The organism is Streptomyces millisiae (genome assembly GCF_031845425.1).
GTDB lineage: Bacteria > Actinomycetota > Actinomycetes > Streptomycetales > Streptomycetaceae > Streptomyces > Streptomyces millisiae.
In genome coordinates this window covers 113594-336784 of sequence record NZ_JAVREM010000002.1, presented here as the reverse complement: position 1 = coordinate 336784, position 223191 = coordinate 113594, and the positions used below count along the sequence as shown (strand labels likewise).

General features: G+C 73.2%; 212 protein-coding genes, 1 tRNA gene, 1 pseudogene and 1 riboswitch (1 of these 215 running past the window's edge). Of the genes and pseudogenes, 103 read left to right on the top strand and 111 right to left on the bottom strand.

Annotated features, from left to right (window positions below):
- The first annotated feature begins 45 nt into the window (after positions 1 to 45).
- Together RNC47_RS03690 and idi are read left to right on the top strand one after the other, a co-directional pair.
- The gene (locus RNC47_RS03690) at positions 46 to 987 is read left to right on the top strand and encodes a cation diffusion facilitator family transporter (RefSeq protein WP_311595430.1); all 942 of its coding nucleotides are present in this window, start codon (positions 46 to 48) and stop codon (positions 985 to 987) included.
- 63 nt (positions 988 to 1050) lie between these two features.
- The gene (gene idi / locus RNC47_RS03685; RefSeq protein WP_311595429.1) at positions 1051 to 1620 is read left to right on the top strand and encodes an isopentenyl-diphosphate Delta-isomerase; all 570 of its coding nucleotides are present in this window, start codon (positions 1051 to 1053) and stop codon (positions 1618 to 1620) included.
- Positions 1621 to 1636: 16 nt separating this feature from the next.
- On the opposite strand, the gene RNC47_RS03680 is transcribed toward idi, so the two are convergent.
- Complete coding sequence (locus tag RNC47_RS03680) at positions 1637 to 2110, bottom strand: ATP-binding protein (RefSeq protein ID WP_311595428.1); 474 nt, start codon at positions 2108 to 2110, stop codon at positions 1637 to 1639.
- A 483-nt stretch (positions 2111 to 2593) separates the two neighbouring features.
- On the opposite strand from RNC47_RS03680, the gene RNC47_RS03675 reads away from it, so the two are divergent.
- Complete coding sequence (locus RNC47_RS03675; protein WP_311595427.1) at positions 2594 to 4360, top strand: ABC transporter ATP-binding protein; 1767 nt, start codon at positions 2594 to 2596, stop codon at positions 4358 to 4360.
- A gap of 61 nt (positions 4361 to 4421) precedes the next feature.
- On the opposite strand, the gene RNC47_RS03670 is transcribed toward RNC47_RS03675, so the two are convergent.
- From RNC47_RS03670 to RNC47_RS03655, 4 genes are all read right to left on the bottom strand, one after another.
- The gene (locus RNC47_RS03670) at positions 4422 to 6029 is read right to left on the bottom strand and encodes an ABC-F family ATP-binding cassette domain-containing protein (protein ID WP_311595426.1); all 1608 of its coding nucleotides are present in this window, start codon (positions 6027 to 6029) and stop codon (positions 4422 to 4424) included.
- Between the two features lie 316 nt (positions 6030 to 6345).
- Positions 6346 to 7317 carry an acyl-ACP desaturase gene (locus RNC47_RS03665; protein WP_311595425.1) on the bottom strand — a complete coding sequence of 324 codons (972 nt, stop codon included), beginning with the start codon at positions 7315 to 7317 and terminating at the stop codon, positions 6346 to 6348.
- A 180-nt stretch (positions 7318 to 7497) separates the two neighbouring features.
- Positions 7498 to 9933 carry a Tex family protein gene (locus RNC47_RS03660; RefSeq protein WP_311595424.1) on the bottom strand — a complete coding sequence of 812 codons (2436 nt, stop codon included), beginning with the start codon at positions 9931 to 9933 and terminating at the stop codon, positions 7498 to 7500.
- A gap of 119 nt (positions 9934 to 10052) precedes the next feature.
- Complete coding sequence (locus RNC47_RS03655; protein WP_311595423.1) at positions 10053 to 10451, bottom strand: winged helix-turn-helix transcriptional regulator; 399 nt, start codon at positions 10449 to 10451, stop codon at positions 10053 to 10055.
- A 92-nt stretch (positions 10452 to 10543) separates the two neighbouring features.
- Here RNC47_RS03655 and RNC47_RS03650 point away from each other — a divergent pair, with 92 nt between their 5' ends.
- On the top strand, positions 10544 to 11404 hold the full coding sequence (locus RNC47_RS03650) for an SDR family oxidoreductase (RefSeq protein ID WP_311595422.1): 861 nt from the start codon (positions 10544 to 10546) through the stop codon (positions 11402 to 11404).
- Between the two features lie 237 nt (positions 11405 to 11641).
- Entirely contained in the window at positions 11642 to 12064 is a 423-nt protein-coding gene (locus tag RNC47_RS03645) for an ATP-binding protein (RefSeq protein WP_311595421.1), read from the top strand.
- Between the two features lie 66 nt (positions 12065 to 12130).
- Here RNC47_RS03645 and RNC47_RS03640 read toward each other — a convergent pair whose 3' ends face one another.
- The 4 genes from RNC47_RS03640 to RNC47_RS03625 all read right to left on the bottom strand — a co-directional run bounded on the left by RNC47_RS03640 (position 12131) and on the right by RNC47_RS03625 (position 17392).
- Positions 12131 to 14296, bottom strand: a complete 2166-nt coding sequence (locus RNC47_RS03640) for a bifunctional serine/threonine-protein kinase/ABC transporter substrate-binding protein (protein ID WP_311595419.1) — start codon at positions 14294 to 14296, stop codon at positions 12131 to 12133.
- A complete protein-coding gene (locus RNC47_RS03635; protein ID WP_311595418.1) occupies positions 14293 to 15078 on the bottom strand; it encodes a hypothetical protein in 786 nt (261 codons plus the stop codon). Before RNC47_RS03635 ends, RNC47_RS03640 begins: the two co-directional genes overlap by 4 nt.
- A 131-nt stretch (positions 15079 to 15209) precedes the next feature.
- Positions 15210 to 15938, bottom strand: coding sequence for an endonuclease V (locus RNC47_RS03630; protein ID WP_311595417.1), 729 nt, complete (start codon positions 15936 to 15938; stop codon positions 15210 to 15212).
- A 2-nt stretch (positions 15939 to 15940) separates the two neighbouring features.
- Positions 15941 to 17392: a glycine hydroxymethyltransferase gene (locus RNC47_RS03625; protein ID WP_311595415.1), complete on the bottom strand. Its 1452-nt coding sequence runs from the start codon at positions 17390 to 17392 to the stop codon at positions 15941 to 15943.
- 21 nt (positions 17393 to 17413) lie between these two features.
- Positions 17414 to 17506: riboswitch (ZMP/ZTP riboswitch) on the bottom strand.
- Between the two features lie 115 nt (positions 17507 to 17621).
- Here RNC47_RS03625 and RNC47_RS03620 point away from each other — a divergent pair.
- Positions 17622 to 17837, top strand: a complete 216-nt coding sequence (locus RNC47_RS03620; RefSeq protein ID WP_311595414.1) for a dodecin — start codon at positions 17622 to 17624, stop codon at positions 17835 to 17837.
- A gap of 135 nt (positions 17838 to 17972) precedes the next feature.
- Here the strand turns inward: RNC47_RS03620 and RNC47_RS03615 are convergent, their stop codons facing one another.
- From RNC47_RS03615 to RNC47_RS03590, 6 genes are all read right to left on the bottom strand, one after another.
- Entirely contained in the window at positions 17973 to 19352 is a 1380-nt protein-coding gene (locus tag RNC47_RS03615; protein WP_311595413.1) for a cytochrome P450, read from the bottom strand.
- A 2-nt stretch (positions 19353 to 19354) separates the two neighbouring features.
- The gene (locus tag RNC47_RS03610; protein ID WP_311595412.1) at positions 19355 to 19951 is read right to left on the bottom strand and encodes a GTP-binding protein; all 597 of its coding nucleotides are present in this window, start codon (positions 19949 to 19951) and stop codon (positions 19355 to 19357) included.
- On the bottom strand, positions 19926 to 20321 hold the full coding sequence (locus tag RNC47_RS03605) for a DUF742 domain-containing protein (RefSeq protein WP_311595411.1): 396 nt from the start codon (positions 20319 to 20321) through the stop codon (positions 19926 to 19928). Before RNC47_RS03605 ends, RNC47_RS03610 begins: the two co-directional genes overlap by 26 nt.
- Positions 20318 to 20719, bottom strand: a complete 402-nt coding sequence (locus tag RNC47_RS03600; protein ID WP_311595410.1) for a roadblock/LC7 domain-containing protein — start codon at positions 20717 to 20719, stop codon at positions 20318 to 20320. Before RNC47_RS03600 ends, RNC47_RS03605 begins: the two co-directional genes overlap by 4 nt.
- On the bottom strand, positions 20716 to 21831 hold the full coding sequence (locus RNC47_RS03595) for an ATP-binding protein (RefSeq protein WP_311595408.1): 1116 nt from the start codon (positions 21829 to 21831) through the stop codon (positions 20716 to 20718). The genes RNC47_RS03600 and RNC47_RS03595 overlap by 4 nt, the downstream gene beginning before the upstream one ends.
- Positions 21832 to 22203: 372 nt before the next feature.
- Positions 22204 to 23100, bottom strand: coding sequence for a carbohydrate kinase family protein (locus RNC47_RS03590; RefSeq protein ID WP_311595406.1), 897 nt, complete (start codon positions 23098 to 23100; stop codon positions 22204 to 22206).
- Between the two features lie 236 nt (positions 23101 to 23336).
- Between RNC47_RS03590 and RNC47_RS03585 the strand changes: the two genes are divergently transcribed.
- On the top strand, positions 23337 to 24275 hold the full coding sequence (locus tag RNC47_RS03585; protein ID WP_311595405.1) for an alpha/beta hydrolase: 939 nt from the start codon (positions 23337 to 23339) through the stop codon (positions 24273 to 24275).
- Between the two features lie 21 nt (positions 24276 to 24296).
- On the opposite strand, the gene RNC47_RS03580 is transcribed toward RNC47_RS03585, so the two are convergent.
- Both RNC47_RS03580 and RNC47_RS03575 read right to left on the bottom strand, forming a co-directional pair.
- A complete protein-coding gene (locus tag RNC47_RS03580) occupies positions 24297 to 25220 on the bottom strand; it encodes a helix-turn-helix domain-containing protein (protein WP_311595403.1) in 924 nt (307 codons plus the stop codon).
- 119 nt (positions 25221 to 25339) lie between these two features.
- On the bottom strand, positions 25340 to 25582 hold the full coding sequence (locus tag RNC47_RS03575) for a DUF397 domain-containing protein (protein WP_311595401.1): 243 nt from the start codon (positions 25580 to 25582) through the stop codon (positions 25340 to 25342).
- Between the two features lie 228 nt (positions 25583 to 25810).
- Between RNC47_RS03575 and RNC47_RS03570 the strand changes: the two genes are divergently transcribed.
- Both RNC47_RS03570 and RNC47_RS03565 read left to right on the top strand, forming a co-directional pair.
- Positions 25811 to 26443, top strand: a complete 633-nt coding sequence (locus RNC47_RS03570) for an ATP-binding protein (RefSeq protein WP_311595400.1) — start codon at positions 25811 to 25813, stop codon at positions 26441 to 26443.
- 107 nt (positions 26444 to 26550) lie between these two features.
- A tRNA-Leu gene (locus tag RNC47_RS03565) sits at positions 26551 to 26638 on the top strand.
- 214 nt (positions 26639 to 26852) lie between these two features.
- On the opposite strand, the gene RNC47_RS03560 is transcribed toward RNC47_RS03565, so the two are convergent.
- Together RNC47_RS03560 and RNC47_RS03555 are read right to left on the bottom strand one after the other, a co-directional pair.
- Entirely contained in the window at positions 26853 to 27074 is a 222-nt protein-coding gene (locus RNC47_RS03560) for a MazG-like family protein (RefSeq protein WP_394814694.1), read from the bottom strand.
- A 198-nt stretch (positions 27075 to 27272) separates the two neighbouring features.
- On the bottom strand, positions 27273 to 28529 hold the full coding sequence (locus RNC47_RS03555) for a nucleotide sugar dehydrogenase (protein WP_311595399.1): 1257 nt from the start codon (positions 28527 to 28529) through the stop codon (positions 27273 to 27275).
- A 67-nt stretch (positions 28530 to 28596) separates the two neighbouring features.
- On the opposite strand from RNC47_RS03555, the gene RNC47_RS03550 reads away from it, so the two are divergent.
- Complete coding sequence (locus RNC47_RS03550; protein ID WP_311595398.1) at positions 28597 to 29370, top strand: glycosyltransferase family 2 protein; 774 nt, start codon at positions 28597 to 28599, stop codon at positions 29368 to 29370.
- A 40-nt stretch (positions 29371 to 29410) separates the two neighbouring features.
- Here RNC47_RS03550 and RNC47_RS03545 read toward each other — a convergent pair whose 3' ends face one another.
- From RNC47_RS03545 to RNC47_RS03530, 4 genes are all read right to left on the bottom strand, one after another.
- Entirely contained in the window at positions 29411 to 30349 is a 939-nt protein-coding gene (locus tag RNC47_RS03545) for a TauD/TfdA family dioxygenase (RefSeq protein WP_311595396.1), read from the bottom strand.
- A 203-nt stretch (positions 30350 to 30552) separates the two neighbouring features.
- Entirely contained in the window at positions 30553 to 30693 is a 141-nt protein-coding gene (locus tag RNC47_RS03540; RefSeq protein WP_311595395.1) for a helix-turn-helix domain-containing protein, read from the bottom strand.
- Positions 30694 to 30756: 63 nt separating this feature from the next.
- Positions 30757 to 31239 (bottom strand): NUDIX hydrolase, encoded by a 483-nt coding sequence (locus RNC47_RS03535; RefSeq protein ID WP_311595394.1) that lies wholly within the window; start codon positions 31237 to 31239, stop codon positions 30757 to 30759.
- 531 nt (positions 31240 to 31770) lie between these two features.
- Complete coding sequence (locus RNC47_RS03530; RefSeq protein ID WP_311595392.1) at positions 31771 to 31926, bottom strand: hypothetical protein; 156 nt, start codon at positions 31924 to 31926, stop codon at positions 31771 to 31773.
- Positions 31927 to 33066: 1140 nt separating this feature from the next.
- Here RNC47_RS03530 and RNC47_RS03525 point away from each other — a divergent pair.
- Complete coding sequence (locus RNC47_RS03525) at positions 33067 to 33966, top strand: Tat pathway signal protein (protein WP_311595391.1); 900 nt, start codon at positions 33067 to 33069, stop codon at positions 33964 to 33966.
- Positions 33967 to 33996: 30 nt separating this feature from the next.
- Complete coding sequence (locus tag RNC47_RS03520) at positions 33997 to 34479, top strand: SAM-dependent methyltransferase (RefSeq protein WP_311595390.1); 483 nt, start codon at positions 33997 to 33999, stop codon at positions 34477 to 34479.
- A 239-nt stretch (positions 34480 to 34718) separates the two neighbouring features.
- Here RNC47_RS03520 and RNC47_RS03515 read toward each other — a convergent pair whose 3' ends face one another.
- On the bottom strand, positions 34719 to 35585 hold the full coding sequence (locus RNC47_RS03515) for an arylamine N-acetyltransferase family protein (RefSeq protein ID WP_311595389.1): 867 nt from the start codon (positions 35583 to 35585) through the stop codon (positions 34719 to 34721).
- 158 nt (positions 35586 to 35743) lie between these two features.
- Here RNC47_RS03515 and RNC47_RS03510 point away from each other — a divergent pair, with 158 nt between their 5' ends.
- The 10 genes from RNC47_RS03510 (at position 35744) to RNC47_RS03465 (ending at position 46611) form a co-directional block, all read left to right on the top strand.
- Positions 35744 to 36703 carry an NAD-dependent epimerase/dehydratase family protein gene (locus RNC47_RS03510; RefSeq protein ID WP_311595388.1) on the top strand — a complete coding sequence of 320 codons (960 nt, stop codon included), beginning with the start codon at positions 35744 to 35746 and terminating at the stop codon, positions 36701 to 36703.
- Between the two features lie 63 nt (positions 36704 to 36766).
- The gene (locus RNC47_RS03505; protein ID WP_311595387.1) at positions 36767 to 38431 is read left to right on the top strand and encodes a carbamoyltransferase family protein; all 1665 of its coding nucleotides are present in this window, start codon (positions 36767 to 36769) and stop codon (positions 38429 to 38431) included.
- A complete protein-coding gene (locus RNC47_RS03500) occupies positions 38428 to 39489 on the top strand; it encodes a glycosyltransferase family 2 protein (RefSeq protein WP_311595386.1) in 1062 nt (353 codons plus the stop codon). The genes RNC47_RS03505 and RNC47_RS03500 overlap by 4 nt, the downstream gene beginning before the upstream one ends.
- Positions 39482 to 40120: a D-glycero-alpha-D-manno-heptose-1,7-bisphosphate 7-phosphatase gene (locus RNC47_RS03495; RefSeq protein WP_311595384.1), complete on the top strand. Its 639-nt coding sequence runs from the start codon at positions 39482 to 39484 to the stop codon at positions 40118 to 40120. The genes RNC47_RS03500 and RNC47_RS03495 overlap by 8 nt, the downstream gene beginning before the upstream one ends.
- The gene (locus RNC47_RS03490) at positions 40117 to 41196 is read left to right on the top strand and encodes a glycosyltransferase family 9 protein (protein ID WP_311595383.1); all 1080 of its coding nucleotides are present in this window, start codon (positions 40117 to 40119) and stop codon (positions 41194 to 41196) included. The genes RNC47_RS03495 and RNC47_RS03490 overlap by 4 nt, the downstream gene beginning before the upstream one ends.
- On the top strand, positions 41193 to 42158 hold the full coding sequence (locus RNC47_RS03485) for a glycosyltransferase (RefSeq protein WP_311595382.1): 966 nt from the start codon (positions 41193 to 41195) through the stop codon (positions 42156 to 42158). The genes RNC47_RS03490 and RNC47_RS03485 overlap by 4 nt, the downstream gene beginning before the upstream one ends.
- The gene (locus RNC47_RS03480; protein ID WP_311595380.1) at positions 42158 to 43414 is read left to right on the top strand and encodes a glycosyltransferase; all 1257 of its coding nucleotides are present in this window, start codon (positions 42158 to 42160) and stop codon (positions 43412 to 43414) included. Before RNC47_RS03485 ends, RNC47_RS03480 begins: the two co-directional genes overlap by 1 nt.
- Before the next feature lie 163 nt (positions 43415 to 43577).
- Positions 43578 to 44213: a D-sedoheptulose-7-phosphate isomerase gene (locus tag RNC47_RS03475; protein ID WP_394814700.1), complete on the top strand. Its 636-nt coding sequence runs from the start codon at positions 43578 to 43580 to the stop codon at positions 44211 to 44213.
- Positions 44210 to 45646, top strand: coding sequence for a D-glycero-beta-D-manno-heptose 1-phosphate adenylyltransferase (rfaE2, locus tag RNC47_RS03470; protein WP_311595378.1), 1437 nt, complete (start codon positions 44210 to 44212; stop codon positions 45644 to 45646). Before RNC47_RS03475 ends, rfaE2 begins: the two co-directional genes overlap by 4 nt.
- Complete coding sequence (locus RNC47_RS03465; RefSeq protein WP_311595376.1) at positions 45643 to 46611, top strand: glycosyltransferase family 9 protein; 969 nt, start codon at positions 45643 to 45645, stop codon at positions 46609 to 46611. Before rfaE2 ends, RNC47_RS03465 begins: the two co-directional genes overlap by 4 nt.
- On the opposite strand, the gene RNC47_RS03460 is transcribed toward RNC47_RS03465, so the two are convergent.
- From RNC47_RS03460 to RNC47_RS03450, 3 genes are read right to left on the bottom strand one after another with little or no spacing between them, the layout of a single operon-like run.
- Positions 46599 to 47504, bottom strand: a complete 906-nt coding sequence (locus tag RNC47_RS03460; RefSeq protein ID WP_311595374.1) for a glycosyltransferase family 2 protein — start codon at positions 47502 to 47504, stop codon at positions 46599 to 46601. The two genes, RNC47_RS03465 and RNC47_RS03460, sit on opposite strands and share 13 nt — an antisense overlap.
- Positions 47488 to 48363: a glycosyltransferase family 2 protein gene (locus tag RNC47_RS03455; protein WP_311595373.1), complete on the bottom strand. Its 876-nt coding sequence runs from the start codon at positions 48361 to 48363 to the stop codon at positions 47488 to 47490. The genes RNC47_RS03460 and RNC47_RS03455 overlap by 17 nt, the downstream gene beginning before the upstream one ends.
- Positions 48364 to 48391: 28 nt before the next feature.
- Positions 48392 to 49741 (bottom strand): cytochrome P450, encoded by a 1350-nt coding sequence (locus RNC47_RS03450; protein WP_311595372.1) that lies wholly within the window; start codon positions 49739 to 49741, stop codon positions 48392 to 48394.
- Positions 49742 to 49896: 155 nt separating this feature from the next.
- Here RNC47_RS03450 and RNC47_RS03445 point away from each other — a divergent pair, with 155 nt between their 5' ends.
- Together RNC47_RS03445 and RNC47_RS03440 are read left to right on the top strand one after the other, a co-directional pair.
- Entirely contained in the window at positions 49897 to 50346 is a 450-nt protein-coding gene (locus RNC47_RS03445) for a hypothetical protein (RefSeq protein ID WP_311595370.1), read from the top strand.
- A 174-nt stretch (positions 50347 to 50520) separates the two neighbouring features.
- Entirely contained in the window at positions 50521 to 52056 is a 1536-nt protein-coding gene (locus RNC47_RS03440) for a PQQ-dependent sugar dehydrogenase (protein WP_311595369.1), read from the top strand.
- Positions 52057 to 52074: 18 nt separating this feature from the next.
- Here RNC47_RS03440 and RNC47_RS03435 read toward each other — a convergent pair whose 3' ends face one another.
- The 6 genes from RNC47_RS03435 to RNC47_RS03410 form a co-directional block, all read right to left on the bottom strand.
- Positions 52075 to 52959, bottom strand: coding sequence for an ABC transporter substrate-binding protein (locus tag RNC47_RS03435; RefSeq protein ID WP_311595367.1), 885 nt, complete (start codon positions 52957 to 52959; stop codon positions 52075 to 52077).
- 31 nt (positions 52960 to 52990) lie between these two features.
- Positions 52991 to 53965, bottom strand: coding sequence for an ABC transporter substrate-binding protein (locus tag RNC47_RS03430; RefSeq protein ID WP_311595365.1), 975 nt, complete (start codon positions 53963 to 53965; stop codon positions 52991 to 52993).
- Positions 53966 to 54015: 50 nt separating this feature from the next.
- Positions 54016 to 54786, bottom strand: a complete 771-nt coding sequence (locus RNC47_RS03425; RefSeq protein ID WP_311595363.1) for an amino acid ABC transporter ATP-binding protein — start codon at positions 54784 to 54786, stop codon at positions 54016 to 54018.
- Positions 54783 to 55769, bottom strand: a complete 987-nt coding sequence (locus tag RNC47_RS03420) for an amino acid ABC transporter permease (protein WP_311595361.1) — start codon at positions 55767 to 55769, stop codon at positions 54783 to 54785. Before RNC47_RS03420 ends, RNC47_RS03425 begins: the two co-directional genes overlap by 4 nt.
- Positions 55712 to 56221 (bottom strand): GNAT family N-acetyltransferase, encoded by a 510-nt coding sequence (locus tag RNC47_RS03415; protein WP_311595597.1) that lies wholly within the window; start codon positions 56219 to 56221, stop codon positions 55712 to 55714. Before RNC47_RS03415 ends, RNC47_RS03420 begins: the two co-directional genes overlap by 58 nt.
- A 471-nt stretch (positions 56222 to 56692) precedes the next feature.
- Positions 56693 to 57946, bottom strand: coding sequence for a pyridoxal phosphate-dependent aminotransferase (locus RNC47_RS03410; protein ID WP_394814693.1), 1254 nt, complete (start codon positions 57944 to 57946; stop codon positions 56693 to 56695).
- A gap of 188 nt (positions 57947 to 58134) precedes the next feature.
- Here RNC47_RS03410 and RNC47_RS03405 point away from each other — a divergent pair, with 188 nt between their 5' ends.
- Entirely contained in the window at positions 58135 to 58482 is a 348-nt protein-coding gene (locus tag RNC47_RS03405; protein WP_311595359.1) for a VOC family protein, read from the top strand.
- 122 nt (positions 58483 to 58604) lie between these two features.
- On the opposite strand, the gene RNC47_RS03400 is transcribed toward RNC47_RS03405, so the two are convergent.
- Complete coding sequence (locus tag RNC47_RS03400; RefSeq protein WP_311595358.1) at positions 58605 to 59339, bottom strand: SDR family oxidoreductase; 735 nt, start codon at positions 59337 to 59339, stop codon at positions 58605 to 58607.
- 102 nt (positions 59340 to 59441) lie between these two features.
- Between RNC47_RS03400 and RNC47_RS03395 the strand changes: the two genes are divergently transcribed.
- A complete protein-coding gene (locus RNC47_RS03395) occupies positions 59442 to 59843 on the top strand; it encodes a MarR family winged helix-turn-helix transcriptional regulator (RefSeq protein ID WP_311595356.1) in 402 nt (133 codons plus the stop codon).
- Positions 59844 to 59994: 151 nt separating this feature from the next.
- Here the strand turns inward: RNC47_RS03395 and RNC47_RS03390 are convergent, their stop codons facing one another.
- Genes RNC47_RS03390 through RNC47_RS03375 form a run of 4 tightly spaced genes read right to left on the bottom strand, consistent with a single transcriptional unit; the run spans position 59995 to position 65110 of the window.
- Positions 59995 to 61827, bottom strand: coding sequence for a glycoside hydrolase family 2 protein (locus RNC47_RS03390; RefSeq protein WP_311595354.1), 1833 nt, complete (start codon positions 61825 to 61827; stop codon positions 59995 to 59997).
- A gap of 30 nt (positions 61828 to 61857) precedes the next feature.
- Positions 61858 to 62748: a carbohydrate ABC transporter permease gene (locus RNC47_RS03385; protein ID WP_394814699.1), complete on the bottom strand. Its 891-nt coding sequence runs from the start codon at positions 62746 to 62748 to the stop codon at positions 61858 to 61860.
- Between the two features lie 9 nt (positions 62749 to 62757).
- Positions 62758 to 63705 carry a carbohydrate ABC transporter permease gene (locus RNC47_RS03380; protein WP_311595350.1) on the bottom strand — a complete coding sequence of 316 codons (948 nt, stop codon included), beginning with the start codon at positions 63703 to 63705 and terminating at the stop codon, positions 62758 to 62760.
- Between the two features lie 34 nt (positions 63706 to 63739).
- Entirely contained in the window at positions 63740 to 65110 is a 1371-nt protein-coding gene (locus RNC47_RS03375; RefSeq protein ID WP_311595348.1) for an extracellular solute-binding protein, read from the bottom strand.
- 140 nt (positions 65111 to 65250) lie between these two features.
- On the opposite strand from RNC47_RS03375, the gene RNC47_RS03370 reads away from it, so the two are divergent.
- The 5 genes from RNC47_RS03370 to RNC47_RS03350 all read left to right on the top strand — a co-directional run bounded on the left by RNC47_RS03370 (position 65251) and on the right by RNC47_RS03350 (position 72063).
- Entirely contained in the window at positions 65251 to 66294 is a 1044-nt protein-coding gene (locus tag RNC47_RS03370; RefSeq protein ID WP_311595345.1) for a LacI family DNA-binding transcriptional regulator, read from the top strand.
- 93 nt (positions 66295 to 66387) lie between these two features.
- Complete coding sequence (locus RNC47_RS03365) at positions 66388 to 68607, top strand: NADP-dependent isocitrate dehydrogenase (protein ID WP_311595343.1); 2220 nt, start codon at positions 66388 to 66390, stop codon at positions 68605 to 68607.
- A 155-nt stretch (positions 68608 to 68762) separates the two neighbouring features.
- Positions 68763 to 69650 (top strand): IclR family transcriptional regulator, encoded by an 888-nt coding sequence (locus RNC47_RS03360; protein ID WP_311595341.1) that lies wholly within the window; start codon positions 68763 to 68765, stop codon positions 69648 to 69650.
- 129 nt (positions 69651 to 69779) lie between these two features.
- A complete protein-coding gene (locus RNC47_RS03355) occupies positions 69780 to 71069 on the top strand; it encodes a glucarate dehydratase family protein (protein WP_311595339.1) in 1290 nt (429 codons plus the stop codon).
- A gap of 4 nt (positions 71070 to 71073) precedes the next feature.
- The gene (locus RNC47_RS03350) at positions 71074 to 72063 is read left to right on the top strand and encodes a 2-hydroxyacid dehydrogenase (protein ID WP_311595337.1); all 990 of its coding nucleotides are present in this window, start codon (positions 71074 to 71076) and stop codon (positions 72061 to 72063) included.
- Here RNC47_RS03350 and RNC47_RS03345 read toward each other — a convergent pair.
- The 6 genes from RNC47_RS03345 to RNC47_RS03320 all read right to left on the bottom strand — a co-directional run bounded on the left by RNC47_RS03345 (position 72041) and on the right by RNC47_RS03320 (position 78696).
- Positions 72041 to 73093: an ABC transporter ATP-binding protein gene (locus tag RNC47_RS03345; RefSeq protein ID WP_311595335.1), complete on the bottom strand. Its 1053-nt coding sequence runs from the start codon at positions 73091 to 73093 to the stop codon at positions 72041 to 72043. The genes RNC47_RS03350 and RNC47_RS03345 overlap by 23 nt on opposite strands.
- Positions 73086 to 74111, bottom strand: coding sequence for an ABC transporter ATP-binding protein (locus tag RNC47_RS03340; RefSeq protein WP_311595333.1), 1026 nt, complete (start codon positions 74109 to 74111; stop codon positions 73086 to 73088). Before RNC47_RS03340 ends, RNC47_RS03345 begins: the two co-directional genes overlap by 8 nt.
- Positions 74111 to 75088, bottom strand: a complete 978-nt coding sequence (locus RNC47_RS03335; protein ID WP_311595331.1) for an ABC transporter permease — start codon at positions 75086 to 75088, stop codon at positions 74111 to 74113. Before RNC47_RS03335 ends, RNC47_RS03340 begins: the two co-directional genes overlap by 1 nt.
- Positions 75089 to 75102: 14 nt before the next feature.
- The gene (locus tag RNC47_RS03330) at positions 75103 to 76032 is read right to left on the bottom strand and encodes an ABC transporter permease (protein ID WP_311595329.1); all 930 of its coding nucleotides are present in this window, start codon (positions 76030 to 76032) and stop codon (positions 75103 to 75105) included.
- 3 nt (positions 76033 to 76035) lie between these two features.
- Positions 76036 to 77649, bottom strand: coding sequence for an ABC transporter substrate-binding protein (locus RNC47_RS03325; RefSeq protein WP_311595327.1), 1614 nt, complete (start codon positions 77647 to 77649; stop codon positions 76036 to 76038).
- 117 nt (positions 77650 to 77766) lie between these two features.
- The gene (locus RNC47_RS03320; RefSeq protein WP_311595325.1) at positions 77767 to 78696 is read right to left on the bottom strand and encodes a LysR substrate-binding domain-containing protein; all 930 of its coding nucleotides are present in this window, start codon (positions 78694 to 78696) and stop codon (positions 77767 to 77769) included.
- 130 nt (positions 78697 to 78826) lie between these two features.
- Between RNC47_RS03320 and kdgD the strand changes: the two genes are divergently transcribed.
- Together kdgD and RNC47_RS03310 are read left to right on the top strand one after the other, a co-directional pair.
- On the top strand, positions 78827 to 79747 hold the full coding sequence (kdgD, locus tag RNC47_RS03315; RefSeq protein ID WP_311595323.1) for a 5-dehydro-4-deoxyglucarate dehydratase: 921 nt from the start codon (positions 78827 to 78829) through the stop codon (positions 79745 to 79747).
- Positions 79744 to 80703 carry a 2-hydroxyacid dehydrogenase gene (locus RNC47_RS03310; RefSeq protein ID WP_311595322.1) on the top strand — a complete coding sequence of 320 codons (960 nt, stop codon included), beginning with the start codon at positions 79744 to 79746 and terminating at the stop codon, positions 80701 to 80703. The genes kdgD and RNC47_RS03310 overlap by 4 nt, the downstream gene beginning before the upstream one ends.
- Here RNC47_RS03310 and RNC47_RS03305 read toward each other — a convergent pair.
- Positions 80684 to 81352: a class I SAM-dependent methyltransferase gene (locus RNC47_RS03305; RefSeq protein WP_311595320.1), complete on the bottom strand. Its 669-nt coding sequence runs from the start codon at positions 81350 to 81352 to the stop codon at positions 80684 to 80686. The two genes, RNC47_RS03310 and RNC47_RS03305, sit on opposite strands and share 20 nt — an antisense overlap.
- A 35-nt stretch (positions 81353 to 81387) precedes the next feature.
- A complete protein-coding gene (locus tag RNC47_RS03300) occupies positions 81388 to 83157 on the bottom strand; it encodes a DUF6055 domain-containing protein (protein ID WP_311595318.1) in 1770 nt (589 codons plus the stop codon).
- 252 nt (positions 83158 to 83409) lie between these two features.
- Here RNC47_RS03300 and RNC47_RS03295 point away from each other — a divergent pair, with 252 nt between their 5' ends.
- The 4 genes from RNC47_RS03295 to RNC47_RS03280 are packed head-to-tail and all read left to right on the top strand — an operon-like array spanning position 83410 to position 87399.
- Positions 83410 to 84471, top strand: coding sequence for an iron-siderophore ABC transporter substrate-binding protein (locus RNC47_RS03295; protein WP_311595316.1), 1062 nt, complete (start codon positions 83410 to 83412; stop codon positions 84469 to 84471).
- A gap of 19 nt (positions 84472 to 84490) precedes the next feature.
- On the top strand, positions 84491 to 85531 hold the full coding sequence (locus tag RNC47_RS03290; RefSeq protein WP_311595315.1) for a FecCD family ABC transporter permease: 1041 nt from the start codon (positions 84491 to 84493) through the stop codon (positions 85529 to 85531).
- Positions 85528 to 86586 carry a FecCD family ABC transporter permease gene (locus RNC47_RS03285; protein ID WP_311595314.1) on the top strand — a complete coding sequence of 353 codons (1059 nt, stop codon included), beginning with the start codon at positions 85528 to 85530 and terminating at the stop codon, positions 86584 to 86586. Before RNC47_RS03290 ends, RNC47_RS03285 begins: the two co-directional genes overlap by 4 nt.
- Positions 86587 to 87399, top strand: a complete 813-nt coding sequence (locus tag RNC47_RS03280) for an ABC transporter ATP-binding protein (protein WP_311595313.1) — start codon at positions 86587 to 86589, stop codon at positions 87397 to 87399. It begins immediately after the preceding gene.
- Here RNC47_RS03280 and RNC47_RS03275 read toward each other — a convergent pair.
- From RNC47_RS03275 to RNC47_RS03260, 4 genes are read right to left on the bottom strand one after another with little or no spacing between them, the layout of a single operon-like run.
- Positions 87393 to 91262: a molybdopterin-dependent oxidoreductase gene (locus RNC47_RS03275; RefSeq protein WP_449657343.1), complete on the bottom strand. Its 3870-nt coding sequence runs from the start codon at positions 91260 to 91262 to the stop codon at positions 87393 to 87395. The two genes, RNC47_RS03280 and RNC47_RS03275, sit on opposite strands and share 7 nt — an antisense overlap.
- Positions 91263 to 91295: 33 nt before the next feature.
- Complete coding sequence (locus tag RNC47_RS03270; protein WP_311595312.1) at positions 91296 to 92549, bottom strand: epoxide hydrolase family protein; 1254 nt, start codon at positions 92547 to 92549, stop codon at positions 91296 to 91298.
- A gap of 38 nt (positions 92550 to 92587) precedes the next feature.
- Positions 92588 to 94114: an HAL/PAL/TAL family ammonia-lyase gene (locus RNC47_RS03265; RefSeq protein WP_311595310.1), complete on the bottom strand. Its 1527-nt coding sequence runs from the start codon at positions 94112 to 94114 to the stop codon at positions 92588 to 92590.
- Positions 94111 to 95667, bottom strand: a complete 1557-nt coding sequence (locus RNC47_RS03260; protein ID WP_311595309.1) for an MFS transporter — start codon at positions 95665 to 95667, stop codon at positions 94111 to 94113. The genes RNC47_RS03265 and RNC47_RS03260 overlap by 4 nt, the downstream gene beginning before the upstream one ends.
- A 103-nt stretch (positions 95668 to 95770) precedes the next feature.
- Here RNC47_RS03260 and RNC47_RS03255 point away from each other — a divergent pair, with 103 nt between their 5' ends.
- Positions 95771 to 96670, top strand: coding sequence for a LysR family transcriptional regulator (locus tag RNC47_RS03255; RefSeq protein ID WP_311595308.1), 900 nt, complete (start codon positions 95771 to 95773; stop codon positions 96668 to 96670).
- Here RNC47_RS03255 and RNC47_RS03250 read toward each other — a convergent pair.
- Positions 96651 to 97538 (bottom strand): LysR family transcriptional regulator, encoded by an 888-nt coding sequence (locus RNC47_RS03250; protein WP_311595307.1) that lies wholly within the window; start codon positions 97536 to 97538, stop codon positions 96651 to 96653. The two genes, RNC47_RS03255 and RNC47_RS03250, sit on opposite strands and share 20 nt — an antisense overlap.
- 76 nt (positions 97539 to 97614) lie before the next feature.
- On the opposite strand from RNC47_RS03250, the gene RNC47_RS03245 reads away from it, so the two are divergent.
- From RNC47_RS03245 to RNC47_RS03205, 9 genes are all read left to right on the top strand, one after another.
- Positions 97615 to 98370, top strand: coding sequence for a DUF6152 family protein (locus RNC47_RS03245; protein ID WP_311595305.1), 756 nt, complete (start codon positions 97615 to 97617; stop codon positions 98368 to 98370).
- Between the two features lie 2 nt (positions 98371 to 98372).
- The gene (locus RNC47_RS03240; protein WP_311595303.1) at positions 98373 to 98855 is read left to right on the top strand and encodes a DUF6644 family protein; all 483 of its coding nucleotides are present in this window, start codon (positions 98373 to 98375) and stop codon (positions 98853 to 98855) included.
- 275 nt (positions 98856 to 99130) lie between these two features.
- Positions 99131 to 100444 (top strand): phenylacetate--CoA ligase family protein, encoded by a 1314-nt coding sequence (locus RNC47_RS03235; RefSeq protein WP_311595301.1) that lies wholly within the window; start codon positions 99131 to 99133, stop codon positions 100442 to 100444.
- Positions 100441 to 102216, top strand: a complete 1776-nt coding sequence (locus RNC47_RS03230; protein ID WP_311595300.1) for a prenyltransferase/squalene oxidase repeat-containing protein — start codon at positions 100441 to 100443, stop codon at positions 102214 to 102216. Before RNC47_RS03235 ends, RNC47_RS03230 begins: the two co-directional genes overlap by 4 nt.
- A 9-nt stretch (positions 102217 to 102225) precedes the next feature.
- A complete protein-coding gene (locus tag RNC47_RS03225; RefSeq protein ID WP_311595298.1) occupies positions 102226 to 102714 on the top strand; it encodes a hypothetical protein in 489 nt (162 codons plus the stop codon).
- Positions 102711 to 103016, top strand: a complete 306-nt coding sequence (locus RNC47_RS03220; protein WP_311595296.1) for an acyl carrier protein — start codon at positions 102711 to 102713, stop codon at positions 103014 to 103016. The genes RNC47_RS03225 and RNC47_RS03220 overlap by 4 nt, the downstream gene beginning before the upstream one ends.
- Positions 103016 to 104107 (top strand): class I adenylate-forming enzyme family protein, encoded by a 1092-nt coding sequence (locus RNC47_RS03215; protein ID WP_311595294.1) that lies wholly within the window; start codon positions 103016 to 103018, stop codon positions 104105 to 104107. The genes RNC47_RS03220 and RNC47_RS03215 overlap by 1 nt, the downstream gene beginning before the upstream one ends.
- 49 nt (positions 104108 to 104156) lie before the next feature.
- The gene (locus tag RNC47_RS03210; protein WP_311595292.1) at positions 104157 to 105392 is read left to right on the top strand and encodes a 3-deoxy-7-phosphoheptulonate synthase; all 1236 of its coding nucleotides are present in this window, start codon (positions 104157 to 104159) and stop codon (positions 105390 to 105392) included.
- A 31-nt stretch (positions 105393 to 105423) separates the two neighbouring features.
- Positions 105424 to 106521: an SMP-30/gluconolactonase/LRE family protein gene (locus RNC47_RS03205; RefSeq protein WP_311595290.1), complete on the top strand. Its 1098-nt coding sequence runs from the start codon at positions 105424 to 105426 to the stop codon at positions 106519 to 106521.
- 28 nt (positions 106522 to 106549) lie between these two features.
- Here RNC47_RS03205 and RNC47_RS03200 read toward each other — a convergent pair whose 3' ends face one another.
- Entirely contained in the window at positions 106550 to 107263 is a 714-nt protein-coding gene (locus RNC47_RS03200) for a thioesterase II family protein (RefSeq protein ID WP_311595288.1), read from the bottom strand.
- A gap of 433 nt (positions 107264 to 107696) precedes the next feature.
- Here RNC47_RS03200 and RNC47_RS03195 point away from each other — a divergent pair, with 433 nt between their 5' ends.
- Positions 107697 to 108377, top strand: coding sequence for an AfsR/SARP family transcriptional regulator (locus RNC47_RS03195; protein WP_311595287.1), 681 nt, complete (start codon positions 107697 to 107699; stop codon positions 108375 to 108377).
- On the opposite strand, the gene RNC47_RS03190 is transcribed toward RNC47_RS03195, so the two are convergent.
- From RNC47_RS03190 to RNC47_RS03115, 16 genes are all read right to left on the bottom strand, one after another.
- Positions 108368 to 109018 (bottom strand): response regulator transcription factor, encoded by a 651-nt coding sequence (locus RNC47_RS03190; protein ID WP_311595285.1) that lies wholly within the window; start codon positions 109016 to 109018, stop codon positions 108368 to 108370. The genes RNC47_RS03195 and RNC47_RS03190 overlap by 10 nt on opposite strands.
- The gene (locus tag RNC47_RS03185; RefSeq protein WP_311595283.1) at positions 109005 to 110042 is read right to left on the bottom strand and encodes a sensor histidine kinase; all 1038 of its coding nucleotides are present in this window, start codon (positions 110040 to 110042) and stop codon (positions 109005 to 109007) included. The genes RNC47_RS03190 and RNC47_RS03185 overlap by 14 nt, the downstream gene beginning before the upstream one ends.
- Positions 110043 to 110441: 399 nt before the next feature.
- Entirely contained in the window at positions 110442 to 110885 is a 444-nt protein-coding gene (locus RNC47_RS03180; RefSeq protein WP_311595282.1) for an ester cyclase, read from the bottom strand.
- Between the two features lie 76 nt (positions 110886 to 110961).
- Entirely contained in the window at positions 110962 to 111666 is a 705-nt protein-coding gene (fabG, locus tag RNC47_RS03175) for a 3-oxoacyl-ACP reductase FabG (protein ID WP_311595280.1), read from the bottom strand.
- A 2-nt stretch (positions 111667 to 111668) separates the two neighbouring features.
- A complete protein-coding gene (locus RNC47_RS03170; protein WP_311595278.1) occupies positions 111669 to 112370 on the bottom strand; it encodes an HAD family hydrolase in 702 nt (233 codons plus the stop codon).
- On the bottom strand, positions 112367 to 113356 hold the full coding sequence (locus tag RNC47_RS03165; RefSeq protein WP_311595277.1) for an AfsA-related hotdog domain-containing protein: 990 nt from the start codon (positions 113354 to 113356) through the stop codon (positions 112367 to 112369). Before RNC47_RS03165 ends, RNC47_RS03170 begins: the two co-directional genes overlap by 4 nt.
- Positions 113357 to 113454: 98 nt before the next feature.
- Positions 113455 to 114030 (bottom strand): TetR/AcrR family transcriptional regulator, encoded by a 576-nt coding sequence (locus RNC47_RS03160; protein ID WP_311595276.1) that lies wholly within the window; start codon positions 114028 to 114030, stop codon positions 113455 to 113457.
- 50 nt (positions 114031 to 114080) lie between these two features.
- Complete coding sequence (locus RNC47_RS03155) at positions 114081 to 115142, bottom strand: SMP-30/gluconolactonase/LRE family protein (protein WP_311595275.1); 1062 nt, start codon at positions 115140 to 115142, stop codon at positions 114081 to 114083.
- Between the two features lie 211 nt (positions 115143 to 115353).
- The gene (locus RNC47_RS03150; RefSeq protein WP_311595274.1) at positions 115354 to 116826 is read right to left on the bottom strand and encodes an MFS transporter; all 1473 of its coding nucleotides are present in this window, start codon (positions 116824 to 116826) and stop codon (positions 115354 to 115356) included.
- A 434-nt stretch (positions 116827 to 117260) separates the two neighbouring features.
- Positions 117261 to 117908, bottom strand: coding sequence for a MerR family transcriptional regulator (locus tag RNC47_RS03145; protein ID WP_311595272.1), 648 nt, complete (start codon positions 117906 to 117908; stop codon positions 117261 to 117263).
- Positions 117909 to 117999: 91 nt separating this feature from the next.
- Positions 118000 to 118689 carry a 4'-phosphopantetheinyl transferase family protein gene (locus RNC47_RS03140; protein WP_311595270.1) on the bottom strand — a complete coding sequence of 230 codons (690 nt, stop codon included), beginning with the start codon at positions 118687 to 118689 and terminating at the stop codon, positions 118000 to 118002.
- 32 nt (positions 118690 to 118721) lie between these two features.
- Positions 118722 to 120311, bottom strand: a complete 1590-nt coding sequence (locus RNC47_RS03135; protein WP_311595268.1) for an acyl-CoA carboxylase subunit beta — start codon at positions 120309 to 120311, stop codon at positions 118722 to 118724.
- A gap of 11 nt (positions 120312 to 120322) precedes the next feature.
- A complete protein-coding gene (locus RNC47_RS03130) occupies positions 120323 to 121666 on the bottom strand; it encodes an NAD(P)/FAD-dependent oxidoreductase (protein ID WP_311595266.1) in 1344 nt (447 codons plus the stop codon).
- Between the two features lie 53 nt (positions 121667 to 121719).
- Complete coding sequence (locus RNC47_RS03125; protein ID WP_311595264.1) at positions 121720 to 122826, bottom strand: beta-ketoacyl synthase N-terminal-like domain-containing protein; 1107 nt, start codon at positions 122824 to 122826, stop codon at positions 121720 to 121722.
- Positions 122823 to 124043: a beta-ketoacyl-[acyl-carrier-protein] synthase family protein gene (locus tag RNC47_RS03120; RefSeq protein WP_311595262.1), complete on the bottom strand. Its 1221-nt coding sequence runs from the start codon at positions 124041 to 124043 to the stop codon at positions 122823 to 122825. Before RNC47_RS03120 ends, RNC47_RS03125 begins: the two co-directional genes overlap by 4 nt.
- On the bottom strand, positions 124036 to 124311 hold the full coding sequence (locus RNC47_RS03115; RefSeq protein WP_311595261.1) for an acyl carrier protein: 276 nt from the start codon (positions 124309 to 124311) through the stop codon (positions 124036 to 124038). The genes RNC47_RS03120 and RNC47_RS03115 overlap by 8 nt, the downstream gene beginning before the upstream one ends.
- Positions 124312 to 124574: 263 nt before the next feature.
- On the opposite strand from RNC47_RS03115, the gene RNC47_RS03110 reads away from it, so the two are divergent.
- From RNC47_RS03110 to RNC47_RS03080, 7 genes are all read left to right on the top strand, one after another.
- Complete coding sequence (locus RNC47_RS03110; protein WP_311595259.1) at positions 124575 to 125591, top strand: beta-ketoacyl-ACP synthase III; 1017 nt, start codon at positions 124575 to 124577, stop codon at positions 125589 to 125591.
- A complete protein-coding gene (locus RNC47_RS03105) occupies positions 125591 to 125875 on the top strand; it encodes an acyl carrier protein (RefSeq protein ID WP_311595257.1) in 285 nt (94 codons plus the stop codon). The genes RNC47_RS03110 and RNC47_RS03105 overlap by 1 nt, the downstream gene beginning before the upstream one ends.
- On the top strand, positions 125872 to 127059 hold the full coding sequence (locus RNC47_RS03100; RefSeq protein WP_311595256.1) for an acyl-CoA dehydrogenase family protein: 1188 nt from the start codon (positions 125872 to 125874) through the stop codon (positions 127057 to 127059). The genes RNC47_RS03105 and RNC47_RS03100 overlap by 4 nt, the downstream gene beginning before the upstream one ends.
- Before the next feature lie 10 nt (positions 127060 to 127069).
- Positions 127070 to 128431, top strand: coding sequence for a cation:proton antiporter (locus RNC47_RS03095; protein WP_311595254.1), 1362 nt, complete (start codon positions 127070 to 127072; stop codon positions 128429 to 128431).
- 72 nt (positions 128432 to 128503) lie between these two features.
- On the top strand, positions 128504 to 128797 hold the full coding sequence (locus RNC47_RS03090; RefSeq protein ID WP_311595253.1) for a hypothetical protein: 294 nt from the start codon (positions 128504 to 128506) through the stop codon (positions 128795 to 128797).
- Positions 128798 to 128834: 37 nt separating this feature from the next.
- On the top strand, positions 128835 to 129500 hold the full coding sequence (locus RNC47_RS03085) for an SDR family oxidoreductase (protein WP_311595252.1): 666 nt from the start codon (positions 128835 to 128837) through the stop codon (positions 129498 to 129500).
- A 62-nt stretch (positions 129501 to 129562) separates the two neighbouring features.
- Positions 129563 to 130300, top strand: coding sequence for an alpha/beta fold hydrolase (locus RNC47_RS03080; protein WP_311595250.1), 738 nt, complete (start codon positions 129563 to 129565; stop codon positions 130298 to 130300).
- A 64-nt stretch (positions 130301 to 130364) separates the two neighbouring features.
- On the opposite strand, the gene RNC47_RS03075 is transcribed toward RNC47_RS03080, so the two are convergent.
- Positions 130365 to 130847 (bottom strand): hypothetical protein, encoded by a 483-nt coding sequence (locus RNC47_RS03075; RefSeq protein WP_311595248.1) that lies wholly within the window; start codon positions 130845 to 130847, stop codon positions 130365 to 130367.
- 270 nt (positions 130848 to 131117) lie between these two features.
- Between RNC47_RS03075 and RNC47_RS03070 the strand changes: the two genes are divergently transcribed.
- Positions 131118 to 131345: a hypothetical protein gene (locus tag RNC47_RS03070; protein ID WP_311595247.1), complete on the top strand. Its 228-nt coding sequence runs from the start codon at positions 131118 to 131120 to the stop codon at positions 131343 to 131345.
- A 3-nt stretch (positions 131346 to 131348) separates the two neighbouring features.
- Here the strand turns inward: RNC47_RS03070 and RNC47_RS03065 are convergent, their stop codons facing one another.
- The 3 genes from RNC47_RS03065 to RNC47_RS03055 all read right to left on the bottom strand — a co-directional run bounded on the left by RNC47_RS03065 (position 131349) and on the right by RNC47_RS03055 (position 134863).
- Complete coding sequence (locus RNC47_RS03065; protein ID WP_311595245.1) at positions 131349 to 133091, bottom strand: stealth family protein; 1743 nt, start codon at positions 133089 to 133091, stop codon at positions 131349 to 131351.
- Positions 133092 to 133235: 144 nt separating this feature from the next.
- Positions 133236 to 133865, bottom strand: a complete 630-nt coding sequence (locus RNC47_RS03060; protein WP_311595243.1) for a class I SAM-dependent methyltransferase — start codon at positions 133863 to 133865, stop codon at positions 133236 to 133238.
- Positions 133862 to 134863 carry an NAD(P)/FAD-dependent oxidoreductase gene (locus RNC47_RS03055; protein ID WP_311595242.1) on the bottom strand — a complete coding sequence of 334 codons (1002 nt, stop codon included), beginning with the start codon at positions 134861 to 134863 and terminating at the stop codon, positions 133862 to 133864. Before RNC47_RS03055 ends, RNC47_RS03060 begins: the two co-directional genes overlap by 4 nt.
- A gap of 86 nt (positions 134864 to 134949) precedes the next feature.
- Between RNC47_RS03055 and RNC47_RS03050 the strand changes: the two genes are divergently transcribed.
- Complete coding sequence (locus RNC47_RS03050; protein WP_311595241.1) at positions 134950 to 135558, top strand: helix-turn-helix domain-containing protein; 609 nt, start codon at positions 134950 to 134952, stop codon at positions 135556 to 135558.
- On the opposite strand, the gene RNC47_RS03045 is transcribed toward RNC47_RS03050, so the two are convergent.
- The 5 genes from RNC47_RS03045 to RNC47_RS03025 form a co-directional block, all read right to left on the bottom strand.
- Complete coding sequence (locus RNC47_RS03045) at positions 135544 to 135894, bottom strand: hypothetical protein (RefSeq protein WP_311595239.1); 351 nt, start codon at positions 135892 to 135894, stop codon at positions 135544 to 135546. The genes RNC47_RS03050 and RNC47_RS03045 overlap by 15 nt on opposite strands.
- A 135-nt stretch (positions 135895 to 136029) precedes the next feature.
- Positions 136030 to 136707, bottom strand: a complete 678-nt coding sequence (locus RNC47_RS03040) for a class I SAM-dependent methyltransferase (protein WP_311595237.1) — start codon at positions 136705 to 136707, stop codon at positions 136030 to 136032.
- Positions 136708 to 136805: 98 nt separating this feature from the next.
- Complete coding sequence (locus tag RNC47_RS03035) at positions 136806 to 138236, bottom strand: Nramp family divalent metal transporter (protein ID WP_311595235.1); 1431 nt, start codon at positions 138234 to 138236, stop codon at positions 136806 to 136808.
- Positions 138237 to 138319: 83 nt separating this feature from the next.
- Positions 138320 to 139270, bottom strand: coding sequence for a phosphoglycerate dehydrogenase (locus RNC47_RS03030; RefSeq protein WP_311595233.1), 951 nt, complete (start codon positions 139268 to 139270; stop codon positions 138320 to 138322).
- Between the two features lie 192 nt (positions 139271 to 139462).
- Positions 139463 to 140719: an MFS transporter gene (locus RNC47_RS03025; protein ID WP_311595232.1), complete on the bottom strand. Its 1257-nt coding sequence runs from the start codon at positions 140717 to 140719 to the stop codon at positions 139463 to 139465.
- Positions 140720 to 140977: 258 nt separating this feature from the next.
- Between RNC47_RS03025 and RNC47_RS03020 the strand changes: the two are divergent.
- Both RNC47_RS03020 and RNC47_RS03015 read left to right on the top strand, forming a co-directional pair.
- Positions 140978 to 141307 (top strand): annotated as a pseudogene (locus tag RNC47_RS03020) (serine hydrolase domain-containing protein); the annotation flags it as partial.
- A gap of 95 nt (positions 141308 to 141402) precedes the next feature.
- On the top strand, positions 141403 to 142386 hold the full coding sequence (locus RNC47_RS03015) for a serine hydrolase domain-containing protein (protein ID WP_311595231.1): 984 nt from the start codon (positions 141403 to 141405) through the stop codon (positions 142384 to 142386).
- Between the two features lie 33 nt (positions 142387 to 142419).
- On the opposite strand, the gene RNC47_RS03010 is transcribed toward RNC47_RS03015, so the two are convergent.
- Entirely contained in the window at positions 142420 to 143214 is a 795-nt protein-coding gene (locus tag RNC47_RS03010; RefSeq protein ID WP_311595229.1) for an endonuclease I family protein, read from the bottom strand.
- A 203-nt stretch (positions 143215 to 143417) separates the two neighbouring features.
- On the opposite strand from RNC47_RS03010, the gene RNC47_RS03005 reads away from it, so the two are divergent.
- Positions 143418 to 143873 (top strand): tellurite resistance TerB family protein, encoded by a 456-nt coding sequence (locus tag RNC47_RS03005; RefSeq protein ID WP_311595227.1) that lies wholly within the window; start codon positions 143418 to 143420, stop codon positions 143871 to 143873.
- A 98-nt stretch (positions 143874 to 143971) separates the two neighbouring features.
- Positions 143972 to 144547 carry a TerD family protein gene (locus RNC47_RS03000; RefSeq protein ID WP_311595225.1) on the top strand — a complete coding sequence of 192 codons (576 nt, stop codon included), beginning with the start codon at positions 143972 to 143974 and terminating at the stop codon, positions 144545 to 144547.
- 104 nt (positions 144548 to 144651) lie between these two features.
- Here the strand turns inward: RNC47_RS03000 and RNC47_RS02995 are convergent, their stop codons facing one another.
- Positions 144652 to 146226, bottom strand: coding sequence for an alkaline phosphatase D family protein (locus tag RNC47_RS02995; protein ID WP_311595223.1), 1575 nt, complete (start codon positions 146224 to 146226; stop codon positions 144652 to 144654).
- Between the two features lie 323 nt (positions 146227 to 146549).
- On the opposite strand from RNC47_RS02995, the gene RNC47_RS02990 reads away from it, so the two are divergent.
- The 3 genes from RNC47_RS02990 to RNC47_RS02980 all read left to right on the top strand — a co-directional run bounded on the left by RNC47_RS02990 (position 146550) and on the right by RNC47_RS02980 (position 150875).
- Positions 146550 to 148127 carry an alkaline phosphatase D family protein gene (locus RNC47_RS02990; protein ID WP_311595221.1) on the top strand — a complete coding sequence of 526 codons (1578 nt, stop codon included), beginning with the start codon at positions 146550 to 146552 and terminating at the stop codon, positions 148125 to 148127.
- 116 nt (positions 148128 to 148243) lie between these two features.
- Complete coding sequence (locus RNC47_RS02985; RefSeq protein WP_311595595.1) at positions 148244 to 149182, top strand: arabinan endo-1,5-alpha-L-arabinosidase; 939 nt, start codon at positions 148244 to 148246, stop codon at positions 149180 to 149182.
- 118 nt (positions 149183 to 149300) lie between these two features.
- Positions 149301 to 150875: an alkaline phosphatase D family protein gene (locus tag RNC47_RS02980; RefSeq protein WP_311595594.1), complete on the top strand. Its 1575-nt coding sequence runs from the start codon at positions 149301 to 149303 to the stop codon at positions 150873 to 150875.
- Between the two features lie 198 nt (positions 150876 to 151073).
- Here the strand turns inward: RNC47_RS02980 and RNC47_RS02975 are convergent, their stop codons facing one another.
- The 7 genes from RNC47_RS02975 to RNC47_RS02945 form a co-directional block, all read right to left on the bottom strand.
- On the bottom strand, positions 151074 to 151997 hold the full coding sequence (locus RNC47_RS02975; RefSeq protein ID WP_311595219.1) for a lysylphosphatidylglycerol synthase transmembrane domain-containing protein: 924 nt from the start codon (positions 151995 to 151997) through the stop codon (positions 151074 to 151076).
- A 67-nt stretch (positions 151998 to 152064) separates the two neighbouring features.
- Positions 152065 to 153303, bottom strand: a complete 1239-nt coding sequence (locus RNC47_RS02970) for a DUF4032 domain-containing protein (protein WP_311595217.1) — start codon at positions 153301 to 153303, stop codon at positions 152065 to 152067.
- Between the two features lie 123 nt (positions 153304 to 153426).
- Complete coding sequence (locus RNC47_RS02965) at positions 153427 to 153819, bottom strand: type II toxin-antitoxin system VapC family toxin (protein WP_311595216.1); 393 nt, start codon at positions 153817 to 153819, stop codon at positions 153427 to 153429.
- Positions 153816 to 154088, bottom strand: a complete 273-nt coding sequence (locus RNC47_RS02960) for a hypothetical protein (protein WP_311595212.1) — start codon at positions 154086 to 154088, stop codon at positions 153816 to 153818. Before RNC47_RS02960 ends, RNC47_RS02965 begins: the two co-directional genes overlap by 4 nt.
- Before the next feature lie 115 nt (positions 154089 to 154203).
- Entirely contained in the window at positions 154204 to 154689 is a 486-nt protein-coding gene (locus RNC47_RS02955; RefSeq protein WP_311595210.1) for a hypothetical protein, read from the bottom strand.
- Positions 154690 to 154762: 73 nt separating this feature from the next.
- On the bottom strand, positions 154763 to 155314 hold the full coding sequence (locus RNC47_RS02950; RefSeq protein WP_311595208.1) for a GNAT family N-acetyltransferase: 552 nt from the start codon (positions 155312 to 155314) through the stop codon (positions 154763 to 154765).
- A gap of 8 nt (positions 155315 to 155322) precedes the next feature.
- Positions 155323 to 156576, bottom strand: a complete 1254-nt coding sequence (locus tag RNC47_RS02945) for a helix-turn-helix transcriptional regulator (RefSeq protein WP_311595207.1) — start codon at positions 156574 to 156576, stop codon at positions 155323 to 155325.
- A 161-nt stretch (positions 156577 to 156737) separates the two neighbouring features.
- Between RNC47_RS02945 and RNC47_RS02940 the strand changes: the two genes are divergently transcribed.
- The 5 genes from RNC47_RS02940 to trxA are packed head-to-tail and all read left to right on the top strand — an operon-like array spanning position 156738 to position 159704.
- Positions 156738 to 157163 (top strand): ATP-binding protein, encoded by a 426-nt coding sequence (locus RNC47_RS02940; protein WP_311595205.1) that lies wholly within the window; start codon positions 156738 to 156740, stop codon positions 157161 to 157163.
- Positions 157160 to 158071, top strand: a complete 912-nt coding sequence (locus tag RNC47_RS02935; RefSeq protein WP_311595204.1) for a radical SAM/SPASM domain-containing protein — start codon at positions 157160 to 157162, stop codon at positions 158069 to 158071. Before RNC47_RS02940 ends, RNC47_RS02935 begins: the two co-directional genes overlap by 4 nt.
- A complete protein-coding gene (locus RNC47_RS02930; RefSeq protein ID WP_311595203.1) occupies positions 158053 to 158898 on the top strand; it encodes a hypothetical protein in 846 nt (281 codons plus the stop codon). The genes RNC47_RS02935 and RNC47_RS02930 overlap by 19 nt, the downstream gene beginning before the upstream one ends.
- A 30-nt stretch (positions 158899 to 158928) precedes the next feature.
- Entirely contained in the window at positions 158929 to 159366 is a 438-nt protein-coding gene (locus RNC47_RS02925; RefSeq protein WP_311595201.1) for a MerR family transcriptional regulator, read from the top strand.
- Entirely contained in the window at positions 159363 to 159704 is a 342-nt protein-coding gene (trxA, locus tag RNC47_RS02920) for a thioredoxin (protein WP_311595200.1), read from the top strand. The genes RNC47_RS02925 and trxA overlap by 4 nt, the downstream gene beginning before the upstream one ends.
- Here the strand turns inward: trxA and RNC47_RS02915 are convergent.
- From RNC47_RS02915 to RNC47_RS02895, 5 genes are all read right to left on the bottom strand, one after another.
- Positions 159701 to 160702, bottom strand: coding sequence for a 4-hydroxythreonine-4-phosphate dehydrogenase PdxA (locus RNC47_RS02915; RefSeq protein WP_311595199.1), 1002 nt, complete (start codon positions 160700 to 160702; stop codon positions 159701 to 159703). The genes trxA and RNC47_RS02915 overlap by 4 nt on opposite strands.
- A 35-nt stretch (positions 160703 to 160737) precedes the next feature.
- The gene (locus RNC47_RS02910; protein ID WP_311595198.1) at positions 160738 to 162228 is read right to left on the bottom strand and encodes a tripartite tricarboxylate transporter permease; all 1491 of its coding nucleotides are present in this window, start codon (positions 162226 to 162228) and stop codon (positions 160738 to 160740) included.
- A complete protein-coding gene (locus RNC47_RS02905; protein WP_311595197.1) occupies positions 162225 to 162746 on the bottom strand; it encodes a tripartite tricarboxylate transporter TctB family protein in 522 nt (173 codons plus the stop codon). The genes RNC47_RS02910 and RNC47_RS02905 overlap by 4 nt, the downstream gene beginning before the upstream one ends.
- Positions 162743 to 163714 (bottom strand): tripartite tricarboxylate transporter substrate binding protein, encoded by a 972-nt coding sequence (locus RNC47_RS02900; RefSeq protein ID WP_311595196.1) that lies wholly within the window; start codon positions 163712 to 163714, stop codon positions 162743 to 162745. Before RNC47_RS02900 ends, RNC47_RS02905 begins: the two co-directional genes overlap by 4 nt.
- A gap of 89 nt (positions 163715 to 163803) precedes the next feature.
- On the bottom strand, positions 163804 to 164634 hold the full coding sequence (locus RNC47_RS02895) for an alpha/beta fold hydrolase (RefSeq protein ID WP_311595195.1): 831 nt from the start codon (positions 164632 to 164634) through the stop codon (positions 163804 to 163806).
- A gap of 142 nt (positions 164635 to 164776) precedes the next feature.
- On the opposite strand from RNC47_RS02895, the gene RNC47_RS02890 reads away from it, so the two are divergent.
- The 5 genes from RNC47_RS02890 (at position 164777) to RNC47_RS02870 (ending at position 169709) form a co-directional block, all read left to right on the top strand.
- Positions 164777 to 165673 (top strand): LysR family transcriptional regulator, encoded by an 897-nt coding sequence (locus tag RNC47_RS02890; protein WP_311595194.1) that lies wholly within the window; start codon positions 164777 to 164779, stop codon positions 165671 to 165673.
- A 221-nt stretch (positions 165674 to 165894) separates the two neighbouring features.
- A complete protein-coding gene (locus RNC47_RS02885) occupies positions 165895 to 166212 on the top strand; it encodes a trypco2 family protein (RefSeq protein ID WP_311595192.1) in 318 nt (105 codons plus the stop codon).
- 5 nt (positions 166213 to 166217) lie between these two features.
- A complete protein-coding gene (locus tag RNC47_RS02880; RefSeq protein ID WP_311595191.1) occupies positions 166218 to 168350 on the top strand; it encodes a serine protease in 2133 nt (710 codons plus the stop codon).
- A 151-nt stretch (positions 168351 to 168501) separates the two neighbouring features.
- Positions 168502 to 169170, top strand: a complete 669-nt coding sequence (locus RNC47_RS02875) for a phosphotransferase family protein (protein ID WP_311595189.1) — start codon at positions 168502 to 168504, stop codon at positions 169168 to 169170.
- A complete protein-coding gene (locus RNC47_RS02870) occupies positions 169167 to 169709 on the top strand; it encodes a GNAT family N-acetyltransferase (protein WP_311595187.1) in 543 nt (180 codons plus the stop codon). The genes RNC47_RS02875 and RNC47_RS02870 overlap by 4 nt, the downstream gene beginning before the upstream one ends.
- 6 nt (positions 169710 to 169715) lie before the next feature.
- On the opposite strand, the gene RNC47_RS02865 is transcribed toward RNC47_RS02870, so the two are convergent.
- Genes RNC47_RS02865 through RNC47_RS02855 form a run of 3 tightly spaced genes read right to left on the bottom strand, consistent with a single transcriptional unit; the run spans position 169716 to position 171957 of the window.
- Positions 169716 to 170393, bottom strand: a complete 678-nt coding sequence (locus RNC47_RS02865; RefSeq protein WP_311595185.1) for a GOLPH3/VPS74 family protein — start codon at positions 170391 to 170393, stop codon at positions 169716 to 169718.
- Between the two features lie 23 nt (positions 170394 to 170416).
- Complete coding sequence (locus RNC47_RS02860) at positions 170417 to 170737, bottom strand: GNAT family N-acetyltransferase (RefSeq protein ID WP_449657344.1); 321 nt, start codon at positions 170735 to 170737, stop codon at positions 170417 to 170419.
- The gene (locus tag RNC47_RS02855) at positions 170716 to 171957 is read right to left on the bottom strand and encodes an MFS transporter (RefSeq protein WP_311595184.1); all 1242 of its coding nucleotides are present in this window, start codon (positions 171955 to 171957) and stop codon (positions 170716 to 170718) included. The genes RNC47_RS02860 and RNC47_RS02855 overlap by 22 nt, the downstream gene beginning before the upstream one ends.
- 80 nt (positions 171958 to 172037) lie before the next feature.
- On the opposite strand from RNC47_RS02855, the gene RNC47_RS02850 reads away from it, so the two are divergent.
- Positions 172038 to 172604: a TetR-like C-terminal domain-containing protein gene (locus RNC47_RS02850; RefSeq protein ID WP_311595182.1), complete on the top strand. Its 567-nt coding sequence runs from the start codon at positions 172038 to 172040 to the stop codon at positions 172602 to 172604.
- 104 nt (positions 172605 to 172708) lie between these two features.
- On the opposite strand, the gene RNC47_RS02845 is transcribed toward RNC47_RS02850, so the two are convergent.
- Entirely contained in the window at positions 172709 to 173440 is a 732-nt protein-coding gene (locus RNC47_RS02845) for a GntR family transcriptional regulator (protein WP_311595179.1), read from the bottom strand.
- Positions 173441 to 173554: 114 nt separating this feature from the next.
- Between RNC47_RS02845 and RNC47_RS02840 the strand changes: the two genes are divergently transcribed.
- The 7 genes from RNC47_RS02840 to RNC47_RS02810 all read left to right on the top strand — a co-directional run bounded on the left by RNC47_RS02840 (position 173555) and on the right by RNC47_RS02810 (position 180869).
- The gene (locus RNC47_RS02840) at positions 173555 to 174484 is read left to right on the top strand and encodes a sugar phosphate isomerase/epimerase family protein (RefSeq protein ID WP_311595177.1); all 930 of its coding nucleotides are present in this window, start codon (positions 173555 to 173557) and stop codon (positions 174482 to 174484) included.
- Positions 174481 to 176199 carry a dihydroxyacetone kinase family protein gene (locus tag RNC47_RS02835; protein ID WP_311595175.1) on the top strand — a complete coding sequence of 573 codons (1719 nt, stop codon included), beginning with the start codon at positions 174481 to 174483 and terminating at the stop codon, positions 176197 to 176199. Before RNC47_RS02840 ends, RNC47_RS02835 begins: the two co-directional genes overlap by 4 nt.
- Positions 176196 to 176654, top strand: a complete 459-nt coding sequence (locus RNC47_RS02830) for a ribose-5-phosphate isomerase (RefSeq protein ID WP_311595173.1) — start codon at positions 176196 to 176198, stop codon at positions 176652 to 176654. Before RNC47_RS02835 ends, RNC47_RS02830 begins: the two co-directional genes overlap by 4 nt.
- Positions 176651 to 177406 carry a triose-phosphate isomerase gene (locus tag RNC47_RS02825; protein WP_311595171.1) on the top strand — a complete coding sequence of 252 codons (756 nt, stop codon included), beginning with the start codon at positions 176651 to 176653 and terminating at the stop codon, positions 177404 to 177406. The genes RNC47_RS02830 and RNC47_RS02825 overlap by 4 nt, the downstream gene beginning before the upstream one ends.
- A 202-nt stretch (positions 177407 to 177608) precedes the next feature.
- Positions 177609 to 178364, top strand: coding sequence for a (5-formylfuran-3-yl)methyl phosphate synthase (locus tag RNC47_RS02820; RefSeq protein ID WP_311595168.1), 756 nt, complete (start codon positions 177609 to 177611; stop codon positions 178362 to 178364).
- An 8-nt stretch (positions 178365 to 178372) separates the two neighbouring features.
- Positions 178373 to 179776, top strand: coding sequence for an aldehyde dehydrogenase family protein (locus RNC47_RS02815; RefSeq protein ID WP_311595166.1), 1404 nt, complete (start codon positions 178373 to 178375; stop codon positions 179774 to 179776).
- 4 nt (positions 179777 to 179780) lie between these two features.
- Positions 179781 to 180869, top strand: coding sequence for an NAD(P)-dependent alcohol dehydrogenase (locus tag RNC47_RS02810; RefSeq protein WP_311595164.1), 1089 nt, complete (start codon positions 179781 to 179783; stop codon positions 180867 to 180869).
- Between the two features lie 25 nt (positions 180870 to 180894).
- On the opposite strand, the gene RNC47_RS02805 is transcribed toward RNC47_RS02810, so the two are convergent.
- Positions 180895 to 181800 (bottom strand): class I SAM-dependent methyltransferase, encoded by a 906-nt coding sequence (locus tag RNC47_RS02805; RefSeq protein ID WP_311595162.1) that lies wholly within the window; start codon positions 181798 to 181800, stop codon positions 180895 to 180897.
- Between the two features lie 205 nt (positions 181801 to 182005).
- On the opposite strand from RNC47_RS02805, the gene RNC47_RS02800 reads away from it, so the two are divergent.
- The 3 genes from RNC47_RS02800 to RNC47_RS02790 are packed head-to-tail and all read left to right on the top strand — an operon-like array spanning position 182006 to position 184310.
- Positions 182006 to 182776: a LamB/YcsF family protein gene (locus RNC47_RS02800; protein ID WP_311595160.1), complete on the top strand. Its 771-nt coding sequence runs from the start codon at positions 182006 to 182008 to the stop codon at positions 182774 to 182776.
- Positions 182773 to 183441: a 5-oxoprolinase subunit B family protein gene (locus tag RNC47_RS02795; RefSeq protein WP_311595159.1), complete on the top strand. Its 669-nt coding sequence runs from the start codon at positions 182773 to 182775 to the stop codon at positions 183439 to 183441. Before RNC47_RS02800 ends, RNC47_RS02795 begins: the two co-directional genes overlap by 4 nt.
- Positions 183438 to 184310, top strand: a complete 873-nt coding sequence (locus RNC47_RS02790; RefSeq protein WP_311595157.1) for a 5-oxoprolinase subunit C family protein — start codon at positions 183438 to 183440, stop codon at positions 184308 to 184310. The genes RNC47_RS02795 and RNC47_RS02790 overlap by 4 nt, the downstream gene beginning before the upstream one ends.
- 14 nt (positions 184311 to 184324) lie before the next feature.
- Here RNC47_RS02790 and RNC47_RS02785 read toward each other — a convergent pair whose 3' ends face one another.
- Positions 184325 to 185767 (bottom strand): RtcB family protein, encoded by a 1443-nt coding sequence (locus RNC47_RS02785; protein ID WP_311595155.1) that lies wholly within the window; start codon positions 185765 to 185767, stop codon positions 184325 to 184327.
- 51 nt (positions 185768 to 185818) lie between these two features.
- Complete coding sequence (locus RNC47_RS02780) at positions 185819 to 186262, bottom strand: archease (protein ID WP_311595154.1); 444 nt, start codon at positions 186260 to 186262, stop codon at positions 185819 to 185821.
- Positions 186263 to 186771: 509 nt separating this feature from the next.
- Here RNC47_RS02780 and RNC47_RS02775 point away from each other — a divergent pair.
- From RNC47_RS02775 to meaB, 3 genes are read left to right on the top strand one after another with little or no spacing between them, the layout of a single operon-like run.
- A complete protein-coding gene (locus RNC47_RS02775; RefSeq protein ID WP_394814697.1) occupies positions 186772 to 188679 on the top strand; it encodes a methylmalonyl-CoA mutase family protein in 1908 nt (635 codons plus the stop codon).
- Complete coding sequence (gene scpA, locus RNC47_RS02770) at positions 188679 to 190886, top strand: methylmalonyl-CoA mutase (RefSeq protein WP_311595150.1); 2208 nt, start codon at positions 188679 to 188681, stop codon at positions 190884 to 190886. The genes RNC47_RS02775 and scpA overlap by 1 nt, the downstream gene beginning before the upstream one ends.
- Positions 190883 to 191905 (top strand): methylmalonyl Co-A mutase-associated GTPase MeaB, encoded by a 1023-nt coding sequence (meaB, locus tag RNC47_RS02765; protein ID WP_311595148.1) that lies wholly within the window; start codon positions 190883 to 190885, stop codon positions 191903 to 191905. The genes scpA and meaB overlap by 4 nt, the downstream gene beginning before the upstream one ends.
- A gap of 12 nt (positions 191906 to 191917) precedes the next feature.
- Here the strand turns inward: meaB and RNC47_RS02760 are convergent, their stop codons facing one another.
- Positions 191918 to 193972 carry a glycoside hydrolase family 31 protein gene (locus RNC47_RS02760; protein WP_311595147.1) on the bottom strand — a complete coding sequence of 685 codons (2055 nt, stop codon included), beginning with the start codon at positions 193970 to 193972 and terminating at the stop codon, positions 191918 to 191920.
- Between the two features lie 191 nt (positions 193973 to 194163).
- On the opposite strand from RNC47_RS02760, the gene RNC47_RS02755 reads away from it, so the two are divergent.
- Positions 194164 to 195486, top strand: coding sequence for a hemolysin family protein (locus RNC47_RS02755; protein WP_311595591.1), 1323 nt, complete (start codon positions 194164 to 194166; stop codon positions 195484 to 195486).
- Complete coding sequence (locus tag RNC47_RS02750; protein ID WP_311595146.1) at positions 195483 to 196499, top strand: hemolysin family protein; 1017 nt, start codon at positions 195483 to 195485, stop codon at positions 196497 to 196499. Before RNC47_RS02755 ends, RNC47_RS02750 begins: the two co-directional genes overlap by 4 nt.
- Positions 196500 to 196520: 21 nt before the next feature.
- Here RNC47_RS02750 and ctaD read toward each other — a convergent pair whose 3' ends face one another.
- Positions 196521 to 198251, bottom strand: a complete 1731-nt coding sequence (gene ctaD, locus RNC47_RS02745; protein ID WP_311595144.1) for an aa3-type cytochrome oxidase subunit I — start codon at positions 198249 to 198251, stop codon at positions 196521 to 196523.
- Between the two features lie 207 nt (positions 198252 to 198458).
- Between ctaD and RNC47_RS02740 the strand changes: the two genes are divergently transcribed.
- Entirely contained in the window at positions 198459 to 199316 is an 858-nt protein-coding gene (locus RNC47_RS02740) for a SigB/SigF/SigG family RNA polymerase sigma factor (protein ID WP_311595142.1), read from the top strand.
- 43 nt (positions 199317 to 199359) lie between these two features.
- On the opposite strand, the gene RNC47_RS02735 is transcribed toward RNC47_RS02740, so the two are convergent.
- The 3 genes from RNC47_RS02735 to RNC47_RS02725 all read right to left on the bottom strand — a co-directional run bounded on the left by RNC47_RS02735 (position 199360) and on the right by RNC47_RS02725 (position 201684).
- Positions 199360 to 199842 (bottom strand): DUF6328 family protein, encoded by a 483-nt coding sequence (locus RNC47_RS02735; RefSeq protein WP_311595141.1) that lies wholly within the window; start codon positions 199840 to 199842, stop codon positions 199360 to 199362.
- 4 nt (positions 199843 to 199846) lie between these two features.
- Positions 199847 to 200659 carry a SigB/SigF/SigG family RNA polymerase sigma factor gene (locus RNC47_RS02730; protein ID WP_311595140.1) on the bottom strand — a complete coding sequence of 271 codons (813 nt, stop codon included), beginning with the start codon at positions 200657 to 200659 and terminating at the stop codon, positions 199847 to 199849.
- 209 nt (positions 200660 to 200868) lie between these two features.
- Positions 200869 to 201684, bottom strand: coding sequence for a DeoR/GlpR family DNA-binding transcription regulator (locus tag RNC47_RS02725; RefSeq protein ID WP_311595138.1), 816 nt, complete (start codon positions 201682 to 201684; stop codon positions 200869 to 200871).
- A 237-nt stretch (positions 201685 to 201921) separates the two neighbouring features.
- Here RNC47_RS02725 and RNC47_RS02720 point away from each other — a divergent pair, with 237 nt between their 5' ends.
- Positions 201922 to 203529 (top strand): SLC13 family permease, encoded by a 1608-nt coding sequence (locus tag RNC47_RS02720; RefSeq protein ID WP_311595137.1) that lies wholly within the window; start codon positions 201922 to 201924, stop codon positions 203527 to 203529.
- 3 nt (positions 203530 to 203532) lie between these two features.
- Here the strand turns inward: RNC47_RS02720 and RNC47_RS02715 are convergent, their stop codons facing one another.
- A complete protein-coding gene (locus tag RNC47_RS02715) occupies positions 203533 to 204660 on the bottom strand; it encodes a substrate-binding domain-containing protein (RefSeq protein ID WP_311595589.1) in 1128 nt (375 codons plus the stop codon).
- Between the two features lie 153 nt (positions 204661 to 204813).
- On the opposite strand from RNC47_RS02715, the gene RNC47_RS02710 reads away from it, so the two are divergent.
- From RNC47_RS02710 to RNC47_RS02690, 5 genes are read left to right on the top strand one after another with little or no spacing between them, the layout of a single operon-like run.
- A complete protein-coding gene (locus tag RNC47_RS02710) occupies positions 204814 to 206136 on the top strand; it encodes an ABC transporter substrate-binding protein (protein ID WP_311595135.1) in 1323 nt (440 codons plus the stop codon).
- Positions 206133 to 207065: a carbohydrate ABC transporter permease gene (locus tag RNC47_RS02705; protein ID WP_311595133.1), complete on the top strand. Its 933-nt coding sequence runs from the start codon at positions 206133 to 206135 to the stop codon at positions 207063 to 207065. Before RNC47_RS02710 ends, RNC47_RS02705 begins: the two co-directional genes overlap by 4 nt.
- Positions 207062 to 207913 carry a carbohydrate ABC transporter permease gene (locus tag RNC47_RS02700; RefSeq protein WP_311595131.1) on the top strand — a complete coding sequence of 284 codons (852 nt, stop codon included), beginning with the start codon at positions 207062 to 207064 and terminating at the stop codon, positions 207911 to 207913. Before RNC47_RS02705 ends, RNC47_RS02700 begins: the two co-directional genes overlap by 4 nt.
- Positions 207914 to 207954: 41 nt before the next feature.
- Positions 207955 to 208938: a hydroxyacid dehydrogenase gene (locus tag RNC47_RS02695; protein WP_394814696.1), complete on the top strand. Its 984-nt coding sequence runs from the start codon at positions 207955 to 207957 to the stop codon at positions 208936 to 208938.
- Positions 208935 to 210881 carry a DUF2264 domain-containing protein gene (locus RNC47_RS02690; RefSeq protein ID WP_311595128.1) on the top strand — a complete coding sequence of 649 codons (1947 nt, stop codon included), beginning with the start codon at positions 208935 to 208937 and terminating at the stop codon, positions 210879 to 210881. The genes RNC47_RS02695 and RNC47_RS02690 overlap by 4 nt, the downstream gene beginning before the upstream one ends.
- A 50-nt stretch (positions 210882 to 210931) precedes the next feature.
- Here the strand turns inward: RNC47_RS02690 and RNC47_RS02685 are convergent, their stop codons facing one another.
- Positions 210932 to 211504 (bottom strand): dihydrofolate reductase family protein, encoded by a 573-nt coding sequence (locus RNC47_RS02685; protein ID WP_311595126.1) that lies wholly within the window; start codon positions 211502 to 211504, stop codon positions 210932 to 210934.
- 186 nt (positions 211505 to 211690) lie between these two features.
- On the opposite strand from RNC47_RS02685, the gene RNC47_RS02680 reads away from it, so the two are divergent.
- Complete coding sequence (locus RNC47_RS02680; RefSeq protein ID WP_311595124.1) at positions 211691 to 212431, top strand: SDR family NAD(P)-dependent oxidoreductase; 741 nt, start codon at positions 211691 to 211693, stop codon at positions 212429 to 212431.
- Here the strand turns inward: RNC47_RS02680 and RNC47_RS02675 are convergent.
- Together RNC47_RS02675 and RNC47_RS02670 are read right to left on the bottom strand one after the other, a co-directional pair.
- Entirely contained in the window at positions 212401 to 213807 is a 1407-nt protein-coding gene (locus RNC47_RS02675) for an NtaA/DmoA family FMN-dependent monooxygenase (RefSeq protein WP_311595122.1), read from the bottom strand. The genes RNC47_RS02680 and RNC47_RS02675 overlap by 31 nt on opposite strands.
- Positions 213808 to 213820: 13 nt before the next feature.
- A complete protein-coding gene (locus RNC47_RS02670) occupies positions 213821 to 215026 on the bottom strand; it encodes an LLM class flavin-dependent oxidoreductase (RefSeq protein WP_311595121.1) in 1206 nt (401 codons plus the stop codon).
- Positions 215027 to 215418: 392 nt separating this feature from the next.
- Here RNC47_RS02670 and RNC47_RS02665 point away from each other — a divergent pair, with 392 nt between their 5' ends.
- The 3 genes from RNC47_RS02665 to RNC47_RS02655 are packed head-to-tail and all read left to right on the top strand — an operon-like array spanning position 215419 to position 216533.
- Positions 215419 to 215823, top strand: a complete 405-nt coding sequence (locus RNC47_RS02665) for a DUF2089 domain-containing protein (RefSeq protein WP_311595120.1) — start codon at positions 215419 to 215421, stop codon at positions 215821 to 215823.
- The gene (locus RNC47_RS02660) at positions 215820 to 216080 is read left to right on the top strand and encodes a hypothetical protein (protein WP_311595118.1); all 261 of its coding nucleotides are present in this window, start codon (positions 215820 to 215822) and stop codon (positions 216078 to 216080) included. The genes RNC47_RS02665 and RNC47_RS02660 overlap by 4 nt, the downstream gene beginning before the upstream one ends.
- A 21-nt stretch (positions 216081 to 216101) precedes the next feature.
- Complete coding sequence (locus RNC47_RS02655; protein ID WP_311595116.1) at positions 216102 to 216533, top strand: SHOCT-like domain-containing protein; 432 nt, start codon at positions 216102 to 216104, stop codon at positions 216531 to 216533.
- A 142-nt stretch (positions 216534 to 216675) separates the two neighbouring features.
- On the opposite strand, the gene RNC47_RS02650 is transcribed toward RNC47_RS02655, so the two are convergent.
- From RNC47_RS02650 to RNC47_RS02635, 4 genes are all read right to left on the bottom strand, one after another.
- A complete protein-coding gene (locus RNC47_RS02650) occupies positions 216676 to 217788 on the bottom strand; it encodes a Gfo/Idh/MocA family protein (protein WP_311595115.1) in 1113 nt (370 codons plus the stop codon).
- Positions 217785 to 218528: a sugar phosphate isomerase/epimerase family protein gene (locus tag RNC47_RS02645; protein ID WP_311595114.1), complete on the bottom strand. Its 744-nt coding sequence runs from the start codon at positions 218526 to 218528 to the stop codon at positions 217785 to 217787. The genes RNC47_RS02650 and RNC47_RS02645 overlap by 4 nt, the downstream gene beginning before the upstream one ends.
- A gap of 114 nt (positions 218529 to 218642) precedes the next feature.
- Positions 218643 to 220166: an isocitrate lyase/phosphoenolpyruvate mutase family protein gene (locus RNC47_RS02640; RefSeq protein WP_311595112.1), complete on the bottom strand. Its 1524-nt coding sequence runs from the start codon at positions 220164 to 220166 to the stop codon at positions 218643 to 218645.
- A gap of 85 nt (positions 220167 to 220251) precedes the next feature.
- Positions 220252 to 221277, bottom strand: coding sequence for a LacI family DNA-binding transcriptional regulator (locus RNC47_RS02635; protein WP_311595110.1), 1026 nt, complete (start codon positions 221275 to 221277; stop codon positions 220252 to 220254).
- Between the two features lie 198 nt (positions 221278 to 221475).
- Here RNC47_RS02635 and RNC47_RS02630 point away from each other — a divergent pair, with 198 nt between their 5' ends.
- Together RNC47_RS02630 and RNC47_RS02625 are read left to right on the top strand one after the other, a co-directional pair.
- Positions 221476 to 222237, top strand: a complete 762-nt coding sequence (locus RNC47_RS02630) for a ThuA domain-containing protein (RefSeq protein WP_311595108.1) — start codon at positions 221476 to 221478, stop codon at positions 222235 to 222237.
- A protein-coding gene (locus tag RNC47_RS02625) for a Gfo/Idh/MocA family protein (RefSeq protein WP_311595106.1) crosses the window boundary here: on the top strand, positions 222234 to 223191 show its 5' portion. 143 nt of this gene lie beyond the right edge of the window; the window shows 958 of its 1101 coding nt (coding positions 1-958); its start codon is at positions 222234 to 222236; its stop codon lies beyond the right edge, outside the window. The genes RNC47_RS02630 and RNC47_RS02625 overlap by 4 nt, the downstream gene beginning before the upstream one ends.

Below are 223191 nucleotides of genomic sequence, written 5' to 3'. Positions count from 1 at the left end.
TCACTGAGGTCGCGACGCCGGATCGACTTCAGGAGGGCGACGGCCATGGGAGCCGGACACAACCACGGCGGACACCAGCACCACGGGGGGTCGGGCGGCACCGCGGCAGCGGCCTATGTGGGGCGGCTCCGCTGGGCCCTCGCGCTCTCCTGCGTGCTGCTGGTCGCCCAGGTGGTGGGCGCGGGGGTCACCGGCTCGCTGGCGCTGCTCGCCGACGCCGGGCACGTGGCGACGGACGCGGTCGGCGTCGCCCTGGCGCTCTTCGCGATCCACGTCGCCAACCGGGCGACGAGCGAGCGCCGCACCTTCGGCTTCGCGCGGATGGAGATCCTGGCCGCGCTGCTCAACTGCCTGCTGCTGCTCGGCGTCGGCGGCTACATCGTCTTCGAGGCCGTCGAGCGGCTGCGCGAGCCGGCCGAGGTGCCGGGCGGTCTCACCGTGCTGTTCGGCGCGCTCGGCCTGCTGCTCAACTGCGTCTCGCTGATGCTGCTGATGGGCGGGCAGCGGGAGAGCCTGAACGTGCGGGGCGCGTTCCTCGAGGTGCTGGCCGACGCGCTGGGCTCGGTGGCCGTGGTGATCGCCGCCGTTGTGATCATCACCACGGGCTGGCAGCGGGCGGACACGATCGCCTCGCTGGTGATCGCCGTGCTGATCGTGCCGCGGACCGTGAAGCTGGCGCGCGAGGCACTGGACGTGCTGCTGGAGGCGGCCCCGAAGGACGTGCGGATCGCCGAGGTCAGGTCGCACATCCTGGAGCTCCCCGGCGTCGAGGACCTGCACGACCTGCACGTCTGGACGATCACCTCGGGCATGCCGGTGCTCTCGGCCCATGTGGTGGTCGACCAGGACACCCTGGACGCGGTGGGGCACGAGCGGATGCTGCACGACCTCCAGGGGTGTCTGGGCGAGCACTTCGATGTGGCGCACTGCACATTCCAGTTGGAGCCGAGGGGGCACGCGGCGCACGAGGCCGGTCTCTGCCACTGAGCCGGTGCGGCACACTGGTCGGAGCCGAACCTCGTGATCAGGAAAGACCGGGAGACCCGCTACATGCCCCACAGCACAGCCGTCGAGCCCGGTCAGATCCTGCTGGAGCTCGTCGACGAGGACGGCGCGACGATCGGCACCTCGGAGAAGCTGGCCGCCCACCGGGCGCCGGGGCTGCTCCACCGGGCCTTCTCGGTCTTCCTGTTCGACCCGGCCGGGCGGCTGTTGCTCCAGCGCCGCGCGGCCGGCAAGTACCACTCCCCCGGCGTCTGGTCCAACACCTGCTGCGGGCACCCCTACCCGGGCGAGCCGCCGTTCCTGGCCGCGGCCCGGCGCACCTCCGAGGAGCTGGGCGCGGCGCCCGCGCTGCTGCGCGAGGCCGGCACCGTCCGCTACCACCACCCGGACCCGGAATCCGGCCTGGTGGAGCGGGAGTACAACCACCTGTTCGCCGGTCTGGTGACCGAGCCGCTGCGGCCCGACCCGGCGGAGGTCGGCGAGACGGCCTTCGTCACCCCCGGCGAGCTCGGCCGGCTGATCGACGGCCGGGCGTTCTCGGTCTGGTTCGGTACCGTGCTCGACGCGGCCAGGCCCGCGATCAGGGAGCTGACCGGCGCCGCCGCCGGCTGGTGAGCCGGCCGGGCGGCGCTCAGGCCCGGTCCACCGGCAGCGCGGCCCAGACCACCTTGCCGCCGGTCGCGGTCGCCTCCACCCCGCAGTCCCCGCCGGCCTCGAGCGCGGTCGCCTTGACCAGGAGCAGGCCGCGCCCGCTGGTGTGGTGCTGGTCCGGCGCCGCGTCCAGGGCGCGCGGCCGGTAGGGGTGCCCGTCCTCGACCGAGAGCCGTACCCAGTGCGCGTCGAAGCCGACCTCGACGCCGATCTCGGTGGTGAGCAGGGCGGCGTGCCGAACGGAGTTGGTGACCAGCTCCGAGAGGATCAGCAGCACCCCGTAGAGCCGGTCGGCGGTGAGCGGCGCCTGTTGGCGGCGGAGCAGATCGCGCACGGCGTGCCTGACGTGCGGCACCGCGTGCTCGACCGGCGGAACGCTGAAGCGCCAGATCCCGGCGTGGCCGGAGGTCGCGGGGAGCCCGGAAAGCGGCGGGGCGCCTGATCTACTGTCCATGGCTCCGAGTCTTGGCATGTGCCAGGGCGACATGACCCAGTGACCTCAACTCGTCATGAATAGGGCAGGTTTCGACCGCGTCGTTTCGCCTGTGACCGATCGGCGACCAGCTTTTTTCGGAGGGCGCCCGGAGGGGGCCCGCGCCACCCCGCGCGGTCACGCGAGCCGGCCTCACCCGACCGGCCGAGGCGCACCGTTGCGAACCCGTAGTGGGCCACCGCCCTGGCGCGAGCGCCGGAGTGCGCCGCCGCATGTGTCGCGACTATACGCAAGTTGAGAAATAGGACCGCTGGGCAGCCACACAGCGACTGTTTCGAAAGGGTCGGCACCATACATGGTTACTATCACCATGTATATGAATTAGCCCGAACCATACGGAATAGGGCGGAGACCACTCGCTATCGACATTTCGGAGAGTGTTCGAGCCGTCTGAGGGGCAAGGTCATCCCGACTCATTCCCCTGGACGTTGGAGTGCTGCTGTCATGGCTCTTCCGCAAGGTCCCCTGGAGCACCGCTACCAGGGGGAACATCCGGTGCGGACCCTCGCCTATCTCTTCCGGGAGTCCCGTCTGCGGGTCCTGGTCGCCGTGCTCGCGTTCATCGTCAAGCACAGCCCGGTCTGGCTGCTACCGCTGGTCACCGCCAACATCATCGACATCGTCGTCGAGCGCCGCCCCATCTCCCAACTCGGCGCCAACACGGTGGTCCTGGTCGTCGTGCTGCTGCTGAACTACCCGACCCACCTGCTCTACGTCCGCTGCATGCACGGCAGCGTCCGGCGGGTCGGCACCGGGCTGCGGTCCGCGCTCTGCCGCCGGATGCAGGAGCTGTCCATCGGCTACCACTCCCGGGTCAGCGCGAGCGCCCTCCAGACCAAGGTGATCAGGGACGTCGAGAACATCGAGCAGTCGGTGCAGCAGAGCGCGGACACCGGGCTCGGGGCCATCATCACCCTGGTCGGCGGCCTGGTGGTCATCGCCGTGCGGGTGCCGGAGGCCCTGCCCGTCTTCCTGGTGATGGTGCCGGCCACCACGCTGCTGGTGCGCAGGCTGCGCGGCCGGCTGCGCTCGCACAACGAGCGGTTCCGCCGTCAGGTCGAGCAGCTCTCCTCCCGGGTCGGCGAGATGACCAGCCTGATCCCCGTCACCCGGGCGCACGGTCTGGAGCGCACCGCGCTCGTCCGGGTCGACGGCACCCTGCGCCAGGTGCTCACCGCGGGTATACGGCTCGACCTGATCAACGGCCACTTCGGCGCCCTGGCGTGGATCCTGCTCCAGGCCATCGGCATCGGCTTCCTGGCCGGCGCGGCCCTGGTCTCCTACTACGCCTGGCTGCCGATCAGCCCCGGCGACGTGGTGATGCTCAGCACCTTCTTCACCACCCTCACCGGCTCCATGACCATGCTGATGAGCCTGGCCCCCATCATCTCCAGGGGCCTGGAGTCCGTCCGCTCGGCCGGCGAGGTGCTGCAGGCCCCCGACCTGGAGGTCAACGCGGGCAAGGCGCAGGTCACGGCGGTCAAGGGCCGGATCGACTTCGAGAACGTCGACTTCAGCTACGACGGGGACGGTCCGGCGGCCGTCACCGACTTCACCCTGCGGGTGCCGCCCGGCCAGACCGTCGCCCTGGTCGGCGCCTCGGGCGCCGGCAAGTCCACCATCCTCAACCTGCTGATCGGCTTCATCCGTCCGGTCTCGGGACGGATCCTGCTCGACGGCAGCGACATGGCCACCCTCGACCTGCGCAGCTACCGCCGCTTCCTGTCCGTGGTGCCCCAGGAGTCCGTGCTCTTCGAGGGCTCCATCCGGGAGAACGTCGGCTACGGCATGCCCCACATCGACGACGAGACCGTGCGCGACGCGCTGCGCGACGCCAACGCCCTGGAGTTCGTGGACCGGCTGCCCAACGGCCTCGACACGGTCGTCGGCGAGCGCGGCGCCCGGCTCTCCGGCGGCCAGCGGCAGCGCATCGCCATCGCCAGGGCGCTGATCCGCGACCCGCGGATCCTCGTGCTCGACGAGGCCACCTCGGCCCTCGACACGCGCTCCGAGGCGCTGGTCCAGGAGGCCATGGACCGGCTGATGCGCGGCCGCACCGTCTTCGTGGTCGCCCACCGGCTGTCCACGGTGCGCGGCGCCGACCGGATCGTGGTGCTGGAGCAGGGGCGGATCCAGGAGGTCGGCAGCCACGCCGAACTGCTGCGCCGCGGCGGGGCGTACGCGCGCCTCCAGTCCAACCAGCTGACCTGAGCGGCGCCGCCGACGTACGGTGCGGCGCCGCGCCCCGTCAGGGGCGCGGGCCGCGGCGCGGTCAGAGCGGTTCGATCTCCGTCAGCTCGCCGTCCAGGGCGAGCCAGCGGGTGACGCCGAGCCCGCGCAGGAAGGGCACGTCGTGGCTGACCACGAGCAGCGCCCCACGGTAGGAGTGCAGCGCCGAGGTGAGCTGCCGGACGCTGGCGAGGTCCAGGTTGTTGGTCGGCTCGTCCAGCATCAGCAGCTGCGGCGCGGGCTCCGCCAGCATCAGCGCGGCCAGCGAGGCCCGGAAGCGCTCCCCGCCGGAGAGGGTGCCGACCAACTGGTCGGGGCGGTCCTTCCGGAACAGGAACCTGGCCAGCTGGGCCCTGATGTGCTGCGGGGAGGCGCCGGGCGCCAGCCGGCGCACGTTCTCGGCGATGCTGGCCGACCCGTCGAGCAGGTCGAGGCGCTGCGGCAGGTACCGCATCGGCACCTGCACCCGCGCCTCGCCCGACACCGGCGCCAACTCGCCGGCCACGGTGTCGAGCAGCGTCGTCTTGCCGGCGCCGTTGCCGCCGGTCAGCGCGATCCGCTCGGGGCCGAGCACCTCGAGCGTGGCCCGGACGCCGCCCCGCAGCTCCACGTCCGCCAGGTCGAGCACCCGGCGCCTGGCCGGCACGGCCGTGTGCGGCAGGTCGACGCGGATCTCGTCGTCGTCGCGGACCGCCGACTCGGCCTCCGCCAGCCGCTCCCGGGCGCCGGCCAGACGCTCCTCGTGCAGACCGCGGTGGCGGCCCGCGCTCTCCTGGGCGCGCCGCTTGCGCGCGCCCAGCAGGATCTTGGGGGCGCCGCCGCGCTCCGCCTCCCGCCTGCCCTGCCCGGCCCGGCGCGCCAGCTTCTCGTTGGCCTCGATCAACTCCCGCTTCTGCCGCCGCACATCGGCCTCCGCCGTCCGCACCGTCCGCTCGGCGGCCTCCTGTTCCACGGCCAGCGCGGTCTCGTACTCCGAGAGCGTGCCGCCGTACCAGGTGATCCGGCCCTCCCGCAGGTCGGCGATCTGGTCCACGCGCTCCAGGAGTTCACGGTCGTGGCTGACCACCACGAGCACCCCCGACCAGCCGGCCACGGCCGCGTGGAGGTGCTCGCGGGCCCGCCGGTCGAGGTTGTTGGTCGGCTCGTCGAGCAGCAGCACGTCGGGCCGGCGCAGCAGCAGGGCGGCGAGGCTGAGCAGCACGGTCTGGCCGCCGGAGAGCCGGCCCACGGTCCGGTCGAGGTCGACGCCGGCGAGGCCGAGCCCGTCCAGGGTGGCGCGGGTGCGCTCCTCGACGTCCCAGTCGTCCCCGACGGCCGCGAAGTGCTCCTCGGCCACGTCCCCCGACTCGATGGCGTGCAGGGCGGCCCTGGCCTTCTCGATGCCGAGCACCCGGTCGACGCGTTGCTCGGTGTCCAACGTGATGTTCTGCGGCAGATAGCCGAGTTCGCCGCTCACCCGGACCGAGCCGGAGGTGGGCGTGAGCCGGCCGGCGAGCAGCCGCAGCAGGGTGGACTTCCCGCTGCCGTTGAGACCGACCAGGCCGGTGCGGCCGGGTCCCGCGGTGAAGTCGAGGTCGTCGAAGAGCCGGGTGCCGTCCGGCCAGGCGTAGCCGAGGCGGACACAGCTGATCTGGGCGGTGGTCGGGGCCATCGCGGAGCTCCAGTGTTTGTCACGAACGGTTGGCGACACACGGAGACACCGGGCCCGGGACGGCCGGGACTGGCTGATCGGAAGGGAAGGCGTGGCGGGCGACGGGTGCCGGCTCAGCCGAGGTCGATCGCGCGGCGCGGCACCACACGTCCGGTTCGGAACGCGCGGCGCGACGGGCTCGCGGTGTCTGCGACCTCAGCTGTCCAACGGGCCCCCTCACATCGACGACAGGCCGGGAAGAACCCTAGGGAGTGCCGGGTGGCGGGCGCAACCGATTTGACGGCCCGGCCCACCGCCCGGCGGAGCGATTCGCGGCTCAGGCCTTGCCGCGCGCGGCGAGCCGGGCCTGGCGCGCGGCCAGGCGCTCGTCGAAGAGCCGGGCCTCGCTGTCCAGGCCGTCGAGGTACCGACCGAGCTCCTCCTGGGCCTTCAGGCCCTCGGGGCCGAGCCCGCTGACGTCGAGCGCCCTGAAGAAGCGCAGCACCGGCTGGAGCACCTCGTCGTGGTGGATGCGCAGGTTGTAGATGCCGCCGATGGCCATCCTGGCGGCGGCGCGCTCGAAGCCGGGGATGCCGTGGCCCGGCATCCGGAAGTTGACCACCACGTCCCTGACCGCGCGCATGGCCTGGTCGGGGGCCAGTTCGAAGGCGGCCTTCAGCAGGTTGCGGTAGAAGACCATGTGCAGGTTCTCGTCGGTGGCGATGCGGGCCAGCATCCGGTCGCAGACCGGGTCGCCCGACTCACGGCCGGTGTTGCGGTGCGATATTCGGGTGGCCAGCTCCTGGAAGGCCACGTAGGCCACCGAGTGCAGCATGGAGTGCGCGTTGTCGGACTCGAACCCCTCCGACATGTGCGCCATGCGGAAGTTCTCCAGCTGGACCGGGTCGACGGCGCGGGTGGTCAGCAGGTAGTCGCGCAGCACGATGCCGTGCCGGCCCTCCTCGGCGGTCCAGCGGTGCACCCAGTTCCCCCAGGCGCCCTCGCGGCCGAAGATGCTGGCGATCTCGTGGTGGTAGCTCGGCAGGTTGTCCTCGGTGAGCAGGTTGACCACCAGCGCCGTGCGGCCGATGTCGGTCACCTTGGACTGGTCGGGGGCCCACGGCTCACCGCCCAGCGGGCCGTCGAAGTTCCGGCCCTCGCTCCAGGGCACGTACTCGTGCGGCATCCAGTCCTTGGCCACTCCCAGGTGGCGGTTGAGCTCGCGCTCCACCACCTCCTCCAGGGCATGGATCAGACGGACGTCCGTCCACTCGTCCGAGGTGGTCAGTGGGGTGGGGCTGAAGGTCACAGAAGCTCCTGGCGGGTAACGCGAATACCTACGAGACCGTAGGTTACGGCACCGTAAGTTGTTACCCGCCGGTCTGGCAAGGGAATGGCCGTAAAACGCGGGGCACTTCACAACGCGGCGGCCCGGACCGCGGTCGGTCCGGGCCGCCGGTGGGCTGTTCCCCTGGGGGTTCTCTCCTCGTCAGCGCTTGCCGCGCTCCGGGCGCACCAGGCCGGCCCGGCGCAGCGCGTCGGCCATGGCGCTGTTCGCCGGCGGCGCCTCCCGCCGCTGGCCACCGCCGCCTCCGCGCCGATCCCGCTGCCTCGGGGCGCCCCCGCGCTCACCGCGCGGTCCGCGCTCGCCTCGCTCACCACGCGGTCCGCGCTCGTCCCGGCCGCCGCGCCCGCCGCCGGCGCCCGGCTCCTCGTCGAGCCGCAGGGTCAGCGAGATCCGCTTGCGCGCCACGTCCACGTCGAGGACCTTCACCTTCACGATGTCCCCCGGCTTGACCACCTCGCGCGGGTCGGACACGAACTTCCGCGACATGGCCGAAACGTGCACGAGACCGTCCTGGTGGACGCCGACGTCCACGAAGGCGCCGAAGGCGGCGACGTTGGACACCACGCCCTCCAGCACCATGCCCGCCTTCAGGTCGCCGATCTTCTCGACGCCCTCCTTGAACCGCGCGGTGCGGAACGCCGGACGCGGGTCGCGGCCCGGCTTCTCCAGCTCCCGCAGGATGTCGGTGACCGTCGGCAGGCCGAAGGTGTCGTCCACGAAGTCGGCCGGGCGCAGCGCGCGCAGCGCCGTGCCGTTGCCCACGAGGGCCTGCACGTCCCCGCCGGTGGTCGCCGCCATGCGGCGCACCACGGGATACGCCTCCGGGTGCACGGCGGAGGCGTCCAGCGGGTCGTCCCCGCCCCTGATCCGCAGGAACCCGGCGCACTGCTCGAACGCCTTGGGGCCCAGCCTGGACACCTGCTTGAGCGCGCCACGGTTGGTGAAGGGCCCGTTGAGGTCGCGGTGGGCCACGATGTTCTCCGCGAGGGTGGTGCCGATGCCCGACACCCGGGCCAGCAGCGGCACCGAGGCGGTGTTGACGTCCACCCCGACGCCGTTCACACAGTCCTCGACGACCGCGTCCAGCGAGCGGGAGAGCTTCACCTCGGACAGGTCGTGCTGGTACTGGCCGACGCCGATCGACCGCGGGTCGATCTTCACCAGCTCGGCCAGCGGGTCCTGCAGCCGGCGGGCGATCGAGACGGCGCCGCGCAGCGAGACGTCGAGGTCGGGCAGCTCCTCGGCCGCGTAGGCCGAGGCCGAGTAGACCGAGGCGCCGGCCTCGGAGACCACCATCCTGGTCAGCCCGGCCTCGGGCATCCTGGCGATGAGCTCGCCGGCCAGCTTGTCGGTCTCCCGGGAGGCCGTGCCGTTCCCGATGGCGATCAGCTCGACGCCGTGCTCCAGGGCGAGCGCGCCGAGCCTGGCGAGCGCCTCGTCCCACCTGCGGTGCGGCGCGTGCGGGTAGATCGTGTCCGTGGCCGCGACCTTGCCGGTGGCGTCGACCACGGCGACCTTGACGCCGGTGCGCAGACCGGGGTCGAGCCCCATGGTGGCCCGGGTGCCGGCCGGCGCGGCCAGCAGCAGGTCGCGCAGGTTGGCCGCGAAGACGCCCACCGCGTCGTCCTCGGCGGCGGTGCGCAGCCGGGCCCGCAGGTCGATGCCGAGGTGGACCAGGATCCGGGTGCGCCAGGCCCAGCGCACGGTCTCGGCGAGCCAGGCGTCGGCCGGACGGCCCCGGTCCACGACGCCGAAGCGGTGGGCGATGGCGCGCTCGAAGGACGACGGCGCCGCGCGGCCCTGCTCCTCCTCGCCGGCCGGCTCCTCGGGCTCCAGGGTGAGGTCGAGGACCTCCTCCTTCTCGCCGCGGAACATGGCGAGCACCCGGTGCGAGGGCAGCTCGGTGAACGGCTCGGCGAAGTCGAAGTAGTCGGCGAACTTGGCGCCCTCGGTCTCCTTGCCCGACCGCACCCGGGACACCAGCCGGCCGCGCTGCCACATCCGCTCGCGCAGCTCGCCGAGCAGGTCGGCGTCCTCACCGAACCGCTCGGTGAGGATGGCCCTGGCGCCGGCGAGCGCGGCCTCCACGTCCGGCACGCCGCGCGCCTCGTCGACGAAGGCGGCGGCCGCGGCCGCCGGCAGCACGCTCGGATCGGCCAGCAGCCCGTCGGCGAGCGGCTCGAGGCCGGCCTCGCGGGCGATCTGGGCCTTGGTGCGGCGCTTGGGCTTGTACGGCAGGTAGATGTCCTCGAGGCGGGCCTTGGTCTCGGCGCCACGGATGGCGGCCTCGAGCGCCGCGTCCAGCTTGCCCTGGGCGCGGACCGACTCCAGCACGGCCTCGCGCCGCTCCTCGAGCTCGCGCAGATAGCGGAGCCGCTCCTCCAGGGAGCGCAGCTGCGTGTCGTCGAGCGCGCCGGTGGCCTCCTTGCGGTACCGGGCGATGAACGGCACCGTGGCACCGCCGTCGAGCAGGCCCACGGCCGACGTGACCTGCCCCTCCCCTACGCCGAGCTCCTCGGCGATCCTGGCCTCGATGGACCGTCCTGCGACGGACTGTGTCACGATCTCGCTCCGCATTTCCCGCGCTTTCCCGGCTTCCCGACGCGCACACCGCGCCGTGCGGAGCATTGTGGCAGGCGGCACCGACATCCGGTCGGTCAGCCGGGCGGCCGTGTCGGGGGCGCGCTCGCCCGCGGTCAGCCGGCCGCGGCCCGCTCCCGCTCCCGGCGCGCCCGGTCGTACGCCTCCTGGGCCTCGGTGACCTGGGGCACCCGCCGCTCGACCAGCCGGGTCAGCGCCCAGACCCGCTCGGCGAACTCGCGGCCGAGCGGGGTGAGCGAGTAGTCCACGTGCGGCGGGATCACCGGGCGCGCCTCGCGCAGCAGCAGGCCGTCCCGCTCCAGGGTCTGGAGGGTCTGGGCGAGCATCTTCTCGCTGATGCCGCCGATGGCCCGGCGCAGCTGGCTGAACCGCTGCCGCTCGGTGTCGAGCAGCAGGGCCAGCACCAGGACGCCCCAGCGGCTGGTGACGTGGTCGAGCACCACCCGCGAGGGGCAGTTGGCGGCGTTGACGTCGAGCGGAAAGCTTACGGTCATGCCAGTACCTTACTTCAAAGTGGGTACTTTCTCTCAGTTAGCGTGCAGCTTAGGCTCGGGTTGTCAGAACGGACAACACCGAGGAGACATCGATGTACGTGGTCACCGCCGCCACCGGCCAGCTGGGCCGGCTGGTCGTCGACGCGTTGCTGGAGAAGGTTCCCGCCGAGCAGGTGGCCGTGGTCGTGCGGAACGAGGCGAAGGCCGCCGACCTGGCGGCCCGGGGCGTGACCGTGCGGGTCGCGGACTACGGCGCCCCCGAGAGCCTGGCGAACGCCTTCGAGGCCGGCGACCGGGTGCTGTTCGTCTCGGGCTCCGACGTGGGGCGGCGGATCCCCCAGCACGCCGCCGTCGTGGCGGCCGCCAAGGCGGCGGGCGTCGGCCTGCTGGCCTACACGAGCGTGCTCGGCGGCCCCGCCGCCGACTTCACGCTCGCCGACGACCACAAGGCCACCGAGGAGCTCGTCATCGCCTCCGGGCTGCCCTACACCCTGCTGCGCAACGGCTGGTACCACGAGAACTACACGGAGCAGCTGGCCCCGGTGCTCGCCCACGGCGCGGTGGTGGCCAGCGCCGGCGACGGCCGGGTCGCCTCGGCCTCCCGTGCCGACTACGCCGCCGCCGCGGCGGCCGTGCTCACCGGGGAGGGGCACGAGGGCCAGGTGTACGAGCTGAGCGGCGACACCGCCTGGAGCCTCGCCGAGTACGCGGCCGAGCTGTCCCGCCAGACCGGCAGGGAGATCCGGTACACGCCGGTCACCCCGGAGGAGCACCTGGCGATCCTGACCGGCGCCGGGCTGCCCGAGCCGCTCGCCGCCATCCTCGTGGACGTGGACACCTCCGGCATCGCCAGGGGCCTGCTCGCCGGCACCTCGGGCGACCTCGCCCGGCTCATCGGCCGGCCGACCACCCCGCTGGCCGACGCGATCGCCGTCGCCCTGAAGGACGCCTGACCAGCGAGGGGACGGGACCGGTCCGCCGCCTCCCGCGCGATTTCGGCCATCCCCGGGCGCGGGAGCGCTCCCGCCGGCGACCGATCTGAGCCGTTGTCAACCCCACCACCCGTCCGAGTGATATGAACTCCACACGTGCAGCTGAATTCCTTGCGGACTGCCGGGAGTTAGGGGCAGGGTGCGAGAAGTTACGCAGCGCACCCAACTCCTGACAACGCGTGGAGCACCGGAGGGACCATGACGCTCACCAGCCCGGACGCCGAGATCCAACGCCTCTCGTACAGCTGGTTGCTGACGGCCAGGCGCGAGGATCTGGCGCACTTCCGGCGGCTCGCCTCGCTCGCCATGCGGGAGTGGGGGCAGCCGCAGCGGGTCACCGAGGTCGTGTTGCACGGGGTCACCGAGCTGCTGTCCAACGTCGCCCGGCACGTGGGCGATCCGCGCTGCACGCTGGAGCTGTCGTTGCTCGGGAGCGCCGTGCAGGTGTCGGTGAGCGACCGCTCCTCGGAGCTGCCCAAGATCACCCTGCCCGACTGGACCGCCGAGGAGGGCCGGGGGCTCTGGCTGCTGCGCGAGATGGCCGACGGGCTCGGCTACGCGCTGACCGAGGACGGCAAGCAGGTGTGGGTGCGGGTCGGCACCGACGTGCCGGGCGTCTGACGCTCCCGCACCGTGGGCCCCTCGCCGGGGGCGGTCGGCCGGTCGGCCGGCCGCCCCCGGCCGCGCTCACTCCCCCGGCGGCTCGACGGGCCCGCGGAACCGGACTCCGTCCCCGGTCGCCCGGTAGAGGTAGCCCAGCGGCCCGTCGCCGGCGTAGCCGCCGGCCGCGTCGAAGGCCAACGGCCGCCCGAGGCCGTGGTACTCGGCGCCGCGCAGCCGGGCGAGCAGCGACGCCCGGGTCGGCTCCGCCGCGTCGTGGGAGAGCGCCCGCATGGCGTCCACCACCATCCGGGCCGCGTCGTAGCCCTCCACCGCGTAGGGCTCGACCGTGCCGCCGAACCGCTCGCGGTGCACGGTGGCGAAGCCGCTGGCCTCCGGATCGACCGTGGGGTCGGTATAGGTGGTGACGAAGTACCAGCCGGCCGCGTCCTCGCCGGCGATCTCGAAGAAGGCGGGGCCGAGCGCCTCCTGGGTGGCCACCACCGCGCCCTCGTACCCCGCCTCGGCCAGGGCCCTGGCCAGCCGCCCGGCACCGTCCGCGAAGCCGCCGTACACCACGGCGTCGAGGCCGGCCGCCGTGAAGCCCTCGGCGACCTCGGAGAAGTCGTGGGTGCCGGCGGGCAGCACCCGGGGGGTGAGCTCGACCGCGCGCCGGTCCACGGCGTCGCCGACCGCCCGGGTGACCAGCCAGCTGTACTCGTCGGCCGTGCGGTCGTCGATCAGGCCGACCCGGCGGGCGCCGAGCTCCGCGTCGAGCACCAGCGGGACCGCCCGCGCGGCCGTGGCCGTGTCGGGCCGGCCGAGCAGCAGCGTGTCGTCCTCGGCGCGCGACCCGAAGCTGCCAGCCGACAGCGCCAGCAGCGGCACGCCGGCCGCGCCGTACGCCTCGGCGGCCGCCCGCGCGACGGCGTCACCGGTCGGCCCGACGACGGCGAGCACCGCCGGATCGTCGATCAGCGCCCGCGCCACCTCGGCGGCGCGCTCCGGGTCGCCGCCGTCGTCCAGGGCCCGCAGGCTCACCGTGAAGTCGAGGTCGCCCAGCTGGTTCAGCTCCTCGACGGCCATGGTGACGCCCCTCCGCTGCCCCTTGCCGTACTTGGCGTGCGGGCCGCTGAGGTCGGCGTGCAGGCCGATCGCGTGGTGCCGGCGGCCCTCGGCCGACGCGGCGCCGCCGGAGCGCGACACCAGCAGCCTGGCGGCCAGCGCGCCGCCGAACAGCAGCAGGCCCCCGCTGCCGACGGCGGTCAGCAGCCGGCGGCGGGACGACGGTCCGGGCGCGGGCGGTGGGGGCGGCGGCGGAGTGGCCCTGGGCGGCCTGACGGGTGGCGGCGGCTCGGGGTCGAGCCACTCGGCCTGCTCGGGTCCCGGGCTCGGCAGCCGGGCGTGGAAACGGTGGTTGACCTCGGCCGCGACCGGCGCCGGCAGCCACGCCCCGGTGCGCCCGAGGCCGCCCGTCTCGCCCGGCCGCGCCAGCTCGGCGTACAGGTCGGCGGCGGTGGGCCGCAGCACCGGGTCCTTGGCCAGGCAGGCCTCGATCACCTCGAGCAGGCTGCGCGGCACGTCGGCCAGGTCGGCGGGCTCGTGCACCACTCGGTGCAGCAGCTCGCGACCGGTGCCCGTGCCGAAGGGGTGTCGCCCCGTGACGGCGTGGACCAGCACGCAGCCGAGCGAGAAGACGTCCGTGGCGGGGCCTGGCCCTTCGGGGCCGCCGCGGGCCTGCTCGGGCGACTGGTACCCGGGGGCGCCGCCGACCGTGCCGGTGCCGCCGAAGCCGGTGAGCCGGGGACCGTCGGGCAGCAGGTGCACATGGCCCGGGCGCACGTCCTGGTGGGCCAGGCCGGCCTGGTGGACGGCGTCGAGGGCCTCGGCGAGCAGGGCGCCGATGATCCGCACCGGCTCGCGCGGCAGCGGGCCGTGCGCCGCGACGACCTCGGGCAGCGTGGGCCCGGGCACGTAGGGGTAGGCGGCCCACATGGTGCCGCCCGCGGTGTCGGCGGCCAACACGCCGACCAGGCAGCGGGCCGACACGTGCCGCGCGGCGGCCACGTCCCGCTCGAACCTGGCCCGGAACTCCGGGTCCCTGGCGTGCTCCCTGCGGATCACCTTGAGGGCGCCCGGCGCCCCGCCGAGCGACCTGGCCAGGTAGACGACGCCCGTGCGCCCCTCGGCCAGCCGCCGCAGCAGCCGGTAGCCGCCGATCCGCCGGGGGTCGGAGAGTTCCAGGTCCCTCACCGCAGCTCGCTCTCCGCCCGGGACAGCATCAGCTCGATCGCGTCGTTGAGCAGGGTCCCCACGTCCTCCTCGTCGTAGCCGACCGTGCCCTTGACGGCGAGCGCCACGGTGACGGGCCCGAGCCTGGCCACGCCCCACAGGTAGGGGTGGGGGCCGCCGGGCCCCGGGCCGTGGTACTGGCCGCCCTCGTGGATCATGTCGTCCGCCGCGAGCTGGCCGCGCACCCCGTAGGGGGCGCCCTCGGAGCGCAGCCCGGTGACCGACTCGCCTGGCCTGAGCGTCTGTTCGGGGCAGCGCATGCCCTCTTCGAGGGTGGCCGCCATCCGCTCGTCCGCCACCGTGGTGCTGCGGTGCACGGTGACCGAGGACATCACGCGTAACGGCTCGCCCTCGCCGCCCGGCGCCGGGTGCTCGCTGTACCGGGAGAGGCTGGCCAGCACCTCCTCGGGCAGGGCCGCGCGGCGCCAGACGCACCCCTCGTCGAGCACCGCCCAGGTGGCCGGATCCGACTCGTACGGGTCCTGGGGCACGAAGCCGTCACCGAGGTCGGTCGGGGTGGCGGCGACCGCCCTGGCGAGGGCGAGGGCGGCCGCGGGGTCGGCCGGCGGTTCCGCGACCCTGGGCGAGGGCTCGCCGGACGCCTCGGCGGCGGGCGACGAGCCCGCGGTCGCCCCCTCGCCGCCGTCCGTGGGGCCGTCGCCCGCGTCCGCGGCGGTGCAGCCGAACAGCAGCACCGCCGTGGTCGCCGCCAGCGCGGCGCGCACCGGCCTGAGGTACCGCACCGTGACCTCCCGAGTCCGCTGGGTGGGGGATCACCCTAGCGTCCTCGTACGACAACCGGCAGTGGCCACCCGCCTGTTCGGGACGCCGCGGCCCGGGACCGGCACTCGAAGGAGTGAGGAGCCACGTCCGGCTAGGGACCGCCGTGCCGCTCGCCGTCCCGCTCGCCGGCCGCCCGCAGGGCGTCGCGGCAGAGCCGGTCGGCCCGCCTGGTGGTCTCGGGGAGCCGGTAGCCACGGGTCAGGTGCAGGGTGTGGGCGCAGGCGTCGGCGATGGTGGTGCGGTGTCCCGGCGAGACGTAGACCGGTTTGACGCCGTCCCTGGTGCGCAGCGCGCGACCGACCTCCTCGTCGCCGTCGAGCAGCGGCGCCGCGTCGCCGCGTCGTGGTCCCGGCGGGGGGTGCCGGAAGGTGAAGGGGTTCTTGGCGACGCCGATGGTGGGCAGCCCGGTGAGCACTCCCAGGTGGCTGGCGAGCCCGAGGCGGCGGGGGTGGGCGAGGCCGTAGCCGTCGCACACCACCAGGTCGGGGACGTGGCGCAGCCTGCCGAGCGCGGCGAGCACGGCGGGCAGTTCACGGAAGGCGAGCAGCCCGGGGACGTAGGGGAAGGCGACCCGGCCCACCGCCGTGGCGTGCCCGAGCTCGGCCAGGGTGGCCGCGTCGAGCGCCACGGCGGCGGCCGCGACGGTGTCGCGTGCGTCGTCGTAGGCGACGTCGACGCCGACCACGACGGTTCCGGGGGCCCCTGGCGCGGGGCCCGAGCCGTCCAGGACGACCCGCGGTCGGAGTCGCTCCTGGACGGCCCTGGCCTCGGCCTCGGTGGCCGGCGTGGTGTGCGGGGTGACGAGGCGGAGGGCGCTCACGCTCAGCTCAGGTCGATCCCGGGGTAGAGCGGGTGCTTGGCGAGCAGGTCGGCGGCGCGCTTGGCGACCTGCTCGGCGACGCCGTCCTCCAGGCGGTAGGTGGCCTTGGAGGCCCCGCCGCTCTTGGTGGTGCCGGGGGTGGTGCGGGAGAGCACGATGTCGATGAGCTCGGCGACCTCGTCCATGCCCGCGGTGTCGAGGCCGCGGGTGGTGAGGGCCGGGGTGCCGATCCGGATGCCGGAGGTGTACCAGGCGCCGTTGGGGTCGCGGGGCACCGCGTTGCGGTTGGTGACGATGCCGGCGTCGAGCAGCGCGGCCTCGGCCTGCCGGCCGGTGAGGCCGTAGGAGGAGACGTCGATCAGGGCGAGGTGGTTGTCGGTGCCGCCGGTGACCAGCCGGGCGCCGCGGCGCATCAGGCCCTCGGCGAGGGCACGCGAGTTGTCCACGATGCGCTGGGCGTAGTCGCGGAAGGCGGGCTGCCTGGCCTCGGCGAGGGCCACGGCCTTGGCGGCCATGACGTGCGGCAGCGGGCCGCCGAGCACCATCGGGCAGCCGCGGTCGACCTGCTCGGCGAGCGAGTCGTCGCACAGCACCATGCCGCCGCGGGGGCCGCGCAGCGACTTGTGGGTGGTGGTGGTGACGATCTGGGCGTTCGGCACCGGATCGAAGTCGCCGGTGAGGACCTTGCCCGCGACGAGGCCGGCGAAGTGGGCCATGTCGACCATCAGCGTCGCGCCGACCTCGTCGGCGATCTCGCGCATGATCCGGAAGTTGATCAGCCGCGGGTAGGCGGAGTAGCCGGCGATGAGGATCAGCGGCCGGAACTCGCGGGCGGCGGCGCGGACGGCGTCGTAGTCGACCAGGCCGGTCTCGGGGTCGGTGCCGTAGCTGCGCTGTTCGAACATCTTGCCGGAGATGTTGGGGCGGAAGCCGTGGGTGAGGTGGCCGCCGGCGTCCAGGGACATGCCGAGCATCCGCTGGCTGCCGAGGTCGCGGCGGAGCGCGGCCCAGTCCTCCTCGGTGAGGTCGTTGACCTGACGGGCGCCGGCCCGCTCCAGGGCCGGGCTCTCGACGCGCTGGGCGAGGACGGCCCAGAAGGCGACGAGGTTGGCGTCGATGCCCGAGTGCGGCTGGACGTAGGCGTGGCGGGCGCCGAAGAGCTCGCGGGCGTGCTCGGCCGCGAGGGACTCCACGGTGTCGACGTTGCGGCAGCCGGCGTAGAAGCGGCGGCCGACGGTGCCCTCGGCGTACTTGTCGCTCAGCCAGTTCCCCATGGCGAGGAGCACGGCGGGCGAGGCGTAGTTCTCGCTGGCGATCAGCTTGAGGGACGCGCGCTGGTCCTCGATCTCGGCGCCGATGGCGTCGGCGATCCTGGGCTCGACGGACCGGACGACGTCGAGGCCGCTGCGGAAGGCGGTGGAGACGGTGGAGTCGGCTGCTGGCTCGTTGGTCATGGGGGCCTCCTTGACATGGGTCGCGACGGCCCAGGCGCACGGCTCCACATCGCACAGCTAGGGCCGCTTCCCGATGGTTGACCCCATCCCGACGCGCCAGTCACGGCCCGGTGCGAGGGTAGCACCGCTGGTCCCGGCCGTGTCGCGGGTGTCCGCCCGGTGGGGCAGGGTGGAGTCAGTGGGACGCGGGGCCCCGCGTCGCCACCCGCGTGATGCCCTGGAGGCCGGCATGAGCGAGCACATCTACCGGGTGACCGAGATCGTCGGTTCCTCGCCGGAGAGCGTGGACGCGGCGGTGCGGAACGGGATCGCCCGGGCCGCCAAGACGCTGCGCAACATCGACTGGTTCGAGGTGACGCAGATCCGCGGCCACGTGGAGAACGGCGCGATCGGCCACTACCAGGTGGGGCTGAAGGTGGGCTTCAGGCTGGAGGACACGGCCTGAGGGCGGTGGCCGCCCCCGGCGAACGCGACGGCCTCCGGTCGACGTCGGTCGACCGGAGGCCGTCTGCTCAGTGGCCGGTTCGGCTCGTCGCCCGCTCGTCCGCCTGCCCGCCGGAACGGGCCGGACGAGCAAGGGTCAGCGCCACCGGGCCAGGAAGGAACTCCACCAGCCGCCCTTGGCCGGGGCCGGCTCCGGTGCCGAGGTCTGCCGCGCCGCGACGTTCTCCTGGCTCGGGTTGGGCGTCCTGCTGCGGAGACGGACGGGGGTGAAGCTGGCCGGGAGCTCGACGAGCCCGCGCTGGAACGGGCCGAGCCGCCAGTTCAGGTTCTCGACGGGCACCGCGAGTTCGATGTCGGGCAGCAGGTTGAGCAGCCGTTCCATCGCCCCGATGGCCATCAGGGTGGCGGGGTCCTTCGCCGGGCAGGCGTGCGGCCCGGCGGACCAGGCGAGGTGGGCGCGCTTGCTGAGCATCTGCCGGGAGGCGGACAGGGAGGGGTCGGTGTTCGCGGCCGCGAAGCTCACCGCCACCGGATCGCCCGCCGCCAGCCTCATGCCGAAGAGCTCGACGTCACGCGTCGGGTAGTGCACGCCGTAGTTGGGGATCGGCGGGCTGTTCCACAGGACCTCGTCCACGGCGTCCTCGACGAGCAGCGCTCCGCCGTACTGGCCGCCGAAGAACCGCTCGTCGGAGAGGACGAGCAACAGTCCGCTCCCGATCAGGTTGCGCACCGGGTCGGCGCCGGCGCCCGTCATCGTGAAGAGCTGGTTGATCATCTCCTCGTCGGACAGCCCCGCCGGGTGCCTGACCATCCACGAGGTGACGTCCTCGCCCGGCTGGGCGCGCTTGTACGCGACCAGTTCGGTCAGGCTCTCACCGACCAACTTGCTCGCCGCCTCGGCGTCGTCGCCCGCCCAGACCCCCGACCAGCCCTCAGCGAGCCGGTCGCCGAGGTGGGCGGGACAGCCGAAGACGTCGTTGATCACCAGGAGCGAGACGAGCTTGGCGTACTCGTCGACCAGGTCGACCGTACCCCGGGTGCTGAACTGCTCGATCAGATAGGTGGAGATCCGCTCCACCTGACGGCTGAGCCGGTGGGTGTCCAGCTTGGCCATGCTGTCGCTGATCGCCTGCCGCAGCCGCAGGTGCTCGGCTCCGTCGGCGAAGAAGGCGTTGGGCCGGTGGGCCATCATCGGCACCGCGGGGCTGTCGTGCGGTATGCGGCCCTCGTTGAGGTCCCGCCACCTGCGGGCGTCCTTGGAGAACAGCTCGGGGGACTGGAGCACCTGGAGCGCGGCCGAGTAGTCGGTGACCAGGGTCACCGGCACGCCGGGCGCGAACTCGACGGGCGCGGCCGGTCCGTACTGGCGCAGGTACTCGTAGAACCGCTGCGGATCGGCCGCGAACTCGGGCCCGTACAGCGGCACCCGCTCGACCGGCTCCGGCTGGCTGCCGTTCATGCCCTGGTGTGCCGGGCAGCCGGGAGGCGGGTTCGTGAAACCTGAGGGGGAATCCATTCTTACTCCTGTCGGGTGTGGCTCTGCAGATAGCGGACGAGAGCCACGAGTGCCTGGGCCGACGACTTCTCGTCGCGGGCGTCGCAGGTGACAACCGGGGTTTCGGGGAGCAGGTCGAGCGCCTCCCTGAGCTCCGCCTCGGTGTGTGTCGGGGAGCCGTCGAAGTGGTTGACCGCGATGGCGTACGAGATGCCGTACTTCTCGACCAGGTCCATGACGGCGAAGGAGTCCCTGAGACGCTCCGGATCCACCAGGATCAGGGCGCCGAGGGCACCGCGGGTCATGTCTTCCCAGACCTGAACGAAGCGCTGCTGTCCCGGCGTTCCGAACAGATAGAGGACAAGTCGGTCGCTCAGGGTCAGACGCCCGAAGTCCATCGCGACGGTGGTCGTGGTCTTGCCCCGCACGCCCTTCAGATCGTCTATCTCCGCGCCGGCCTGCGTCATCGTCTCCTCGGTGCGCAGCGGCGGAATCTCGGAGAGTGTGCCGATAAAGGTCGTCTTGCCGACGGCGAAGTGACCGACCACCAGGATCTTCGCCGCGATCTGCACCTTCTCGGCCAGGTGGACGCCCTCAGCCGAACCGTGCCTGGAGTCCATCCAGAACCTCCTGAAGAACCTGAATGTCGGCAAGTTGGGCCGGCGGAATGGGAGCCCGTGTGATGACGAAGCCGCGATCCGCCAGGTCGACCAACAGCACCTTGACAATGCCGATGGGCAGCCCGAGGTGCCCCGCGATCTCGGCGACCGAGAGATACCCGCCGTCGCACAACTCGACCACGTCGCGCATCTCCGGATCGAGCTGCACCCTGTGGTGCTCGCTGTCGGACGCCGCCGTGACGAGAGTGACCAGGTCGAATCGATTGCCGTCGTCGAAGCCGCGGCCGTTGATGATGACGTACGGTCGCACTAATTCGGAGGTCTCGACTTCGACGGCCTCTTCTTGTTCCGGATCCTGGGGTGTGGTCATGCCTGAATACCGGAGTTCTCACGGGGCGGGGTGGTCAGCACCTTGCCGAGCTGCCCGACGAGCTGCTGCATGCGGAACGTGATGTCCGCCATGTCCACCTGGAGCGAGGCCGAGACGGCGAGGTAGGCGCCCTCGCCGGCGGAGATGAGGAAGACCCACCCACCGTCGAACTCGACCACGGTCTGGCGCCACTGCATCCCGGCGTCACCGCTGAAGCCGGCCACCGTGCGGCTGAGGGACTGCATGCCGCTCATGGCCGCGGCGATGGTGTCGGCCTCGTCCTTGTTCACGTCCCTGGAGCGGGCCATCAGCAGACCGTCGGCCGAGACGAGGATGGCGTGGCGTGCCCCCGGCACCTCCAGGGCGCTCTCCAGCATCCACGACAGTTCGGTGTTCACTGAACCTCAAATCCTTCCCTGCTCGGATCGGCCTTGCGACCGGACTGGGTGCCACGCTGGAAGGCGCCCATGATGGACGCGGTCTCCTCGCTCGAGCGGGCGGGAGCGGTCTCGGACTCGCCTCGGGACTGCGGCACGATGGCCATCTGCCCGCGCCGGCGACGCTTGGGCAGGCCACCGGAGGTGGTCGCCTGCGCGGGGCGCGGCTGCTCGCTGGCGGCCGTCTCGGGCACGGCAGGGGTGGGTTCGGGCATGCTGGTCAGCAGCTCCTGAGGCAGAAGGACCACCGCCCGGACGCCGCCGTACGGGGACGCCGAGTCGACTGAGACGGTGAATCCGTAGCGGGCGGCAAGCACGCCGATGACCGCGAAGCCGAACTGAGGCGGGTTTCCGAGCTCGGTCACGCCGACCGGGTGCTCGCCCGACAGCAGCCGGGCGGCCCGGCTCTTCTCCTCCTCGTTCATGCCCACACCGGCGTCGTCGATGATGACGCACACGCCCTTGGGCACGGTGCGGATGTTGATGTCGATCGTGGTCTCGGGCGCCGAGTAGCTGGTGGCGTTGTCCAGGAGTTCGGCGAGGACCAGCGCGACGGGCTCGACCGCGCGGCTGACGACGGCGAAGCTGGTCTGCGAGCGGATCTCCACGCGGGTGTAGTGGCGGACCCGGCCCTTGGCGCTGCGCGCCACGTCGTAGAGCGACGCGACGGCGCGCTGCCGACCGAGCCAGCCGTCGCAGAGCACGGCCACGGACTGTGCCCGGCGGCCGAACTGCGAGTTCATGTGGTCGATCTCGAGCAGGTCCTGGAGGATCTGCTGGTCACCGTATTTCTCCTGCGCCCTGGAAAGCGCCAACTGCTGTTCGTTGGCGAGACCCTGGAGCGTCCGCATGGCGGACTTGAGCGCGGTTTTCGTCGAGTCCTCGGCACGAACTCTCGCCTCTTCGACAGCCTCCGCGAGAGTGTTTTCGAGTTCCGCGTGCCGGGCCGCCAGTTCTTCCTTTTCCGCGCGGAGTTTGGCGGCCGACTTACGGCCTCGATAGATAACGGCTGCAGCAAGGGGAGTGCCAGCAATCAGACCCCAGAGCGCCGGATCCTGCATGTATTGCGTCATGAGATTCTCTTTTAGCTAGACCGCCAGGTACTAAGACAAGAGGGTGCCCTGATGTTGAACCCGGTGTCCCCCGACGCGGATTCACCCCGCCAACCGACCTGGCACGGCGACGAGGCCCTCTCAGCCCACGGGTCGGCATGCTATGCCCGTACCTCGGCATAATGCTCATCGGGTGACCCTCTTATGACTTGGCTGATTTTCCGACGGCCGTATGTCTTACGCGCCCTCAGCTCGCTTGGCAAGCGCGGCGATCGTATCATCTGAGCGACTGTCGGGTTCGGTCCCCATGACTTCCCCTCAGGTCCCGACGGGGCCCCAACCTCGCCAACGTTTCCTAATTGTTAACCCCATCTCATCTCCCCCACAGGGGACTCACAACGCCCCCAGTTCTTCCCGAGTGGGCGGGTCGGCCCCGATCCTGGTGCAGGTGATCGCGGCGGCCGTGGCGCAACGCCGCAACACGGTCGAGAGTTCGTCGGGCGCGACGGGTGGGGCACCGCGTTCGGCGATCGAGTCGAGCAACGCCGCCTGGAACGTGTCCCCGGCACCGATCGTGTCCAGCACCGTGACGGCCGGCGCGGCCACCCCGACCTCGTGCCCCGAGGTGACCGCCAACGCGCCGCGCGCACCCAGCGTGACCACCACCAGGCGCGGTCCCGCCGCGAGCAGCGTGCGGGCGGCGTCGGCCGGCCCGGTGCCGGGGAAGAGCCAGGCCAGGTCCTCGTCGCTGGCCTTGAGCACGTCGACCGAGGCCGCCAGCCGACGCGCCGCCTCCAGGTAGGCGTCCCGGTCCGGCTGCACCGCCGGCCGCACGTTGAGGTCGGCCGCCACCGTCGTCCCGGCCGCCCGCCGTTCCCGGCAGAGTTCGAGCACCCGGGAGGCGCCCGGCTCGATCACCACGGCCAGCGATCCCGTGTGCAGCACCGCGGTGTCCTCGGGGACCGGCAGTTCGCGCGGGTCCCAGGAGGCGAGGAAGTCGTAGCGGGCCGCGCCGTCCACGCCGAGGTAGGCGAGCGCCACGATGGTGCGGTCGGTGTCAGCCGGCACCCGGCGCACCGTCAGGCCCGTCTCCGCGAGGTGCGCGCGCACCAGCTCGCCCGGCGGGTCCTCGCCCCAGGCCGTCAACAGGGTGGTGGGCCGCCCGAGCCGGCGCAGGCCGACCGCCACGTTGGCCGGGCTGCCGCCCGGCGCCGCGTGCACGTCCCGGGCGCCGGTCTTCCACAGGAGATCGACCAGGGCCTCCCCCACCACGGTCACTCGAGCTGTCACTGACCTCACCTCTCCGTAGGGGACACGCGCCGACCGCCACATCCTGGACGGACAACCGTCTTACGGCAAGATCGAGTTGTCGATCCTCCCAGCTCGGAAGGTCACCGAACGGGCACACGACCACCCCATCCGGGCATCGCCTCCCGAGCTCCTCCCCCGCCGCGCCGGCTGCGCGCGGACCCCGTGACGTCCCATACTGGCCACGGCGGATCCCCTCCGGACCCCGGGAGCGAGCCATGGAGACCGGTGCCACCACCGCGGCCGACGGCGTTCGGATCATCACCCGCACCTGGCTGCCCGAGGACGGCCGGCGTCCCCGCGCCTGGGTGCAGTTGGTGCACGGCGCGGCCGAACACGCGGGCCGCTACGACCGGTTCGCGCGGCTGCTGACCGCACACGGCTACGCGGTCGTCGCCTCGGACAACCGCGGCCACGGCGGAACGGCCCGGCACACCGGCGGACTCGGGGTGGCCGGCGCCTCGGGCTGGCGGGCGGTGGTCGCGGACCTGCACGCGGTGGGCGAGGCCGCGCGCGCCCGGGTGCCGGGCATACCGCTGGTGCTGTTCGGGCACAGCATGGGGTCCCAACTCGCCCGCGACTACGCCCAGGAGCACGGCGCGGGCCTCGCCGGCCTCGTGCTGTGCGGCACGTTCAGGTCGCTGCCCGGCTGTGAGACCGAGAGCGCCGCCGCCGGTCTGCGGGCCGAGATCGAGCGTGGCGGCCGGGGCGCGCCCTCGTCCTTCGTGTCCGACCTGTTCGCCAGGTTCAACGATCCCTACCCGCACCGCACGGGCTTCGAGTGGCTCTCCCGTGATCCGGCCGAGGTGGACGCCTATGTCGCGGACGAGCGCTGCGGCTTCCCGTTCAGCGCCGGCCTCGCCCTGGACTGGGTGCTCGGGGTGCGCAAGATCAACGACCCCCGCAACCAGGCCCGGGTGCCGCGCGACCTGCCCGTGCACGTGGTCGTCGGCGAGCTCGACCCCTGCCACGCCGGTCTCTCACTCGTCTACGAACTGCTCGAGGACTTCCGCTACGCCGGGACCAGGGAGCTGAGCTGGCGCGCCTACCCGGGGGCACGGCACGAGATCCTCAACGAGACCAACCGCGCGGAGGTCGGGGCGGACCTGCTCGGCTGGCTCGACGCCACTCTCGACACCCGACCCGGCAGGCCCTGAGCCGGCCGCGGCGCCCGGGGTTCAGAGGGTGTTCTTCAGCCCGTCGAGGAAACGCAGCCCGTCGAGGAAGTCGCCCGTCTTGCCGTGCGGTTCCGCGGTGGCACAGAGGCTGTCCATCACGGCGAGGTAGTCCTCGACGTCCTCGCGCTTGTCGAGGTAGAGCGCGCTGTTGAGCTGCTCCAGATAGACGATGTCCGGCAGGTCGGGCTCCTGGAAGCGCAGCACGGTGATCGGGCCGCCGGCCGCCGACAGGCCGCCGATCCTGAACGGCGCGATCTGCAGCGTGACGTTGGGCAGTTCGGCCATCTCGCGCAGGTGCCTGATCTGGCCGCGCATCGCCTCGACGCCGCCGAGCGGCCGGCGCAGCGCGGCCTCGTCGATCACGGCCCACAGCCGGGGAGCGTGCGGCTTGTAGAGCAGCTTCTGCCGCTCCATGCGCAGCTCGACCCGACGCTCGACCATCCGCTCCGAGGCACGCGGGTTGCCCAGGCGGATGCAGGCCCGCGCGTACTCGGCGGTCTGCAGCAGGCCGGGGACGAACTGCACCTCGTAGGTGCGGATGACGGAGGCCGCCTCCTCGAGACCGATCAGCGTCTCGAACCAACTGGGCACCACGTCGTTGTACTTCTGCCACCAGCCGGGGGTGCTGGCCTGCCGGGCGAGCGCGAGGAACTGCCCGCGGCGCTCCTCGTCGAGCACGCCGTAGAGGGTGAGCAGGTCGGCGATGTCCCGCTCCTTGGAGCCGACACGCCCCAGCTCGAGGCGGCTGATCTTGGCGTGCGAGCCGCGGATGGCCTCGCCCGCCGCCTCACGCGTGATGCCGCAGCTCTCGCGCAGTCGGCGCAGGTGGGTGCCGAGGACGATACGCAGCACCGTGGGCCCGCCGCGCGGGTGAGCGAGTATATCCCTCACCGGCGAGGTGGGGCTTGGCTGAGCTGTCGGCATGTCTGTGTCCCCTGAGTGTTGAATTCGCGCCCAAGTGTTGCACTGTTCGATCGCTGCGTACAGTCGCCCCCTCGCAACTCGGGGCGATTCAACGGGGATCGGCCGAGCCGGACGCCTGGTCAGTCGGCGCGGACGAGGTCGTCGAAGTCCCCGTCCTTGGCGCCCTGGAGGAACGCGGTCATCTCGGCGTGGGTGTAGATCAGCGCCGGGCCCTGCGGGTCACGGGAGTTGCGCACGGCGACGTCGCCGCCGGGCAGCCCGGCCATCTCGACGCAGTTGCCGTTGGGGTTGCTTCGTCCGCTCTTCCGCCAGGCCGCGCCCGCGAGCAGGCCGGCCGATACTCCGTTGACGAACTGCGGCATGTGGACTCCTACGTTCTGCTTGCGCGCCTGCGTGGGGGGCGCCCTGGGGACGCCGGTCGACGGCTTCTGACCGAATACTGCCTCAACTCCGAGCGTTCTTGCATCTGTTCTTGCATCCGTTCTTGCATCAGTTCTTTCGGATGTACTTGCAGGGACACGCTCGGTTCAGTGAGGATGGACCCTGCGGAGCCACTGCCCAGGGTGAAGTCGGATCGTCCGGAGGTCGTCATGACAGCTCTCCCGTTCGCCGCCACGGCGCCTTACCCGGCGCCCCAGGCCCGGACCCGAGGCGCCGACACGGCCGGATTCGCCACCTTCCCGCTGGCGAACTCCTCGGACTCCCCCAAGTCCGCGCGCGACAGCACGCGTTCGGCGCTCAACGGCTGGGGCCTCGGTGAGCTCCTGGACGACGCCCTGGTGATCGTCTCGGAGCTGGTCACCAACGCCGTGCGCTACGGCCGCCCGGTGGCGGCGGACCACTGCCCGCTGGCGCCCGCCACCACCGAGCAACCGTTTCTGCTGAGCCTGGTGCACTGCGACGGCGCGGTGCTGTGCGCCGTCTTCGACCCGGGCCGCGAGGTGCCGCGGGTCAAGGAGCCGGACTTCCTCCAGGAGTCGGGGCGCGGCCTGCACGTGCTGGAGTCCCTGGCGCGCAGCTGGGGCTGGACCACCCCGGACCGGCACGGCAAGGCGGTATGGGCGCTGCTCACCTCGCCCGAGCGGTGCGCCGACGCCGAGGACGATCCGGAGTGGGAGCCGCTCACCCGCCTCCTGCTGCTCCTCGAACTGCTGAGCGGCCCGTCCTGGCTCCGCGCCCTGGGCTCCTCGTCCACCACCCTCCCCGGCTCCGCACGCCGCTGACCCCGGCCCCGCCGCCCGTCGAGGGCGGGCGGAAGCCAGGTGAGAGCACCCTCCGAACCTTGGTATGGTTGACCCGTCGCCGGGCCCGTGGGGCCCGCACACACCCTGTCCGGGTGGCGGAATGGCAGACGCGCTAGCTTGAGGTGCTAGTGCCCGTTTAAGGGCGTGGGGGTTCAAGTCCCCCCTCGGACACCACCAGAAACCCCAGCTGAGCTGGGGTTTTTCTGCGTCTCGGGCCCCTCGGAGGGCCCGCGTGAGCAACGCAAACGATCTCTCGGCCCAGGCGGTGCCGGCCGTCGGCCGCAGCCACCAGACGTAGCCGATCGAACACCCTTGTCCCAGGCCTGGCCGCTCTCGCCCGGGCGGGTCCAGGAGTGACGCTCCTCGGAGGGGCGGTGTCCTGATGGGCTCAGTTCAGTGAGCGGTCAGCCACGCGCTGTAGATGGCGCTCGAAGATCTTCTCCGGGTCGGGGCTGAGGATGGCGAGCGACACCGTGCTGGTGAGGATCACGTCGCAGAGTTCCGTCTCCACGTCGGCCCACGTGTGGCTTGCGCCCTTGCGCGGGTTCGAGCCCATCGCTCCGTGGATGGCCTCAGCGACCTCACCGGCCTCTTCCTGGATCTTCAGCACGCGCAGGAGGCGTGTGACGTCCGGCCCGTTGGGGTTGTCAGCGTCGAGCCATTCGACGAGACGCCCGATCGTGGCCCAGGTGGCCGAGTCCGTGTCTCACCGGTTCCTTCGTGGAGTACGGCCGTCGTCGGCCTCTGTCGGAAGCTCCCCGGACGGCGGTCAGCCGGCATGTGGCCGGCAGGGGTCCAGCGCCCCCACCTACAGGACATCGACGTTCGCGCCGGACAGCCGGTTCCGGCAGTCGAGCACATACGGCGCGTGCTCAAGGATCGTCTCGTAGTCGAACGCCGCATGGTCCGTGAGCAGCACCACGGCGTCGGACGCCATGATCTCCTCCGCGGTCGCCTCTACTCGGATGAGGCGTGCGTCCGTGCGGATGTCGTCCACGACGTGCGGGTCCGCGCCGCGCACCGCGGCGCCGAGATCGAGGAGCAGCTCCGCGACGCGCGCTGACGGCGATTCGCGGGCATCGGAGGTGTCGGCCTTGTAGGCCAGGCCGAGCAGCAGTACGCGAGAGCCCCTGACGGCCATGCGACGCGTGTTGAAAGCCTCCGTGAGCCGCCGGACCACGTAGTCAGGCATGTGGTTGTTCACGTCGTTGGCGAGTTCAACGAAACGGAACGGGACGCCGACCGCGCGTTCCACCTTCCACGACAGGAATGACGGATCGATGGGCAGGCAGTGTCCGCCGACGCCGGGGCCGGGGGTGAACCGCAGGTAGCCGAAGGGCTTGGTCGCGGCGGCGTCGATCGCCTCCCAGACGTTCACGCCGAGCGGCCTGGCGAGCATCGCTATCTCGTTGACCAGCGCGATGTTGACGTGCCGGAAGGTGTTCTCGATCAGCTTGGTCAGCTCGGCCACTCTTGTTCCGGAGACGGGAACCGTGGTCTCCACCAATCCGTCGTAGAAGTCCATGACCGCGTCGAGCGACGCGGCATCGATACCGGAGACCACTTTGGGCGTCTTGTCGAACGGCCACGTCGTGTTTCCCGGGTCGATGCGCTCGGGGCTGTAGCCGATGTGGAAGTCCGCGCCAGCGGTGAGGCCGGACGCCTTCTCCAAGATCGGCAGCATCAGTTCCTCGGTGGTACCGGGGTAGGTCGTGGACTCCAGGACCACGGTCGCGCCGGGGCACAGATGCGCGCCCAACGTGTGGGCACAGGATTCGATGTAGCTCAGGTCGGGCACGCCGTCCCGCAGCGGGGTCGGCACGGTGACCACCGCGATGTCGAAGCCGGCCAGCGCGGTGGCTTCGGCGGTCACGGAGTAGGCCCCGGAGTCCAGCGCTGCCCGGAGCCGCGTGGACGCGACGTCCTCGACGTACGACTGGCCAGTGGCGATCTGCTCGACACGATGCGGGTCCACGTCGTAGCCGACGACACGGTGGCCCACCTCTGCGGCGCGCAGGGCCAGGGGCAGTCCCACGTAGCCCTGGCCGGCGACGACAACATGCATGGCGGCTCCTCCTACGATTCCAGTGCTTGAATGGACCCTCGTCTTTGGCCTGGTAAGGAGATGCGCTGTGCCCCTGGTGTCTGTTGTGATGCCTGTGTACAACTCGGCAGTCACTCTCGGCGCTGCGATCCGGTCGGTACTCACGCAGACCCACAGCGATCTGGAGCTTCTGGTCACCGACGACAAGTCGTCCGACGACTCCATGGACCTGCTCATGGAATTCGCCAGGCAGGACGAACGCGTGCTGCCGGAATCGGCGCCCGAAAGGGGCGGTGCGGGCCGGGCACGCAACCTCGCTATCGAGCGGGCCAAGGGCGATTACATCGCCTTTCTCGACAGTGACGACATGTGGCTCCCGGAGAAGACCGAGCGGCAGATCGAATTCGCTGCGGCAGGTGAGGCGCCTTTGACGTTCACCTCCTACTACAAGATGGACGCCGACTACGAGGGCGAGAGCACGGATTTCGTCCCGAATGGGCGCGTGGTCCGAGCGCGAGAACATGTCGACTACCGCGCTATGTTGGTCCGGGATCACATCGGCGCGTTGACCGCCATGTACGACCGCACCGTCCTCGGCACGAGGCTGATGCCGGAGATGCAGAAGCGACAGGACTACGCGCTTTGGTTGTCGATCATGCGTGACGGCGCTGACGCCCGGGGCCTTCCCGAGCCGCTGGCGGTGTACAGGGCCCACCAGGCGGGATCGCTGTCGTCCAACAAGCTGTCGCTCGTCCCGTACAACTGGGCGCTGTACCGCGACCACGAGGGACTGTCCGTTCCCCGGGCGACGCGGGCGCTGGCCGGCGCCGTGTGGCAGTCGCTGCGTAACTCGCGGATCTAGGAACCTCCGCGAGAGCCGGCCGGACACCGCCCACACCAACCTACGAGGCGAGCTGTCCGGTGGTGCCTGCACCGCGCAGGAACAGTTGGAGCAGCAAGCGGCGGTCCTCGGGCGCGATGTCACGCTGGCCGTCGCCCAGCGGCTCGCGGCCGTGAACCACTCGGTGTTGGTTCACGACCAGGACGTCACCGCGCTGGAGCGTGCAGGACACCTGCCCGGCGACCATCTGGTCCGCGAGCTCCCTGGCCGCGTGGGCGTGTGCCTCATCGAGTCCGGACTGGGAGAGCATCTTGGCGGTGAACCGAACGAATCCGAGGTCCGCGGGTTCGCCGTCCAGGACTGGGAACGGCTTGTACTCCTCGCCGACATCGGACAGATCGAAGAACGATCCATAGCTGTATGCCTTGTCGGCCAAGAGAGCGCGGCTTGAGGGCGTCAAGCGCGATACAGCCGCGCGCGCGTCGGAAAGGATGCTCGCGCCGGCACCGAGCGGGTCGGGACGGACACACAGAAGCGTCGTGTAATCCGGGGGCTGGGTCGCGTTGACCAAGTCCATGTGAAACGCGTTGTACCCCGTACCGGTGGACAGGCCGGGATTGGCGTCGAGATTGGTCCCGATCTCCTTCCACAGCGGCCACCGCTGGAAAGGCTGGAAGGGAATCGCCACCTCGGCGAGAAGCGCCGTTGTCAAGCGTAAGAATCGGTCCCCGACCCCGAGCACCTGAGCGATGTTCCGCAGGCGCACCACGGCGTATCCACCAGCCGCCCCGCTCAGCAGGGAGAGAAGGCGCTCCCTGATTTCAACGAATCGCGGAGCCGAGTTCAGCTTGGCCCGGCACCACTCCACCGTGGAGCCTGCCAGGAAGGCGCCCTCCGCGCTCCAGGCCGGAAGCGTGCTTCCGATCTCGATCAGGTCGTCTTCCAGTTCTTTCGGGAGGTCGATGAAGCCGTCCCTACCAGCACTCGCGATCTCGGGCACCGTACTGATCCCTTCTGCGGATTCGCGTCGCCCGGCTGGACGACGCGTTACTCGCCCGCTGGCAGTCAGCCCGAAAGCCCTCCGGCCACCCTGTCAAGCGGGGGTCTTGCCTGTTTTCGTCGCGCTGTTCCTCGAAAGCCGTCATGCCGGGAGAATCGGCGTATCCGGGCTGCACGGGCAGCGTCAGCGCTCTCCCTGCCGTCTCATAGCCCTCCCCGGCTGCGGAAGGTGACGTCCGCTTCATCGAGAAGGCGATGGATGAATCCGTAGGAGCGTTCAATCTCCACCAATAGATCCCGAATGCTTTGACCGGATTTGCACTTCTTCTTGTGGTCGGCCGACATCCGTCAGGGAGTGCGAACCATGCCGTGTGCGCTCCTCGGCAGGGGGGCGGGTCCTGAGGGTGATCAGGCGGCGATGGGAACCTTCGGGGACCCCACGAGATATCGGACGGGACCTCCGGCGCCCGCCTCCATGGCCACGCTGATGCACCACTGGGCTTGCGGGGTGACGAAGTCACCCAGGCTGCCCGGGTCCGCCCATCGGTGGCCGCGGAACTCGCTCGCCAGCATGAGTTCGGTATCCGAGCGGATCGTGCCGCAGTCGAAGACGATGTGGTACTCCTCCGCCGTCTCCTCGCTACCGGGCAGGTAGTGGACGGCCAGGACACCTCTCGGGACCAGCTTCAGCCCGGTCTCCTTCAACACGTGACGCTGGCAGGCAACGGACGTGGCCTCACCGGCGAGCGCCATGCCACCAGCGAGCTTGTATCGCTCTGGACCCGCCGTGTAGATCTTGTCCAGTAGCAGCACCTGTCCGTTCTCATCCCGGATGAGCGCCAAGCCGACCGCCCTACGAGGCTGCGGATTCGTGATCTCTGTGTGGTGCATCGCTCTCCTACTTGACTGCCGTCAGCACGTCGGCGGCCCGCGTCCGCGACTGTTGACGTGATGGAGGGAACCCCGCCCCCCTCCGCGACTCAGCTCGTGAGGGAGCTGAGTCAGGGGGCAGCGCGGCTGAAGGTGTGGGGTCTAAGGAAGCGCGATCGTCCGGGGCGCTGATCGCTCGCAGGAAGCGTTGGCCGAGGGGCGTGCGCGGCTTACGGTGCCGGCCACGGCGGAACTGGACGGCGGGAGGCCGGCCCTGCCGGGCCGAGACGTACAAGTCGACCGACCGCCCGTACTCATCGCTCGGCAGATGGGCGGTGGCTTCGGCGTAGTCCAGGACTGAGCCGTGCAACACGTCCAGACACGGCGCACAGGCGAACAGGGGAGCGTGTCCCGAGGCCGTGCTGATGACGCCGATCCACAAGACCTGGGTGTACTGGTGACCGCAGAAGAACCAGCACCATCCCAGGTACCACCGGGCGTTCTCGGGTGGCGCTGGCGCCGGCCGCAGAAACTCGGTCTCCGCTTCGAGACTCACCGCCCGCTCCCCTCGGCAGGCCGCCCGTTGTCCTTGGCCGCTCGGACGTGCGCAACGAACCGCAGAAGGAACGCGAGCAGGGCCGAGAAGACAACAAGCGTCGCCAACATGGCGACCGCAATCAGCTGGGCCCAGGTCACCAGGAAGCTCACCGCCCCACCTCGTTCCTCAAGGGGCATGTGAACCAGACGCACTTCGCGCCCAGGCGAGGCGGCACCGTCTCCCAGCCGAACTGCGGGCACATCTCCCGAAGCAGCCAGAGTCCTCTCCCCGACTCCTCGTCCCAATTCGGCTTGCGTACCGCCGGCATCACGGGCGATTGGTCGAATACCTGGATCACGGCTCGATCTCCGACTCGGGACACGGTGAGGCAGCAGTTCCCCCCAACGTGCTTGCATACGTTGGACAGCAACTCTGAAACTCCCAAGCGCGTCAGCATCACCGCGACCTGGTCTCCCCCGAGCTTCACAACGGTCTCGGCCGCTATCCCCCGCCAGTGCTCGATATCTTGCGGGCGAGCAACCAAATGCCAGGCGTATGTTGCATCCCCGTCAGTGTCTTGCTCGATGACGACTGCCATGGAGACCTCCGGCTGTACTGCCGTGCGTTGTGTCGGGCAGGGCCCAAGAACGAAACTTCGATTAGGCAGTGGGCGAGTGCTGCCTGCCGCTTGCTCACCAGTCAACGAGTTGGCGTGCCGAAGTCCCAGGGTCCGGCCGGGGGAGATCTGTTTACGGTGTTTAGCGGTGCAGCGCCCGAACTCGCTATGTTGGACGCACCCCGACTTCAGAGAGGGCTCGATGGACGGACCAAGGGCGAGGGGCCAGTCATCCAACGAGTTGTTGCGGGCAGCCTTGAAGTCCGCTGGCGTCACCTACGAGGCTCTGGCCTCCGCAGTTCGTGCAGCGGCGGCGGAAGCCGGCATCACCTTGCGGACCAACCGCTCGGCAGTCGCACACTGGGTGGCCGGCTCCCAGCCCGCCGAAGACGCGGTCCCCTACGTGCTCGAAGCCCTCTCTCGGCTCTTGAAACGAGCGGTCTCTCCGAAGGACGTTGGCTTAGCACCCACTTCCCTGAGCGACACCCTGGATTGGCATGCGGATACGCTGGCAGCGCTGCATGAGCTGGGGAGTGTTGACTTGGATCTTCGGCGTAGGCACATCCTGACGGCCGCTGCGTACTCGGTTGCGACTCTCGGTGTCCCGGGCTCCGCCTGGTGGATGGAGCGAGCACACCGCCCCGTCCGCCAGCCGAAAAGCCGACACACGGTGGGACGGGGAGATCTCGACGCCGTGCGCGAGATGGTGGCCATGTTCTCCCGTATCGACCAGCGGCACGGTGGCGGTCACGCCCGCAGCGCCGTGGTGCAGTACCTCACCACGGACGTCAGCGGCTACCTCCACGGCCACTTCCCGGACGATGACGTCCGCAGGGGGATGTACTCGGCGGCCAGTGAACTGGCCTATCTCTCGGGCTGGATGGCCTTCGACAACGGAGAGCATCCCATCGCTCAGCGCTACCTCACGACAGCGGTCAGCCTGGCCGCGGAAGCGGACGATGCGCCCATGGCCGGTCATGTACTACGTGCCATGGCTCACCAAGCGGTCGAGCTGAGGCATCCAGCCGAGGCGCTTGATCTCGCCGCCGCTTCTGTGGAGGGGAGCCGCTACGCCTCGGCATCCCCACGTGAACGTTCCCTGCTCGGCGTGGTGCACGCCCGAGCCCTCGCCGCCGCCGGTGAGAGCCAGGCTGCCGCAGCCGCGCTGCTGCGTGCCGAAGATGACCTGGCGGCGGCCTCCCCCGGGGATGACGAGCCGGGCCGGGTGTTCTTCTTCGGCGAAGCCAGCCTCGCCCACGAGACCGCCTGTGTTCTGCGTGACACCGGGGATCTCGAAGGGGCGAAGCGGGAGTTCCGCCGGAGTGTCCGCACCCGGAAGGCGTCCTCCTTCACCCGAACGCATGCGGTGACCCTGGGGTACCTCGGGTCCGTGCAGGCGCGACAAGGGGGCATTGAAGAAGCGTGTGCAACGTGGTCACGTGCCCTCGACCTCATGGACGGTGTCCACTCCGCTCGTGCCCGACGTACCGCAGCAGACATGCGACGCGCACTGTCGCCGGTGCGTGCCCGGGGCATCCCCCTCGTCAGAGACATCGACCACCGAGCCGCCGCGTTCCTGGCGCAGTCGTCCTGAAGCACGGACCTGATCACCTGGAGACCACAGATGACCGAGGAGTTCACCGTCGTCCCCGTCGCCCACGTCGTGGGCGGCCGGATCGAGCCGACCGACGACTACTGGGGCGGTAGCCGCGCCATCATCCGTATCGACGCGACCAGGTTCGGCACCGGCTCCGTCGTCGGCCTGGAGGACTTCTCGCACATCGAAGTGGTCTTCCGCTTTCACCTCACGGACCCGACGGATCTCCACCCCGAACCGCGGCGCCCACGGGACAATCCTGACTGGCCGGCGGGAGGCATCTTCGCCCACCGCAACATGCGCCGGCTCAACTGGCTTGGGGTGTCTCGCTGCCGCTTGCTCAAGGTCGACGGCCTCGACCTCCACGTGGAGGGCTTGGACGCCGTGGACGGCACGCCCGTGCTGGACATCAAGCCCTGGTTCGAGGAGATGGGCCCGCGTGGGGAAGTCCACCAGCCCGCCTGGCCAACCGAGATGCTGGCGGACTACTACGCCACCCCCCGTGACTAGCACAGGGTTCCAGGCCCTGCATGCGCACGACAGCGGTCGCAGACACCAGCAGAAGCCCCGGTAACAGGCACAACAGCTGCCGTGTCCGAAGCATCGCTGACCGCCCCGTTTCCGCAGGTCAGAGGCCAAAAGACGAGTGTCCGAGGGGAGAGTTCAAGCCCTCCCTCGGACACTCACAAAAACCCCAGTTGAGCTGGGGTTTTTCTGTGTCTCAGGCCCCTCGGAGGGCCCGCGTGCTTTCAGAGGGCGGTGCCCGCGGGTGGGTCGATGTCGAAGTCGGACCGCAGCAGGGAGAGGAGTTCCGCGTCGTCGGTGAGGTCCCGACGCTCGACGACGGAGCCGTCCGCGGCGGTGACCGTCAGGGTGCGGCCGGCGATCTCCCGGTGTTCGCCCAGGGGGGTGGTGCGCTGGAGGTACAGGGAGCGGCGGAACGGCGACCGCGGGTGGGTGGCGATGTGCCAGTTCATCACGGCGTAGTCCGCCGGTTCGAACGGTTCGCGGTTGAACGCGTACTGGTCCCGCCACTCGCCGTCGGCGAATCCCTGGAGCACCCATCGGTCCTCCAGGCCGGCCGGGTCCGGCTCGCGCACCAGCCGGTTGCGGCGGCGCCCGACGAGCGTCTCCCGGCCGGGCGCCAGCGGGATCGCCTCCAGCAGGCCCAGGGCGGCCCCGAACCCGACGTCCGCCAGGAACGGCTCCGGCTCGCCCACCACGTCGACCAGCAGCGTCATGTGCGTGCGTGGTCTGGTCGCCCCGGCGGCGCCGAGCCGCACCCGGCCGGCGAGGCCGGTCACCCGGAAGCCGAGCGCCCGCAGGACGGCGGCGAACAGGGTGTTGTGCTCGTAGCAGTAGCCGCCCCGCCGACGGCGGACCAGCTTGTCCTGGATGTCGGCCAGCGCCAGGGACGGCGCGGTCCCGAGGACCACGGCGTCCAGGTTCTCGAACGGCAGCGTCGTCACGTGCGCCCGGTGCAGGGCGCGCAGCGTCCGGGCGTCGGCCGCCCGTGGTCCCGACCAGTGGACGCGGTCGAGATAGGAATCCAGATCCAGGTCCGCGACCAGGTCGGCGGCCCCCGGAGCGACATCGGATTCGAGCGAAGCGTTCATGCCCGCGACGCTACGCTCCGGCCGGCCGCACCGGATCCGGCGCCGGATCGATTCCCCGTCGGTCTCCCGCCCTAATGCTCCGGCCGCGTAACCGTAAATGCCCTGTTTGCCCTTTTTGTCCACGGGTACCTGTGGGGCGGTCACGGAAAGGAGTGGGCATGCGAGGCTCGCACGACAGCCCCCGGCACGCCGTCGTCACCGGCGGTGCGGGGTTCCTCGGCTCCCATCTCTGCGCCGAGCTGCTCAGCAGGGGCACGGAGGTCACCTGCGTCGACGACCTGTGTACCGCCCTCCCGGAGGACGAGCGCCCCCGGCCGGACCAGCCCGGCTACACCATGCTGCGCGCCGACGTCACCGAGCCCTTCGAGATCGAGCGCCCGGTGGACCTCGTGCTGCACTTCGCCTCCCCGGCGTCGCCGGCGGACTACCTGCGGCTGCCGCTGCACACGCTGGAGACGGGCAGCCTGGGCACCCGCAACGCGTTGGCCCTCGCCCGCCGGCACGGCGCCCGGTTCGTCCTCGCCTCCACCTCCGAGGTGTACGGGGATCCGCTGGAGCACCCGCAGAGCGAGCGGTACTGGGGCAACGTCAACCCGGTGGGTCCGCGCAGCGTGTACGACGAGGCCAAGCGCTTCGGCGAGGCGCTGACGGTCGCCGAGGCCGAGGCCCACGGTACCGACACCGGGATCGTGCGGCTGTTCAACACCTACGGGCCCCGGATGCGCGGTCACGACGGGCGGGCGGTGCCCACCTTCATCCGGCAGGCGCTGGCCGGTGAGCCGCTGACGGTCACCGGCGACGGCGGCCAGACGCGTTCGCTGACGTACGTGGACGACACGGTCGCCGGGGTGCTCGCCATGGCCGCCTCCGACCTGCGCGGGCCGGTCAACCTCGGCAACCCGACCGAGATCACCATGTTGGAGCTGGCCCGGACGGTGATCCGGCTGACCGGCTCCTCCTCGGAGATCCAGCTGATCGACCGGCCGACCGACGACCCGATGGTGCGCTGCCCCGACATCACCCTGGCCCGCGGCAAGCTCCAGTGGGAGCCGAGGGTGGACGCGGCCGACGGGCTGTCCCGCACCGTCTCCTGGTTCCGCGCCCACCGGGCACGCTGACCGCGCCACGGGTCCCCTCCCCCGCTTCTCCGCTCGCCCGCTCTTCCACCCCTCGGAGGTCCCATGCGTGTGCTCGGCATCAACGCCCTCTTCCACGACCCGGCCGCGGCCCTGGTGGTCGACGGCAGGACGGTCGCCGCGGCCGAGGAGGAACGGTTCTCCCGGCGCAAGCACGGCAAGCGGCCGGTGCCGTTCGCGGCCTGGGAGCTGCCGGAGCGCTCGGCCGCCTGGTGCCTGAGCCAGGCCGGTCTCCGCCCCGGCGACCTGGACGCGGTGACCTACTCCTACGACCCGGCGCTGGCCACTCCGGCCGCGGACCTCGGGCTGGACGACCCCTGGGACGGGCTGCGGCAGGAGTACGCGCGGCAGGCGCCCGGCTTCCTGTGCGAGGCGCTGCCGGGGCTCGATCCGGAGCAGGTGCGGTTCGTCCCGCACCACCTCGCGCACGCCGCCTCCTCCGCCTTCGCCGCGCCGGACGCGGAGCGCTGCTCGGTGCTGGTGCTCGACGGGCGCGGCGAGTCGGCCTCCCACCTGGCGGCCCGGCGCGTCGGCGACCGGCTGGAGTCGCTGCACGCGCAGCGGCTGCCGCACTCGCTCGGCCTGGTGTACGAGGAGCTGACCGAGCATCTCGGCTTCCTGCGGTCCAGCGACGAGTACAAGGTGATGGCGCTGGCCTCCTACGGGGACCGGAACCGGTTCCTGCCCGAGCTGCGCCGGTACGTGCACCCGACCGGGGACGGCGGCTTCGTGGCGGCGGGGGTGCCGTGGGCCGAGCTGTGTCCGCCGTGCCGGCCGGGCGAGGCGTGGACACGGGACCACGCCGACCTGGCGGCCGGCGGTCAGGCGGTGCTCGAGGAGACGCTGCTCGACCTGGTGCGCTGGCTGCACGGCCGGACCCACGACACGGTGCTGACGATGGCCGGCGGGGTGGCGTTGAACTGCGTGGCGAACTCGCGGATCGCGGCCGAGGGCCCGTTCGACCGGGTCTGGGTGCAGCCGGCCTCCGGGGACGCCGGCACCGCGCTCGGCGGTGCCCTGCTGCACGCCGCGGTGGCCGACCCGGCGCCGACCCGGCCGATGCCGAGCCCGGCGCTCGGTCGTGGCTGGCCGGACGCGGAGCTGGAGGCGTGGCTGAAGACGGCGGCAGTGCCGTTCGAACGGCCGCCGGACGTGGCCGCCACGGTGGCCGGGGCGCTGGCCGAGAACGCGGTGGTGGCCTGGTTCCAGGGCCGTTCCGAGTACGGCCCGCGGGCGCTCGGGCACCGCTCGCTGCTGGCCCACCCCGGCCGTTCCGGGAACCTGGAGCGGCTCAACGACATCAAGGGCCGGGAGCAGTTCCGGCCGGTGGCCCCGATGGTGCTCGCCGAGCGGGCACCGGAGATCTTCGACGGGCCGCTGCCCAGCCCGTACATGCTCTTCGTGCACGAGGTGCGGCCGGCCTGGCGGGACCGGATCCCGGCCGTGACGCACGTGGACGGCACGGCCAGGATCCAGACCGTCGACCCGGCCGAGGAGCCGCTGGTGGCCCGGATGCTGACGGAGTTCGAGCGGGCCACCGGGCTGCCCGTGGTGGTGAACACCAGCCTCAACACGGCCGGCCGGCCGATGGTCGACGATCCCCGGGACGCGCTGGAGTGCTTCGGCTCCGCGCCGGTCGACCTGCTGGCGATCGGTCCCTTCGTGGTGCGGCGGCGCGAGCTGTTCGACGGCGGGCGGGGCAGCGCGTGACGGCCGGCGAGGTTCCCGAGTACCCCGAGTACGCGGTGGTGGTGCCGACGCTCGGCCGGCCCTCGCTGGGGCGGCTGCTGGCGGCGCTGGCCGAGGGCGAGGGACCGGCCCCGGCCCGCGTCGTCCTCGTCGACGACCGGCCGCCGCGGGACCCCGAGCCACTGGACGTGTCGGTGCCGGAGGGCCTGCGGGACCTGGTGGAGATCGTGCCGGGCGGCGGACGCGGGCCGGCGGCGGCGCGCAACGCGGGGTGGCGGCGGGTGCCGGAGCCGTGGGTGGCGTTCCTCGACGACGACGTGGTGCCGGCCCGGGGCTGGCGCCGGGCGCTCGCGGCCGACCTGGCGGCCGCGGACCCCGGCACCGGCGGGATCCAGGCGCGGATCGAGGTGCCGGCGCCGAGCCACCGGCGGCCGACCGACTGGGAGCGCGGCACCATGGGCCTGGCGTCGGCCAGTTGGATCACGGCCGACATGGTCTACCGGCGGGCCGCGCTGCGGGACGTGGGCGGGTTCGACGAGCGCTTCCGGCGGGCCTTCCGCGAGGACGCCGACCTGGCGCTGCGGGTGCTCGCGGCCGGCTGGCTGCTGACCGTGGGCGAGCGGGTGACCACGCATCCGGTGCGGCCCGCGGGACCGTGGGCGTCGGTGCGGGCCCAGGCGGGGAACGCGGACGACGTGCTGATGGGCCGGCTGCACGGTCCCGGCTGGCGGCGGCGGGCGCGCGCGCCCCGGGGCCGGTTCCCCGGGCATGTGGCGGTGACGCTCGCCGGGCTCGGCGCGCTGGCGGCCCTGGCCGCCGGCCGGCCGCGGGTGGCGGCGGCCGGCGCGGGTCTGTGGCTGGCCGGCACCGCCGAGTTCGCCGCGGCGCGGATCAGGCCGGGGCCGCGCACGGCGGCCGAGCTGCGGCTGATGGCCGTGACCAGCGTGGCGATCCCGCCGGTGGCCGTGGCGCACTGGGTCACGGGCCTGGTGCGGCACCGCGGGGTCGGGCCGCGGCACGGGGTTCCGGCCGACATGTTTATATCGGGCATTTCGGGCAACTCGCTGGTCCATGACTGACCGCACGGCAGCCGGCGGAAGACCCTGGCTTCTCGCCCCAGGACCGCCAGGAGCCGCCCCCCGGCGCCGCCCGCCCGGGAGCCGCTCCCGGGTCCCGGACGCCGTGCTGCTCGACCGCGACGGCACCCTGATCGAGGACGTGCCGTACAACGCCGACCCGACCCTCGTGCGGGTGCTCCCCGGGGCGCGGGCCGCGCTCGACCTGCTGCGCGCGCACGGCGTGGCGCTCGGCGTGGTCAGCAACCAGTCCGGGGTGGCCGCGGGCCGCTTCGGCCGGGCCGAGGTCGAGGCCATGCGGCACCGGATCGAGTCGCTGCTCGGTCCGCTCGGCGTCTGGGCGGTCTGCCCGCACCTGGCGGCCGACGGCTGCGGCTGCCGCAAGCCGGCGCCCGGTCTGGTCATCGCGGCCTGCGCCGCGCTCGGTGTGGCACCGGACCGCACGGTGGTGATCGGCGACATCGGCAGCGACGTCGCGGCCGCGCACGCCGCGGGAGCGCGCGGCGTGCTGGTGCCCACCGCCGCCACCAGGACCGAGGAGGTCGCCGCGGCGCCCCTGCGCGCCCCCGACCTGCTCTCCGCCGCGCGGACGCTGCTGACCGGCGCGCCGCTCGTCGCGGGCGGTGCCCCGTGACCGCGCCGCTCGCCGCCGGCGCCGGCGCCCACCCGCCCCGCACCCTGGTCGTCCGACTCGACAGCGCGGGCGACGTCCTGCTGGCCGGGCCCGCGATCCGCGCCGCCGCGGCCGGCTCCAGCACCGTCGCGCTGCTGTGCGGCCCGCTCGGCGAGGCCGCCGGCCGGCTGCTGCCGGGGGTCGACCGGGTGCTGGTGTACGACGCGCCGTGGGTGCGGCTGGCGGCGCCCGAACTCGACCCGGCCGAGGTGACCTCGCTGGTGCGGCGCCTCGCCGCCGACCGGTACGACCGGGCGCTGATCCTCGCCTCCCACCACCAGAGCCCGCTGCCCGCCGCCCTGCTGCTGAAGCTGGCCGGCGTGCCCTGGATCGCCGCCGACAGCGAGCACTACCCGGGGTCGCTGCTCCAACTGCGCCACCAGCGGGCGCCCTACCGGCACGAGGCCGCCGCCGCGCTCGAACTCACCGAGGCGGCCGGCTTCCGGCTGCCCGAGGGCGACGGCGGGGAGCTGCGGGTGCGCCGGCCGCCCGACACCACCGCCCTCACCGGTGCCGGCCCCTACCTGGTGGTGCACCCCGGTGCCTCGGTGCCCTCCCGGACCTGGAGCGCCGAACGGGCGGCCCGGGCCGTCGCCGCGCTCGGCGAGGCGGGACACCGGGTCGTGGTGACCGGCGGCCCCGACGAGGCCGCGCTGACCCGGCGGGTGGCCGGCCGGCACGCCCTCGACCTGGGCGGCAGGACCGAACTGCCGGAGCTGGCCGGCGTGTTGCGCCAGGCCCGGCTGGTCATCGTCGGCAACACGGGTCCCGCGCACCTGGCCGCGGCCGTGCGCACCCCGGTGATCAGCCTCTTCTCCCCGGTGGTGAGCGCCGACCGCTGGCTGCCGTACCAGGTGCCCCACCTGCTCCTCGGCCAGCAGGACTCGCCCTGCGCCGGCACCCGGGCCAGGGAGTGCCCGGTGCCCGGCCATCCGTGCCTGGACTCCATCACCGACGAGGAGGTCCTGGCCGCCGTGGCACGGCTCACCGTCAGTGGGCCCCCCTGCGACTCGCTCGGACGAAAGGCACGGACATGAACATCCTCCTCTGGCACGTCCACGGCTCGTGGACGACGGCGTTCGTGCAGGGCAACCACACCTACCTGCTGCCGGTGCTCCCCGACCGCGGCCCCGACGGGCTCGGCCGGGCGCGCAGCTGGACCTGGCCCGACTCGGTCGTGGAGCTCCCGCCGTGGCGGCTGCGCGACGAACCGGTGGACGTGGTGGTGCTGCAACGCCCGCACGAGGCCGAGCTGGCCGAGCGGTGGCTCGGCGGCCGGCGCCCGGGGCGCGACCTGCCGGCCGTGTACCTGGAGCACAACGCGCCGGACGGCCGGGTGCCGCTCACCCGGCACCCGGTGGCCGACCGGGACGACGTGACGCTGGTCCACGTCACCCACTTCAACCGGCTGTTCTGGGACAACGGCGGCACCCGCACCGCGGTCGTCGAGCACGGCGTGGTCGACCCCGGGCACCGCTGGACCGGGGAGTTGGAGCGGGCCGCCGTCGTCGTCAACGAGCCGCTCCGGCGCGGCCGGGTCACCGGCACCGACCTGCTGCCCGCGCTGGCCGACGCCGTGCCGCTCGACGTGTTCGGCATGGGCACCGCCGAACTGCCGGCCGCCATCGGCGCGCCGCCCGACCGCTGCCGGGCGTGGGAGCTGCCGCAGGAGGCGATGCACGGCGAACTGGCTCGCCGCCGGCTCTACCTGCACCCGGTGCGCTGGACCTCGCTCGGGCTCTCCCTGATCGAGGCCATGCACCTGGGCATGCCGGTGGTCGCGCTGGCCACCACCGAGGCCGTGGAGGCGGTGCCCCGCGAGGCCGGGGTGCTCTCCACCAGGCCCGAGGTGCTGGCCGAGGCCGCCGAGCACTTCACGCGCGACCCGGAGGCGGCGCGCCGCGCCGGGGACGCGGCCCGGCAGGCGGCGCTGTCGCGGTACGGGCTCAAACGCTTCCTCGGCGACTGGGACCGGCTGCTGGAAGAGGTGATCCGCTGATGGCCAGAGCAGGACGGGAGCGGGGCGACCGACTCGACGTCGCGCTGGTCTCCGAGCACGCCAGCCCGCTGGCGGCGCTCGGCGGCGCGGACGCCGGCGGGCAGAACGTGCACGTGGCACAGCTGGCACGGGGGCTGGCGGCGCGCGGCCACCGGGTGACCGTCTACACCCGCCGGGACACGAGCGGGCTGCCGGCCACCGTGCGGCTTGGCCACGGCATCGAGGTGCGACACGTGCCCGCCGGCCCGGCCGAACCCGTGCCGAAGGACGAACTACTGCCCCACATGCCGGAGTTCAGCGAGCGGCTGGAACGTGAGTGGCTGCGGCGGCCACCCGACGTGGCGCACTCGCACTTCTGGATGTCGGGCCTGGCCACCTGGTGGGCGACCCGGGCGCTCCACATCCCCTTCGCGCACACCTTCCACGCCCTCGGCAGCGTCAAGCGCCGGCACCAGGGGGCCGCCGACACCAGCCCGCCGGGCCGCGTCGACTGGGAACGGCAGGTCGGCAACGGCTGCGACGTCACGGTGGCCACCTGCCGGGACGAGGTGGCCGAGCTGACGGCGCTCGGCGTGCCCGCCGACCGGGTGCGGGTCGTGCCCTGCGGCGTCGACCCCGAGTGGTTCGCGCCGGCGACCGGCGCCGAGGCCGCCACGCCGGGCCGGCGGGAGCGCCACCGGCTGCTGCAGCTCGGCCGCCTGGTGCGGCGCAAGGGCGCCGAGGTCTCGATCGAGGCACTGGCCGGGATCCCGGACGCCGAGCTGGTCGTCGCGGGCGGCGAGGCCGGCACCGCGGTGGCGGACGACCCGGAGGTGCAGCGGTTGCGGCGGGTCGCGGCGCGGCTCGGGGTGGCCGACCGGGTGCGGTTCACCGGCGCCGTGCCGCGCCCCGAGGTGCCGGCGCTGATCAGGAGCGCCGACGTGGTGCTCTGCCCCGCCTACTACGAGCCGTTCGGCATCGTGCCGCTGGAGGCCATGGCCTGCGGCGTGCCGGTGGTGGCCAGCGCCGTCGGCGGGCAGCGGGACACGGTGGCCGACCCGGCGACCGGGCGTCTGGTGCCGCCGGGTGACCCGGCCGCCCTCGCGGCGGCCGTCGGCGGGCTGCTCGCCGACCCGGCGGAGCGCGCCGCCTGCGGGGCGGCCGGCCGGCGGCGCGTGCTCACCCGGTACCGCTGGGCCTCGGTGGCGGAGGCGACCGAGGCGATCTACCAGAGCCTCCACGGTCGCCACCCGGCGGTGATCGGAGACCGGGTGTGAGCGCCGGGCCCCAGGGGCGGCGGCCCACTGCGGGAACCGGCGCCCGGACGTCGACCGAGAGGAAGGAGCACCCGTGAGCGACGAACGCGCGGCCCCCGAGCCGCACACGACGACGGCGCGCCCGAGTCGCCGCACGGCCGGAGACGCGAAGCTGAGGGCACCCGTGAGCTCATCAGCCACCGCGCGTGCGCACTGCGAGTCGCTGCGGCGTGCGCTGCGGCACTTCCAGGGCGATCAGGAGGCGGGCCTCGCCGAGGCCGCCGAGTGGGGCCGCCGGCTCGCGGTCGTCCTCACCTCGGGCGGCCGGCTGCTCGCCGCGGGCAACGGCGGCAGCGCGGCCCAGGCCCAGCACCTGACCGCCGAGTTCGTCGGCCGGTACGCCGGGGAGCGCGGGCCGTACTCGGCCATCGCCCTGCACGCGGAGACCTCGGCCGTGACCGCCATCGGCAACGACTACGGCTTCGACGAGGTGTTCGCCCGGCAGATCGCCGCGCACGGCCGCCCCGGCGACGTGCTGGTGCTGCTGTCCACCTCGGGCCGCAGCGACAACCTGCTGGACGCGGCGACCGCCGCCCGGGCGGCCGGGGTGCGGGTGTGGGCGATGACCGGGCCCCGCCCCAACCCGCTGGCGGCCCAGGCCGACTCGGTGGTCTGCGTCGAGTCCCCGTCCCCCGCCACCGTGCAGGAGATGCACCTGCTGGCACTGCACCTGGTGTGCGAGGCGTTCGACGAGGAACTGGCGGCGGCCGACCGCGCCGGGACGGTGCCCGCCGCCGTGCTCACGGAGGAGAGCTCATGAGCGGACGGCCGATCGTCGTGGTGGGGGACGTGCTGCTCGACCGGGACGTCACCGGCGAGGCCGGCCGTCTCGCGCCGGACGCCCCGGTGCCCGTGGTGGACGTCGCGTCCGAGCGGTGCCGGCCGGGCGGCGCCGGGCTCGCCGCCGCGCTCGCGGCGCGCGACGGCCGTGAGGTGGTCCTGGTGACCGCGCTCGGCCGGGACGAGGCGAGCGAGACGGTGCGCGCGCTGCTCCCCGCCGGGGTGCGGCTCGCCGAACTGCCGCTCGACGGCACGCTGCCGGTCAAGTGCCGGGTGCTGGCCGGGGACCGCCCGCTGATGCGGATGGACCACGGCGGCGGCGTCCCGGGGCCGCCGGGCCGCGCGGCGCTGGCGGCGCTCGACGAGGCCGGCGCGGTGCTGGTGGCCGACTACGGGCTCGGCACGGCGGCCGCGGTGCGCGCCGCGCTGCTCCGGGCCGCCGGGCGGGTGCCCGTGGTCTGGGACCCCCACCCGCGCGGCGAGCCGCCGGTCGCCGGGGTGCGCATGGCGACGCCCAACGAGCGCGAGGCCCGCTGGTTCCTCAGGCACCACCGGGCGGCCTCCGAGGGCGCCGTCGAGGACGCCGACGACTCGCTGCGCGCGCACAGCCGGCGCGGCTCGCTGCTGGCGGAGCGCTGGCAGTCGCTCTCGGTGGCCGTGACATTGGGCGAACGCGGCGCCGTGCTGGCCCGCGCGCACTGCGACGACCCGCTGTACCTCCCGGTCGACGCGTGCGGGGAGGGCGACCCGTGCGGGGCCGGCGACTGCTTCGCGGCGACGGCGACCACGGTGTTCGCGGACGGCGGCCTGCCGCCGGAGGCCGCCGATCTCGCCACCCAGGCCGCCGCGGCCTTCGTCACCCAGGACGGCGCCCGCCGCGGGTTCTGGTACAGCGAGAGCCGGCCCGCGGCCGCCCCCGGGCCGGACGGCGCGCGGGTCGACAAGCCGCGGCGTCTCGACGAGATCACCGCCCTCGCCGACCGGGTGCGGGCGCGCGGCGGGACGGTGGTGGCGGCGGGCGGCTGCTTCGATCTGCTGCACGCCGGCCACGTGCAGTTCCTGGAGAACGCGCGCCGCACCGGCGATCTGCTGATCGTGTGCGTCAACTCGGACGCCTCGGTGCGCCGGCTCAAGGGCCCGGGCCGCCCGCTGAACCACGCCGCCGACCGGATCCGGGTGCTCGCCGGGCTCGGCTGCGTGGACGCGGTAGCGGAGTTCGACGAGGACACCCCGCAGCGGCTGCTGCGGGCGCTGCGGCCCGACATCTGGGTCAAGGGCGGCGACTACAGCGTCCGTGACCTGCCGGAGGCGGCCGAGCTGCGCGAGTGGAACGGTCAGACCCTGGTGCTGCCCTATCTGGACGGCCGCTCCACGACCGACCTCGCCCGACGGGCCGCCCGCTGCCGGTCATGACCGGCCAACGGCGGGACCGCGTCCTGGTGTTGCGGGCGCTCGGCCTCGGCGACCTGCTGACGGCCGTGCCCGCGCTGCACGCGCTGCGGCACGCCTTCCCCGACCACCGGTTGACGCTGGCGGCCCCGGCCGCGCTGGCCGGCGCGGCCGCCGCCACCGGCGCCGTCGACGAGCTGCTGCCGACGGAGGCGGCCGGCCGTGGCGTGCCGCGCGCCATCCCCTGGCGCGGCCCGCCGCCCCGGATCGCCGTCGACCTGCACGGCTGCGGGCCGCTGAGCGTCGAGCCGCTGGCGGCGCTGCGCCCCGGGCGGCTGATCGGCTACGCCCGGCCCCCGGGTCCCGCCTGGCGGGCGTGGGAGCACGAGCGGGACCGCTGGTGCCGGCTGCTCGGCTGGCACGGGGTGCCCGCGGACCCCTCCCGGGTGGGCATCGCCGCGCCCCGGGCGCCGTCTCCGGCGCCCGGGGCCGTGGTGCTGCATCCGGGTGCCGAGGCGGGGGCGCGGCGCTGGCCGGCGGAGCGGTTCGCGGCGGTGGCCGCCGCCCTGGCGCCGCGCCGGGTGGTGGTGACCGCCGGCCCCGGCGAGGAGGGGTTGGCCCGGCGGGTGGCGGCGCTGGCCGGGCTGCCCCCCGGCGCGGTGCTGACCGGGCTCTCCTTCGACGGGCTTTCGGCGCTGGTCGCCGGGGCCGCGGCGGTGCTGGTCGGCGACACCGGCGTCGCGCATCTGGCGACCGCGCACGGCACGCCTTCCGTGGTCCTCTTCGGGCCCGTCTCGCCCCGGTTGTGGGGGCCGCCCCCGTTGCCCCGCCACCGGGCGCTGTGGTGCCCGGGGCCGGAGCGGGGCCCTCGGGTCGGGGATCCGCACGGCGTCCGCCCCGACCCGAGGCTGCTGCGCGTCGGCCCGCGCCAGGCGGTGGCCGCGCTGGAGGACGTGCTGGCCGCCGGCGCCCGGGGTCAGCCGATGTAGCGCCGCGCCTTCGAGGTGCGCTGGGCCTCCTCGAGCAGCGTCAGGCGGCGGTCCACCTCGGCCGGCAGCGGCCGGCGCTCCCGCAGCACCCAGGGGACGCCGGCGGCGGCCCGGGCCAGGGCCCGGGCGGTGGTGAGGTCCCGCGGCACCGAGCCGAGGAGGGCCGCGGTGCGGCGCAGCGCCGACCGTGGGGTGCGGCGCAGCCAGGTGAACCACAGGGTGTTGCGGATGCCGTCGGCCCGGCGGCGGCTCGGGTCGCGCAGCGTGGACGGGCGGTGGTGCAGCAGCATCTCCTCGTCGAAGACCAGCCACCAGCCGGCCGCCATCAGGTCGGCGGCCAGCAGCTCCTCCTCGCCGCCCAACCAGAGCCGGGGCGAGAAGCCACCGGCCCGCCGGAACGCCTCGGCGCGCAGCACGCTGGCCCCGGCGAGGAACGAGCCGAGGGCCGGCCCGGGCAGCCCCGGGGGGCGCGGCAGCGGCGATCCGCGCAGCTCCTCGACGATCGGGTCCTCGTGCCCGGCGGGCTCGACCACGATCCGGGCCGTGACCGTGGCGACCCCGGGGTGCGCGTCGAGGAGGTCGACGGCCCGCCGCAGCGAGCCCGGCTCCCACCAGGTGTCGTCGTCGCAGAACGCGAGGTAGGGGGTGGTGACGTGGCGGGCGCCGAGGTTGCGGCCCACGGCGCCCAGGTTGCTGCCGGGGCGCAGCAGGGTGACCTCGGGGTGCCGGTGGGCCACCGCCTGGGCGGTGCCGTCCGTGCTGCCGTTGTCGACCACGACGACCGGCGGCCGCTCCGGCAGTTCGGCGAGCCGGTCCAGGGTGTGCAGCAGCTCGCGGCGCCGGTTGTGGGTGATCACCAGCACGGTGACCCGGGGCTCAGCGGGTGGTGTCACGGGTCAGCTCCAGGTGGCGGACGGCGGCCTCCACCGCCGCCGGCAGCGGGCGCCGGGCGACGAGCGCGGCGGGCAGCCTGGGCAGCAGCTGGCCCAGGGCGCGGCGGGCGTCGCCGTCGCCGAGGGCCAGGCGCGCCAGCCGGCAGGTGTGGGCGAGGGCCACCGGCAGCGGTCGGCGCAGCCAGGCGGTGAGCGCCTCGTTGCGGTGGATCACCGTCGCCCGGCCGGGCCGGGGCCCGGGGTCGGGCCCGTGCACGGCGACGACGCGCGGGTCGTGGCACAGCACCCAGCCGGCGGCGGCCATGTCGTACGCCAGCAGGGTCTCCTCCGCGCCGAAGAACAGCAGCGGGTGGAAGCCGCCGGCCGCCAGGAAGGCGCTGCGCCGCACCACGGCGGCGCAGCCGAGGAAGCCGAGCACGGCGGGTCCTGGCAGCCCCGCGGGCCCGGGCAGTGAGGAGCCGGCGAGCAGGTCGTTGAGCGGGTCGGGGGCGCCGTCCGGTGCCACCCGGGTGTGGGCGGCGACCAGGCCGACGCGGGGGTCGGCGTCGAGCAGTTCGACGGCGCGGGCCAGCGAGCCCGGCTCCCACCAGGAGTCGTCGTCGCTGAAGGCCACGTAGGGCCCGGCCGCGGCCGCCACCCCGTCGTTGCGGGCCAGCGCCCCCCGGTTGGCGGGCAGGCCGAGGGTCCGCACGGTGGGGAAGTGCTCGGCCAGCATGCGTCGGGTGCCGTCGGTCGAGGCGTTGTCCACGACGAGGATCACCGGGTTCTCCGGCAGCTCGCGGAGCCGCCGCAGGGTGCCCGCGAGCCGGTCGCACCGGTCGCGGGTGGCGATGACCACGGTCAGGGCGCTGTCGGGCACGCCGCCCGGGTGCCCCGGCGCCCCGCGATCAAACCAGGGCCGAGCCGGCCTGGGCGGTGAAGCGCAGCGGGAAGTGGTTGAGGGTAGCCGGGATCGGCTCCCCGACGCGCGGCCGGACGGGCGAGTCGAGGCGGTAGCTGTGGTCCTCGAGCAGGGCCGCCAGCCAGGTGGAGGCGGTCAGCAGCACCAGGTTCTCGCCCGGGCAGCGGGCCGGGCCGGCGCTGAACGGGGCCAGGGCCGGGTCGCGTTCCGCCCGGCCGTCGAGCCAGATCTCGGGCTCGAACTCGTCCCCGTAGGGGCCGGCGACCTCGACGCGGTGGAAGTAGGGGGTGTGGGCGACGAAGGCGGTGCCGGCCGGCACCAGGGCGCCGCGCCAGACCGTGTCGAGGGTGGACTCGCGCAGCAGCAGCGGGGTCGTTGGCCAGAGCCGCACCGCGTCGAGCACGCAGGCCCGCAGGTAGCGCAGCGGGTGCGGCCGCGACAGGTCGGCGCCGGCGAACTCGGCGCGCGACTTGGCGAGCCGCCCGGGGTGCCCGGTCAGCAGGGCCAGGGTGCGCAGGGTGGCGGCGCCGGCGGCGTCGAAGGCGAACAGCCAGTGCGGCACCTGGCCCACCGGGTCGGTGCCCGGGGCGACGTCGAGCCCGTGCAGCCGGCCGACCAGGGTGTCGTCGCCCGCCTGGGCCGCGTAGCGGCGCAGCCGGCGCAGGAAATCGGCACGGGTCCTGCGGCGGGTGGGTCGCAGCAGCGACCAGTTGGCGGCGGTCCGCAGGCCGGCGAGCGAGTCGGTGATGCGGCGGTCGGCGCGGGCGGCGTCGCCCAGCACCAGCCGCCGCACCGAGCGCCACCAGCCGGCGGCGAAGACGTCCCAGGTCAGGCCGGTGGCCTCGGCCCGCTTCCGCACGGTGAGCGCCTCCTCGCGGATCCGCCGCACGGCGGCGGGCGCGATGTCGTGCAGCGGCCGCTCGGTCTCCAGCGCCAGCTCGTTGACCCGCCGACGCTCCCGACGCTCGGGGCCGACGCTGATCAGCGAGCCGTGCGGCTGGAACTGCTCCAGCGCCCGTCGCTTCTCCAGCACGGCCGGGGTGAACGGCTCCGGGCTCTCGCTCAGCACCCGCGCCAGGTCGTCGGGGTCGAGCAGCAGGGCCAGCGACCGGCCGGCGACCCGCAGCCCGAGCGGCCCGCGCCCGTAGCGCTCGCGCAGCTCGCGGAGGGTGTCGACGGCGGCCCGGTCCGCCCGCAGTCGCTCGGCGAGCGCCATGACGGACGAGCGCCGCTGGACCAGCCCCTCGGCGACGGCGGGCAGCAGCACCCGCGCCACCACCCGCGCCTGGTCGGCGGGCCTGATCCCGGGCAGCGTGGTGGTTTCCGTGGTGGTCATGCGGCCCTCCCGGATGCCGAAACGAGTCAGGCGGGCCCAGGGGCCCGCCCTTCGAGTCTGGGCCCACCCCGCCCGCGCCACATCTCGAAAGCCGCGCCCGCGCCGGTCGACGACGGCCCGGTACCCCCGCCGGCCGGCGGGGGTAGGTTGCCGGAATGAGGCGGGCGTGGGTGGTGGCGGTGCTGGCCGTGGCGGCGGTGCTGGCGGTGTTGGCGGTGGCGGGGGTGTTGGCGGTGGCGGCCGGGGCGGGCGGTGGGGCGGAGAGCGGTGACGGCGGTGGGGGTGGGGACGGGTACGTGTTGGTGGTGCGGGTGTCCGGCGGGATCGCGGGGGTGAACGACGTGATCACGGTCGCGGCCGACGGCGCGGTCACCGTCGAGCGGCGCGCCGGGGTGGAGGAACGGCGGCTCGGTGCGGAGGAGTTGGCCGAGCTGACGGCGCTGCTCGCGGGGCCGGAGTTCGCGGCGCTGCCCGGGGACGTCACGGGCTCGCCGGTGGCGGACGCCTTCACCTACGACTTCCGGTACGGCGGGCGCGCCGTGCGTGCCGACGACACCAGTCTGGTGCCGCCGTTGGACGAGATCCTCGCCCTGATCCGCTTGTGAGGCGGACGACAGGACCCCCCGGCGGGGGGCGGCGGCCTGGTGTGACGGGCGGGAAGCCGCTACCGTCCGGCGAGGCGTGACGCTCTCGCAGATCCGGCCCGTCCCGTTCCACCAACTCCGGCTCTGGGCACGCCTGTTCCCGAGGAATCACCCCCCATCGCCTTTGGAGCCGAGATGCAAAGACGACGCTGGGCGAGTGCGCTTCTCCTCGCCCTGTCGCTACCCCTGCTCGGAGTGCCCGCCGAGGCCGACTCCCCCGCGGAGCCGCCCGCCGCCGCGGCGCCGGCCGCCTCGGCGGCGGTGCCGCTCGAGGAGGTCACCGCGAGCGCCACCCAGGTCGCCTTCGGGCTGCGCCGCCCCGTCGCCATCGCCGCGCCGGACGACGGCACCGACCGCCTGTTCATCGTGGAGAAGCGCGGCACGGTCCGCGTCTACCACCCGGACACCGGCCTCGCGGCCACCCCGCTGATCGACCTCACCGCGACGGTCGACGAGTCGGGCAACGAGCGCGGGCTGCTCGGCATCGCCCTCGCGCCCGACTTCAACGCGAGCCGGGAGCTCTACCTGGCGTACACCGCGCTCCCCGACGGCGCGGTGACGCTGGGCAGGTACGACCTCGACGACGCGAGCCTCACCCCCCTGCTGTCGCAGGAGCACGCCGAGTACAGCAACCACAACGGCGGGCAGATCGCCTTCGGACCCGACGGCTACCTCTACTTCGGCATCGGCGACGGCGGCGGCTCGGGCGACCCGTACGACAGCGGGCAGCGCCTCGACACGCTGCTCGGCAAGATCCTGCGCCTGGACGTGAGCCGCTCCTGCGGCTCCCTCCCCTACTGCGTGCCCGCCGACAACCCGTACGTGGGCGTGGCCGGGGCCCGTTCGGAGATCTGGATCAGCGGGGTGCGCAACCCGTGGCGGTTCTCCGTCGACCAGGCCGACGGCTCGCTGTGGATCGGCGACGTCGGGCAGGGCAGGTGGGAGGAGATCGACCACCTGGAGGCGGGCGAGCAGGCCGGGGTGAACCTGGGCTGGTCCTGCTACGAGGGCTTCGAGGTGTTCGACGAGGCCCAGTGCGAGCCCGGCGCCGACTACACCGAGCCGGTCTTCACCTACTCGCCCTACACCGGCGGCTGCGCGGTGATCGGCGGCCGCGTCTACCGGGGCGAGCAGTACGCGGACCTGGTGGGCGGCACCTACATCGCCACCGACTACTGCTCGTCCACGGTGTGGGCGCTGCGCGAGGACGGCTCCGGCGGCTACCAGCAGGCCGAGATCGGCGAGTTCCCGACCCAGGTGACGGCCGTCGGTGAGACGGCGGACGGCGAGTTCTACGTCGTCAACGACCTGCCGGGCGGCCTGCACCGGGTCGAGTTCGAGCGCACGGGCCCGGCCTGCCGGGTCGACTACGACGTCACCTCCTGGGGCACCGGGCTGACCGTCGACATCACCCTCACCAACACCGGCACGACGCCGATCGACGGCTGGCGGCTGGAGTTCCCGCTGCCCATCGGGCAGACCGTCGTCTCCGACTGGAACACCGACCTGAGCCAGTTCGGCGACATCGTCAGGGCCAACAGCGCCACGCACAACGCCTCGATCGCGCCCGGCGCGAGCATCACCCTCGGCTATCTCGCCAACCACACGGGCGACGCCTCGCCACCCGCGCGGGTCACCCTCAACGACCGGGCCTGCGCCATCACGCGCTGACCCGGTGGGCCCGCCGCGTCACGCGACGCGGCGGGCCAGGGCCGGGGCCGGCTCGCCGGCCGCGGCGGGGTGGAAGATCCCGGCCAGCGCCTCGACGCCGTCGACCAGACGGGGCCCCGGGCGGGCGAAGGAGGCGTTGGCGTCCACCGCCCACAGCGGGAGCCCTGGCGGCAGCCGGTCGGCCACCGCGGCGGCCAGCCGGGCCGACTCGTCGAGGCCGAAGCCGCACGGCGCGCACACCACCACCTCGGCGCCGGCGGCGGCCACGTCGGCCCAGCCGGTGCGGAAGGACTCGGTGCCGGAGCCGCCGAGCACGCAGCGGCCGCCGGCGGCCTCGACCATGTCGGGCACCCAGTGCCCGGGCGCGAACGGCGGGTCCGTCCACTCCAGCAGCAGCGCGGGCACCGGCTGCCGGCCGGCGACCCGGGAGCGCACCGCGGCCAGCCGCCCCGACAGCTCGGCGACCAGCCGTTCGGCCCGGTCCCGGGTGCCGGTGGCGGCCCCGATGGTCAGGATCGACTCCAGCACCTCGGGCAGGGTGTGCGGGTCGACGGTCAGCACGTCGGCGCGGCAGGCGAGGAAGTCCAGCGCGTCGTGGACGGTGGAGACGTCGACCGCGCACACCGCGCACAGGTCCTGGGTGACCACCAGGTCGGCCCCGAGGCCGGCCAGCGCGCCGCTGTCCAGGTGGTAGAGGTCCTCGCCGGCCGCCATCCGCTCGCTCACCACCCGGTCGATCTCCGCCGGCGGCAGCCCCGCGGGCAGCGCGCTGGTGGAGACGACAGGCCGGGTGCGGGCCACCGGCGGGTGGTCGCACTCGAAGGTGACGCCGACGACGTCGTCGCCGGCGCCGACCGCGAAGAGGATCTCCGTGGCCGAGGGTAGGAGGGACACGATCCGCATCCCCCCACCGTACGTGCGGCGGAGCGGGGGGTCAGCCGTCCTGGCGGGGCAGTCCCGGCGGGTTGATCTCCGACTCCTCGACCGCCTCGTCGGCCAGGCCCCAGCGGTCGAGCACCTGGGCGTAGGTGCCGTTGTCGATCACCTCGTTGAGCGCGGCGGCCAGGGCCTCGACCAGCCCGTTGTCCTTCCTGGTGGTGGCGGCGATCTCGCCCTGGATCTCGTCGCCGCCGCCGGAGATGGTGCCGATGATCTCGGTCTCGCCGCTGACCCGGGAGTGGTAGGCGGCGCTCGGGTTCGGGCCGAGGTAGGCGTCGAGGCGTCCCGAGGAGAGCGCCAGGTAGTAGTCGGTGGGGGTCTGGTAGTAGGCGATGTCGGTGGCTTCGAGCCCGGCGGCCTCGTTCTGCTCGCTCCAGGAGATCAGGATCTCCTCCTGGTTGGTGCCCGAGCCGACGCCGATGCGCCGGCCGGCCACGTCCTCCGGCCCCTCCACCGTCCAGTCGGCGCCGGCCGGGGCCTCGAAGGCCACGTTGTCCAGCCGGTAGGTCGCGAAGTCGTACTTGTCCTTGCGCTCCTCGGTGACCGTGATGTTGCTGAAGCCGGCGTCGTAACGGCCGCTGTCCAGGCCGACGAAGATGTTCGCCCAGTCCACGGTCGACTGGCGCAGTTCGAGGCCGAGCACGTCGGCGACCAGGCTGGCGATGTCGGTCTCGACGCCGATCACCGTCTCGTCGTCGGTGGCGTAGAAGTTCAACGGCGGTGTGGCGCCGACCGAGTTGACGACCTCCAGGGTGCCGCGCTCGCGGATCTCGGCGGGGACGAGGGCGGCGATGTCCGGCACCTCGTCGGTGCGGATCCGGTCCTGGTCGGGGCTGGTGTTGACCTCGGCGGCGCGGTCGGAACGGCCCGGGTCCTGGGCGGCCTCCTCCTCCGGCTCACCGCAGGCGGCGAGGGAGAGGGCGAGGGTGGCGGCGGCGAGGGCGGTGGCCAGGCGGCGGGTGGGCGGCATGTGTGGTTTCCTTCCGCTGAGGGGCGACGAGGCGGGGAATGGCGGGGGTGTCAGAGCACCCGGGACAGGAAGGCGCGGGTCCGCTCGTGCCGTGGGCGGTCCAACACCTCCTGGGGCGGGCCCTGTTCGACGATCCGGCCCTCGTCCATGAAGACCACGGTGTCGGCCACCTCGCGGGCGAAGCCGACCTCGTGGGTGACGACGATCATGGTGGTGCCGGTCTCGGCGAGGCTCCGGATCACGGCGAGCACCTCGCCGACGAGTTCGGGGTCGAGCGCGGAGGTCGGCTCGTCGAAGAGCAGCACCTTCGGTTCGAGCGCGAGCGCGCGGGCGATCGCCACCCGCTGCTGCTGCCCGCCGGAGAGCTGGCGCGGGTAGCTGGCGGCCTTGTCGCCGAGGCCGACGCGGGCCAGCAGCGCCAGCGCCTGGGCCTCGGCCGCCGGCCGGGTCCTGCGGCGGGTGGCGATCGGGGCCTCGGTGACGTTCTCCAGCACGGTCAGGTGCGGGAAGAGGTGGAAGTTCTGGAAGACGAAGCCGATGTGCGCGCGCTGCCGCAGCACGTCGCGCTCCTTCAGCTCGCGCAGCGTCCGGCCGGCGCGGCGGTAGCCGATCAGTTCGCCGTCGATCCGCACCGAGCCGCGGTCGAGCCGCTCCAGGTGGTTGATGCCGCGCAGCAGCGTGGACTTGCCGGATCCCGAGGGGCCGAGGACGACGGTCACCTCGCCGGCCCCGACGCGCAGGTCGACCCCGCGCAACACGTGGAGCTGCCCGAACCACTTGTGGACGCCCCGCACGTCGACCATCGCCACGGGCGCGCTCATCCGGCGCCACCCCGCTCGGCGAGCGACCGGCGGCGGCCCGGCGCGGTGGCGCGGAGCTCGTCGAGCCGCACCCGCAGCCGCCGCAGCGGGCCCGGCGTGGGCTCGCGTTCGGCGCCGCGCGCGAAGCGCCGTTCGACGTGGTACTGCGCGACGGAGAGCAGCGTGGTCAGGACGATGTACCAGACGGTGGCGACCATCAGCAGCGGCACCACCCGCCCGTTGCGGCGGTAGATCACCTGCACCTGGTAGAAGAGTTCGCCGATCGCCATCACCGAGACGATGGAGGTGCCCTTGAACAGCGAGATGATCTCGTTGGCCGCGTTGGGCAGGATGCTCCGCATCGCCTGCGGCAGCACGACGCGCCGCAGCTGTCGGAGTCGGGGGATGCCGAGCGCCGCGGCGGCCTCCCGCTGGCCGGGGTCCACGGCGAGCACGCCGCCGCGGACGATCTCGGCGGCGTAGGCGGCCTGGTGGAGGGCGAGGCCGATGACGGCGGCGGTGGTCGCCCCGATCAGGTCCATCGTCTCGACCCGCCACAGCACCGGGCCGAACGGGATGCCGAAACCCAACTCCCGGTAGAGGTAGGCGAGGTTGAACCAGAAGAGCAGTTGGACGATCAGCGGGATGGAGCGGAAGGCCCAGACGTAGGTCCACGCGACGGTGCGCAGCACCACGCTGTGGGACAGCCGCATCAGGCCGATGACGACGCCGAGGGCGAAGCCCAGGGCGGTTCCGTACACGGTGAGTTGGACGGTCAGCCAGACGGCGCCCACGACGCTGTCGGCCAGCAGGTAGTCGAAGAACACCGGCCAGTCCCAGCCCGGGTTGGTGACGAGCCCGTGGGCGAACTGGGCCAGCAGGACCAGGACGGCGAGCCCGGCGAGCCAGCGGAGGTGGTGCCGGGCCGGCACGATCCGCAGGGTGCTCAGGTCGTCGTCGAGGTCCGTGTCGGGGCGGGCGGTGCCGGGGGGCGCGAGGTCCATGTCGGCGTCTCCGGTCGCTTGGGCGGACGGGGAGATGGCGGCGGCAGCTGCTTCTCGAACGCCAGGGGGCCGATGGTCTCGGGGTCGGCCTCGGTGTCGAAGAGCGGGGTGTAGCCGCTGGCCAGGTAGAGGCCGCGCGCCTCGGGTTGGCGCGGCCCGGTGGTGAGGAAGATCCGGCGGTAGCCGTGCGCGGCGGCCGCCCGCTCCAACTCGTGGACGACGCGCCTGGCGAGGCCGCGCCTGCGGTGCGCCGAGTGGGTCCAGATCCGCTTGAGTTCGGCCGTGGCCGGGTCGTACCTGCGGTAGGCGCCGCCGGCCACGGCCGCGCCGTCGCGCAGCAGGAGCAGCAGCAGGCCGTGCGGCGGCGCGAACTCCTCCTCCGGATAGCGGGACATCTCGTCGGCGCCGCCGCCGTACCGGGTGCGGTACTCGTGCTCCAGTTCGGTGAGCAGCGGCCTGGTGAGCGGGTCGGAGACGCGGGCGGGGACGACGGCGAGGCCGTCGTCCCGGCCGGGCGTGCGCGTCCCGTGGTTCGTCGACGTCACGGCTGAGTTCTCGCTTCCTGTTCCGAGGGAGCGGTGGCTGGCGTGCGCGGGGCACGGCCCGGCGCCGGCGGGGCGCGGGGCGCGGAACGGGAACTCAGCTACAGAGACAGCTGGCGGAACGGCTCAGGTCGATCGGGAGGCACCGGACCAACGGCGGTGCGAGAACCGGTCCGTGCACGGCCGTACCCCCTCACCCGAGAGCCGGAAGGCGACGCCACCCGGCGGGCGTTGGCCGGGTGGAACGAACGTGAAGCTAACAAAGGCGGTTCCGGCTTGTCCACGGCCTCGGCGAACCGTCCATGCGCCGGCCACACGCCCGCAACAACCGGGGCACGCGGCGGCGTTCGGGCCGTGGGCCGGCAGGTTTCGCGGGGTGGGTCAGGCGCCCCAGTAGCCGGGGGACTCCTGCCCGACGGGCAGCGCGCCCTGGGCGGGGACGGGCGCCGGCACGTACCAGTCACTGCCGTAGAGGACCTGGCACATGCCGGTGAGCAGCCGGGCCACGTCGGCCTGCGGGCGGACCACGAGGCGAAGGTAGGAGCTGCTGCTGTGCAGCTTGTTGCCGCACTCGCGGACCAGCACGCCGTGTTCGGCGAGCAGCCGGTCGCGCAGCAGCGCGCCGTCGACGCCCTCGGGGAGCTTCACCAGGATGAAGTTGCCCTGGGAGGGGAAGGCGGTGATGCCAGGCAGCTTGCTGAGCTGACGCAGCATCTCCTGCCGGTCGGCGTGCACCTGTTGGAGGCTCTGGCGGTACTCCTGCCGGTGCTCCCGGATCGCGAACACCACGTACTCGGCGAGCGAGTTGAGGTTCCACTTGGGCAGCGCGTCCCGCACCCGCCTGGCCAGCGCGGGGTTGGCGACCAGGTAGCCGAAGCGGATGCCGTGCAGCCCGAAGTTCTTGCCGAGGCTCTTGAGCACGACGACGTTGGGCAGCAGCACCGCCTCCTGGGCCACGCTGGGCTGCGGCTCGCTGCTGACGAACTCGATGAAGGACTCGTCGACCACCACCAGGTCGAGGTCGATCAGGGCGTGCAGCATGCTGATGACGGCCTGCCGCGGCAGGTAGCCGCCGTCCGGGTTGTTGGGGTTGCAGATCACGGCGGTGCGCGAGCCCCGCGACTGCACGAAGGAGACGAAGGCGGCCGGGTCGAGGGCGAAGCCGCGCTCCTCCGGCAGCGGGAACATGTCCACCCGCTTGCCGGTCTCCATCGGCTGGTCGGTCCACCGGCCGAAGGTGGGCACCGGGACGGCGAGGCTGTCACGGACCAGCAGGTGGTCGATCCAGGTGATCAGCTCGGTCGAGCCGTTGCCCATGGCGACCGTCTGCGGGTTGAGTCCGAGCACCGAGCACAGCTCGGCCGCGATGGTGTCGGCGCCGCTCGGGTAGTAGGTGAGGATCCCGCGCAGCTCGCGGGCCAACTGCTCGAACATGGCGGGGGTCGGGAAGTACGGGTTGCAGGGGATGCAGAAGTCGACCGTGCCCTCCGCGCCGCCGGCCCTGCTCAGGGAGAAGAACGACGGGCTGTGGGCGGTGCTCGCCCGGAACAGCTGCCGCACGTTGTCCGGCCGGCCCCCACCGCCTGTGGTGGCGAGACCGCCCGCGCCCTCCGACGGGTTGATGGCGACAGTCAATCCGACGACCTCCTCGGTCACTTCGCTGCCCGGACCTGCCGGACCGCGACCCTCCGCTCCCCCGGTGTCCCGAGGGTGGCACCGGGAGCGCGGCGGGAGCGCGGATTGCGTCTAGATGGATAAGAAACGCGTCGCGTAGTACTCCTTGGGGATCAAGGAGCCGTGTCAGTCACTCACCGGAGGTCCCGATGTCCGTTCGCCGTGTCATGCCCGTCATCCAGTCGGAGGCCGTGGCGGAGAGCCGGGGTTTCTACGGTCTGTTGGGCTTCGAGGAGGTCATGGATCTCGGATGGATCACGACGTTCGCGTCCCAGGCCACCCCGGCGGCGCAGATCAGCGTCATGACCGCCGACAAGACGGCTCCGGTCACCCCCGACCTGAGCGTGGAGGTCGACGACGTGGACGCGGTCCACGCGGCGGTGCGGGAGAGCGGGGCCGAGATCGTCCACCCGCTGAGCGACGAGGAGTGGGGCGTGCGGCGCTTCTTCGTCCGCGACCCCAACGGCCGGGTGATCAACGTGTTGAGCCACCGCTGACGCCCCTCCCCCGGCCGACGTCGGTACCACCGCCACCGGGACCCTGCCGCGGGACGGCAACGGGCTCTACCCCAGGGCCGTCCGCCTCGCGCACAGCGGCCCGGCCAACGGCCGCCCAGGCGTCAGAACAGGCCGCCACCCGCGTGAATGGTCTGGCCGGTGATCCAGCCGCCGTCCCGCGAAGCGAGGAAGGCCACGACCGCCGCGATGTCGGAGGGCTCGCCGAGACGGCCGAGGGGTGCCCGCGCGCGGGCTTCCGCCAACTGTTCGGCGGACGTGGTCGACAGCAGGGTGTCGGTGCGGGTCGCGCCGGGCAGGACGTTGTTCACGGTGATCCCGCGCGGCCCCAGTTCCTTCGACGCTGACCGAACCATCTGCTCGGCGGCCGCCTTACTGGCCGCGTAAAGGCCGGCGGACGGCCGCGCCGTGACGGTCACCCCGCTGGATATCACCACGATGCGCCCTCCGTCCCGTAGGCGGTGGGCCGCCTCGCGCAACGCCCAGAAGATGGGCCGCGTGTTCGTGTTGAAGAGGAACTCGAAGTCCTCGTCGGTCGCGTCGGCCAGCGGCGCGAACCGGGCGACGCCCGCGTTGGCGACCAGGATGTCGAGGGCGCCGTGGGTGTCCTCAACCGCCTCGAACAGCCCGCGTAGTTGGTCGGGGTCCGCCACGTCGGCGCGTACGGCCGTGGCGTGGCCGCCGGCGCTCTCGACAGTGGCCACGACCTCGGCGGCGGCCTCGGCGTCGTCGCGGTAGTTCACGATCACCCGTACCCCGTCCGCTCCCAGCCGTTCGGCGATGCCCCGCCCGATTCCTCGCGAAGCCCCGGTGACCAGGGCGACTCGTCCGCCTGACACGTGCCCGTCCTCCACTCGCCAAAATAATCAATGATCCCGACAGTCGAGATCATCGACTTTATTGGTCGAGGATGTCAACCACCTGCCCAGTAGACTGACCTCATGACGTCCGAAGACCTCGCCGCCGCGGTGGCCGCGCTGCACCGCGAGGTCTCCCTGCTCTACACGGAGATCGCCCGCGACCTCGAACTGACCAGCCAACAGACCCAGTTGCTGTGCGCCCTGTCCCGCAGGCCGTCCTTCGGCGAACTGGCCGCCACGCTCGGCTGCGACAAGACGAACGTGACCGGCATGGTGGACCGGCTCGAGAAGCGCGGCCTGCTCGCCCGCGAGCCGGACGCCAGGGACCGGCGGATCAGCCGCGTGGTGCTCACACATGCCGGCGACGAGCTCAGGCAACGGATCCGGCACCGCTTCGGCGCCGCGGCAACGGAGCGGTTCGGCAACCTGGCGCCGGAGGAACGCGCACGTTATGCCGCTCTGGCGGCCGTGCTCACCGGCTGACGACGACTCCAGCTCGGAGCGACCGGGGCGGCGCCGGGCGCGAGCCGCGCTTGGCGACGCACACGCTCGGCGACCGGGCGCCCCCACCGCGGGACTGTGCGCGGTCACCGGACCGCCGCTTGAAGCAGCGCCGCGGCGGGCGGGGTGGGCGTCAGTCCTCCGGGGAGTCGGCTGACTCGATCGCGGCCGGGCGGAGTTGGGCCGCGCGGATGCGGGAGACGTCCAGCTTCTCGGTGCGGTCGAAGCGGTAGATGCCGTTCTGTTCCTGGAAGACGTCGGTGAGTTGGGTGTAGCAGTAGCCGAACATGTCGGGATTTTCGAGGAGCACGCCAGTGAGGCCGGCGAAGCGGGTGTGGAACTCCTCCTCGTCGCGCGGGCGGTCGCCGTAGCCCCAGGACTCGTGCCGGTCGTCGCCGCGTGCCTCGGCGGCGGTCTCGGGGTGCCACCAGATGCCGCCGAACTCGCTGACGAAGTACGGCTGGCCGCGGTACGGCAGGGACCAGGGGCGGCCGTCGGGCGAGGCGTTGACGAACGGGTCGCCCTTGGCGAGGCCGGCGAGGAGTTCGCGGAACGCGGTCGGGTCCTGCTCGTAGCTGTGCGAGTCGTAGACATCGCTCTCCGGCACCCGGTGCGCGTAGCCGGAGGCGTCCAGGACCGGCCTGCTGGTGTCCATGGCCTTGGTGGCCAGGTACATGGCGCGGGTGACGTCGTCCAGCTCCGTGATCCGGTCGTGGAGCCGCTGGTGGGTCTCGTTGAGCGGGCACCAGCCGACGATCGCGGGGTGCGAGTAGTCGCGCTCCAGGGCCTCCAGCCACTGCGCCACGTAGGAGGCGTCGGGGCGCTGGTTGTCGTCGGCGGTGGCGCCGGTGTTGCAGCCCCAGTCGCCGAACTCGCCCCAGACCAGGTAGCCGAGCCGGTCGGCGTGGTACAGGAAGCGCTCGTCGAAGACCTTCTGGTGGAGCCGGGCGCCGTTGAAGCCGGCGGCCATGGCGAGTTCGATGTCGCGCACCAGGGCCTCGTCGCTCGGCGCGGTCATCAGGCCGTCCGGGTACCAGCCCTGGTCGAGGACGAGGCGTTGGAAGACGGCGCGGCCGTTGAGGGTGATGGCCCGGCCACGCCTGCCGACCGAGCGCAGCCCTGCGTAGCTGTCCGCGGCGTCGACCAACGCTCCGTCGCCGTCCAGGAGTTCGAGGCGCAGTTGGTAGAGGTGCGGGTCCTCGGGGCTCCAGGGCCTGGCGCGGTCCTCGGGCACCGGCAGATGGAGGCGGGGGGCCAGGTCGAGGTCGGCGCGGACCTCGGCGCGCGCCACCTCGCCGGCGGCGTCGGAGAGCACGGCCCGCACCCGGTGTCCCGGCCGGTTCTCGGAGAGCGGCAGTTCGAGGTGGAAGGCGGAGCCGGCCAGGTCGGGGGTGACGCGGGGCCTGCGCAGGTGGGCCTCGGGGACGGGTTCGAGCCAGACGGTGCCCCAGATGCCGGTGGTCCGCGTGTAGTTGCAGTCGTGGTTGGCGTACTTCACGGCCTGCTTGCCGCGGGCCTGCGGGCCGAACCGGTGGTCCCTGGCCCGCACCACGAGGGTGACGGAACGGCCGTGCCCGGGCACCTCGCCCAGGTCGGCGGTGAACGGGGTGAAGCCGCCGCGGTGCCTGGCGACCTCGACGCCGTCGGCCCAGACGGTGGTGTCGTGGTCGACGGCCTGGAAGTGGAGCAGCGCCCGGCGCCCGGCCCACTCGGCGGGCAGGGTCACCGTCCTGCGGTACCAGACGGCCTCCAGGAAGTCGGTCTCGCCGATGCCGGAGAGCTCCGACTCGGGGCAGAAGGGGACGGTGATCTCGCCGTCGAGTTCGCGGTCGAGCAGGCCGCGTTCCAGGCCGCTGTCGCCGCGGTCGAACTCGAACTGCCAGGCGCCGTTGAGGTTGAGCCAGTCGCCGCGGGTGAACTGCGGTCGCGGGTACTCGGGCCGCGGCACGGCGGAGGGGGTGGACACACGAACTCCTGTCTGAGCTTTCGGGAACGGTCAGGCGCCGCCGAGGCCGGTGGTGGCCACGGACCTGACGACGCGTCGCTGGAAGAAGAGGAAGACGACGATCAGCGGGGCGGCCGCCACCACCGCGGACGCCATGGACTGGGCGTAGACGAGGCCGAAGGTGTCCTTGACGGTGGCCAGGCCGACCGGCAGCGTCATCAGGTCGGGGTCGTTGGTGACGATGTAGGGCCACAGGAAGTTGTTCCAGGCGCCGATCAGCACGAACACCGAGACCGCGGCCACGATGGGCCGGGAGAGCGGGAGCACCACGGAGCGGAAGACCTGGAGTTCGGACGCGCCGTCGAGCCGGGCGGCCTCCTCGAGCTCGCGCGGGATGGCGTCGAAGAACCGCTTGAGGACGAACACCATCATCGGCGCGACGGTCTGCGGCAGGATGACGGCCCAGTAGGTGTCCACCAGGTCGAACGCCAGCATCTGCTGGAACAGCGGCACGATCAGCAGCTGCGGCGGCACCAGGATGGCCGCCACGGTGACGGCGAGCAGCGCCCGGCGGCCGCGGAACGTGCCGCGGGAGAGGCCGTAGGCGGCGAGCGTGGAGACGACGACGGTGATCACGGTGACCGCGCCCGTGATCAGCACGCTGTTGAGCGCCCACAGCGGCACGTTGCCGCCCTCGAAGATGCGCCGGTACGCCTCCAGGGTGAGGGCGCCCTTGAGCGGGTTGAGCCCCGGGGCCGCGGCGTCCTGCTCGCTCTGCAGGGAGGTGCACACGGCCCAGACGAACGGCAGCAGCCACAGCGCCGCGAACAGCGTGAGCGCGCCGCCGGCCAGCGCCCTGGGCAGCCGGCCGGCGCCGAGCGTCAGCGGCGCGCCCCGGTCCTCGTGGTGGCGACGGCGGGGGCGGGTGGCGGTGGTGACCAGAGACACGGGTCAGCCCTCCCGGCGCGGCATGAACCGCAGTTGGGCGATCGATATGACGATGACGAGCGCGAAGAACAGGTAGGAGATGGCGGAGGCGTAACCCAGCCGGTAGCCGGTGAAGCCGACGTCGTAGACGTACTCGAGGATGGGCCGGGTGGTGCCGTCGGGCCCGCCCTTGGTGAGGATGAAGATCTGGTCGAACACCTTGAGCGAGGCGAGCACCTGGAGGGTGGCGACCAGCACGGTGGTGCGGCGGAGTTGGGGCAGGGTGACGGACCACAGCCGGCGCCAGGCGCCGGCGCCGTCGAGCGCGGCGGCCTCCTGGAGGGTGTCGGGCAGCGACTGGAGCGCGGCCAGGTAGAGCAGGAAGTTGAAGCCGACGGTCCACCAGACGGTCAGCGCGGCGATCGACCACATGGCCCAGGACTCGTCGGAGAGCCAGCTGACCGGGCCGAGGCCGACCGCGTCCAACGCCTGGTTGGCGAAGCCGAGTTCGGGTTGGTAGAGCCAGTTCCAGATCATGGTGACGACGGTGACCGGCAGCAGGTAGGGGGCGAAGAACGACAGCCGCCACACCCACTGGCCGGCGAGGCCGGTGTGCACCAGCAGCGCCATGGCCAGCGCGACGAGGACCAGCGGCACCGCGGAGATCACGGTGAAGAACACGGTGTTGGCGAGGCTGCGCCACATGTCGGGATCGCCGAGCGCCTCGGCGTAGTTGGCGAGGCCGACGAACTCGGTGCCCCGGAGGGTCAACGACTCGTCGGTGAGGCTCATCCACACGCCGTGCGCCACCGGCCAGAGCAGGAAGAGCGCGAAGAGCACGGCGAAGGGGAGGACGAAGAGGGCCCCGGTGCGGCGGGGGCCGGGCCGCCGGGTGGCGGCCTCGGACGGTGTGGTGGTGGCGGTGGTGCCGGCGCGGGCGGCCGCCGCGGGCGTCGATGCTGTGGTGGACACGCGGGACTCCGGGGAAGTGGGGACGCGGCGGCCGTCAGACGACGGGGTTGGGCTGGTCGAGCAGTTCGGCGCACTCGTCGATCAGCCGCTCCACCGCCGCCTCGGGCGAGGCGTCGCCGAGCAGCACGGCCTGGAGCGGCTGGCACATCTCGTTCTGGAAGGTGGAGCCGGCCCCGGTGAACCAGGTGGGCGGGTCCAGGACGGCGCTCTCGGCGGCGTCGACGTAGGAGGACTGCGGTTGGAGCTCGTGGTAGGCGGGGTCGGTCGTCACCGGCTGGTAGGCCGGGATGTGGCCGGCGCTGGCCCAGGTGAGGCTGCGCCGGAGGATCTCGGCGACGTAGCGGTGTGCCTCGCGGCGCCGCGCCGGGTCCGGGTTCTCCTGGTGGGGCAGCACGAAGCTGTGCGAGTCGGCGAAGGCGCCGGGCCGGCCGAACACCGGCGGGAAGGGGGCGGCGCCCAGCGGCCGGCCGGCGGCCGCCAGGGTGGGCAGCTCCCACTCCCCCACCATCAGCAGGCCGCCGCGTCCGCCGTTGAAGGCCGCCATGGCGCCGAAGTAGTCCAGGTTGTTGGGGTTGGCCCGGCCGTCGAAGAGGTCGCGCATGAAGGTCACCGCGCGGAGGGCGGCGTCGGCGTCGATCTCCGGCGGGCCGCCGTCCGGCAGCGCGAAGGTGGCGCCGGTCTGGGCGTAGAGGCCGTGGAAGAGCCGCCAGGTCTGCGCGGGGTCGAGCACGTGGCCGAAGAGCATGCCGGCGGCGCCGCTCGCCTCGGCCAGCGCGGCGCCGGCGGCCAGCGTCGCCTCCGGGGAGTCGAGTTCGACGAGCCGGCCCGCGCCGTCGAGCAGCCCGGCGCGGTCGGCGATCTCGGTGTCGTAGAAGACGACGAAGGGGTGGGTGTCGAGCGGGACCGCGTAGAGCCGGCCGTCGTGGTGGGACCGCTGCCAGAGCCCGGGCACGAAGTCCGCCTCGGTGATGCCGAACTCGGCGAGCAGGTCGAGGTCGAAGGGGTCGAGCAGGCCGCCCGGCGCGTAGCCGGCCATCCGGGAGAGGTGGAGCACCGCGACCTCGGGCGGCCGGCCGCCGGCGGCGGCCATGGCGAGCTTGGTGTAGTAGGACGGGCCCCACTCCAGGATCGTGCGGTCGACGCGGAAGCCGTCCCGGCCGCCCGAGACGTCGGCGATCATCTCGTCCATCAGCATGCCGTCGCCGCCGGAGAAGGGGTCCCAGACCCGCAGGTGGTTGGGGCCGCCGGCGGATCCGGGGGCGGCGCAGCCGCCGAGCGTCCAGGGGGCGAGGGCGGCGCCGGCGCCGGCGAGTCCGAGGCCGAGGAGCCGGCGGCGCCCCAGCCGGGGCGGGCCGCCGGGATCGGCGGGCCCAGGGGGACGGCCAAGGGGTCGGTCAACGCTCATCTCGCACCTCTTTCGACGCCCTCCGTTGGACGCGCGGCCTTTTTACATCGATGTACATTCGCTGTAAAGGCCCCGGTCACGACACGAAGGGGGCGGGGCACGCGGCACGTAGGATCGGGGGTCGGCTCCGAGGAGGTTGGGTGGCCAGGCCCAGGATCAAGGACGTGGCGCGGCGCGCGGGCGTCTCCGAGAAGACCGTGTCGAACGTGATCAACGACTACGCGCACGTCTCGGAGCGCACCCGGCGGGTGGTGCGGGAGGCCATCGAGGAGCTGGGCTACCGGGTCAACCTGGCCGGCCGACACCTGCGCCGGGGCCGCACCGGCATCGTGGCGCTCGTGGTGCCCGAGCTCGACATCCCCTACTTCGCCGAGCTGGCCAACGGCATCATCGCGCACGCCGAGCGGAAGGACCTGACGGTCCTGGTGCACCGCACCAGAGCCGACCGGGAGCACGAGCTCGCGGCGCTGGACGGCTTCCGCTCCGACTTCGCGGACGGGGTGATCCTCTCGCCGCTCGCCCTCACCGGGGACGACCTGCGGGAGCGCCGCGGCACGCTGCCGCTGGTGCTGCTCGGCGAGACCGTGGAGCCGGGGTTCGCCGACCACGTGGCCATCGACAACGTGCTGGCGGCGCGCGAGGCCACCGCGCACCTGCTCGGGCTCGGCCGGCGGCGGATCCTGGCGGTCGGCGGCCGGGACCGTCCCGGCCCCGGCACGGCGGAGGCCCGCACCCTGGGCTATCGGCGGGCGCTTGAGGGGGCGGGGCTGGCGTACGACCCGGCCGCGGTGTGGCCGGTCGCCGAGTTCCGGATGCCGCACGGCGCGGCCGCGGTCGCGGAGGCGCTGGCCGCCGGGCACCGGTTCGACGCGCTGCTGTGCCTCAACGACCAGTTGGCGCTCGGCGCGCTGCGGGCCCTGCACGAGCACGGCCTGCGGGTGCCGGAGGACGTGGCGGTGGTCGGTTTCGACGACGTGGAGGCCGGCCGGTACAGCGTGCCGACGCTGACCACGGTCGCCCCCGACACCGACGCGGTGGCCTCGGTCGCGGTCGAGCTGCTGCTGCACCGGATCGCCGAGGCGGGCGACGGCGGGGAGCCGCCGGCCCCGCCGGACGAGCGGGTGGCCCCGCACCGGCTCGTGGTGCGGGAGAGCACGACGGGCGCCGAACGTTCCGTCCGGTGAGGCCGATGACGGGGGTCACTGTCGACCCGGACCCCCCACAAGATATCTTGACGTCAAGACGACGTAGACGTGAGAACGTGAAGCGGAGTAGCGGTGACTGACTCGACCATCATCTATACGCACACCGACGAGGCCCCGGCCCTGGCGACGTACTCGTTCCTCCCCGTGGTCCAGGCGTATGCCGCGACGGCCGGCGTCGGCGTCGAGACCCGCGACATCTCGCTGGCCGGGCGGATCATCGCCTCCTTCCCCGAGTACCTGGAGGAGTCGCAGCGCATCGACGACGCGCTGGCCGAGCTCGGCGAGCTGGCCAGGACGCCGGCCGCCAACATCATCAAGCTGCCGAACATCTCGGCGTCCATCCCGCAGCTGAAGGCGGCCGTCGCCGAGCTGCGCGAGCAGGGCTACGCGCTGCCGGACTACCCGGACGACCCGCGCACCGACGAGGAGCGGGAGATCCGCGCCCGCTACGACCGGGTCAAGGGCTCGGCCGTCAACCCGGTGCTGCGCGAGGGCAACTCCGACCGCCGGGCGCCGGCCTCCGTGAAGAACTACGCCAGGAACCACCCGCACCGGATGGGCGCCTGGTCGGCGGAGTCGAAGACCAACGTGGCGACCATGGGCGTCGACGACTTCCGCTCGACCGAGAAGTCCGTGACGATCGCCGAGGCGGGCTCGCTGCGCATCGAGCTGGCCGGGGACGACGGCTCGACCACGGTGCTGCGCGAGTCGGTGCCGGTGCTGGCGGGCGAGGTCGTGGACGCCTCCGTGATGCGGGTCGCGGCGCTGCGCGAGTTCCTGACGGCGCAGATCGCCAGGGCCAAGGCCGAGGGCGTGCTGTTCTCGGTGCACCTGAAGGCCACCATGATGAAGGTCTCCGACCCGATCATCTTCGGCCACGTGGTGCGGGCCTTCTTCCCGAAGACGTTCGCCGCCCACGGTGAGACGCTGGCGGCGGCCGGGCTCACCCCGAACGACGGTCTCGGCGGCATCCTCAAGGGCCTGGAGTCGCTGCCCAACGGCGCGGAGATCAAGGCGTCCTTCGATGCCGAGCTCGCCGAGGGCCCGGCGCTCGCCATGGTCGACTCGGACCGGGGCATCACCAACCTGCACGTGCCGAGCGACGTGATCGTCGACGCCTCGATGCCGGCCATGATCCGCACCTCGGGCCACATGTGGGGCCCGGACGGCCAGGAGGCCGACACCCTCGCGGTGCTGCCCGACAGCTCCTACGCCGGCATCTACCAGGTGGTCGTCGACGACTGCCGCGCCAACGGCGCCTTCGACCCGGCCACCATGGGCTCGGTGCCCAACGTCGGGCTGATGGCGCAGAAGGCCGAGGAGTACGGCAGCCACGACAAGACCTTCGAGATCCCCACCACCGGCACCGTGCGCGTCGTCGACGAGTCGGGGAACGCGGTGCTGGAGCAGGCGGTCGGCGCGGGCGACATCTTCCGCATGTGCCAGACCAAGGACGCGCCGATCCGCGACTGGGTGAAGCTGGCCGTCGGCCGGGCCCGCGCCACCGGCGACCCGGCCGTGTTCTGGCTGGACGAGGACCGGGCGCACGACGCCCAGCTGATCGAGAAGGTCCGCGCCTACCTGCCGGAGCACGAGACGGCGGGCCTGACCATCGAGATCAAGGCGCCGGTCGACGCGATCGCCTTCTCGCTGGAGCGGATCCGCCGGGGCGAGAACACCATCTCCGTCACCGGCAACGTGCTGCGTGACTACCTGACCGACCTGTTCCCGATCCTGGAGCTGGGCACCAGCGCCAAGATGCTCTCGGTGGTGCCGCTGATGAACGGCGGCGGCCTCTTCGAGACCGGCGCCGGCGGCTCCGCGCCCAAGCACGTGCAGCAGCTGGTCAAGGAGAACTACCTGCGCTGGGACAGCCTGGGCGAGTTCCTCGCGCTGGCGGTCAGCTTCGAGCACCTGGCGCAGACCACGGGCAACGCCCGCGCCCAGGTGCTGGCCGACACCCTGGACCGGGCCACGGCCACCTTCCTCAACGAGGACAAGTCGCCGAGCCGCCGCCTGGGCGGCATCGACAACCGGGGCAGCCACTTCTACCTGGCGCTCTACTGGGCCCAGGAGCTGGCCCGGCAGAGCGACGACCCGGCCCTGGCCGAGGCGTTCGACGGCCTGGCGAAGACGCTGACCGAGCAGGAGTCGACCATCGTCGAGGAGCTGGTCGCGGTCCAGGGCTCGCCGGTCGACATCGGCGGCTACTACCAGCCGGACCCGACCAAGGCGTCGGCGGTCATGCGCCCGTCGAAGACCTTCAACGACGCGCTGGCGGCGCTCGGCTGACGACCGGCCGAGCAGGGCGTGGAGGGGCGCGGACCGCACGGGCGGCCCGCGCCCCTTCCGTTCGAGGTCGGCGGTAGCGTTGTCCTCCACCCGGGGGCGGTCCACCCGGCGGTCGGAACCCCGACGGCCACGCCCCTGGCGCCAGGAGGGGCCGGATGACCGCACCGACCGACCGCCACCGCGACCGCGTGCCGGAGGACCAGGCCGTTCCCGGGCCGGCCGCCGCCGAGCCGACGCCGTCCGAGGAGCGGACCGGCGGGGTGCGTGAGGTGAAGTCCGCGGCGCGGACCCTGGAGCTGCTCGAGTTGCTGGCCGCCAGGCAGAACCGTCCGGCCAGGCTGCGGGAGCTGAGCGAGGCGCTCGGCATGCCCCGCAGCAGCTGCTATGCCGTGCTGCGCACCCTGACCAAGTACGGCTGGGTGCGCACCGACGCCTCGGGCACGCTGTACGGGATCGGGATCCGGGCGCTGCTGGCCGGCACGAGCTATCTGGACACCGACCCCTATGTGCACACCGCCAAGTCCGTGCTCGACCGGCTCGGCGAGCACCTGGACGAGACGTTCCACCTGGGCCGGCTCTCCGGGACCGACGTGGTCTACCTGGTGACCAGGGAGTCGGGGCAGTACCTGCGGCCGCACAGCCGGGTGGGGCGGCGGCTGCCGGCGTACTCGACGGCGCTCGGCAAGGCGCTGCTGGCCGGTCTCGACGAGGCGGGTCTCACGGAGCACCTGCCGGCCGAGTTGGCGCCGCTGACCGAGCACACCCTCACCGACCGGGCGGCGCTGAGGCGGGACCTGGCCGAGATCAGGGAACGCGGCTGGGCGGTGGACCGGGAGGAGAACACCGTGGGCGTGAAGTGCTTCGCGCTGCGGCTGCGGTACGCGGAGCCGGCGACCGACGCGATCAGCTGCTCGGTGCCGCTGGCGCGCCTGACGCCGGCCCGGGAGGAGGACATCGTCACGGCGCTCGGCCGGGCCCGGGACAGCATCGAACAGGGCGTGCTCTCCCTCGGGTTGGGGGCCTGGGGGGCGGACGAGGGCTGAGCCCCGGGAGCATCGGCCGTCTTCATTTCTGACTGCTGTCTACCTATATAGACGGCACGTGGTTAGACTGCCGCCGTACCCGTCCGATCGCTGACGAGGCCGTCAGCTGCCGTCCGCCGGAGGGCCACGGTGCCAGAACAACCGTCCAACGAGCCGCACCGCATCCGCGACATCCGGATCACCCCTGTCGCCTTCCGCGACCCGCCCCTGCTGAACACCGTCGGCGTCCACGAGCCGTTCGCGCTGCGCGCCATCGTGGAGGTCACCACCGACTCCGGGCTCCACGGGCTCGGCGAGACCTACGGCGACGCGGCCCACCTCGACCGGCTGCGGGCCACCGCCGCGCGGCTCACGGGCGTCGACGTGTGGCACGTCCAGGAGCTCGCCCACCGCACCCGCCAGGCGCTGGCCGCCGACTCCACCACCGGCGGCCACGGCATGAGCGGCATGGTGACCGGCACCAGGGCCGCCGACCGGGTGCTCTCCCCCTTCGAGGTGGCCTGCCTCGACATCCAGGGCAAGGCCCTCGGCCGCCCGGTGAGCGACCTGCTCGGCGGCGCCGTGCGCGACCGCGTCGCCTACAGTGCCTACCTGTTCTACAAGTGGGCCGGCCACCCGGGCGCCGAGCCCGACGAGTGGGGCGCCGCGCTCGACCCGGACCAGCTCGTGGCGCAGGCCCGCCGGATGGTCGACGACTACGGGTTCACCGCGATCAAGCTCAAGGGCGGCGTCCTCCCGCCCGAGGAGGAGGTGGCGGCGATCCTCGCCCTGCGCGAGGCGTTCCCCGACCATCCGCTGCGCATCGACCCCAACGGCGCCTGGAGCGTGGCCACCTCGATCCGGGTCGGCAAGGAGCTGGCGGGGGTGATCGAGTACCTGGAGGACCCCACCACCGACATCGAGGGGATGGCCAGGGTCGCCCGCGAGGTGCCGATGCCGCTGGCCACCAACATGTGCGTGGTCGCCTTCGACCAGGTCAAGCCGGCCGTCGCCCAGGACGCCGTCCAGGTCATCCTCTCCGACCACCACTTCTGGGGCGGGCTCGGCCGCTCCAGGTCGCTCGCCGCGATCTGCGACACCTTCGGGCTCGGCCTGTCCATGCACTCCAACTCGCACCTGGGCATCAGCCTCGCCGCGATGACCCACCTCGCCGCCGCCACCCCCAACCTCACCTACGCCTGCGACACCCACTGGCCGTGGAAGGACGCCGCCGACGACGTGATCGTGCCCGGCGCGCTGGCCTTCGAGAACGGCTCGCTCGCGGTGCCGACCGGCCCCGGGCTCGGCGTGGAGCTCGACCGCGACGCGCTGGCGCGGATGCACGAGCAGTACCTCGCGTGCGGCATCAGGGAGCGCGACGACACCGGCTACTACCGGCGCGCGCACCCCGGCTTCGACCCCACCCCGCCCCGGTGGTGAGGACGTGCGGATCCTGCTGACCGACCCCATCCTCGACCGGTTCCGCTCCGAGCTGACCAGGGGCGGCGCCGACGGCCACGACTGGGCCTTCCTCGCGGGGGCGCCCGACGCGGCCGTCGCCGCCGAACTCCCGGCCGCCGACGTGCTGGTCGCCTCCCGGGTGACCGCGCCCATGGCCGAGGCCGCCAGCCGGCTGCGGCTGCTGCACGTCACGGGCGCCGGCGTCGACCGGATCGCCCTGGACGCGCTGCCCGCCGCCACCACGGTGTGTACCACGGCGCACCACGGCCCCTCGATGGCCGAGCACGTCGTGATGGTCACGCTGATGCTCTCCCGCCGCGTGCTGCGCGCCGACCGGCTGATGCGCGAGGGCCGTTGGGAGTCGGTGGCGGTCGACCCCGGGGTGCCGCTCGGCGCCACGCTGGCCGGCCGCACGGTCGGCGTCGTCGGGCTCGGCCAGATCGGCGGCCGGGTGGTCGGCGCGCTGACGGCGCTCGGGATGCGGGCCCGCGCGGTGCGGCGGGACCCCGCCGCACCGCTCCCGGCCGGCCTGCGCCCCGGGCAGCTCGACCGGGTGGACGGCGAGGACGGCCTCGACGCGCTGCTCGCCGAGTCGGACGTGGTGGTGCTCACGGTGCCGCTCGCCCCGGCGACCAGGGGTCTGATCGACGCGGCCCGGCTCGCCCTGATGCGGCCCGACGCGCTGCTGGTCAACGTGGCCCGCGGGCCCGTCGTCGACGAGGACGCGCTCTACGAGGCGCTGGCGGGCGGCGTGATCGGCGGGGCGGCGCTCGACGTGTGGTGGAGCCACCCCAAGGACGGCACCGGCGGTCGGGGCTACAGCCGCCCGTTCGACACCCTGGAGAACGTGGTGCTGACCCCGCACCACTCGGGCCACACCACCGAGACGTTCGGCGGCCGGGCCCGGGAGATCGCCGACAACATCGCCCGGCTCGGCAAGGGCGAGCCGCTCACCGGCGTCCTCCGGAGGTGAGCCCCCTGACGGCGGCGTCCAGCGGGAAGTGGCAGAGCCCCTCGTGCGGCTCGTCGACGCCGGGCCGGGACGCCGCCGGAGGCGCCTGCTCGGCGCACAGCTCGGTCGCCTGCCAGCAGCGGGTGCGGAACCGGCAGCCCGAGGGGATGTCGAACGGCGAGGGGATCTCCCCGCGCAGCGCGATCTCCCGGTCCTCGCCCGCCGCGCCCGAGGCGTCGAGCGTCGGCGCCGCCGACATCAGCGCCGCCGTGTAGGGGTGCAGCGGCCGGTCGAACACGTCCTCGGTGCGGCCGTGTTCGATGACCTTGCCGAGGTACATCACGGTCACCCGGTCGGCGACGTGCCGCACCACCGACAGGTCGTGGGAGATGAAGACGTAGGAGACGCCGAGCCGTTGCCGCAGGTCGGACAGCAGGTTGAGCACCTGCGCCTGCACCGACAGGTCGAGCGCGGAGACCGGCTCGTCGCACACGATCAGGTCGGGTTCCAGCGCCAGGGCGCGGGCGATGCCGATCCGCTGCCGCTGCCCGCCGGAGAACTCGTTGGGGTAGCGGTGCGCGTCGCTCTCCCGCAGGCCGACGAGGTCGAGCAGCTCCCGCACCCGCCGCTGCCTGGCCTGGGCGGTGGGCTGCACGTCGCGGTGGGTGCGCCACGGCTCGCCGATGAGGTCGGCGGCGGTCATCCGGGCGTTGAGCGAGGCGAACGGGTCCTGGAAGACCATCTGCACCCGGCGGCGCCAGGCCAGCAGCGCCTTGCCGCGCAGCGCGAAGGGGTCGGTGCCGTCGAAGCGCACCGTGCCGGCGTCGGGTCGTTCGAGCCGCAGCAGCACCCTGGCCAGGGTGGACTTGCCGCAGCCCGACTCGCCCACCAGGCCGAGCGTCTCGCCGCGGCCGAGCCGCAGGTCGACGCCGTCGAGCGCGGTGAGCCGGCCGCGGCCGGACCGGAAGGACTTGCGGACCCCGGTCACCTCCAGCAGCGGCGCGGCGCCGCGGACGGCCTCCGGCGTCCTTTCGACGGTGGTCTCAGACACGGGCGAGCTCCTCCGAGAAGTGGCAGGCCGTCGAGCGGCCGGGTCCTGCGGGCGTCAACACGGGGCGCTCACCCACGCAGCGCTCCCGCGCCAGCGGGCACCTGGCCTGGAAGACGCAGCCGGCCGGCACGGCGCTGAGCTCCGGCGGGCTGCCCGGCACGGCCGGCAGCCGCTCGCCGCGGCGGGCGTGTTCCGGCACCGAGTCGAGCAGGCCCTTGGTGTAGGGGTGGCGCGGCGCGGCGAAGACCTCCCGCACCGGGCCGGTCTCCACCACGGTGCCCGCGTACATCACGGCCACGTCGTCGGCGCGCTGGGCGACCACGGCGAGGTCGTGGGTGATGAGCACGACGGCCAGGTCGTGCTCGGTCTGCAGGTCCCGCAGCAGCCGCATGATCTGCGCCTGCACGGTGACGTCGAGCGCGGTGGTGGGCTCGTCGGCGATCAGCACGTCCGGTTCGAGGGCGACGGCCATGGCGATCAGCAGGCGCTGCCGCATGCCGCCGGAGAACTGGTGCGGGTAGGCGCGGGCCCGCTCACGCGGCTCGGGGATGCCGACGCGCGCCATCAGCTCGATCGCCTTCTCCCTGGCCGCCCGCCGGGAGAGCCCGCGGTGGATGCGGAAGGGCTCGGCGAGCTGACGGCCCACCGGCTGCACGGGGTTGAGCGCGGTCAGCGCGTCCTGGAACACGATGGACAGCCGGGGTCCGGCGAGCCGTCGCCGCTCGCGCGGGCCGAGCCGCAGCACGTCGGTGCCGGCGACCCGCACCGAGCCGCCGGTGACCTCGGCGACCGGGTCGAGCAGCCCGACGACGGCCTGCGCGGTCATCGACTTGCCGCATCCTGACTCGCCGAGCAGCGCGAGGGTGCGGCCCCGGTGCAGGGTGAAGCCGACCCGGTCCACGGCGCGGACGGTGCCGGCGGCGGTGTGCAGGTCCACACAGAGCCCGTCGACCACCAGGGCGGGGGCGTCGGCCGGCCGCTCCTCCGCCCCTCTCTTCGCTTGCGTCTTCGCGGGCATCAGGCGGTCACCTCCGGGGTGACGGGGCGGGTGCCGCGCCGCTTGCGGGGCAGCGTCAGGCGCCAGCGTTGGGCGGGGTCGGTCGCCAGCCGCACCCAGGCGGCGAGCACGGTGGCCGAGACGGTGACGAGCATGATGGCGATGCCGGGCAGGACGGCGATCCACCAGGCGCTCTGCAGGTACTGGCGGCCCTGCGCGACCATCAGGCCCCAGCTGACCTCGGGCGGCTGGATGCCGATGCCGAGGAAGCTCAGGCTGGACTCGGTGAGCATGACGAAGCAGAAGTCGAGGGTGGCGACCGTCAGCAGGGTGGGCAGGGCGATCGGCAGGAGGTGCCGGTAGATGATCGGCCAGCTCGGTGTGCCGAAGGTCCGGGCCGCGTCGACGAAAAGCCGGCTGCGCAGCTCGGCGGCCTCGGCCCTGGCGGTCCGCAGGTAGACCGGGACGCGGGCGACGGCCAGGATCGCGACCAGGTTGCCGACGCTGGGCGCGAAGACGTAGAGGACGACGACCGCGATCAGCAGCGAGGGGAAGCTGAGGATGGCGTCGGCGAGCCGCATCGCCAGGTTCTCGCGGAAGCCGCCGTGGTAGCCGGCCCACAGGCCGAGCGCGGAGCCGACCACCAGCGAGCACAGCACGGCGGGGACGGCGACGGACAGCGTGGTGCCGGCGCCCTCGACCAGCCGGGCCAGCACGCTGCGGCCGAGCACGTCGGTGCCGAGCAGGCCGGCGAGGCCGTGGTCGAGGGAGGGGGGCCGCAGCGAGGCGTCGAGGTCCTGCCGCAGGGCCCGGTCGCCGAGGAGCAGCGGGCCGAACACGGCGACGAGGAGGACGAGGCCGAGCACGACGGCGGCGACGGCGGCGGCCCAGTCCCGGCCGAGCAGCCGCCACCAGCGCGGCTGGCGGGCGCCGGGTCGGGCGGTGGGGGCGTCGTCGGGGGGTGCGGCGCCGGTCGCGGGCTTCGCGGTGGTGGTCATCGTGGCTCCTTCTCTCAAGCCGTGACCGGCTGGCGGACGCGGGAGTCGATCAGCGCGTGCGCGACGTCGACGACGATGTTCAGGGCGAAGATCGTCACGGCCGTCAGCAGGACGGCGGCCTGGAGGACGGCGAAGTCCCGCTGCAGGATGGAGTCGATCATCAGCTTGCCGATGCCGGGCCAGCCGAAGATCGTCTCGACCACCACGGCGCCGTTGACCAGCCCGATGGTGAGGTCGCCGGCGACCGTCAGGACGGGGGTGGTCGCGTTGCGCAGGGCGTGCCCGAACACGACGCGCCGCTCGCTGGCACCCTTGCTGCGGGCGACCTTGACGTAGGGCGCGGAGAGGGCCGCGACCATGCTGCCGCGCACCACCTGCACCAGCACGCCGAAGGGGCGGATCAGCAGGGTGGCGATGGGCAGCACCCAGACCTCGGGGCCGCCGAGGACGCCGGAGGTCGGCAGCCATTCCAGGCTCACGCCGAAGACGAGGACGCCGACGATGGCGAACCAGAAGTCGGGGATGCTGGCGGCGGTCATGGCCAGCAGGCTGGAGAAGCGGTCGACCAGCGAGTTGGGCCGGTAGGCGGCGACGCTGCCGACCAGGACCGCGCCGAGGACGGCGATCAGCATGGTGACGGCGGCGAGTTGCAGCGTGGCGGGGAAGGCGGTCAGCACCATGTCGGCGGCGGACTGGCCGGTGCGCAGCGACTCGCCGAAGTCGAGTCGGACGACCTGCCCCAGGTAGTCCCAGAGCTGGGCCGGTATCGACTGGTCGAAGCCGTTGGCGGCGGCGAACTCGGCCCGCTGCTCCGCGGTGGCGCTCAGCGGCAGGTAGAGGTCGACGGGGTCGCCGGCGAGTCGGGCGAGGCAGAACACGCCGAGCACCACGAAGACCAGGGGGACGGCGCTGGAGAGGATGCGGTTGCGCAGGAAGACCGTCATGTCTCAGCCCTCGTCTCCGGCTCGGGCGTCGCCGGCGGGCCGCACCTCGGCCAGCCGCATCTCGTCGCCGGTGGCCGGGTCGGGCTCGTACTCGACCCCGGGGGCGAGCCCGAGCAGGCCGCGCATGTGGGCGAGGTAGGCGTACTGGGCGACGGTCTCGTCCTGGTAGGAGAGGACGTCGGCGAAGGCGTCCTGGCGGTCGGGTCCTGAGGTCGCGTCGGCCTCCGCGATCCGCCGGTCGAGGTCGGCGGTGCCGAAGGTGGACTGCGGGCCCTCGCTGAGCAGGTACTGGCTGGCGGTGAACGCCGCGTCGCCGGCCTGGTTGCCGTGCATGATGAGCAGCGCGACGGGCCCGGCGTCCTCCGGGAAGGGGCGCAGCTGGTACTGGAGGTGCGCCGCGGTGTCGGTCATGCGGATCCTTACGTTCAGACCGATCTCCGCCAGCTCGTACTGGAGGGCCTCGGCGGTCTCGGCGACCCGCGGGAACTGGCTGTTGCGGGCGATGAGGGTGATGCGCCGGTCGACGGGGACGCCGTCGGCCGCGGCCTCCTCGACCAGGGCGCGGGCGGCCTCCGGGTCGTAGGGGGTGGGGCTGAGCTCGTCGTTGAAGCCGACGACGCCGCGCGGCACCAGCTGGGCCGCGGGGTCGGCCTCGCCGTCGAAGAGGGTGTCGACGATGCCGTCCCGGTCGATGGCCAGGGAGATCGCCCGGCGGACCCGGATGTCGTCCAGCGGGGCCTCGGTGCCGTCCAGGCGCAGGGCGGTCGTCTCGTTGTTGGGATAGGGGACCGAGTGCTCCTCGGTGGCGTCCTCGGGGTCGATGGCGGTCGCGATGTCCGCCTCGCCCCGCTCGATCATGGCGGCCCGGACACTGGACTCGGCGCGCCAGACATAGCGGGCGGTGGCGTAGGCGGGCGCCTCGCCCCAGTAGTCGTCGTGGCGGCGCAGGGTGATGGAGACGCCGGTCTGCCAGTCGGCGACGGCGTAGGGTCCGGTGCCGATCGGTTCGCGGACCTTGGCCTCGGTGCTCGTGGTGCGGGGGACGATCTCCACGAAGCTGAGCCGCAGCGGCAGGATCGGGTCGGGCTCGCCCGTGGTGACCGTGAGTCGGGTGTCGCTGGTGGCCGTGGCCGTCAGCTCCATGTCGCCGAAGACGTAGCCGTCGACGTTGCAGGCCAGGTCGGAGTTGACCGCGCGGTCGATGGTGAAGGCGGCGTCCTCGGCCGTGAAGGGCTCGCCGTTCTGGAAGGTGACGCCCTCACGGATGTCGAAGGTCCAGGTGGCGGGGTCCTCCGCGGACTGTTGCCAGCCGGTGGCGAGCAGCGGCAGCAGCTCGCCGGTCGTCGGGTCGCGCTCGACCAACGGCTCGGTGATGTTGGAGCGGACGACGACGCCGGTCGAGGTCAGCGACGACTCGCAGGGTTCGAGCGTCGGCGGTTCCTGGCCGAGCACGACCCGCAGGGTGTCGCCGTCCGCGCTGCCCGCGTCGCCCCCGCCGCCGCTGTTCGCCACGGCGCACGCGCTGGTCAGCAGCAGCGTGGTCGAGACGACGGCGGCGAGTGCCGCGCGGGCCCGGCCCGGTGAGGGGGTGGGAGGTACGGCAGACTTCGTCGTCATCGTCTCTCCGGAGAGCTGGAGTGGTACCGCGGGGGACGCGCGAGCCGGGTGGGGAGTCACTCAGCCCACGCTGGCGTCTATACATGCGTCCCGCGTCTGCATTTGTAGACGCAGACGCTAAGCCTGCGCCCCGAGGCCGTCAAGAGTCCGGTCGTCACCTGATGCCGTGAGGCGGAGCAGCGCGTCGAGCGCGGGGTTGGCGTGCTCGGTCCGCCACACGCAGTGGGTCTCCACGACGTCCGGGCTGACCCCGTCGACCTCCGTGAACGCCAGGTTGGGCAGCCGCAGTCGAGCCGCCGTCCTGGGCACGAGACCGACCCCGAGGCCGGCGTTCACCAGCGCCAGCAGACTGTGCACCTGGCCGACCCGCTGCACGTAGTCCGGCTCCACCCGGGCCTGCCGGAACACGCTGATCACCAGCTCGTGCAGGTAGCGGCTGACCACCGGGTGATAGGTGACCACCGGGTACCGCCCGATGTCGGCGAGCGACGGCGGGCGGCCCAGGTCGGCCAGCGGGTGGTCGCGCGGGCAGGCCAGCAGCAGGCTCTCGGCGTGCACCCGCCGCACGCTCAGCACGTCCGACGGCGGCACGCCACGGGCCAGGCCGATGTCGACGCCGCCGGCGAGCAGCGCGTCGACCTGGTCCCCGGTCACCATCTCGACCAGGGTCAGCTCCACCATGGGCAGCCGCCCGGTGATGGTCCGCAGCCAGGGGCCGAGCACCGCGAGCGCGGCCATCGCCGTGAAGCTGATGGTCAGCGTGCCCGCCTCACCGCGGGCGGCGTTGCGGGCGGCCGCCGGGGCGGACTCCGACAGCTTGAGGATGCGCCGCGCCTCGGCGAGGAACGCCCGCCCGGCGGCGGTCAGCAGCACGGCGCGCGGTGTGCGGACCAGCAGCTCGACCTCCAGGGCGCGCTCCAGCTTCTGCACCTGCCGGCTCAGCGGGGGCTGGGTCATCCGCAGCCGGTCGGCGGCCCGCCCGAAGTGGCCCTCCTCGGCCACCGTGACGAAGCCCCGCAGCTGCTCGAGCGTGAACCGGGTCGACATGGACACCTCCCAGACGGCGAACGAGCACCCTATGCCCTCACGGTATCGGCGGATGCCTTATTGGTGTTAGACAGGTATCGATGCCGGCCATACGCTCCGGGCAGCTTCCCCCGACCCCGGAGCGGAGACGATGACCTCGTTCAGCCCTGAGACCCTGCGGTCCACCCTCGGCACGGGCCTGCTGTGCTTCCCCGTCACCCACGCCCAGCCGGACCTCACCTTCGACGAGGACGCCTACCGCGAGCACGTGGCCTGGCAGACCTCGTTCCCGGCCTCCGGCGTGTTCGCGGCGGGCGGCACCGGCGAGTTCTTCTCGCTCACCCCGGACGAGGTGGGCCGGGTGGTCAGGGCCGCCGTCGGCTCGGTGCGGGAGGACCGGCCGGTGATCGCGCCGGCCGGCTACGGCACGGCGCAGGCCGTCGCGATGGCCAGGGACGCGGAGGCGGCCGGCGCGTCCGGCGTCTTCCTGCTCCCGCCCTACCTCACCGAGCTCTCCCAGGAGGGCCTGGTCGCCCACGTCAGGGCCGTGTGCGAGGCGACCGGGCTCGGGGTGATCGTCTACCACCGTGCCAACGCCGCGTTCGGCTTCGACGCCGTCGAGGAACTGACCGACAGCTGCCCCAACCTGATCGGCTTCAAGGACGGCATCGGCGACGTCGACCTGATGACCCGCGTGCACGCCCGCCTCGACGGGCGGCTGCTGTCCATCGGCGGCCTGCCGACCGCCGAGACCTACGCCCTGCCCTACCTGGAGATGGGCGTCACCACCTACTCCTCCGCCATCTTCAACTTCCTCCCCGAGTTCGCGCTCGACTTCTACACGGCCGTCCGCGCCCGCGACGCCGAGACCGTCTACCGCAAGCTCAACGAGTTCGTCCTGCCCTACCTCACCATCAGGAACCGCAGGGCCGGCTACGCCGTGTCCATCGTCAAGGCGGGCCTGGCGGCGGTCGGCCGCGACGCGGGACCCGTCAGGCCGCCGCTCACCGACCTCACCACGGCCGAACGGGACGACCTGCAGGCGCTCGTCGACAAGGTCCTGGCGGCGTGAGCGCCGACGAGACGCCGGCCGGGACGGTTCTGCAGATCTGCCCGCTGCTGCCCTCGCTCGACAAGGCCCTCGCGAGCCGGCACCACGCCGTGCGGCTGACCGACCAGGCCGACCCCGACGCCTTCCTCGCCGAGCACGGCGGCGAGGTGGTCGCCGCCGTGACCACCGCGCGGATCGGCGTCTCCGACGCGCTGATGGACGCCCTCCCCCGGCTCGGGGCCATCGTCCACTTCGGCGTCGGCTACGAGACCACCAACGTGGTCCGGGCGCGCGCCCGCGGCATCGACGTCAGCAACACCCCGGACGTGCTGACGGACTGCGTCGCCGACCTGGCCGTGGGCGCCGTGATCGGCGTGCTGCGCCGGATCGCCGAGGCCGACCGCTACGTGCGCGCCGGCGCCTGGGAGTCCGGCGCCTTCCCGCTCGCCACCCGGGTGAGCGGCAAGCGGATCGGCATCCTCGGGCTCGGCCGGATCGGCCGCGCCATCGCCCGCCGGCTGGCCGCCTTCGACGCCGAACTCGGCTACCACTCGCGCCGCCGCGTGGCCGACGTGCCCTACCGGTACGCCGAGTCCGCGCGCGACCTCGCGGCCTGGGCCGACGTCCTGGTGGTGGCGACCGCCGGCGGCGCGGCGACCAACGGCCTGGTCTCGGCCGAGGTGCTCGCGGCCCTGGGCCCCGACGGCTACCTGGTCAACATCGCGCGCGGCTCCGTGGTGGACGAGCCGGCGCTGGTCGAAGCCCTGCTGGAGCGCCGGATCGCCGGGGCCGCCCTCGACGTCTTCGCCGACGAACCGCATGTCCCCGCGGCCCTGCTCGACCTCGACTCCGTGCTGCTCCTCCCCCACATCGCCAGCGCCACCCGCGAGACCCGGGAGGCCATGGGCGACCTCGCCTACCGCAACCTCGACCACTACCTGACCACCGGCCGGCTGCTCACTCCCGTGCCGCTATGAGCGCGTAGCGCTCGTCCGCCACCGGGCCGCCCCACAGCACCGGATCCCCGCTCAGCGGCTCGACGGCGAGCCGCGCCACCAGCGGCCGGACCACCGACGCCAACTCCTCGGCCGCCATGCCGCCGCCCCACGGCAGCGACTCGGCCCCCGCCACATAGGGCGCGGCGGGCTGCCCTGCCTCCCGCCAGCGCCCCTCGACCAGCACCAGGCGCCCGCCGGGACGCAGCCGCGCCAGCCACGCCCGCAGCGCCGCCTCCGGATCCGGCAGCGTCCACACCAGGTGCCGGGCCAGCAGCACGTCGAACCGGGCGTCCCCGGTGGGCGGCTCGGCCGCGTCGCCCACCAGGAACCGCCCGCCGCGGTCGGCCGCCTGGAACTTCTCGCGCGCCCGCCGCACCATGGCCGGGGCGAGGTCGACGCCCGTGACCCGGTGCCCGGCCTCGGCCACCAGCAGGGCCAGCGAGCCCGTGCCACAGCCCACGTCGAGCACGTCGGCCGGGGCCGGCGGCAGCCAGGAGCGCAGGCGCCGCCGCCAGGCGGCGCGGGTCTCCGGGTCGCGCAGACCGTGGTCCGGCTCCTCGTCGAACCGGTCGGCGGCCGCGTCCCAGTAGGCGGCGATGGCGGTGGTGGTGCTGGAGTGGTCGTTCATGCCCCCATGGTGACGCCCGGCACTGACAACGCGCGTCAGCCGCCGCTGATGGCGATCTCCGCCTCGGAGAACGGGCTGGTCGCCGGGTTGATGTCCGTCTCGCCGCCGCGGCCGTCGCAGCCGCGGTCGGGGTTGAACGTCAGGTAGGTGCCCGAGGAGCAGGCGATCCACAGCTCGGCGTCGCCGCCCACCACCACGTTGCCCGACAGGTTGGCGCCGCCCTGGACGATGGCGTTGTCCCTGACCACCACGTTGTCGCGGATCGTGGCCCCGGAGTTCACCCAGGCCAGGCCCTCGACGCGGACGTTGCCGCTGAGGGTGGAGTTGCCGTAGACGGCGGCACGCGGGCCGACGTGGACGCTGGCCGCGACGTTGGCCCGGTTGTCCACCCAGCCGCCGCCGTTGGCGTGCCAGTGGCCGCCACCGGTCGCGGCCGGCTTCTGGTAGCCGGGCTCGTGTCCGGAGGGCACCGCGCCCTGGACGGTGAACTCGTACGGATAGCGGTAGTTCCTCGGGTAGCCGTCCAGGAAGGCGTAGTGGTGCACGGTGCTCGGGGTGCCGGTGACCACCAGGTAGACGTCCCGCTCGCCGGACTGGGTCTGGAAGGTGACCTGCGCGTCCGCGCCGTTGTGGATCGGCCCGTAGCGCGGCACGCCGTTCCGCACCGCGACGAAGCCGTACGACCAGCCGGAGCCGGCCGCCGCGTTGACGTGGCCCCTGAAGCGCAGGGTGATCAGGCCGCCGTCGCTGCTCGGCACGAGCCGGATCTTGTTGTAGCCGTAGTCCGAGGGGGCGATCCGGTTGGAGATGGCGTAGTGCCCGGTGGACTGGTCGATCGCGTCGACCGGCACGCCGTTGTACGCGTTGATGAAGCCCGCGCCGTAGACGCCGTTGATGAACGGCATGATGTTGGCGCGGTTCGTGTAGTCGTAGGTGACCTGGCGCTGGGCGTACTCCGCGACCCGGGTGTTGAGCTGGGTCTGGGTCAGGTTGTTGACGCGCCGGTAGGTCTCCAGCGGGTGTTCGTTGCTCCGCGCCTGGTTCCAGATGTCGTTGAACGCCTGGATGCCGCCGTACCGGTCGACCAGGTACTGCATGAGCATCCAGTTGCCGTAGTGGTGGCGGCTGGACGACCAGGCCAGGTTCTCGGTGCGCAGGAAACGGGTGAGGTCGCCGGCGCCCCCGTTCGGGTAGACCCGCATCGCCATGAACTCGGCGCTCGTCTCCCAGAAGGTGCCGGCCGACGGGTCGGTGAAGCCGACGCCCGACCCCCGGCCGAGGAAGGTGTAGTTCTGGAAGACGTGGCCCAGCTCGTGCGCCAGGCCCCAGGAGCCCGGTTGGGCGGCGGCCGGCGCGATGTTGATGACGCCCACGGTGCCGTCCACCGAGCCGCCCGTGGCCCAGGCGTCGAGCGCGGTGCGGTTCCAGGTGCGGGTGACGATCACCACGATCTTGTACTGGGCGAGCAGCCCCGTCTCCGCCGTGAACCGCATGGTGTTGACGTAGAAGGAGTACAGGGTCTCCAGCTGGCTGAGGATGTTGTTCGGGTCGAACCGGAACTCGGCCGGGGCGTTGAGCGGGTCGGTCCCCGACTTCTCCCCCCACAGCAGGATGAAGTTGGCCGACTCCCTGGTCCGGTCCCGGCTCCACGGCACCTCGCCGGTGGACTGCCAACGGGCCGGGAGATACAGGGACTTGGCCAGCGCGGTGGCTGGCGTCGGCCGGAGCACGCCGGCCCCGCCGACCCCCGCCGCGACGAGCGCCTGGGCGGCCACCGCCACAAAGTTGCGACGTGTCCATGACATATCGGATGGCACAGTACTGCTCCTTCGTTCGAAGAGAACGCGGCTCGCAAGGAACATGCGCGTGCGACAAGGGAGATGGTCTCATGGAAGCGCTCCCATGACCCCGCCGCGGAACGCTCAGGGCAAAGGATTTCCGCCCTCGTCGCCATGACCCGGCGCGGACGGCCACCGGGCGGCACTGTACGGTTAGGCTTACCTAAGCTAGCCTCCGTCCCCGGACACCAACGCACCACACACCCACCGAGGAACAGCATGTCGCCCCGCCTGACCCGCCTGCGCCGATCCGCGCTCTCCCTCACCGCAGCCACCGCCGCCGCGGCCCTCGTGCTCACCGGCTGCTCGTCCGACTCCTCCGACAACGAGGAGACCACCGGCGGCTCGGGCGACTCCGCGCAGAGCGAGGGCGCCTTCCCCGTCACCATCGAGAGCGCGCTCGGCCCGGCCACCATAGAGGAGCAGCCCGAGCGCGTCGTGACCCTCGGGCAGGGCTCGGCCGAGACCGCCATCGCGCTCGGCCACACCCCGGTCGGCATCGAGAGCTACGAGTGGGGCAGCGACGAGACCGGCTACCTGCCGTGGATCCACGAGGCCGTGACCGAGGCCGGCGAGGAGCTGCCGACGCAGTTCACCGGCGGCGAGGACATCGACTTCGAGGCGATCATCGAGCTCGAGCCCGACGTGATCCTGGCCCCCTGGTCCGGCATCACCCAGGACCAGTTCGACGTGCTCTCCGACATCGCGCCGACCGTGGCCTACCCGGACCTGGCGTGGTCGACCAACTGGGACGAGCAGATCGAGATCATCGCCACCGCGCTCGGCCAGCCCGACGAGGCCGCCACCCTGATCGGGGACATCGAGGACCAGCTGGCCGAGGCCGCCGCGACCCGCCCCGAGTACGCGGACGTCACCTTCTCCTACATCTACACCTCGGGTCCCGGCACCCTCGGTGTCTTCCTGCCGGAGGAGCAGCGGGTCGCGATGGTCTCGGGCCTGGGCCTGACCGTGGACCCGGTGGTCGACACCTTCGAGGAGACCGAGGGCACCGACTCGGCGCTGATCGGCCTGGAGAACGCGGACCAACTCGCCGACAGCGACCTGATCTTCACCTTCTACACCGACGAGGAGACCCGTCAGGAGATCGAGGCGCAGCCGCTGTACGCCGCGATCCCGGCCGTGGAGCGCGGGGGCGTCGTCGCCAGCGACGACAACTCCTTCGTCACCGCCTCCTCGATCATCAACCCGCTCACCGTGCCGTGGGTGATCGACCGCTATCTGCCGCTGATCGACGAGGCCGTCGCCACGATCGACCAGTGATCCCGGGTAAGCCTGCCTCGTGACCACTACCCTCGCGAAGTCCCGCCCGAGCGGTGCCGACGCCTCCCGCGTCGGCACCCCTCGCCGGGTGTCCGCGCTGCTCGTCGGCCTGGTCGTGCTGGCGCTCGCCGTGCTGGCCAGCGTGATGTTCGGCAGCAGGTCGACGTCGTTCGGCGACGTCCTCGACGTGTGGGCCGGCAACGCCGACCCCTATGTCACCACCGTCGTGGAGAGCCGCTATCCGCGCACCGCGCTCGGCGTGCTCGCCGGCGTCTGCCTGGCCGTCGGGGGCACCCTGATGCAGGGCGTCACCCGCAACCCGTTGGCCGATCCGGGGCTGCTCGGCATCAACGCGGGAGCCGCCGCCGCCGTGGTGTCGGCGACCGCGTTCCTGGGCGCCTCCGGGCAGGCGGCCACCGTGTGGTGGGCGCTGCCGGGCGCGCTGCTCGCCGGCCTGCTGGTCTACGTGATCGGGGCGGCCGGCGCCGACGGGAGCGTGGTGCGTCTCGTGCTGGCCGGCGCCGTGGTGTCGGCGGTGCTGACGGCGCTGGTGCAGGCGATCGCGCTGACCCATCCCGACGCGTTCGACAGCTACCGCTACTGGGTGGTCGGGGCGCTGGGCGGCCGGGACTTCGACGTGTTCCGCTCGGTGCTGCCGTTCGCGGTCGTCGGCCTGGTGCTGGCGCTGCTGCTCGGTCCCGGGCTCAACGCGCTGGCGCTGGGCGACGAGTCGGCGTCCTCGTTGGGCGCCAACCCGACGGTGCTGCGCTCGGCCGGTCTGGTCGCGGCGACGCTGCTGAGCGCGGCGGCGACGGCGGCCGTGGGCCCGATCGCCTTCGTGGGGCTGGCCGTTCCGCACGTGGTGCGGGCGCTGGTGGGCGTCGACTTCCGGCTGGGGATCGGCTACGCGGCCGTCGTCGGTCCCGCGCTGCTGCTGCTCGCCGACGTGCTGGGGCGGGTCGTGGTGCGTCCGCAGGAGTTGATGGTGGGCGTGGTGACCGCGTTCGTCGGGGCGCCGGTGCTGCTGTTCGCGGTGCGGCGGATGAGGGGGAGCGCGTGACGGTCTCCGGTGAGGTGCCCGCGGGGGGCGCGGGCGTGCTGCGGATCGGGCGGGCGGTGGCGCTGCCGGTGCACCGCGGCCAGCTGCTGGCGGTGCTCGGCGTGTTCGTGCTGCTGCTCGCGGCCTGCGTGGCCACGCTGACGCTGGGGCGGCTCGGGATTCCGCTGGGCGAGCTGGCCGGGGCGCTGTTCGGCGGGGCCGAGGGCAGCCAGGAGTTCGTGCTGGAGCGGCTGCGCGGGCCGCGCCTGGTGGTGGCGGTCGGCGCGGGGGCAGCGCTCGGCCTGTCGGGCGCGCTCTTCCAGTCGGTCACCCGCAATCCGCTGGGCAGCCCGGACGTGATCGGTCTGGGCGCCGGGGCGGGCGCGGGCGCCGCGGTCTTCGCGCTGCTGCTGCCCGGCACGCTGCCGGTGTGGCTGGGCGCGCTGGGCGGCGCGGCGGCGGCGATGCTGCTGGTGTACTTCTCGACGGGCACCGGGTTCCGCAACCCGGGGCGGCTGATCGTGGCCGGGATCGGGGTGGCCGCGATGGCGTACGCGTTCACCGAGTACGTGGTCTACGTGATGGAGCGGGACCGCGCGTCGGTGCTGATGGCGTACGTCAACGGCAGCCTGTCCGCCAGGGACTGGAACCACGCGGCGACGATCTGGCTGGTGCTCGCGGTGGTGGCGCCGCTGGCGGCGCTGCTCGCCCGGCGGTTGGACGTCGGCGAGATGGGCGACGAGTTGGCCGCCGGGCTCGGCGCGGACCCCAGGCGGACCCGGGTGTTCGCGGTCACGCTCTCGGTGGTGCTGTCGGCCGGCGCGGTCAGCGTGGCGGGGCCGATCGCGTTCGTGGCGCTCACGGCGCCGCAGATCGCCCGCCGGCTGACCGGCTCCACCGGCGCGCACCAGACGCTGGCCGCCCTGGTGGGGGCGCTGCTGCTGGTGCTGGCCGATCTGGCGGCGCAGCAGGCGCCCTGGTCGGACGGGCTGCCGGTCGGCATCTACACCATGGCGCTCGGTGGCGTCTATCTCGGCTATCTGCTGGTTCGTGAGTGGCGGAAGGGGCGGCTGTAAGTGGGCACGGGTCTGAGCGCGGACGGGGTGACGATCTCGTACGGCGGCGAGCCGGTCGTGCGGGAGTTGAGCCTGGACGTGCCGCACGGCGGTCTGACGATGATCATCGGGCCGAACGGCTGCGGGAAGTCGACGCTGGTGAAGGCGTTCGCCCGGGTGCTGAAGCCGGTCGGCGGGCGGATCCTGCTGCACGGCAGGGACCTGCACGGCTACCGGGCGAAGGAGGCGGCGCGGCGGGTCGCGCTGCTGCCGCAGAGCCCGGTGGCGCCGGACGGGATCACGGTGCGCGGCCTGGTGCGGCGCGGCCGCTATCCGCACCACACGCTGCTGCGGCAGTGGTCGCCGGCGGACGACGCGGCGATCGCCTTCGCGCTGGAGCGCACCGGGCTGACCGATCTCGCGGACGCGCAGGCGGGCGAGCTGTCGGGCGGTCAGCGGCAGCGGGCGTGGATCGCGATGGTGCTGGCGCAGGAGACCGAGCTGCTGCTGCTCGACGAGCCGACCACCTTCCTCGACATCGCCCACCAGTACGAGCTGCTGGAGCTGTGCGCCGAGCTGCACCGCGAGGGGCGGACGATCGTGGCGGTGCTGCACGACCTGAACCAGGCGGCGCGGTTCGCCTCCCACCTGGTGGTGATGCACGAGGGCCGGGTGGTGGCCCAGGGCCCGCCGGAGGAGGTGCTGACCGCCGAGCTGGTCGGGGACGTGTTCGGGCTGCCGTGCGACATCGTGCCGGACCCGGCGACCGGCACGCCGATGGTGGTGCCGCACGCCCGGCACCCGGTCGAGGTGCCGAGCGGCCGGTCTCAGTAGACGTCGCGCACGTAGCGGCGGTCGGCGGCGAGCCGGCGCACATAGGCCGCGGCCTCGTCCTCGCCGAGGCCGCCGTGGCGCCTGGCGATCTCGCGCAGCGCGCCGTCGACGTCGCGGGCCATCCTGCTGGCGTCGCCGCAGACGTAGAAGTGGGCGCCGTCCTTCAGCCAGGACCACAGCCGGGGGCCGTGTTCGCGCATCCGGTCCTGGACGTAGACCTTGGCGCGCTGGTCGCGGGAGAAGGCCGTGTCGAGCCGGGTGAGCACGCCCTGGTCGCGGAAGCTGGTCAGCTCCTCGCGGTAGTAGAAGTCGGTGGCCCGGTGCTGCTCGCCGAAGAAGAGCCAGTTGGGGGCGCGGTGGCCGCGGGCGCGTCGTTCGTCGAGGAAGCCGATGAAGGGCGCGACGCCGGTGCCGGGGCCGACCATCACCATCGGGGTGGCCGGGTCGGCCGGGGGGCGGAAGTGCGGGGCGCGCTGCACGAAGACCGACATCTCGGTGCCGGGCTCGGCGTCGGCGAGGAAGGTCGAGCAGACGCCCTTGCGGCGCCGGCCGCGCAGGTTCTCGTAGCGGACGACGGAGACGGTCAGCGAGACGGTGCGCGGGTCGTCGAGCGGGGACGACGATATGGAGTAGAGGCGGGGCTTGAGCCGGCCGAGCACGTCGGCCCACTCCTGGGCGGTGGCCCGCACCGGGTGCTCGGCGACGACGTCGACGGCCTGCCGGCACCAGGAGTACTGGGCGAGTTCGCCGGCGTTGCCGGGGCGCAGCAGCTTGCGCAGGCCCCGGTCACCGGTGCGGTCCCCGACGAAGCGGAGCAGCCCCTGGGTGATGCGGGTGATGTCCAGGTGGCGGTGGAGGGCCTCGGCGAACGGGAGGTCGCCGGCGTCCTCCAGGGTGACCTCGGCGGCCGCGTCGAGGCCGGTGACGGCCAGCCACTCGGCGACGAGGTCCTGGCAGTTGGTGGGCCGGACGCCGAGCGCGTCGCCGACCTCGTACTCGAGCGGCGTCTCGCTGTCCCGGGCGTCCAGGGTGAAGCGGCGCACCTCCTTGCCGGCGCCCGGCAGGCTCAGCAGGCGGTTGCCGGTGAGCCGGGCGGTGGCGGTCACCCGCTTGCGGCGGGTGGGGGCGACGGGGGCGGCGGGGATGGGCGCGGCGCCGCCGGAGAGGGTGGCGAGCACCTGGTCGAGCCAGGCCGAGGCGGCGGGTTCGTAGTCGGGCTCGCAGTCGGTGCGGGGCGCGAGGCGGGTGGCGCCGAGTTCGGCGAGCCGGCGGTCGAGGCGGCGGCCGTGGCCGCAGAAGTCGTCGTAGGCGGAGTCGCCGAGGGCGAGCACGGCGTAGCGGCGGCCGTCGAGGCGGGGGGCACCGCCGTCGGCGAGGTTGGCCCAGAAGTCGGCGCCGTTGTCGGGCGCGTCGCCGTCGCCGAAGGTGCTGGTGACCAGCAGCAGGTCGGCCGCGGCGGGCAGCGTCGCGGGGTCGGACTCGGCCATGCCGGCGAGCCGCACCGGGTGTCCGGCGGCCAGCAGCCGGCCGGCGGCGGCGTTGGCGAACTCCTCGGCGTTGCCGGTCTGGGAGGCCCACAGCACCATCACCTCGCGCCCTCTCGGCGTGGTGCGCGCCGGCGGCGCGAGGGGCTCGGTGGTGACCGGCTCGGGGGTGGTGGGGCGGGCGGCGACCCTGGTCAGGGCGACGGCGCAGACCTTGAGCTCCGGCTGTCTGGAGAGCGGGTCGACGGCGTCGCTGGTCACGGCGTTGACGGTGATCCGCTCGCCGAACAGGTCGCTCCAGTGGAACGGCGCGAAGCAGCACCCGGGCCGGACCCGGTCGGTGACCACGGCGGGCAGCACGGCCCTGCCGCGGCGGGAGGCGACCTCGACGGAGTCGCCCTCGGCGATGCCGAGGGCCCGCGCGTCGTCCGGGTGCACCTCGACGAAGGGCCCGGGGTTGAGCTTGTTGAGCCGCGCCACCCGGCCGGTCTTGGTGAGGGTGTGCCACTGGTGCTGCACCCGGCCGGTGTTGAGCAGGAACGGATACCGGTCGTCGGGGAGTTCGGCGGGCGGCACGTGCGGGCGGGGGAAGAAGCCGGCGCGGCCGCTGGGGGTCGGGAACCGGGGGCCGCCGCCGTCCGGCGGCAGGTAGCGGACGGGGTTGCGTTCCGGCCCGTCCGGCGCGGCGGCCGGCCACTGCACCGGGGTGGCGTCGAGCCGCTCGTAGCTCACCCCGCGCAGGTCGTAGCCGGTGGTCGGGTTCCAGGCGCCCTTGAGCTCCTCGAAGATCTCCTCGGCGCTCTCGTAGGGGAAGGCCTCCGCGTAGCCCATCTCGCGGGCGACCAGGGTGATGAGCCGCCAGTCGGGGAGCGCCTGGCCCGGCGGGTCGACGGCCTGCCGGGTGAGGGTGAGGTTCCGCTCGCTGTTGATCATGACGCCGTCGCCCTCGACCCACAGCGCGCCGGGCAGCACCACGTCGGCGTAGGCGTTGGTCTCGGTGGCGGCGTAGGCGTCCTGGGTGACGACGAACTCGGCGGCCCGCAGCCCCTCGACCACCGTGTCGCGGTTGGCCATCGAGGCGACGGGGTTGGTGCACATGATCCAGCAGCCCTTGATCTCGCCCGCCGCCATCCGCCGGAACATCTCGACGGTGCCCTGGGCCGGTCCCTCGGCGCGAATGGTGCCGGGCGCCAGGTCCCAGAGCCGCTCGGTGAAGGCGCGGTCCTCGGCGACCAGCACCGAGCGCTGTCCCGGCAGGCCGGGGCCCATGTAGCCCATCTCGCGGCCGCCCATCGCGTTGGGCTGGCCGGTCAGCGAGAACGGGCCGCTGCCGGGGCGGCAGATGGCGCCGGTGGCCAGGTGGAGGTTGATCAGGGCCTGGGTGTTCCAGGTGCCGTGGGTGGACTGGTTGAGCCCCATGGTCCAGCAGCTCGTCCACTCCCCCGCGGTGCCGATCAGCTCGGCGGCGCGGCGGATGTCGGCCTCGGGAAGTCCGGTGATGGCGGCGACGGCGTCCGGCGGGTAGTCGGCGAGGAACTCGGGCATCGCCTCCCAGCCCTCGGTGTGCGCCGCGATGAACTCCTGGTCGGTGTGGCCGCCGGCGACCAGCAGGTGCAGCAGGCCGTTGAGGAGGGCCAGGTCGGTGCCGGGGCGGATGGGCAGGTACAGGTCCGCCTTCTCGGCGGTGGCGGTGCGCCGGGGGTCGACGACGATCAGCTTGGCACCGGCCCGCACCCGCTCCATGAGGCGCAGGAACAGGATGGGGTGGCAGTCGGCCATGTTGGAGCCGATGACGAGGAAGACGTCGGCGTGGTCGAGGTCCTCGTAGGAGCCGGGTGGGCCGTCGGCGCCCAGCGACAGCTTGTAGCCGGTGCCGGCGCTGGCCATGCAGAGCCTGGAGTTGGACTCGATCTGGTTGGTGCGCAGGAAGCCCTTGGCCAGCTTGTTGGCGAGGTACTGGGCCTCCAGGCTCAGCTGGCCCGAGACGTAGAGGGCCACGGCGTCGGGGCCGTGCTCGTCGACGATGGCGCGCAGCCGCCGCGCGGTCTCGGTGACGGCCGCCGGCACGTCGACGGGCTCGGGCTCGGCGTCGCGCCGGGGGCGGCGGAGGGCGGTGGCGAGCCGTCCGGGGGCGGCCAGCATGTCGGCGGTGGTGGCGCCCTTGGTGCACAGCCGTCCGAAGTTGGCCGGGTGGTCGCGGTCGCCGGTGACCCGGCGCACCGTGCGCCGGCCGTCCGGGCCGACGGCGATGTCCAGCACCATTCCGCAGCCCACCCCGCAGTAGGAGCAGACGGTGCGCACGCCCCCCGATTCCGCTGCGGACACCTCGCGGCCCCTTCCACGTTCGACCCTGGTGCGTCGACCGTACGAACGGCCCATTACGCGGGCGTCACGTGCCGAGATCGAGCCGCGTTACGCCCCCTGCACACCGCCCGCCACTCCCGTGTGAGCACCGGGTGCCGGCCGGCGCGGTTCCCGGAAGAAGGCCCTGACCTCGGCGGTCAGGACGTCGGGGGCCTCCATGGCGAGGAAGTGGCCGCCCTCGTCCAGCTCGGTCCAGGACACCACGTGGTGGTCGCGCTCGGCCCACGGGCGCACGGTCACGTCGTGGGCGGAGAGCAGCACGCCGGTGGGGACGGTGCCACGCTCGGGCGCCCAGTCGCCCGCGCCCTCGCCCCACTCCCCCTCTCCGTCCTCGGCGCTCCACTCGGCGGCGGAGATCTCCTCGTAGTAGATCTGCGCCGCCGAGACGGCCGTGCCGGTGAACCAGTAGAGGGAGACGTCGGTGAGGATCCGGTCCCGGTCGACGGCGTCCTCGGGCAGCCCTTCCGCGGGCCAGGTCAGCTCCTTGAACTTCTCCACGATCCAGGCGAGCTGGCCGACGGGCGAGTCGTGCAGGGCGTGGCCGACGGTGGCCGGCCGCTTGGCGTTGCACAGGAGGTAGCCGTCGTTGAAGTCCCGCATGCGCTGCCAGCGGCGCTGGTCGGCCTCGCTGAGCCCTTCCGTCTCGCCGTCGACGCCCACGGGGAAGGAGATCATCGCGTTGAGGTGGACGCCGACGACGCGCTCGGGCGCCAGCCGCCCCATCCGGGGGGCCACCCAGGAGCCGGTGTCGTAGCCCTGGACGCCGTACCGCCGGTAGCCGAGGCGCGCCATCAGCTCGGTGAGGAGGCCGGCCATCCGGTCGGCGTTCATGCCGGGCCCGGCGAGCGGGGTGGAGAACCCGAAGCCGGGCAGCGAGGGGATCACCAGGTGGAACGCGTCGGCCGGGTCGCCGCCGTGCGCCCGGGGGTCGGTCAGCGGCCCGATGACGTCGAGGAAGTCGGCGAAGGTGCCCGGCCAGCCGTGCAGCAGCATCAGCGGCAGGGCGTCCGGCTCGGGCGAGCGGACGTGCAGGAAGTGCAGGCGCTGTCCTTCGATCGTGGTGCGGAACTGGGGGTGGGCGTTGAGCGCGGCCTCCTGGGCCCGCCAGTCGTGGGCGGTGCGCCAGTGCTCGGCGAGCTCCCGCAGGTAGCCGACCGGGACCCCGCGGCTCCAGCCGACGCCCGGCAGCTCGTCCGGCCAGCGGGTGTTGGCGATCCTGGCGTGCAGGTCGTCGACCGCGGCCTGCGGGATCTCGATACGGAAGGGACTGATGGTGCTGTCGTGCGGCGTGGTGTCTGCCATGCCCCGGAGGCTAGGCGGCCAACAGGACGCCCGGCGTCCTAGATCGACGGCCGGCCGGGGCGTGGCGGCTCGCCGGCGGCGTCCAGCAGGTCGGCGGCCAGGCGGACGTCGGCGGCCAGCGGGCGGTCGGGGCTGACCGGGGGCAGCGCCTCGGCGAGCCGGTCGAGCTCGGCGGCGCAGGCGGGGGCGGTGGGCAGGCGGTCGCCGAGGTGGGCGGCCTGGCGCAGGGCGAGGGCGAGCGAGCCGTGCAGCAGGCGCAGCGCGCGGGCCTGGCGGTAGGCGCCGAGCGCGGCCTGGGTACCGAAGGGGACGATGTCCTGGTTGTGCAGGTTGGTGGGCAGGCTCTGGACGCTGGCCGGGGTCGCGGTGCGGCGCATCTGGGCGGTGATGGCGGTCGCGGTGAGCTGGACGCCGGCGAGGCCGTGCTGGCTGCCGGGGTCGGCGGCGAGCAGCGGGTTGCGGCCGCCGTTGCGGTGTGGGTCGAGCAGCAGGTCGAGCTGGCGCTCGGCGAGGTTCGCGGTCTGCACGGCGGCCAGCGAGAGCAGGTCGGCGGCGAACGCGACGGGTTGGCCGAAGAAGTTGCCGCCGTGGCAGACCTTGTCCTCCTCGGGGAAGAACAGCGGGTTGTCGCTGATCCCGTTGAGGTCGTCCTCGATGACGGAGGCCGCGTGCCGTGCCGACGCCATCGCGGCGCCCAGGAGTTGGGGCGCGCAGCGGATGGAGTAGGGCTCCTGCAGGGGGCGTTCGCCGCTGGGCGTGGTGCCGGCGAGCAGGGCGCGCAGCCGGTCGCCGGCGGCGGAGGCGTCCGGGTGGTGGTAGGCCGTGAGCAGCGAGGGGTCGGCGAAGTCCGGTGTGCTGCCGAGGAGTTCGGCCAGCAGCGCGGTGAGCCGCAGGGCGGCGTCCAGGGAGCGGGTGAGCTGGGCGAGGGCGAGGCCGGCCGCGGCGGCGGTGAAGGATGTGCCGTTGACCAGCGCGAGGGCGTCCCGTCCCGCCAGGTCGATGGGGGTGAGGCCGGCGCGGCGCAGGGCCTCGGCGGCGGGCAGCCGCCGGCCGGCGAGGTGCGCGTGGCCCTCGCCGCGCAGCCCGCGCACCAGGTGGGCGGTGGGCACCAGGTCGCCGCTCGCGCCGACGGAGCCGAGCTCGGGCACGGCGGGCGCAAACCCGGTGTCGAGCGCCGCGACGAGCGCGTCGAGCACCTGTTCGCGGGCTCCCGAGTGGCCCTTGGCCAGCGCCCACAGGCGGGCGAGCAGGGTGGCGCGGACCACCTCGAAGGGCAGGTCGTCCCCCTGGCCCGCGGTGAGGTGGTCGAGCAGGCTCTCGCACTGGTCGGCCGCGTCGGCGCGGCCCGGCAGTCCGACGAGCGCGCCGAAGCCGGTGGTGGCGCCGTAGACCGGGCGTCCCTCGGCGAGGCAGCGGAGCAGGAAGCGGTGGCAGTCGCCGACCCGGCGCCGGGTCGCGGGGTCCAGGCGGACGGCGAGTGGGCCGGCGGCGGCGCGCTCCAGGAGGTCGGGGGTGAGCCGGGTGGCGGATCCGATGGTGACGGGGGCGGGGAGGGTGGTGGTCATGTCGCCTCCTCGGCGGTCGGTCGGGAAGGGCGCGGGGCCGGGGCCGACGGGGCGCCGTCCCCGGTCGCGGCGGGGTGGAGCGGCCCGGCCGGCCCGGGGTCCCGGGTACGGCCGGTGCCGACGGTGGCGGGCGCCGCCGGGCGGAGCCGGCGGGCCAGCACGGCGGTCAGCAGGGCCAGGGCGAGCGCGGCGGCGCAGGCGGTGCCGGTGGCCCGGGTGTAGTCGTCGAAGTCGAGGCCGGCGGCGCCGGGTTCGGCGCCGAGGACGGCCACGAACAGGCCGCCGATCACCGTCACGCTGGAGGCGTGGGCGACCTGGGTCGCGGTGAGCAGCACCCCGCTGGCGGCTCCGCTGTCGGCGACCGGTGTGCCGTCGAGCACGACGGTGATCAGCGGGGAGGCCACCAGGCCCTGGCCGAGCCCGACAAGCGCCAACGGCAGGGGCAGCCACAGCAGTTGGGAGTCCTCCGGCACCCGGAGGACGATACCGACCACGCCGGCCAGGCCGACCGCCGTCAGCAGCGCGCCGCCGACCGGCAGCCGGTGGCCGAACCTGGCGTGCGGGACGCGGCTGCCGGCGCTGGCCAGCGCGAAGCCCACGGCCAGCGGCGCGAAGACCAGTCCGGAGACCAGCGGGCTGCGCTCCAGGCCGTTCTGCACGTGGTAGGCGATCAGCGTGAAGAAGCCCATGTTGCCGCCGTAGAAGGCCAGCAGGGCGCCCAGGCCGCGCGCCATGCGGCGCTCGGCGAGCAGCCTCGGCGGCAACAGCGGGGCCAGGCCCCGCCGTTGGAGGCGGCGTTCCAGGGCGAGAAAGGCAGTGAGCACGAGGAGGCCGCCGGCCATGGGGAGGGCGAGCCAGCCGGACCAGTGGCCGCCCTCGGCCGAGGCCGGCGGCAGCAGCAGGGCGTAGAGCGCGACGGCGAGCAGCAGGGCGCCGGCGAGGTCGAGCCGCTGGCGCGGGCCCCGGCTCTCCACGACGGTGCGCCGGGCGGCGAGCAGGATCAGCGGGCCGACCGGCAGGTTGACCAGGAAGAGGGCCCGCCAGCCGAGGCCGCCGGGGTCCCAGGCCAGCAGGGCGCCGCCGCCGAGCGGGCCCGCGATCCAGGCCAGGCCCATGGTGGCGCCGTAGGCCCCGATCGCGCGGGCGCGTTCGGAACCGGCGAAGGTGGCCTGCACGATGGCGAGCACCTGGGGGAGCATCAGGGCGGCGGACAGGCCCTGGAGGGTGCGGGCGGTCAGCAGGGCGGTGGCGTCCGGCGCCAGCGCGCACGCGGCCGAGAGCAGGGTGAAGGCGGCGACGCCGAGTTGGAACACCCGCTTCCGGCCGTGCAGGTCGCCGAGCCGCCCACCGGTCACCAGGCCGGCGGCGTAGGCGGCGGTGTAGCCGGCGACGACGAACTGGGTCTGGCCGTAGGAGGCACCGAGTTCCTCCCTGATGGCGGGCAGGGCGAGCAGGACGATGCTGGAGTCGAGGTGGCCGACGAAGGTGGCGAGCAGGATCGAGGCGAGGGCGACGGAGCGGCGTCGCGTGGTGCTTTCTCCCGGTCTTGGCATCACGACATTCATCCACGGCGGGCGCCCGACCGGCCAAGTCCGGTTTCTTCCCAGGTGATCGCGGACACTTCTCACGGCGGGCACGCCGCGTACACTTCCGCGCATGGAGCTGCGGCAGTTGCGGTACTTCGTCGCGGTCGCGGAGGAGCTTCATTACGGGCGCGCCGCACGGCGGTTGAACATCGCGCAGCCCGGGCTCAGCCAGCAGATCAAGGTGCTCGAGCGGCGGCTGGGCGCCGAGTTGTTCGCGCGGGACCGACGCGGGGTGGCGTTGACGGGGGCCGGGCGGGCGCTGCTGCCGCTGGCGCGCGACCTGTTGACGCGGGCGGGCGCTGCGCAGGCCCTGGTGCGCTCCTACGGGGCGGGCGAGACCGGCGAGTTGCGCGTCGGGCTGACGCGTTCCGCGGCCCAGGGGGTGACGGCGCGGCTGGTGGACGGGTTCCGGGAGGAGTGCCCCGGCGTCGAGATGCGGCTCTCCAGCGGCTACACGGCGTTGCACGAACGGCTGTTACGGCTCGGCTCGCTCGACGCGGCGTTCGTGCGGCCACCGATCGACCTCGCCGGCGATCTGGCCTGTCGGGAGGTCGCGGTGGAGCCGCTGGTGGCGGCGGTCCCGGCCGACCACCCGTTGGCCCGCCGGCGTCGGATCCGCCGCGCCGACCTGGCCGGCGAGCCCCTGGTGTGGTGGCCGCGCGAGCACGGCCCTGGCATGTGGGATCGGATGCTTGATCAGGTGTTCGGCGCGGGGGTGAGGCCGCCGGTGGCCCGCTGGGAGCCGGAGGAGGAGCGGCTGCTGCACGCGGTGGCCCTCGGCGCCGGGGTCACCGTCGTGGTCGAGGGCCGGGCCAGTCGACTGCGGGTGCCCGGCGTCGCCATCCGGAGGTTCGCCGAGCCGGAGCCGACGGTGCCGCTGGGCCTCGCCTGGCGCCGGGACAGCGAGCTTCCCGCGCTCCGTCGCTTTCTGCGGCACGCCGAAGAGGTGGTCAGGTCCGAGGCGCGTTGAGGTTGCGGAAGTTGCGGACCACGGGGCTGGTCTCGCCGCGCCGCCAGGCGAGATGCAGGGCGATGCTGTGGGACTGCGGCGTCAGCGGCCGGAACACGACGTCGGAGCGGCGCAGCGAGGCCATGGCGCCGGGCACGATGGAGACGCCGATGTCGGCCGCGACCAGGCCGATGATGGTGTGCATGTGCACGGCTTCCTGGGTGACCTGCGGCTCGTAGCCGGCCGACCGGGTGAGGTGCATGATCTGGTCGTGCAGCGACGGGCCGAGCCGCCGGGGGAAGAGCACGAACGCGTCCTCGGCGAGGCTGGCGATCGGCAGCGGGTCGCGGTACGCCTGGGGATGTCGGCGGGAGAGGGCGGCGACCAGTCGGTCGCGGGAGATCTCCTGGGCTGCCAGCTCCGGGTGGCCCACGCCGCCGTCCGGACCGTGCAGGATGCCGATGTCCAGGCGTCCGGCGAGGAGTTCGCCGATCTGCTGGCTGCTCGCCATCTCGCGGAGTTGTAACTTGACGCCCGGATAGCCCTGCCGGAAGCGCCGCAGCAGCCTGGGCAGCAGTTCGTGGGAGGCGGAGCCCACGAAGCCGAGCGAGAGCTGGCCGACCTCACCCCGCCCCGTCTGCCGTGCGATGCGCTTGGCACGCTCGGCGTGGTGCAGCACCCGCCGGGCCTCGGCCACGAAGCCCTTGCCGGCCGAGGTGATGTGGACTTCCCTGGTGGTGCGCTCGAACAGCAGTACCCCGAGCTCGTCCTCGAGCTTCCGAACCTGCTGGCTGAGCCGGGGTTGCTGCAGCCCGAGTCTTGACGCCGCTCTTGCGAAGTGCAGCTCCTCGGCGAGGAGCACGATGTAGCGGAGCTGGTCGAGATTCATAGCAATATTTGATCAGTTATTACTGTCCCATGGAACTATGTAGCTGTGAAGCATGCCATCCCCCAGCCTTGCTGCCATGCGACGTGCTTCCGCAACCACCGCCTTCTCCCTGCTCGTTGCGACCGTGATCGGCTTGGCGACCGCGAACCCCGCGGCCGCGCACCACGGGTGGGAGGAGTACGACACGACCGCGGCCTACTACGTGTCGGGAACGGTCAGCGAGGTCCGGTGGGGCAATCCCCACCCCGAGGTGACGATCGAGCTCGAGACCCCGGTCTCGGTACCGGCCGGCTGGGCCGAACTCGACATCCCGCCGGAACTCGAGGAGCTCGACGGACGCGAGGTGCTGGAGGCCACCCGGCCCTACGGCGGCGAGGCGGAGCGGCTGACGATGGACCTGGCGCCCATCGAGCGGCTCTCGGCCTGGGGGCTCGACGGCGAGGTGCCCGAGGGCGAGCGGATCGAGGCGGTCGGCTACCTGGGCCGTGACGACGACGCCCACATCCGGCCGGAGCTGGTCGTGCTGGAGAGCGGCCAGGTGGTGCGCCAGCGCTCGGTGCCGCTGCCGGCGATGCCCGAGGCGGCCCCGGCGGAGAGCGCCGAGGACGGGGCGGACGCGGGCGACCCACCGGCCGACGGCGACCCGCCGGCCGAGGGTACCGGGAGCGCCGGGGACACCGGCGGGACGGACGGCGCCGACGACGCCGCCGAGGAGAGCGCGGCCGAGGACGAGGGCTCCTCGTCGGCGGTCGTCTGGGCGCTGCTCGCGGTCGGCGTGCTCGTGGTGGTCGGCGGCGGCCTCTACGTCGTGCGGCGCGGCAACCGGGACTGAGCATGGACGAGTTCTACGACTGGCTGGAGCGGACGGAGCTCGGCGAGGCCGTCCGCACGACCCCCTGGGTGTACTCGTCGCTCGAGACGGTGCACCTGGTCGGCATCGCGGTACTGGTCGGGCCGGCCATCGCCTTCGACCTGCGGCTGCTCGGGGTCGGCCGCCGGCTGCTGCCGGTGACGTCGGCCGCCAGGCACCTGCTGCCGCTGGCCCGGTTCGGCTTCGTGATCGCCGCGCTCTCCGGGGTGGTGATGTTCGTCTCCGGCGCCGCGGCAGTGGGCAACAGCGCCGCGGCACCCTGGAAGCTGGGGCTCCTGCTGCTCGCCGGGGTGAACGTCGCCGTCTTCCACCTCGGCGTCTACCGCTCGGTCGACCGGTGGGACGTCCGCGAGGTCGCGCCGGCCGCGGCCCGCGCGGCCGGGATCGTCTCGACCCTGGTCTGGGTGGGCGTGATCGCCGCCGGGAGGCTGCTCGCGTACACCTGATGTCGCTCTGAATTCGATGGCCCGTCTTCGGACGGGCCTTTTTCCTGCCGCTTTTCCGGAGTAATTCATTCCGCTTTCCCGGCATCCCATTCGGATGTATCCGAGAACAACATCCACAGATGAAAAATCTGTGAACATTTGCGATTGTGCTCACCCGCGCAATAATGCGGCGCCAAACATAATCATCCCCGCATTGTGGCGCCCTCGCCGGGACGACTAGTTTCGAAACCGCCGAAAGACGTCTTGCGCACCACAACCGACCAGGGGGATGTGACGTGCTCATAACCACGGCAGACCGGCTCGAGCTCATGCTCGACGCCCGCGCCGAGGCGACCCGCTTTCGAACCGAGAATCCGCCTTCCGCTTTCCACGAGCACAAGCTCGAAAAAGTCTGGGAACGGGCGTCGACCGCGCCGGCCTACGCGCCGCTCCCGCCGTTCTCGATGGAAACGTTCCGCGACCACCCGATCACCCGCAAGGAGGATCTGAAGGCCAGGCCGCTCGACTACTGCATCGTGGAACCGGCCGAGGCCGACAAGTACTACGAGACGACGGGCACCACGGGCCGCCCCACCCCCACCCCGCGACTGGCCGAGGACGCCATCCGCAACGCGGTCTCGGTCGCCGAGGCCTGGCGCCCGCTGCTCGGCGAGCGCGACCGGGTGCTGGTGCTGCTGCCGTCCGACGTCGTCCCGGTCGGCGATCTCGTCGTTCACGTGTGCGAATATCTGGGCGCGGTGCACACCCGCGCCTACCCCTTCGCGACCGGCATCTGCGACTGGGACCGGCTCACCCAGATCTGGGAGACCCTGCGCCCGACCGTGCTCTACGTGGCCCCTGGAGTGGCCCAGCAGCTGACCCGGCTGCTCAAGCGCCGCGACCAACTCGCCGCGCACCGCGCCTCGGTCGAGAAGATCATGCTGCTCGGCGAGGTCAACACCGCGCCGTTCCGGGCCAGGCTCGGCGCCTGGTGGCAGGCGGAGGTCTACGACGCCAGCTACGGCAGCACGGAGACCGGCACGCTGGCGACCTCCTGCCACGCCGGGCGGCAGCACCTCCTGCTGGCCGCCAACCACTTCGAGCTCGCCACCGCGGACGGCGTGTGGCCGCTGCGCGCCGGCGAGCGCGGCCGCCTCGTGGTCACCCCGCTCAACCTGCACGCCAGGCCGCTGCTGCGCCTCGACACCGGGGACGAGGTCACCCTCGCCGACGACTGCCGCTGCGGCACCGCCGCCCCCTCCGTCACCGTGCACGGCCGCAGCAGCGACGCGCTGGTGTTGGCGGGCGCGAAGGTCACGGTCCGCGAGGTGGAGGAGATCGTCTACGGCGAGACCGCGGCCACCGGCTACCTCATGGAGGTCGACCCCGAGGGCCGGCCGCTGCGCCTCCTGCTGGAGCGCGACAGCGACTGGGACCGCGGCGCGGAGGGCGAGCTGGCCGACGCGGTGCAGGCCGCCTCCCGCAGCAGCCTGCGGGTGACCTGGGGCGACGTGCGCTTCGTCAACGCGCTCCCCGTCAACACCAAGAGCGGCGCCTCCCAGAAGAGCTGGAAGCGCACCAACCTCCGCGTGGTGGAGGCCGGTTCATGACCACCACCGCCTCCCCGGCCGGCGTGGCCACCGGCCAGCCCGACCTGTGGTGCACCTACGCCGCCATCCGCACCCTGGGCTGGCTGCGCCGCCCCGACGGCGTGCCGCACCCGGAGCGGACCGCCCGCTACCTGGCCACCCGCCGCAACGCGGACGGCGGCTACGCCTGGAGCCGCGGCATGGCCTCGGACGCCTGGGCCACCTACTACTGCACCCAGGGGCTGATCGACCTGGCCCGCCTCGGCGTCGCGGAGCACGCCCCGGCCGGTCTCGACCGCACCGCCGCCTGGCTGCGCGAGACCTGGTCGGGCGACGCCTTCGCCATGATGCCGGGACAGCTCCCCGACGCGTGGGCCACCTTCTTCTCCACCCGCACCACCCTGGAGGTGTGCCGCGAGCCGGTGCCGGAGCCGGACCGGCTGCTCGGCTGGCTCGGCGCGCTCCAGACCGCGGGCGGCGGACTCGGCTGGACCCCCGAGCACGCCGCCGCCGGGGTCGCCGACGTCCGGGCCTGCTTCTACGGGGTGCTCGCCTGGCGGGTGCTCGCCAGGACCGGCCACACCGCGCCGCCCTGGGACGTGGCGCGGCTCCTGGCCTGGCTGCGGGCGCAGCAGACGCCGCAGGGCGGGTTCCGCTTCTCGCCGGCCGCCGAGGTGCCCTGCATGTGGGCCACCTACCGGGCCACCGCGGCGCTCGACGCGCTGGGCGGCGCCCCCGCCGACCCGGCCGCCTGCGTCGCCTGGATCGAGCGGAGGCGCGGCGCCACCGGGGCGTTCGTCCGCTGGGACGGCTATCCCGTCGAGGACGTCTGGGCCTCGTTCTGCGCCATCGGCTCGCTGCACGCGATGGGCGCCCCCACCGCCGAGCACGCACCGGCGGTGACCGCCCGGATGCGTGAACTCGCCTGCGAGCAGGGCGGGTTCACCTACCGCGAGCCGGCGCTGGCCGCCGACGCGCTCGCCACCTCGGCCACGCTGCTCATCGCGGACCCGGACGCCCCAGCCACCGCCCCGGGCCCCGACGAGCTGCGCGACTGGCTCGCCGGCTGCCTGCTGCCCAACGAGGGCGGCGTGATGTACATGCCGGCCCGCGGCAGCGAGGTCCGCTGCACCCTCTGGGCGCTCTCGGCCGGCGCCCTCCGGGACGACCCGGGCGCCCGCAAGCGGGTCGCCGACTGGCTCGGCGAACTCCAGAACCCCGACGGCGGGTTCGGCTACTGGGAGGGCCGCGGCTCCGACGTGGTCTCCACCGTGTCGGCCGCCGAGATCCAGTCGCTGCTGCGGCCCGACCACCCCGACGTGCTCGACGGAACCCGCCTGGTCGGCTTCCTCGACGCCTGCCGCACCCCGGTGGACGCCGGGGAGCCGGACGCCGAGCCGGCGGCCAACGTGCCCGGCGGGGCGCCGACCCTGCGCGCCACCCTCCAGGTGCTGCGCGCCCGGCAGGCCGTGGGCCGGCCACGCCCCGCCGCGGTGCGCGCCGCTCTCGACCGGCACCGGGTGGCCGGCGGCGGCTACGCCAACGAGGGCCGCCGCGTCCCGGACCTGCTGAGCACCTACGAGGCCGTGCTCACCGCCGACCGACACGGGGTGGCGCTGGACACCGACCACCTGCGCAGGTTCGTCGACCGCGTCGTCACCGAGGCCGGCACCGCCTGGACCCCGCTCGCGCCGCCCGAGGGCGACGACCTGCTGGCGACCTGCGTCGGCACGCTGCTGGCCCGGCGCGTCCGGGGCGAGCTCGCGGAGCTGCCCGCCCTCACCCTCTCCTGAAGGACCTTCGTGCCCACCATCACCATCACCAGCCCCGAGCTGCCCGCGCGCCGACGCCGCGCCGTCGCCGTCCGGCTCACCCGCTGGCTCACCGGACGGGGCGTCACACCCACGCACGCCGTGGTCCGCTTCGTCACCGAGGAGCCGGGCAGCCTCTACGCCGGCGCCTTCCCGGTGGAGGCGCTGCCCGCGCCGGCCGCCGACCCGACGGGGCCCGGCGGGCCCGGTGCCCAGGAGCCGCTGCACCACGCCTCGGTGGTCTGTCAGATCGGCGTCGACCGGGACGCCGACTTCCGCGACCAGCTGGCCGCCGAGATCGCCGCCGCGCTCGGCGTCGGCCCCGGCACCGCCTTCTTCTACCTCGACCTGCAACCCACCGCGAGGGGCCACGTCTACGTGGCCGACCACGGCGCGCTGCGCCGCGTCGACACCCTCGACGACCTGCCCGCCCCCACCGACGACGGCGCGCTCGCGCGACGTGAGGAGACCCCGGCATGACCGCCCCCACCACCGTGCCCGACGAGAAGCAGATCCGCGACGGCGTGCGTGCGGCGCTCGCCGTGCCGCTCGGCGACGCGCTGGCCGACGTCCCGGACGACGCCGAGCTGACCACCGCCCTCGGCGAGCGCTACGACAGTCTCACCGCCATGGAGTGCGTCACGGCCGTGGAGACCAGGTTCGGCGTCGAGGTCGACTTCGTGGCCGACGACGTCCGGCACTGGTTCTCCAGCGTCAGCCGGATGGCGCGGTTCGTCCGCGAGCGCCTGGAGGACGGCGCGGTACTCGACGGCGGGGCCTGATGGCCGCGCGACCGGTCGAAAGACCCGACGGCGAGGCCGAGTTCACCACCTCGGGACACACCGGCGACCCCGTGGCCTGGCGTCGCACGGACGCCCAGCTGCGCGCCGAGGCACAGCTGGTGGCCGACACCGTGGTCGGCCCCGCCGGTTCCCTCGACCACATCGTCAACTTCGCCCCCACCCACCACCTCTACGGCCGCCTCTTCGGGGAGGTGCTGCCCCGGCTGTGGGACGTCGAGGTCCACCAGGCGTGGTCGCACGAGGTGACCGCGGTGCCGCCGCTGCGCGACGCCGCCCGCACCCTGCTGGTCTGCCTGCCGTCCAGCTGGCCGCTGCTGCGGCGGCTGGTGCCCGCGCTGCGCCGGCTGCCCTCGGTGGTCGCGCTGCACAGCTCGGCCGCGCCGACCGAGGCCGCGGGCGAGGTGGTGCGGGCGCTGGCCGGCACGGGCTTCCGCGCGGTCAGCCTCCTCGGTTCGACGGAGACCGGCGCGGTGGCCCACCGGCCTGTCGCCCCGACCGGCGCGGATCCCGGCCCCTGGCGGCTGCTGCCGGACGTGTCGCTGCTGCCCGACCCGTGCCAGGACATCGGCGGCGCGGGCGCCCACCACCTGCGGGTCGCGAGCCCGCGCGTCGCGCGCCGGGCCGACATGGCGGCGCCGCCCGCGAGTTGGCGTCTCGCGGACCTCGTCCGCCCGCGCGGGCCAGGGGAGTTCGACTACCTGGGGCGCGCGTCGCGGCTGGTGAAGGTCAACGGACGACGGGTCTGGCTCGACCAGGTCGAGGCGGCGGTGCGGGCCGCGTTCCCCGGGATCGAGGCGGTCTGCCTGCCGGTGTCCGACCCGGTCAGGGGGGAGCACTACGAGGTGTGCCTGGCCGCCGGGTCCTGCCCGGCCGGCGCGGGCGCCCCGGGCATCAGGACGGCCATCGGGGCGGCGCTGCCCGGGGCGCCGGGGCCGCGAGCGGTGCACACCGTGCCCGAACTGCCGCGCACCACCACCGGGAAGATACGGATCCCCGCCCTGCGGGAACTGCTCGCGCACGCTCGCCGCGAACCGGAGGCGGCGTCCGGCGAGGCCCTCGCCCACGCCTGACAGCGATCGGCTGACCGACACCCGACCAGTGCCGGAGAAGAGAGGACGCATGTCAACCACCCGCCTGCTGATACCGACTCGTGCGGCTCAGCAGCCCGACTGGGCCCCCCACTGGGGGGAACTGGACACCGTGCTCGGCGAGCTGACCGAGCGCCCCCCGCTGGTGACGGCCGGGACCGCCGCCGCGCTGCGGGACGAACTGGCCTTCGTGGCGCGGGGTACCGCCTTCGTGCTCCAGGCCGGCGAGTGCGCCGAGCTGTTCGAGGACAGCGCCCCGGACCGGGTGCGCGCCAAGGCGACGTTGCTGCACGGACTCGCCGACGTGTTCGAGTCGTTGACCAAGCTGCCCGTGGTGCGGATCGGCCGGTTCGCCGGCCAGTTCGCCAAGCCGCGGTCCAGCCCGTGGGAGACGCTGCCGGACGGCACCGTGCTCCCGGTCTACCGCGGCGACGCCGTGAACTCGGTCGAGGCGACCGAGGTGGCCCGCCGCCCCGACCCGCGGCGGCTGTTGCGGGCCTACGACTGCGCCGGTTCCGCGCTCGCCGAGTTGGCGGGCTCCGACGATCCCCGGGGGGCCGGGGACGTGCGGGCCGCACTGGCGCCCACCTACGTCAGCCACGAGGCGCTGCTGCTGGAGTACGAGCACGCGCTGACCCGTCCCGACGCCGCCGGCGGGCGGTACGCGTCCTCGGCGCACTTCCTGTGGATCGGCGAACGGACCAGGCAACTCGACCACGCGCACGTGGAGTTGGCGGCTTCCATCAGCAATCCGATCGGGGTGAAGCTGGGCCCGGACGCCTCGCCGGCCGACGTGGCCGCGCTGCTCGACCGGCTGAACCCGGAGGAGCGTCCTGGCCGGCTGACGTTCGTGGTGCGGATGGGGGCGGAGAAGCTGCCGAAGCGGCTGCCGGCCCTGCTGTCCGCGCTCGGGCCACGGGCGGCGCACGCCACCTGGATCACCGACCCGATGCACGGCAACACCAGGCAGACGGCGGCCCGGCAGAAGACGCGGGTGCTCGACGACGTGCTCGCCGAGGTCGAGGGGTTCTTCGCCGCGATGAGCGCGCACGGGCTGCCGCCCGGCGGCCTGCACCTGGAGACCGCCCCGGACGACGTCACGGAGTGCGTCACGCACGAGGGCCAGTTGCACTCCCCGATCCCGCTCCCCCGCTACGAGACGGCCTGCGACCCGCGGCTCAACCCGGAGCAGGCGGAGCAGGTGGTCCGGCTGGCGGCGGAGCTGACCGCCCGGCCCGCCGCCCCGTCCCACACCCGCCATGAGTGACCCGCGGTCCACGAAGGAGAACGAGCCGCCGATGCGTAGCGCACGTGCCAGGGAAGACCAGGGGCCGAGCCCGAGCCGGCGGTCCCTGTTGGGGGCCTCGGCCGGCCTCGGGGCCCTACTCGGGGTGGCCTCGCCGCTGGGCGCCGGCCAGTCCTGGGCGGCCGGGCGGCCGGCCGGGGAACGGGCCGCGTCCCCCCTCGACGACGATCGGGCCGCGGGGCCGCTGTTGCCGGTGCCGCGGGTCGACGAGCTGGCCAGGATGGGCCCGCACGGCTGCGAGGGCATGGTCTTCGACGCCGCGGGGCGGCTGTTCATGTCCAACACCCAGGGCACCGAGATCCTGCTGATCGGCATGGACGGCGCGGTGACCGAGTGGACGCGCGCGGTCCGGGCGCCGAACGGGCACAAGGTGCTGGCGGACGGCACCCATCTGGTGGCGCAGATGGGCCCGCCGGGGGCCGTGGTCTGGCTGGACGCGGACGGCTCGGTGCTGCGGGTGATCGACCGCGACGACCGGGGGCGGGCGCTGCGGGCCGCCAACGACGTGGCGATCGACCCGCGGACCGGCGGCGCCTATGTCACCGATCCGGGTCCGTTCGCGGGCGGGCTGCCCGGGCGGGTCTACTACCTGCCGCATCCGCGCGCGGAGTTGATGACGGTGGTGGACGAGGGGGACGAGGGGGTGCTCGACTACCCCAACGGCCTGGCGCTGAGCCCCGACGGGCGGGCGCTGCTGGTCTCGGAGAGCGGACGGAACCGGATCATCAGGTTCGCGCTCCCCGAGCCGGGTCGGCCGGTGCGCCCGACGGTCTTCGCCCGGCTGCCGTCCCAGCCCAACACCTGGACCGACGGCGAGGCGCAGCCGGACGGCCTGGCCTTCGACACCGAGGGCCGGCTGTTCGTGGCCCACTTCGGCACCGGGCTGGTGCGGGTGCGCGACGGGTACGGGCGGGATCTCGGCTCGTTGGACTCCCGGACGCCCTGCATCACCAACTTCGCGTTCGGCGGGCCCGACATGGACCAGCTGTTCGTGACCGCGCACCTGGGCACCTCGCTCGGCGACCCCGGGCCGGCGGTGGTCATGCGGATGACGCTGCCGGGCATCGAGGGGCTGCGGCTGCTGCCCTGAGCCCGGGGCACGAGTCCCGCCCCGCGCCTCAGCCGCGCGGGGCGGGGCTCGGCAGCACCGAGCGGATGTCGTCGACGATCCGCTTGACCAGCGGTTCCGGATCGTCGAGGAAGTAGAAGTGGCCGCCGGGGAAGGAGCGTACGCCGAGGAAGTCGGTGGTGTGCCGGGCCCAGTGCGGGGCGTCCCGCTCGTCGGCCACCGGGTCGGACTCGCCGCAGAAGGCGGACAGCGGCCGCCGCAGCACGGGCGCCGGCGAGGTGGCCGGCTCCCAGGTCTCGGCGGCCTCCAGGTCGGCGGTGACCAGGGGCCGCACGCGCTCCCAGAGCAGCGGATCGCGCAGGATCCGGTCGGGCAGCCCGCCCAGGTCGCTCAGCGCCCTCCGCAGCCCGTCCGGCGGGAGGCCGTGGAGCGGCGGGTCGGAGCGGGTGATCGAGAAGAACGGGCCCGGATGCCCGGAGACGCCGACCCAGACGGGCGGCGGACCGCCCCGGCGCTGGGTCTCCAGGGCGGCGGCGAAGGCCACCAGGCCGCCCATGCTGTGCCCGAACAGCGCGTAGGGCCCGTGGTCCTCGGCCGCCAGCCGGTCGGCCAGGGCGTCGCTGATCACGGTCAGCCGGCGCTCGGCGGGGTGCGCGGCGGCCTTGGGCCGGCCCGGCGCGACGACCAGCCGCAGCTCCCAGTCCTCCGGGAAGTGCGGCAGCCATGGCCGGAAGGTGCTGTGCGAACCACCCGCGTGGTGCATCAGGTAAAGGGTGAGTTTCGGGTCCGGTGCGGGCTGGTGACGAAGTACCGACAATATCGATCCCGTCATGCGCGGGACTCCCTCCCGTATTCTTCGCGTAGCCTCATGGTCCATCCTCTTCCGGTGCCCCGGTATGGTTGCCCGCTCTCCGTACGACACCTCATGATGCCATCGGGGCGTCGCCCGTTCCCGGTTTTCCCGATGCGCACTCAGGGGCAGCCGTCTACTCCTTTGGAGGCAGCGCCGGTTGACCTTTATGTGGAATCGCCAGGGGTCCGCAGTTCATGCTTGTATGAGTCGTCCTCATCGACCGTGCCGGGCGTTTTCCACCCGGGGGATTCAGAGGTGCATAATGCGACTCAACGTCCTCGGCCCACTCGAAGTGATAGGCAGTTCCGCGACGTGTCGGGTACGCGGGTTCAAGCTGGCCAAGGTGACAGGACTGCTGGCGCTGCGGGCCAATCACTTCGTCTCGATCGAGACGCTCAGCGAGGAGTTGTGGTCGGGATCCCCACCGCGCAACGAGGCGACGACGATCAGGACGCACGTCTACAACCTGCGGCGGGTGTTGAGTTCCTCGGGTCCCGGGCCGTCCTCCGGAGTGGCGCTGCACACCAGGCCGATGGGCTACCAGCTCTCGATCCCGGACGAACTGCTGGACGTGAGCCGGTTCGACCGGCTGGCCAGGGAGGGGCGCGCGCTGTTCGACACCGGGCGTTACGCGGAATCCGCCGAGCGGCTGCGCGCCGCCCTCGCGGTGTGGCGGGGCAGCGCGCTGGAGGGAATTCCGGTGGGCCCGGTGCTCTCCGGTCATCTGGCGCATCTCGCGGAGAAGCGGGCCCGAATTCTGGAGTTGCGCATCGAGGCGGACATGCGCAGCGGCCGGCATCGGGATCTCGTTCCCGAACTCTACGAGTTGGTGGCCACCGACCCGCTCAACGAATGGCTCCAGGCCCAACTCATGGAGGTGCTGCACCGCTCCGGGCGGCGCGGCGAGGCGTTGCGCAGTTTCCACGACGCCCGCCGGTGCCTCGACGAACAGCTCGGAATAGAGCCGTCCGACGACCTGCACCAGACGTACCTGCAGATTCTGTCCTCCGGATATCAGAGGTAGGAGGACTCGGGGGTGATGAGGGCGGCTTCCCGCGCGGTGCGCACGGCCTCCATGCGGGAGGACGCCCCCAACTTCTCGAAGACGTTGCGCAGATGTCGCTTGACGGTGCCCTCGGTGATCGAGAGGCGGGTGGCGATCTGCCGGTTGCTCAGCGCGTCGGCCACCAGCGTGAGCACCTCGAGCTCCCTGGGGGAGAGCACGATGGACTGCTCGGCGCCGCCGCCGACGGTGAAGCCGCCGGGCACCGCGATGGTGACGCCCTGGCCCTCGTGGGCGCTGCGGATGGTGGTGACCAGGTACTTCCGGCTGACGTGTTTGGAGAGGTAGCTGGCGACGCCGGCGTCGATGAGCCGGCGCACCAGGTCGGCCCGGTCGTGGACGGTCAGCACGATGACCTTGGGCCGGGGCGAGACCCGGTGGAGCCGGGCCACGGTGTCCAGCGGGTCGTGCTGCGGCATGCCGAGGTCGAGCAGGACGACGTCGGGGTGGGTGTCCCCGGTGACGGCGACCACCTCGTCGCCGGTGCCGGCCACCCCGCAGACGGCGAAGTCCTCCTCCACCAGCAGGGTTTCGCAGAGCGTCTCGCGCAGCAGGGTGTGGTCGTCGGCGACCACGATGCGGATGGGGTCAGACGAGGTCATGGGGTCCGTCCGTGAGGGGCACGAGGAAGGCGATTCGTGTTCCGTTCATCGGCACGCTGGTGATGGTGAAGGATCCGCCGAGCGCCCTGATCCTTTCCTTCATGGAGATCAGGCCGCTGCCGGTGCGCGGACCGAAGGCGTCGGAACTCGACGCGAATCCGCGGCCGTCGTCCTGGACGACGGCGCACACCCGGCTCGCCGACAGTTGGAGCATGACCAGTGCCTGCCCGGCGCCGGCGTGCGTGAAGATGTTCCGCAGGCACTCCCGCAACACGAGGAACACCTCGCCGCGGACATGCGACGGCACGTCGGTCTCGTCTCCGTCGACGAAGATGGTGACATCGGTCAGGTCCAGCCCGTAGGCGTCGACATAGGACCGCAGCTCGCGGTCGATGTTGGACACCGGAGTCTGCAGGCGTAGACCCGAGGAAAGCCTTCTGACCCCCTCGAAAAGATTGCCCAGTATCGAGTGCAGATCCTCGATGTGTCGCCGCGAGAAACTTTCTTTCGATTCCGTTGCCAGATTATGGAGTTCGAGTTTCCTGAGTGCTAGGCTGATATTACTGCCGAACCAGTCGTGCAGTTCGCGCGCGGCACGCTTGCGGTCCGCGGTGCGAAGCCCTTCGAGCTTTTTCAGTAACGCTTTCTCGTACCAGACCGAGGATATTCGGCTGCGTTCGACGACGCTTCTGTTGATCGCGGAGAGGGCGAGCTGGGTTCTTCCGGTCGGCAGCAGTCGGCCGGCGCCGAAACCGGTGAGCCCGGACAGGAAGACGTCGATCATCTCGCCCCAGGCGAGCGTCAGTTTGTCGAGCGGGATTCCGGAGAGCGCCGTGGAGACCCCCAACAGGGAGGCCAGCGCCACCTTGTCGTCGTTGACGACCACGCGGCCGACCTTCAGGCTCCGCAGACAGTCGTCGAAGACGTATCCGAACTGTCTGCGCCACTCGGCGCGCAGGTCCCGGCGCTCCAGCAGGGCGTACGCCAGCCGCTCCTCGTACCGGGCGTAGAGGTGGTCGATCATCGACGACTCGGGGAGTATTTCCCCGCCATTCACCCGCCCACCGCCCACCACACACCCCGTGGCGGACGCCTCTCGTTCACGTTCCGGTTGACTCAGAATCTGACTCTCCCCCGTAGGTTGAACTGATTGGTCGGATCAGAACGCCGGTCGAGATAGGCCACTTTCATAATATCTTCACAGTCGCCGGCCAACAATACTGTTTTCGGTCCCGGAGCCGCCTGAACGGTCAAATAACAGTAATGCAACCAAAGATGCCGTTGACCTTGAATGTGCAAACACACCGGATCGCCGCCAAAGCCGCGATCGCGCCGGCGCGTTTTGGCGCGCCGATACGCCGGCCCCCGCACGCGAAACCGGCCGCCGCGGTGGCGGCGGCGGCCGGCGCGTCACGGACGGGGGTCAGCCGTGCTGCGGACCGCCGGTCGGCGGCAGCTCCAGCTTCACGGCCCCGAGCTGGGCCAGCAGGAAGAGGTCCTGGCGGCAGGCCCAGTGCTCGACGACCTTGCCGTCCTCGACCCGGTAGATGTGGATGTGCTCGACGTCGACCTTGTTGCCGGTCGCCTCGACGCCGAGGAAGTTGCCGACGTGGGTGCCGGTGAACCGCAGCCGCAGCACGGCCTTGTCGCCCTCGGCGAAGCTGTCGAGGTGCTCCCAGTTGGCGTCCGCGAAGACGCTGTTCATCCAGCGGGCCGTGCCCAGGTAGCCGCCCGGGCCGCCGGGGGTACCGGGAGGGGCCTCGTAGTCGACGAACTCCGGGGCCACGAGGCGGTGGGCGACCTCCTCGTCGAGGTCGTTGAAGATCTTCCCCATCTGGTGCGCGATCTCGAGCACGCTTTCCGACATGCCGTGGAACCTGCCTTCCCTGACAGTGTGGTTGGTCGTCGATCGTTGGAACACGTCCCGGCCGGATGGCCGGAAGTCAGTTGCCGAGGCCGAGGCCGCCGCCCACCGGCAGGATCGCTCCGGTGACGTACGAGGACTCCTCGCTGACCAGGAACCGCACCGCGTGCGCGACCTCCTCCGGGGTCCCCACCCGGTGCAGCGCGGTCTGGCCCAGCAGGTTCTCGCGCCGGACCGGGGTGACGTCCCTGGACATGTCGGTCTCGATCAGCCCCGGCGTCACCACGTTCACGGTGATCTTGCGGCGCCCGACCTCGCGGGCCAGCGAGCGCGCGAAGCCGATCAACGCGGCCTTCGACGCGGCGTAGTTGGTCTGTCCCGGCGCGCCGGTCAGGCCGCTGGTCGAGGACATGAACACCATCCGCCCCCAGCGCGCCTTGATCATGTCCGGCGCGACCTCGCGAGCGACGTTGACCGCGCCCATCAGGTTGGTCTCGATCACCGAGCGGAAGTTCTCGTCGGCCATCCCGACCAGCAGCCTGTCGTGGGTGATGCCGGCGTTGGACACCAGGACCTGGATGGGCCCGTGCTGCACCCTGGCCTCGGCGACCGCCCGGCGCACCGACTCGCGGTCGGTGACGTCGCAGCGGACCCCGAAGAGACCCTCGGGCGGGTCGCCGGTGCGGTGGGTGACGGCCACCTTGTCCCCCTGCTCGGCCAGCACCCTGGCGACGGCCAGGCCGATGCCCCGGTTGCCACCGGTGACAAGCACCGAACGGCTCATGTTCAGACCCCCTTGTCGACTGTCTCGGCGAGCCGGGCGACGGCCTCGGCCGGGTCGGTGAAGTGCAGCGCGCGCCAGCCGGCCGCCTCGGCGCCGGCGCAGTTGTGGGCCAGGTCGTCGACGAGCAGGCACCGCTCGGGCGGCACCCCGGCCCGCTCGGCGGCCAGCGCGAACATCTCGGGCGACGGCTTGCGGTGCCCGACCTCGAAGGAGAGCAGCACGTCGTCGAAGAGCTCGGCCGGGTCGACCATCCGGCGCCAGTGGGCGTCCCAGGTCGGCACCATGTTGGACAGCATCCCGACGAACGCGCCGCGCCCGCGGGCCGCGCGCAGCGCGTCGACCCAGGCGTGGTTGGTCTCCCGTCCGTCGAACCAGATGTCGGCCAGGGTGGTCAGCCGCAGCGTGATCCCGTGGTCGGCGGCCAGCACCTCACCGATCTCCGCCAGCCACTCCGCCTCGGTGACCAGCGGGGTGTCGATCGGCAGCATCGCGTCCTCGGTGCCGTAGCGGGCCGTGACCTTGCCCAGCGCCTCGTTCAGGATCTCGGGACGCACCCCGACCCGGGCGCAGAAGACGGCCATGGTGTGGGAGAGGGGCGGGGTGAGGACGCCGCCGAAGTCGGTCCACACCGCGATCCGTTCACCCCCGAACCGGTCCACGCCGTTCACGCCGTTCTCGCTGTGCGGGCCGCTCGCTCCGCTCACAGGAGGCTCCCCATCGTCATCGTGACCGAGGCGATCTCGGCGCCGTTCTGGTGGAAGGTGACCGGGAGGGTGACGCGCCCCTCCTCGTCGGGCGGCCCGGGGCGGGGGGCCGAGAGCCGGACGGTGTCGTCGAGTTCGGCGAAGCGCGCGAAGTGCGCGGCGATCCCCACGGTGTGGGTGGTGCGCGGCGCGTCGAGGCTCAGCAGGGCCAGCTGCCTGGCCCCCTCGACCAGCGTCATGGCCGGGAGGTGGTCGTAGACGTGGTCGAACAGCGACCGGTTGCGGAAGCTGGGCGTGAACTCCGCGCTGGCACCGGCGTCGTCGACCAGTTCGCCGGCGAGCACCACGTTCAGCGGATGCACCCGACCGACCCGCTCCGGCGCCACCCGCCGCGGGTCGTCGCCGGGCCGCGCGTCCTCGTAGTCGGAGGTCAGCGGGGCGGGCGTGCCCCGCTGGGCGCGGCGCAGGGCGTCGTTCTCCCGGTGCCGCAGGAAGAGCACGTCCATCACGTGCTCGCCGACCGGCTCGCCACCCACCAGGTACCGCTGGGCCACCCTGCCCTTGCGGTAGCGGCCGGCCCTGTTGGGCTCGCCGATGTACTCGGTGTCGATCAGCACGCTGCCCGGCCCGGGGCCGATCACCAACGCCTTCAGGTCGTCGAGGGCGAAGGTGAAGCGGTCCACGATCATCGTGGTGTCGTGGTCGAACCGCATGTGGGCGTGGGTGCCGGCGATGGCCGCCTGCCGGCCGGCCTCCAGCAGCAGCAGCGCGTCGTGCGTGGCGGGCGACTGCACGTGGTCGTTGTAGTAGGCGTGGACGAGGGGCAGTTGAACGGCCGTGCGCACCGTCCGCTCGCCGGTGGGTCTGACGTCGGTGACGAACACCTCGGAGACCGCGGCCTTGTGGACCAGCGCGCGGTCCAGGGTGCGTTCGTGGCGTGGCTCGGAGGAATCTGGGTCCGGTTCCGGGTCCCCATGCGTGGTCATTACCCGTCCCTCGATTTCTCGGAAATGGTCGCCTACGAGTCTCACGGAATGCCGTCAACCAGAGATACAACACGCATAAAAGCCGTCGTCGAGGACTGTCACGGATGGCCGGGGACCGCTTGGGTGAGGGGGGTGTCGAGCAACTCGAATCCCGACCACACCCGGTGGGTCGCGGGAAATCCCATGGCCACCAGGGCATTGATCAGCATGCCGTGCGCGATGAAGTACGTGGTTTCCCCTCCGTCGGCACTCAGGACGATGTGCGAGTCGTCCCACAACTGCATCCAGCGCTCCCGGATCGCCACGCCGAGCCGCAGGTCACCGCTCACTTCCGCAGTGGCGACCGAGACGTACACCTGGAGTTGCATGAGCAACTTCTCCGGGTCCGAGATGAGCCGCCGATACGCCTCGGCCATGGCGTGGTGCCGTTCTTCCGCAGGGACCGAAGCGGCCGCTTCGAGCAATGTGGTGCGGATCTCGGCGAGGCAACGGTTCACCACCTCCAGAAAGAGTGACTGTTTGGTGGGAAAGAGCCGGAAAAGACAAGGCTGAGACACGCCGACACGCCTGGCTATAACGGCGGTCGTGGTGCCGTGGTATCCGCCCCTGGAGAACTCTTTGACAGCCGCCCTGAGTACGCGTTCGCGTCTTTCCCCGGCGGTCATTCGTGCCATGCGGCCTCCTCCTTCGGCCGGATGGGACCGGCCACGGACCGGCGCTGGTCTCAGAACTCGGCGCGCTGGAGCCAGAAGGTGTCGGCGGTGCCGACGCCGCCCATCAGCACGTCGACCTGGCCGCTGACGGCGTAGGCGCCGCCGGGGGTCTCGGCGATGGTGGTGGGCGAGGGGAAGGCCCAGGGGTCGGTGCGGTCGACGACCTGGGCGGTGCGCCAGCCGTCGCGCGAGGCGAGGGCGGTGACGGCGGTGTCGCCGCGCGGCATGCCGAGGCCGGCCCCCAGCTCGTTCTGGACGGCCAGCAGCGTGCCGTCGGAGCGCAGCGTGATGCCGTCGACGCCGACCAGGGACTGCGGGACCTCGACCCGGGTGACCCGGGGTTCGCCGCGCAGGGTGACCCGGAACATCTCGCCGGTGTCGTAGCGGGTGGTGAGCAGGTAGCCGTCGGGGTGCCAGGCGATGCCGTTGAGGCCGATGAACTCGGCGGCGAAGCGCTCGTCGGTCACCAGGTCGCTGACCCGGCCCCTGGTGTCGATCCGCTGGATGGTGGCGGAGACGGAGTCGCTGACGTAGACCGTGCCGGTGCGGGTGTCGTAGGCGAGGTCGTTGGCGAAGGAGTTCTCCCGGCCCTGTCCGGTGTCGACCGTCCGCAACAGCCGTCCGGTGGTGAGGTCGATGATGGCGACGCCGGAGGTGGGCGGCTGCTCGACGGGCAGCATCCGCCTGACCCAGTAGTCGGTGTAGCTGACGATGATCCGGTTCCTGCGGGTGTCGACCTTGATGCCGAGGGTGGAGACCAGACCGATGCTCGGGGTGAGTTCGCTGACCTCGCCGTCGGGGGTGACGACGGAGACGTTCCCGTGCCGCGACGAGGTGACCAGGAAGGCGTCCCGGGTCGGGTCCCAGGCGACTCCCTCGGGGTACAGCTCGGGCGAGACGGCGGTGACGGCCGCGGGGAGTTCGTCGTCCGGGCAGTGCCGCCCGTGGGCGTGCCGGTCGGCGCCCTGGTGGCCGACGGCGGTGGCCGGCACCTGCAGCGCGGTGAGCAGCAGTCCGCTGGCGCAGAGGGCGAGGGCGGCGCGGTGGCCGCGGCGGGTTCCTGGGGTGGTCATGGCTGGTGGCTCCTCTTGGCGAAGTCGTGGCGGCTCGCGCACCGCCGCCCGGTGGGCTGGCAGGCACATGGCAACCTGCACCGGGACTCGGAGGTGACACGCGTCGACTGGTGATCGGCCGGTGGGGGCCACGTCCGGGGGGTGCCGCGGGGACGGTCACCCCCCGGACGCGCGGGGGCGGGATAGTGGTATTCGGGAGGCCGGCCGCGCGTCAGCGCGACTCGGTGACGGTGAGCCCCTGTTCCGGCAGGCCCCGCTCGGCCGCCGAGCCCTCGGCGGGCGGCCGGGTCCCGGCGCCGCCGCCGTGCCGGATGAACAGGCCGAGGACGGCGCCGAGCGCGACCACGGCGACGCCGAACCACAGGGCGGGCTCCAGGCCGGCGACGAACGCCTCGCCGGCGTCCTCGGGGCTCGCGATCGGGTGGCCGTCGAAGCCGTGGGTGAAGATGGTGGTGAGCACGGCGATGCCGAGGGCGCCGCCGAACTCGCGGACGGTGTTGTTCACGCCGGACGCCTTGTTGTGCTCGGCGTCGCGCACCGAGCCGATGACGGTGGCCGGGTTGGCCGCGAAGACCATGCCCATGCCGATGCCGGCCAGGATCATCGGGGCGATCATCGCGCCGTAGGACAGGTCCGGTTCGGCGACGAGCGCGATCCAGGCGAGCGCCACGGCCTGGAGGCCCGAGCCGATCGCCTGCAGGATCCCGCCGCCGAACCGGTCCACCAGCGCGCTCACGATGGGCACCGCCACCATGGGCGCCGCTGTCCAGGGAAGGGTCCGCAGGCCGGCCTCGAGCGGGCCGTAGCCCATGGGTCCCTGGAGGAACTGGGCGAGGAAGAAGATCGAGCCGAAGACGCCGAAGTACATGGTGAAGGCGACGGCGTTGCTGAGCATGAAGGCCGGGATCCGGTACATGCGCAGCGGGATCAGCGGCTCCTGGGCGCGCCGTTCGTGGACGATGTAGCCGATCAGCAGCACGGCCGCGGCGACCAGCGCGACGACCGCGTTGGTCTCGCCCCAGCCGTGGTCGGCCGCCTGCACGATGCCCCAGACGGCGACGACGACGGCGCCGACGACCAGGACCAGGCTGGTGACGTTGAGGCTGCGGTCGTCGCCCCGGCTCTCCCGGATGGCCCACATCGCCAGCGGGAACGCGATCAGGCCGACCGGCACGTTGATCCAGAAGATCCAGCTCCAGTCGAGGCCCTCGGTCACCAGGCCGCCGGCCAGCGGGCCGACGGCGATGCCGATGCCGTTGACGGCGCCCCAGACGCCGACCGCCATGTTGCGCTGCTCACGGCTGACCGCGGCCACCGCGAGCGTCAGCGAGACCGGCAGGATGAGGCCGGCGCCGGCGCCCTGGAGGACCCGGGCGGCGACCAGCCACCCCACGGAATCGGCCATCGCGCAGAAGGCCGAGGCGACCGTGAAGGAGCCGATGCCCCACAGGAAGACGCGACGCCGTCCGATGCGGTCGCCGAGCACGGCTCCGGCCAGCAGCGCGCCGGAGAACGGCAGCGTGTAGCCGTTGACCACCCACTGGAGCTCGGCCTGGGTGGTGTCGAAGTCCCCGGCGATGGTGGCCAGGGCGGTGGTGACGACCAGGTTGTCCAGGGACCCCATGAACATGGGGAGCGAGGCCGCCAGGAGCGCCCACAGCACCCCAGGGCTCTTGCTTGTCATTCCTGTCTCCCGTTTCTTTCTCTGCGCTGGGTGACTTTTCTGAGCTGGATGACTTTCCTGCGGAAGCCCTGAGGAAGAGAAACGACGGCGTCTCCTTCGCCCGGCGGAAATCGCGAGAACCGCGCACAGGAAGAATGTCAGGACGGCCAAGCGGCGTGCGTTTTCCGACGCTTGGTTGAGCCCCGCGCGACTCCGTCGAGGCGCGCATGGGCGTGAGCGTGCCGGCGTCCGGATGGCCACGCCCACGGACCGGCGCCGTGGGTGGTCGCCACCCTCAACGAGCTACACTCTACACTATCGATACCGTCACTATCACCTCTTGGTGGCGGCTCCCGGCCAAGAACTCACCAAGAACTCCCGGCAGCACGAAGGCCCCTGACGGGCCGTCGTCGGACGGCGGGTCAGGGGCCCTGGAGCGGGGGCGACCGCGCGGCTCAGGCGGACTCGGCCCGCGCCGTCACCCGCTGGGAGGTGTCCTCCTGGGCGATCCTGCGCAGCGCGGCCATCGCCGCGTCCCCCAGCACCGTGCCCAGCACCACGCCCTCGATCTTGCCGTCCGTGCCGGCCATCTCCCCCACCACCGCGAGCTCGGCGGCCGCCAACTCGCTGGCCGCCTCCGCGTAGCGGTCGAGCAGCACCAGCATCTCCCCCTGGCCCAGGTCACGGTAGGTGGTGACGATCTGGACCAGCATCGCCCAGCCCGGGTTCTTCCCGGCCTTCGCCGGGTTCCACCCGTGCCGGCGGGCCAGCTCCGCCACCTCCCGCTCGGCCAGCATCCGCTCCTCCGCGGTGCCGCGCTCGGCCGCGGCCCGGCTGACGGCCAGTTGGGCGACGCCCAGCATGTCGTGCACGGTGCCGCCCGGCGAGTCGACCTCGGCCAGCACCTCGCGGGCCGCCGCGATGGACAGGCCGCCCACCTCCAGCATGGCGCGGATCAGCTTGAGCCGGCGCACATGGGACTCGTCGTAGCGCACCTGGTTCGGGCTGGTGCGCTCGCCCGCGGGAAGCATCCCTTCCCTGGCGTAGTACTTGATCGTCGGAACCGAAACTCCGGTTCGCTGCGCCAGCTCTCCAATACGCATTCCCTCAGCATAAGCCACCCGGCGAATCCTCCGTAGAGAGCGCTCTCGATCCCGTGGTGCGAAGCGCCGGCCAAGGCGCGTGAATTCACCTTTATCGGGCCCGATTCGCGCTCGTGAGCACCGCGTGACGCGTGCGCTCACCGGGAACGGCGACGGCGGTCGCCAGCAATCCGCGACCGACCGCGAACCGCCCCCGGAATCCGGCGGGACCCGCCGCGTCCACCTCGGGCGCCGGCACCAGGAACCCGACCGAAAACGACCTTGTGTCCGGTTCGAAGAAGATCTCGGCCTGGTGGAAGCCGAGTTGGCGCCCGGTGAGCGGGAACCACGCCTTGTAGACGCTCTCCTTGGCGCTGAACAGCATCCGGTCCCAGTGCGTGCCGGGCGGCAGCCGGCGCAGCGCGGCCGCCTCGGCGGCCGTGGCGATCCGCGCCAGCACGCCCGCCGGCAGCGGCCCGTGCGGCTCCGCGTCCACGCCGACGGCCAACGCCTCACGCGAGAGCGCCGCCGCCCGGTAGCCGGTGGTGTGGGTGATCGACCCCGTGACGCCGGGGGGCCAGCCCGGGGCACCGCGCGCCCCCGGCAGGATCGCCGCCGGCGGCAGCCCGAGCCGGCCCATGGCCAGCCGCGCGCAGTGTCTGGCGGTGGTGAACGCCAGCCGCCGCCGCGTGGCGGCCCGCGCGACGACGGCCTCCTCCGCGGGCAGGAGCGCCGCCTCCGGCGGGTCGCCGAACGCCTCGGCGACCGCCACCCAGGGCGGCAGGATCGGCTCGAGCAACATCCGGCGACTCCCCTCGCTCCCCCGCTTGGGCCCTACACGGGCGTCGTGCCGTGCTTGCGCTCGGGCAGGTGGGCCTTCTTGGCGCGCAGCATGGCCAGCGACCTGATCAGCACCGAGCGGGTCTCGGCGGGGTCGATGACGTCGTCCACCAGGCCGCGCTCGGCCGCGTAGTACGGGTGCATCAGCTCCGCCTTGTACTCCCGTACCACCCGGGCCCTGGTGGCCTCCGGGTCGTCGGCCGCCGCGATCTCCCGCCGGAAGATCACGTTGGCCGCGCCCTCGGCGCCCATCACCGCCACCTCGTTGATCGGCCAGGCGAAGGCCAGGTCGGTGCCGATGGAGCGGGAGTCCATCACGATGTAGGCGCCGCCGTACGCCTTCCGCAGGATCACCGAGATCCGCGGCACGGTGGCGTTGCAGTAGGCGTACAGCAGCTTGGCGCCGTGCCTGATGATCCCGTTCTGCTCCTGGTCCTTGCCCGGCAGGAAGCCGGGCACGTCGACCAGCGTGACCAGCGGGATGTTGAACGCGTCGCAGAACTCGATGAAGTTGGCGGCCTTCTCGCTCGCCCGGCTGTCGAGCACCCCGGCGAACGAGTTGGGCTGGTTGGCCACCAGACCGACCGTCTGGCCCGCGAGCCTGACGAAGCCGCACAGGATGTTGCCCGCCCACTGGGCGTGCACCTCGAAGAACTCGCCGTGGTCGGCGATCTCCTCGATGACGGCGCGCATGTCGTAGGAGCGGCGCGGGTCGGCCGGCACCAGGTCGAGCAGCGCCTCACCGCGCCGCTCGGCCGGGTCGTCCGAGGGCACCACCGGCGGCCGCTCCCGGTTGTTGGCCGGCAGCAGGGACAGCAGGTAGCGCACCTCCTCCAGGCACTCGGCCTCGGTGTCGTGCACGAAGGAGGCCACCCCGGACATCCGGGCGTGGGTGGCGGCGCCGCCGAGCTCCTCGTGGGAGACGGACTCGCCGGTCACCGCCTTCACCACGTCGGGCCCGGTGATGTACATCTGCGACATCCCGCGGACCATGAACACGAAGTCCGTGAGCGCCGGCGAGTAGGCGGCGCCGCCGGCGCAGGGCCCCAGGATCACGCTGATCTGCGGGATGACGCCGGAGGCGGCGACGTTGCGCCGGAAGATGCCGCCGTAGCCGGCGAGCGCCATGACGCCTTCCTGGATACGGGCCCCGGCGCCGTCGCTGAGGCTGACCAGCGGGGCGCCCGCGGTCTCGGCCATGTCCATGATCTTGTGGATCTTCTCCGCGTGCGACTCGCCGAGCGAGCCGCCGAAGATGCGGAAGTCATGGGCGTAGGCGAAGACCGTGCGGCCGTGCACCAGGCCCCAGCCGGTCACCACCCCGTCCGTGTAGGGGCGTTGCCGCTCCAGGCCGAAGCCGGTGGCGCGGTGCCTGCGGAGCGGCTCGATCTCGCTGAAGGTGCCCTTGTCGAAGAGCAGCGCGAGCCGCTCGTCGACGGTGAGCTTGCCCTTGGCCCGCTGGTTGTCGGTGGCCCGCTGGCTGATGCCCTTGCCGTTCTCCGTCCTGATCTGGCGGAGTTCGGCGACTCGATCCCGCACGTCGGGCACCTCGGGCACGGACGGTGCGGCGACATCTCCGGTCAACGCCCGCTCCCCTACGCGTTGGTGGGGACGCTGGTCCTGAGGTTGGAGAGGTACGGGTACCAGACGTGCCCCGGGTCGTTCTCCACCTCCTTGATCGACTCGCGCATGGCGACCAGCGCCTTGGGGCTCTCCTCGTACATGTCCCCCTGGAGCAGCTGGAGCACGTCGATCCGGAACTTCGGGTCCTGGACGAACTCGGCGAAGAGGATGTTGAGCCGGTAGTAGATCTGGATGAACTCGTACCAGTTGCGGGTGCCCATGGACTGCAGGCGCTCGTACTCGGCGAACCGCGACCGGTCGAACTTGCCGTCCTTGGCGGCCGCGATGATGTCGCGGGTGGCCAGTCGGGCGGTGTTCATCGCGATGCTCACGCCGCTGGAGAAGATCGGGTCGACGAACCGCGCGGCGTCGCCGATCAGCACGTAGCGGTCGCCGGCGACCTGCTCCATCGAGTAGCTGTAGTCGCCCTCCGCGCGGAACGGCCGCACCCGCTCGCACTTCTTCAGCTCCTCGGTCAGGTCGCGCCGGGTGCCGACGAACTTCCAGAAGAACTTCTCACGGTCCGCGTTGAGCTCGGCGAACTGCTTCTTCTGGGTCACCACGCCGATGCTGGTGATGGTGTCGGTGATCGGGATCTGCCAGACCCAGGTGTCGTTCATCGGCAGGAAGTGGATCTGGATGTGATCGACTTCCTTCGGGTCCTGGCAGAGCGCGCCCCGGTCGAGCCCGTCGAACCAGGTGTGGACGGCGTACTGGTCGAAGTGCGGGTCGCCGATCTTGATCTTCTGCTGCCTGCCGATCAGGGTCTGCCGCCCGGAGGCGTCGACCACCACCTTCGCGGTGAAGTCGGTCGACCTGGGGCCGATCCTGACGGTCACCGTGACCTGCTCGGGGTCGTCGAAGTCGACCTTGGACACCCGGACGCCCTGGAAGACCTTGGCGCCCAGCTCCTCGGCGTGCTTCAGCAGGATCAGGTCGAACTTGCCGCGGTCGACGTGGTACGTGTAGTCGCGGTCCACGCCCTCCTGGGCCCGCTCGCCGAACCTGACCTCGGCGTGCCCGTCGACGGCGAAGTCCATGGAGAGCGAGGGCTGGTTCATCACGGCGTGCTTGCTCGGCGTGGTCCAGGTGGCCCCGTACTTCTTGGGGAAGTCGGCCTCCTCGATCTTCGGCATCACGCCGGTCTCCAGCAGCACCCGGGTGGTGGCCGGCACCAGGGACTCGCCGACGTGCGGCCGCGGGAACATCTCGCTCTCGAAGACGGCGACCGAGAGGCCCTCCTTGGCCAGGTAGGAGGCCGCGGAGGAGCCGGCGGGGCCGCCGCCGACGATGATCACGTCGAAATCGGTCTTCATGATCCACCTGTTCTCGTTGACTTGGTCCGGTGTGGCGCGTGGGGTGGTGCCGGCTACGCGGCCGGGCGGCGCAGCAGGAAGCAGCCGACGGAGCCGTCGGTGCCGAGCGAGCTGACCAGGGCGTGCCGCTCCCCGGGGTGGGAGCCTCCCGACCAGCGGGCGAGCACGGCGGCCGCCTGGAGGGCGCCGCTGGCGCTGTAGCAGTCGCCGACCGCCTCGGAGACCCGGACGGCCGCCGGCAGTTCGCCGAGCGCGAGCCGCAGCCCGTACTCCTCGACGGCGCGGGCGCCGTGCTGGCTCGCGGCGCCGGGCGAGACCAGGTCCACGTCGCCCGCCGTCAGCCCGGCGCGCTCCAGCAGCCGGGTGACGCAGCGGGCGAGGCCGCGGGCCGGGGTGATCCGGCGGTCGCGCGGGTCGAAGTAGCCGACCTCGGCGCCGAGCAGCTCGGCCAGCACCTCGCGGTCGCCGACCCGCGCGGGGTCCTCGGCGACCAGCATCGCGCAGCCCTCGCCGAGCAGGGCGTCCTGGGTGAGCGTGCCCGACTTGTGCCAGCCCCAGGCCACCTGCGGGCTCAGCTCCTCCACGCCGCCCACGAACACCCGGGTGGCGTGGCCGAAGCGGATGGCGTTGCGGGCGTAGCGCAGCGCCGAGGCGCTCGACGCGTGGCCGTTGGCCAGGGTCGAGTTGACGCCCTGGAAGGCGTTCCAGACGGCGACCTGTCCGGCGCAGGAGTTCATCACGGAGTTGGGGAACCGGGAGGGCACGTAGCCGACCTCGGGCCTGAAGATGGAGTGGGCCAGTTCGTAGACGCTGCGCACGCTGCCCGTGGTGGTGCCGACGGCCACGCCGGTCCTGGCGCGCAGCGCGTCGTCGTCGGCGCCGCCGGCGGACTCCAGGGCGAGCCGGGTGGCGATCAGGGTGAAGCCGATCATGCGGTCGAGCCGGCGGGTGCCCTTGCGGCCGACGTAGTCGGCGAGGCGGATCTCGGGGACGGTGCGCACGGCGACCGGCGGCAGCGCCTCGGCGTCCTCGGCGACGGGCGTGGCGTTGGCCGTGGTCTCGCCGTCGAGCAGCGCGCGCAGGGCGTCGAGCCCGGCGCCCGCAGGGGAGACCACGCCGCAGCCGGTGATGGCGACCGGGTCCAGGACCGAGGTGGTCACTTGACCCTCCCGAAGACGGTGATGGCGTTGTTGCCGCCGAAGGCGAAGCCGTGGTTCTCGACGATGTTGAGGTTGGCCGGCTTGGCCACGCCCGGCACGAAGTCGATGCCGGGGCCGAGCTCCGGGTCGGTCTCGCGCAGCGTGGCGGTCGGGGGCAGGAAGCCCTCCTCCAGCGCCTTGCAGCAGATCACCGCGCCCAGGCCGCTGGCGGCGCCCATGGTGTGGCCCAGCATCGACTTGATGGAGCTGATCGGCGGCACGTCGTCGCCGAACACCGCGCGGGCCGCGGCGACCTCGGCGGCGTCGCTGGCCGGGGTGCCGGTGCCGTGGGCGCAGATGTAGTCGATCTCCTGTGGCTTGACGCCGGCGGAGGTGTGCGCCGCCTGGATGCAGGAGGTGATGGTGGGGACGTCGGGCTGGGTCATGTGCTTGGCGTCGCAGTTGACGCCGTAGCCCAGCATCTCGGCGTAGATCCGGGCGCCGCGCGCGACGGCGTGCTCCAGGGGCTCCAGCAGGACGCAGACGCCGCCCTCCGCCGTGACGATGCCGGAGCGCTTGCTGTCGAAGGGACGCAGGATCTCGGAGATGATGCCGATGAGCGAGAAGCCGAGGTGGGTGTAGCGGCTGACCGAGTCGGCGCCGCCGGCCAGGAAGAAGTCGGCCTCCCCGGTGCGGACCAGGTCGTAGCCGTAGCCCAGCGTGTAGTTGCTGGCCGAGCAGGCGGTGCCGAAGGTGACGGCCTCGCCGGTGAGGCCGAGTTCGCTGTTGACGGCGCCGGCCAGCCGGTTGGCCGGCGCGCTGCCCACCGGGCCCGGGCCGAACTCGTCGCCGCCGGTCCTCGACCACTGCTCGGCGATGCCGTACATCACGCGCGGCTCGCCGCTGGCGGTGCCCATCGCGGAGCCGGTGTTGGAGGCGCTGAGCAGCTCGGGGTCGATGGCGGCGTCGCGGACGGCGAGCCGCGCGGCGGAGGCGGCGAACTGGCCGCTGCGGCCCCAGTCCTCGGGGTCGAGGCGCTCCAGGATCGCGCCGGGGTCGAAGTCCTTGACCTCGCCGGCGTTGCGCTTGTCGTAGCCGCTGGCGTCGAAGCTGCTGATCGGGGATATCCCGCTGCGGCCGGCCTTGATGGACTCGGTGAAGGGCTCGACCCCGATTCCGATGCTGCTGACGACGCCGAGACCCGTGACCGCCACGCGCCGGGTGTTCGGCTCAGACATCGCTGCCCGCTCCACGGTGCTCGGTCACGAGCTTGAGGACCATTTCCAGACTGACCATCTCGCCGACGCGGTCGGACGGAATGGTGACGTCCAACTCGTGCTCGAAACGGGCCACGATCGCCAGCAGCGAGAGGGAGTCCGCCTCGTATTCCTCTTCGAAGTTGGCGTTCTCGGTGAGTTCTTCCGGCTCGATTTCCAGCTCTTCGGCCACGATCGAGCGGACGGCGGTGTGCAGCTGCGACACGGCCTGGGCGGCATCCTGGGTCACCGGACACTCCTCGGTCTCGGGTTGGTGGAGACGATTCGAGTTAAGCGAGCTGCCGTGGCGCGGCGCAACCGATGCCCCCTTAAGTTCCACCCGACTTCCCCTAAAGTGGTACCACCGGGTGCGGGCCGGAGTTACCTGCGTCACGTCGCGGGCCGAATTCCGGGGCGACTGACGGCAATTGCATGCGCGTTTGATGCCTCTTTGATGTGCGGCCGGTAGCAATTACCGCAGTGATGTGCCGCCTTATGAGCGAGGGGATCAGCATGGCTCGCGCCGCGGTTATCGATGCCATCGGCCACTATCTGCCCGAAGGTCGGGAGACCAACGACGAGTTGGCGCTGCGGATGGACACCAGCGACGAGTGGATCAGGACCAGGACCGGGATCAGGGCCCGCGCCAGGGCCGGCGACGACGAGCCCACCTCGGTGCTCGGCGTCCGGGCCGGCCGCGCCGCCCTGGCCGAGGCCACGGTCCGGGACGTCGACCTGGTGATCGTGGCCACCACCACGCCGGACATGAAGTGCCCGGCGACCGCGCCGGTGGTGGCCAGCGAACTGGGGCTCGCGGGCGCCGGCTCGTTCGACATGAACTCGGCCTGCACCGGGTTCCTCGCCGGCCTCGGGGTGGCCTCCGGCCTGATCAGCACGGGCAACGCCCGCGCCGTGCTGCTGGTCGGGGCCGAGAAGTACTCGTCGATCATCCACCCGCGGGACCGGGGCACCGCCCCGATCTTCGGGGACGGCGCCGCGGCGATGGTGCTGCGGGCCGGTGACTCGGACGAGCTGGGCGCCGTCGGTCGGGTGCACCTGGGCTCGGACGGCAACCTGTGGGCCCTGGCCCACGTGCGGTCCGGCGGCAGCGCCTTCCCGCGGGCCGCCGGGGAGGACCCGCACGACCCGTACCTGCGGATGGACGGGCGGGCCACCTACCGGCACGCGGTCGCCCGGATGGTGGAGACCTGCCGGCGGGCGCTCGCCGACCGGTCGATGTCGGTCGACGACGTCGACCTGCTGGTGGCGCACCAGGCGAACGTGCGCATTCTCAACGAGGTCGCGAGGGAACTCGGCCTGCCCGCCGAGAAGTCCCTGGTGGATCTCACCGATATCGGGAACACCGCGGCCGCCTCCATTCCGATGGCCCTGAGCCGGGCCCGCGCCAATGGCGTGCTGGCCGGCAAGGAAAGGATGTTGCTGACCGCTTTCGGCGCGGGCGCGAGCTGGGGAGCGACCGTTCTCCAGTGGCCGGACTCCATTTCGCGTAACTCGGGAGACGATAACTGATGACCATCAGCTCGGGAGAGATCGTCGCGGATCTCCACGCGCTTTCCGAACAGCTCGACCTCGATCTGGAGGAAGTCGAGGTGAGCGGCGCCTCGTCCCTGGAGAACGACCTGGGGATGGACTCGCTGAACCTGATGGACTTCCTGGTATTCCTGGAGAAGAAGTACCAGGTGAAGATATCGGACGAGCACCTGAACGACGTCGAGACCATCAGCGACATCGTCCACGTGCTCAACGAGATCCGGCCGGCCGTGGCGGGCCCGGCCGGCGACGCGGGCGTATGAGCGGGCCGCGGGAGGAGGGCACCGTGCCGGCCGGCTTCGCCGACGAGTTCCGGGCGTTCGTCACCGGGACGCTCGCGGACGCGCCGGCACCGGGGCCCGACACGCTGTACGACGACGACCATCCGCTCTGGGAGAAGTTCCGCGCCGCCGGTCTCGCCAACTGGTGGCTGCCGGCCCGCCTCGGCGGGGCCGGGGTGACGCTGCGCGCCTCCGTCGACATCGTCGCCCGACTCGCCTACCACGACCCGGGCTTCGCGTTCACGGCGATGCTGCCGATCCTGGGCTCCCGGATGCTGGAGTTCTACGGCGGCGACGAGGTCGCCGAGCGGTATCTCGGCGAGATGGCGAAGGCCGGCACGTTCTGCGCGGCGCTGGGCAGCGAGGCGGCGGCCGGCAGCGAACTCGCCCTGACCGCCACCACCTTCCGGCGGGACGGCGACCGTCTCGTGATCGACGGCGAGAAGGCGTTCTCCACCAACCTGGCCTTCGGCCGGTTCTGCCTGGTGCTGGCCAGGAACGCGGCGGACCACCGGGACTTCTCCGTGGTCCTGGTGCCGGCCGGCACCCCGGGCTTCGTGCCGGGGCCGCGCTGGCCGATGTCGGGGCTGCACGGCACCGGCACCTATCCGGCGACCTTCACCGACTGCGTGGTGCCGGCCGCCAACGAGCTGACCGGCAACGGCCTGCGGGTCCTGGAGGTCGGCCTCAACGGCAGCCGGATCCTGATGGCCGCGATCTCCATCGGCATCGCCCGGCGGGCCCGCGACCTGTCCATGGAGTACGCGGCGAGCAAGCTGCTCGGCGGTCGGCCGCTCACCGGGAACGCGGTCTTCGCCGCCCGGATGGGGCAGTTGGAGATGGAGTTGGAGAGCCTCAAGTCGGTGTGCTGGCGGGCCGCCGACGAGTACGACGCGATCCACGCCCGCCCCGACGCGGCCGCCGCCTTCCACGGCCAGGGCGTGCTGAAGTCGGCGGTGATGGCCAAGATGCACTGCGGCCAGGTGGGTTGGCGGATCGTCAGCGCGGTGTCCGAGGGCTTCGGCGGCCTCGGCTACACGGAGGCGCACCCGGTGCAGCGGCTGCTGCGCGACATGCGCCACATCTCCATCGTCGAGGGCGGGGACGACGTGCTGCGCGAGCTGACCTACGGCCGCTACGTCCGGCACGCCGCCCGGCGCGGGTGAGGGGGACGGGATGACCGAGTTGATCGCCGCCGCGCCCGTTCCGCCGCTGTCCGCGCACCCGCTGCTGACGTTCCTGCTCCAGGTCGGCCTGCTGCTCGGCGCCGCCCTGCTGCTCGGCGGTCTCGCCAGGCGGCTCGGCATGCCGGCCATCGCCGGCGAGCTCACCGTCGGCATCATTCTCGGCCCCTCGCTGCTGAGCGGCTTCTTCCCCCGGATGGGCGACTGGCTCTCCGTCGACCAGGTGCACCTCATCGACGCGGTGGGGCAGTTCGGGGTGCTGCTGCTGGTCGCCATCACCGGCATGCATCTCGACAGCTCGCTGGTGCGGCGGCACGGCACCACCGCGCTCACCGTCAGCGCGGCCGGCCTGCTGCTGCCGCTGGGGCTCGGCGTCGGGGCCGGCGTCCTGCTCGCCGACCGGCTGCGCGAGCCGGGCTCCGAGCCTCTGGTCTTCGCGCTCTTCCTCGGCGTCGCCATGTGCGTCAGCGCGATCCCGGTGATCGCCAAGACGCTGATCGACATGAACCTGATGCACCGGAAGATCGGCCAGCTGATCATGGTGAGCGGCACCATCGACGACGCTTTCGGCTGGCTGATGCTGTCGGTCGTCTCGGCGATGGCCACCACCGGACTGAGCGGCGGCAACGTGGCGGAGGCCGTCATCACGCCGCTCGCGGTGTTCCTCGCCGCGCCACTGGTCGGGCGGCTCGTGGTGCGGCCCGTGATGGGTCGGGCCCACCGCTCGGGGTACGAGGCGGCTCCGGTGGGCACCACGGTCGTCCTGGTGCTCTTCTCCGCCGCCGGCACGCACGCGCTGGGTCTCGAGGCCATCCTCGGCGCCTTCCTGGTGGGCTCGCTGATCGGTTCCGCGCCCGGTGGCCGGCCCGGCTGGTCGCTGCCGTTGGAGTCCGTCACGCTCCACGTCTTCGCCCCGCTGTTCTTCGCCACCGCCGGGCTCCGGATGGACCTGACCGCGCTGGCCGACCCGGAGATCCTGGCGATCGCGCTGGGGATCGTCGTGGTGGCGATCGTCGGCAAGTTCCTCGGCGCGGCCATCGGCGGCCTGTCCAGCGGGCTCACCCGCTGGGAGTCGCTGGCGCTCGGCGCCGGGATGAACGCCCGTGGCGTGGTGGAGGTGATCATCGCCATGGTCGGGATGCGGCTCGGGATCCTGTCCGTGGAGGCGTACACGATCATCGTGCTGGTGGCCGTCGTCACCTCGCTGATGGCGCCGCCGCTGCTGCGGTTCGCGATGCGGCACACCGTCGAGGACTCGCCGGAGGACCTGGCCCGCAGCCGGCCCGTCGGGCAGCGGGCCGAGCCGGTCGGGACGGCCGCCGACGTGGGCGGTGGCCCGGGACCCAAACTGTGAGCAGCACTGTCGATAGTGCGCCTATCGTTAGTTGGGGTACCGTCAGGTGCCCTCCACTCCACGGGAGTTCCCATGCCTGAGATGTCGCCGGTCCGGTCCTCGATGGGAAGGCGCGCCCTGCTCCTGGGCACGGCCGCCCTGGGTGTCGGCGGCGCCGCCGCCTCGTTCGCCCCGGCGGCCGCGGCGGCCGGCCGGGCCGCGCCCGCCGCCGTCGCCGGGGCCGTGTGCGCCTGCGCCGTCTGGGGCGCCGCGCCCTCGGCGGCCCAGGCCGCCTCGGCGCTGGCCGGCTGCCCGGCCCACGCGGCGCCGGCCGCGCCCGCGCCGCCCGTCGCCTCCGCCAGCTTCCGCCCGGCCGCCGCCCGCTGACGCGGGCCGGCGGCACCACACCCACCGAGGGGAATCCATGAAGATCGCCGTCTTCGGCGCCACCGGCGGCACCGGCAGCGTGGTCGTCAGGCAACTGCTGGCGGCCGGCCGGGACGTGCGTGCCACCGCCCGCGGCCAGGAGGCCGCCGCCCGGCTGCGCTCGGCGGGCGCCGAGGCCGTCCTGCTCGACCTGGCCTCGTCCTCGCCCGCCGAGATCGAGGCCGCGCTCGGCGGCTGTGAGGTCGTCATCAACGCGGCGGCCGGGCGCACCGTCTCCGGCCGGCAGGCGCGGCGGGTGGACCGGGACGGCGTCATCAGGGCCATCGACGCGGCCGAGCGGGCGGGCGTCAGGCGCTGGGTGCAGATCTCCATGATGGGCAGCGACGACCCCCGGCGCATCCCCCTCTCCCTCCGGTTCCTCCTCTGGCGGGTGGCCGCCGCCAAGGGCCAGGCCGACGCGCACCTGGTCCGCTCCGGCCTGGTCTGGACGGTGATCCGGCCGCCGTGGCTGACCGACGGCGGCCCCACCGGCCATGTCACGGTCGCCAGGAACCTCGACGGCGGCTCGCTCTCCCGCGGCGACCTGGCGGCCGTGGCCATCGCCTGCGTCGACCAACCAGCCACCCACCACCGGCTCTTCGACCTCTCCGGCGGCGATGTCCCCATGGACCGGGCGCTGGCCTCCGTCGCCGAGCTCTCCTGAACCCGGTTCGCACACCGCCCCGCATCCCGCGCGACCGTCCACCGAGGATTGGAAGGCAAGCCATGCCCACCAAGGTCGTTTTTGTCCACGGTTATCCTGATACGCACCGGCTCTGGGATCCGCTGCGCGAGCACCTGCGCGGCTATGACACGGTCGCCCTCGACCTGCCGGGCTACGGCCGGGCCATGCCGGAAGGACTCACCGGCACCCGCTGGGAGCTCGCCGAGTGGCTCACCGGCGAACTCCGGAGGTTCCGCCGCCCCGTGCACGTCGTCGCGCACGACGTCGGCGGCATGGTGCTGCACAGCGTGCTGAAGAACAACCCCGAGCTGCTACGGAGTTGGGCGCTCACCTCGACCTGCGACCCGGACTGGTCGTGGCACCACAACGCGCGGGTCTGGCAGACCACCACGCTGGGCGAGGCCGCCAGGGACGAGTACCTCGGCTACCCGCGCGAGTGGCAGATCATCGGCCTCGGCGAGGCGGGCGTGCCCGAGTACCACGCCCCGGTGACCGCCGAGCACTACGACGCCACCATGTTCAACGCCGGCCTGGCCTTCTACCGCTCCGCCGTCTACATCGGCGACTGGTGGCCCGAGGAGAACGCCGAACTCCCGCCGGGGCTGGTCATCTGGGGAAACCACGACCGGTACCAGGCGCCCCAGCACGGCGTGAAGCTGGCCGCCCGCACCGGCGCCCGGTTCGTCGCCCTCGACGCGGACCACTGGTGGCCGCTGGAACAGCCCGCGCAGGGCGCCGAGGAGCTGCGCCGCCACTGGGCCGCCGTCGAGCGGGGCTGAACGGGCGGGCGCGGCGCGCGGCGGTCGATCAGGCCGCCGCGCGCCGCGCCGCGCGTGCCACGGCTCAGCTCGGAGCGTCCTGGATCAGCCAGAGCCGGTCCATGCTCCACCAGGGGTCGAGGAGGGTGACCCAGCTGTCGCCGTGGTCCGGGTGGGTCAGGCCCACCACGAACCGGGAGTCCTTGAGGCCGATCTGGTAGTAGTCCCCCTTCTTCCGCAGCTCCCACTGGTCCCGCGCGTCGGCGAGCGGTCCGATCTCCAGCAGGATCGGGCCCTGGTACCTGACGTTCTCGTAGACCGCGCTGGTCTCGCTCTTGCGCAGCGGCTCCATGTAACGCCCGCTGCTGACATGGCCGATGACGAAGGTGTCGTCACCCGACTTCGCGAACGTCCACCGGTGAGTCCCCTGGAGCTCGTTGTGGTCGGCACGCAGCGCCTTGAGGTGCTGTCTCTTGTTGATGAAGGAATCGGGGATCAGCACACCACCCGAGTGGGCGCTGACGATCATCTTCTCCCCCGAGACCAGGTCCTCCAGGTCCATGGCCATCTGCCCTCGCTTCGCGCTTGTGGGTCATTCCTCCTGGACAATCCCCACATCGCGGCCGATTGGCCCATCACTTCACCCGCAACGGTTAATTAGTGTCATTACGCGCTCCTCACACTAAGGCCGTGCGGGCCGGGGCGCCCTGCCTCCCGTTTGAGACTTCTCCCCGGGTGTTCCCCCTGCTCACCGGGGCTTGAAGGTCCGAAGTCCCCATCCCTGTCCAATGAAAGAATTGATGCCACAAGCCTTCACACCAGGACAGGAGAGGGTCATATGAAGTTCCTGCTCGAGGTCGAGCTGGCGGACGCCGCGCCCGAGGGCGAGTCGGCCCGCGAGCTCGGGCGGATCCTCCGCTACTGGGGCGGCAACGTCCGCCACTACGCGCTCGAACCCGGCGACGGTTCCGCCGTCTACGACTCCGCCTACCGCGAGGTCGGCCGGTGGCGGGTGCTGGACTCCGCCACCGGATCCGAACCCGACCCCGCCCCCGATCCCGACTGACGCTCAGCGCTCGAAGCGGCTGGGGAGGGGGAAGTAGGACTCCAGGAAGGAGTGGAGGCGGGCGGCGGCGTTCTCCTTCTCCTCCTCCGGGGTCTGCACGTCGTTGAGGCAGAAGAAGTCCCAGCGGCGGGTGTCGGCGAGCTCGGCGAGTGCCGCCACGGACTCGGGCCTGCCGATGTCGATGTAGCGCAGCGAGTACTTGCCCGGCACCGCGCGGCCGGTGAGGTAGGCGTGGTGGTGGTGCAGCGTGGAGGCCATCGCCACGTCCGTCAGCGAACGGAAGCGGCTGCGCGCGGTGCGCGCCACCTCCTCGGGGAAGCGTTCCTCGATCTCCCGCATCACCGCCCGGATCTGCGGGTGCGGGGTGTGCTTGAACTTGTTGACGATCAGCCGGCCGTGCTCACGCATCATCAGCCGCGCGACGTTCTTGCCGGCGGAGTTGGGGGCGGGCTCGTCGGGGTGGGGCTCACCGAGGCCGATCTGGAAGGGGGCGAAGGGGAGCTTGGCGATGCCGTTGCCGTGGAAGAAGTGCCCGGCGCCGACCGGCCGGCCGACGAAGACGTCGTCGTTGAAGTACAGGTAGCGCTCGGAGAGACCGGGTATGTGGTGCAGCTGGGTGCCGATCGCGTGGGAGTTGAAGACCGGGAGGACGCTCGGGTCCTCGAAGATCTCCTTGTGGTCGACGATCCGGACGCCGGGCGCCTCGGTGTTCAGCCAGGACGGCGTCTGCCCGTCGGTGACGATGTGGATGGTGCGCACGAACGGGGCGTACATCTCCAAGGAGCGCAGCGAGTACTTCAGCTCGTCGTGGCTCTCGTAGCGGGAGGCGCCGGTCTCCCGGGCGTTGATGCGGGGCGGCTGGCCGCCGGAGCGGTACGCCTCCCGCCGCGCGGCCAGTTCGGGGTCCGCGCCGTCCACCCAGGTGTAGACGACGTCGACGGGGAAGTCCACGGTGTCCGGGCGGGGATGGGCGAAGCCCTCGTAGGTGGGGTGGGCGCGGCCGGCGACGGTGAGCGTCGCGGGCACCCGGGCCTCGCTCGGCAACGTGTCGGTCACCGCGTTGAAGCGCGGCGCCACCAGCGAGTCGGCGACGACCGCGGCCGGGGCGAGGCTGCGCAGCACGCCGCGGCGCTCCACCAGCCGGGCGTCGTCCAGGAAGCGCCGGCCGTCCCGCCAGAACTCGACCTCGCAGCCGTGGTCGAAGTCGGCGAGCACTCCCCCGGCGGGGCTCAACAGGATCTCGCCGAAGCGGATCGTGTCCTGCCGCTTCAGCGCCGCGGGCAGCGAGCCGTCGGCGTAGAGCACCGCGTCCCCCGGCAGGGCCTCGGCCCCGGCCCTCATGGCGTACAGCGCGGTGCCGCCGTAGGTGGCGCGCATCGCGGACAGCAGCCGCTTGCGGTCCGCGTGGCGCACGCCGACGACGTGCCGGGTGTGGGAGCGGCCCGGCACGAGGAAGTACTCGATCTCCGCGCTCTCCAGCGCGTCGCACACCAGGCCCAGGTTGCGGGCCGCCGCCTCGGCGGCGCTGAAGCGGGTCACCGTCCGGCCGTAGAAGACCGTGCCCGCGACCTCCACCGTGCGGATCTCGGGATCGGAGCGCAGCAGTTCGCGACGCCGCGCCGCGACGCGATCGGCCCGCTTCCGCTCCTCCGCCGCCGCCTTCGCCGCCCGCAGCCGCTCGGCGCGCGCCTCGCGCACCTTCTCCGGCAGCAGCCGTGCTCCGAGTCTCCTGACGCGTGTCTGCATGGCGGGTCGTCCCCCCTCTGTGTGCTCACCTCGTGACCGATCGCTCCCGCGCGGACCGGCCCGTCGGTCAGCCACCGAGGGGGCGACGAGTTAAGCCCGGGAAACCATCCGGTGAATCATATGTGTTCCCGTCGTGACCACCACCTACGAGGCGGCGAGCCGGGCCAGCTTGAGGACGTAGTCGGTGCGCATGGCCAGCCGGCCCTCGGGCGAGGCCATTCCGTGCCGCCGGCTGTCGGCCAGCAGCAGCCGCCACTCCTTCGCCGGCAGGTCGAGCCGGTCGAGGACCTCCTCGGGCGTGAGGTAGCCGATCTCGTGGTGGTGATCGGGCGCCCACGACGGGGGTGCGCCGTGCCAGCCGATCAGCAGCACCCCGCCCGGGGCGACCTGCTCGGCCGCCGGGCGCAGCACCTGGCTGATCGGCATCTGGTCGGGCAGGTAGAGGTAGTGGGCGCTGACCAGGTCGAAGGGCCCGTCCGGCAGTGAGACGGCGAGATCGCGGTGCTGCCAGTCGATCCGGTCGTCGAGTCCGGCCCGCCTGGCGTCCTCGGCGCCGCGCGCGAGCGCCGTGGCCGAGATGTCGACGGCGGTCACCCGCCACCCCTGCCCGGCCAGCCAGAGCGCGTCGCCGCCCTCGCCGCAGCCGAGGTCGAGGGCGGTGCCCGGGGTCAGCGCGGAGACCTCGGCGACCAGGTCGTGGTTGGGGTTGCCGCTGAACCTCCGCTCGGCCGACCGGTACATCTCCTCCCAGATCCGCTCGTGCTCCTCGTTCACGCGAGCACCTCCCGCGCGGCGCGCGCCGTGGCCACGGCCCGGCGGGTGTCCTCGGCGACCAGGTCGGCGTTGATGGCCGCGCCCGCCCTGAGGCCGGCCGCCGCCGCGCCGATGACCTGCTCGGCGAGCTGGGTGACGTTGCCGGCGACCCACACCCCCGGCACCTCGGTCGCCCCGGTGGGGTCGGCCGGCACCCGGCTGCCGATCACCTGGCCCGCCATCTCCTGCGGCACCGGCGCGAGCCCCAGGGCGGCGAGCAGGTCGCTCCTGGCGGCGAGGAAGGTGCCGACCGCCACCACCGCGACCGGCACCGTGCGGCCGTCCGCGAGCTCGACGCCGGCGAGCCGGTCGTCGTCCACCCGGAGTCCGGCCACCCGGCCGGTCACCACGGTCACCCCGCGAGCCGCGAGCCGCTCCCGCTGCTCGTCGTCCAGCTCCGGCGCGGTGTGGGCGAACAGCGTCACGTCACCGCTCCACTGGCGCCACAGCAGCGCCAGGTGCTCGGCGTTCGCGCCGGTCGCCAGCACGCCGACGGACCGGTCGCGCACCTCCCAGCCGTGGCAGTAGGGGCAGTGCAGCACGTCGCGCCCGAAACGCTCGGCGAGCCCCGGGATCTCCGGCAGCTCGTCCACCAGCCCGGTGGCCACCAACAGCCGGTCGGCCAGGACCGCCGAGCCGTCGGCGAGGCCGAGCCGGAACCCGTCGGGGCCGCGCTCCGCGGAGACCACCCGCCCCTCGGTGAAGCGGGCGCCGTAGCCGGTCGCCTCGGCCCGGCCGCGGGCCAGCAGCTCGGCGGGCGGGGTGCCCTCCAGGCCCAGGTAGCCGTGGACCCCGTCCGCCGGCGCGTTCCGCGGCCGCCCCTCGTCGATCACCAGCACCGAGCGCCTCGCCCTGGCCAGCGCCAGCGCCCCGCTCAGCCCGGCGGCGCCGCCGCCGACCACCACCACCTCGTGGCGCTCCACGCCGTCCAGCCGGCTTTCCGATCTTTCTTCCGCCATGTTCGATACCTCCTCGACTCACTGGCGATACTCGGTCCACCGCGGCTGGCTTGACAAAAATGATTGCCGCAACGGCAAATGGAGGCATGACGGACGACGACGAGCTGACCACCGTGCTGAGCGGGGTGGGCGGGCGGCTGCGGGCGCTGCGCCTGGAGCGGGGCGGCACGCTCAGCCAGCTGAGCGAGACCACGGGGATCTCGGTCAGCACCCTCTCGCGCCTCGAGTCGGGGCTGCGCAAGCCGACGCTTGAGCTGCTGCTGCCGCTGGCCAGGGCCTACCGGGTGCCGCTCGACGAGCTGGTCGGCGCCCCGGACACGGGCGATCCCCGCATCCGCCCCCGCCCCTTCACCCGGCACGGCCAGGTCTTCGTGCCGCTGACCCGCAACCTCGGCGGCCTCCAGGCGTACAAGCAGATCATGCCGGTGGGCGAGGGGTGCGGGAACGAGCAGTCCACCCACGAGGGCTACGAGTGGCTGTACGTCCTCTCCGGCAGGCTGCGGCTGCTGCTCGGCGAGCACGAGCTGATCCTCACCACGGGCGAGGCCGCCGAGTTCGACACCCGCATCCCGCACGGCTTCTCCAACGCGGGCGACCAACCGGTGGAGTACCTCTCCATCTTCGGACCGCAGGGCGAGCGCATGCACGTCCGCGCCCGGGGCGGCCGCTCGGCGACCGGCTCACGCTCGGACTGAGCGCGCCCCCGGGCCGCCCGGCCGCGTCCGCGCCAGCACCACGAGCGCGGCACCGGCCACCGCCCCGGCGCTCGCGAACCCACCGACCGAGCGCCAGGACAGCACCGACCAGCGGGACCCCGCCGAGAGCAGCGACCCGACGCTGAGCCACGACCCGGCCGAGACCACGGACAGCGCGGACCCGATCGACCCCACCGACCGGGTGCTCCCGACCGACCCGACGGAGAGCGCGGACCCGACGGACCCGATGGAGAGCACGGAACCCACCGAGCCGATGGACAGCACCGAGTCCTGCGACCAGAGGGACATACCCGAACCCACGGAACGTTTGGCCATGGCCCCCATCCTCCCCCCTCACGCTGGCGCGCGCCCGCGAAATCCGCCCACCGCTGCTCGCACGTCGAACGCGTCGCCTCTCGTCGCCGGGGTCCGGCAGGAGCGATCCGTCGCCGCTGTGGTGGTTCACGGCGTTCAGGGCTTGGTGGCGCGGACCGCCAGCACGGTGGGGGTCGGGGAGCCGCCCTCGTCGAAGGAGTCGAGGGTGAGGCCGGCGTCGCGGAAGGCGCCGAGCAGGGCGGGGAGCGGCCAGTGGCTGGCGCCCACCTTGTCGCGCAGCCCGGCGGTGGTCCAGGACCGCCTCGTCCAGTGGCCGTCCAGGTAGCCGGGGCGGAGGACCACGCCGGCCGGGTCGGTGCGGTCGGCGAAGCCGCCGCAGAAGCAGGGGTGGACGCCGATGTGCGCGAGGCGGCCGCCGGGGCGCAGCACGCGGGCGGCCTCGCGCAGCACCGTCGGGTAGTCGGGCATGTCGGTGTGCGCCATCATCGAGAGCACGGCCGGCACCGAGCCGTCTCGGACCGGCAGCCGGGTCGCGTCGGCGCGGGCGGCCGGGAGCCGGCCGTGGGCGTGGCGCAGCATCCCGCCGGAGAGGTCGACGCCGACCGGGGTCCAGCCCAGGTCGCGCACCCAGGCCGCGTTGGCGCCGGTGCCGCAGCCGATCTCCAGGCAGGTCCCGGCGCCCTCGCCCAGCGTCTGCCGCAGGAGGCGGCGGAGTTCGAGCGGGTCGCCGTCGGGGCCCGGGCCCCGGTGGCCGGGCAGGAACTCGGTCTCGTACCAGTCCGCGATCCCGTCGTACGTCGCCGTGCGGCCCATCGTTCCTCCTCGGTGTGCCCCGGTGTCCCGTCCCGGGCGGATGGCTACCCGGAACGGGACGCGTGGGGCGCCGTGTCCGCCGAGGGCGGACGAGCCGGTCAGGAGCCGTCGACCGAGATGCCGAAGACGTCCAGGACCGCGTAGACGCCGAGGAACGCGATGGCCGCGCTGCTCACGGCCAGGGCCACGGTGAGCCAGGGGCTGCCGCGGAAGCGTCGTTCGACGCCCAGGGCACGCAGTCGCCAGACGGCGATGACCACGGCCACCAGGAAGACGCCGCCGCCGATGCCGCCGATCTGCACCATCAACACCGGTGACTGGACCCACAGGTAGGAGGCGGCCCACAGCGGCGGGAGGCAGATGGTGAGCAGCCGCATGGTGCGGCGGCGGACCTTCAGGTCGTTCCAGTCGATCACGCCGAGCAGGCCGAGGGAGTTGGTCCACAGCCGCGGCACGCTGGCGGTCGAGCCGATGATGGTGGAGTAGAGCACGGCGATCGCGCCCGCCAGGAAGACGTACTTGGCCCACGGCCCCATCGTGTCGGTGTACATCCGGGAGAGCGTGGTGATGACGTCGTTGCCCTCGGGGACCAGGTTCTGCGGGTTCAGCACGGAGGCGCCGATGACGTAGAAGGCGAGGGTGCACAGGGTGCAGACCAGCCACGAGACGGTGACGTCCAGGCGCATCACCCGCAGCCAGCCCTCGGCGCGCCGCGCGCGCTCCTCGGTACCGTCGTCGGGCCCTGTCCAGCGGGCGTAGCCCTTCTCCAGGCACCAGTAGGTGTAGGTGGTCATCTCGTCGGCGCCGACGCCGGTCAGGCCGAACATGGCGAGCGCGATGCCGAGGGTGCCGGCGGGGATCGTGAAGCTCAGGCCCTCGCCGAGGTCCGAGGGGCCGAAGCCGAAGTCGGTGAGGGGCAGCGCGAGGGCGAGGCCCACGGTGATCGTGGTGAAGAGGACGACCGAGATGACGGCGGCCTGCTCCACGACCGCGTAGCGCGCGGTCTGGAGGAGCAGCACGACGCTGGCGGTGATGATCACGGTCCAGCAGAAGAGGGAGGAGAAGCTGAGCGCCTCGCCGCTGATCGGCCACAGGATGGAACAGGCGGCGGCGGTGCCGCCGATGATGCCGCCGCGCTGGAACATCTTGGCGAAGTCCATGCCGATCCACAGCCAGTTGATCCAGCCGAGGCGGCCGATCCGGGGGCCGACGTCGCGGTAGCCGTCGAGCGCGGTGCGGCCGTTGAGGATGGTCCAACGCGCCAACTCGGCCTGGATCCAGACCTTGACGGTCGCGCTGATGATGACGAGCCACAGCAGGACGAATCCGGCGCGGGCGCCGAGCGCGGTGGTGGCGATCAGCTCGCCCGAGCCGACGATGGCGGCCGAGAGCACCAGACCCGGGCCGAGGTGGCGCAGTCGCCCGCCGAAGGTCTTCGGTGGCTCGCGCACGTCCTCGGCCCGCAACAGGTAGGGGTCGACCGCCTCGGCGGCGGCTGGCGCGAGGGCTTCCGTCTCGGTCGTGGCCATGTGGGGTCCTTCCTTTCCGGCGCCGATGCCGGAACGGGAGCGGTTCTGGGGGGAGGTGGGGAGGGTCGGGGACGAGCGCCCGGTCAGGTCACCTGGTGGCGCGGCTCCTCGCCGGCCAGTACCCGGACCACGTCCTCGGCGACGGTCACGCCCATGGTCCGGTTGGCCTCGTGACTGCACGCGGCCATGTGCGGGGTGAGCACGACGTTGGGCGCGGTGCGCAGCGGGCTGTCGCCGAGGGGTTCGACGGCGAAGGCGTCCACCGCGGCGCCGGCCAGGTGGCCTTCGACGAGCAGCGCGGCGAGGGCCCGTTCGTCGACGAGGCCGCCCCGGGCGGCGTTGATCAGGTAGCCGCCGGGGCGCGTGGCGCGCAGCGTCGCCTCGTCGAGCAGCGGCGGGGCGCCGGGGTCGGCCGGCAGGTGGAGGCTGGTGAAGTGCGCCTCGGCCAGGGCGGTGCGCAGGGGCACGGGGCGGGCGCCGCGGGCGCTGATCTCGGCGTCGTCGAGGTAGGGGTCGTGGGCGAGCACGGTCATGCCGAACGCCTGGGCGTAGCCGGCGAGGAGCCGGCCGATGCGGCCGAAGCCGACGATGGCCAGGGTCTTGCCGGCGAGTTCGGGGCCGAAGAGCTTGGGCCAGCGGCCGGCGCGCAGTTGGGCGTCGGCCTCGGGGACGCGGCGGGCGGCGGCCAGCATGAGGCCGAAGGTGAACTCGGCGACGGCCCGCGAGTTGCTGCCGGGGGCGTAGGTGACCCGGATGCCGCGGGCGCGGGCGGCGGCCAGGTCGATGGTGTCCACGCCGACGCCGTGCTTGGCGATGACCTTCAGCCGCCCGGCGGCCTCGATGACCTCGGCGGTGATCGGGTCCATGCCGACGATCAGCGCGTCGGCGGCGCCGACCCTGGCGAGGAGTTCGGGTGCTGGCAGGGCGGCGTCCTCGACCGGGCGGACCGGCCCGGCGCCGGCGCTCTCCAGCAGGGTCCAGGGGTCGCGGGAGTACCGCGCGAAGGTGGGCGTGGTGATGAGCGTGGTGGGCATGCCTCGGCTTCCCGTGCGGCCGACAGGATCGTGATGCGGGAAACCGTCGCATGACTGTTTGTTTCGCGCAAGAGTCTTCGCGCATTTCGCGCGAGAGGACGCCGGGTTCCCGGCGTCACAGGACGCACGCCTGCGCGGATCGCGCAGGAACGGGATCATGGGTGGGACGGGGCGCGCGATGCGCCGCGACGGTCAGGCGGCGGCGCGGGCGTCCTCGGCACCGGGCGCCACGCCCGCCTCGGCCGCCGGCTGCCGCCTGGTGTCCAGGACGCGCGCGGTCGCCAGGATCACCAGGCCGGCGACCGGCACCACGGCCAGGCCGAGCCGGATCGAGTGCGCGTCGGCGATCAGGCCCACCACCGGCGGGGACACCAGGAAGCCGATGCGCAGCAGGAACGCGGCCACGCTGATGCCCGCGCCGGGCCAGAGCCCCGGCACCTCGTCGGCGGCGTGCAGGGCCGCCGGGATCAGCGTCGCGATGCCGAGCCCGGCCAGGCCGAAGCCGACGACGGTGCTCGGCACGGAGGGCCACAGCAGCGCCGCGCCCATGCCGCCCGTGACCAGCACCCCGCCGATCCTGGCGGTGGCGCGGTCGCCGAGCCGCTGGACCACCCGGTCGCCCAGCAGCCGGCCCACGGTCTGGGTGCCCTGGAGCGCCATGAAGGCGAGGCCGCCGACGAAGGGGCCGGCCGCCAGCTCGCTCCGCAGGTACACGGCGCCCCAGGAGCTCGGGGCGTCCTCGACGACGGTGGTGGCCGCCGTCATCAGACCGAGCACGGCGAACGCGACCAGCACCGGCCGCCGCAGCCAGGCTCGCCCACCACCGCCGCCGCCGGCCGCCGCGGGCGCCGTGGCCGGGTCGCGCTCGGTGTCGTCGGGCCCTGGCAGCAGGAACCGCGAGGAGACCAGGGCCGAGGCGAGGGTGACCGCGCCGACCAGGCCGAGGTGGAGGGCGAGCGCCAGCTCGAACTGGGCGGCCGCCGCGCCGGCCACGCCGCCGAGCACCGCGCCCACGCTCCACAGCCCGTGGAAGGCGTTCAGGATCGACCGGCCGTAGCGCCGCTGCACCCGCATGCCGTGCGCGTTCATCGCGACGTCGTTGACCGCGTCCAGGCTGCCGGCGACGAAGATCGCGGCGCACAGCACCGCGTACCCGGGCGCGGTGCCTACCAGGACGATGTTGACGCCCATCAGCAGCTGGCTGATGACGGCGGTGCGCGCCGAGCCGAACCGCCTGATCAGCGGGCCGGCGGTCAGCCCGAGCACCAGCGCGCCGAGCGGCATGGCGGCGATGGCCGTGCCGAGGGCGGCGTTGGACAGGCCGAGCTCGGCCTTGATCTCCGGGTAGCGCGGGACGACGTTGGAGAAGACGAAGCCGTTGGTGAAGAACAGCGCGAAGACCGCCACCCGGGCCCTGACGGGCCGGGTGCCGGGGATGGTCGGGGGCATCGCTCTCTCCGAATGGGCGCGGCGAAGGCGGGCACGGCGATCGGAGCCACGCCCGGGTGACGCGCCCCGGCGGAGTCTATGTCCGCGCCCTGATCGCCTACCAGGGGTTTCCTGCCCCGACGGACGTCGGCAGGACAGACGGAGAGCGCCGCGCGCAGCGAGCGCACACCGAACGCACATTGCGAACAGCGTACGCATGGGCGTACAGTGTTCCCCGAGGCCGCGCCGGGCGCGGCACCGGATCGGGAGGACACCGCCATGACATCGCCCAGCTTCGACACCGCCCGCTGGCAGGCCAGGCTCGACGAGCTGCGCTCCGCCCACCACGTCCCGGGCGCGACGCTCGCCGTGCTCGCCGACGGGGAGATCCACGAACTGGCCAGCGGCGTGCTGCACCGCGGCACCGGCGTTGAGGCCACGCCCGACTCGGTCTTCCAGCTCGGCTCGATCGCCAAGGTCTACACGGCCACGCTGGTGATGCGGCTCGTGGAGTCAGGCGCCCTCGACCTGGACGCCCCGGTCGCCGAGGTGCTGCCCGGCTTCGCCGTCGCGGACGCCGAGGCCACCCGGACCATCACCACCCGGCAGCTGCTCAGCCACACGAGCGGGCTCACCTGCGACTTCACCCATGACACCGGGCGGGGGACGACTGCCTCGCCCGCTACGTCGAGGCCGCCAAGGACGTGGCGCTCGACTGCCCGCCCGACACGGTGCTCTCCTACAGCAGCGTCGGTTACAACGTGCTCGGCCGGATCGTCGAGGTGCTCACCGGCCGGACCTGGGACGCGGCGCTCCGGGATCTGCTGCTCACCCCGCTCGGGCTCGACCGGACCATGACGCTTCCGGAGGAGGTGCTGCGCTTCCGGGCCGCGATGGGGCATCTCGGCGAGCCGGGACAGGAGCCGGAGCCGGCACCCGCCTGGGACCTCATGCCGCGCTCCGCCGGGCCCTACGGCAGAGTGTGCGCCACGGCGGGCGATGTCGTCCGGTTCGCCAGGGCACACCTCGACGGCGGCGTGGGCCGGGACGGCACCCGCGTGCTGACCCGGGACTCGGTCGCCGCGATGCGGCGGCGCCAGGTCGACGTCCTCGACAAGTGGACGGTCAGCGCGGACGGTTGGGGCCTGGGCTGGACGCTCTACGACTGGTCCGGGACGGCCGGCTTCGGCCACGACGGCGCCTCCATCGGCCAGTACGCCTACCTGAGGGTCGTCCCCGGGGCCGGTGTCGCCGTCGCCCTGCTCACCAACGGCGGTGCCGCGCGCCTGCTCTACGCGGAGCTGATGAGCGAGCTGCTGGCCGAGTTGGCGGAGGTGCGGATGCCCGCGCCCCTCGCCCCGCCGGCCAGCCCGCCCGCGATCGACATGACGCCGCTGCTCGGCACCTACCGGCGGGAGGGCGTCGACATCACGGTCCACGAACGCGACGGAAGGCCGGGCCTCCGCTACGAGTTCACCGGCGGCATGAAGGACTTCTCGCCGCCGCTCGACATAGCGCTGACCCCGGTCTCGCTGGCCGCGGACGGCACCGCCGTCTTCGCCGGCGCCGGCGCGGGCCCCTCCTTCAGCGAGGACTGGATGCCCGTGGTCTTCTCCCACCTCCCCGACGGCACCGGCTGCTGCCTCGTCGGCATGCGTGCCGCCCCCCGGGTCGCCGCGCCGCTGTGACCGATGTGACCGATGTGACCGACGCGACGGGAGCTACCCCCAGATGTCCTCGGCCCACTCCGGGTGGTCGATGAACGGGTTGCGGTTGCCCTGGTACTGGTCGTGGATGAGCTCGTTGCGGCGCTCCTCGAAGGCGGACGGCGGGTCCAGCTCGTGCCATTCCAGGAGGGTGGAGAGCCGGCCGTGGTAGGGCCGACTGCCGTTGTTCACCGCGTCGTTGAGTTCGAGGTCGGCGAAGCCGTCGCCGCCCTCGTACCGCACCGCCATGTAGAACAGCATCCGCGCGATGTCGCCCTTGTCCTGGTCGCGGGGTTCCCAGGAGTCGGCGTCGGTGTAGTTGCCCGGGGCGATGGCGACGGCCGAGCCGCCGTCGTCGAAGTCCTTGTTGCCGCGCGAGCTGTTGACCTGCACGTCGGCCGGGCGCAGGTGGTGCACGTCGGTGCCCGGGCCCGGCGAGGTGCCGAAGTCGCCGTGCGACTGGGCCCAGACGTGCTCCCGGTTCCAGTCGCCGACGTCCCCGCCGTTGAGGGACGCGGAGCGGGACTGGCCGGTGTAGAGCAGCACGACGTTGGCGGAGTTGGCCGGGTCCCGGTCGGTGACCTTGAGGGCCTCCCAGACCTGGGAGTAGCTGAGGGTGGTGACGCCGGTGCTGATGATCTCGTGCAGCGCGTCCCGCAGCGGCTCGCCGGTGAGGCCGAGGGCGTCCGCGTAGTAGGCGTCGTCCTGGGTCTCCACCACCGGCACGGCGGCAGTCGCGGTGGCGGCCGCGAGGCCGGGTGGGGCTATCAGGACGAGGGTGAGGGCGCCGGTGAGCAGGGTCCTGCGCATGGGGGGCCTTTCCGTGGGGGTGGCGGTACGGCGTGAACGCCCCTCGGGCGAGCGGCCGTTCGTGAGTGATATGTACCTGCCAGCCGCTCGGGAAACTACGCGCGTCACCCGTGATCGCGCGTGCGCCCGTCGTCACGCGGCCCCCGCCGCTGGTTCTACACTTGCGTAGAAGTGATCCGTCAGTCGATCAACGGAGTTTCCCCATGGCCTTGTGGGACCGCATCAAGGAGTCCGCGTCGTCGATGCAGGCTCAGCTCAACGCCAGGAAGAACGACCTCAAGAGCGGGGCGTTCCGCGACGCGAGCATGGCGATCTGCGCCCTGGTGGCCGCCGCCGACGGCTCGATCGACCCCGCCGAGCGCCGCCGCGTGGCACAACTGATCGCCGGCAACGAGGTCCTGCAGAACTTCGACGCCATGGACCTGCAGCAGCGCTTCGAGGCCTACCTGGACAAGCTCACGAAGGACTTCGACTTCGGTAAGGTCAGCCTCCTGCAGGAGGTCGCGAAGGCCAAGAAGAAGCCGGCCGAGGCGCGGGCCGTCATCCAGATCGGCATCGTGATCGGCGGCGCGGACGGGCACTTCGACGAGGAGGAGCGTGGCGTGGTCCGCGAGGCCTGCTTCGCGCTCGGCCTGCAGCCGGCCGAGTTCGACCTCTGACACCGGCGGCCGGACAATTTCTACACTGCTGTAGTTTCTTAACCGAGGGCCCATCCGGGCACATATCCACGGACCCCGTACGCATCGAGGAGGAGAGCGTGGGAGTAACCCTGTCCAAGGGCGGCAACGTCTCGCTGACCAAGGAGGCACCCGGCCTGACCGCGGTGGTGGTCGGGCTCGGCTGGGACGTCCGCACGACCACGGGCGTCGACTACGACCTGGACGCCAGCGCCCTGCTGTGCACCGCGAGCGGCAAGGTCGCCTCCGACCAGCACTTCGTCTTCTACAACAACCTGACCAGCCCGGACGGCTCCGTGGAGCACACCGGGGACAACCTCACCGGTGAGGGCGAGGGCGACGACGAGGCGATCAAGGTGAACCTGGCGGCCGTGCCCGCCGAGATCGCCTCCATCGTCTTCCCCGTCTCGATCCACGACGCGGTCGCCCGCGGCCAGAGCTTCGGCCAGATCCGCAACGCGTTCATCCGCGTCGTCAACCAGGCCAACGGCGCCGAGATCGCCCGCTACGACCTCAGCGAGGACGCGGCCACCGAGACGGCGATGATCTTCGGCGAGCTCTACCGCCACGGCGCCGAGTGGAAGTTCCGCGCGGTGGGCCAGGGTTACGCCTCCGGCCTGGCCGGCATCGCCACCGACTACGGCGTCAACGTCTGAGGCGGTGACCACCCGAGGGACCCCCCGTCCGTGTCGGGGGGTCCTTCCGCGTTCCGCGCGGGGCGGCCGCGCCGGCCCGGCTCACGTGGCGGGTCGGGCCGCCCTCACGACTCGACCTGGGCGATGCCGGGCTCGCCGGCCGCCACGTAGACGCTGGCGCGGGTGGAGACCGGGGCGCCGGGGCGGCTGACATACGGGACGATCCGGTAGTCGGTGCGCCACTCGTCCCGGGTGACATGGCAACGGCCGTAGCCGCGCTGCCCGTTGTGGAAACGCATGTGCGGGTTCTCGGCGAGCCAGCGCCGCCCCCACTCGTCGTGGTCCTCGCCGTCGCCGCTCGACGTGATGGACGTGGCCATGAATTCGGCGCCCACGGTGACCGATTCGGGGTCGTCGAAATCGGCCTTGAGATCGGCGGCGAGATTCCGGTGCGCGTCGCCCGTCAACACCACGAAATTCTCCACCCGGTTGTCCCGGACGCTCCGGAAAAGGCGGTCCCTGGCCGCCGCATAGCCGTCCCAGGTGTCCATTCCGAAGTCGCGCTCCGGTCCCGCGGCGGCGTCCGCCTGCATCATCAGCACCTGGTTGGCGAGCACGTCCCAGACGGCGCCCGAGTCCCGCAGGCCCTCCGTCAGCCAGCGCTCCTGCGCGGCGCCGAGCATCGAGCGGTCGGCGGCCAGCCGGTCGGCGCAGTCGTGGTCGAGGCCGGGGCCGTAGCAGACCTGGTCGTCGCGGAACTGCCGACCGTCGAGCACGTGGAAGCGGGCCAGGCCGCCGTAGTCGAAGCGCCGGTGCAGCGCCATGTCGGGACCGGTGGGCCGCGCGGTCCCGCGCAGCGGCAGGTGCTCGTAGTACGCCTGGAAGGCCGCGGCCCGCAGCGCAAGGAAGCCCTCCCCCACCTCGCCCTCGCCGCCCACGCCGGCCGCCCAGTCGTTGTCCACCTCGTGGTCGTCCATGGTGACGATCCAGGGCGCGGCGGCGTGCGCGGCCCGCAGGTCGCCGTCGCTCTTGTACTGCCCGTACCGGACCCGGTAGTCGGCCAGTGAGCCGGGCTCGCCGACCGGCAGGTGGTCGCGGCCGACCTCGCTGGGCTCGCTGATCTCGTAGATGTAGTCGCCCAGGTGGACCACGAGGTCGAGGTCCTCGTCGGCCAGGTGGCGCAGCGCCGTGAAGTGGCCCTCGAAGTAGTTCTGGCAGCTCAGGTAGGCGAAGGTGAGCGAGGACAGGGCGGCGCCCACGGCCGGCGCCGTCCTGGTGCGGCCGGTCTCGCTGAGGTGGCCGGCGGCCCGGAAGCGGTACCAGTACTCGCGGTCCGGGCGCAGCCCGTCGACCTCGACGTGCACGGAGTGGCCGAGCTCCGGTGTGGCCCGCGCCACCCCGGAGCGCACCACGTGCCGGAACCGGGGGTCGGCGGCCAGCTGCCAGTCGACCGGGACGGCCAGCGGGGGCATGCCGCCGAGCCCGTCGGGCGCCAGCGGCTCGGGCGCCAGCCTGGTCCACAGGACGACGCCGTCCGGGAGCGGTTCCCCGGAGGCGACGCCGAGGGTGAAGGGGTCGCCGGACAGCCGGGGGACGGCGCGCCGTGGCGCGGCCGTCGCGCCGGCCAGGGGCAGCGCGGCGACCAGCGCGCTGCCGCCGGCGAGCGTGAGGAAACGGCGGCGGTTCGGCTCGCCGCGCATTCCGGCGGGCTGCGCCGGACTCGGATGTGGGGGGCGGGACAACGTGACTCCAGGGCCGCTTTTCCGGATTCGGAGGATTTTCACCGGACTGCGATGCAAGCAGCCGCTTTCGTCGTTCCGGAAATCGCCGGATGAACAATCGACGCCGTTCTCCGACGCCCCGGAGAACGGAGTATTCCAGCGCCTTTCGGCCATCGGGCGCGGTCACCACGTCACATTGCGCCGTAAGGTCGCGGCTCACCGCCGTTAAGGCACCGGTATCGAGCGGCTGTCACGGTCTGTCCCGGCAGCGTGCCATGTCCCCGACATACCGGAGGATCGTCATGTCCCAACCGACCACCGGCCGACGCCGTTTCCTCGCGGCCGGCGCCACGGCTCTCGGCAGCGCCGCGGTCGGCCAGTTGGCGGGCGCCGCCCCCGCGGGCGCCGTGCCGCCCCGGACGGCCGCCGTGCCCCGGGTCGCCGCCCGACCGGCCGAACCCACGGTGCCCGACGGTGCGTTCTCGCTCGGCGTGGCCTCCGGCGACCCTCCCCCAGCCTGGCGGCTGGGAGGTGCCCCCACGAGCGGCGGCGGCATGCCGGACCAGGCGGTGTCCGTCGGCTGGCAGATCGCGGAGGACTCCCGCTTCCGGCGGATCGTCGGGCAGGGCACCGCGCGGGCCGAGCCCTCGCTGGGGCACAGCGTGCACGTCGACGTCCGGGGCCTGCGCCCGCACCGCGACCACTGGTACCGCTTCCGGGTGGGGAACCAGCTCTCCCCCGTCGGGCGCACCAGGACCGCGCCCCCGGCGCACGCCGAGGGCGGCCGGCTGCGGCTCGCGCTCGCCTCCTGCCAGAACTGGCAGCACGGCTGGTTCACGCCCTACGCGGACATGGCCGCGCAGGACGTGGACGGCGTGCTGTTCGTCGGCGACTACATCTACGAGAGCGGCCCCTCGGCCACCGCCGTGCGCCGCCACGAGGGCACCGGGGAGCCGTACTCGCTGGTCCAGTACCGCAACCGGTACGCCCAGTACCGCACGGATCCGGACCTGGCGCGGATGCACGCCGAGGCGCCGTGGATCGTCACCTTCGACGACCACGAGGTGGACAACGACTTCGCCGGCGAGATACCGCAGGACCCCGACCGGCAGCCGCACGACGCGTTCGTCGCCCGACTGACCGCCGCCTACCAGGCGTTCTACGAGCACATGCCGGTGCGCGCCACCGCGGTGCCCTCGGGCCCGCACATCAGGGCGCACCGCCGGCTGGACTTCGGGCGGCTCGCCCGGCTCCAGGTGCTCGACACCCGGCAGTACCGCAGCGACCAGGCGACCAGCCAGGAGGGCGCCCGCAGCCCGCTGTTGACGATGCTCGGCGCCGAGCAGAAGCGCTGGCTGCTGGACGGGCTGCGCCGCTCCCCCGCCCGCTGGAACCTCGTCGGCTCGCAGATCATGATGGCCGAGACCGACCTGCTGGTCGGCGAGGGCAAGCAGTGGTTCTACGACGCCTGGGACGGCTACCAGGTGGAAAGGAACGAGCTGCTGGCCGAGTTCGCCGCCTTCCGCAACCCGGTGGTGCTCTCCGGCGACCGCCACCTCACCATGGTCAGCGACCTCAGGCGGGACTTCGCCGAGCCGAACTCCCAGGTGGTCGGGGCCGAGTTCGTGGGCACCTCGATCAGTTCCAACGGCGACCAGGACCAGGCCGCGTTCCAGGCCGAGTGGGACCCGCGCAGGCCCGACAACCCGCACTGGAAGCTGCTCGACGCGCACCGCGGCTACCACCTCTTCGACATCGACCGGGACGGCGTCGACGCCCGGGTGCGGATCGTGGACACCGTCCGCCAGCCGACAGCCACCGCGAGCACGCTGGCCGGCCTGCGGGTGGAGAACGGCCGCCCGGGCGTCGAACTCGCCTGACGGCGGCGGGCGGCCGGCAACCTTCCCGAGGGCCGCGACCACTTGACCGGTGAGAGCTGCCCCCACCGGTGAGGAGTGCCACCGTGAGCCCTGTGCACCGCCTGTTGTCCCGCGTCATGGCGGCGGCCCTGGCCGCCGCCGCCATGCTGCTGCTGACGCCCGGCAGCGCCGTCGCCTACCCCAACCCGGGACTGGTGACGGGCGCGACCGGCATCCACGACCCCTCGATGATCAGGACCAGTTCCGGCTACGTGCTCTACGGCTCCAACAACCGCCTGGACGCCCGCACCTCGTCGGACCGGATCGCGTTCGCCAACGCCGGCTCGGCGTTCGCCTCGCCGCTGTCCTGGTGGTCGACCTACTCGCCCGAGCAGAGCCCCTGGGCCCCCGACATCTCCTACCACAACGGCACCTACTGGCTGTACTACGCGGTCTCCAGCTTCGGCTCCAACCACTCGGCGATCGGCCTGGCCACCTCCACCACCGGCCGTCCCGGCAGCTTCACCGACCGCGGCATCGTCTACTCGACCACCTCGAGCTCCAACCACAACGCCATCGACCCCAACCTGCTGGTGGACGACAACGGCACCTGGTGGCTGACGTTCGGCTCCTGGTGGACCGGGATCAAGCAGATCCAGCTCAACCCGGCCACCGGCCTGCGGCACGCCACCAACCGCACCGTCTACAGCCTGGCCTCGCAGGGCGGCGGCATCGAGGGCCCGTCGCTGGTCAAGCGCAACGGCTACTACTACCTGTTCAACTCCTACGGCACCTGCTGCGCCGGCACCAGCAGCACCTACCACATCAAGGTGGGCCGCTCCACCAGCCCCAACGGCCCGTTCGTCGACCGCAACGGCGTCAACCTGATGAACGGCGGCGGCACCCTGGTGCGGGAGACGCAGGGCCGGTACATCGGCCCCGGCGGCCAGTCGGTGATGAACGACGTCGACGGCGACCTGCTCGTGTACCACTACTACGACGGCCAGGACAACGGGGCGCCCAAGCTCGGCGTCAACCTCATCAACTGGAGCAGCGGCTGGCCCGTCCTCTACTGACGGACTGGTGCGTTGGGCTGCTGTTCGCCGAGATTTCCGCCCGTGTGCCTCGGCCGCGGGCGGTCTCCGGACCATGCTGCCGACTGTCGAAGAACGCGTGAGCGACAGGAGAGAGCGGATGCCGGAGTTGCCCTCGATGCGACCGTCCAGGAGAAACGTGCTGCGCGGCGGCCTCGCCGCCTCGGCCGGGCTCGGCCTGCCCGCGCTCGCCGGCACCGCGCCCGCCCTGGCGCTCTCCGGCCGGCCGAGCGCCGACTGGGGCGTCCAGGTCGGGGACGTCACCAGCTCGTCCGGTCTGGTCTGGGCGCGCTCCGACCGGCCGGCCCGGATGATCGTGGAGACCTCGGCCACCGACTCGTTCCGGCGCGTCGAGCGCTGGCGCGGCCCGCTGCTCGGCCCGGGCACCGACTTCACCGGCACCACGCCGCTGCGCGACCTGCCGGCCGGCGAGCAGGTGCACTACCGGGTGCTGCTCGCCGACCCCGACGACCCGCGCCGGGTCGGCGAGCCGGTGACCGGCACCTTCCGCACCGCGCCGGCCCGCCGCCGCGACGGGGTGGGCTTCGTGTGGTCGGGCGACCTCGCCGGCCAGGGCTGGGGCATCAACCAGGAGCTCGGCGGCTACCTGCTGTTCGAGGAGATGCGCCGCCTCGACCCCGACTTCTTCCTCTTCAGCGGCGACACCGTCTACGCGGACGGGCCGCTCACCGACAGCGTGACGCTGCCGGACGGCCGGGTGTGGCGCAATGTCACCACCCCCGAGAAGGCGAAGGTCGCCGAGACCCTCGCCGAGTACCGGGGCAACTTCCGCTACAACCTCCAGGACGCCAACCTGCGGCGCTTCAACGCCCAGGTGCCGGCCATCGTGCAGTGGGACGACCACGAGGTCACCAACAACTGGTACCCGGGCGAGATCCTGACCGACGCCCGCTACACCGAGAAGTCCGTCGACGTGCTGGCCGCCAGGGCGCGGCGCGCGTTCGCCGAGTACTTCCCCATCCCCACGCTGAGCCCCACCCGCGACGGGCGGGTGCACCGGGTGGTGCGCTACGGGCCGCTGCTCGACGTGTTCGTGCTCGACATGCGCACCCACCGGGACGCCAACTCCCCGGGCCGGGAGCAGGAGAACGAGCAGGGCATCCTCGGCGCCGAGCAGCTGCGCTGGCTCAAGACCGAGCTGTCCCGCTCCCGGGCGGTGTGGAAGGTGATCGCGGCCGACATGCCGATCGGCCTGGTGGTGCCGGACGGCGCCACCGACTTCGAGGCGATCGCCAACGCCGACCCGGGCGCGCCGCTCGGCCGTGAGCTGCAGATCGCCGAGCTGCTGCGCTTCGTGAAGCACCGCCGGATCACCGGCACCGTCTGGCTGACGGCCGACGTGCACCACACCTCGGCGCAGCACTACCAGCCGTCCAGGGCGGCGTTCGGCGACTTCGAGCCGTTCTGGGAGTTCGTGACCGGGCCGATCAACGCGGGCGCCTTCCCGGCCAGCGCGCTGGACGGCACCTTCGGCCCGGAGCGGGTGTTCGTCAAGGCGCCGGAGCGCGGCAACGTGTCGCCGGCCGAGGGCTACCAGTTCTACGGCGAGGTGGCGATCGACGGTGACAGCGGCGAGTTGACCGTCAGGCTGCGCGAACTGGGCGGCGCGGTGCTCTACACCAAGGTGCTGGAGCCGGGCCTGGTCGGCCAGTAGCCACCTGGCGGCGGCACCGCCCACCGCGGACGGCGGCCCGCCTCCCCGTGTCGGGGCCGAATGGCCCCGACACGGGGGCGAGGCCGGTCAGCAGGCCTTCCGCCGCACCAGCGCCGGCTGGCGGCGGCACCGCCCGCCATGGGCGGCGGCCGATCGCCGTGGCGCCACGCGACCCCACCCCGCCGCTTTCGCCCGGCGTCACACCACCTTCCACCGCACCAGGCCGGCGAGGACCAGCGCGCCGGGGAGGAGCGGGAGCCAGACGGTGATCACCCGGAACACCACCACGGTCGCGGTGGCGGCGCCCGCGGTGGCGCCGGTGGCCACCAGGGCGACGACCAGCGCCGCGTCGACCGAGCCGATGCCGCCGGGCGAGGGCACGGCGGCCGCCACCACGGAGGCGGCCAGGTAGGCGAGCACCAGGTGGCCGACCGGCACGGTCAGGCCGAGCGCGAGGGCCACGGTCACGAGTCCGGCGGCCTGCAGCATCGGGAAGGCGAAGGAGCCGCCCCACAGCGCCAGCGCCCGGGACGGCCTGGCGTGCAGCGAGCGGACGTCGGTGAGCGCGGTGCGGACGAAGGTGGCCACGGCCCGGCGGATCCTCCCCACGCAGGCCATCGCCACGGCCACCGCGAGCAGCCCGGCGACCGCCGCGGTGGCGGCGAGCGACAGGCCGATCTCCTCGGGCAGCAGCGTCTCGAGACGCAGCGCCTCGGGGAAGGCGAGCAGCAGCGCGAGCAGCAGCGTCCCGCGGGCGACGCCCTCGGCGAGGTAGTAGAGGGCGAGCGCGGCCGAGTAGCGGGCCGGCGGCAGGCCGCAGCGGGCCATGAAGCGGATGTTGACGGCGCCGGCGCCGATCCCGGAGGGCAGCAGGTGGTTGGCGGCGCCGGCGGCGAACTGGGTGACCAGCAGCCGGCCGGCGGGCAGGCGTTCCAGCACCGTGCCCTGCCGGGCGAAGGAGACGGCGACCCAGCCGAGCAGGGTGCTGGCCACGGCGGCCAGCATCCAGTACCCGTTCCCGTCGAGCGCCTGCCGGACGCCAGAGCCCAGGTGCGTCCTGTTGTGGTAGAGCCAGACGGCCACGGCGACGATCGGCAGCAGACAGAGGATCCGTCGGAGCACGCGACGAGCATGGCGCCGCGACGTGTCCTTCGGTGATCCGGGCGGTGGCCGGGAGGAGACGGCCGGGTCAGACCGGGAAGACAACCGCGCCCTCGTCGTCGGGGCCGCGCTCGCCACGACGAGCCACGTAGTCGCGGGCGGCCTCCTCCATGGTGACGTCCTCCCGGCGCCGCTCGGAGAGCAGCAGCCGGTGTTCGAGCAGTTCGTGGTAGATCTGCGCGGTGTCCACGCTTTCCCGCAGCTCGCGCGGCACGGCCCGGACGGTGGGCCGGAAGACGTCGCGCACCCAGCGGTGGGCCAGCACCTCGGGGCGGGCGCCGAGCGGGTCGCCCGGCGCGTAGTCGTCCTGCGTGACCATCCAGGTCTCCAGGTCGCGCAGCAGGCTGCGGGCCTGGTTCTCCTCGGCGTCCAGGCCGGTGAGGCGGAGCAGCTGGCGCTGGTGGTGGCCGGCGTCCACGACCTTGGGCCAGAAGGTGACGGCGTCCCCGTCGGGCGAGCGCTTGATCTGCATCTCGGCGACGTCGAAGCCCAGGTCGTTGAGTCGCCTTATCCGCCGGTCGATGTAGTGGCGCTTGTCCTTGGGGTAGACGGAGGTGCGGGTGAGCTCGTGCCACAGCTCGCCGTAGCGCTCGCAGATCTCGTCGCCGAAGGGGACGGGGTCGACGGACGGGTGCAGGGAGCCGCCCGCCTCCAGGTCCATCAGCTCGCCGGCGATGTTGACCCGGGCCACCTCCAGGTCGTAATCGCGCTGTCCTCTGGAGAGGGTGGGCTGGATCTGGCCGGTCTCGGCGTCGACCAGGTAGGCCGCGTAGGCGCCGGCGTCCCGGCGGAAGAGGGTGTTGGAGAGCGAGCAGTCGCCCCAGGCGAAGCCGTTGAGGTGCAGCCGGACCAGCAGCACGGCGAGCGCGTCGAGCAGGCGCTTGATGGTGGTGGGGCGCATGGTGGTCTCGAACATCGACCGGTAGGGCAGCGAGCCCTTCAGCTGCCGGGTGATCAGGACGGGTTCGAGCGGCTCGCCGTGCGCGTCGTACCGGCCGGTGACCACGGCCACCGGGTCGACCGCCGGCACGTCGAGCCGGCCCAGGTCGCGCAGCAGCCCGTACTCGCGGACCGCGGCCCACTCGCCGACCTCCTTGACGGCGACGACCTCGCCGCCGGCCCTGGCGAACCGCACCACGTGCCGGGAGATGCCGCGGGGCAGCGAGACCAGGTGCTTCTCGGGCCAGTCGGTCAGCGGCACGTCCCAGGGCAGGTCGAGGAGGGTGATCGGGTGCTCGGGGTCGGTGGCGGTGATCTGCAGGTCCATGACCCCAGTCTGCGTCACGGTCCCCTGCGGTTTGCCGCCATGTCGACACAAAGTTTTGCGGCCGGCACGGGCGGACGGCCGCGCCCCCTGCCGACCGCGTGGCGGTCAGGCCGTTGCCAGGGGTCAGATCTTGAGGACGCGCGCGCCGGCGCCACACAGCATGAGGAGGTCTTCGGGGTCTGACGTCAGGACGGTTACCGGGGCGGGCGAGGCGAGTGCGGTGGCGGCGACAATGGCGTCGAGGGCGTACTTGTGTCCATGCAGTCCCGCTACTGCAAGGAGCTTGCTGGCATGCCGGGCGATGGCTTCGGTGGGCGGGACGATGTTCACGCGGGAGACGGCGTAGTCGAAGCGGGCCTGCTTCGTCTTGGGATCGCGTGCCTCGACGAGGGTGACGGAGCTGGTGATGACGCGGATGTCGTCGGCCTCGGCGGCGGCGAGCCATTCGGTCAGCTCGGGCGAGCGCCGTACGAGGCTGGACAGGCCCTCGCAGTCCAGTACGAGAGTGCCGCTCACGCGGCGTCCACCGAATCCGCCTCGTCGCCACGCAGGATCGCCCGCTTGGCCTCGACCGCGGCCTGGTCGACCGGCCCGTGCTCGGCTTCCGCGTCCTCGATGAGCTCACGCAGCCGCTCTCGCTCCAGCTGGCGCTGGATGAGTGCCTCGACATAGGCGGACATACCCCGCTTGCCGGTTCGCGCCCTGAGCGCCGCGATGGTGCCCTCGTGGAGCGATACGGAGACCGGACGGACAGGACCTTCGCCGGGCGGGAGAGGAGTGGCCATGGAGCCACTTTAACAAAACTCTTGTTATTAGGCGCCCACCTTGGTGATGCCGCAGACCACCGACGTCATCTCCGCTCAGTTCCGGTGGCTGCCGAGGGTTGCGAACGCGTGCCGGTCAGCCGCGCCGCGCGGCACCCGCCGGCCACACCACGTCCACCGGAATGCCGGCCGCACGGGCCTCGACGACCACGTCGGCGGTCCCGCCCTTCCCCGTGGGCGGCGACCCACTCCACACGGCGAAGAGCCGGTCGGCGCGCCGCAGCAACTCCTTACCCGCCGCCGTGTACGCCTCGCAACCGGCCCGCTCCCACGGCATGGTGACCACCTCGCCGGCCGCCGCCACCAGCCGATCGAACGCGGCCGCATGCTCGGGCGCCACCTTCCGCGCCCGGTAGTCACGCGCGGGAATCACCAGGACGAGGCGGCCGCCGGCCTCCAACACCGCCTCGGCGAAGAGCGTGTCCGCCCCGGCGGCGAGGCAGGAGACCCCCACCAGCTCCGTGACGTCGTGCCGCGCGAGCAACCTCCGCATCTCGGCCCGCACCAGCCGCTCGGTAGCCTCCGTAAGGTCCATGTGCCCGGTCACAGCGATGGTGGGCATTGCCTCTCCTGGTCAGCCCGACAGCAGGCAGCGGATCCTATCGCGCACCGCTCACCGGCACGCCCTTGCCTGTTCAGCGCGGGGCCGTGGCCCGCGTCGGCCGCGCCATGGCCGTGAGGACGGGCCCGTCCGGCGAGGGTTGCTGGGAACTGATCTCGGTGTACCCCCACGACTCGTACAGGGCCTTGACCTTGCCGTTCCCCGCCAGGGGATTGACCAGGAGCGTGACCTGTTCCTCCAGCCTGGCCGCGAGGAGCGCGTCATGAATGCGCCGAGCGATGCCCAGCCCACGCCAGGGAGCCCGCAGCATGATCTCCTTGAGCGCCATCGTGGGCTTGTCCGCGCAGCCTGCCGGCAGCGGAGTCGTCATTCGTTGCCACCAACGGTCGTCCGGCTCGATGGCATTGCCGTAGGCGTACCCGACTGGTTCGTCGCCGTCGAACGCGATCACCACTTCCCACCCCGACTCGGACGCATGCCGCGCTAGCCGTTCGCCGAATCGCTCCACGGAGTAGTGCGGCAAATGGAGTTTGTCGGCTCGCACCTCGGCATACACCTCGATGAGGATGGTCCAGACGGCGTCGATGTCAGAAGTACGACGAAGTTCAACAGCGGTGGCCACCATGATTCCCTTCACATCTCTCGGAAGTACTGATTCCAGGTACGGGCAGCCTGGCTCGAGGGAGCGGCAACGCGCAGACCCGTGTCGAACTCACCCAGCATGGTGATGATTCGGGGATGCTGTCCCGATGGCTCGGTGGGGATGGACATGGCGGTTGCCACAGCCCGCTCGACCTCACCTTGTCCGAGTTGCGCCTGCGCGAGACGTGCCGTGGTGATCGCCCGCGAACGCTGCATCGCCGGCTTCAAGAGGGCCAGGCTGCGATGAGCGTGTGCTTCGGCGTCTTCATAGCTTCCCAACGCCAGATACGCGGCCACCGCGAGGCTTTCCAACTCGGCCTGGTCGTAGAAGGCATTCATCCAGACCGGACGGGACTCGCCGGAATCGGCCCGTTGCAGAGCATCCTGGGCGTTACCCAGGAGCTGCCGCACGGCCCGGGAGTCACCTCTGAGCCCATGAATGGCCGCGTGCCGGGCGTGCCCCAGAGAGGCGAACATGGGATCTCGCCGCGTGAGAGTGGCGCGACGGGCCACGTCGTTCGCGGCCAACGCGTCTGCGGGGCGGCCAAGATGACGGTACAGGCTTCCGGCGTGAGACCAGATTCGGAACTGGATCGTCGGCTCGCCCGACATGGCCGCGAGACTGGCGGCGCGAGCGAAGTGCCGTTGCGCCGCGTCGAAGCGCCTCCCGTCGATCGCGGCCCACATGGCGCTCGACGTGAAGGAGGCCGCGCAGGCGTACAGCGCCGCGCGAACGCGCTGGCTCGCGTTGCCGCGTTCCTGAAGTGTAAGGGCTTCTCCGGCCAGAGCCGCAGCCTGGGCTTCGATGGTCAACTTGCCGCCATAACGATGATCGCTGGCAACGATGACAGCGAACTTGGACAACAGCCGCTGCACATCACCTGAGCCCACGCGCGGGCGGACGGATTGGGCTGTACCCGCGGCGTGAGCCATGGCCATGTGAGCGGATGTGCTGATGAAGCGGCGGCGAAGCACTGATGCCTCCGAGGGTGCCGGGCGCGAGACCTCGCGTCTGGGAGCGAAGCCCAACTCGGTGACTGGGCAATTGAATACTGCCTCCAACGCGACCCGTTGCCTTCGATGCGGCCAGCGCGTCCTGCCCGTCAGCCAGTTGCGCACGGTGCGATCACCGACCGTCCCCGCGTGCCCGTCCGCCTGCAGGATGGCGTTCACCGCCTCGGCCAGCTCCGTCTGCGTGAAGCCAGCTTCCGCCATACGCGCTTTGAGGGTGCTGTTACCGGCCACGCACTCAAGGTAGCCGCAGAGTTACTGACGACCGAACCGCGCGCGGCGGAAATTTCCGGTTGGACGTCCTGCGCGCAGCGTCGATTGTTCCTGACAGTCCGTAGCGGCTGGTCGTTCACTGGCACAGGAAGCCGTCGTCACACCAGAGCCTCGGAGGTGCCATGCAGGCCGCCGCGGGAGTCGCCAGGGAACAGCACGTGTACGGATGGTCGTTGGTCGCCCGTGCCCAGGAGATAGAGCTGTGGCGGCGGGCGGTGGCCGACGTGTTCCGTGGGTGGGGCGCCTCGCCGGCGGCCGTCGAGGTGGCGCGGCTCGGGGTCTCGGAGTTGCTGTCGAACATCATCCGGCACGTGGAGTGCCCGCAGTGCTATCTGCGGATCGTCCGCGTCGGCGGTGAGGCCGTGGTTCAGGTCTTCGACCGGTCGTCGGAATTTCCGGTCGTCGGCAGGCCCGAGTGGGATGCCGACTCCGGTCGGGGGCTGTGGCTGTTGCGCGAGATGGCCGACCGGTTCGGGTGGGAGGCCACCCATCCGCGCGTCGGCAAGATCGTCTGGTTCGCCTGCCGACTGCGGGAGGAGTCGCGATGACGCGCTTTCTCTGGCTGGACCTGACGCGGAAGTGCCAACTGAGCTGCGTGCACTGCTACAACGCCTCGGGGCCGGGCGGCACCCACGGCACCATGAGCCGCGAGAACTGGATCGACGTGCTGGACCAGGCCGCCGCCTGCGGCGTGCGGCATGTCCAACTCATCGGCGGGGAGCCCACCCTGCATCCACACGCGGCCGAACTGGTCGACCACGCACTGGCCGACGGCCTGACGGTGGAGGTGTACAGCAACCTGGTGCACGTGACGGACGCGTGGTGGCGGCTGCTCCAGGAACCGGGCGTCTCGCTGGCGACCTCGTACTACTCGGACCAGGCAGCCGAGCACAACGCCATGACACGTCGACCGAGCCACACACGGACCCGGGCGAACATCGAGAAGGCCGTCCGCCTGGGCATCGCGCTCCGGGTCGGCATCGTCGCGGCCGACGAGGCCCAGCGCGTGAGCGAAGCGCGGTCGGAGCTACGGGGCGTCGGCGTGACGACGATCGGGGTGGATCGCGTCCGTCCCTTCGGGCGTGGGGCCTCGGAACGCGCGCCGGACGCGGGCGGGCTCTGCGGCCGATGTGGGGACGGCAGGGCCGCCATCGGCCCGGACGGGGAGGTCTCTCCGTGCGTCTTCTCCGACTGGATGTCGGTGGGAAACGTCAGGTCCACCCCGTTGGCACGTCTCCTCGACGGCGCGCTCATGACCGATGCCACCGCCACCATCCGCAGAGCGGTCCGGTCCGAGAAGTGCGCTCCGGATCAGCGCTGCTATCCCGATCAGACCCCCTGCTACCCTGCCCAGACGCCCTGCGCCCCGAAGGGGGATTTCCCCGTTCCCTGCCCGCCTGATCAGGGGGAATGCAGGCCCGGTTATCCCAGTGATCCGTGCGGCCCTTTCCGGTGAGAGATCTCATGACAGACGGTATGCCCCCTGGGGTCGAATCGTTGATTCATCCCTACACCGGGCACGTGAACGAGTTCCGGCCCATCAGGGACGGAAAGGAGCCGGGCCTCACGGCGGTCCTGGAATGCGAGAGCGGCGCGGTCTTCGTCAAGGCGGAGCCGAACCACGGCTGGCGGCGGGAATCCCTCCTGCGCGAGAAACTGGTCACGCCACTCGCGGGGCCGTTGTCCGCACAACTGCTCTGGGACGCGGAGGACGGGGAATGGATCGCCCTCGGTTTCGAGATGCTGGACGGGCGGCCGGCGGACTTCTCGCCCGGCTCGGCGGACCTGCCCGTGGTTCGCGAACTCGTGGACGAGATCGGGGCGGTGCGGCCCCCGCAGGCCGCGCGAGACTGGACCGAGACCCGATGGGACCGCTTTCTCTCCGACCAGTCGGAGGCCGAACTCCTCCGCGGGGATGCCCTCCTGCACGCCGACCTCCATCAGGAGAACGTGATCGTCGGCGCGGGCCGGGCCTGGGTGGTGGACTGGGGGTGGCCCACCCGGGGGGCCGGGTTCATCGATCCGGCATCGATCGTCGTTCAGCTGGTGGCGGCCGGACACAGCCCCGCGGCCGCGGAGTCGTGGGGGGCCGGCTGCGCGGCGTGGCGGGACGCGAACCCGGCGGGAATCGATGTCTTCGCCGCCGCCACGGTGCGGATGTGGCGGGAGATGGCAGACCGCAGACCGGACAGACAAGGCCGGCGGGCGTTCGCCGAAGCGGCCGAGGCGTGGGCCCGACACCGAGGCGTCACGGTGGCGCCGCAGGCATCGCCGCTTGCCTGAACGTCGACGTAAAGGTTTACGTTCGGAGCCATGCGCATCGGTGAGCTGGCGAAGCGCGCGGGGACGACGACCCGGACCCTGCGCTACTACGAGTCGCGGGGGCTGCTGCGGTCCCGGCGGGCGGGTAACGGCTACCGCGACTACGACGAGGACGACCTGCGGCAGCTGCGGCAGATCCAGACCCTGCAGGACTTCGGCTTCGACCTGGAGGAGACCAGGCCGTTCGTCGACTGCCTGCGGTCCGGGGAGCCGGCCGGGGACGTGTGCCCGGCCTCGCTCGAGGTCTACCGGCGCAAGCTGGCCGAGCTCGACGCCTTCGTCGCGCGGCTCACCGAGGTGCGGGCCACGCTCGGCGCCCGGCTGGCCGCCGCCGAGCTGGCGGCCGGCGCCCGGGTGCCGGGCGGCCCGCCGCCGCGCTGCGAACTGATCGACGAACTGATCGACGAGGCCCCGGAGGACGGACGATGACTGCCACGACGAGCGTGACCGAGGTCACCGACGCGACGTTCGCGGAGGAGGTGCTGGGCTCCGACCTGCCGGTGCTGGTGGACTTCACGGCCGACTGGTGCCCGCCCTGCCGCATGATCGCGCCGGTGCTCGACGAGGTGGCGCGGGAGGAGGCGCACCGGCTGCGCGTGGTCTCGGTGGACGTGGACCACAACCCGGCCACCGCCGCGGCCTACCAGGTGATGTCCATGCCGACGCTGATGCTGTTCCGCGCCGGTGAGCCGGTGCGCTCGCTGGTCGGCGCCCGGCCCAAGCGGCGGCTGCTCCAGGAGCTCGCCGACGATCTCGTCGCCGGCTAACGCCCGGCCGCCGCGGCGCCGAGCCTGGTGGCCAGGTGGAACGCGTTGTTCATCGAGCCCATGGTGGCGGCGCGCCTGCCGACCAGGTCGAAGGCGGTGCCGTGGGCCGGGGTGCAGATGGGGATGGGCAGGCCGCCGGCGATGGTGACGCCGCCGTCGAAGCCCATCAGCTTCATCGCGATCTGCCCCTGGTCGTGGTACATGGTCAGCACCCCGTCGAAGTCGCCGGCGCGGGCCCGCAGGAAGATGGTGTCGGAGGGGAAGGGCCCGGTGGCGTCGATCCCCTCGGCGCGCAGGTCCTCGACGGCCGGCGCGATGATGTCGATCTCGTGCCGGCCGAAGCGGCCGCTCTCCCCCGCGTGCGGGTTGAGCGCGCAGACCCCGATGCGCGGGGCCGCGATGCCGGCGCCGCCGCGCAGCACCCCGTCCAGCAGCCGGCCGGCCGCCGCCACCCGTTCGCGGGTGATGCCGGCGTCCACCTCGGCGATGGAGATGTGCGAGGTGACGCGGGAGGTCCACAGGCCCGGCAGCACGTTGAGTTCCGAGGTGAAGCCCTCGACGCCGAGGACGACCTCGAACCAGCGCAGCTCGTCGCTCTCGGCGAGCCCGGCCAGGTGCAGCGAGGACTTGTTGAGCGGGGCGAACAGGATGGCGTCGACCTCGCCCTTGGCGGCCAGGTCGAGCGCCACCCGCAGGTTGTCCATCGCCCACCGCCCGCCGGCCTCGGTGGCCCGGCGCCGCTCGAAGGGCTCGGCGGGCCGCCGTGCCCCGTTGTCCACCAGCAGCGGCCGGCCCTCGGTCGGGGTGGTGGCGTAGTCGATGGTCAGCCCCGAGTCCTCCTCGGCGAGGGCGAGTTCGGCCGGGTCGGAGATGAGCAGCAGGTCGGCGGCGGCCGTGGTCCCGGGGTCGGCGAGCAGCCGGGCGACGAGCTCGGGGCCGATGCCGGCCGGGTCGCCGAGGGTGACGGCGACGCGGGGGCGGGGCGGCGCGGAGGTCATGGGAAGCCTTTCGGGTGTCTGCGGGGTTGGGGGGTTCATGAGGCGCGGGCCGTCACGCGGCGGCGCAGCACGCGGCCGAGCGCGGGTCCCGCGACCAGCAGCAGGGCGAGCGTCAGGATGGCGACGGCGATCGGGCTGCGCAGCAGGAAGAGGCCGTCGTCGCCGCCCAGGGCGGAGGTCTGCACCAGCGCCTTCTCGAACAGCGGGCCGATCACCAGGCCCAACACCAGGGGCGCCATGGGGAAGTTGAGGCGCTTCATGGCGTAGCCGACGAGTCCGAAGAGCAGCACCACCCAGACGCTGAACATACTGCTCTTCACCGAGTAGGCGCCGAGCACGCTGGTGACGATGATCAGCGGGTAGAGGAAGGCGTAGCGGATGCGCAGCAGTTGGGCGAAGACGGGCGCGAGCGGCAGGTTGAGGAGCAGCAGCATCAGGTTGCCGAGGAAGAACGAGACCAGCAGGCCCCAGACCAGGTCCGGCTGGCTGTCGAAGAGCTGCGGTCCCGGCTGGATGCCGTAGACGAGGAAGGCGCCGAGCAGCACGGCGGTGGTGGCGCCGCCCGGCACGCCGAGCACCAGGGTGGGGATGAAGTTGGCGTTGGAGGCGGCGTTGGTCGCCGCGTCGGGCGCGACCACGCCCTCGATGGCGCCCTTGCCGAGCTCCTTGCGGTTGCGGGAGAACTTCTTCTCGGTGCCGTAGGCCATGAACGAGGCGAGCGTGGTGCCGGCGCCCGGCAGGCAGCCGAGCAGGAAGCCGACGACGGTGCCCCGGGCGACCGGCGCGGCCGACCGCCTCAGGTCCTCGCGGGTCAGCATCAGTTCGCGGAACCTGGCCCTGATGGGCGGGGCCATGCCGATGTGCAGCTGGTTGAGCAGCTCGCCGATGGCGAAGAGGCCGATCATGACCTCGACGAACGGCACCCCGCCGTAGAGGTCGATCTCGCCGAAGGTGTAGCGGGCGGTGCCGCTGCCGACGTCCACGCCGACGCAGCCGATCAGCACGCCGAGCAGGCCGATGGCCATGCCGAGCGCCAGGTTGCGTCCGGAGAACACCACGATGGTGCACAGGCCGAGGATCATCACGGCCAGCATCTCGCGCGGCCCGAAGGTGAGCGCGGCCTCGGCGAAGAACGGGGCGACCGCCATCAGCGCGAACAGGGAGACCATGGCGGCGACGAAGGCGCCGATCGCCGAGATGGCGAGCGCCGGGCCGGCCCGGCCCTTGCGGGCCATCTGGTAGCCGTCGAGCGTGGAGATCACGGAGGACGCCTCGCCGGGGGTGGCGATCAGGATGGCGGTGATGGTCGCGCCGAACTGGGCGCCGTGGTAGATGCCGGCGAGCATGATCAGCGCGGTGAGCGGCGGGAAGGTGAGGGTGACCGGGATCAGGATGGCGACGCCGGTGGCGGAGCCGAGTCCGGGGAGGATCCCGATGACGGTGCCGAGCAGCACGCCGACGAAGCACCAGAGCAGGTTGTCGGGGGTGAAGGCGGCCTCGAAGCCGGTGACGAGGTTTCCGATCACTGGGCGCTCCAGACGGCCGGGTCGAAGACGCCGAGCGGCAGCGGGACGCGCAGGACGACGACGAAGATCAGGTGGGCTGTGGCGTAGGTGGCGCCGGCCACCAGCAACGAGCGGGTCAGCGACTGGCGTTCCACGACGACGGCCAGGAACAGCGTCATCAGGGTGAGGGCGGGCAGCAGCCCGAGGAGCGGGATGGCCAGCGCGGTGACCACCATGGTCGCGACGACGGCCAGCAGCTTGCGGCGGATCCGCCGCCGCTCCTCGGGGCTGTGGTCGCCGTCCTCGACGACCAGGCCGTCGCCCTCCAGCGCGGTGCCGGTGCGGAGCTCCTGGCCGACCAACACCAGGCCGAGCAGCAGCAGGGCGAGCCCGGCGACGCGCGGCAGCGCGCCGGGGCCGACGGCGCCGTCCTCCGGGTTGGACCAGTGGTACTCGAAGGAGAGGGCGAAGAACGCGGCGCCGACGGCGGCCAGCGCGGCGTAGGCGACGACCACGGACGGGCGGGTGTCCTGCTTCATCGGTAGATCTCCCGCATCCGGTCGTCGTACTCGGCGAGGTAGGCGGCGAACTCGTCGCCGCTGCGGTCGGCCGGGATCAGCAGGTCGTCGGCGAGGTAGTCCCGGTAGGTGTCGGAGTCCATGGCCTCCTGGATCTCCGCTATCCAGTAGTCGCGTTGGACGTCGGCGATCTCGCCGGCGCCGAACACGCCGCGCCAGACGGTGACCTCCGCGTCGATGCCCTGTTCGCGGGCGGTGGGCACCTCGCCGAGCACCGGGTCGTCGTAGCGCTCGGCGGTCATGCTGCACAGCGGCACCAGGTCGCCGCTCTCCAGGTAGGGCTTGACGGAGGCGGCGCTCGCGGGCGCGAAGTCCACCTGTCCGCCGAGCAGTCCGGTCATCACCTCGCCGCTCGACCCGTACGGGACGGTGTCGAAGGAGCCGCCCTCCTGGGTGAGTTCGGCGACCACCAGGGAGTCGGCGCCGGTCCGCCCGCTGGAGCCGACCACCACGCGGCCGCGTTCGCTCGCCTCGATCACGTCCCCGCAGTCGCGGAACTCGGAGTCGGCTGGCGCCACGACGACGCGGGAGTCCTCGGCGAACATCACCAGCGGGGTGAAGTCCCGGTAGGTGAAGGGGACGTCGTAGACCAGCGGCAGGGTGTTGAGCGCCGTCTCGGCGACCAGCAGGGTGTTGCCGTTGCCGCGCTCGGCCATGAAGGTGGCCCAGCCGACCGCGCCGGAGCCGCCCTCCTTGTTCTCGACGTTGACGTCGAAGCCGTCGTCGAGCTCGTTGAGCCCCTGCGCGATGACCCGCGCCGAGCGGTCGCTGCCGCCGCCGGGCGCGAAGGCGACGACCATGGGCACCGAACCGCGCGGGGTCCAGTCGTCGGGGACGGGTGGGGTCGTGTCGAGGACCGAACACGACGCGAGACACAGAACCAGTGGTGCGCTTACGACGCCCAGCCGGCTGCGCAGCGGTGACGTCATCGTCAGCCTTCCTGCAAACATCCGAGATCCTATTGGATATTTGAAGAAGGTAGGGGGCGGTCGGGGCACTGGCAAGAGTTGTGCGGGTATCAGTTCGAATGCGCGGTGAGGAACGGGGCCAGGGCCCCGACCACCGCCTCCGGGTCGTTCTCCATGGGGATGTGCCCGGCGCCCGGGACGCGGACCAGCGTGGTGCCCGGCACCTCGGCGGCGAACCGCTCGGCGTAGGAGACCGGTTGGAAGCGGTCGTCCTCGCCCCAGACCAGCAGCTTCGGCGCGGGCGAGGCCACCAGCTCCGGGAGGACCGACAGCGTGTGCCGACTGTCGGCCGCCGCGGCCAGGCAGAGCCACGACCTGGCGACCCGGGGGTCCGTCCACGGCTCCAGGTACTCGGCGATCTCCGCCTCGGACGCCGGCCGGCCGAGCGCGGCGGTGAGCGCGGTGCGCCGGGCCGCGAGCAACTCCTCCACGGTGACCGCCGCCCGCACCGCCGGATCGCGGAACCGGGCGACCGCCGGCACCGGCCAGGAGTCGTAGGTCACCGAGTTCACCAGCGCCAGCCGGTCGACCTCGACGTCCGCGCCGACCAGCAGGTGCTGGGCGACGGCACCGCCGATGTCGTGGCCGACCACCCGCAGCGGACCGGGAAGGCCGAGCGCGGCGGCGAACCGGGCGACCCACGCGGCCAGCTCGGGGACGGCCGCCGACTCGGGCGTCAGCTCCCCGGCCGAGCGGCCGAGCCCCGGCAGGTCGACGGCGACCGGGCGCAGCCCGGCCTCCGCCAGGCCGTCGAGCACCGGCAGCCACACCCGGCTCCAGTAGGTGCCGTGCACCAGCAGCACGGCGGGCGCGTCGGCCCGGTCGGCCGTCAGGTAGCGGGCGGTCGTTCCGTCGACGGCGACTGAGGATGCGGTGCTCAAGGCGTCCCTCCTGACGGTGGAGCGAATGGTCGCCATGACCATCGCGGCCGCCGGAAACGACCGTCAAATACCCCTTGTGCTATGCGTCCATGTCGGGTGAACATGCGCTCTGACCAGCGCGATCGACCTGACCGGGAGTGTGATGCGGCTCTCACAGCTGCGGGTGTTGCTGGCCGTGGCCGACCACGGCGGGTTCACCGTGGCCGCCGAGCGGATCGGGATGTCCCAGCCGGCGGCCAGCCGGGCCGTGGCCGCCCTGGAGGCGGAGCTCGGCGCGCCCCTGCTGGTGCGCGGCCGCGAGGGCGTCACCCTCACCGAGGCCGGCCGCCGCGCGGTCCGCCACGCCCGCGCCGCCGTCCACCACTTCGACCTGGTCAGGACCGAGGTCGCGGACGCCGCCGGGCAGGTGACCGGCGAGCTGCGTCTTGCCAGCCTGCCGACCGCGACCGGCACGCTGGTCGCCGCCCTGCTGCGCCAGCTCACCGACCGCCACCCGCACGTCCGGGTGCGGCTGCTGGAGGGCTTCGACCGGGACGTGCGCGCCTGGCTCGACCGGGGCGCGGTCGAGGTCGGCGTGGTGACGCTGCCCGCGCCGGGGTTCGACACCGTGGTCCTGGGCTCGGACGAGCTGGTCGCGCTGCTCCCGGCCGGCCACCCGCTCGCCGCCGCCCCCGCGGTGGACGTCACGGCCCTGGCCGGAGAGCCGTTCGTCCTCTCCACCGGCGGCTGCCGCCCGCTGGTGCTGGGGGTGGCCAGGGAGGCCGGGGTGGAACTGCGGATCGCCTACGAGGCGGGCGAACTGTCCGCGATCGAGGGCATGGTGGCCAGCGGGCTCGGCGTCAGCGTGGTCCCGACCCTGGGCCGCGAACGCGACCAGGACGGCACCGTCACCCGACCGTTGCGCCCCCGCGCGCACCGCACCCTGGCCCTGGCCTTCGCACCCGGCGACCACTCCCCCGCGGTCGCCGCGCTCCACCGACTGGTCGCCGACCGCGCCCCTGGCGGTGGAAAGCCCGCGGTCCGTGCGGACCCCGCCTGAGGTCGTCCCCAGCGAGCCGCCCTCCGCTCCACACCGTGAACGATCAACGACCGCCCGGACCCGCGGCCCGGCAGGTCCTCGTCGGAGCCGTGGCGTCGCGCCCCAGCGATCTTGCCTGCGCGGCGTACTTTCAGCAGACTTGCCGTTCGGTACGTCGACGCGTGGCAAGATGCCCCGCGAACTCGACCCGGGGAGTGGTCGGGTGACAGGTCGTCGGGGGGATGCGGATGCACGACGCGGTTGAACTGGCTGACATGATCGAGCAGCTGCGCCGCGAGCTGTCCCGGGCGGCATGGGCCGGGGAGAGCTCGGATCTCAGGTTCCGGGCCGAACAGGTGGAGCTGGAGCTGACCGTGGCGGTGGAGCGTTCTCGCGAGCCGGGGGTCAAGGTGCGCTTCTGGGTGTTCGACGCCAACGCCGCGGCGCGGACGGCTGGCATGGTCACGCAGCGGATCAAGCTGACGCTCCAGCCCGTGCGCGCGGATATGCCCGACCAACCGGCACTGATCGCCGGTGCCGAACTGCGTGACGAGGACTGACGACGGTGACGGGCCCCGAGGCGGGCGGCGGCCTCGATCCGCGTCGGATCGCCGAACTCATCGTCACCGGCCCGGACTCCGGTCGCCGGCGTGGTTCCGGCTACCGGATCACTGACTCTCTCGTGCTGACCGCCGCCCATGTCGTGGTCGACGCCACCGACGTGCGGGTGCGATTCGAATCGGACCGTCCTGGCGAATGGACGGCACCGGCGACGGTGGCGTGGTCGGATCCCGGCGGCGACGCGGCCGTCCTCAGGCTGACGTCTCCGCCGCGGGGGGCGGCGGTCGCCCCCGCGAAGTTCGCCCGCGTCAGCGACGACCGCCACGCGATCATCGGCGTGCACGCGGCGGGCTTTCCGCTGTGGAAGCAGCGCATCCGCCCGAACGGCCGGCGGTACCGGGAACTCCACCAGGCGGATGGAACCGTGGCGGCGCTGTCCAACCTGAGGTCGGGAACCCTGGAGATCACCGTCACACCGGCGGGCGCCGACCCGGATCCACGGACCTCGCCCTGGGCGGGCATGTCGGGAGCGGCGGTCTGGGCCGGGGAGCGGATCGTCGGCGTGGTGGCGGAGCACCACCGTCCCGAAGGACCTGGCCGGCTGACCGCGGTGCGGATCGAGCATGTGTTGTCCCGGCTGACCGAGCCCCAACTCGCCGCGCTCCTCGGCCTGCTGGGCACCACGGCGGCGGACGCCCTGCCGACCGTCAGGGGCGGTGAGCACACCTCCGGCCCGCTGGGCCGTCCGGCTTCCGATCGCTCCCGGGTGATCGGTCTGCCGGTGGCCCAGGGCCTGGAACTGTTCAAGAACCGTCGCCACCACATCGAGGCGATCGGCCGCAACCTGGCGGAGCCGGCCGTCCGCATGGTCACCGTCACCGGGCGGCGGGGCATCGGCAAGAGCGCGGTCGCCGCCAAGGTCATGGAGGAGTTGGAGCGGGGCGAGTGGCCGGGCCATGCCCAGTCCGAGCTGCCCGCCGGTCTGGTCAACCTGAGCACCCGGACCTCCGGGATCTCTCTCGAACGCATCTACTTCGACTGTGCCCACCTCCTCGGCGCCGAGCAGGAGGCCCACCTGCTGAACGTCTGGGCCACGAGTCGCTCGACGCGGGAGAAGATCGGCGAGTTGTTCACGGCGATCGGGGACCGGCTCGTGGTCATCCTCGTGGACAACCTCGAAGACCGGCTCCAGGACGACGGTCTCGTTCAGGACGAGGACCTGAACATCTTCCTGGACTGCCTCTTCCGAGCCAGGTTCACGCCACGGCTGCTGGTCACCTCCCAGATTCCGCTGCGCCTGGCGCCGGAGCTCCGACGGTTCGCCGTGGAGGTCGAGTTGACCGAGGGCCTGCCCCCAGAGGAGGCGGTGGCGCTGCTCCGGGAGCTCGACCAGGACGGCAGCCTGGGCGTCGCGCGGCTCTCCGACGAGGAGCTGCTCCGGGCGACGGTCCGGGTGCACGGAGTCCCCCGGGCGCTGGAACTGCTGGTGGGCGCGGTGGCGGACGACATGATCGCCCTGCCGACGCTGCATCAGGTGCTGGAGAACTTCACCCTGCGCGAGGACATCGTCTCGGGTCTGGCGCAGGACCGGTACCACCGCCTCACCCCGGAGAGCCGGGCGGTGCTGCATGTGTTCGCCGTGTTGCGTACGCCCGTGCCCCGCGAGGCGATCGAATGGATCATGGCCGGGCTCGACACGGAACTCGACGTCGCCGCGGCCCTGGCCCGGCTTGTCAGGGTGCGACTGTTGTCGGCGAGCCGGGCCAACCGCACCTTCGCCCTCCACCCGATGGACGCCGACCTGGCCTATGCCGCCATGCCCTGGGAGGGCGAGCTCGGCCGCCGCTCCGTGGAGCGTCGGGTCGCGGAGTGGTACGCCAGCATCGCCCCGCCCCGTTCCGCGTGGCGGACCCCGGACGACGTGCGGCCGATCCGCCAGGAGTTCCACCATCGGGTCCGGGCCGGGGACTTCGACGCCGCCGCCCGGCGGCGCAGCGCTTGGCGGAGGCGGCCCGGGCCCGCGCGGCCGGCGACACCCGGAGCGCCGCCGATGGGCTCGTCCGGGCCGCGGAGGCCGTGGCCGGTAACGCGGAAATGGTCAGTGCCGCCTGGCTCACGTCCGAAGCCGAGCGACTGACCTCGTCGGCTGCGGGCGGGCCCGAGCAGGGGCGGTAGTCCATGGCGGAGGCGGCGTCCTCGCCCCACTCCGACCGGTGAGCGGTCCGCCCCGTCCCAACGGACGCCCCCCTGCCCTGTCGACCGGCTTTCCGGTGGTCGATGATCGGCGCATGCGTCCGTTGAGACACGGCTACACCAACCAGACCCTCGGCGACGGCGCCGTCGTGGCGAAGACCTACGCGGGACCGGACACCGCGCCGCGGCTGGAGCGCGAGCGTGCGCTGCTGGGCCGGCTGTGCGGTCGGCTGCCGGTGCCACCGGTGCACGCGGCGGAGGGCGGCACCCTGACGCTCGGCTTCCTGCCGGGCGCCCCCGGGCAGGAGCTCCTCGACGCCGGCCACGCGCCGGCCGTCCTCGCCTCGTGCGGACGGCTGCTGCGCCGCGTCCACGACATCCCGACCGACGACCTGGGGCTCGGCCCGGCGGAGCCCGGCTCGGTGCTGGTGCACGGCGACTTCGGGCCCAACAACGTGCTGCTCGACCCCGAGTCGTTCGAGGTGACGGCCCTGGTCGACTGGGAGTTCGCCCGCCTCGGGCAGCCGGTCGAGGACCTGGCGTGGTGCGAGTGGCTGGTCCGCGCCCACCACCCGGAGCAGACACCGGCCATCGAGCACTTCTTCCACGCCTACGGCGGCGACGTCCCGGCCTGGCCGGACCGCCGGGCCGCGATGCTGGCCAGGTGTGAGGCGCTGGAACGGTTCTGCCACCGCTGGGAGCCCGACGGTCCGGGCGTCCGCCTGTGGCGCGAGCGCGCCGAGACGACGGCGGACCGGCGATGACGCCCGTCGTGCTGGAGGCCGGTCGGCTGCGGCTGCGGCCCTTCACCGAGGGCGACGTCGACTGGGTCCACCGGGTCTCGCTCGACCCCGCGCTCCAGCGGTTCATCGACCTGCCGGCCCCCTACCGCCGCGCGGACGCCGAGCACTTCGTCCGGCGGCTGGCCGTGGACGGCTGGGCCGCCGGCAGCCGTGCCGAGTTCCTGGTCGAGGACGCCGCCACCGCCGACCGCCTCGGCCGGGTGGGCCTGCACCTGCGCGGCGACGGCACGGCGGAGATCGGGTTCTGGGTCGCCCCGGCGGCGCGCGGCCGGGGCGTGGCCCCGACCGCCGCCGCGGCCGCCTGCCGCTGGGGCTTCGCCGACCTGGGCCTGGCGCTGGTCGAATGGCGCGCCGAGGTCGGCAACGACGCCTCCCGGCGGGTCGCCGAGAAGGTCGGCTTCCGGGTGGAGGCGACGCTCAGGAAGCGGCTCCGGCACCGCGGCGAGCGCGTCGACGCCTGGGTCGGCTCGCTGCTGCCGGACGAGCTCGGCCGCGGCTGAGGGCCGTCAACTGGTCGCGGTCACCACGGTCGTCGCGACGGTCACCGCGATGATCGCGCCCATGGCGTCCTCGGCGGCCTTGACGACGCGGCGGACCGCCGTCGCGGACCACTGGCCGTCGGCGATCGCCGCCATGTTGGTCTCCACGGTGCGCTTGTCGGCGTCGGGGAGGGCCAGTCGGTGCAGCTTCGCGCCGTGCAGCAGGGCCACCAGCGCCGCCGTGCGCTCGTCCGGGGTGGCGCCCCGGAGGACGACGGCGTCGAGCCGCTCCCGCACCGCGGCCTCCACCGAGCCGTCGGCCTCGGGATAGCGGCGGACGGGGAAGATGCCGAGCACCTTCTTCCGCTCCTCCCGCACCAGCCCCTTCTCCAGCAGGCCGGCGCTCGCCCCGGCCGCGGCCTCCTTCTTCAGGCGCTCGATCCAGTGCCTGGTGCCGGCCGGCATCTCCCGGCCGGCGATCCCGGCGAGCGCGGCGTCGAGCACGGGCTGGCCGAGCGGCGTCGGGTCGAGGACGGTGACCCTGTCGTCGGTCACGTCGATCCGGCCGGCCAGGGCCAGCTCCACGAGCGAGGCCGCGGCGATCGCCCAGCCCGCCTTCTCCGACTCCTTCGCCGTCCCGGCCTCGTCGTCGAGGGAGAGCAGCAGCAACTGCTCGCCCAACGTGGTCTCCACCAGCGGCGCCATCCCCGTGTCCCTTCTCGCGGTCGTCAGGCGAGCTCTTTCCGCATGAGCGTGCACACCGTCTCGTAACGCCGCACCGTCCCGTCGGGGGCCAACTCGTCCCAGCCGGCGGGTTCGCTGCCGTACGCCACGTAGCCCAGTCTCTCGTACAGCGCCCTGGCCCGCGGATTGCTCTCCTCCACGCTCAACTCCGCGCGGCCGATCCCTCGTTCCCTGATCCGGGCCTCGGCGGCCCGGACCAGCAGGCCGCCGAGGCCGCAGGAGCGGAGGGCCGCCAGGTAGTCGACCTCGCCGAGCTCGGCCCTCGCGTTGCCGCCCGGCCCGGCTACACGGCGGCCTGTGGGCAGGCGGCCTGCCTGGCGGTCTGGCGGGCGCGCAGGCGTTGCGCGGCGAGGGCGAGCACGCCGAGGGCCGCGACGGTGAGCCCGTAGGCGAGCGCCGTCGGGTGCAGTCCGGCGGACGTGGCGGCGAAGCCGGCGACGACGGCCGGGAGGCTGAACGCCAGGTAGGCGATGACGAAGACGACGGCGAACAGTTCGCCGCGTTCCGCCGGCGCGGCCAGCCGGGCCAGGGTGCCGAAGCAGGCGAGGCCCGCGCCGCCGAAGCCGACGCCGGCCACCACGGTGCCGGCCGCGGCCAGGGAGACGGCGTCCGTCTCGATCCCGGTCAGGGAGACGGCCGTGCCGAAGGCGAGCAGGGCCGCCGAGGCGTCCAGCAGCCGAACGGTCGACCGGCCGCGCAGCAGCAGCGCGGCGGCGGCGCCGGTGCCGCAGAGCAGCGTGACGACGAGACCGCCGATCAGGTGGCTGCGCAGGCCGAGCAGGCCGGCGGCGACGGAGGGGCCGAGGGAGAGGTAGAGGCCGGCCAGCGCCCAGCTGGCGATCAGGATCGGCAGCAGGGTGTACAGGTCGGGGCGGATGGCGGGGGGCACCCCGAGGCGGGGGGCGAGGGAGCGCAGCGCGCCGGGGCGGCGGGCCGAGGTCTCGGGGAGGAACAGCAGCACGGCGGCCGAGAGCGCCATGCCGGCGAGCAGCAGGCCGTAGACCAGGCGGGTGGGCGCCGGGGCGTACTCGACCAGGGCGCCGGTGCCGAGGGCGCCCACGGCGAGGCCGGTGAGCGGGATGACGCTGCTCAACTGGGCGGCCCGTCCTGGGGCGTGGGGCGGGTCGAGGTCGACGAGGGCGGCGCCGAGCGTGGTCATCGCGGCGCCGGTGGCGATGCCCTGGAGCAGCCGCGCCAGGAGCAGCACGGAGACGTGGTCCGCGACGAGGAAGAGGCCGAGCGAGCCGGCCTCCAGGGCGATCGCCCCCGCGACGACCGGGCGGCGTCCGACGTGGTCGGAGAGGGCGCCGACGACGAGCAGCGCCGCCAGCATGCCGATGACGTAGACGGCGAAGACGACGGTGAGCGTGGCGGCGGAGAAGCCCCATGCCTCCTGGTAGACGACGTAGAGCGGTGAGGGCGCGCTGGAGGCCGCGGTGAAGAGCACGAAGATCGCGGCCACCGCGGCGAACGCCGCCGTGCCTGTCCTGGGGCGCGCCGCGGGGCGCTGGGATATGTCGGGCATCCGAGCTCCATATTGCAGTGATCGCTGCGTTTACCCGGGAGCGTAGCAGCAAAAGCAGCGATCAATGCAATAGTGGAGGTGTGACGACGAGCGACCCCAGCACGAGCGCCACCCGCCCCCGGCCCGGCGGCCGGTCCGCGCGGGTGCGGTACGCCGTGCACCGCGCCGTGACCGAGCTCCTGGCCGAGGACGCGGCGGAGACCCTCACCATCCCGGTCATCGCGGCCCGGGCCGGCGTGCACGCCACGACCGTCTACCGGCGCTGGGGCTCCGTGCCCGAGCTGTTGGGCGACATCGCGAGCAGCCGGTTCAGCGGCGAGGTGGTGGTGCCGGACACGGGCTCGCTGCGGGGCGAAGTGGTGCGGGGGGGCGCCCAGGACGCGACCGACCTGGCCGACCCCGACGTGCTCAAGCTGATGCGGGCGGCGGTCGGCACGGGTCCGCTGGGCTGCGAGGCGTGCGTCGCGGACCGGCACGCCCAGCTCACGGCGATCCTCGACCGCGAACGCGCCCGCGGCGGCGACCCGCCGGAGCTGGAGCGCACCGCCGACCTGCTGCTCGGCCCGCTCTACTACCGCGCCGTCTTCATCGACCGCCCGGCCGGCCCGGACTGGGCGCGGGACCTGGTCGCCGGCCTACTCGGCTAGGACCGGCCGGCGAACGGGCGGCTGTTGTCGCTGGTCTCTGCCGATCCACTGGGCTTCTCATGGGCGTGAGGCCGGCCGAGTTACCGCGAAGCGGTGACCGCCCGTCAGCCCCCGCCGTCCTCCTCCGCGTGGGAGCGGCGGTCGATGGCGGTGAGGTGGGCGCGCATGGCCTCGACCGGGGCCGTGGGGTCGTCGGACTCGAACGCGGCGAGGATCGCGGCGTGTTCGGTGACGGCCTGGTCGGTGTCGAAGGTGCCGTGGTCGACGGACTGGCGGAGCCGGTGGGCGTGGGCGTTCAGCGACTCGGCCATCTGGGTCAGGAAGTGGTTGCCCCCGGCGCGGATGATCACCAGGTGGAAGGCCCAGTCCGCGGTGAAGCACTCGCGGAGGTCGGCGTAGCCGGTCGGGGGTCCCTCGCCGCTGCGTAGGCGGGCGACCTCGTGGGCCGCGAGGACGTGGCGGGCGTGGGCGGCGCGCAGTTCCGACAGGAGGTCGGCGGCGCGGAGGGCCGCGCGCTCCACGGCGGCGAGCTCGACGACGGCGCGCGCGTCCATCAGCTCCGTCATCTGGTCGGCGGAGAGCGGCGGCGCGACGCGGTAGCCCTTGAGGGCGGTCCTGGCGACGAGGCCGGTGTGCTCCATCTGGACCAGCGCCTCGCGCACCGGCGTCTGGGAGACGCCCAACTCCCGCGACAGCGAGTCGATGTTGAGCGAGCTGCCGGGCGGCGTCGAGCCGTCGAGCAGCTTCTCCAGGATCGCGTCGTAGACGCCGTCCCGGAGGGCGCGGCGCGGGACCACGGAGGTCTTCGGCTGGGTGGGCGGGCTCTGCGGAGTCATATCGGCTCGATGGTATCGGGCGGGCGGGGCCGCACGCGGACTGTACCGACGAGAATAGATCCTATACGATCCACGATACGGGCGCCCCGCTGACATCGACGTTCGGAGACGCACATGCCCTTCTCTGCGCAGGACTGGCCGATCGGCGCCGCGCTCCTGCAGTTCCCCGAGGCCCAGGACGCGCCCGCGGCGCGCTGGGCGGGGACCCTGTACGAGGTGGCCGCCGCCGGGTTCACCCACGTGGACCTGACCGACACCTGGGTGCGGCCCGGGGACCTGACCGCCGAGCGGCGCCGGAAGCTGGCCGGGGAGCTCAAGGAGGCGGGGCTGGGCGTCACCGCGATCTCCACGGTGCGTCACAGCGTCATCGATCCGGACGGGGAGCGGGCCGAGGAGAACCTGGCGTACCTGCTCAGGACCGTCGAGGCGGCGGCCGAACTCGGCGTCGGGACGGTGTCGGTCGGGCTGCACCGCGAGCTCACGGAGCGGCAGCGGGCGGCCGTGTGGTTCTGGACCGAGCCGGGCGCCAGCGACCCGGTCGGGGACGAGCGGGTCTGGAGGCTCGCCGTCGAGCGGCTGCGGCGGGTCGGCGAGCACGCGGCCGGGCTCGGGGTGGCCGTGTCGCTGGAGATGTACGAGGACACCTACCTCGGGACGGCGGAGAGCGCGGTCCGGCTGGTGCGGGAGATCGACCTGCCGAACGTCGGGCTCAACCCGGACATCGGGAACCTGGTGCGGCTGCACCGGCCGGTGGAGGACTGGGAGCGGATCATGCTCGCGACGGCGCCGTACACCAACTACTGGCACATCAAGAACTACTACCGGGATCACGACCCGGCCACCGGCGCCTACTTCACCGTGCCGGCCCCGGCCGAGTCCGGGTTCGTCGACTACCGGAGGGCCGTCGAGATCGCGCTGGCCGCCGGGTTCGCCGGGCCGATCTGCGTGGAGCACTACGGCGGTGACGGGTTGAGCGTGTCGGCCACCAACCGGGAGTACCTGCGGCGGGTGTTGGCCGCCAAGCTGCGCGGAGGTGCCAGGTGACGGTGGTGTGCAACGACCCGGCGGCCTTCGCCGACGAGGCGTTGGCGGGGTTCGCGGCGGCGCACGCCGGCCGGGTGCGGCGGGTGCGCGGCGGGGTGGTGCGGGCCGACGCGACCCCGCGGGGGCGGGTCGCGCTGGTGGTGGGCGGCGGCAGCGGCCACTACCCGGCGTTCGCCGGCTGGGTCGGCCCGGGGCTGGCGCACGGCGCGGCCTGCGGCAACCTGTTCGCCTCGCCGTCCGCCGCCCAGGTCGCCTCGGTGGCGCGGGCCTGCGAGGCGGGCGGTGGCGTCATCCTCTCCTTCGGCAACTACGCGGGCGACGTGCTGCACTTCGGTCAGGCGGCGGTCCGGCTGCGGGCCGAGGGGCTCGATGTGCGGGTGCTGACGGTGACCGACGACATCGCCTCCGCGCCGCCCGCGGAGCACGCGACGCGCCGCGGGATCGCCGGCGACCTGCCGGTGTTCAAGATCATGGGGGCGGCGGCCGAACGCGGCCTCGACATCGACGAGGTGGAGCGGGTCGGCCGCCGGGCGGTGGCCGCGACACGGTCCCTGGGCGTCGCCTTCGGCGGCTGCACCCTGCCGGGCGCGGCCGAGCCGCTGTTCACGGTGGCGCCGGGCCGGATGGCGATCGGGCTCGGGATCCACGGCGAACCCGGCATCGAGGAGCGGGAGTTGGCGAGCGCCGACGCCGTGGCCGACCTGCTGGTCGACCGGCTGCTCGCGGAACGGCCCGCGTGGCACGTCGGCTACGCCGAGGACCGGGTGGCGGTGCTGGTCAACGGACTCGGCGAGACCAAGTACGAGGAGCTGTACGTGGTCCACCGGCGGGTCGCCGAGCGGCTGGCCGAGCACGGGCTGCGGCCGGTCGACCCGGAGGTCGGCGAGCTGGTGACCAGCCTGGACATGGCCGGGCTCTCGCTCACCCTCACCTTCCTCGACGACGAGCTGGCCGAGCTGTGGCAGGCGCCGGCGGACTCCCCCGCCTACCGGAAGGGCGTGGTCGAACCGCGGCCGGCGCGGACGGACGACCTGGACACCTACGCGGCCGCCCCCACGATCACGGCGGGCGCCGAGCCGTCGCGCGCGGCGGCCCGGCGGCTGGTGACCGCCCTGGAGAAGGTCCGCGACGTGATCGCCGCCGAGGAGGCGGAGTTGGGCCGGCTGGACGCGGTCGCCGGGGACGGCGACCACGGCATCGGGATGCGGCGCGGCGCGGCGGCGGCCGCCACGGCCGGCGCCGAGGCGGCGGCCGCCGGGGCCGGCGCGATGACGACGCTGGTCCTGGCCGGCGAGGCGTGGGCGGAGCGGGCCGGCGGCACGTCGGGGGCGCTGTGGGGCGCCATGCTGACGGCGTTCGGCGCGGCGCTCGGCGACGAGGCGGCACCGGAAGCGACCCGGCTGGCCGCCGGGGTGCGGGCGGCGGTGGCCGCCGTCACGGAGCTGGGCGGCGCCCGCCCCGGCGACAAGACGCTGGTGGACGCGGCCGTGCCGTTCGCCGAGACGTTGACGAGGGCGCTGGAGGCCGGCGAACCCGTCGCCCACGCCGCCGCCTCGGCCGCGCGGGCGGCGCGGCGGGCCGCGGACGCGACGGCCGACATCCCGGCGCGCCTCGGCCGGGCCCGGGTGCACGGCGAACGCGGGATCGGCACCCCCGACGCGGGCGCGGTCTCGTTCGCGCTGATCGTGACGGCACTGAGTGAGGAGTTCCAGTGACAGGGCAGCTGCGGATAGCGGTGGGCGCCGACGGCGCCGGCTTCGACTACAAGGAGGCGCTCAAGGCCGACCTGGCGGCCCACGATCTCGTGGCGGAGGTCGTCGACGTCGGGATCGCCGCCGGGCAGGGCACCGACTATCCCCATGTCGCGGTGGACGCCGCCCGGTTGGTGGCCGAGGGGCGGGCCGACCGGGCGCTGCTGGTCTGCGGCACGGGCCTCGGGGTGGCCATCGCGGCCAACAAGGTGCCCGGGATCAGGGCGGTCACGGCGCACGACTCGTTCTCCGTGGAGCGCTCCGTGCTCTCCAACAACGCGCAGGTGCTGTGCCTCGGCCAGCGGGTGATCGGGCTCGAGCTGGCGCGCCGGCTGGCCAGGGAGTGGCTGACGTACACCTTCGACCCGGCGTCGGCCTCGGCGGCCAAGGTCGAGGCGATCCGCTCCTACGAGGGGTGAAGGGTCCCGTCGTGCGCTGGATCGGCACCAGCTTCAAGATGACCAAGACGATCGCCGAGTCGGCGGCGTACGCGGCGCGGCTGCGGGAGGCGGTCGGCCCGGAGGCGCCCGCCGGCGTGCGGCCGTTCGTGATCCCGCCGGCGACGGCGATCGACACGGTGGCGCGCACGCTGGGCGCCGGCTCCCCGGTGCTGGTCGGCGCGCAGAATGCGCACTGGGCGGACGGGGGCCCCTGGACCGGGGAGATCTCGATGCCGCAGGCGGCCGACGCGGGGGCGGCGCTCGTGGAGCTCGGCCACTCGGAGCGGCGGACCCACTTCGCCGAGACCGACGCCACGGTCCGTCGCAAGGTCCGGGCGGCGCTGCGGCATGGGCTGATCCCGCTGGTCTGCGTCGGCGAGGACGCGCCGACGTTCGCCGCCGGCGGCTCCGCGGACCACGTGGTGGCCCAGGCGCTCGCCGCGTTGGGCGGGTCGGCCGACACCGGCACGGTCCTGCTGGCCTACGAACCGGTCTGGGCCATCGGCGACGCCGGCCGGCCCGCCACGCCGGCGGAGATCGCCGCCCCGGTGGCCGCCCTGCGGGACGCGGTCGGCGACCGGGTCGCCGGCGTGCTGTACGGCGGCTCCGTCGCCCCGGAGAACGCCGCCGACCTGCTGGGCGTCCCCGGCGTCGACGGCCTCTTCGTCGGCCGCGCGGCCTGGCGGGTGGAAGGGTTCCTGCGCCTGCTCGACATCGCCGCCGGGCGCTGACCCGCCGCACCGCCCCCGCCACGAGGGGGCGCTCCACGGCGTGAACGGCGCGCGGAGGCGGACGGCGAGTGACTCGTCCGGTCGACGCGCGCCCTGCCGAGGGTCCTCGGGTGACGACCAGAATGAGCCGGTCGCCCGGGCTCCCGGCGACTCCGCGCACCGGCCGCTCGGCCGGGTGGACACGCCGTGGAAAGGGTCCACATTGTTACTTCTGGTCTCTCCGGACAGCGTCGAGGAAGCCCTCGTCTGCGCGAAGGCGGCGCGGCATCTCGACATCGTCGACGTCAAGAAGCCCGACGAGGGCTCGCTCGGCGCGAACTTCCCGTGGGTCATCAGGGAGATCCGCGACGCGGTGCCGGCGGACAAGCCGGTGTCCGCCACCGTGGGGGACGTGCCGTACAAGCCCGGCACCGTGGCCCAGGCGGCGCTCGGCGCGGTCGTCTCCGGAGCCACGTACGTCAAGGTGGGCCTCTACGGATGCACGACGCCGGACCAGGCCGTCGAGGTCATGCGCGGGGTCGTCCGGGCGGTGAAGGACCACCGTCCTGACGCCCTGGTCGTCGCCTCGGGCTACGCCGACGCGCACCGGATCGGCTGCGTCAACCCGCTCGCCCTGCCCGACGTCGCCCACCGCGCCGGCTGCGACGCGGCCATGCTGGACACCGCGATCAAGGACGGGAGCCGGTTGTTCGACCACGTCCCGCCGGACCGCTGCGCGGAGTTCGTCCGGCTGGCCCACGAGGCGGGGCTGCTCGCCGCGCTCGCCGGCAGCGTCAGGGAGCGGGACCTCGGCGCGCTGACCCGCATCGGCACGGACATCGTGGGCGTGCGCGGCGCGGTCTGCGAGCGGGGCGACCGCGACGGCGGACGGATTCAGCCCCACCTGGTGGCCGCCTTCCGGGCCGAGATGGACCGCCAGGCCCGGGCGCACGCGGCCGCCGTCGCCGCCGCGAGCTGACCGCCCGGATGGGGACGAGTCGGTCCCGTCGCGGACCCGGGGGCCCGGGCGGCCGTTTCCCCGTCGTCGATCCGGCGACGGGTGAGGCGTTCGACGAGGCTCCCGACCACCACCCCGACGCGTTGGCGGAGATCGTCGACCGGGCCCGCGCGGCCTGGCCGGGCTGGCGGGCGGACCCCGCCGCCCGCGCCACCGCGCTGCGCGCGGCGGCCGCCGCCGTCGAGGCGGCCGGGGCGGACCTCGCTCCGCTGCTCACCCGGGAGCAGGGCAAGCCGCTGGCCGAGTCGCACGCGGAGGTCGCCCGCGTGGCGGCCCGGCTGCGCTACTTCGCCGACCTGGACGTCCTCCCCGGGACGATCAGGGACGGTCGGCCCGTGCGCGGCGAGATCCACTGGCGGTCGCTCGGGCCCGTCGCCGCGATCGTCCCGTGGAACTTCCCCCTCCAACTGGCGTCGGCGAAGTTCGCGCCGGCGCTGGCGGCGGGCAACACGATGGTGCTCAAGCCCTCGCCCCACACCCCGCTCGCCACCCGGCTGCTCGCCTCCGTCCTCGCCACCGCCCTCCCCGACGGCGTGCTGACGGTCGTCACCGGTCGCGAGCCCCTCGGCGCCCGCCTCGCCGCCCATCCGGGGATCCGCCATGTGACGTTCACCGGATCCGGCCCCACCGGCCGGGCGGTGGCGGCGGGCGCGGCGGCCTCGCTCGCCCGGGTCACCCTGGAACTGGGCGGCAACGACGCCGCCGTCCTGCTCGACGACGTGGACGTGGAGCGCGTCGCGGACCGGTTGTTCTGGGCCGCGTTCCGCAACTGCGGGCAGGTCTGCGTGGCGGTCAAGCGGGTCTACGCGCCGGCCCGGATCCACCCCCGGGTGGTCGAGGCGCTCGCGCACCGGGCGAAGGCCGTCGTCGTCGGGCCCGGGCTCGACCCGGCCTCGCGTCTCGGGCCGGTCAACAACGCCGCCCAGCTGGACCGCGTCGAGCGCTACACGGCCCGGGCCCTGGCGGCCGGGGCCCGCGCCGTGGTCGGCGGCCACCGCCTCGACCGGCCGGGGTACTTCTTCGCCCCGACGATCCTGACCGATGTCCCGCCGGACGACCCGGTGGTGACGGAGGAGCAGTTCGGCCCGGTGCTGCCGGTGCTGCCGTACGGCCGGCTCGACGAGGCCGTCGAGGCGGCCAACGGGACCGGCTTCGGCCTCGGCGGCTCGGTGTGGGGGACCGATCTGGACCGGGCCGAGGCGGTGGCCCACCGGCTGGAGTGCGGGACGGCGTGGATCAACCACCACGGCGAGCTGTCGCTCGCCCAGCCCTTCGCGGGCGTCAAGGAGAGCGGTGTCGGCGTCGCGGGCGGGCCGTGGGGGCTCTACGGGAACCTCAGCCCGTTCGTGGTGCACCGTCCGGAGGAGCCATGACGGGATGAGGTTCGACGCGGCGGTACTGCGTTCGTACGAGGGCCGGTTCGCGGTCGAGGAGGTGGTCCTGCACGCGGGGCCGCTGGACGGCGAGGTCCTGGTGCGGATCGCGGGCTCCGGGATGTGCCGGACCGATCTCGCGGTGCGGCGTTCGGCCGGCCGCTCACCGCTGCCGGCGGTGCTCGGCCACGAGGGGGCGGGCGTGGTGGTGGAGACCGGCGGCCAGCACACCGGCCTGCGCACCGGCGACCACGTCGTGCTGAGTTTCGACTCCTGCGGTGACTGCCCGAACTGCCTGGCCGGGGCCCCCGCCTACTGCGACTCGTTCGCCGCGCTCAACCTCTTCGGCGGGCGCCGGGAGAAGGCGGCACGGTTCACCGACGCGGCCGGGCGCCCGCTGGCCCCGCGCTGGTTCGGACAGTCCTCGTTCGCCGAGTACGCGCTGGTCTCGGCCCGCAACGCCGTGCGCGTGGATCCGGCGCTGCCCGTCGAACTGCTCGGGCCGCTCGGCTGTGGCTTCCTCACCGGCGCGGGAACGGTCCTCAACACCTTCGGAGCCCGGCCGGGCGACACCGTCCTGGTGCTCGGGGCGGGAGCGGTGGGCCTGGCGGCGGTGATGGCGGCCACCGCCGCCGGGGCGACGGCCGTGGCCGTCGAACGGCACCCCGAACGGCTGCTCCTCGCCGAGCGGTTCGGCGCGATCCCGCTGCCCGCCGGATCGGCCGACCTGCCAGGACGCGTTCGCCGGCTGACCGACGGCGGCGCGCGGTACGCGCTCGACACCACGGCCTCCGCCCCGCTGATCAACGACGCGCTCCGGGCCCTGCGCCCGACCGGTCACCTCGCCCTGGTCGCACGGCTCCACGCCCCGCTGCCGATCGAACCCGGCGGTCTCGACCGGGGCCGGAGGATCTCCCATGTCTGCGAGGGGGACGCGGTGCCGGGCCTGCTGGTCCCGCGCCTGGTCGGACTGTGGCGGGCCGGGCGGTTCCCCTTCGACGAACTGATCCGCACCTACCCGCTCGGCGACATCGACGCGGCCGAACGCGACGTCGAGGCGGGCCGGGTGGTCAAACCCGTGCTGGTTCCGTAGGGGAGAGCCCGTGCCACGCCCGCCGTCACGTCCGGGACCTGTTCGCGAACACCCACCGGTTGCCCTCCAGCGCGTCGTTCGGCTCGGGCAGCGGGCCGCGGCCGTGCCGGCGGGTGAAGTCGAACGGCGTGTGGACCGACGTGCCCCAGCCGCGGGCCGCCAGGGCGGCCATCGAGTCGGGCCGCGGATCCCTGTTGAACAGGGCCAGCAGGTCGATCCCGATCCGCTCCCTCGTGGCGGTGTACAGCGGGCTGTCGCGGTACCGGGTCAGGTCCTTCTCCAGCTTGGCCTCGTACGCCAGGGCACTGCCCTGGGCGCTCAGCCGGTCCACCGTGTCGACGAGATAGGTCTCGGCGGCGGCCGGCAGGTAGAACAACAGCCCCTCGGCGAGCCAGACGGTCGGTTCCGCCGGGTCGAAGCCGGCACCGGTCAGTGCTCCGACCCAGTCGTCGCGCAGATCGACCGGGATCGGCACGCGCGTCGCCCGCGGCGCGGCGGACACCTCGTCGAGCACCCGGTGCTTGAAGGTCAGCACGGCCGCCCTGTCGATCTCGAAGACCACGCAGCCGGGCGGCCAGTCGAGCCGGAAGGCCCGCGCGTCGAGGCCCGCCCCGAGCAGCACCACCTGCCGGGCCCCGGCCCGCGCCGACGTGAGGAGGAAGTCGTCGAGGACCCTGGTGCGCAGCCCGAAGTAGCGCGCGAACCGCCCCCACAGCGGGTCGGCGTCACCGTCCGGCACCTGGTGGGGGTGGACCGGCCAGCCCGCGGACGCCGGGGCGGCGAGCACGAAGTGCTCCGCGTAGGGGTCCCGCGCCAGGCTGTCCCCGCGGTGCGTCTCGATCGCCCGGGCGGCGGCGACCAGGAGAGCGGTCAGGCCGACACCGCCGTCCACACCTTCCGTGGCGGCGTTGCGACGAGCTGTGTCAACCATGTGTCTCCGCCCCGATGCGTAAGCGATGTTCCCGCGACGCGTTCATCGTCCAGGCGCCCGTGTCCCGGCGCCCGCGAAAACGGCGAAGGTAGCTCGTACGAAGGAACCCCGCCCATCTGGCTCCGGCGCGTCGCCGAGTGCGCTAAGGCGATCGGGGTGCGGCTGCCGACGCCGGCCGCCACCCCCACGGTAGGGTCACGTCCCGATGAGCACAGTGATCGACCTGAACAGCGATCTCGGCGAGGGGTTCGGGCAGTGGCGGCTCGGGGACGACGAGGCGCTGCTCTCGATCGTCACCAGCGCCAACGTCGCCTGCGGCTTCCACGCCGGTGACCCGACCATCATGCGGCGGGTGTGCGAGGCCGCGGCGGCGCGCGGCGTCGCCGTCGGAGCGCAGGTGGGCTACCGCGACCTGCCGGGGTTCGGGCGCCGGTTCATCGACGTCGACCCGGCCGAGCTGGTCAACGACGTCGTCTACCAGATCGGCGCGCTCGACGGCTTCGCGCGGCTGGCCGGCACCCGGGTCTCCTACGTGAAGCCGCACGGCGCGCTGTACAACGCGATCGTGCGCCACGAGGCGCAGGCCGCGGCCGTCGCCGAGGCGGTGCGCCGGTACGACCCGGCGCTGCCGGTGCTCGGCCTGCCGGGCAGCGTCTGGCTGCGGGTGGCGGCGGAGGTGGGGCTGACCCCGGTGCGCGAGGCCTTCGCCGACCGCGCCTACACCCCGGAGGGGACCCTGGTGCCGCGTGGCCGGCCGAACGCGGTGCTGCACGACCCGGAGGTGATCGTGGAGCGCTGTCTCCGCATGGTGGCCGAGGGGGTGGTGGAGGCCGTGGACGGCACCACGCTCCCCCTCGACGTCCGGTCGCTGTGCGTGCACGGGGACACCCCGGGGGCCGTGGAGATCGCCCGTCGGCTGCGGTCCGAACTGGAGCGGGCGGGGCACCCCCCACGGCCGTTCTCGGTGCCCGCGTGACGGCACCGGACGGCGGGCTGCGCGCGGTGCGGCGGGTGGGCGACCAGGCGGTGCTCGCCGAGTTGGACGGGCTGCCCGGCGTGCTGGCCCTGCGCGCCTCGCTGGCCGCCGACCGGCCGCCGGGGGTGGGCGAACTGGTGGCCGCCGCCACCACCCTGCTGGTGCGCTACGACCCCGCGCTGACCGACCACGCCGAGCTGCGCCGGGCGCTGGCCGACCGGGCCCGCGCACTCGCCACCGGCTCGGTGGCACCGCCCGCCCCGGCGCATGCCCCGTTGACCATCCGGGTGCGCTACGACGGGCCCGACCTGGCGGAGGTCGCGGCGCTGACCGGTCTGAGCGTGGCCGAGGTCGTCGCCCGGCACACCGCGCCGCTCTACACGGTGGCGTTCGCCGGCTTCGCGCCCGGCTTCGGCTATCTCACCGGCACCGACCCGGTGTTGCACGTGCCGCGTCGGGCCGAGCCGCGAACCGCCGTGCCGGCGGGCTCGGTCGCGGTGGCCGGCGGTTTCACCGGCGTCTATCCGCGTTCCTCGCCGGGCGGTTGGCGGCTGCTCGGGACGACGGACGCGCCGCTGTGGGACACCGACCGCGACCCGCCGGCGCTGCTGGTGCCCGGGCGGTCGGTGCGCTTCACGGCGATCGGGGCGGGGGCCGCGGCGTGACCCCGTGGCGTCTCGAGATCCTCGCGACCGGTCCGCTGGCCACCGTCCAGGACCGGGGCCGGCCCGGCTGGGCGGAGCTCGGCGTGCCGCGGTCCGGCGCCGCCGACGGGCCGGCGCTGGCCCTGGCCAACCGGCTGGTGGGGAACGCGGTGGACGCCGCCGGCGTCGAGACCACCTTCGGCGGCCTGCGGGTGCGGGCGCGCGGGCCCGGGGCGCGGTACGTGGCGGTGACGGGTGCCCCGGGTGCCGTGACGGTGGACGGGGTCCCGGCCCCGTTCGCCGCGCCGCTGGCGCTGGGGGACGGCGCGGTCCTCGAACTCGGGCCGCCCGCCTCGGGGTTGCGGAGCTACCTGGCGGTGCGGGGCGGGCTCGACGTGCCGCCGGTGCTCGGCTCGCGGGCGACCGACCTGCTGTCGGGGCTCGGCCCCGCGCCGCTGCGGGCCGGCGACACGCTGCCGGTGGGCGAGCCGGCGGCGCCCTTCCCCGGGGTCGACGCGGCGCCGTGCTCGGCGCCGCCCGGTGAGTTCGCGCTGCGGGTGCTGCCGGGGCCACGCGACGACTGGTTCCCGCCGGCGGCCGTCGAGTCGCTGTGCGCGGCCCGTTGGACGGCCACCAGCGACAGCAACCGGGTCGGCATCCGGCTCTCGGGGCCGGAACTGCGGCGGGCGCGGGACGGCGAGCTGCCGGCGGAGGGCATGGTGGCCGGCGCGCTCCAGGTCCCGCCCAACGGCCAGCCGGTGCTGTTCCTCGCCGACCACCCGGTCACCGGCGGCTACCCGGTGATCGCCGTGGTGCTCGGCGCGGACCTGCCGCTGGCCGGCCAGATCCCCCCGGGGGCGGCCGTCCGGTTCCGCTCCGCTCGGGTCTGAGCGGGCGGCAGCCCTCAGCCCTTGACCACGCCGAGCGGCACGAGGCGGGCCACGCGGCGGCACAGGCCGGCGCCCTCGGCGGCCGTCACCACCGCGTCGATGTCCTTGTAGGCGCCGGGCGCCTCCTCGGCCAGGCCACGGGCCGTGGTGCCGCGGACGGCGATGCCCCGGGCCTCGAGCTCGGCGCGCAGCCGGCCGCCGTTGACCTCCCTGGCCGCCTGGTGGCGGCTCTCGACGCGGCCCGCGCCGTGGCAGGTGGAGTGCCAGGCGTCGCCGTCGGGGACGCCGGTGAGGAGGTAGGACGCGGTGCCCATGGTGCCGGGGATCAGCACCGGTTGGCCGGCCTCGGCGAGGTCGGGCGGCAGCTCGGGGTGGCCGGGCGGCAGCGCCCTGGTGGCCCCCTTGCGGTGGACGCACAGCCGGCGGGTCTCGCCGTCCACCCGGTGCGTCTCGATCTTGGCCAGGTTGTGCGAGATGTCGTAGACGAGGTCGAGGCCGTGGCCGACGGTCTCGGCGAACGCGGCCCGGCTGGACTCGGTGAGCAACTGCCGGTTGGCCCGGGCGTAGTTGGCGGCGGCGGCCATGGCGGCCAGGTAGTCGCGGCCCTCGGGCGAGTCGGCCGGCACGCAGGCCAGTTGGCGGTCGGGCACCTCGATGCCGTACCGCCGCATGGCGCGGCCCATGGTCCGCACCTGGTCGGTGCAGATCTGGTGGCCGAGGCCGCGCGAGCCGCAGTGGATCATCACGCAGACCTGTCCCGCGACCAGGCCCATGGCGCGCGCCGTCGCCTCGTCGTGGACGGTCTCCACCTCCTGGACCTCCAGGAAGTGGTTGCCGGAGCCCAGGCTGCCGAGTTGGCCGAGGCCGCGTTCCCTGGCCCGGTCGCCGACCCGGCCGGCCGCCGGGTCGGCCTCCGTCAGCACGCCGCCGTCCTCGCACCGCTCCAGGTCGCGTTGCACGCCGTGGCCGCGCTCCACCGCGTGGCGGGCGCCCTCGCGCAGCACCCGGTCGAGGTCGCGGCGGCCGATGTGCCAGACCGCGCCGCGCCCGGCGCCGCGTGGGGTGCGGCGGCCGAGGGCGTCGAGCAGGGCGCCGATCCGGGGCGCGATCTCGGCGCGGTCGCAGTCGGCGGCGAGCAGCCGGACGCCGCAGGAGATGTCGAAGCCGACGCCGCCCGGTGAGACCACTCCCCCGGCGGCCACGTCCGTGGCGGCCACGCCGCCGATGGGGAAGCCGTAGCCCCAGTGCACGTCGGGCATGGCGTAGGAGGCGCCGACGACGCCGGGCAGCGCGGCGACGTTGACCACCTGGTCGAGGGCCTGGTCGCCGGCGGCCTGGGGCAGCAGCTCGGGGCTGGCGAAGACGACGCCCGGCACCCGCATCGCGCCGTGGCGCGGGATGCGGTACCGGTAGGCGCCGGCCTCGGTGATCTGGACGCGCTCCGCGTGCTGGGTCATCGGGCGGTCTCCTCCCGGAACGGGGGCGGGCGTGACGCGGACGTCGTCGTCTCAGACGTCGAGGGTGACCGAGCAGGTCCAGCCGGCGGGCCCGCGGCCGAGCGCGAGGTCGTGCAGGGTGACGGCCTTGGGGGCGGCGCCGACCGGTTCGAGGTCGTCCGCGTCGGCCATCCGGTAGGCGACCCGCAGCCCGCCGGGGATCGGATCCAGGTCCACGTCGACCGGGACCTCGCCGGCGGTGTCGAGCCGGTAGACGACGTCGTCCATCAGCGCCACCAGCAGTTCGGGGTCGTCGTCCGCGTGGATCTCGGTGTGCCGCCGTCGCGGGGCGCGGGCGCCCGACGAGGGATCGGCGAAGGACTCGACGACGCCGCGCACGGCCTGGGTCAGGCACTCCTCGCGCGTCGGCCCCCAGGCCGAGACGCGCAGGTCAGCGGTGTGCGGGACGCCGCGGTGGCCGCCGCGCCCGCCGGGGTGCTCGCCGCCGGTGGCCATACCTCCATGGTGGCGCGCCGGCGCGCCGCGCGCATCCCGCGCGGCGGTCGCGGCCACGGGGCCTGTCGTACTGCCGCCATGTCCGCACCCCGACACCGTGATCGCGTGACACGGGCCGGGCGCGCGCTCGATGCTGGCGTTCCGCCTGCCGTCCGCGGAGTGCGGAATGCGACCGAGTGCGGCGGAGGACCGGGGGCGCCGGGGGTAGCCGGCGGGCACCGGGGCCGGCGGCCACGCCGGTCGGGGGTAGCGCCGGCGCGCGCAGTGGGGTCGCGCGCCGGCGTGTGGGACGAGAGCGTGGCGCGCCGCGGTGCGGGGCTCGCCGGGGCGCTCTCGCGGGGGGCGGGCCACGACCGGTTAGGGGTACGCCAGGCGACCCCACCCCGCGTACCCTGCCAGACACGGGCCGCTTCCATGTCGCCTTGAGCCTTCCTTGATGGGTCTTTTGGTCCGGCGTGCGAACCTCACCCGGTGGACGGGAGGAGAGGAGAACCATGGCGAAGGGGCCGATGCCGACGGCCGGGGGCGAGCTGCCCCTGGCCGAGGGCTTCCCCGAGGTGTCAGGGGACCGTTGGCGCGAGTTGGTGGCCGGCGTCCTGGCCAGGGCGGGCCGGCCGGGTCTGGACGGGGCGGCGGCCGAGGAGGCGCTGAGCACGGCGCTGGCCGACGGCATCGTCACCCGGCCGCTGTACACGGCGAACGACCAGGCGCCGGACCCCGGGTTCCCGGGCTTCGCGCCGTTCGTCAGGGGCGCCCGCCCGGAGGGCACCGCGGTCGCCGGCTGGGACGTGCGGCAGTTCCACGGTGCGGCGGACCCGGCGCGGGTCAACGAGGCGGTCCTGGCCGATCTGGAGAACGGCGTCACCTCGGTGTGGCTGGCCGTCGGCGAGGGCGGCGCCCCGGTGGCGGCGTTGGAGACCGCGCTCGACGGGGTGCTGCTCGACCTGGCGCCCGTGGTGCTGGACGCGGGTGCCGCGTTCGACGCGGCGGCCAGGGAGCTGCTGCGGATCGCGGAGGGGCGTGGTCTCGCGCCGGGCGCGGTGCTCGGCGTGCTGGGCGCCGACCCGCTCGGCCTGGCGGCCCGCGAGGGCGACCAGGCCGAACTGACCACCCGGCTGTGGGCGGCCGCCGGCCTCGCCGCCCGCTGCCACCGGGACCACCCGGGCCTTCGCGCCCTGGTGGTGGACGCGCTGCCCTACCACGAGGCGGGCGGCAGCCCGGCCCAGGAGCTCGGTTGTTCGCTGGCCACGGGGGTGGCGTACCTGCGGGAGCTGACCGCGGCCGGGCTCTCGGTGGACGCGGCCCTGGGGCAGCTGGAGTTCCGCTACGCCGCGACCACCGACCAGTTCCTGACCATCGCCAAGCTGCGGGCGGCCCGCCGGCTGTGGGCGCGGGTGGCGGGGGCGAGCGGCGCGGCGCCGGCGGCCGGCGCGCAGCGGCAGCACGCGGTGACCTCGCGGGTGATGATGACGCGGCGCGATCCCTGGGTGAACATGCTGCGCACCACCGTGGCGGCGCTGGCCGCCGGGACGGGCGGCGCGGACTCGGTGACGGTGCTCCCGTTCGACGAGGCGCTCGGCCTGCCGGACGCGTTCGCGCGGCGGATCGCCCGGAACACCTCGGCGATCCTGCTGGCCGAGTCGCACCTGGGGCGGGTCGTCGACCCGGCGGGCGGCTCCTGGTACGTGGAGCGGCTGACCGACGAGCTGGCGCGGGCCGGCTGGGCGTGGTTCCAGGAGGTGGAGCGGGCCGGTGGGCAGGCGGCCGCCCTGCGTTCGGGTCTGGTGGGTGACCGGCTCGCCGAGGAGTGGGCGCGGCGCGGCCGGCGGTTGGCCACCCGGCGCGAACCGATCACCGGGGTCAGCGAGTTCGCCAACCCGGGCGAGCGGCTGCCGAAGCGGGCCCCGGCGCCGGCCCGGGCGGGCGGCGGACTGCCGAGGGTGCGCAGGGACGAGGCGTTCGAGGCGCTGCGGGCCAGGGCGGACGAGGCCAGGGCGGCCGGCGTCGAGCCGCGGGTGTTCCTGGCGGCGCTCGGGCCGGTGGCGGCGCACACGGCGCGGGCCGGCTTCGCGGCCAACCTGTTCCAGGCGGCCGGGATCGAGCCGGTGCACGAGCCGGTGTCGGTGGACGCGGACACCGTGGCCGCCGCGTTCGGGGCCAGCGGTGCCCCGGTCGCCTGCCTGTGTTCCGACGACGCGCGCTACGCCGAGCAGGCCGCGGCGGTGGCGGCGGCGCTGAAGGCGGCCGGGGCCCGCCGGGTGCTGCTCGCGGGGCGCCCCGGCGAGCGGGAGGCGGAGTACCGGGCCGCCGGCGTCGACACGTTCGTCTTCGTCGGCGTGGACGCGGTCGCCGTGCTGTCCGCCCTGCTGGACGTCGTCACCGAAGAACCCGTCAGCGATGCGCCGGAGGTGGCGTGATGCCGATGATCCCCGACTTCTCCGAGGTGCCCCTCGACGGTCCAGGCGACGGCGATCCACCCGTCGACCTCGACCGGTGGCGGGCGGCGGTCAAGGAGAGCAGCGGCCACTCGGTCGAGGACCTGGTGTGGGAGACGCCCGAGGGCATCCCGGTCCGGCCGCTGTACACCGCCGACGACCTGGCGGGCCTGGACTTCCTGAACACCTACCCGGGAGCGGCGCCCTTCCTGCGCGGCCCCTACCCCACGATGTACGTCAACCAGCCGTGGACCATCAGGCAGTACGCCGGGTTCTCCACCGCCGAGGAGTCCAACGCGTTCTACCGGCGGAACCTGGCGGCCGGTCAGAAGGGCCTGTCGGTGGCGTTCGACCTGCCGACCCACCGCGGCTACGACTCCGACCACCCCCGGGTCACCGGGGACGTCGGGATGGCGGGCGTGGCCATCGACTCGATCTACGACATGCGGCAGCTGTTCGACGGCATCCCGCTGGACCGGATGAGCGTGTCGATGACGATGAACGGCGCGGTGCTCCCGGTGCTGGCGCTGTACATCGTGGCGGCCGAGGAGCAGGGCGTGCCGCCCGAGAAGCTGGCGGGGACCATCCAGAACGACATCCTCAAGGAGTTCATGGTCCGCAACACCTACATCTACCCGCCGCAGCCCTCGATGCGGATCATCTCCGACGTCTTCGCCTACACCTCGCGGCACATGCCCCGCTACAACTCGATCTCCATCTCCGGGTACCACATCCAGGAGGCGGGGGCCACGGCCGACCTGGAGCTGGCCTACACCCTCGCCGACGGCGTCGAGTACCTGCGGGCCGGTATCGCCGCCGGCCTGGACGTGGACGCCTTCGCGCCCCGGCTCTCGTTCTTCTGGGGCATCGGCATGAACTTCTTCATGGAGGTCGCCAAGCTGCGCGCGGCCCGGCTGCTGTGGGCCCGCCTGGTCCGCGGCTTCGAGCCGAGGAACCCCAAGTCCCTGTCGCTGCGCACCCATTCGCAGACCTCGGGCTGGTCGCTGACCGCGCAGGACGTGTTCAACAACGTGGTGCGCACCTGCGTGGAGGCGATGGCCGCCACCCAGGGCCACACCCAGTCGCTGCACACCAACGCGCTGGACGAGGCGCTGGCCCTGCCCACCGACTTCTCCGCCCGCATCGCCCGCAACACGCAGATCCTGCTCCAGCAGGAGTCGGGCACCACCCGGGTGATCGACCCCTGGGGCGGCAGCGCCTACGTGGAGCGGCTGACCCACGACCTGGCGCGGCGTGCCTGGCAGCACATCGAGGAGGTCGAGGCGGCCGGCGGCATGGCCAGGGCGATCGACGCGGGCATCCCCAAGCTGCGGGTGGAGGAGGCCGCCGCCCGCACCCAGGCCCGGATCGACTCGGGCCGGCAGCCGGTGATCGGCGTCAACCTCTACCGGGTGGACGCCGACGAGCGCATCGAGGTGCGCCAGGTCGACAACTCGGCGGTGCGCGCCCAGCAGCTCGCCAAGCTGCGGCGGCTGCGCGCCGAGCGGGACGAGGCCGCCTGCCGGGACGCGCTGCGGGCGCTGACCAACGGCGCCACGGGCGACGGCAACCTGCTGGCGCTCGCGGTGGACGCGGCCCGGGCCAAGGCCACGGTGGGCGAGATCTCGGACGCCCTTGAGCAGGTGTTCGGCCGGCACTCCGGGCAGATCCGTACCATCTCGGGTGTGTATCGCGAGGAGGCCGGGACGTCGCCCGGCGTGGAGCGCACCCGCGCGCTGGTGGCGGCGTTCGCCGACGGCGAGGGCCGCCGGCCGCGGATCCTGGTCGCCAAGATGGGACAGGACGGGCACGACCGGGGCCAGAAGGTGATCGCCTCGGCCTTCGCCGACCTGGGCTTCGACGTGGACGTCGGCCCGCTGTTCCAGACCCCCGAGGAGGTGGCGCGGCAGGCCGTGGAGGCGGACGTGCACATCGTCGGGGTGTCCTCGCTGGCCGCCGGCCACCTGACGCTGGTGCCCGCGCTGCGCCAGGAGCTGGCCGCCCAGGGCCGGGAGGACATCATGATCGTGGTCGGCGGGGTGATCCCGCCGGACGACGTGCCGACGCTGCGCGAGGCCGGCGCGGCCGCGGTGTTCCCGCCCGGCACGGTGATCCCCGAGGCCGCCCACGACCTGCTGCTGACGCTGGCCGAGAGCCTCGACCTCGACCTCGCCCCCGAAGCACCGTGACGCCCAGGCCCGTCGTCGACGTCGAGGGGTACGCCAAGGGCGTGCTGGCCGGCTCCCGGGCGCAGGTGGCCCGGTCGATCACGCTGGTGGAGTCGACCAGGCCCGACCACCGGCGGCTGGCGCAGCGGCTGCTGCTCGACCTGCTGCCGCACGCCGGCCGGGCGCGGCGCATCGGCATCAGCGGGGTACCGGGGGTCGGCAAGTCGACATTCATCGACGCCCTCGGCACCCTGCTCACCGGCCTCGGTCACCGGGTGGCGGTGCTGGCCGTCGACCCGTCCTCCACCCGCACCGGCGGCTCCATCCTCGGCGACAAGACCCGCATGGCCAGGCTCGCCGTCGACGCGAACGCGTTCGTGCGCCCCTCGCCCTCGGCCGGCACGCTCGGCGGGGTCGCCCGGGCCACCCGCGAGACGATGGTGGTGATGGAGGCCGCCGGCTACGACGTGATCCTCGTCGAGACGGTCGGCGTCGGCCAGTCCGAGACCGCGGTGGCCGGCATGGTCGACTCGTTCCTCTTCCTCACCCTGGCCAGGACCGGGGACCAGCTCCAGGGCATCAAGAAGGGCGTCCTGGAACTGGCCGACGTCATCGCCGTCAACAAGGCCGACGGCCCGCACGAGCGGGAGGCGCGGGCGGCGGCCCGCGAACTGCGGGGCGCGCTGCGGATGCTGCGGCCGGCGGACGCGGTCTGGTCGCCGCCGGTCCTCACCTGCAGCGCGCTGGAGGAGGCCGGGCTCGACGAGGTGTGGCAGAAGCTGGAGGCGCACCGGGCGGCGCTGGAGGCGGCCGGTCTGCTGGCCGCCAAGCGGCGCGACCAGCAGGTGGAGTGGACCTGGTCGATGGTCCACGACGAGCTGCTTGGCCGGCTGCACGGCCACCCGGCGGTGCGCGGTCTGGCACCGGCCCTCGAACGGCAGGTCCGCGACGGCTCGTTGACCCCGACGCTGGCCGCCGAGCGACTGCTCGCCGCGTTCCACGAGCCGGCCGACGAGGACGTCCCGGGCGACGGGTCCTGACGGCGCCCGGGCTCAGGCCGGGCCCAGCACGGCCTGAACGCCGTACTCCGCGCGCACGAAGGCGGGGAACTCGTCGGGCGCGCACGTCACCTCCTGCCAGCCGGGCCCGGTGAGGCGCGGGCAGCCGACCAGACCGACCCACTCCCCGGGCGGCACGTAGAAGGCGCGCCGGCCGCCGGGTTCGAGGAGCGGCGCCACCAGCACGTCGGGGCCGAACAGGTACTGCAGCTCGGCGTCCCTGGCCTGTCGGTCGCCGGGGAAGGCCAGCGGCATGGGCCGCATCAGCGGCAGCCCGTCGGTGGTCTCCGCGAGGTCGCCGACGTACCGGCCGAGCCGGTGCCGCAGCCGGCAGGCGGCGATGGCGGCCGAGCGGTACGGCTCGGGGTAGGCGGTGGGTTCGCGCCGGCCGGTGCCGTGGAACCGCATGATCGGCGAGAACGCGGCCCACTGCGCCCACCGGCCGTACAGTTCGGGCTCGACGTCGGCGAACACGGCGTCCGGCTCCATGGTCTCGCGCAGCTCGCCGGCCCGCCGGTAGGAGGCCGGTGTCCAGTAGCCGCCGGCGTCGTGGGTCACCATGGAGAAGCCGCTGAGCGACATGGAGAGCACCGCGCGCAGCGTGCAGACCAGGCCGCTCCAGGTGGACGGCATGTCCCCGGCCCAGTGCGCGGGGTCGCGCTGCGAGCCGGCGGTGCCGGAGCGGGAGATCGGCACGAAGTCGTCGCCGAGGGCCTCGGTGCCGGCCTCCCGCACCACGTCCTGGTAGAGCAGCCCGTAGGAGTTGCGGCGCTCCGGTCCCGTGGTGCCGTCGGCGAAGATCGCGTCGTCGGCGATCTCCTCGCCGAAGTCGGAGAGCAGCGCCGAGTTGCCCTCCTCGCGGAAGGTGTCGGCGAGCCGCTCCCGCCACCAGGCGCGGGCCTCGGGGTTGGTGAAGTCGACGGGCAGCGTGTCGGGGTTGTCCGCGGTGGCGGCCGGGCTGCCGTCGGCGCGGCGCACCAGGTAGCCGCGGTCGCCGAGCCAGTCGGCCAGCGGGGTGCCGCGCTTGACGTAGGGGTTGATCCACAGGCTGGTGCGGACGCCGCGGTCGGCCAGGGGCCGGGACCAGCCGGCGGGGAAGCGGCGGCGGTCGGGGCCCGCGGTCCAGGAGGCGTCCTCGAGCACCTTCTCGTCGAGCCACTCGTCGACGTGGATGACGTCCACCGGGCAGTCCGCGGCGGCCAGTTCGTCGACGGTGCGCACCATCTCGTCGGCGGTGAAGTAGGAGGAGCGGCTCATCCACACCCCGAAGGCCCACTTCGGCAGCGCGCGGGGCTGGCCGGTGAGGGCGTGGTAGCGGTCGAGGATGGTGGGCGCGTCGCCGGTGAGCAGGAAGAGGTCGAGGTCGTCGCCGCCGATCTGGAAGCGCGCGGCCTCGGAGTGGGTGGCGCCGATGTCGGCGTCCACCGGCTCGCCGGTGTGCGCGAAGATGCCCCAGCCGGCGTCCGACCACAGCAGCGGCACGTTGAGGTAGGCGGAGTCGCGGCCGGCGGCCCGGTTCTCCTCGATGTTGCGGAGCCTGCGGTGCCGGCCGCGCAGGTCGATGCCCTGGTAGCTCTCGCCGCCGCCGTAGACGGCCGCGTCGGGCGCGAGGTGGATGGTCTCCACCCAGGCGGCGGGGCGCCCCCCGGACGCCGGGCGGTAGCCGGCCTGGAAGGGCAGCGTGGCGCCCTCCGGCTCGGAGAAGCGGGCGAAGGTGCCGAAGCGCAGGGCCTGCGGGGCGCCCTCGCCGTTGCCCACCGCCGTGGGGTCGCCGGACTCCCAGAACGCCTCCACGCCGGGCCCCGTGATGGTGGTGCCGCCCGGCACCCGGGTGAGGGTCGCGGGCCGGTCGGGCAGGTCGAGCAGGACGGAGTCGACGGCGCGCGGCCCGTCGCCGAACGGGCCGGCGAGCCGCAGCCGCAGCACGCCCTCCACGGGGACGCCGCAGACGAAGTCCAGGGTCCGCCCGGAGCCGAGGGTGACCCGGAGCACCCCGTCGCCCTCGGGGGCCGGCTCGGCGGCGACATAGGGGTCGGTGCCCGGTTCCATCTCGGCTCTCCTTCCGTCCCGACCTGCCCGTACTGACCTTCCGTCCTCGCTCGCGGCCACCGGGTGACAGATCCGCCGGCGCCGGGTACCCGCGGGGGCGTCGGACAAACGGCTCAAGGCCATGGCTCGCACAGCCGATCACAGAAGGTGACCGCGGGAGTGTTCCCGGACCTCGGACGGGGGGCGACATGCTGACCGAACTGCTGCTACTGCTCGTCGCGTTGTTGTTGACGCTGACCTGTTCGGTCTTCGTGGCCGCCGAGTTCTCGCTGACCACGCTGGAGCGCGGCGAGCTCGAGCGGGCGGCGGCGGCCGGCGAGCCGGGGGCCGAGGGCGTGTTGAAGGCGGTGCGCCGGCTGACGTTCCAGCTCTCCGGGGCGCAGCTGGGCATCACGGTGACGTCGCTGGTGATCGGCATGCTGGCCGAGCCGTCGCTGGCGGCGCTGCTGCGCGGCCCGCTGCGGTCGGCCGGGCTGCCGGAGGGGACGGCGTCGACGCTGGCCGTGGGGCTCGGCGTCGCGCTCTCCACGGTGGTGCTGATGGTGCTGGGCGAGCTGATGCCGAAGAACTGGGCGATCACCCACCCGATGCGGGTGGCGCGGGCGGTGTCGCCGCTGCAGCGGGGCTTCACCGCGACGTTCGCCCCCCTGATCAGGCACCTCAACGAGACGGCCAACCGCATCGTGCGCTGGTTCGGTCTCGAACCGACCGAGGAGCTGGCCTCGGCGCGCACCCCGCCCGAGCTGGTGGCGCTGGCCCGGCACTCGGCGGCCGAGGGGGTGCTGCCCCGGGACTCGGCCGAGCTGTTCGTGCGCACCCTGCACCTGGGCGAGCTGACGGCGCAGAGCGTGATGACCCCGCGGGTGGCGGTGCACGCGCTGCGCCGCACGGCGAGCGCGGCCGACGCCGCGAACCTGACGCTGGCCACGGGGCTCTCCCGGTTCCCGGTCTACAACGAGGGCCTGGACGACGTGGTGGGGATGGTGCACATCAAGGACGTGCTGGCGGTGGACGAGGCGCGGCGGGCCGCCGTCCCGGTGGCCGAGCTGGCGACCGAGGCGCCGCTGGTGCCGGACAGCCTGCCGGTGGACCGGCTGCTCGCGGAGCTGCGGGGGCGGCGCTCCATGGCGGTGGTGGTGGACGAGTACGGCGGCACGGCCGGGGTGGTCACGCTGGAGGACATCGTGGAGGAGGTGGTGGGCGAGGTCAGGGACGAGCACGACCCCGAGGAGGTGCCCGAGCTGGCCAGGACGGGGCCCGGCGTCTGGGAGGCGGGCGGCGGCGCGCGGACCGACCAGCTGGCGGAGGCCGGCCTGCCGTTCCCCGAGGGGCCGTACGAGACGCTGGCCGGCCTGGTGGCCACGGAGCTGGGCCGGATCCCGGCCGCCGGGGACCGGGTGGAGGTGGGTGGCTGGCGGCTCGAGGTGCTGGCCGCGGCACGGCACCGCGCCGAGCGGGTGCGGATCACGGCGCCGCCGGCGCCGGGCGAGGCCACCGGCGAGGAGGCCCGATGACCTTCTGGCAGCTCGGCATCGGGGCCCTGACGCTGGTCACCAACGCCTTCTTCGTGGGGGCCGAGTTCGCGCTGATCTCGGTGCGCCGCGACCAGATCGAGCCGCGCGCGGAGCGCGGCGAGCGGGGGGCGCGCACCGTGCTGTGGGCGTTGCAGCACCTGTCGGCGGAGATGGCCACCGCGCAGTTGGGCATCACGGCGTCCTCGCTGGTGCTCGGCGCGGTGGCCGAGCCGGCCATGGCGCACCTGCTCGAGCCGCTGTTCGACGCGATCGGGGTGCCGTACGGCCTGGTGCATCCGATCGCCTTCGCGATCGCGCTCTCGGTGGCGACCTATCTCCACATGCTGGTGGGCGAGATGGTGCCCAAGAACATCGCGCTGGCCGCGCCCGAGCGGACGGCGCTGCTGCTGGGGCCGCCGCTGGTCGGCCTCACCCGCGCGCTGCGGCCGGTGATCTTCGGGATCAACGAGATCGCCAACGCGCTGCTGCGCCTGGTGCGGGTGACGCCACGGGACGAGGTGGCCTCGGTGTTCACGGACGACGAGCTGGTACGGCTCGTGCAGGACTCCAGCGACGCGGGTCTGCTGGCGGCCGAGGAGAGCGAGCGGCTGCGGGACGCGTTGGAGCTGGGCACCAGGACGGTGGCGGAGATCGTGGTGCCGGTGGCGCGGATGGTGACCGTCGACCACCTGGTGACGCCGCGCCAGTTGGAGCGGGTGGCGGCCTCCTCCGGCTTCTCCCGGTTCCCGGTGACCGGCCCGGGCAACACGGTGCTCGGCTACCTGCACGTCAAGGACGCGCTCGCGGCCACCGCGCGGAACCGGCCCTTCCCACGGGACGCGACGCATCCCGTGGTGCAGATCCGGCTCGACACCCCGCTGGACGACGCGCTGACGGCGATGCGGCGGGCGGTCACGCACCTGGCGGCGGTGGTCAGCGCCAAGGGCCGGCTGCTGGGCTTCGTGACCATGGAGGACGTGCTGGTGGAGCTGGTGGGACCGGGCGTGGAGTGAGCCGTCGCCGGGCGGTCCCGGTCAGCGTCGCCCGGTGTCGTCCCCGGGGTGTGTCTCGGGGCGCGGGGTCTTCGGGTGGCCGCCGGGCTCCTTGTCGCGCCGCTGGATCATGCCGGCGATGTCGGGGTGGTGGTGGTCGAAGGCGGGCGACTCGGAGCGGATCCTGGGCAGGGCGTGGAAGTTGTGCCGGGGCGGCGGGCAGGAGGTGGCCCACTCCAGGGAGCGGCCGTATCCCCAGGGGTCGTCGCCGGTGACGCGGGTGCCGTGCCGCGCGGTGTGCCACACGTTGTAGAGGAACGGCAGCGTGGAGAGGCCGAGCAGGAAGGCGCCGACGGTGGAGATGGTGTTGAGCGTGGTGTAGCCGTCGGCCGCCAGGTAGTCGGCGTAGCGGCGTGGCATGCCCTCGGCGCCCAGCCAGTGGTGGACCAGGAAGGTGCCGTGGAAGCCGACGAACAGCGTCCAGAAGTGGATCTTCCCGAGCCGTTCGTCCAGCATCCGGCCGGTCCACTTGGGCCACCAGAAGTGGAAGCCGGCGAACATCGCGAAGACGACGGTGCCGAAGACCACGTAGTGGAAGTGGCCGACGACGAAGTAGGTGTCGGTGACGTGGAAGTCGAGGGGCGGGGCGGCGAGGATGACGCCGGTGAGGCCGCCGAAGAGGAAGGTGACGAGGAAGCCGACGGCCCACAGCATCGGCGTCTCGAAGGACAGCGAGCCGTGCCACATGGTGCCGATCCAGTTGAAGAACTTGACGCCGGTGGGCACCGCGATGAGGAACGACAGGGCGGAGAAGAACGGCAGCAGCACCGCGCCGGTGGCGAACATGTGGTGCGCCCACACGGTCATCGACAGGGCGGTGATGGCGATGGTGGCGCCGATCAGGCCGAGGTAGCCGAAGATCGGCTTGCGGCTGAAGACCGGGATGACCTCGGTGACGATGCCGAAGAACGGCAGCGCGATGATGTACACCTCGGGGTGGCCGAAGAACCAGAAGAGGTGCTGCCACAGCAGCGCGCCGCCGTTCGCCGGGTCGAAGACGTGGGCGCCGAAGACGCGGTCGGCGGCGAGGCAGAACAGGGCGCCGGCGAGCACCGGGAAGGCGAGCAGCACCATCACGCTGGTCAGCAGGATGTTCCAGGTGAAGATGGGCATGCGGAAGAGGGTCATGCCGGGGGCGCGCATGCAGGCGATGGTGGTGACGAAGTTGACCGCGCCCATGATCGTGCCGAAGCCGGAGAACGCGAGCCCCATGATCCACATGTCGGGTCCCACGCCCGGCGAGTGGGTCCTGTCGGTCAGCGGCGCGTAGGCGAACCAGCCGAAGGCGGCGGCGCCCTGCGGGGTGAGCAGCGAGCCGGCCACCAGGAGTCCGCCGAAGAGGTACATCCAGTAGGCGAGCGCGTTGAGGCGGGGGAAGGCGACGTCGGGGGCGCCGAGTTGGAGCGGCATGATCCAGTTCGCGAAGCCGGCGAAGAGCGGGGTGGCGAAGAGCAGCATCATGATCGTGCCGTGCATGGTGAACGCCTGGTTGTACTGCTCGGCGGTCACGAGCTGGAGTCCCGGCCTGGCGAGTTCGGCCCGCATCACCATGGCGAGGGCGCCGGCGAGCAGGAAGAAGAGGAAGGACGTGACCAGGTAGAGGGTTCCGATCCGCTTGTGGTCGGTGGTGGTCAGCCAGGCGACGACGATCCGCCCGGGGCTCCGGCGGTGCGGGGCGGGTGCGGCGTCCCTGGTGTCCGTCAACGTCGCCATGGGCGTCCTCCCGGTCACGGTGTGTGCGCTTTGGGTGCGCGGCTTGTTCTACTGCCGGGCCGGGACGACCTCCTGTTTTGACTCTTTAGTGGGCGATTCATGCCGAGATGTGCGCGACCGCAAATGCAGGCAGACTGGTGGAGAAGGTCTCTTCCGTGGCGAGCACAGAGCGGAATCGTTCGCCCAACCTCTCCGGGGAGAGCACACATGAACTCACCCGCACAGCCCCGAAAACGCCGTCGCCACCCGCACGACGACGCGCCAGACACCAGCAGGGAGTTCGCACGCATCGCGGAGTTGCCGCCGTGCCCCGAGCGGGACGAGTTGTGCGACGAGGTGGTGCGGGCGTGGATCCCCATGGCCGACCGGCTGGCGCGCACGTTCCGTGACCGCGGCGAGGCGCTGGAGGACCTGGAGCAGGTCGCCGCGCTCGGCCTGGTGAAGGCCGTCCACCGCTACGACCCGAGCCGGGGCCGGCCCTTCGAGAGCTACGCGGTGCCGACCATCGTCGGCGAGGTGAAGCGGCACTTCCGCGACCACCTCTGGAGCCTGCACGTGCCGCGGCGCACCCAGGAGCTGCGCAACCAGGTGCGGGCCGCGAGCCGGCAGCTCAGCTACCGGCTCGACGACCGGGGGCCGAGCGTGGCGCAGATCGCCGAGCACAGCGGCCTGACCGAGGAGGAGGTCAGGACCGGCATGCAGGCGTTGGAGAGCTACAGCACGCTGTCGTTGAACGCGGAACTACCTGGTTCGGACGGCGACTACTCGCTGCTCGACACGCTGGGCGAGCCGGAGCCGGGCTTCGACCGGGTGGTCGACCGGGAGTCCGTGCGGGACCCGCTGCGGGCCCTGCCGGAGCGCGAGCGGCACATCCTCTACCTGCGGTACTTCCACGGCATGACCCAGAGCCACATAGCGCACCGGCTCGGCATCTCGCAGATGCACGTCTCCCGGCTGCTCAGCCGCGCCTGCGAGCGAATCAGGGCGGAGGTCGAGGGCGCCGACGGGGAGCCGGGGCGGGAGGAGCCGGGCGCCGCGGCCGACGCCGGTGCCCGCTGCCGCTAGCGGCGGCGGGCACCGGGGGCACCGGCCCGGGCCCCGGGCCGGCTCAGCGGTGCCGGGACCCGACGCGTCCGCGCAGCACGCGGGGCAGCACGCCCCACAGCGCGAGGCAGAGCAGGAAGGCCCCGCTGCCGGCCACGATGCCGGCGGCCCGGCCCAGCACCACGTCGACCACGAGCAGCAGGGCGCCCGTGAACGACAGGGCGAGCATCACGAGGCCCGCCGCGGCCAGCCGGGACGACACCACCACGATCAGCCGCTTGGCGCCGCGCTGGAACAGCACGCGGTGCAGTGCGGCCGGCGCCGTGAACAACGCGGTCGCGCTGAGCGCGAACACCAGCGTGGTCACGTAGGTCGCGCGGGCGAAGTCGTCCAGCTCGGCGAAGCGCTGGGTGAAGGCCAGGGTGAGCAGGAAGGCGAAGAGGATCTGCACCCCCGTCTGCGTCACCCGGAGTTCCTGCAGCAGCTCCGTGAAGTTGCGGTCGGCCCGCTCCATCGGGGTCTCGTGCCTGGCGTGCGCGCTTGGCATGCGGTCATCCTGCACCGCGGCCCACCACCTGTTCACGCAGGCGCGAGCAGGTGCGGTCCAGCAGCCGGGAGACGTGCATCTGGGAGACGCCGACCCGCTCGGCTATCCCGCTCTGCGTCATGCCCCGGAAGAAGCGCAGGTAGAGGATGTACCGCTCGCGCTCCGGCAGCTCGCGCAGCCGGCAGCGCACGGACTCCCGGTCCACCACCCGGTCGAAGCCGCTCTCCTGGCGGCCCAGGGTGTCCACCAGCGCCGTGCCCTCCTCGGTGCCGGCGATCTCGGCGTCGAGCGAGAGCACCGTGAAGGAGTCCATGGCCTCCAGGCCGGTGCGGACCTCGTCGGGGGTCAGCCTGGCCCGCTCGGCGATCTCCTCGACGGTGGGCTCCCGGCCGCCCAGCCCCTGGCCCAGCTCCTGGCGGGCCACGCGCACCCGGTTGCGCAGTTCCTGCACCCGGCGCGGCACGTGCACGCCCCAGAGGTGGTCGCGGAAGTGCCGCTTCACCTCGCCCACGATGGTGGGGACGGCGTAGCTCTCGAAGGCGCAGCCACGGTCCGGGTCGTAGCGGTGGACGGCCTTCACCAGGCCGAGGTGGGCGACCTGCACCAGGTCCTCCAGCGACTCGCCGCGGTCGCGGTAGCGGCGGGCGAGTCGGGTCGCCATCGGCATCCAGGCGCGGACGATCTCGTCGCGCAGCCGGTCGTGTCGTGGCCCGTCCGGCAGCACCGCGAGCCTGCGGAAGGCGGCGGCGGTGTCGGGGGCGTCGTGGTGGGAGTGGGCTCGGCGCGCGGTTCCGGCACGTGCGCGGGTGACGGGCATCTGGTCACAGCTCCCCTCGTCTTCATCGACTTGTCGACGCGGGGGCCCTGGCCTGACCGCCGGATGCCATGGTCCCCGCGCCTGTGCCTGCGGTCAGCGGCACGAGGATTCGCGTGCCCGACGGGCCGGCGGACAAACGAGAAGAACGACGCATCTCCTCGAATCTTGCAAAAGGACACGATTGCGTGGGAGTTGCCGAGCCGGTGCGCTCAACCGGCGTCGGCGGAGCCCCTGCCGGTCGGCACGACCACCACGTCGCGGCCGGCGGCCCTGAACTCCTCGACGACCGACGGCGGGGCGCCGTCGTCGGTGACCAGCGTCCAGTCGGTCTCCAGCCGGGCCCAGGCGCGGAACGGCCGGTGGTTGAGCTTGGCGGCGTGCACCAGCACGTAGACCCGGCGGGAGCGGCGGGCCATCAGCTCCTTGAGCCTGGTCTGCTCCAGCTCGGCCTCGCACAGACCGCCGTCGCTGGTGACGCCGTCGGCGCCGAGGAAGGCGACGTCGAAGCTCATCCGCTCCAGCGCGGCCTCGGCCAGCGGCCCGACGAAGGCGTCGCTGAGGGCCCGCAGCCGGCCGCCGAGGCAGAGCGTGGTGATGTCGTCGCGGTGCTGCACGTGATGGAGCACCGGCAGGCTGGCGGTGGTGACGGTCAGCACGGCGCCGGCGGGCAGGGCGCGGGCCAGCAGGGCGACCGTGGTGCCGGCGTCGAGCAGCAGCGACTGCCCGGTCTCGACGCGGTCGGCGGCCCAGCGGGCGATGGCCCGCTTGGGCTCGAACGCCTCGCTGTCGCGCTGGTCGAGCGACGCCTCGCCGCGGTGCGGGACGGCGATCGCGCCGCCGTAGGTGCGGGCAAGACGGCCGCTCGCGCTGAGCTGGGTCAGGTCGCGGCGGATGGTGGAGGCCGTGACGCCGAAGCGGGCGGCCAGCTCCTCCACGCTCGCCAGCCCGGCGTCCGTCGCCAGGCTGATGATCTGTTCCCGCCGCTCGCGGGACCTGAGCGTGCCGCGGCTGCCTGGGATCGCCATCGAACCGACCGTCCTCGCTCTCTCTCGGCTCTCTCTCGGCTCTCTCGGCCGCGTGAGCCCGTGCTGGGCGCGTGGCCCGAACTCTAACCAGCGGCGCGCGAAACGCGCCAGCTCCACTGCGCGCTCGACGCAGCGGCACACCTTTCTCACGCGCCACCCCTGTACGCCGGCGCGGAAGGCGGGCAGGTTGCTTGGTGTCCCGCGACGAGGCGGGCACCGAAGCTGGGAGGTGGCGCCATGACAACCGGCGACAGCGGTCCTAAGGCCAGGACGGACGTACAGCAGGCCCTGCTGGGCCACGCGACCTATCGGAGCCTCGGCGAGCAGCGGCTCTCGCCGGCCGAGGAGAGGTTCGAGCGGGCCAGGAGAACCACGGGGCTCTGGCTTGCCCCGCTGGTCGCGCTGGTGTTCCTGGCGCTGCCGCTCGACATGGCGCCGAGCCAGCAGACCCTGGCCGGGATCCTGCTCGGCGTGGTGGTGCTGTGGGTGACCGAGCCGGTGCCGATACCCGTGGGCGGGCTGATCGGCGTCGGCTGCGTCGTGCTGCTCGGCGTGGTGCCCTCGGACGAGGCGCTGGCACCGTTCGGTTCGTCCACCGTCTTCACGTTCATCGGGGCGTTCATCCTGGCCCAGGCCATGCTCAAGCACGGCCTCGCGCGGCGGTTCGCGTTCCGGATCCTGGCGCTGCCCGGCGTGGGCAGGTCCACGGTGGGCGTGATCGTCGCCTTCGGCGGGATCACCTGCGTGCTGTCGGCCTTCGTGTCCAACACGGCGACCGTGGCGATGCTGATGCCCACGGCGCTCGGCATCCTGACGGTGATCGCGAAGCTGCTGCAGGACCGGGGCCTGGTCGAGCCGGACTTCGACCCGACCCGGCTGCGGGTGGGCGCGGCGCTGGTGCTGATGCTGGCGTACGGCGCGAGCGTGGGCGGGCTGCTGACGCCGGTGGGTTCGCCGCCGAACCTCATCGGTCGCGGGCTGATCGAGGAGGCCACCGGGGAGCGGATCTCCTTCGCCCAGTGGATGGCGACGGCGCTGCCGATCTGCGCGCTGATGTTCGTGGTGCTCGCGGTGGTGCTGCTGCTCGTCAACCGCCCGGAGATCCGCCGGATCGAGGGCATCGAGGAGTACGTGGCGGAGCAGCGGGCGGAGCTGGGGCGGCTGTCCAGGGCCGAGTGGAACACCCTGATCGCCTTCGGGATCACGGTGGTGCTGTGGGTGACGCCGGGCGTGGTGGCGCTGGTCGCCGGCACGGACTCGTCGGTGTACGAGACGGTCAGCGGCCGGCTGAACGAGGGGATCGTGGCGGTGCTCGGCGCGTCGCTGCTGTTCCTGCTGCCGACGAACTTCGCGCGCCGGGAGGCGACGCTCAACTGGAGCGACGCGGCGCGGATCGACTGGGGCACCGTCCTGCTGTTCGGCACCGGCATCATCTTCGGCTCGCTGCTGGAGTCCACGGGCCTGGCCCTGACCATCGGCACGGAGGCCAACGACGCGCTGGGGATGAGCAGTTCGTTCTGGATCACCGCCTTCGCGGTGGCCCTGGCGATCCTGGTGTCCGAGACCACCAGCAACACGGCGTCGGCGGCGGTGGTGGTGCCGATCGTGCTGCCGATCGCGATGGCGGCGGACGTCGACCCGTTCGTGCCGGCGCTCGCGGCGACGTTCGCGGCGTCGTTCGGCTTCATGCTGCCGGTCTCCACGCCGCAGAACGCGATCGCCTACGGCTCGGGCGTGGTGCCGATCACCACCATGATCCGCTCCGGCTTCTGCTTCGACGTGCTGGGCGCGGTGGTGATCATCCTGGGCCTGCCGCTGATGGTGGAGCTGACCGGCATCGGCTAGGGCCTACCCGGCCGGCTGGGTCACCGGCTCGGCCTGCTGGCCGCCGCAGGACTCCCTGACGATCAGGGTGGGCCACAACTGGACGCGGTGCACCGGGCGTTCGCCGGTGTCGGCGAAGCGGGCCAGGGCCAGCTCCGCGGCCAGCGCGCCGAGCCGGTGCTTCTGCGGGCGCACGGCGGTGAGCGGCGGGTCGGAGGCGGCGGCGACCTCGTCGTCGTAGGAGACGACGGCCAGCTCCTCCGGCACCCGGAGACCCGAGTCGCGGGCGCGCTCCACCATGCCGATGGCCTCCCGGTCGGAGTGGACGAGCAGCGCCCGCACCCCGCGCTCCCGGCAGCGGGCCAGCACCTCGTCGTAGGCGTCGACCCAGCCGGGGGTGCCGTAGGTGGGCACGTCGACGTCCAGGTGGCCGTGGGGCGGCAGGTCGAGGGAGGCGGTGGTCTCGCGCCAACCGGCCCGCAGCGCGCGGCTGGTGGGGCTGGAGCGCGAGGTGATCAGGGCGATCAGCCGGTGTCCGAGGGTGACCAGGTGCCGCACGGCGAGCCCGGCGCCCAGCGCGTGCGCGGTGGTGGCCGCGTCGAGCGCCAGGGTGGGCAGGGCGGGCGGCGGCAGCCGCTCCACCAGCACCACCGGGATGGGCAGGGAGCCGAGCCAGCGCAGCAGTTCGAGACCTGCGGCGCCGGCGATGGTGGGCGCCACCAGCAGCGTCTGGATGCCGCGGTCCAGCAGGGCGGTCACCTGGCGGCGGTCGTCGGTCGGGTCGTAGCTGGAGGCGCGCATCACCAGCCGGCCGCCCTCGGCGGAGACGGCGGCCTGGGCGCCCTGGATCACCTCGGGCCAGTAGTACTCGGCGGAGGGCACGACCATGCCGACGAAGACAGCCGGCGGCCCGCCCCGGTTGGGCTCGCCGAGGCCGCGGTAGGGCAGGGTGATGCCGCCGTGCACGCGGCGGACCAGGCCGCGGTCGGCGAGCGCGGTGACGTCGCGCCGCACGGTCACGGCCGAGACGCCGAGCCGCCGCACGAGATCGGACAGGCGCACGGTGCCCGCGCGCCGGACGGCGGCCAGGATGTGCTCCTGCCGCTCCCAGGCCAGACCGCCGGGCCCCGGCGTACCGTCGCCCGCCTCCATCTCCACCTTCGCTTCTGATCGATTCTGATCGATTTGGTTCTGGATGATTGACCTCGAACTATCGCACAGGTTGGAGTGTCCGGCACCACTCCCAAAGGGGCGGAGTGACGTCTGGCGGGGACCGTCGGACGGGATCGTCGGAGGGATGGAGTAATGACGCTTCACACCGGCTGGTCGCGACGCGCGCTGCTGCGCGCCTCGGCCGGCGCCGCGGCGCTCGCCGCGGGCGGTACCGCCCTGGCGGGCTGTTCCTCGCGGACCACGGCCTCGGGGGCCACCCGCGTCACCATCTGGTCCTGGCTGACCGGCATGGACCAGTACGTGGCCGCGTTCAACGCCGCCCAGCGGGACGTGCACGTCGAGCTCAACGTGATCGCCGGCGGCCTCTCCGGCGGCTACGCGCAGCAGACCAACGCGATCCGCGCGCACAACGCCCCGGACATCCTGCACGTCGAGTACCAGGGCCTGATCCAGGTCCTGGCCACCGGCGGACTGCGCGAGATCACCGACGACGTCGCCGACCTGGGCGACGGCTACTCCCCCGCCGCCTGGCGCGCGGTGCGGCCCGACGGGCGCACCTGGGCCGTGCCGATGGACCTCGCCCCGATGGCCTTCTACTACCGCAAGGACCTCTTCGACGAGCACGGCATCGCGGTGCCGCGCACCTGGGACGAGTTCGCCGTCGCCGCCGAGGCCGTCAGGGAGGCCGACCCGGCCGCCAGGATCACCACCTTCCCGCTCAACGACGGCTCCTTCTTCGCCGGCATGTGCTGGGGCGCCGGCGACCCGTGGTGGCGGATCGAGGGCGACACCTGGCTGGTCGACGTCGCCAGCGAGGGCACCCTGCGCACCGCCGCCTACTGGCAGGACCTGATAGCCGCCGACCTGGTCGGCTTCGGCGGCACCGGCACCCAGGACTGGATCGCCGGCATGCACGAGGGCCGGCTCTGGGGCCTGCTCGGCGCGGCCTGGAGCGTCGGCACGCTCAAGCGGTCCATACCCGACGACACCGGGCGTTGGGCCGTGGCCACCATGCCGACCTGGGGCGGCGAGCCGGCCAACGGGATGCAGGGCGGCAGCGCGTTCGGCGTCTCCGAGGAGAGCCCGGTCCCGGAGGCGGCCCTCACCTTCCTGCGCTGGCTGTGCACTGGCGAGGACTACCCGCGCATCGGCGCCACCTTCACCTCGCCGTTCCCCGCCTACCAGCCCATCAGGAACGTCGCCCGCGAGGTGGTCTCCAACGACTTCTTCGTCGGCGACGACGTCTACGACGTGCTCGACGAGGCCTCGGCCCGGGTCCCCGACTGGACGTGGGGGCCCAACGCGCTCGGCCTGTTCTCCACCGTCGCCGACGCCCTCGGCCGGGTGAGCACCGGCGGCACCACCATCCCCGACGCGGTCCGCGAGGTGCAGGCCGCCGCCGTCTCCAGCATGCGCGGGCGGGGCCTGTCCGTCCGCGAGGGGAGCCCCGCATGACCGTCGTCACGCCCGCCCGCGCCCCCCAGTCCGCCGGCGGCTCCGCCGCGCCCGGCGCGCCGCGCCGCCGGCGCACCTCGCCCGCCACCCTGCTGCTGGTGGCCCCCTTCGCGCTGCTGCTCACCGGCACCGTGCTGGTGCCCGTCGGCTACGCGCTCTACCTCAGCCTGTTCACCGAGCGCCTCTCCGGGCTCGGCTTCGACGGGCCGCACGACGTCTTCGTCTGGCTGGAGAACTACGGGGACGTCCTCGGCGACGCCGCCTTCCACGACAGCGTCGCCAACGTCGCGCTCTACGCGCTGATCCACGTGCCGCTGATGCTCGGCGGCGCGCTGCTGCTCGCCCTGCTGCTCGACGCCGCCACCGTCCGGCTCCGCCAGGTCTGGTCGCTCGCCGTCTTCCTGCCCTACGCCGTCCCCGGCGTGATCGCGGGCCTGGTCTGGGCCTATCTCTACAGCCCCAACATCGGCCCGCTCAACGACGTGCTGCCCTGGGACCCGCTGGGCAGCGACGGCGTGCTGCCCTCCATCGTCAACATGGCCACCTGGCAGTGGATGGGCTACAACATGATCATCTTCTACACCGCGTTGCGCACCGTGCCCCGCGAGGTGCTGGAGGCCGCCCGGGTGGACGGCGCGGGCGCCGTCCGCACCGCGCTCGGCATCAAGGTCCCGATGATCAGGCCCACCATGTTCGTCGCCCTGGTCTTCACCGTCATCGGCTCGCTCCAGCTCTTCACCGAGCCGCTGGTGCTGCGCAACTTCACCCCCTCGGTCACCAGCACCTGGACCCCCAGCCTCTACGTCTACGAGGCCGCCTTCATCAGCAACGACTACGGCCGGGCCGCCGCCGCCTCGCTGCTGCTCGCGGTCGCCTCGGCCCTGCTCTCGGCGCTGGTGATGCGCCTGTCCGCCCGGAGGACCCGATGAGAACGTCGACTTCGTCGCGCTGGATGTCCCGGGGCGCGGTGCACGCCCTGCTGCTCATCGCGGCCCTCTACAGCGTGCTGCCGCTGGTCTGGCTGGTCACCTCGGCCACCAAGTCGGTGGGCGACTTCTCCACCACCGGCGCCTTCGAGCTCGGCGACTGGAACCTGTGGACCAACCTGGGCGACCTGTTCGCCGAGGAGGACGGCGTCTTCCTCGACTGGGCCCGCAACTCCCTGCTCTACGCCGGCCTCGGCTCCCTGCTCGGCGCGCTGATCTGCGCCGCCTGCGGATACGCCATCGCCAAGCTCGACTTCCCTGGCCGCCGCGCCCTGTTCGCCGTCACCCTCGCCGGGGTGCTGGTGCCCACCACCGCGCTCGCCCTGCCGCTCTACCTGATGGCCTCGGAACTGCGCGTGGTCAACACCTTCTGGGCGGTGTTCATCCCGCTGCTCACCAACCCCTTCGGCGTCTACCTGGCCCGCGCCTACGCCGAGGCCGCGGTGCCGGACGAGGTGCTGGAGGCCGCCAGGATGGACGGCTCCAGCGAGCTGCGCACCTTCTTCACCATCGCGCTGCCCATGATGCGGCCCGGCGTGGTGACCATCCTGCTGTTCCAGTTCGTGGGCATCTGGAACAACTTCTTCCTGCCCCTCGTCATGCTGACGGATCCCAAGCTGTTCCCGATGACCCTCGGCCTCTTCCAGTGGAGCGCGCGCGTGACCCAGTTCCCGCAGTACACCCCCCTCGTCGTCACCGGATCGCTGCTCGCCGTCGTCCCCCTGGTGGTGGCGTTCGTGGTGCTGCAACGCCAGTGGCGTTCAGGCCTTGCCGCGGGGAGCGTGCGGTGACGCTGCCGGAGCGGCGCCGCCGCCCTGACACGCTGCTGGTGATGGACGCCGGCTGGCTCGGCACCCTGTTCGGCGAGGCCGAGCTGGCCAGGCTGGGCGAGCTCGCCACCCTCGGGGAGCCGCTGGCCGCCCACGAGTTGAGCTCCCCGGCCGCGCGCCGCCGGCTCGCGACCGCCGAGGTGCTGCTCACCTCGTGGGGCTGCCCACGGCTCGACACGGAGGTGCTGGCCGCCGCGCCCCGGCTGCGCGCCGTGCTGCACGCGGCCGGCACGGTGCGGCCGCACGTCACGGACGCCGTGTTCGACCGCGGCATCCTGGTCACCACCGCCGCCGCGGCCAACGCCGAGCCGGTCGCCCAGTACACGCTGGCCGCGGTGCTGTGGGCGTTCAAGAAGGTGCCCTTCCTGGCCGCCGAGGCGCGCCGGTTCCGCACCGACTGGAGCTACCGCGACACGCACGGCGAGCTGAGCGGCCGGGACCGCACGGTGGTGCTGGTCGGCTTCTCCCGGGTCGGCCGCCGGGTCACCGAGCTGCTGGTGCGGCTCGACGTGGCCCGGGTACTGGTCGTCGACCCGGTCGCCGAACCGGCCGCCATCCGGGCGGCCGGCGCCGAACCCGCCACCCTGGCCGACGCGTTGCCCAGGGCCGACGTGCTCAGCCTGCACGCGCCCGCGCTGCCGGAGACCCGTCACCTCATCGGCGCCGCCGAACTCGCCGCGCTGCCGCCCGAGTCGGTGCTGATCAACACCGCGCGGGGCGCGCTCGTCGACACCGCCGCGCTCGAACACGCCTGCGCCGCAGGCGCGTTGCACGCCATCCTGGACGTCACCGAGCCCGAGCCGCTGCCCGACGCCTCGCCGCTCTACGACCTGCCCAACGTGGTGCTCACCCCGCACATCGCCGGCTCGCTCGGCTCCGAGACCCGTCGGATGACGGCCGCCGCGCTCGACGAACTGGAGCGCTACGCCGCCGGTTCGCCGCCGCTCGACCCGGTCACCAGGGAGTCGCTGGCGGTGCAGGCGTGACCGGGCTGCCCGATCTCCCGCCGGAGGACAGGGCGCGCTCCCCGCACACCGGCTGGACCAGGGCGCACTGGGCCGCGCACGCCGACCGGATGCTGGCCGCCCTCGACCCGTACCGCTCCCCCGGTCTCGCCCGGGTCGACCTGCCGGGCCCGGCCAGCCGCTACGGCCCGGACTCGGACGGTCTTGAGGGCTTCGCCCGCTCCTTCCTGCTGGCCGGCTTCCGGATCGCGGGCGAACGCGGCGCCGGCCAGGCCGCGTTGATCGAGCGGTACGCGGCCGGCCTGGCCGCGGGCACCGACCCGCGCCACCCCGAGCGCTGGCCGCGCCCCGACCGGCTCGGCCAGGCCAAGGTCGAGGCGGCCTCCATCGCGCTGATCCTCCAACTCACCCGCCCCTGGCTGTGGGACGCGCTGGACGACGGGGTGCGCGAGCGCACGGTGGACTGGCTGGCCACCGTCGTCGGCCAGCCCTACCCGCCCATCAACTGGGTGTGGTTCCGGATCGTCGTGGAGTCCTTCCTGCGCGAGGCCGGCGGCCCCTGGTCGACCGCCGACATCGAGGAGGACCTGGCCGTCCACGCCACCCTGCGCCGCCCCGGCGGCTGGCTCTCGGACGGCGCCGACGAACGCGCCTACGACCACTACACCGGCTGGGCGCTGCACCTCTACCCGCTGCTGTGGACCGAGCTCTTCGACGTCACCGGCAGCCTGTGCCCGCGGGAGCTGCGCGACCGCTGGGCCGCCGACCTCGGCCGCTACCTGCGGGACGCGGTCCGGCTGCTCGGCGCCGACGGCTCGCCGCTGCTCCAGGGCCGCAGCCTGATCTACCGGTTCGCGGCCGCCGCCCCGTTCTGGGCGGCCGCGTTCACCGGCGTCGACGCCCTGCCGCCGGGCCTGCTGCGGCGGGCCGCGAGCGGCGTCCTGCGGCACTTCGCGGACCACGGCGCGCCGGACGGGCGCGGTCTGCTGACCATCGGCTGGCACCACGCGTGGCCGGCGATGCGGCAGTCCTACTCGGGTCCCGGATCGCCCTACTGGGCGGCCAAGGGTCTGCTGGGCCTCGCGCTGCCGGCCGACCATCCGGTGTGGACGGCGCGGGAGGAACCGCTGCCGATCGAGACCGGCGACCGGTCCCGGCTGATCGCGGCCCCCGGCTGGCTCGCCTCGGCCCGCCGGGACAGCGGCATCGCGCTCGTCCTCAACCACGGCACCGACCACGCCGCGCCCGGCGCGACGACGGCCGACGCGCCGCTGTACGCCAGACTCGGCTACTCCACGGCCACCGCGCCGCCGCTGGTCGGGCCGGCCGCCGCCCAGCCGCTGGACAACGCGGTGGTGCTCCTCGACCACGCCGGCCGCGCCACCCACCGGGCCGGCTTCGTCACGCACTACGCGCGCGAACTCCCCGGCGGAGTGCTGGCCGCGGCCTCCGGCGGCCAGGTCCGCTGGGTGGACGCCAGCGCCGACGAAAGACCCGACCACGGTTCCGGCCGCGCCGGCGAGGTGGTCGCGGGACCGGTGCTGACCGTCGCCTCGGTGCTCCGCGACGGGGTCGAAATACGGCTCGCCCGCGTCGTGGGCGAGAGCGGCGCCCTCCGCCTCCGCCTGGGCGGCTGGCCGGTGACGGCCGACGAGCCGCCCGACGCGACGGCCGGGCAGGCCGTCGGCGGCGGCCTGCGCTCCACGGTGCGCGGCCTGCGCGGCCTCGACCGGTCGGGCGTCACGTCGTTGACGGACGTGACGCCGCTCGGCCGCCACACCGCCGTACCCTGGCTGGCCACCGCCGGCCCGCCGGCACCCGGCGAGGTGCTCGCCGCCCTGGTGGTCCTGGACCGCCCGGACGCGCCGTCGCCAGCCGCCCCGGAGCTCACCGTCGGCCCGGACCACCTGGTCACGCTGCGCTGGCCGGACGGCCTGGTCACCGAGGTGGCGCTGCCCGCGTAGCGCCCGCGGGTCGGCCGGGCCCGCCCGAGGTCACGGGTCGTCGCTCGTGGTCACCGCGCCTTACGCGCCACGCGGTAGCGCAGGTAGACGACCTTCGAGTTGAAGGTGCGGGTCTCGACGAGTTCGAGGTCCACCCGGCGCTCGTGGTGGGGGAAGAACGGGATGCCACCGCCGACCAGCACCGGGTAGACCCTGATCCGGTACTCGTCGATCAGCCCCAACCGGGCCGCCTCGGCCGCCAGCGTCGCGCCGCCGATCGCGATGTCGCCCTCCCCCGGCTCGGCCCGCAACCGCGCGATCTCCTCCGCCAGCCCGTCGGAGGCCAGCCGGGCCTTGCCCCGCACCTCCGACAGTGTGGTGGAGAACACCACCTTCGGGAGCGCCTTCCAGAGCGCGGCCCACTCGAGCTGTGCGTCGTCGAGCGAGGGGTGCCGGGCGGGGTCCTCCCAGTACAGCATCGTCTCGTACAGCCGTCGCCCCAACAGGTGGGCGCCGAGCCCGCGGATCTCGTCGATCCAGGAGCGGAAGACCTCCTCGTCGGGCCCCGTCCAGTTGAAGTCGCCGTCCGGCCCGACGATGTAGCCGTCGAGGGAGACGTTCATCGAGTAGGTCACGCTGCGCATCGGAAGTCCTCTCGGTATCGGGTTCGCCAGTACGACCGCCGGACGCCGCGGAACTCATCGCGGCTCGCGGGCCTCGCCGGCGTCCCGTCCACACGCTCGACCCCATCCTTCTGTACCGATCGATGCGGAAGGTGGTACGGTTTCATTCAGTACCGACCGGTACCAAAATATGGGGAGTTCACGCGCATGGGACAGTTCGAAGGCAAGACCGCCGTCGTCACCGGCGGCAGCACCGGGATCGGCCTGGCGACCGCGAAGCGACTCGCCGCCGGGGGCGCGCACGTGTTCGTCACCGGCCGGCGCGCGGCCGAGCTGGAGAAGGCCGTCGCCGCCATCGGCAACGCCACCGCGGTGCCCGGTGACGTCCGCGTCGCGGCCGATGTGGATCGCCTGTACGAGCGGGTGCGGGAGCGCGGACAGGGCCTGGACGTGCTGTTCGCCAACGCGGCCATCAACCCGATCGCCACGCTGGAGGAGCTCACCGAGGAGATCCACGACGCGATCTTCGACATCAACGTCAAGGGCACCTTCCTCACCGTGCGGAAGGCACTCCCGGTGCTCAACGACGGTGCCTCGGTGATCCTCACCGCCTCCACCGCCGGCGAGGGGGGCGCCGCGGGCATGAGCGCCTACGGCGCGTCGAAGGCGGCTGTGCGGGCCTACGCGCGCGCCTGGGCCAGCGAGCTCGGCGGCCGCGGCATCCGGGTCAACGCGATCTCACCGGGGCCGGTGAACACCCCGTTGTGGGACGCGGCCTTCGGTGAGCGCGCCGGGGAGATGCTGGAGGCGGTCGCGGCCGGCCTGCCCCGCAAGCGGGTCGCCGACCCGGACGAGATCGCCGCCGCCGTGACCTTCCTCGCCTCCTCGGACAGCAGCTTCGTCTACGGCGCCAATCTCTACGTCGACGGCGGGCTCAACCAGATCTGAGCCGGACCACCCGCCACGGGGGTGTGGGCCGCCGGTGTCGGGATGCCCAGGTTGTCCCGGAGCGTGTGGCCCTCGTACTCGGCGCGCAGCGAGCCGCGTTCCTGGAGGAGCGGCACCACCGTGTCCACGAACTCGTCGAGGCCGCTCGGCACCAGGTGGGAGCCGAGGATGAAGCCGTCGGAGCCGTCCTGCTGCACGAACGCGTCGATGCGGTCGGCCACCTGGGCGGGCGTTCCGACGAACTCCGTCCTGCCGAAGACGTGGATGGCGAGGTCCCGCAGCGAATAGCCGCGCGCGGCGGCGAGTTCGCGCCACTCGGCGACGGTGGCGAACGGGTCCTGGTGCAGGACGGCCCGGCCCTGGATCACGCGGGGACCGGCCGGGTCCGGGTCGATGTCGGGCAGCGGTCCGTCCGGGTCGTAGCCGGACAGGTCACGGTTCCAGACGGACTCCAGCAGGATCTGGGCGGTCTGCCCCGTGACCTGCCGGCGGGCGATGTCCCGGTGCCGTTCGACGGCCTCGGCCTCCGTGTCGCCGAGCACGAAGGACGCCGAGGGGAGCACCTTCACGGAGCCCGGCGGCCGGCCGAGGCGGGTGGCCCTGGCCTGGATGTCGCGGTAGAACGGCTGGGCCTCGGCCAGCGTCCGGTAGGGGGAGAAGATCGCGTCGGCACCGGCGGCGGCGAAGTCGCGTCCCTGGGGCGAGACGCCGGCCTGCAGGATCACCGGGTGGCCCTGCGGGCCGCGCGGGGTGGTGAACCGGCCCTGGATGTCGAACTGTTCGCCGGAGAAGGCGAAGGAGCCGGCGTCCGGGTGGCGCAGGAAGGCGCCGCCGTCCCGGTCGGCGGCGATCGCGTCGGCCGGCCAGGAGTCCCAGAGTTGGCGGGCGGCGGCCAGGAACTCCCCGGCGCGCTCGTAGCGTTGCTCGCGGGCCAGGAAGCCGCCGCGTCGGAAGTTGCGGCCGGTGAACGCGTCGAAGGAGGTGACGACGTTCCAGCCGGCCCGGCCGCCCGACAGGTGGTCGAGGGAGGCGAGTTGGCGGGCCAGCTCGTATGGCTCGTTGAACGTGGCGTTGAGGGTGCCGACCAGGCCCAGGTGTTCGGTGACGGCGGCGAGCGCGGCCAGCACCGGGAGGGTGTCGGGGCGGCCGACGATGTCCTGGTCGAAGATCCTGCCCTGGCGCTCGCGCAGCGCCAGGCCCTCGGCGAGGAAGAAGAAGTCGAACCGGCCGCGTTCGGCGGTCGTGGCGACGTGCCGGAAGGTGGAGAACGCGATCTGGCTGCCGGCCGCCGGATCCGACCAGATGGTGTGGTGGTTGACGCCGCCGACGTAGGCGCCGAGTATGACCTGCTTCCGGGGCTTCGCTGGGGTGCTCACGGGACTCTCCGTTCTAGGAGCGGGCGGCGGCGTAGCGGTTGGCGGGGCGGCCGAGGCCGAGCAGGCCGCGCAGGGTGTCCGCCTCGTAGGCGGCGCGGAAGGCGTCCCGGCGCCGCAGCTCGGGCACCAGGTCGCGGACCACGGCGTCCAGGTCGTCGGGGAGCGCGGCGGGGCGCAGCCGGAAGCCGGTGAGCCCGGCCTCGCGCAACTCCAGGAGTCGGTCGGCGAGTTGGGCGGCGGTTCCGGTGACGATCGGGGCGTCGCTGGTGAACTCGGCGCCGGCCAGACCGTCGAGCCTGGCCCTGCGGTCCTCGGCCGCGGCCTGGGTGGCGCCGAGGAGCACCACCAGGTCGCCGAAGACGTGCACGGTCTCTTCGCCACGCCCGGCGGCCTGCTGCGCGGCGCGGATCTCACCGACGACGGCGCGCGCGTGGTCGGCGTCCCGAGGCGTGACGTGGACGACGTCGGCGGACCTGGCACCGAACCGGTAGGGCACGGAGGCGTGGCCGAGCGCGGTGACCAGCGGCTGCCCCTGCGGCGGCCGGGGCACGATGGAGGGGCCACGGACGCTGAACCAGCGGCCGACGAAGTCGACATAGTGCAGCTTGTCGCGGTCGACGAACCGCTCGGTGGCGGCGTCGCGGATCTCGGCGTCGTCCTCCCAGCTGTCCCACAGCCGCCGCACGACGGTGACGAAGTCCTCGGCCTCCGCGAACGCGTCGGCGATCTCGTCCGGCGAGGGGAGGCCGTCGGGCCCCGGCTCGGGGAGCGGGAGGACCCGGCGCCGCCCGAAGTGCGGGTTCTCCAGCGGCTTCGAGAGCTGCGCGCGCCAGCCGGCCCTGCCCTCGCTGACGAAGTCGAGGGTGGCGATCGCCTTGGAGACGTGGAAGGGCTCGGTGTGGGTGGTGGTGGCGGTCGGCACAAGACCGATGTGGTGGGTCAGCGGCGCCACGCGGGAGGCGATGAGGACGGCGTCGAGCCGGCCGCGGACCTGGTCGACGCGGTCGTCGTGCCGGTTGAGGTCGGTGGACTGGAGGGCCAGCGCGTCCTCGAAGGTGACGAAGTCGAGCAGCCCCGACTCGGCCGTGGCGACCAGGTCGGCCCAGTAGCGGGCGGTGAGCAGTTCCTCGGGGCGGGCGGTCGGCTCGCGCCAGGCGGCGGGGTGCCAGCCGGCGCCGTCCAGGGCGACGGCCAGGTGCAGGTGGCGTGCGGTGGTCATGGCGAGGTCTCGCTTCCTGGTCAGGTGGGGAACGCGAGTGCGGAAACGCGGGAAGCAGGGCCGGCGGGCAGGCCGGGAGGCCGCCGGGCGCGGCGGTGGGGAACGGGTGCGGCGGGCTCAGCTACAGAGGGAGCTGGCGGAGCGACGCAGATCGATGGGGAGGCGCCGGACGAGCGACGCCGTCGCCGGAGCGGGTCCGTGCATGGCGTGCCTCCTCACCCGGAACGCGGCGCGCCCGGCAGGGATCGCCGAGCGTCGTGACGTCGAAGCTAACAAGGGCACTTCGGGCTTGTCCATCCCGCCCGGGCCGGCCGGACCCATCCAGCACATCGAAGCCGATATTAAGAAAATCAATGTTACCGCGTTGATCGATTAAAAAAGTCAAGATAGAAATGAACTATGAGCTCGTCGCCGAGAGCAAGGGGGCCAGGGTGGACTGGCAGGAGCTGACGGATCTGACGCGTGGGCAGCCGTTCGTGGTCGAGCGGGTCCGGCTCGTCGGCAGTGGCGTCGCGGTCGAGGGGGAGTTCGAGCCACCGCAGTTGGCTCAACTCAGCGCCGACGACCAGGTGTTCGTCGCCGCGTTCGTGCGGGCGCACGGTTCGATCAAGGAGATGGAGCGGATCTTCGGGGTGAGCTACCCGACGGTCAAGTCCCGGCTGAAGCGGATCGCCGAGCAGCTCGACTTCGTGGACACGGACCCGGCGCCCACCGGCGCCGCCGATGTCGTCGACCGCCTGCGCCGGGGGGAGATCAGCGCCCGGGAGGCGCTGGCCGAGTTGGAGGGACCGCGGTGATCCCGTACCTGGTGACGGTGCGCCGTCGCCGGCCCGACGGGCGCTGGCGGCGGCTTCATGTCCCCGTTCCGCCGGCTCTGTTGCTGCTGTCACCGCTGCTGTTGCTCGCCGTGCTGGGCGGGTTGGTCGCCTGCCTCGTCTTCCGGATCAGCCCGGTGGGCGCGCTGCGCGGCGCCGGGCGGTTGCTGTGGGCGCTGCCCGGCACGCGGGTCGAGTTCGAGCAGGGCCCAACGGCCCTGCTGGTGTGCGTCAGATGAGTCGGAGAGCAGGAGTGGACAGTGAATGAGCAGCGCCGCCAGATCCTCGAGATGCTGGCCGAGGGCAAGATCACCGCGGACGAGGCCGAGCGGCTGATCGACGCGGTCGAGCGGGAGCAGCCGGAGTCGTCACCGCGAGCCGCGTCCCGCTCGAAAGCCCGACCCAAGTACCTGCGCGTGGTGGTGAACGCGGCGGACGACTCGGGCGGCGACGGGTCGAGCCGGATCAACGTCCGGGTCCCGCTACAACTGCTGCGCGCCGGGGTCCGGCTGACGACCCTCGTCCCTCCGCAGGCACTCAGCAAGGCCAACGCGGAGTTGCACAGGGCGGGGGTGCCGATCGACCTCACCGAGCTCAAGCCGCAGCACCTCGAGGATCTCGTCGACCAGCTCGACGAGCTCACCGTCGATGTCGACGACCCCGACACCACGGTGCGGGTCTTCTGCGAGTGACACCGCCCGGCCCGGGCTGGTTCCAGCCGATCGCCCCGGCCATCGAGACGCCGCGCGGCCCGGAGAGGGCCGCTCGGCGGCGGGACGGGCCGCCGTCCCCGGGGGGACGGCGGCCCGTCGCGCGCTCACGACCAGGGCCCGCCTACAGCTCGGCCGCGTACGGGTCCCAGCCCGCCGGCAGCGGCTCGGGGGCCGTCAGCGGGGCCGCGCCGGCCGTGTCGAGCCGGCGCGGCTCGCCGCTCTCCGCCGCCTCCGCGATCGCCGCCATCACCTTGAGCACGTGCAGCGCCAGCGCCCCCGAGGCCCGGTGCGGCACGCCCCGGCGCAGCGCCCGCGCCATGTCGAGAACGCCGAGCCCACGGCCGGCCGTCGAACCCTCCACCGGGAGCTCCACCCACTCCTTGGTGCCGTTGGTCAGCAACCGCAGTGGCCCCTCGAAGGTGTTGGGGTCGGGCAGGGCCAACGCGCCCTCGCTGCCGACGATCTCGATGGAGGTCCGCCAGATCGAGGAGTCGAAGCTGAACAGCGAGCTGGCGGTGACCCCGGAGGCGAACGTGAGGAGCGCCTGCACGTGGGTGGGCACGTCCACCGGGAACTCCTGCCCGGCCTTGGGCCCGGAGCCGACGACGCGCACCGCCCGCCCCCGCGCGCCGGTCGCGTACACCTCGGAGACCGGGCCGAACAGCGCCACCAGCGTGGTCAGGTAGTAGGGGCCGATGTCGAACAGCGGCCCGGCGCCCGGCTGGTAGAAGAAGGCCGGATCGGGGTGCCAGCCCTCGGGGCCCAGGCTCTGGGTGGCGGTCGCCACGCCGACCGGCGTGCCGATCCTCCCCTCCCGCACGGCGCGCAGCGCGGACTGGATGCCGGCGCCGAGGAAGGTGTCCGGCGCGCCGCCGAGCAGCAGCCCGCGCTCGGCCGCCTCGGCGAACACCTTCTCGCCCTCGGCGGGCGTCGCGGTGAACGGCTTCTCGCCGTAGACGTGCTTGCCGGCGCGCAGCGCCGCCGTGGCCACCTGGGCGTGCGCCACGGGCACGGTCAGGTTGACGACGATCTCCACCTCGTCCACGGCGAGCACGGTGTCGAGGTCGCCGGCCACCGGGACGCCGTGCTCGGCGGCGGCCGCCCGGGCGCGCTCCGCGTCCAGGTCGGCGATGCCGAGCACCCGGACGTCCGGGAAGCTGCCGAGGGTGCGCAGGTACTGTCCGCTGATGTTGCCGGCGCCGACGATGGCGACGCCCACGGGGCCTCCGGTCATGCCTCCCCCAGCCCGGCGAGGTAGGCGCGGCTGGCGGCCAGCGCGTCGAACAGGTCGGTGGCGCAGGAGTCGAGTTCCACGATCCGCTGCGCGCCGGGGGCCGCGGCCAGCACCTCGGGCACCGGCATCACCCCGGCCCCCACGGCCACGTGCGGCTCGTCCTTCACCGCGGGACCGTCCTTGACGTGCAGCGCCGTCACCCGGTTCCCGAGCCGGCCGAGCAGCGCCGGCACGTCGGCGCCGCCGACCGCGGCCCAGTAGGTGTCGATCTCCAACTCCACCTCGGGGGCGAGGAGTTCGGCCAGCAGCTCGATGGCGTGCCGGCCGTCGAAGACCGGCTCTATCTCCCACCAGTGGTTGTGGTAGCCGATCCGCAGCCCGTGCTTGGCCGCGTCCTCCGCGAGCCCGTTGAGCAGGTCGGCGGCCCTGGCTATCCCGTCCCGACCGGCGAAGTCCTCCTGCGGGATGCCGGCCGGCAGGATGGCCAGGTCGGTGCCGAGGGTGGCCACCGCCTCGAAGACCGGTGCCGTCTCCCCGTCGAGTAGCTGGATGGCGTGCGTCCCCGACACGGCGAGCCCGAGGTCGTCGGCGACCCGCCGGAAGCCCGCTGGGTCGTCGGTGGGGTTGAAGGGCTCGACCGCCGTGTAGCCGATCCCGGCGAGCCGCGCGAGCACGCCGTCCCGGTCGGCGGCGAGCGCGTCACGCACCGTGTAGAGCTGAACACCCAATGGTGTTGCCATGTTTGGAGTGCCTTTCGAGGCGTCCGATCTGCGTCCTTCACGAGGATGAATCGATTTACCGCCGCTGACAATCCCCCGCCGTCGAAGATCCTTCCCCCTCGACCACCGACCGAGTCACCGCCCGAGTCGCCGCACCTCGGCGTACGACGGCACGCCGGAACCGGCCGGCCGCCGGCCGTCCCGGACGGCGGTCGCGGCGTCCACGGCCGCGCCGAGGGCGGTGCGGTAGAGCAGCGAGCCGAGGCTGATCCGGCGCACGCCGAGGGCCGCCAACTCGGCGACGCTCGGGCCGGTCGGCGCGTACAGGACGTTCAACGGGGTGACGAGCAGGGACGTCAGCGCGGCGATCGTGTCCCGGTCCACCAGACCGGGCACGAACACGCCGTCCGCGCCGGCCTGTTCGTAGACGGCGAGGCGGGTCGCGGTCTCCGCCCGCTGGCGGCCGAGCCAGTGGGTGTCGGTCCGGGCGTTCACGAAGAGCTCGGGCACGGCGGCCTTCACGGCGGCGATCTTCGCCGCGTGCGAGGCCGGTGGGGCGAGTGTGCCGTCGGGGCGGCCGTCCTCGATGTTGATCCCGGCGGCGCCGGCCTCGCGCAGCCTCCGCGCCAGCTCGGCGACCTCCCCCGGGTCGTCGCTGAAGCCGCCCTCGACGTCCACGGTGAACAGTAACGAGCCACGGCCGAGGCGCCGGGCCAGCGCCAGGGTCTCCTCGGCGGTGACGCCCGCCCCGTCCGGCACCCCGGCCGCCGCGGCCACCCCGAGACTGGTGGTGCCGACGGCGGCGAAGCCGCGCGCCGCCAACGCGGCGGCCGAGGCGTGGTCCCAGGCGTTGGGCAGCAGCAGCGGCGCCCGCAGGTGGTGCAGTCGGGCGAAGGCGGTCATCGGGCGGCGCGTCAGGCCGTGGGTCAGCGCGAGGGCGTGGGCCCGGCCCGGGCAGACGCGGGGCGGGCCACCGAAGGTGAGCGGCGCGGGGTGCGCCCGGTTGGCGGTCGCGAGGTCCAGGAGCACCACGTCGCCCTCGGCGATCTCGCGGCCCGCGACCCGGGTGGCCCGGGCGGCGACGCGCCGCATGGTCCGCACCGGCGGGGTGTCCCTGAGGACCCGGGCCAGCGGCGCGTCGCCTCCGGCGGCGGCCTCGACCAGCGCGGCCGTCGCCTCGCACGCCTGGACCAGCAGCCCGACCCGGTTGGCCACCGCCTCCAGCTCCGCCTCGCCGGCCCCCGCGGGGGCCAACCGGTCCACCAGCCGGCCGACCGCCTCGTCGGCGGCCCGGTCCTGGCCGCCGAAGTAGCTTCCGGCCACCGCGACCACGTCCTCGGCCACCGCCTGGGGATCCGGCATCCCGAGGGCCCGGGCGAGCACCCGCACCACCCGGACGCGGGTCTCCCCCGCCCCCTCCTCCGCCGTGGCGGCCCGCAGCAACTCGGCGGGCTCGACCCGGGCCAGCTCCGCCGTCACCAGGGCGCGCCACCGCAGGTGCGCCTCGCCCGAGGCGAACCGGGCCACCGTGGCCCGCAACCAGCCGACGCTCGCCCCGACCGCCCCCTCACCCGCGGGCCGTTGCGGAACCAGCGCCGGGTCGGCGAGCGCCGCCGACACGCCCGCGTGGTCATGGATCTCGTGCACTCCGCCTGTCATGCCCCGACGCTAGGCGCCGAACGGTTCGGCGCCCGCCGAACCATGCCCGCCCCCGCCGCGGCGGGGGCCGGCGCGGCACGTCCGCTCAGCGCCGTTTCGCCGTGCTGCCGCGTGGCACCAGCGTGGTGGCCAGCTCGGTTCGCGGGCTCTCGACGTCCTCACCCGCGATCAGCCGGGCGAGGGTGCGGAGGGCCGCGCCGCCCATCTCCTTGAGGGGTTGGCGCACCGTCGTCAGGGGCGGGGTGACCCAGCGGGCCTCCGGCAGGTCGTCGAAGCCGACGACGCTGACGTCGTCCGGCACCCGGAGACCGGCCTCGGCGAGGGCCTCGTAGCCGCCGATCGCCATGTGGTCGGAGCAGACGAACACCGCGGTCGGCGGTTCCGGCAGGTCGATGAGCGCCCGCACCTGGGCGCGGCCGCTGGCCCGGTCGTAGGTGCCGTGTCGCAGCAGTTCGGGTGGGGCCTCCGCGCCGGCCGCCGACATCGCGGAGCGGTAGCCGGCGATGCGGGCCCGGGCGAAGAGGTGCCCGGGAGGGCCGGTGACCAGGCCGATCCGCCGGTGGCCCTGGTCGAGCAGGTGGCTGGTCGCCTCGTAGGCGCCCGACCAGTTGGTGGTGCCGACGGACCACACGCCGGGCGGCGGGTCGCTGAGCGGATCGATGACGACGCAGGGGATCCGGGCCCGCGCCAGTCGCCGCAGCTGGTCCTCGGTCGGCTCGGCGAGGCCGACGACCACGCCCGAGCTGCCCCGCTCCAGCGCGCGGTCCACCCAGTCGGGGCCGCGGCCCTCCGCGCGGGCGACGGAGATCACCACGTGCAGTCCCGCGTCGTGGGCCGCGGCCTCCATGCCGCTGGCGACGCTCGCCGGCCAGGAGCCGTCGATCCCGCCGAGCACCAGATCCACGGTGCGGGGGCCGGGCGCCGCCGGCTCGGTGGCGGGCGCGCCGCGGCGCACGTACCGGTTCCTGCGGAGCACGGCGTCGACCCGGGCGCGGGTGTCGGCGGAGACGTCGTCCCGGCCGTTGAGGACCTTGGAGACGGTGGAGACCGACACCCCGGCCGTCTCGGCGATCTGGGCGAGGGTGAGGCGCGCCGCCCGGCCATCGGTCATGAGTCCGCCTCCGCTGGGTGCCGACAGTTTTCGAAACACCCACCCTAGGCCCTCACGCTCTTTCGGCCCCTCGGCCCGCCCCAGCCTCCCTTGACAGGCCGCGCCCCGCGACCTAGCTTGGCTGCCGTTTGTTGCGAAAACTAGGCCCGGTGTTGGCGAAATTTTTTTCGGCGGCCCGGGCAGGACCGGAGTGAGGCCATGTCGTCGCCCGTCTCCCCCCTGCGGGTCACCGTCTGGAGCGAGGGCCGTCACGAGCAGCGGGACGAGAAGGTCGCCCGCCTGTACCCGAAGGGCATGCACGCGGCCGTCGCCGAGGGCGTGACCGAGCACCTCGGCGCCGCGGCCACGGTGCGCACCGCCACCCTGGACGAGCCGGAACACGGCCTGACCGAGGAGGTGTTGGCCGAGACCGACGTGCTGACCTGGTGGGGCCACATCGCCCACGGCGAGGTGGCGGACGAGGTCGTGGACCGGGTGCACCGGCACGTGCTGGCCGGGATGGGCCTGATCGTGCTGCACTCGGGGCACTGGTCGAAGATCTTCACCCGGCTGATGGGGACCACCTGCACGCTGCGCTGGCGCAACGGCAGGGACCGCGAGCTGGTGTGGACGGTCGCCCCCTCGCACCCCATCGCGGCCGGCGTGCCCCACCCGATCGTCATCGAGGAGCAGGAGATGTACGGGGAGTTCTTCGACATCCCGGCCCCCGACGAGCTGGTGTTCGTGAGCTCCTTCTCCGGCGGCGAGGTGTTCCGCAGCGGCTGCACGTTCCGGCGCGGCCACGGGAAGATCTTCTACTTCAGCCCCGGCGACCAGGACTACCCCGTCTACCACCACCCGGACGTGCGCCGCGTCATCGCCAACGCCGTCACCTGGGCCGCGCCGGCCGCGCCCCGCACCACCCCGACGCTGGTCCGCAGCGAGACCGGCTGGTTCGAGGACGAGGGCGGCCCCGCGTGACCGGCCCCCGCTTCCGCGCCCTCCCGGCCGACGGCGACCCGCTGCGGGTCCTCCTCGTCGGCGCCGGCGGGATGGGCCGGGCCTGGCTGGGCACCGTCGCCGCCTCGCCCGACGTCACGCTGGTCGGCGTCGTCGACCTCGACCCGGACGCGGCCACGGCGGCGGCCGACGGCGTGCCGGGCGCCGTCGCCGGCACCGACCTGGCGGCGGTGGCCGCCGCGTCCGGCGCGCAGGCCGTCATCAACGTGACGACGCCGGCCGCCCACCTGCCGGTCACCCTCCAGGCCCTCGGGCTCGGCCTGCCCGTGCTGGGCGAGAAGCCGGCCGCCGCCTCGGTCGCCGAGGCGCTCCGGCTCGCGGCGGCGGCCGAGCTCGCCGGCCAGCTGTTCATGGTCAGCCAGTCCCGCAGCCACGACCGCCACCTGCGGCGCTTCCGCGACCAGGCCCGCCGGCTCGGCCCGCTCGGCGTCCTCACCACGGAGTTCTTCCTCGCCCCGCGCTTCGGCGGCTTCCGCGACGCCATGGCGCACCCGCTGCTCCTGGACATGGCGATCCACCCCTTCGACGCCGCCCGCTACGTCCTCGACGCCGAACCCGTCTCGGTCTACTGCCAGGAGTACAACCCGTCCTGGAGCTGGTACGCGGGCGACGCGGCCGCCACCGCCGTCTTCGAGATGACCGGCGGCGTCCGCTACGTCTACACCGGCAGCTGGTGCAGCCCGGGGCTCGAGACCTCCTGGAACGGCGGCTGGCGGCTCAGCGGCGCCCACGGCACCGCCACCTGGGACGGCGAGGGACCGCCCCGGTCGTCGCTCGACCCGGCGCCGGAACCGGCCGACGACGGGGCGCCGGGCGGCATCGCCGGCGCGCTCGCCGCCTTCGTCCACGCCCTGCGCACCGGCACCCCGCCGCGCGGCGAGATCCACGAGAACCTGCTGAGCCTCGCCATGGTCG

What these genes read in the sequence shown, in the direction of transcription:
- RNC47_RS03690 (WP_311595430.1), top strand. Translation starts at nt 46, where the DNA reads ATGGGAGCCGGACACAACCACGGCGGACACCAGCACCACGGGGGGTCG.
- idi (WP_311595429.1), top strand. Translation starts at nt 1,051, where the DNA reads ATGCCCCACAGCACAGCCGTCGAGCCCGGTCAGATCCTGCTGGAGCTC.
- RNC47_RS03680 (WP_311595428.1), bottom strand. Translation starts at nt 2,110, where the DNA reads ATGGACAGTAGATCAGGCGCCCCGCCGCTTTCCGGGCTCCCCGCGACC.
- RNC47_RS03675 (WP_311595427.1), top strand. Translation starts at nt 2,594, where the DNA reads ATGGCTCTTCCGCAAGGTCCCCTGGAGCACCGCTACCAGGGGGAACAT.
- RNC47_RS03670 (WP_311595426.1), bottom strand. Translation starts at nt 6,029, where the DNA reads ATGGCCCCGACCACCGCCCAGATCAGCTGTGTCCGCCTCGGCTACGCC.
- RNC47_RS03660 (WP_311595424.1), bottom strand. Translation starts at nt 9,933, where the DNA reads ATGCGGAGCGAGATCGTGACACAGTCCGTCGCAGGACGGTCCATCGAG.
- RNC47_RS03655 (WP_311595423.1), bottom strand. Translation starts at nt 10,451, where the DNA reads ATGACCGTAAGCTTTCCGCTCGACGTCAACGCCGCCAACTGCCCCTCG.
- RNC47_RS03650 (WP_311595422.1), top strand. Translation starts at nt 10,544, where the DNA reads ATGTACGTGGTCACCGCCGCCACCGGCCAGCTGGGCCGGCTGGTCGTC.
- RNC47_RS03645 (WP_311595421.1), top strand. Translation starts at nt 11,642, where the DNA reads ATGACGCTCACCAGCCCGGACGCCGAGATCCAACGCCTCTCGTACAGC.
- RNC47_RS03625 (WP_311595415.1), bottom strand. Translation starts at nt 17,392, where the DNA reads ATGACCAACGAGCCAGCAGCCGACTCCACCGTCTCCACCGCCTTCCGC.
- RNC47_RS03620 (WP_311595414.1), top strand. Translation starts at nt 17,622, where the DNA reads ATGAGCGAGCACATCTACCGGGTGACCGAGATCGTCGGTTCCTCGCCG.
- RNC47_RS03615 (WP_311595413.1), bottom strand. Translation starts at nt 19,352, where the DNA reads ATGGATTCCCCCTCAGGTTTCACGAACCCGCCTCCCGGCTGCCCGGCA.
- RNC47_RS03610 (WP_311595412.1), bottom strand. Translation starts at nt 19,951, where the DNA reads ATGGACTCCAGGCACGGTTCGGCTGAGGGCGTCCACCTGGCCGAGAAG.
- RNC47_RS03605 (WP_311595411.1), bottom strand. Translation starts at nt 20,321, where the DNA reads ATGACCACACCCCAGGATCCGGAACAAGAAGAGGCCGTCGAAGTCGAG.
- RNC47_RS03595 (WP_311595408.1), bottom strand. Translation starts at nt 21,831, where the DNA reads ATGACGCAATACATGCAGGATCCGGCGCTCTGGGGTCTGATTGCTGGC.
- RNC47_RS03585 (WP_311595405.1), top strand. Translation starts at nt 23,337, where the DNA reads ATGGAGACCGGTGCCACCACCGCGGCCGACGGCGTTCGGATCATCACC.
- RNC47_RS03580 (WP_311595403.1), bottom strand. Translation starts at nt 25,220, where the DNA reads ATGCCGACAGCTCAGCCAAGCCCCACCTCGCCGGTGAGGGATATACTC.
- RNC47_RS03575 (WP_311595401.1), bottom strand. Translation starts at nt 25,582, where the DNA reads ATGCCGCAGTTCGTCAACGGAGTATCGGCCGGCCTGCTCGCGGGCGCG.
- RNC47_RS03570 (WP_311595400.1), top strand. Translation starts at nt 25,811, where the DNA reads ATGACAGCTCTCCCGTTCGCCGCCACGGCGCCTTACCCGGCGCCCCAG.
- RNC47_RS03555 (WP_311595399.1), bottom strand. Translation starts at nt 28,529, where the DNA reads ATGCATGTTGTCGTCGCCGGCCAGGGCTACGTGGGACTGCCCCTGGCC.
- RNC47_RS03540 (WP_311595395.1), bottom strand. Translation starts at nt 30,693, where the DNA reads ATGTCGGCCGACCACAAGAAGAAGTGCAAATCCGGTCAAAGCATTCGG.
- RNC47_RS03535 (WP_311595394.1), bottom strand. Translation starts at nt 31,239, where the DNA reads ATGCACCACACAGAGATCACGAATCCGCAGCCTCGTAGGGCGGTCGGC.
- RNC47_RS03520 (WP_311595390.1), top strand. Translation starts at nt 33,997, where the DNA reads ATGACCGAGGAGTTCACCGTCGTCCCCGTCGCCCACGTCGTGGGCGGC.
- RNC47_RS03515 (WP_311595389.1), bottom strand. Translation starts at nt 35,585, where the DNA reads ATGAACGCTTCGCTCGAATCCGATGTCGCTCCGGGGGCCGCCGACCTG.
- RNC47_RS03510 (WP_311595388.1), top strand. Translation starts at nt 35,744, where the DNA reads ATGCGAGGCTCGCACGACAGCCCCCGGCACGCCGTCGTCACCGGCGGT.
- RNC47_RS03505 (WP_311595387.1), top strand. Translation starts at nt 36,767, where the DNA reads ATGCGTGTGCTCGGCATCAACGCCCTCTTCCACGACCCGGCCGCGGCC.
- RNC47_RS03495 (WP_311595384.1), top strand. Translation starts at nt 39,482, where the DNA reads ATGACTGACCGCACGGCAGCCGGCGGAAGACCCTGGCTTCTCGCCCCA.
- RNC47_RS03485 (WP_311595382.1), top strand. Translation starts at nt 41,193, where the DNA reads ATGAACATCCTCCTCTGGCACGTCCACGGCTCGTGGACGACGGCGTTC.
- RNC47_RS03480 (WP_311595380.1), top strand. Translation starts at nt 42,158, where the DNA reads ATGGCCAGAGCAGGACGGGAGCGGGGCGACCGACTCGACGTCGCGCTG.
- rfaE2 (WP_311595378.1), top strand. Translation starts at nt 44,210, where the DNA reads ATGAGCGGACGGCCGATCGTCGTGGTGGGGGACGTGCTGCTCGACCGG.
- RNC47_RS03465 (WP_311595376.1), top strand. Translation starts at nt 45,643, where the DNA reads ATGACCGGCCAACGGCGGGACCGCGTCCTGGTGTTGCGGGCGCTCGGC.
- RNC47_RS03450 (WP_311595372.1), bottom strand. Translation starts at nt 49,741, where the DNA reads ATGACCACCACGGAAACCACCACGCTGCCCGGGATCAGGCCCGCCGAC.
- RNC47_RS03445 (WP_311595370.1), top strand. Translation starts at nt 49,897, where the DNA reads ATGAGGCGGGCGTGGGTGGTGGCGGTGCTGGCCGTGGCGGCGGTGCTG.
- RNC47_RS03440 (WP_311595369.1), top strand. Translation starts at nt 50,521, where the DNA reads ATGCAAAGACGACGCTGGGCGAGTGCGCTTCTCCTCGCCCTGTCGCTA.
- RNC47_RS03435 (WP_311595367.1), bottom strand. Translation starts at nt 52,959, where the DNA reads ATGCGGATCGTGTCCCTCCTACCCTCGGCCACGGAGATCCTCTTCGCG.
- RNC47_RS03430 (WP_311595365.1), bottom strand. Translation starts at nt 53,965, where the DNA reads ATGCCGCCCACCCGCCGCCTGGCCACCGCCCTCGCCGCCGCCACCCTC.
- RNC47_RS03425 (WP_311595363.1), bottom strand. Translation starts at nt 54,786, where the DNA reads ATGAGCGCGCCCGTGGCGATGGTCGACGTGCGGGGCGTCCACAAGTGG.
- RNC47_RS03420 (WP_311595361.1), bottom strand. Translation starts at nt 55,769, where the DNA reads ATGGACCTCGCGCCCCCCGGCACCGCCCGCCCCGACACGGACCTCGAC.
- RNC47_RS03405 (WP_311595359.1), top strand. Translation starts at nt 58,135, where the DNA reads ATGTCCGTTCGCCGTGTCATGCCCGTCATCCAGTCGGAGGCCGTGGCG.
- RNC47_RS03395 (WP_311595356.1), top strand. Translation starts at nt 59,442, where the DNA reads ATGACGTCCGAAGACCTCGCCGCCGCGGTGGCCGCGCTGCACCGCGAG.
- RNC47_RS03375 (WP_311595348.1), bottom strand. Translation starts at nt 65,110, where the DNA reads ATGAGCGTTGACCGACCCCTTGGCCGTCCCCCTGGGCCCGCCGATCCC.
- RNC47_RS03360 (WP_311595341.1), top strand. Translation starts at nt 68,763, where the DNA reads ATGACCGCACCGACCGACCGCCACCGCGACCGCGTGCCGGAGGACCAG.
- RNC47_RS03340 (WP_311595333.1), bottom strand. Translation starts at nt 74,111, where the DNA reads ATGCCCGCGAAGACGCAAGCGAAGAGAGGGGCGGAGGAGCGGCCGGCC.
- RNC47_RS03335 (WP_311595331.1), bottom strand. Translation starts at nt 75,088, where the DNA reads ATGACCACCACCGCGAAGCCCGCGACCGGCGCCGCACCCCCCGACGAC.
- RNC47_RS03330 (WP_311595329.1), bottom strand. Translation starts at nt 76,032, where the DNA reads ATGACGGTCTTCCTGCGCAACCGCATCCTCTCCAGCGCCGTCCCCCTG.
- RNC47_RS03325 (WP_311595327.1), bottom strand. Translation starts at nt 77,649, where the DNA reads ATGACGACGAAGTCTGCCGTACCTCCCACCCCCTCACCGGGCCGGGCC.
- RNC47_RS03320 (WP_311595325.1), bottom strand. Translation starts at nt 78,696, where the DNA reads ATGTCGACCCGGTTCACGCTCGAGCAGCTGCGGGGCTTCGTCACGGTG.
- kdgD (WP_311595323.1), top strand. Translation starts at nt 78,827, where the DNA reads ATGACCTCGTTCAGCCCTGAGACCCTGCGGTCCACCCTCGGCACGGGC.
- RNC47_RS03305 (WP_311595320.1), bottom strand. Translation starts at nt 81,352, where the DNA reads ATGAACGACCACTCCAGCACCACCACCGCCATCGCCGCCTACTGGGAC.
- RNC47_RS03300 (WP_311595318.1), bottom strand. Translation starts at nt 83,157, where the DNA reads ATGTCATGGACACGTCGCAACTTTGTGGCGGTGGCCGCCCAGGCGCTC.
- RNC47_RS03295 (WP_311595316.1), top strand. Translation starts at nt 83,410, where the DNA reads ATGTCGCCCCGCCTGACCCGCCTGCGCCGATCCGCGCTCTCCCTCACC.
- RNC47_RS03275 (WP_449657343.1), bottom strand. Translation starts at nt 91,262, where the DNA reads ATGGGCCGTTCGTACGGTCGACGCACCAGGGTCGAACGTGGAAGGGGC.
- RNC47_RS03270 (WP_311595312.1), bottom strand. Translation starts at nt 92,549, where the DNA reads ATGGCAGACACCACGCCGCACGACAGCACCATCAGTCCCTTCCGTATC.
- RNC47_RS03265 (WP_311595310.1), bottom strand. Translation starts at nt 94,114, where the DNA reads ATGACCACCACCCTCCCCGCCCCCGTCACCATCGGATCCGCCACCCGG.
- RNC47_RS03260 (WP_311595309.1), bottom strand. Translation starts at nt 95,667, where the DNA reads ATGCCAAGACCGGGAGAAAGCACCACGCGACGCCGCTCCGTCGCCCTC.
- RNC47_RS03255 (WP_311595308.1), top strand. Translation starts at nt 95,771, where the DNA reads ATGGAGCTGCGGCAGTTGCGGTACTTCGTCGCGGTCGCGGAGGAGCTT.
- RNC47_RS03250 (WP_311595307.1), bottom strand. Translation starts at nt 97,538, where the DNA reads ATGAATCTCGACCAGCTCCGCTACATCGTGCTCCTCGCCGAGGAGCTG.
- RNC47_RS03245 (WP_311595305.1), top strand. Translation starts at nt 97,615, where the DNA reads ATGCGACGTGCTTCCGCAACCACCGCCTTCTCCCTGCTCGTTGCGACC.
- RNC47_RS03240 (WP_311595303.1), top strand. Translation starts at nt 98,373, where the DNA reads ATGGACGAGTTCTACGACTGGCTGGAGCGGACGGAGCTCGGCGAGGCC.
- RNC47_RS03230 (WP_311595300.1), top strand. Translation starts at nt 100,441, where the DNA reads ATGACCACCACCGCCTCCCCGGCCGGCGTGGCCACCGGCCAGCCCGAC.
- RNC47_RS03220 (WP_311595296.1), top strand. Translation starts at nt 102,711, where the DNA reads ATGACCGCCCCCACCACCGTGCCCGACGAGAAGCAGATCCGCGACGGC.
- RNC47_RS03215 (WP_311595294.1), top strand. Translation starts at nt 103,016, where the DNA reads ATGGCCGCGCGACCGGTCGAAAGACCCGACGGCGAGGCCGAGTTCACC.
- RNC47_RS03210 (WP_311595292.1), top strand. Translation starts at nt 104,157, where the DNA reads ATGTCAACCACCCGCCTGCTGATACCGACTCGTGCGGCTCAGCAGCCC.
- RNC47_RS03205 (WP_311595290.1), top strand. Translation starts at nt 105,424, where the DNA reads ATGCGTAGCGCACGTGCCAGGGAAGACCAGGGGCCGAGCCCGAGCCGG.
- RNC47_RS03200 (WP_311595288.1), bottom strand. Translation starts at nt 107,263, where the DNA reads ATGCACCACGCGGGTGGTTCGCACAGCACCTTCCGGCCATGGCTGCCG.
- RNC47_RS03190 (WP_311595285.1), bottom strand. Translation starts at nt 109,018, where the DNA reads ATGACCTCGTCTGACCCCATCCGCATCGTGGTCGCCGACGACCACACC.
- RNC47_RS03185 (WP_311595283.1), bottom strand. Translation starts at nt 110,042, where the DNA reads ATGATCGACCACCTCTACGCCCGGTACGAGGAGCGGCTGGCGTACGCC.
- RNC47_RS03180 (WP_311595282.1), bottom strand. Translation starts at nt 110,885, where the DNA reads ATGTCGGAAAGCGTGCTCGAGATCGCGCACCAGATGGGGAAGATCTTC.
- fabG (WP_311595280.1), bottom strand. Translation starts at nt 111,666, where the DNA reads ATGAGCCGTTCGGTGCTTGTCACCGGTGGCAACCGGGGCATCGGCCTG.
- RNC47_RS03165 (WP_311595277.1), bottom strand. Translation starts at nt 113,356, where the DNA reads ATGACCACGCATGGGGACCCGGAACCGGACCCAGATTCCTCCGAGCCA.
- RNC47_RS03160 (WP_311595276.1), bottom strand. Translation starts at nt 114,030, where the DNA reads ATGGCACGAATGACCGCCGGGGAAAGACGCGAACGCGTACTCAGGGCG.
- RNC47_RS03155 (WP_311595275.1), bottom strand. Translation starts at nt 115,142, where the DNA reads ATGACCACCCCAGGAACCCGCCGCGGCCACCGCGCCGCCCTCGCCCTC.
- RNC47_RS03150 (WP_311595274.1), bottom strand. Translation starts at nt 116,826, where the DNA reads ATGACAAGCAAGAGCCCTGGGGTGCTGTGGGCGCTCCTGGCGGCCTCG.
- RNC47_RS03145 (WP_311595272.1), bottom strand. Translation starts at nt 117,908, where the DNA reads ATGCGTATTGGAGAGCTGGCGCAGCGAACCGGAGTTTCGGTTCCGACG.
- RNC47_RS03140 (WP_311595270.1), bottom strand. Translation starts at nt 118,689, where the DNA reads ATGTTGCTCGAGCCGATCCTGCCGCCCTGGGTGGCGGTCGCCGAGGCG.
- RNC47_RS03130 (WP_311595266.1), bottom strand. Translation starts at nt 121,666, where the DNA reads ATGAAGACCGATTTCGACGTGATCATCGTCGGCGGCGGCCCCGCCGGC.
- RNC47_RS03120 (WP_311595262.1), bottom strand. Translation starts at nt 124,043, where the DNA reads ATGTCTGAGCCGAACACCCGGCGCGTGGCGGTCACGGGTCTCGGCGTC.
- RNC47_RS03110 (WP_311595259.1), top strand. Translation starts at nt 124,575, where the DNA reads ATGGCTCGCGCCGCGGTTATCGATGCCATCGGCCACTATCTGCCCGAA.
- RNC47_RS03105 (WP_311595257.1), top strand. Translation starts at nt 125,591, where the DNA reads ATGACCATCAGCTCGGGAGAGATCGTCGCGGATCTCCACGCGCTTTCC.
- RNC47_RS03100 (WP_311595256.1), top strand. Translation starts at nt 125,872, where the DNA reads ATGAGCGGGCCGCGGGAGGAGGGCACCGTGCCGGCCGGCTTCGCCGAC.
- RNC47_RS03095 (WP_311595254.1), top strand. Translation starts at nt 127,070, where the DNA reads ATGACCGAGTTGATCGCCGCCGCGCCCGTTCCGCCGCTGTCCGCGCAC.
- RNC47_RS03090 (WP_311595253.1), top strand. Translation starts at nt 128,504, where the DNA reads ATGCCTGAGATGTCGCCGGTCCGGTCCTCGATGGGAAGGCGCGCCCTG.
- RNC47_RS03085 (WP_311595252.1), top strand. Translation starts at nt 128,835, where the DNA reads ATGAAGATCGCCGTCTTCGGCGCCACCGGCGGCACCGGCAGCGTGGTC.
- RNC47_RS03080 (WP_311595250.1), top strand. Translation starts at nt 129,563, where the DNA reads ATGCCCACCAAGGTCGTTTTTGTCCACGGTTATCCTGATACGCACCGG.
- RNC47_RS03075 (WP_311595248.1), bottom strand. Translation starts at nt 130,847, where the DNA reads ATGGCCATGGACCTGGAGGACCTGGTCTCGGGGGAGAAGATGATCGTC.
- RNC47_RS03070 (WP_311595247.1), top strand. Translation starts at nt 131,118, where the DNA reads ATGAAGTTCCTGCTCGAGGTCGAGCTGGCGGACGCCGCGCCCGAGGGC.
- RNC47_RS03065 (WP_311595245.1), bottom strand. Translation starts at nt 133,091, where the DNA reads ATGCAGACACGCGTCAGGAGACTCGGAGCACGGCTGCTGCCGGAGAAG.
- RNC47_RS03055 (WP_311595242.1), bottom strand. Translation starts at nt 134,863, where the DNA reads ATGGCGGAAGAAAGATCGGAAAGCCGGCTGGACGGCGTGGAGCGCCAC.
- RNC47_RS03050 (WP_311595241.1), top strand. Translation starts at nt 134,950, where the DNA reads ATGACGGACGACGACGAGCTGACCACCGTGCTGAGCGGGGTGGGCGGG.
- RNC47_RS03045 (WP_311595239.1), bottom strand. Translation starts at nt 135,894, where the DNA reads ATGGCCAAACGTTCCGTGGGTTCGGGTATGTCCCTCTGGTCGCAGGAC.
- RNC47_RS03040 (WP_311595237.1), bottom strand. Translation starts at nt 136,707, where the DNA reads ATGGGCCGCACGGCGACGTACGACGGGATCGCGGACTGGTACGAGACC.
- RNC47_RS03035 (WP_311595235.1), bottom strand. Translation starts at nt 138,236, where the DNA reads ATGGCCACGACCGAGACGGAAGCCCTCGCGCCAGCCGCCGCCGAGGCG.
- RNC47_RS03030 (WP_311595233.1), bottom strand. Translation starts at nt 139,270, where the DNA reads ATGCCCACCACGCTCATCACCACGCCCACCTTCGCGCGGTACTCCCGC.
- RNC47_RS03025 (WP_311595232.1), bottom strand. Translation starts at nt 140,719, where the DNA reads ATGCCCCCGACCATCCCCGGCACCCGGCCCGTCAGGGCCCGGGTGGCG.
- RNC47_RS03010 (WP_311595229.1), bottom strand. Translation starts at nt 143,214, where the DNA reads ATGCGCAGGACCCTGCTCACCGGCGCCCTCACCCTCGTCCTGATAGCC.
- RNC47_RS03005 (WP_311595227.1), top strand. Translation starts at nt 143,418, where the DNA reads ATGGCCTTGTGGGACCGCATCAAGGAGTCCGCGTCGTCGATGCAGGCT.
- RNC47_RS02995 (WP_311595223.1), bottom strand. Translation starts at nt 146,226, where the DNA reads ATGCGCGGCGAGCCGAACCGCCGCCGTTTCCTCACGCTCGCCGGCGGC.
- RNC47_RS02990 (WP_311595221.1), top strand. Translation starts at nt 146,550, where the DNA reads ATGTCCCAACCGACCACCGGCCGACGCCGTTTCCTCGCGGCCGGCGCC.
- RNC47_RS02985 (WP_311595595.1), top strand. Translation starts at nt 148,244, where the DNA reads ATGGCGGCGGCCCTGGCCGCCGCCGCCATGCTGCTGCTGACGCCCGGC.
- RNC47_RS02980 (WP_311595594.1), top strand. Translation starts at nt 149,301, where the DNA reads ATGCCGGAGTTGCCCTCGATGCGACCGTCCAGGAGAAACGTGCTGCGC.
- RNC47_RS02970 (WP_311595217.1), bottom strand. Translation starts at nt 153,303, where the DNA reads ATGGACCTGCAGATCACCGCCACCGACCCCGAGCACCCGATCACCCTC.
- RNC47_RS02960 (WP_311595212.1), bottom strand. Translation starts at nt 154,088, where the DNA reads ATGGCCACTCCTCTCCCGCCCGGCGAAGGTCCTGTCCGTCCGGTCTCC.
- RNC47_RS02955 (WP_311595210.1), bottom strand. Translation starts at nt 154,689, where the DNA reads ATGCCCACCATCGCTGTGACCGGGCACATGGACCTTACGGAGGCTACC.
- RNC47_RS02950 (WP_311595208.1), bottom strand. Translation starts at nt 155,314, where the DNA reads ATGGTGGCCACCGCTGTTGAACTTCGTCGTACTTCTGACATCGACGCC.
- RNC47_RS02940 (WP_311595205.1), top strand. Translation starts at nt 156,738, where the DNA reads ATGCAGGCCGCCGCGGGAGTCGCCAGGGAACAGCACGTGTACGGATGG.
- RNC47_RS02935 (WP_311595204.1), top strand. Translation starts at nt 157,160, where the DNA reads ATGACGCGCTTTCTCTGGCTGGACCTGACGCGGAAGTGCCAACTGAGC.
- RNC47_RS02925 (WP_311595201.1), top strand. Translation starts at nt 158,929, where the DNA reads ATGCGCATCGGTGAGCTGGCGAAGCGCGCGGGGACGACGACCCGGACC.
- trxA (WP_311595200.1), top strand. Translation starts at nt 159,363, where the DNA reads ATGACTGCCACGACGAGCGTGACCGAGGTCACCGACGCGACGTTCGCG.
- RNC47_RS02915 (WP_311595199.1), bottom strand. Translation starts at nt 160,702, where the DNA reads ATGACCTCCGCGCCGCCCCGCCCCCGCGTCGCCGTCACCCTCGGCGAC.
- RNC47_RS02905 (WP_311595197.1), bottom strand. Translation starts at nt 162,746, where the DNA reads ATGAAGCAGGACACCCGCCCGTCCGTGGTCGTCGCCTACGCCGCGCTG.
- RNC47_RS02900 (WP_311595196.1), bottom strand. Translation starts at nt 163,714, where the DNA reads ATGACGTCACCGCTGCGCAGCCGGCTGGGCGTCGTAAGCGCACCACTG.
- RNC47_RS02890 (WP_311595194.1), top strand. Translation starts at nt 164,777, where the DNA reads ATGCGGCTCTCACAGCTGCGGGTGTTGCTGGCCGTGGCCGACCACGGC.
- RNC47_RS02885 (WP_311595192.1), top strand. Translation starts at nt 165,895, where the DNA reads ATGCGGATGCACGACGCGGTTGAACTGGCTGACATGATCGAGCAGCTG.
- RNC47_RS02875 (WP_311595189.1), top strand. Translation starts at nt 168,502, where the DNA reads ATGCGTCCGTTGAGACACGGCTACACCAACCAGACCCTCGGCGACGGC.
- RNC47_RS02870 (WP_311595187.1), top strand. Translation starts at nt 169,167, where the DNA reads ATGACGCCCGTCGTGCTGGAGGCCGGTCGGCTGCGGCTGCGGCCCTTC.
- RNC47_RS02865 (WP_311595185.1), bottom strand. Translation starts at nt 170,393, where the DNA reads ATGGCGCCGCTGGTGGAGACCACGTTGGGCGAGCAGTTGCTGCTGCTC.
- RNC47_RS02855 (WP_311595184.1), bottom strand. Translation starts at nt 171,957, where the DNA reads ATGCCCGACATATCCCAGCGCCCCGCGGCGCGCCCCAGGACAGGCACG.
- RNC47_RS02845 (WP_311595179.1), bottom strand. Translation starts at nt 173,440, where the DNA reads ATGACTCCGCAGAGCCCGCCCACCCAGCCGAAGACCTCCGTGGTCCCG.
- RNC47_RS02840 (WP_311595177.1), top strand. Translation starts at nt 173,555, where the DNA reads ATGCCCTTCTCTGCGCAGGACTGGCCGATCGGCGCCGCGCTCCTGCAG.
- RNC47_RS02815 (WP_311595166.1), top strand. Translation starts at nt 178,373, where the DNA reads ATGGGGACGAGTCGGTCCCGTCGCGGACCCGGGGGCCCGGGCGGCCGT.
- RNC47_RS02810 (WP_311595164.1), top strand. Translation starts at nt 179,781, where the DNA reads ATGAGGTTCGACGCGGCGGTACTGCGTTCGTACGAGGGCCGGTTCGCG.
- RNC47_RS02805 (WP_311595162.1), bottom strand. Translation starts at nt 181,800, where the DNA reads ATGGTTGACACAGCTCGTCGCAACGCCGCCACGGAAGGTGTGGACGGC.
- RNC47_RS02800 (WP_311595160.1), top strand. Translation starts at nt 182,006, where the DNA reads ATGAGCACAGTGATCGACCTGAACAGCGATCTCGGCGAGGGGTTCGGG.
- RNC47_RS02785 (WP_311595155.1), bottom strand. Translation starts at nt 185,767, where the DNA reads ATGACCCAGCACGCGGAGCGCGTCCAGATCACCGAGGCCGGCGCCTAC.
- RNC47_RS02780 (WP_311595154.1), bottom strand. Translation starts at nt 186,262, where the DNA reads ATGGCCACCGGCGGCGAGCACCCCGGCGGGCGCGGCGGCCACCGCGGC.
- RNC47_RS02775 (WP_394814697.1), top strand. Translation starts at nt 186,772, where the DNA reads ATGCCGACGGCCGGGGGCGAGCTGCCCCTGGCCGAGGGCTTCCCCGAG.
- scpA (WP_311595150.1), top strand. Translation starts at nt 188,679, where the DNA reads ATGCCGATGATCCCCGACTTCTCCGAGGTGCCCCTCGACGGTCCAGGC.
- RNC47_RS02760 (WP_311595147.1), bottom strand. Translation starts at nt 193,972, where the DNA reads ATGGAACCGGGCACCGACCCCTATGTCGCCGCCGAGCCGGCCCCCGAG.
- RNC47_RS02750 (WP_311595146.1), top strand. Translation starts at nt 195,483, where the DNA reads ATGACCTTCTGGCAGCTCGGCATCGGGGCCCTGACGCTGGTCACCAAC.
- ctaD (WP_311595144.1), bottom strand. Translation starts at nt 198,251, where the DNA reads ATGGCGACGTTGACGGACACCAGGGACGCCGCACCCGCCCCGCACCGC.
- RNC47_RS02740 (WP_311595142.1), top strand. Translation starts at nt 198,459, where the DNA reads ATGAACTCACCCGCACAGCCCCGAAAACGCCGTCGCCACCCGCACGAC.
- RNC47_RS02735 (WP_311595141.1), bottom strand. Translation starts at nt 199,842, where the DNA reads ATGCCAAGCGCGCACGCCAGGCACGAGACCCCGATGGAGCGGGCCGAC.
- RNC47_RS02730 (WP_311595140.1), bottom strand. Translation starts at nt 200,659, where the DNA reads ATGCCCGTCACCCGCGCACGTGCCGGAACCGCGCGCCGAGCCCACTCC.
- RNC47_RS02725 (WP_311595138.1), bottom strand. Translation starts at nt 201,684, where the DNA reads ATGGCGATCCCAGGCAGCCGCGGCACGCTCAGGTCCCGCGAGCGGCGG.
- RNC47_RS02720 (WP_311595137.1), top strand. Translation starts at nt 201,922, where the DNA reads ATGACAACCGGCGACAGCGGTCCTAAGGCCAGGACGGACGTACAGCAG.
- RNC47_RS02715 (WP_311595589.1), bottom strand. Translation starts at nt 204,660, where the DNA reads ATGGAGGCGGGCGACGGTACGCCGGGGCCCGGCGGTCTGGCCTGGGAG.
- RNC47_RS02710 (WP_311595135.1), top strand. Translation starts at nt 204,814, where the DNA reads ATGACGCTTCACACCGGCTGGTCGCGACGCGCGCTGCTGCGCGCCTCG.
- RNC47_RS02705 (WP_311595133.1), top strand. Translation starts at nt 206,133, where the DNA reads ATGACCGTCGTCACGCCCGCCCGCGCCCCCCAGTCCGCCGGCGGCTCC.
- RNC47_RS02700 (WP_311595131.1), top strand. Translation starts at nt 207,062, where the DNA reads ATGAGAACGTCGACTTCGTCGCGCTGGATGTCCCGGGGCGCGGTGCAC.
- RNC47_RS02695 (WP_394814696.1), top strand. Translation starts at nt 207,955, where the DNA reads ATGGACGCCGGCTGGCTCGGCACCCTGTTCGGCGAGGCCGAGCTGGCC.
- RNC47_RS02685 (WP_311595126.1), bottom strand. Translation starts at nt 211,504, where the DNA reads ATGCGCAGCGTGACCTACTCGATGAACGTCTCCCTCGACGGCTACATC.
- RNC47_RS02680 (WP_311595124.1), top strand. Translation starts at nt 211,691, where the DNA reads ATGGGACAGTTCGAAGGCAAGACCGCCGTCGTCACCGGCGGCAGCACC.
- RNC47_RS02670 (WP_311595121.1), bottom strand. Translation starts at nt 215,026, where the DNA reads ATGACCACCGCACGCCACCTGCACCTGGCCGTCGCCCTGGACGGCGCC.
- RNC47_RS02665 (WP_311595120.1), top strand. Translation starts at nt 215,419, where the DNA reads ATGAACTATGAGCTCGTCGCCGAGAGCAAGGGGGCCAGGGTGGACTGG.
- RNC47_RS02650 (WP_311595115.1), bottom strand. Translation starts at nt 217,788, where the DNA reads ATGACCGGAGGCCCCGTGGGCGTCGCCATCGTCGGCGCCGGCAACATC.
- RNC47_RS02645 (WP_311595114.1), bottom strand. Translation starts at nt 218,528, where the DNA reads ATGGCAACACCATTGGGTGTTCAGCTCTACACGGTGCGTGACGCGCTC.
- RNC47_RS02640 (WP_311595112.1), bottom strand. Translation starts at nt 220,166, where the DNA reads ATGACAGGCGGAGTGCACGAGATCCATGACCACGCGGGCGTGTCGGCG.
- RNC47_RS02635 (WP_311595110.1), bottom strand. Translation starts at nt 221,277, where the DNA reads ATGACCGATGGCCGGGCGGCGCGCCTCACCCTCGCCCAGATCGCCGAG.
- RNC47_RS02630 (WP_311595108.1), top strand. Translation starts at nt 221,476, where the DNA reads ATGTCGTCGCCCGTCTCCCCCCTGCGGGTCACCGTCTGGAGCGAGGGC.